The sequence below is a fragment of the Paenarthrobacter sp. A20 genome (assembly GCF_024168825.1).
In the GTDB taxonomy this organism is placed as follows: domain Bacteria; phylum Actinomycetota; class Actinomycetes; order Actinomycetales; family Micrococcaceae; genus Arthrobacter.
In genome coordinates, this window is record NZ_JALJWH010000001.1 from 3,492,505 (window position 1) to 3,723,190 (window position 230,686).

Genomic DNA, 230,686 nt, shown 5'->3' on the forward strand with positions numbered 1-230,686 from the left:
TCCGGCGTCATTCGTGCGGGGGAGTTGGCCATGAATTCGGCGAAATAGTCCAATACCCGCGCCTGGTTCACGATCAAGTGCGGAAACTCGCTGATTCCGGCGGGGTCGTCCACGGCGCGGGCGGCGCGGACGATGCGGGAGTGATCGGCCGGGTCCGGCTTCCAGAAGGCCATCTCGGTGATGCGGTAAGCCTCCGCAATAATGCGCTCGGCGAACCCGAAGGCCTGGAATGTCTCGACGCTGCGGGCCTGGATGCCATCGGCCTGGCCGATGGCTAGCCGGCCGGGGCGTCGCTCAACGATGCGTGTTGTCACACCGGGGAACTGGGAGAGCTGCGCCGCGGTCAGCATGCCGGCCGGGCCGCTGCCCACGATGAGGACATCCACTTCGTCGGGAAGCTCGGTTGGGCGGTTGATTCCGACGCCGGCTGCCGGCTCGACTCGGGGGTCACCGGATACGTAACCGTGGTGGTGGAACTGCACGGGCTTTCCTCACTTCTTTGTGGGCTGACAATCACGAATTGTTCGATAATAGAACACCGTGTTCTATTATTGCTCACATCATCGTAATGCCGCTCACATTGGTGATCAAGTCTTTACCGTCCCTGACACCTGCTTGACCGGCGAATTTGCGTGTGATTCCTGCCGAAAGAACAGCAGGCATGTCAGGATCAGGTATGCCCCGACTGATGCTGCTGGACACTGCTTCCCTGTACTTCCGTGCCTTCTACGGCATCCCCGATTCGATACGCCGCCCCGACGGAACGCCGGTTAACGCTGTCCGGGGATTGATGGACATGATCGCCCGCCTCACCACCGACTATGAAGCAACACATGTCGTCGCCTGCTGGGACAACGATTGGCGGCCGCAATGGCGCGTGGATCTGATCCCTGGCTACAAGTCGCACAGGGTAGCGGAGATCGTTCCGGACGGTCCCGACGTCGAGGTCGTCCCGGACCCGCTGGAGGCCCAAATTCCGATGATCCGGCACGTGCTGCACCTCGCCGGGATAGCCGTCGTGGGTGTCGATGAGCATGAGGCCGACGACGTCGTTGGCACCTACGCGAGCCACGCGCAGATCCCTACGGATGTCGTCACCGGCGACCGCGACCTTTTCCAGCTCGTTGATGACGACCGCGGGGTCCGGGTTATCTACACCGCCCGCGGCATGAAGAACCTGGAGCTCGTCACCGATGTCGTCGTTGTGGGCAAATACCGGGTCCTGCCCCAGCAGTACGCCGATTTCGCCACCCTGCGCGGCGATGCTTCCGACGGCCTGCCCGGTGTTGCCGGGATCGGCGAAAAGACGGCGGCCTCCTTGCTCGGCACCCACGGCTCACTGGAAGGCTTGCTTGAAGCGGCAGAGGACCCCGACGGCGGGTTGTCCGCTTCCATACGCGCCAAACTGTCGGCCGCGGCCGACTACCTTAAGGTGGCGCCCGCCGTCGTGAACGTTGTGCGCGACCTCAAGGTACCGACGCTGGAAGACGTGGGAGCTGAGCTGCGTCCCGTCACCGGCGCAGCGCGCGCCGAACTTGAACAGTTGGCTACGGACTGGAACCTGGGTGGTGCGGTCAAGCGGCTGCTGGACGCTTTGGACCGGGTTCGCTGATTCGGCCGGACCATGCCGATTCGGCCGGAGCATAGGGAGAGTCCCTCACAGCTTCCGGATCACTCTCACAGCGGAATGACAGGTTCAGGACAGCGTGGGCTGGGGTTGTCCACTCATCGTGTTAAGAGGACGGCACTACTGCCCGTCCCTCAGACACCAGCCGTACCAACGGCTCATTGAGGAGAGGTACATGTCGAAAACCAAGAGAATTACGTTGGGAGTGGCGGCCGGAGCCCTGGCATTGGGTGCAGGACTTGGTGCAACGAGCATGGCAACTGCGGCCACCACGCCATCGCCCAGCGCCACTTCCTCTGCGGATGCGACAGCTCCGTCAGACCGCGGTGGTAAACCGGGCGGGCATGGCCACGGACGCGACGGTGGACAGATTGCGGCGCAGTTGGCCAGCAAGTTGGGTGTGGACGAGGCCAAGGTCACCGATGCCTTGAAGGCATTCCGTGAGGCGAACAAGCCCGCTACGCCACCCGCCGAAGGTACCGAAGGCACCAAACCGGACCGCACGGCCCAGGACGCAGCCCTGGCGAAGTCGCTGGCCGAAGCCTTGGGTGTGGACGAGGCCAAGGTCACCACGGCGTTGGAGGAAATCCGTGCCGAAGGTCAAGCGGAGCGTGCTGCTGCGCTGAAGACCAGGCTGGACAAGGCAGTCACAGACGGCAAGCTCACACAAGCTGAGGCTGATGCCGTGACCAAGGCTGTCGAGGCCGGGGTCATCGGTGGAGGCGGCCGCTGAACTGACTACCCCGTTGGCGTGAGGATCCCCCCGGAGTTACTTCCGGGGGATCCTTTTGCCATCCTGTGCCACCTTGCGGTCACCGGGGACGGAATTGGTCAACGACCGGGCACTCGAAGGGTTCTCCGGCGAACAAGCCGACGTCATCCAGATATCTCACCACGATCACGTAGGACGCTGCGAGGCCGGTTTCGGTGTAGGGAATACCTAACTCATCACAGCATGCCTTGACCATCCCGGACGCGCGATGAAGGTAGGGACGAGGCATGTCCGGGAAGAGATGGTGTTCGATCTGGCGGTTCAGCCCACCCATCAGCGTGTCCATGAACCATCCTCCGGAGATGTTCCGGGCGGTGAGTACTTGGCGGTTGAGGAAGTCCGTTCTGCTGGACGTGGGCAGGATGGGCATGCCTTTATGGTTCGGGGCGAAGGACGCGCCCATGTAGAAACCGAAGACACCCAGCTGGACGCCTAGGAAGGCGAAGGCCATGCCTAACGGAAGCATGGAGAAGACCAGGATGGGCACAGCCAGCAAGCGCAGCAAGAGGACGGGGATCTCCACCCAGCGGTGGTCAACTTTTCGTTGGTGCAACAGGTACTTCAACGAATCAACGTGCAGGCTCACACCCAGGAAGAACAACAGCGGAAACAACAGCCAGCCCTGTCGGCGGGTGACCTGCACCATGACGCCCCGCCGGGTACTGGCCGCTTGGGGGTGAAAAGCGATGGTGCCGGTATGGATGTCCGGGTCCTTGTCGATCACGTTGGGGAAATTGTGGTGACGCGTGTGCTTCTGTGCCCACATCGAGTAGCTGATGCCCACCAATCCGGTACCAACCAGCCGGGCGGACCACTCATTCATTCCCTTAGACTTGAAAACCTGATGATGGGCGGCTTCATGGGCCAGGAACGCGAACTGGGTCAGGACCACACCCATTACCGCCGCGATGAGCAGCTGGAACCAGGTGTCCCGCAGCAACAGGAAGCCGCTCCAGGTCCCGGTCCAAGCAGCCATCAGGATCACAAAAACAGTGATGTAGAAACCCCTGCGGCGTTTCAGCAATCCGGCGCTGCGCACGGACTTCAGGAGTGTCACGTAGCTGTTGACGGTCCGGGTGGCACCCCGGTCCGGCAAAGATTCATCGGACGTACGTTCTGGTGCCATGGTGCCTCGAACCACTTCCAGGCGGACTCAACACAATCGTTTCCCGCCGTCCCTCCAGACTACGCCGATGACGTGGACCGAGAGCCGGGAAATTGTTTTGGACCCGTTGTCGATTTGCCCTCGCGCCGTTCGACCTATGGATGAGAAGGTCGAAGGGCGACCTTCCACTTACACAGGAGATTGAGTCAGATGGCTAAATACATGTTGATCATGAGGGCAGACGACGCTTCGTACGCCAAGTTCGAGAACATCGATTTCAACGAGATCCTTGACGCCATGGGGCAATTCAACGACGAACTGATCCGCGCCGGTGTCCTCCTGGCTGCGGAGGGCCTGGAGGATCCAAAAGAGGGTGTCGTGGTCGACTTTACGGGGGAGACCCCCGTTGTCACGGATGGCCCCTACGGCGAAACCAAGGAGCTCTTTGGCGGCTATTACATTCTGGACGTCGCCTCCAAGCAGGAAGCCATCGAGTGGGCCAAGCGGGCACCCATGACCGAAGGGACCAAGACCGAAATCCGGCGCGTCGCTAGCATTGACGAGTTTCCGCAGGACAACAAATGGATCCAAAAGGAACGTGCATGGCGCGAGCAGACGGGCCAGCTCTAAAGCCGGCCTCGGGAACTGCGGTCAGCAGCACCTGAGGTGGGCAGCAACGAGGCAAGGGCCGCCGTCGAAGCGGTGTGGCGTAGTGAATCCGCACGCATCGTCGGCGCCCTTGCGCGCTATTCGGGCGATTTCACTTTTGCCGAAGACCTCGCCCAGGAAGCCGTCGCGGAAGCACTGGTGTCGTGGTCTGTCAACGGCGTCCCCGCAGAACCGGCAGGGTGGCTCCTGACTGCCGGGCGGCGCCGGGCGATCGATTCCTTTCGCCGGCGTTCTGCCCGGGACGAAAAGTACGCCCTGCTTGCCCGCGACCTCTCCGAGGAGGAACCGGGCGTGGACACGCTGTTCAACCCGGACTCGATTGACGACGACGTACTCGCATTGATGTTTATCTCTTGCCATCCGGTGTTGTCCAAGGAATCGAGGATCGCTTTGACGCTCCGCGTGGTCGGCGGCATGGGCACGGAGGAAATTGCCAAAGCGTTCCTTGCACCCGTTCCAACCATCCAAGCCCGCATCACCCGCGCCAAGAAAACCCTGGCGGCGGCGCACATTCCGTTTGCGGTGCCCGAGGCAGACGAAATTGCCGAGCGGCTTGGCTCCGTGCTGCAGGTGGTCTATCTGATTTTCACGGAGGGATCGTTCGCCACCACCGGTGACTCGTGGATGCGGACGGAATTGGCCAGTGAAGCACGGCGACTGGCCCGTGTGTTGGTTCGACTGGCACCGGAACCCGAGGTATTTAGCATGCTTGCGCTCATGGAACTCACTGCTGCCCGGTTTCCTGCGAGGCTCGACTCAGCCGGGAAGCCGGTCCTTCTGGAAGACCAGGACCGACGCCGTTGGGACCAGTCCGCGATTCGTCGAGGCAGGGCAGCGCTCTCGACGGCGGTCGGCGCCGGCCGCGGTCTCGGCGCCTATGGATTGCAGGCGTCGATTGCTGAATGCCACGCGGTGGCTCGAACCGCAGCGGACACGGACTGGCAACGGATTGTGATCTTGTACGAAGCACTAGGACGCTTGGCACCATCTCCGGTTATTGAATTGAATCGCGCCGTTGCGGTGGCCATGGCTATAGGGCCAACAGCCGGGCTGCAGTTGGTGGATGCCCTGGCGAACCGCGGGGATCTGCACGGGTCTCACCTGGTCCCGACCGTTCGTGGCGAACTCCTCACCAGGCTCGGCCGATTCGGGGAAGCAAAAGGGGCCTTGGCGGAGGCACTGGCCTTGTGCTCCAACGCTGCCGAACGAACAGCACTGGAGCTCAAGATCGCTGACTTGGCAGGCAAATAGCCTCAGGTCCCAACAACGTGATGGGGGCACAAGCCGAAGTCACACAAACGGCCCCCTGGTTGCCACGGCACACACCTGTGCGCAGCCGCGACACGCACGATGCCTGTGTCTGGATCCCTATGTTCTGTGGGGTGTGTGGTGGTGGTTGCGTCGGGGTGTTTGTTGGGGGTCGATGTGGGGTGGGGGGATGAACCAGGGGACCCCGGTTGTCATGTCGATCCTCCATTGTTCTTTGTGGATGAGGTGGTGGTGGTGGCTGCAGAGCAGGGTGCCGTTTTCTGTTCCGGTGGTGCCGCCGTGGGACCAGTAGGTGGTGTGGTGGGCTTCGCACCAGGGTGGGGGCATGGTGCAGTCGGGGAAGGCGCAGCCTTGGTCGCGGGCGGTGATGGCTTTGCGGATGTGGGGTGGGAAGATCCGGGTAGTGCGGCCGATGTCCAGGACGCGGGAGTCGCTGCCGAGCAGGACGGGGATGATGTCGGCGTCGCAGGCTATTTTGCGGATGGTGTTCGGGTGGATCGGGCCGGTGAACGTGGCGGTGCCTGTGTTCAAGCAATCGGTGCCTGTTCCTATGCCTGTGGCGGTGCCGGTTCCTATGCCTGTGGCTGTGCCGGTTTGTGTCCTGGTGCCGGGCTGGTGGTGGCCGGTGCCGTTGAGTTGTTCGAGGAGGTCGCGGTGGTCGATGGTGACGGTGAGTTGGGGGCGGAGTCCGCCGTTGGAGGGTAGTTTCCCGGTGGTCATGGCGAGGGCGCAGGCGCCGGTGAGGCCGTCGAGGAGTTTCTGTGCCCGGGTGCGGCGGTCCAGGTCCGGGCTGGTGCCTGTGCCGTTGTCTGGGCTGTGCCCGGTATCGGTGCTGGTTATGGTGCTGGTGCTGGTGCTGGTGCCGGTGCTGGTGCTGTTGCTGTTGCTGGTGTTCTGGAGTCGTGGGTTGGTGGCGGCGTTCATGGTGGTGGTGAGGGTTTCGATTTGTTCGTCGGTGGCGAAGATTTCGAGGTGGTGGAGTCCGTGGCGGCGTCGGCGGCGGAGGAACGCGCCTTGGAGTTGGTGGAGGATTTCTTCGGAGGGTTCGGGGCCGTCGTGGTCGATCCTGTCGGCCCAGCGTTTGGTCATTGTGGTGACGAAGTCCGGGTCGGTTTCGGTGGCGGTGGTGGTCAGGGCGTGTTCCATCCGGGTGATGGTGTCTTCGTCGGTGAGGTGCCGGACTTTGTTCAGGGCGGTGCTGATGATGGTCGCGGACCGGGACGGCACCAAAGCCGATCCGAGGGCCTTGGCGAGGACTTCGCGGCGGGCCGGGATTTCCTGCCCGGTCATGCTCTTTTGGGGGAGGACCTCGGCGGCGAGGGCGAGCCGTCGCCGGGCCTCACCGATGCCGATCCGCAACCGGGCCCGCAGGAACTCTGCCGCGTTCCGGTACCCGTCATCCACAACACTGGCCTTGGACCTGGCCCCATCCACGGACAGTGCGTTGGTGGAACGTGCTTCACCAGCGGAAACTGTTGAATCCGGAACCGTTGAATCCGGAACTGTTGCCTCCGGAACCGTTGCGCCCGTGCCACTCGTTGGCTCTTCGGGTGTTTCCGTCCAGCCGGTCCGCCATTCCGGCGCTGCTGCTGAGGACCCCGGCTTCGTTTGCTGTGCTTCCGCCCGGGACCGTTCCACCGCGTGGGCTGCGACGATCTGTAAGTACTCCACCGATCGGGAAATCTCTTCGACCTTGCCGGCAAAGTCAGCAGCCTCAACAAACCCCAACAGGGAAGCCTCATCCGAGGCGGACAAGCGTGCGGAGTCCAGAAGTGCAGCGCACTCAAGCAGCGCCGTGATGAGTCCAGGAGCAACCTCGGCGGAACCCAACCGCGGGGGAGGACCATGGAGGAACCCAAGTGGCGCCGTGGACATCAACTCAGCGGTTCCGGGCTCCGACGAACCGGCCACCGGTTCATTCCGAAGCAGCCCACCGCCAGGCAGTCCAGCGCCAGGCAGTCCAGCGCCCCGGGAGGTATCCGGGGCGGGAGCTGCCGCCGTCGCGACTTTGAAAGCCGCGAGACGCGCGGTGCCACTTTCAGCCCTCAGGGACCGTTGACGCGGCAGCCCACTGGCGCGGGGTGAACTTGCCCGCCGTGCCACGATCTGCCCGATAATTCCCATAACTGAACCCTGTCACGAGGCTCCGACATTTATAGCCGTCTGCCTCCCTTGGCGCTGCCACGGCGACTGCCCGCGGTGATTCCCGGAGGTGACTGCCCCAAGGTGTGCCTAGAGTGTCGGCAGCTGGAATGCGGCTTCAGGTCGATGCACGCCACGGGGCCGGTATCCCAAAGCTTCGGCGCTACAGAGAAGGTCCGCGAGATACCAGATGATGGCCAGCCACATCTCGGTTCCTTGAAGGGTTGGCAGATGCTGCCTGCCGCTCTCCGGCGCGGCGCTGAAGGCAATTCCCTCGCCCGGATGCCACCAGGCAAGGGCCTGCTTCAGCTGGGTCGCAGCCCATGCATTCACCTCATCCCGGCGGTGCATCGTCTGCTTCGACGCAAGCCATAAAGGATGGACAACGTCCAGGACGTTGCACGCGTTCTGCCGGCCGGGAGCGAAATATCGTGGGTCCTTGGAGTGCTCAAGGACGGTATCCACCAGGCGCTCAACGTTGGGGACCGGCAAGCCGAACTGGGCAAACGTGCCACGGGTGAGGCGGTAATATCCGTTCACTACTTTCAACCGGGTGTCGGCCGTGGGGGTACCCCATGTACCGGCCCCAGGATTGACGTGCGTCAACAGCCAGCCGAACATCGCCTCAACTGAACCAGGGGAGTTCGGATGCCTTTGGGCGAGGTTCCAACAGGCGGCAGTTCCCCAAGCGTCCACCCACGCGCCGGAAGCCCAGGCTTCCTGACGCCAAGGCAGGGCCTCCAGGGACGCCACCAACCCAGCCGGGTCCATCTCTGCCACGGCATGCACCGGGTAAAGGAACCGGCTGCCCAGAAGATCCACTGCGTATCCCACGGATAGGACGTGGTACGTGGCAGGGCCGGAACCGAACCGAAGTCCGCCATCGGAACCCTGTGGATCAAAACCCAGTTCCGGAACCAGGCCTGTCAATGGATCCTGGAGATTCTGAAGCCGCGATATGTGCTCCTCACGCGACAGTTCCAACGGGGCACAACCCAGAAGCATATCCGCTATTTCAACTGCATCGCAGTGCGCCCTAACGGTCGGCGCCGCGCCAGGCCGGTCCACATAACTGCCACCGGCGGCAGACGTCCAGTTCCTCGAAAGAATCGCAGGAGCGTCAGCGCGTGCTGCATCGGCGAAGGCCGCCAACCTGGCCAACAACCCGTCGTCGAACGCAGACTCCCCGGCACCGGATGGTCCAGCTGAAGCGGTCTCCCGCCTATCCCGGATCCGGCGGGCCGGGTTCCCTCCAACAATCGACCATTCCGGAACATCCTTGGTGACCACGGCACCGGCGGCCAGGACAGCATGGGATCCGACGGTAACTCCATCAAGGACCACAACGTTGGAGCCGATCCAGACGTCGTCCCCAAGCTGGATGCCTTTACTGGTCAGTGGTTGCTTGAAGACTGGTTCGGACGGATCCATCGAATGGTTGAAGCCAAGGATGGACGTATGGGCACCTATCCGCACGCCGCTGCCCATGGTGACGTTGCCTCGAACCACGGTGAAGGCATTGACGGTGCAGTCGTTGCCGATGGTGATGGTGCCGGTGACATATGCGTGAGCAGCAATAAACGAGTCGGCGCCGATGGAGAGGGCATCGGGATCGACGCTGGCAAGGGGCGAAAGGAATGCCCGTTCACCGATAGTGACTCCGGCCCGTTCCGCGAAGACCTTCTGATACTCGTGCTGTGCCCCGCGCTCCACATCCGATGCGGAAGTCCAGAACGTCCAAGGGGAGTAGTCGTAGCTGAGGTGGTGAGGGGCATTCACGTTGTGGACTCCGCGGTGAGTAATGGAAAGCGCTTCCCCTATTATTCGCGCCGGTCAAACGCCGGTCAATGCGTCCACCACAATCGATCATGTTCGTTCACCCCGGGTAGCCATACTCCTCGTCGCTGACCAACTCGCCCCAGGTCGTCTCGGAACCATCAGCAACCCCGGTGGTTTCCCACATGGCCAAGTGGCTCATGAAGTGGTCAGGGGCAGCGCCGTGCCAGTGCCACTCGCCTGGAGGTGTGTAGATGGTTTGGCCCTCCTGGACCACCTTTACCTCGCCGCCGCGGGCCTGAACCAAGCAAACCCCGTCAGTGACGTGCAGTGTTTGCCCAGCGGCATGGGTGTGCCATGCGGTGCGGGAACACGGTGCGAAGCGGACGAGATTGACCCGCAGCTGCGAGGGAGCTTCACCCTTGGCGATGACGTCAAAGTAGACATCACCGGTGAAGAGTTCTGCGGGTCCTTTGGTGCTGATGGTCTTGGGGAAGATGTCCATGATTCCTTTATCGTTCCGGGTTACTGGTTGTGGATGTTTCGGGCAGGCGCTGATTCCCGGGGAATCTCCAGCGTGGTGGCGGCCCAGCTTGCGAGCAGTTGCAACGCGTCCGCTGTGCCCGTGCCGGGTTCGGCGTTGTAGACGGTCAGGGTCAAGCCGGCGTCGGCGGACAGATCCAATGCCTCGTACAACAGATGCAGGTCGCCCACGATCCTGTGACGGAAGTGCTTCTTCCCGGTGTAGTGCTGGCGGACATTGTGTGACGCCCATCGGACCCGGAATTCCTCGCTGCGGGTCGACAGCTCGCCTACCAAGTCACTGAGCCCCCTGTCGTAGGGATCCTTGCCGGCTTCGGTCCGCATGATGGCCACGGTGTCGTTGGCGGCACGTTCCCAGTCCGTATAGAAATCGTGGCTGCGCGGGTCAAGGAAGAGGAAGCGCGCATGGTTGGGCGGCCCGGCCGGGCTGTCGTAGATGTCCGAGTACAGCGCCCGGCCCAAGGCGTTGGTCGCCAGCAAATCCAGGCGCCCGTTGCGGATGAACGCGGGCGATCCGGTGATTGCATCCAGGGTAAGTTGCACGCCTGGCCGGATGGCCTGCTTTCGGATCGGACGACGACGAGACCTGCCGCCGTCGCTCGCCGCTCGTGCGAGGTCGTAAAGGTGGGCGCGTTCGGCGTCGTCAAGCTGCAGTGCGTTGGCCAGGGACTCCAGTACGCTTTCCGAGACACCGGAGAGATTTCCGCGCTCCAATCGGGTGTAATACTCAACACTCACTCCGGCGAGCATGGCCACCTCCCCGCGACGAAGGCCCGGGACACGGCGGTTGCCACCATAGGCTGCCAGCCCAGCCCGTTCGGGGGTGATTTTCGCCCGCCGGGTAGCAAGAAAGTCGCGCGTCTCAGTCCGGTTGTCCATGCTTTCAACGGTATGGCCTATGACCAGCTAAGGGAGTCCCTGTCATTACCCCTCACAGCAGTAACTCCTTCCGTTCAGGGAATCAGGGTTAGATGGAGTTATCCAACAAAGAGAACCACGCAGGAGAAACATGCCTACCGCTAATGCTTACGCTGCCCCCTCGGCCACGGGCGACCTGACCTTGACTACCATCGAACGTCGTGAGGTGGGCCCCAACGACGTCCACATCGACATCAAGTTCGCCGGCATCTGCCACTCCGACATCCACACCGTTCGCGGCGACTGGGGCCCGCAACAGTATCCGCTGGCTCCCGGCCATGAAATCGCCGGCATCGTCACTGAGGTCGGCCCGGAGGTCACCAAACACAAGGTGGGCGACCGTGTGGGCGTCGGCTGTATGGTCAACTCCTGCAAGGAATGCAAGAACTGCCTGGCCGGAGAAGAGCAGTACTGCCTCAACGGAAATGTGGGCACGTATGGTGCTGTTGACCGCGACGGCACCATCACCCAGGGCGGCTACTCCAGCCACGTGGTGGTGAACGAGGACTTCGTCGTCACCATCCCGGACGGCCTGGACCTCGATGTCGCTGCGCCGCTGCTGTGCGCAGGCATCACCACCTACTCGCCGCTCCACCACTGGGGCGCCGGCCCTGGCAAGAAGGTTGCCGTCGTCGGACTCGGCGGGCTCGGCCATATGGCCGTCAAGATCGCGCACGCCATGGGCGCTGAGGTCACGGTCCTTTCGCAGTCACTGAAGAAGATGGAGGACGGGCTGCAGCTTGGCGCGGACCACTACTACGCCACCAGCGATCCCAGCACCTTCGAGCAGCTCGGCGGTACGTTCGACCTCATCATCAACACGGTCAGCGCCTCCATCGACATCAGTGCGTACCTTCAGTTGCTGACGCTTGATGGAACGTTGGTCAACGTTGGCGCTCCGGCCGAACCACTTCCGGTGAACGTATTCTCGCTGATCACGGGTCGTCGCCGGTTCGCCGGTTCAGCCATTGGCGGCATCCGCGAAACGCAGGAAATGCTGAACTTCTGCGCAGAACACGGATTGGGCGCTGAGATCGAGGTCATCCCGGCCAGCAAGATCAACGATGCGTACGAACGCGTCCTTGCCTCGGACGTCCGCTACCGCTTTGTCATCGACGCCTCCACCATCGGCTAACAGGCACGGCAGGCACAGAAGCCACAGGAAAGGCCACGCCCCCGGATGCGGGCGTGGCCTTTCCCGTGCCAGGCACCAGAGACAATGGTCTGGTGACTTTCAGACTGGACACCATCGGCAAGGGCTTGGTCTTCGCTGATTCCCTTGAGGCCTTGGCAAACGCCGTGAAGAATCAGGGCGACGGCGGCACTGCAGTCGTGCAAGCACCACCTGGTACAGGCAAGACCACCTTGGTTCCACCGTTGTTGGCCAACCTTATCGATCAACGACAAACAGGCCGGACACGTGTCGTCGTCACCCAGCCGCGGCGTGTTGCTGCCCGTTCAGCAGCCCGCCGTCTGGCGTCATTGGACGGCAGCCGCCTGGGCGGCAAAGTGGGTTACACCGTCCGTGGTGAGAGCAAGACCAGCCAGGAAACCATGGTGGAGTTCGTCACGCCCGGCATCCTTCTCCGACGCCTCCTCGCCGACCCCGGCCTCGAAAGCACCGATGCCGTAGTTCTGGACGAGGTCCACGAGCGGGGCCTGGAAACGGACCTCCTTGTCGGCATGCTCTCCGAGGTCCGGGAGCTCCGGGACGACCTCATGGTGGTGGCCATGTCGGCAACCCTGGATGCCGCACGCTTTGCCGCACTGCTGGGGCGGAACGGGTCAGGGGATGCCGACGACGGCGGGCCGGCTCCCGTCGTCGACTGCCCGTCCGCGCTGTATCCCCTGGAGGTTCAATGGGCTCCTGCCGCTGAACACCGGCTCAACGACCGGGGCGTGGCCCGCAGCTTCCTGGACCACATCGCCCGCACTGCAGCGACAACCCACGCTGCGGCGCTGGCCAAGCACGACGACGTGGACGCGCTGGTTTTCCTCCCTGGCGCCCGTGAAGTGTCCGACGTCGTGACGCGCCTTCGCGCCCAGGTGCAGGGGGACGTTGAGGTACTGGAGTTGCACGGCCAGATCGGGCCGGACGCCCAGGACCGCGCCGTTTCAGGCCGGGCGCCAGGAGGCCCGCCGCGGATCATCGTGTCGACTGCCCTTGCGGAATCGTCCCTTACCGTTCCCGGCGTGCGGTTGGTCATTGATTCCGGGCTGTCAAGGGAACCGCGGCGGGACTCAGGCCGTGGAATGTCCGGACTGGTGACAGTGTCCTGCTCGCGGGCTTCGGCCGAGCAACGTGCTGGCCGCGCTGCGCGGCAAGGACCGGGCACCGTGGTCCGCTGCTACGACCAGCAGGCCTTGGCGGCCTCCCCGGCGCATCAAACGCCCGAAATCTCGGTCGCAGACTTGACCGGAGCCGCGCTCGTCCTTGCGTGCTGGGGTGCGCCGGGCGGCAAGGGCCTGAAGTTGCCTGATGCGCCCCCGCCCGGGGCCATGAACGATGCCATGGAGATTCTTCGGGAACTTGGCGCTGCCTCAGCCGACGGCTCAGTCACCGCCTTGGGCAAGACCTTGGCCCGTGTCCCCGCAGACCCACGGCTTGCCCGCGCCCTGCTGGATGGAGCTGCGGTAGTTGGCAAACGTGCAGCGGCCGAGACGGTGGCCCTGGTCTCCGGTGACCAGCGTGCACCGGGCGCAGACCTCACAAGGCTCCTGACCTCCCTGCGGTCCGGCTCCGACCCCGGTGTCCGGCGATTCGCTGAGGACGCGAAGCGGATGGAATCGATCGCGCGTCAGGAGGCGGCCGCCGTCGTGCCTTCACTACCGAAGACGGAGGTCACCGCGAGGGAAGCGCCTGGCTTTGTGGTGGCGTTGGCGTTCCCTGACCGGGTGGCCCGGCTGGTTCCCGGTGATGGATCCACCACGTACTTGCTGTCATCCGGGACGCGGGCAGGGCTGCCGGCGGGAAGTCCACTGTCCGGGCATCACTGGCTTGCGGTGGCCGAAGTGTCTCGCGCACAGGGCCGCGATGCAGCCGGAACGGGTGCCGTGATCCGCTCAGCCGCTCCCTTGACGGCGGAACTCGCCGAAGCTGCGGCGCCGGATCTACTGGTCAGCAGGGTGCAGGCGAAGTTTGACCAGGGCAAGGTGACTGCCCGGCTGGAACGCCGACTGGGCGCGATCGTCCTGTCGTCCACACCTGTCCGTCCCAGCGCGGAGGCCGGACGTCACGCTGTTGCTGCGGCGCTGGGAAAGGCCGGGTTAGCGACCATTGGCTGGTCCGCCACAGCTGATGCCCTGCGAAGGCGGCTGGCGTTGCTATATCACCAGCTCGGCGATCCCTGGCCCGACGTCCGTGAGCCCAATCTCCTGGCCCGGCTTGAGGACTGGCTGGCCCCGGAACTGGAAGCGATGGCCACCGGGACCTCCGTTAATTCCATCAACCTCACGGAACCTTTGCGGCGACTGCTGCCCTGGCCCGAGGCATCCCGTCTGGACAGCCTCGCGCCCGAGCGGCTTGAGGTCCCCAGCGGCTCGCGGGTGCGGATCGACTACCCCGAAGTTTCGGACCGTGGGGATACGGGCGACGGCGGCAGGCCGGTTGTGGCGGTCAAACTCCAGGAATGCTTTGGCTGGGACCGCACGCCGCACCTCGTCGAGGGCCGGGTACCTGTGCTCTTTCACTTGCTGTCACCGGCAGGCAGGCCCCTGGCCGTTACTGATGACCTCGCGTCTTTCTGGTCCGGTCCGTACGCCCAGGTCCGGGCCGAGATGCGTGGTCGCTACCCCAGGCATCCCTGGCCCGAAGACCCTTGGACCGCGCCGGCCACCGCCAGGACGAAGAACCGGATGGGGTCCGGTCCCTCCAGCTAGGCCAGCCGTTCCAGCATGAACTGGATCTCGCCGTCCACGAACGTTCCCACTACGGCGCTGGCGGCCAGCTCGTCCGGGGCTGTGGTCAGGGGGTCGTGCTCAAACGCGGTGAAGTCTGCCCGTTTTCCTACTGTGATGGAGCCCGACACGTCCCACAGGCCGGCAGCCTTTGCCGCGTGCGAGGTGTAGCCCTCCAGCGCCTGGAGTGCGGTGAGTGCCTGGGCCGGCGCGATGGGTTCCTGCTCCGGATGTCCGGATCTCCGGCGCAACTGTGCATCGGCGATGATCGGAAGTGGCTCAAAGGGTGCGATCGGCCAATCCGAACCGATGCCCAACGTCACTCCTTCCTCGCGAAGGTCCCTGCAGCGCCATGCCCGCTCCGCCCTTTCAGTGCCGAGACGGGTCGACCAGTTGTCACTGTGATCCGCGAGGGAATAGTGGGTGCAGTGTGTCGGTTGCATGCTGGCCACCACGCGCGACCCCTTGAAACGAGCGACGAGCTCGTCCGGGACGGTCTCGAGGTGTTCGATCCTGTGGACGGTCCGGTTCAGGATGTCCGCTGGAACAATGCCGGGGAGCGACTCCAATGCGCTCAACACATGCTCCACTCCCGCATCACCAATGGCATGCGTCGCTGTCGGGATACCGCGCGATGCGAAGTAGCGGACGGCCGCGGTATATTCCTCCGGCCGTGGCCAGAATGGTGCGGTCGACTGGCCGTGAACATCAGGTTCGTAGAGCCAGGCTGTCCCGTTGTCCACGGTTCCATCGACGAAGAGTTTGATGGCTTCAACGGACCACCGGCGGCCGCCCGTACCAATCGTGCGGGCAAGTTCCTTCCAGTCGGTTTCATCGCTGCCCGGCATGCACCACGGCGCTGCCCGCAGCCGCAGCGGCAGCCCGCCGTCGGACTCCAACGCCTGGAAGAGTGCGCTGGATTCGTCACTGTGGTCCATGATGTGGCCCCCCGTCAGTCCCGAGCGGGCGAAGTCCTTCAAGAGATCGCCGAGGCGTGCCTTACGTTGGTTGAAGGTCTCCTGCGGGATGTGCCGTTGGACGAGCTCCATGGCTGCGGCTTCAAGCAACAAGCCGGTGGGGTCGCCGTCGGAATCGCACACCACTTCGGAAGCCTGCGCGAATTCGTGCGGACCGTGGATGCCGGCCAGTTCCAGCGCCCGGCTGTTGGCCAGGGCCGAGTGGCCGTCGAACAACCTGATCATTGCGGGCTTGTGGCCGCTGACGTCGTCCAAGACGCTGCGGTGCAACGGCGCTGTCCCAAAGGCATTCGGGTTCAGCCCCCATCCACGCAACCAACCGGCGTCGCTGGCAGCTTCCGACGACAGCAGGGCTTTGACCTCATCCAGCGTCGTCGCTCCGGACAAGTCAACGCCGATAGTCAGGTCCAGGCCGAATACCGGGTGGAGATGGCAATCCACCAGGCCCGGAGTAAGCGTGGCGCTGCCCAGGTCAACCACCCGCGTGCCGGCTTGCTGCCACTGCTGGGCATCCATGCGGCTTCCGACGGCGGTAATCACGCCGCCGCGGACGGCTATGGCCTGGACAGGCTGTCCGTGGGTTTGCCCATCCATCGTGTGGATGGTGTCGGCAAGGACGATGAGGTCAGGAGTCATGGGTTTCGTAGCTTCCAATCCGGGCGAAGACGTCGGGGCGGGTGGTGCGCAGGCTGCGGGCAATCAGCAGGCCTGCCAGGAAAACGATGGGGGCAACAAGGATCAGGATGGTGTTGGTCAACGCGTCGGCAAAGGTGAGGAGCTCGATGTTGATGGCGATCAGCGCCACTACGCCGAAAAGCAGGATGGCCGAGGCGACGCTGAGCGGAAGGAGCAGGCGGTTGGTGACCGCCGCGGGGTTGCGACGCAGGTAGATGAACGCTGCGACCGACACCAGGCCCTGCAGCGCAACGATCCCGAAGATCCCTGGGGTGTTGACCCAGATCAGCAACTGCTTGTAGGGGTCGGCTCCGGCAATGGCGCAAATGATGATGACGACGGCGGCCAGGATGGTTTGGATCTGCCCGGCGCGATGCGGCGACTTGTATTTGGGGTGTGTCCTGCCGAGGAAAGCCGGGAGGACGCCGTCTTTGGCAAGCATGTAGACGTAGCGGTTAATAGCATTGTGGAAGGCCAGCTGCGAGGCGTAGACGCTGGTCACGATGAGGACGTACATGACCACCTCGGCCCACGGTCCTACGTACTCATTGATGGTGGCGAAGAACATTCCATCCGCCAGTTCGCCGGCAGCTGCCACCACGTTTCCGTCACCGTAGGCCTGGATGACGGTCCAAACGATGAAAGCGTAGAACACGGACATGAACCCAACGGCGATGTAGGTTGCCCGCGGGACGGACCTGTCCGGGTTGCGCGCTTCACGCCGGTACAGCACGGTGGATTCGAACCCCATGAAGGCCGCGAAGCAGATCGCCAGGATGGCAAGGACTCCGGGGGTGAACGCGTGCTCCGGGGAGAACGAGGCGAAACTGATTCCTTGGGCGCCGCCACGGGCGAGGATTGCCACGCCCATGATGCCCAGGATGGCGGTCTCAGCGATGAGGAGGACGCCCAGGACTTTGGCGCCGACATCAATCCCGCGGTAGCCGAGGAACCAGACGGCCGCAATAGCAACCAAAGCAACTACCGGCCACGGTACGTCCAGGCCGAAGAGGGTGCTCAGCATGGCTTGGGTTTGGACCGCGAAGAGTCCGTAGACGCCGATTTGCAGGCAGTTGTAGGACACGATTGCCAGAATGGCCGAGGCCAGCCCCACTGTTTTGCCCATGGCCAGGGTGATGTAGGTGTAGAAACCGCCGGCGGCCTTGACGTGTTTGGTCATGGCCATGAAGGAGATCGCGAAGACGAGCAGGACAGCGCCGGCAATGACATAGCCCATGGGGGCGCCGATGCCCCCGGTGCCGATGGCTACAGGCGCCACGCCGGCCATGACAGTCAACGGGGCTGCGGCAGAAATTACCAGGAAGGCGATGCCGCCAGTGCCAATGGCATTCCGTTTGAGCCCGCTTCCAGCATCCGCTGCTGGAGGTCGGGTTTCGAGGTCAGACATGGGGGTCCTCTGTGGTTATTGGGGGAGGGAAGTTTTAGGAGGATGGAACATAAAGCGAAAGGCTTTCGTTTATCGTAGGGTCTTGTGACTCGCAGCACAATACTTCGACGCAAAGTTCTGGCTAGAGTCGTAACAACAACCCTGAATGGAGACACCCGTATGGCACGCCCGCTGGTCCCGCTGATATCCATCGATGCACTCGTTACCGCCGCTCTTGAGTTGGTGGACGAGGCAGGAGACTTCAGCCTGCCGAAACTGGCCAAGCGGATCGGGGTCAGCCAGTCGTCCATCTACAACCACGTCAGCGGGCGTGAGGAGATCCTTGAACTGATGCGCGGCCGGATCATCGCTGAGAGCCCCTATGTCCTCGGGGACGAGCAGGATTGGGAGGCCGCGCTCAGGGCGATCGTCAGAAGTTACCGTGACGCTTTTGCACGCCATCCCCGGCTCGCTCCGCTGTTGGTCCTCCAAACGGTTCAGGATAATCAGGTTCTTGCCCTCTACGAGAACCTTGCCGTGGCACTTGAGAGTGCGGGATTCCGTGGCCGGGACGTGGTGTCAGCGATCTCCACCATCGACAGTTTCGCGCTCGGTTTCGCACTGGACCTCGCCGCCCCGGACGTTGTCTGGGCGCCGCCCGCCCAGGGATTCCCCAGGCTTACCGGCGCCCTGGCCCAAGCAGGTCCGGCTGGGAAGCGCGGTGAGGCGGCCTTCGATTTCGGCCTCGAGATCCTCATCGCCGGCCTCCACGCGCGTCTTCAGTCGACGGTGCTGTGACGGTGGAAGGTGCCGGGAACATCGCCCAAACCTGGTGGGACTCCGTGGTGCGCGGTTTCTCGGAGACCCACACCACGGCAGTGCCATTGCCTGCGCTGCTCGGCATCCTCGCATGTGCCATCCTCCTGAGCATTCCACGCGTTACGTGGCGCTGGTTCGGCCTCTATGTAACGTTCGTCCATGAACTCGGCCACGCCTATGCGGCGCTGATGACCGGCCGCTTCGTGCACAGCCTCCGCATCGGGCTCGACCATTCCGGCCGCCTCGTCAGCAGTGGACGGAGCGCATTTGGTGCGGCATGGTCAGGGTTTTGGGGCTACCCGGCGCCCGCCGTGGTCGGGCTGGGCCTGATTGCCGCCTGTGCCGCAGGCAGGTCGGGCGCGGCCATGTCCGTCGGAGCCGTGGTCCTGCTGGTGTCGCTGATTTTCCTGCGAAACCTTACCGGGATCCTCGTAGCGGTACTCAGTGCCGCCGTCGCCCAGGTCCTGGTTCTGTTTGCAGCCCCCACCACCGTTAACTATGTCGTGCTTGCCCTCGGCATCGCCCTGTCCGTCGGCGGCGTCCGGGACCTCCTCAAGCTTGCCGGCGTCCACACCCGGCGCCGGGAAAGGCTCGCGGCATCCGATGCGTTCATCCTTGGCCGCACTACGGGCGTCCCCGTATTCGTGTGGTTATCGGGTTTCACTGCGGTGATTGCGGGATGCGCAGCAGCGTCCGCCTGGTTGTTGTGGGGCATGCTCTCCGTATAGACCGCTGTTTGGCTGCGCTTCCGCGGTTCGACGGCGGTTGGTTCGCGTTGCTCGCTGCCTGCCCCTTGCCCTGTGGTCGCTTTTGGGTGTCCAATCCTCTTTAACGTTCGAAGTGTTTGGCATTCGGACTCCGTGCCGGGAGATAACACCAGGAGGTGCCCATGTCCGCGAAGGGCACACGCGAAACTGCAAAGGGAAGCGGCACCGGAACGCCCGAGGCCAAGCGGAGCGATAACGGATCGGCATTGGCATTGGCAGCAAGTGATCCTGCCCGCATCCGGAATGTTGCACTCGTCGGCCATTCAGCGGCAGGTAAGTCGATGCTCGTCGAGGCCCTGCTCGCAGCAACGGGCGCCATCTCCCGCATGGGCTCCATCAGCGAGGGCACCACGGTGAGTGATTCCGACCCTTCGGCGATCCACCAACAACGGTCCGTGACCATGTCCGTCGCACCAATCCTGGTAGGAGACGTCAAGGTCAATCTGATTGATACCCCCGGTTACACCGACTTCACCGGCGAATTTCGCGCTGGTTTGAGGGCCGCCGATGCGGCCCTTTTTGTTGTGTCGGCTTTGGACGGCATTGACGGTGCCACCACTGCCTTGTGGGGCGAGTGCGAGAACGTCCGTATGCCCAGGGTGGTGGTGATCAGCAAACTGGACCACCCGCGCGCTGACTTCAGTGCCGCCGTCGTGAGGTGCCAGGAAGCCTTTGGCGAGTCGGTCCTCCCGCTGTACCTTCCCGCGTCCGGCAACGCCGGCCTCATCGGAGTGCTGGAGGGCGCCGATCATCAAGGCCCGCCAGTCGCGGACGTCGAAGAAGCCAGGGGAACCTTGATCGAAGGCATCATCGCCGAGAGCGAAGACGAAACCCTCATGGACCGGTACCTCGGCGGGGAAGAGTTGCCTCTGATGGACCTGGTCAGTGATCTGGAAACCGCTGTGGCCAGGGGGAGTTTCTTCCCGGTGATCCCGACGTCTGCCGAGTCGGGGTTGGGCCTACCGGAGCTCATGGCCCTGGTGACCGATGCCCTGCCATCGCCGTTGGAACGCATCGCTCCCGCTGTGATGAAACCCGACGGTTCATCATTGAAGCCTTTGGAATGTGATCCAACCGGGCGCCTTGCCGCCGAGGTGGTTCGGACCACTGTAGATCCCTTCCTCGGCCGCGTGTGCTTGGTTCGGGTCTTCTCCGGGACCCTGCGCGAAGACTCCTCGATACATGTCGGCGGCAGGGGGCTGGCGGACAGGGGACACGAAGACCACGACGCCGACGAACGCGTCACGCACCTCTACTCGCCTGTTGGCTCCAGCCTGAAGGTCGTTCCGAAGTGCATTGCCGGTGACATCTGCGCCATCAGCAAGCTTGCCACCGCCGAGACCGGAGACACTGTCTCGGACCGCGAGGCTCCGCTGTTGATCGAGACCTGGAACATGCCCGAGCCCTTGATGCCCATTGCCATCGAGGGCGCCTCCCGCAGTGACGAAGACGCACTGGCCAAGAGCATCGGAAAGGTGGCTGCCGCCGATCCAACTCTTCGTTTGGAGCGCAACCAGGACACCCACCAGCTCATCCTCTGGTGCATGGGGGAGGCCCACGCTGAGGTGGTCCTGGACAGGCTTCGCCATCAGGGCGTCAAACTGCAGACCGTGGACGTAGTCACCCCGCTGAGGGAAACTTTCGCCACCAAGGCTGCGGGACACGGGCGTCACGTCAAGCAATCCGGTGGCCACGGCAGTTTGCCATCTGCGACATCGAGGTGGAGCCCCTCGGCCGGGGTGAAGGATTCGCCTTCACGGACAAGATCATCGGCGGCGCCATTCCCGGGACGTTCGTTACGTCCGTGGAGAAGGGGATCCGTTCGCAGATGCTCAAGGGTGTGTCTGCGGGGTTCCCTGTGGTGGACATCAAGGTGACCTTGGTGGGCGGAAAGACCCACAGCGTGGACTCATCCGATGCAGCCTTTCAAGCAGCGGGAGCGTTGGCACTCCGCGAGGCCGCCGCGGCCGCCAAAATCCAACTGTTGGAACCTGTCTCATCAGTAGTCATCAGCGTTCCCGATGACTATGTGGGTGCGGTCATGAGCGATCTTTCGGGGCGGCGCGGCCGGGTCACGGGCACCACCGCGGCAGACGGCCAGGGAACGGACATCAGTGCGGAAGTTCCTGATCAGGAACTGCTGCGGTACGCGATCGATCTGCGCGCCCTCAGTGCCGGAACGGGGCGTTTCCGCCGGTCCTACCTTCGCCACGAGCCACTGCCGAAGTAGCCCCTAGGAGTTGGCCCGGATAAAGGACGCCACTGCCGGGGCAAGGGATGCTCCCACCTCGGCGGCACTGCGCTTCAAGCCTTTGACCGCGAACGAATGGTCACCGCCTTCGCTCCACTGGAGTGTCGCCGTCGGACCGATCCTGTCCACTACGCCCTCCAGCAGGTCCGGTGTTGCAAACGTATCCCGGGTGCCTTGGAGGAAGAGCATCGGAACCGTGACGCCGTAGAGGTGTTCGTCGCGCAGTTTCTCCGGTTTTCCGGGCGCGTGCAGTGGATAGCCGAGATACACCAGACCTTTGGCAGGCATTCCTTCGGCGACGGCCATGGACGCCATGCGCCCACCGAAGGACTTGCCGGCCGCCCAGAGGGGCTCGCCGTTGCTGAGCCCGGCGGCCTTGTCCATTACCGTTCGCCAGGTGGCGATGGCCAGCGGCGGGCGATCAGGGAAACGCCTGCCGGCCTCGCGGTAGGGGAAGTTGAACCGCAGGGTGGCCACCCCTAGGTCAGCCATCGCCATAGCGAACCCCTGGAGGAACGGGTGTTCCATCCCGGCCCCGGCGCCGTGCGCCACCACCAACGTGGCAAACGGATGATCCGGCCGGATGTGGAGGGCGGATATGTCGGACTCTCCGACAGCGATGGCAACAGGTGTTTCAGTATTTGGCATGTATCCATCTTTGCCCATTGCAGCAAAAACGCCGTGGGTGCTGACGCGCGTGGCCTTAACGGGGTAGCTTGTGCCCATGGCGAGCGAAGCAACCACCGTTACTGTGCCCGGTCCCGACGGCCCCCGGGAGGTCCGGATTTCCAGTCCAAGCCGGGTCATGTGGCCGGAGGCGGGGCTGACGAAACTGGACCTTGCCAACTACCTCATCGACGTCGGCGAAGCGTTTGTCACCGCCAACGGGAACCGGCCCATCAGCCTTCAACGGTACTCAGGCAACATTGAGGGGGAGATGTTCTTCTCCAAGAATCCGCCCAAGGGCGCTCCGGAGTACGTCCGCTCGGTCCCGGTGACGTATCCCAGTGCCCGGTCGCATCCACAATTGGTGATCGATGAGCCGGCAGCGGCTGTGTGGGCGGCGCAGATGAATACGGTGGTATTCCACCCTTGGGCGTCCCGGGCCAGCGATCCCGACAATCCGGATGAGTTGAGAATCGACCTCGACCCCCAACCCGGAACCGACTTCGCCGACGCGATACCTGCCGCGCAGGAACTCCGCAACGTTCTGGCGGAAGCCGGACTGACGGCGTTCATCAAGACCTCCGGCAACCGCGGACTCCATGTGTACGCGCCGATCCACCCCAAGCATGAGTTCCTCGACGTACGCCACGCCGTGATTGCCGCTGGACGGGAGTTGGAGCGCCGCATGCCGGAGAAAGTCACCACCGCGTGGTGGAAGGAGGAACGCGGGACAAGGATCTTCGTGGACTTCAACCAGGCCAACCGGGACCGGACCATCGCCGGCGCCTACAGCCCACGGGCCGTGCCACTGGCCCAGGTGTCCTGTCCGCTGACGTGGGATGAACTGGAGAACGCCGACCCGGCAAAATACACCATCGCCACTGTTCCGGACCGTTTGACGTCGGTGGGGGACCCGTGGGCGTCCATGCACGAACAGCCTGGCGGCATCGACGTCCTGCTCGGGTGGTGGGAGCGGGACGTGAAGAATGGTCAAGGCGAAATGCCGTTCCCACCGGAGTTCCCCAAGATGCCGGGCGAGCCCATGCGCGTGCAGCCGAGCCGGGCCCGCAAGCAGGAGGAGTAAGCGGGAGTCCGCATGCCGGAAAGTGCAGCGAGGTTGGCCCTGACCGCGGCAGTCGTGTGCGGGTTGTTCCTCTGCGGTTGCACGGGCACACCGGAGCCGATGCCGTCCCAGCCCACCACGCTCGTGGAACCATCCCCGGCACCGTCACTGGAACCTTCGATGCCGGTGACGATGGCTGTTTCGCCGGCCTTCCAGGAGCTCCGGGCCACCTTGGAACTCTTCGCCAGGGAGAAGCTCGACGAAGGCGCCTCGGCGGTGCTCATCAAAGTGAAGGCCGGCCAGCAGGAGTGGAGCCACGCAGCAGGAGTGAGGAGCCGTGCTGCGCCGGTTTCGGTCCAGCCCGGTGACCGTTTTGATGGTGGGGATCAGCTCCGGACCATGGTGGCCGTGTCCGTGCTGAAGCTCGTCGAGGAAGGCCGGCTGGCCTTGGACGATCCCATCAACACCCACCTGCCAGGATCTGTCCCGGCAGGCAACCCCGTGACGATCCGCCAGCTCCTTGGTGACGCCACGGAGTTGCCTGCTGCGCCATCGCCCCAGGCCGACACCCTGCTGGGTCTTCTGGTGGAGCGGTTGAGGGGTGTGCCCCTGGAGACGTCCCTGCGAACAGATATCCTGTCGCCCTTGACCCTTGATTCCACATCGCTGCTCGTGCCGGGCTCCGCCACACCGGATGATGTGGTCCACGGCTACGTCCAGCTGAACGGGGAGACGGTGGATGTGACGTTCCCGCACGTACGGAACGGGGCTTCATCCGTACGCCTCCTATCCACGGTGGAGGACCTCACCAGGTTCCAGGCCGCGCTGCTGGAGGGCCGGCTGTTGGCGCCGCAGAGTCTCGTCTCCATGAAAGGGAGCGTGTTCGCGGGCTACGGCCTTGGCTTGGACCATTGGGAAGACCACTGCACGAACGGCTCCTACTACGGCCATGCCGGAGACGTGCCCGGATACGGGAGCATCACCATGAGCAGCGCCGACGGGAACCGCCAACTGGCCATCTTCATGGCCTATCCACCGCAGCCGATTGCACCACAGCCCTCAGCGCTGGCCTTGGAAATGACGGGACTCGCGCAGGTGGCGTTGAATTCGAGCTGCCGTTTCCACTTCCGCTGAGCCTACTCGAAGCGTGACGGATCGCCCGTTCCCCGGCGCACTACTTCGGCTGCTCCACTGGAGAAGTCAATCACTGTGGTGGGCTCGGATCCAGTGTCCCCGGCGTCGATGACGCCGTCCACCTGGTTGTCCAGCCGTTCCTTGATCTCCCATCCCTGGGTTAAGGGCTCTTCTTCGTCCGGAAGCAGGAGCGTGCTGGACAACAGCGGTTCGCCCAGTTCCGCCAGGAGCGCCTGGACCACCCTATGATCCGGAATACGTACGCCCACAGTCTTCTTCTTCGGGTGCAGGAGCCGCTTGGGCACTTCGCGGGTGGCAGGGAGGATGAAAGTGTAACTGCCGGGGGTAACGGCCTTGATGCTCCTGAAAATGTCGTTGTCAATCATCACGAACTGGCCCATTTGGGCAAAGTCCTTGCACACCAGGGTGAAGTGGTGTTTGTCATCCAAGTGCCGAATGCTCCTGATGCGGTCCAGCGCCTCCCTGTTGCCGATCTGGGCGCCAAGCGCGTAACAGGAGTCGGTAGGGTAGGCGATCAGGCCGCCGCCTTGGAGCATGTTCACCACTTGGCCGATGGCGCGTGGTTGGGGATCTTCCGGGTGCACGTCAAAGAATCTGGCCATGGAAAGAGCCTACGACAAAGCTATGACAAGACGTCCTTGTTGGAGAATTTTGCGTAGGCCAGCGCGCCGCACACTGCGATGTATCCGGCTTGGAGGAGCCCATTCCCGGCGAACGACGTCCAGGAGACCGGTTGGCGCAGCAGATCCGCGAACCCCAGCCAGTGGTGGCTGAAGAGCCATGGATGAAGCCACTCAAGCTGGGGCAGGTTGTCCAATACTTGTGAGACCACCGAAAGGACGATGGTGGCAGCCATGGCGCCTACCGGCACATCCGTGAAGGTGGAGATCAGCAGTCCGATCGCGGACAGCCCAAGGAGCGACACCGTGATGTACGCAGCGATCAGCAGGGACCTCAACGCTGACTCGCCAACGCTGATGGTGTCGCCGGACAGTAAAGTCACCGGGCCCACGGGAAAAAGTACGACGCCGGCCAGGGCGCCGGAGGCAGCGACGGTCGCCGTCGCTGCGAAACAGAAAGCAACGGCCCCGGCATATTTCACCAGCAGCAGGCGGATCCGTCCCGCGGGAGCGAGGAGCAGATACCGCAGGGTTCCCAGGCTGGACTCGCCGGCGATGGTATCGCCGGCCACCACGCCGACCGTCAGTGGCAGGAACAGCGGAACGCACACCACCAGGGCAGTCACTGCGACGAACAGGCCGTTCTGGGTGATCCGGTCCAGGAACAGTGGTCCCCGCCCGGGTGTCGTGGGCCGGGAGGACAATTTGACGGCCACGGCAATCAGGATGGGCACGGCAGCCAGGGCGATCAGCATGGCCCACGTGCGGAGCCGGCGGAACAGTACGGACAACTCCGAGCCCAGCAGCGCCCATCCGATTCCCGGTCGGCCAATGACGGCGCCGTGAGGCGAAGCAATTTCAGCCGACAACGTCGAACCCCTCTCCGGTCAGCGACACGAACCGATCTTCCAGGCTCGCTTTTTCCACGGTGAAGCCGCGGACACGGACACCGTCGGCCACCAGAGCGGCCACGATCCTCTCGGGTTCGACTCCGTTGAGTCCGGTGCCCAGCAACGCGGTGGATCCCCACGCGCTTCCAGTTCCCGGAGCTTCGCCGGGAACCAGTCCAAGGCGCGTCAAGACACTGGCGGCGCGTTCGACGTCGGGCGTTTGCACCACAACGTGCGTTTGCCCGGCAGCGCGCAACTCATCCAAAGGTCCTTGGGCCACCAGGCGGCCGGCGCTCATCACGCCCACATGGGTACACATCTGTTCCACCTCAGCCAGTAGATGGCTGGAAACGAACACCGTGGTCCCGCCTGCCGCTAGTGAACGGACCAGGCCCCGGACCTCACGCGTCCCTTGCGGGTCAAGGCCGTTGGTTGGTTCGTCGAGGACCAGCAGCTCCCGCGGCCTGAGCATGGCGTTGGCCAGCCCCAGCCGCTGTTTCATGCCGAGCGAGTAAGCGCGGACTTTCTTTCCGGCGGCGTGGCTGAGCCCAACGCGTTCCAAGGCGTCATGGACGCGCTGCCGCCGGGTAGAGGACAAAGCATGCCGATCGGCGGCATCAAGGCGCATGAGGTTGCCCGTGCCTGAGAGGAAAGGATAAAAGCCCGGCCCCTCCACCAAGGCCCCCACATCAGGCAGCACTGTTGCCAGGGCCTCCGGCATCGGCTTACCGAGGACGCGGACGCTCCCACTGTTCGCCGAAGCCAGGCCCAGCAGCACCCGGATGGTGGTGGTCTTTCCTGAACCGTTGGGGCCAAGGAAACCGAACACGGACCCACGGGGGACCGAGAGATCAATTCCATCGACGGCGGATCGGTGGCCGAAACGCTTGACCAAGCCGTGCGTTTCTATGGCGGGTTCGGCTGGGACGGGTTCCTTCACAGTGCGGCAGCGGCTGCCTGGAGCCGTTCCAAGGGCACCATGCCCGCGTAGATGCGGCCGTCGTCGAGAATCAGGATGCTCACCAGCGATGTCCTCAACGCCCGGCCGCCGGCAACTGGCTCCAGCGTTTGCGCAAACTGGGGATTGGAGGTCAGCCCGGACGGAGCAGAACCGGCGGGCAGGGCGATGATCGAATCCCAGCCCTGTCCTGTGACAGTGGCGCGGGGGTGGCTGGTCGTGGGGGAACCCTCAGGGGCCGTCATGGTTGGAACGGGCTTGGCCGGGAGTGCCTTCTCCGACACCGTGGCGCCCGGGGGTGGGGTGAAGTCGAACAACGCGGCATCCGGTGTGGACAGGTCCAGCTCAGTGAAGGCAAGCGAATACGCCGGTTCGGTTTGCCCTTTGGCGCGGACTTCGATGCCCAACGGAAGCCCGGTTTCCGCGTCGACGTCGATGGTCACCGAGTCAACCAGGGTTTCCGCGCTGCGCGGGTGCAGGCTCACACGGTATGCGCTGCGGCCGGCTACTGAGGAAGCCTCGCCGACCGATACCCCTGTGCTGTCATCAATGGCGGCCAGGAAACGGCTCGCCATGGCCTCAGGCGTGGGCACGTCCCGCGCAGACGTGTCCGGCGACGGCGTGGGAGGGAGCGATTCCCTCGGCCCCGCGAAGGACGGGACTTCCGCTCTGCTTGGCGCCGGCATGGTCAAATGCGTCGCGCTGTTGTCCGCAGAGTTGTAGAACCACGCGTCACCACCGTTGATCACGACGTCACGCTCGGCCATGCGGTCCAAGACCTGCAACCGGGCCTTGAACGGGCCATCGAGGTAAACCCGGGCCGTGTGCGACCCGGTCAACAGTTCCATGGCTGAGGCCGCTCCTGGGGCGGTTCCCGGTCCTGCAGGGACCTCGGGTAACCCAAGCCCGGCGGTCTGCTCCACTGTGCCGGACAGTGCCCGCACCTCGGTGCGCGCGATCATGGCCAGGACCTCGTCGGCGGTCTTGGGTGGGAGGGACACCGTGGCGCCGGCCTGTACGGAGCCGAACATTACTGCCATCGCCACCACAAGGGTGATCAGGACGGCAGGCAGCCACCGCTGCTTGGTCCGCGCCACTGCTACCAACCACCACACGTGAAAGGCATAAATCCAGACTACTCCGGATAACCGTCCGGATCACCTGCCCCCTGCATCAGGCCCGGATAAGTTGGCGGGCCAATTCCACCGCCCCGTGGACTGGGGTTTGCTTGAGGATCCGGATCAACGACGGATCTTCCAAGGAAACCTTTCGGCCAACTGACCCGGCAAGTTGGGTGTGGTTCACCAACAAACTGCCTGCCATGACCAGAGGCAGGTCCAAGCCAAGCTCTCCCAAGACCTGCCTGGCCAGCGCGGCCAGATGATGGGCTGCCTCTGCCTGGATCCGCAAAGCGGCCGGATCGCCTTCAGTTGCCAGTTCAAGGACCAACGGAGCGAGCACAGCCCAGTGGTCCGGCTCAGGCTTCGCATAGAAGGAGTCCATGAGTTGCAACGCATCCACACTGGCCGTTGCGGCCATGAGCGCGCGGACAAGAGTGCCAGGTTCCAGCCCTGCGTAATACTCCCGCAGCGCCTCGCGCACGGCATCACGCACCACCGAATAGCCGCCGCCTTCATCGCCCAGCAGGTAGCCGTATCCACCGCTGCGTGCTTCGCGTCCGTCATGGTTGCGGCCCCACGCCACCGATCCGGTGCCCGCAACCAGGACAACACCGGCGTCGAGGCCGGCCGCCGCGAGCACGATCCGCGTGTCATGGACCACGTCTATTCGGGCGCCTGGGAAGTGTTCCGTGAGCAGGGCGGACAGGACTGCCCGGCTGGCCGGGGTGTCCGCGCCGGCTGCTCCTGCGCACACGGCCTCGATTCCGCCACCGACGCTTGCGGCAATCCTCCGCAGGACGGCATCGGCGCCCTGATGGCCCACTGAGGAAAGGTTGGCACTGGCTTCGGTAATCTCTACGCCGTCCGTGGAAACGGCCCCGCCCTGCTCTTCGCTCGTGAGTGCACCGCCTGAGCGGACGGCGTGCGTCTTGGAACCGCCAATGTGCAGGCCCAGAACTGCGGGCGTCACCGGATGGCCGCCGCTTCATCGTTTTTTACTGAGGGACCGGCAGGGGTGCCGGCTTCGTCGTCGGGCCATTTGCCGCCGTTTTCCCAGAACTGCTGTATTTCCTCCAACTGACGTCCCTTCGTTTCGGGTGCGAACTTTCGGACAAACATAAACCCGAGGATAGCCAGAACACCGAACACTGCGAAGGTTCCGGCTCCTCCGAGTCGCTGGAGCATCGTCAGGAAGAACGCGGCAACCAGCACGTTGGCCACCAAGTCCGAGGTCAGCATGGCGCTCGCTCCGAGGGAACGCAGCCGCGAAGGAAAGCTTTCGCCGGCGTAGACCCAGACCAGGGCGCCGAAGCCGAAAGTGAAACCGACGGTGAAAAGAAGGACGCCGAGGAAGCCCAGCACAGTGAGCAGGCCGCCGAAGTTCTGTCCTGCCATGAAGACCCCTACCAAGAGGACATTGGCCAGCACCATCATGCCGATGCCCGTCAGGAGCACCGGGCGGCGCCCCAACCGGTCCACCAGGGACAGGGACACGAAGACGGCAAACAACGCTGCAACCTGGACTGCTGCAGGGAGGAGGAGCAGCGCAGCATTGCCGCTGAAGCCCATCGCTTCGAAGATGCGGGGACTGTAGTACACGACTGCATTGATGCCTGTTATCTGGATGAAGAAGCCCAGGCCCACCACGAACACGGTTGCTCTCAGGTAGGGAGTACGAAGCATTTCGCGAAGGCCACCCCCGCGTTCTTCACTGATAGCCTGCTGCATCTCTGCGAGTTCGGCCTCCACGTCACTGTCCGGCTCGATGGCGGAGAGCGTCCTCCTGGCTTCTGCAGTCCGTCCGCGCATCATGTACCACCGCGCGGTATCCGGGAGTTTGATGACGATGGCCAGGACAATGACTGCCGGGACGGCGGCCAAACCCAGCATCCACCGCCAGGAACCGGTGCCGGCCAAGGCATAGGCGGCCACATAACCCACAATGATTCCTATGACCGTTGCCACTTGGTAGGCCACCAGGAGGGCGCCGCGAACTTTGGCCGGCGCTGACTCAGCGACGAAAACCGGGACGACCACCACGGACACTCCGATGGTCAGGCCCAGCAGGAGCCGTGCGATCAGCAGGGTGGGTACATCGTTCGACATTGCGCTGAGTACGGCGAAGAGCGCGTAACCCACGGCGAGGCCCACCATGCAGGCTTTGCGTCCAAGGCGGTTGGAGAGCCAGCCGCCCACCAGTGCGCCGAGGACTTCTCCTGCAACGACGGCGGTCGTCACCAGTTCCTGCTGGGAAGTGGTGAGGTTGAACTGCTTGGTGATGAAGAGGAGTGCACCGGCAATATTCGACATGTCGTAGCCGTAAATCACTCCGACGGTCGCGGCAGCGCCGCCCACCAGGAGCCCGAGCCGGGGTGTTTGCCGTAGGTCGTGCAGGATCGACATCTTTGTCCTTGAATCTGTGGAAAAGTAGGGTCTTGCCGGATTGGTTCCGGAATTGGTTTAGACCAACCTGCTCAAGATTGGCATAGACCAATAGTGTTGTCTACAAGTAGGATGTCCAATATGTCCACAGACGTCGGAGCGGCAACGCCCAAGTACTACCTTCTCAAGACCGAAGTACTTGGCCTGATCGCCGGTCTCCAGCCCGGCACGCTCATCCCCACGGAGCGTGCGCTCGCCGAGCAATACGCGACGTCACGCACTACCGTCAGGCAAGCAATCAGCGAGCTCGTGGCAGAGGGGAAATTGGGTCGCATCCAGGGGCACGGCACGTTCGTCGCGCCCCCGAAAGTGACGCACGTCAGGCAGTTGACGTCCTTTTCCGACGACGCCCGCAATCAAGGTTTGCGCCCGGATTCCAGGGTGCTTGCCCTCGATGTCGTGAAGTCTGACGCCGACGTCGCAGCCCACCTGGGTCTTGACCAAGGCGATCCGGTAACCCGGCTTGAGCGCATCCGTTTGATTGACGGGGAACCACTGGCGCACGAGATGGCCTGGCTGCCCGGCAAGCTTCCGAGATTCAAGTCGAACCTCGCCAAGGCGGGCTCGCTGTACGCCGTATTGGCAGATGTCTACGGGATCCATATCGCCGACGTCGAGGACACCGTGGAAACCGCCCTGGCTGGTCCGGCCGACGTCAGGTTGCTGGGAATCGAGATGGGGGCGCCCTTGCTGGTGGTTCATCGCATGGCACGCGACGCCGCTGGAGCCCCTGTGGAGTGGACCCGCAGCGCCTTCCGGGGGGACAGGTTCCGGTTCGTATCCCGCGTGAAGTCCGGAGCCTGAAGTGGCCAACTCGTCCTCGGGTGAGTCGGTTATCCGGCGAGTAGTCCGGTTGGTAGGAGCGTTCGATGACGCCCACCGCACCATGAGCGTCGCCACCTTGGCCCGGCGTTCAGGGCTCCCTGTCACAACGACGTACCGCCTGGTGGACGAACTCCTCGCCGAAGGGTTGCTGGAGCGGGAAGCGAGCGCCGAGGTTCGCATCGGCACGCGGCTGTGGGAGCTCGTGTCCAGGAGCTCCCGGATGGTTGGTCTCCGTGAAGCGGCCCTGCCCTTCATGGAGGACGTACAGTCGGTGGTCCAGCATTCCACCACCTTGGGGATCCTCGACTCCGACGAAGTTCTCTACATCGAACGGATCGGCTCGCGGGATTCCATGGTGGACATCACCAAGGTTGCCGGCCGCCTGCCGGTTCACGGAACCTCCTCCGGCTTGGTACTGCTGGCCTATTCGCCGCCCGCCTACCAGGACCTGTTTCTGGCGGGAACCCTGGAGAAATTCACCGACGCCACGCTCACCAATCCCACTGAACTCCGCCGCCATCTGGCGGGCATCCGGCAACGCGGATTCGCTTCGATGCCAGGGATCATCGTCCCCGAATCCAGCGGCATCGCAGTCCCCGTCTTCGGGCGTGCGAATACAGTGGTCGCCGCCCTGAGCGTCGTGGTCCCAAGGAACGAAGAAAACGCCGCTACCCGGGTGCCGGTCCTGATGACGGCGGCTCGCGGAATTTCCCGGGCACTCGGATGGCGCGGAGAGCTCAAAGGCGCCCTCCGTCAAAGCAACGGAAGCATCTGATTCCCGTTCATCGGTAACGCTGTGGTTCCACTCACACCCACGCTGGCAGAGTGGAAGCCAGCAGGGCATTTCGCCCGGTAACCACACACACGGCCCCTTGGGCTCCGTTCCGTGCTGCCCTGCGCCTCAACCAGGTTTCAGCAGCCGCAATGCCGCGGCAGGAGGAGTTGGTCATGGAGACCGCAACGCACGCACATCAGGAACCCATAACCCGGCGGGTCGCCGGCAAGGTGGCCATCATTACCGGGGGCAGGGGAGACCTTGGCAGCGCAACGGCCCGTTTGCTGGCCGATCACGGGGCCACCGTTGCCAGCCTGGACCGGGCCGGAACGCCCGCCACAGCCAACCACCCCGGCATTACCGAGTACGACGTCGATGTCACCGATGAAGCCAGCGTTGCGGAAACCGTCCGGCTGCTCAGCGCAGAACTCGGTACGCCGGATGTCCTGGTCAATGCGGCAGGAATCATCGGGCCTGCCGGTGCCAGCAACACCGCCACGATGGAGGACTTCAACCTCATTTTTGACGTCAACGTCAAAGGTGTCTGGCTCCTGACGAAGTACGTCGTTCCGTCCATGATCGAGAAGAAATCCGGCAGCATCATCAACTTTTCCTCCATCCATGGACTGACCGGCGGGCGAAACGTGCCGCTGTATCACGCGACCAAAGGAGCCGTCCGCCTCCTCAGTAAGTCCGACGCCGCAGCTTATGGCACCTACGGCGTGAGGGTGAACTCCATCCACCCTGGCTCCATGAACACCCGCATGAGCAGGCGCTCGGCCGAACAGTCGGACATCGGCGCGGAGGCGTACTACAAGCAGTTGGTCGGTGGAAACCCGATTCCCCGGCAGGGTGAGCCGGACGAGATCGCCTATGGCGTTCTCTACCTCGCTTCCGATGAGTCCCGGTTCACCACCGGTTCCGAGCTGGTCATCGACGGCGGATACACCGCGGTCTGAGACACCCCACCACGCCCTAAGAGAGGTACCACCATGAAATTCCTGAACTCCACACCCTCCGATACCTACGACGTCGTCGTCGTAGGTTCCGGCGCAGGCGCCCTGACCGCAGCGGCGACGGCCGCACGTGCCGGTAAGTCCGTCGTCGTGCTCGAAAAAACTGACGTGCTGGGCGGCACCTCTGCCGTGTCGGGCGGCATGCTCTGGGTGGCCGACAACCACCACGCCCGCGCAGCGGGACTGAGCGACTCCAAAGAAGCTGCCGCACAGTACGTCCGGGCCGTGGCGCGCGGACGGAGCCGTGAAGAGCTCTTGGACGCTGCGCTGAACTACGGGGACGCCATGCTCCGTTTCACTGAAGACGAATGCGGCGTCCGTTTCATCTTCCTCGATAACTTCCCGGACTACCGCCAGGATTTGCCGGGATCCGTGGAGGGCGGCCGAACGGTTGAACCCGAACTATTGAACATCCGCGAAGCGCTCGGCGAGCTTGCTGTCCATGTGCGCTCTGATGGCCGGGCTCCGTTCACCATGCAGGAATACGAAACCTGGGGTGCATTCACCAAGTTCCCTTGGGCGGAGCTGGGCCAACGGCAGGAAGAGGGGCTTGTTGCCAAGGGCCAGGCGCTGGTTTCGATGTTGTTGGCGAGCCTGATCCGTGATGACGCAGCGCTGGTGGTTGGTGCCCGCGGGCACCGGCTGTTGAACGACGGCGGCAAAGTAGTTGGCGTCCAACTCGAGTCGGGCGAAACTTTCCATGCCAACGACGGCGTCGTCCTGGCTACGGGCGGATTCGAATGGGACAAGGCCCTGGCGGATTCCCTGTTGGCCTCGCGCCTGTACATCATGTGTTCGCCTCCCTCGAATACCGGCGATGGCCTCAGGATGGCACAGCGGGTAGGGGCGCAAACGAGGGGAACCCGGGAAGCATGGTGGGCGCCGATGTCCATCACGGGGGACACCAGGGACGGCGCGCCGGTTGGAACACTGCTTCGCTTCGAGCGACAGGGACCGGGTTCGCTGATGGTCAACCGGCACGGCCGCCGTTTTGCCAACGAGTCCCAGAACTACAACGACCTCGCGCGCTGCCTGCAGTCTTGGGACTCGCCCAACAACCAGACGTTGAACACCCCGGCACACGTGGTGTTCGATCACAGCTATCTGGAACGGTACGGGGTCCTTGCACATCGGGCGGGCCAGCCGACTCCGGCTTATTTGATCGAGGCTTCCACCCTTGAGGAACTTGCTGCCAAAATCGGTGTCCCTGCAGAGAACCTTGCCGCTACTGTGCAGCGTTTCAACCACTATGCGGTCAAAGGCGAGGACCCCGACTTCGGCCGCGGTGAGAGCGCCTACGACAAGTACTGGGGCGACGACGACTGCCCGTGGCCCAACCCGTCCCTGGGTCCGCTCCACACTGGTCCGTTTTACGCAATGGAGGTTGTCAACGGTGCCTTCGGCAGCAACGGAGGCGTCGCCACTGATGGTTTGGCAAGAGTGTTGGACGTGGACGGCCAACCCATCCCTGGACTGTTCGCCGCCGGAAACACCACGGAGAATGCCTACGCTGCAGGCTACCCGGGGGCCGGTGCAACCCTGGGCCCCATCATGACCATGGGCTACCTGGCCGGCCGCACCATCGCGGGCCAACCGGCAGATTACGCCGCCACCGACGTCCGGGCGGGAGTTGGAGCATGATCCGCCACGCCGTGCTCTTCAAGTTCAAGGACGACTTCACCGCTGCGGACAAGGCTGCCTGGATAGAGGGGTTGAACCGGATGGACGGCAATATTCCCGGGCTCGTGAAGCTCACCCACGGCGCCGACGTACTCCGCCACGACCGTTCCTTCGATTACGCCATTGTGGCTGACTTCAATTCCGTGGAGGACATCGAGGTCTACAACACGCACGCGCTTCATGAACCACTCAAGAAGTACTCGTTTCCCAACAGCGAGCAGATCATTGCCGTTGATTTTCCGCTATAGCTTTCGAGCTGTTCGAACCTGCGCATTCAAGGGAGAATCGCCATGTCAACATCAACCCAGCAGCCTTCAACGTTGCGCAAGACCCCTGGTAAAGCGGCCCTCGCCTCGTTCCTGGGAAGCACGCTTGAATACTACGACTTCTTTATCTACGGCTCCGCCGCTGCGTTGGTCTTCGGGCCATTGTTCTTCCCGTCCGAGGATCCCGCCGTCGGCCTGATCGGCGCCTTCGCCACGTTTGGCGTGGCGTATGTGGCCCGTCCGGTGGGTGGGCTGGTGATGGGCCATTTCGGTGACAAACTCGGGCGGAAAAAGATTCTGCTCATCACCCTGGGCGTTATGGGACTCGCCTCCCTCGGCATCGGCTTCCTGCCCAGTTACAGCCAGATCGGCGTCTGGGCACCCATTCTGTTGGTGCTTGGCCGCCTGGCCCAGGGATTCTCCGCCGGCGCCGAGTCTGCCGGTGCTTCCACGCTGACTTTGGAGCACTCTCCGGAAGGGCGCCGCGGGTTCTTCACCAGCTTCGTGATGACCGGGTACGCCTCCGGGATGGTACTTGCCACGCTCGTGTTCATCCCTGTTGCTGCGTTGCCGACTGAAGCCCTCATGAGCTGGGGATGGCGCATCCCCTTCTGGTTGTCCATCGTTGTCCTGGCCATCGCATACTGGGTGAGGACGCACTTGGACGAGACACCCGTGTTCGAGGAAGCCAAAGACCGGCAGGCGGTTGCACCCATGCCGCTCCGGGAAGTCCTGCGCTTCCAATCTGCAGACGTGCTCCGCGTAGTTGGAATGTCCATCATGTCGGTCATGCAGACAATCTTCACGGTGTTCGGGCTCTCCTATGCAACCGGCGCTGCAGGGTTCGACAAGGCGGCGATCCTCACTGTCAATGCCGTTGCCATTGGTTTGTCGATGTTCGTGATGCCCTTGACTGCCAAGCTGTCCGACCGGGTGGGCCGCAGGCCGCTCCTCCTGACGGCAGCCATCGGGTGCTCAGTGACGATCTTCGCCTACTTCGGGGCGTTGTCCACCGGCAACATTCTTTTGGTCTTCGCCGCGGCCTTTGTCAACATGACCTTGCTGTACTCGTGCTTCAACGGGATCTGGCCTGCCTACTTCGCTGAGCTCTTTGCCGCCCCGGTCCGGTATTCCGGTATGGCATTGGGGAACCAGCTGGGTTTGGTGGTGGCGGGTTTCGCTCCCCTGATCGCGGGCCTGCTCCTTGGCAAAGGCCATGACGGCTGGCTCCCCGTGGCTTGTTTCGCGGTCCTGTGCATGGTGATCGCCGGCGTTGCTGCCTTCTTCTCGCGGGAGACGGCCAAGACGCCTATCGAAGATCTGGGCGAGCCGTATTGGCGGGGAGTCTCAGCCCGGAACGGGGCCTAGCAATCAGGAAACCGCAGCCCCGGCAGTTGCCAGCAACGTGTTGCGCACGAACTGTGCGCTGGGTTCGGCGTAGGTGGCAACAATCCGGCTGAACAACGCCGTACCTTCGGCCCCGGGCCAGTCCGCAGGCAGGAATGCCGCCGGCAACCCGGGGTCGAGGTAGGGAATGATCCGCCACCGGTCAATGCACTGGACATACGTGGAAAAGGCGTCAGGGGAAGGCTCCACCACACCGCCAGTATGCACCTGGCTGTCTGGCCCTTGATCGCTGCCCGAACCGTGCTCACGGATAAAATCCTTGTGCAATCCGGCTACTGCGTCCAGGTCCCACCACTTGGACGCAGCATCCCGGAGGCTGCCAACCACCAGCGGGGTTTCGGTCACGAAGATGGTGGCCATGGCCCGCAGCTCAAGATCGGCCAGAATTTCCTCTACTTCCACGCGCAACGAGTCCGGGCAGATCCACAGGCCTGCGGCCACGGTCCCGCATCCGATCCAGTGGAGCCTGCGCCGAAGCTGGTGCCGTTTCTCGCGCTCCGTCTCCGGGATGGAGAAGGAGATCAAGCACCAGGGATCAGATTCCGACATGCTGCGGGGGTTGTAGATCCGGCGGTCGCCGCGGGCCAACATGGTTGCAGCGCCCTCGGTGAGTGTGAAGCCGGCGACACCATCGCGGGCCTCCTGCAACACAACATCCTTTTTGCGCAGCCTGCCCAAAGCGGTCCGGGTTACTGTTCCGGACGTCCCCAGCGCTTCCATGAGGTTCACTATGTCCTTGGCGGACATCCACCCCCCGGCATCACGCAGATACAGGCCAATGACGGTACGGAGCAGCGAGGTTGTACTCCCTGGGCGGGAGTCCATGTCGTCAAGGACGGCACTCATTTCCGGCTCACAGCAGTTCCGAGAGGGCATCACGGATGGCCGCGACTCCCAGCTCGACTTCGGCATAGCTGGTGCTCAAGGGTGACAGGCCGATGCGCAGGCCGTGGGGAGGCCGGAAATCGGGGATGACGCCTTTCTCCCACAACGTGGCAGTGACATCAGCGAAGAGCGGGTGGTCCACGGTGATGTGTGAGCCACGTTCGGCAGGATTCCGGGGGCTCACGATTTTCGCACCAAGTGGCACCAGGTACTCCTCGGAAAGCGCGATCGCGTACTCGGTCAGCTTGATCGACTTCCCACGGACGGCATCCATTCCCACCGTGGCGATCAGTTCAACCATGTCCTTGAGCGGCTGCATGGCCAGCACCGGAGGCGTTCCGGTGATGAACCGGCGCATGCCCTGCGCCGGCTGGTACGAGTCCGTCATTCCAAACGGGTTATCGGCACCCATCCAACCCCAGATGGGTTGCTGCAAACGATTTTGCTGCGAAGCGCTGACATAGGCGAAAGCGGGTGAGCCGGGCCCGCCATTGAGGTACTTGTAGGTGCAGCCGACGGCGAGGTCCACGCCCCAAGCGTCCAGTTCCAGGGGCACGGAGCCAACGGAATGGCACAGGTCCCACAGCATCAGGGCCCCTGCTTGGTGCACCTTTGCGGTGATCGCCTTGGCATCTGCCAGGAACCCGGAGCGGTAGGCGACGTGGCTGAGGACCACGACGGCGGTCCGCTCGCCCAATAGTCCGTCCAGGTCTTCCGCCCGGACACCGCTGGCAGGGTTGGCGGCGATCCACTTGATGTTCGCGCCCCTCTCCTTGGCGATGCCTTCGATGATGAACCGGTCGGTGGGGAAGTTATCGCGGTCGATGATGATTTCATCCCGGCCGGGCTGGGCGTCCACGGCCGCGCGGATCATCTTGTACAGCATGACGGACGTTGAATCGCCAACCGTGGTCTGTCCCCGGGCGGCACCAAGCGCTACTTCGCCGATGCGGTCACCGACGGCAGTGGGCTCGTCCATCCATTGCTCATCCCAACCACGGATGAGGCGGCTGCCCCATGCGTCGTGGACGAAGGAGGCGAGGTTTCCTGCCGTAACCTTCAGCGGGCGCCCCAGCGAGTTGCCGTCCAAATAGGAGGTGAGCTGGTCGGCGTCGGGCGCGTAGAAGGCGTCACGCTGCGCGGCGAGGGGATCGGCGGCATCCAATTCGGCCGACGTTGGCCGTTGGGTTTGCTGTGCTGTGGTCATGGTTCCTCCTGCGGAAAGTGTCGGACGGGCGGTGCCCGTGCTGGTGCTTAGTTGCCGATTTCGGTTCGTACGGCGTAGAGCTCGGGGAAGAAGGTCAGGTCCAGTGCCCGCTTGAGGAAGTCCACGCCGGAGGATCCGCCGGTGCCCACCTTGAAACCGATGGTGCGCTGGACCGTCCGGAGGTGGCGGAAGCGCCAGGCCTGGAAGTTGTCTTCAATGTCCACCAGGTCTTCGCAGGCTTCATAGAGGCCCCACGGGGTGTCGTCCGATTCGTAGATCTTTTGGAAAATCGGGACGAGGTCTTTGCGGAAGGTCCATGGTTCACTGGTGTCCCGCTCGAGGATGTCGGCAGGGATGTCATAACCAGCGCGCGCCAGGACCCGCAGGAACGCGTCGTACAGCGTGTGTTCTTCCAGCAGGCTGCTGAGCAGCTGGTGGGCTTCGGGTTCGCTTTCGAAGACGCGCAGCATTCCACGGTTCTTGTTGCCCAGCAGGAATTCGACGCCGCGGTACTGATACGACTGGAACCCGGATGAGCTCCCCAGGAAACCACGGAACTGGGCGTACTCGCGGGGAGTGAGGGTACCGAGGACGGACCACTGCTCAGTCATGGTGCGCTGGATGGCCTTTACCCGGGCGATGCACTTCAGGGCCTTGCCAAGGTTGTCAGCATCGAAGAGCCTCCGGGCTTCCAGCAGTTCATGCAGGACCAGTTTCAGCCATAGCTCGCTGGTCTGGTGCTGGATGATGAACAGCAGTTCATCGTGGTGTTCAGGCTCGCTGAGGGGGTGCTGGGAGCTGAGCAGGCGGTCAAGGTCCAGGTACCCGCCATAGGACATAGCGTGCCGGAAATCAGTTCGGACGGTGTCCTCGATATCGCGGACGCTCTGGGCGGAATGGACTGTGGGCTTTTCCATGCCTTGAGATTATCACTTCCATGACGAACGTCAAGAGATTGATTTCAACTGGCTGGGCTGCTCGGGTCCCGTAGGCTGAACTTCAACCGCTGGGAGGGGGAGTGGACATGGGTACCGAGGAAAACGCCGTTGTGCCAGTGTCGATCTATTTGGACGTCGACGGCGTCGTGAACCCGTTCAGCCCTATGGGCACCACTGATTGGGGTAACGAATGGACCTTTGCCGACGCCGGCATCCTTGATGTCGCCTTCGCGCCGGAACTGGTAGCCGAACTCAATGACCTTGCCGAGTATCCTGCCGCGCGTTTTGTCTGGCTGACCACATGGGAGCGCCTTGCTCCGGAGTTCCTCTGCCCCGCCATCGGGCTTAAAGGACAGGACTGGCCGGTCCTTTCCAGCCAAGGCTGGGACCAGGGCTCGGAATGGTGGAAGCTCGTAGCCCTCCAAAAGGATCTTGCTGCCACCGGCAGCGAGCGGATTATTTGGCTGGACGACCAGCTCAGCCAGGAATCCGATGCCCTGTCCTGGGCTGAATACCAGCAGGACCGTGTGCTTTGCATCTCACCTGATCCCCGCAAGGGACTGTCCCGTCGCGACCTTGCGGCCGTGCGGGCCTACCTGGGGTGAATCGCAGCTCCGGTACGTTTGTCCACTCACGGTAAGGCACGTAGGATTCTTAAGGTTTCAAGCCCGCCAGAGTGAATCCCGCAAGCTGAGTCAGTTGAACAATTGCTGAACTATGCTGTGGATGGCAGGTATGGGGAAGTGAAACTGCTGAACGTCGACGACTCTGCAGATTGGGCAACAGGTGGATATCACCTTCATGGTCGCGCTGGTAATAGCGTTGGCCCTATTCTTTGACTTCACCAACGGTTTTCACGACACTGCCAATGCGATGGCTACGCCCATCGCTACGGGGGCGATCAAGCCCAAGACGGCTGTCGCCCTGGCCGCCGTGCTCAACCTCGTCGGCGCCTTCCTTTCCACGGAAGTGGCCAAGACCATCTCCGGCGGACTGATCCGGGAAGGCTCTGACGGCATTCACATCACTCCGGACATCATCTTTGCCGGACTCATGGGGGCAGTGCTCTGGAACATGGTTACTTGGCTCAAGGGCCTGCCATCAAGTTCCTCGCACGCATTGTTCGGCGGCCTGATCGGCGCAGCGGTGGTGGGCATCGGATTCCACTCCATCAATTTTGAAACCGTGCTGCAGAAAGTGATCCTGCCAGCCATTTTCGCGCCCCTCATTGCCGGTCTGGTGGCATACATCTGCACCCGGCTCGCCTATGCGCTGACCTCGCGGCATGATCCGGAAACCGGCGACAAGCTCACCCAGAAGCGCGGCGGATTCCGTACAGGACAAATTTTCACGTCGAGTTTGGTGGCCCTCGCGCACGGCACCAATGATGCCCAGAAGACCATGGGCATCATCACCCTTGTCCTTATCGCCGCCGGCACCCAGACTCCGGGCAGCGGACCCCAGTTCTGGGTTATCGCAGCCTGCGCTTTTGCCATCGCCATCGGTACCTATGCAGGCGGCTGGCGCATCATCCGGACTATGGGATCGGGCCTGACCGAAGTGAAGCCGGCCCAGGGATTCTCCGCAGAAACCAGCACCGCGTCAGCTATTTTGGCTTCTTCGCACCTGGGCTTCGCCCTCTCCACAACCCAGGTCGCATCAGGTTCCGTCATCGGCTCGGGCCTTGGCCGCAAGGGCACGTCGGTCCGATGGGGCACTGCCGGCAAGATCGCCCTTGGCTGGCTCTTCACACTCCCGGCCTCGGCCATTGTTGGTGCGTTGACAGCCCTGCTGGTCGGCACCGGAGTGGTGGGCGTCATCATTGCCGCCGTCGCTGGCACGGCGGCGGTCTTGTTCATGTTCGTTGTCTCGCGGAGGTCCCATGTTGGCCACCACAACGCAGTTGAGGTCGAAGAAGCCGGGCACGCTGTCCGTTTCCGGAAGAAAAAGAAGTCACGAAAGACCACGCCGAGTAAGGATGCGCAGCGATGAAATGGTTGGAATTGCTGCAGGTAGCTGGAGTCACCCTCTTCTCCGCGGTGACACTGGTGGTCCTTTATTCACTGGGGGTCCGCCTCACGGCCATCGCCGGTGACGCACAGCAGAAGTCGCCAGGGCTCATGCGTTCGCTTGCCTACGCGTGCTTCGCTGTCTGTGGCGCGGCTGTGCTGTTCGGCATTTACCTCATTGTTCCGTACTTCGGAAAATAGCCGGCTCTCTGGCAGTCACGTCCATTCGGGAGAATAATCAGCAGTGTGGTCATACACATGACTACGTGGTTGTGATCCGGCAGATGTGGGGCCGTCATGAAGTGCCAATCCCGAAGCCACATCATCGGACTGGCGCTGGTTCCGGTCTTGATGCTGAGTCTGTCTGCCTGCCTTCCACCCTCCTCTGATGGCGTCCCGCCAGGTCCTGGATCAGCGTCCTCCTCGGACGGTACGTCGGCGCAAACCCTGCCGTCCGTCGTCGTTCCTACGGCCAGTCAACCCGTTGGTCCGGCGGGTCCTGGCGCACCCCAGGCGGAAGCGCCCGTCGTCCGGTGGGTCCCCATCGGACCGGTCGGACCCAATGACCCGACGTCAGGCCAGCGATACCTCCTCCTCCAGCAATTCCAATGCGACGCCTTGACCCAGAGCGTGGAAGGCGCCGATGACGCGGCCGTCTGGTTGGCAGGCGCTGCCGTGTGCCGCGCCTTGCAAAGTGGCAGCCAGCAGGACTGGCAACGGGCGTCCATCGCGGTCGCCGCCACGCCAAGGATTCCACAAACCCAATGCCTCGAATTCAGGGTGGCTGCCACGTCCGCCGCACTGCTCGCCCAGCATCGAAGCAATCCGGGCGCAACCTTCAAGGTGGAACCGGGCCAGGGCGAAGCATGCCCGCGGCAGCTGGTTGGTTTGACCGTGGTAGACGACGAACTCAGGCCGGTTCCAGGAACGGCACGTGCCTCCGGCCCTCGTTCGGGCGGCACCATTGTGCGTTTGGACGGCTACTACGTACGGGTGGGCGACGTCCTGTTCGACGGCGTTCCTGCCGATGTTGAGTTTGTCGGCGACAGGAATGACTACGGCACCATCCATCTGCGGATGCCACCGGCAAATGGACGGGACTCCGTTCGTATTTCCATCACGGACACCGTGGACGTCGCTGGAACCGTGACCTTCTACTATGACGATTCCACGCCTTCCGGCAGCCCCGCTCCGTCCGAAACGGCTGGCACCGCACCGGCCACGGGGGCGCCCAGCGGTACGGCCCCGCCCACATCGACGTCCGGCGAAACAACCCCGACGGCCGCCCCGTGAGCACGGTGCAGGAGCCCGAAGAGCGAAGCATCATCAACACCCGTTGGCAGAGGACCCTTGAAGTCCTCTCCGTCATTGGTCCGCCGTTGACGGTTGCCACGGCTTTGCTGGTCTACTTCGGTTGGGCACGTACGGATGCGCAGGCCAAAGCAATGGGCCTCGATGTCAGCCTGTTCGGCTACACGGTCCAGGACTTTATCCTCAGGAGCATCCAATCGCTGTTCCAGCCGTTGGCCTGGCTGGTGGTCATTGGTTTGCTCTGGCTCATGCTGGACCGGGCGGTGTCCCGTCTCCTTGAGGCGGGCCGGCACAGGAAGCCTGTCCGCCTGACCGCCACCATCGTGATGTTTCTCGGCTTTGCCTATGCGGCAACGATGTGGTTGGCGGTCTCGGCGCGTCCCGGGCAAATCGTGCTTTACGCCCCGTTCCTGATCGCTGGAGGCCTCGTCGTCGGGGCGTGGGGACTCAGTGTGCGCCGCCGGGCCGTAGAACCCTCAGGGCGCGCCCTGCGCATCACGCCCAGGGCCCTTGAGAGGTCCCTGGTGTTCGTACTCGTCACATTGCTGCTCTTCTGGGGCACCTCCGATTACGCCCAGGCCTTGGGGCGGGGCGCAGCCCTCGATTACCAGGAGCGGTCCAGCCTGCTGCCCACCGCCGTCGTCTACAGCAAGGAGCGGCTTGCGGTTACGGCACCCAACGTCCAGGAGGAGTCGGCCGGATCGGAGGCGGCACCGCTGTACCGGTATACGGGGTTGCGGCTGCTGGTGGTCAGCGGGGGACGGATTTTCCTCCTGAACGACGGGTGGTCCCTGGCGCGGGGCCGCGTTGTAGTCCTGCCGGACGACGGCAGTGTCCGCGTGGAGTATGGGAACCCGGCCGCGGACTGACTAGTCTGGCCACATGTCGACCTTCCAGTACTACGTAGCATCCACCATCGACGGCTTCATAGCCTCCCCGGAGGACGACCTAGGGTGGCTCCTGCAGTTCGACCGGGTTGAGGGCGTGAACGAAAGCATCGAGTCCTTCATGGCGGGCGTCGGTTGCATCGCCATGGGTGGAGACACCTACCGCTGGCTCATGGAGCATGAACCGGGCAAGTGGCCTTACCCGGACACGCCCTGCTGGGTCTTCACCCACCATGAGTACTCGGCTCCGGCGGGCTCGGATATTACTTTCGTCCGCGGTGACGTGCGCGAGTTCGCGCCGGACCTGCTCAAGGACGCAGGTGGGAAGAATGTGTGGCTGGTGGGCGGAGGCGACCTCGTGGCGCAATTCGCCAATGCCGGCTTGCTCCAGGAGATGATTGTCACCATCATCCCCGTGGTGTTGGGCGCAGGAAAGCGTCTCTTGCCGCTTGAGGGCCCGACGGCGCCCCTTGAGTTGATCTCGCACAAGATCCTTGGCGGGGCCGCGGCCGAGTTGCACTACCGGTTGCCGCAGCGCCCGGTTTAGGCGCCCCGCTTTCAACAGTCCCGGGGTTCAGTGGCGGTTGTCCCGGATCATGTTGGTGATCCGGGCAGTGGAGAGCCGGCGGCCCTTCTCATCGGTGATGACGATTTCGTGCGTGGCCAAGGTGCCGCCGAGATGGATAGCCGTGCAGGTACCTGTCACCAGCCCGCTGGCCACGGAACGGTGATGGGTTGCCCCCACCTCGATGCCCACTGCGTGCCGGCCCCTGCCGGCGTGAAGCGACGCGGCGAACGATCCCAACGTCTCGGCGAGGACTACGTGGGCTCCGCCATGGAGGATGCCCGCAACTTGGGTGTTTCCTTCCACGGGCATGGTGGCCACCATGCGCTCCGCGCTCATTTCCGTGAACCGGATACCCAGTTTCACCACCAGGGCACCAACACCATGAGCCGAGAGCCAATCGTGGAACGCTTCGGGTACACCTGCCTCGTTGAGCTCATCGGCAAACGGGTTCGGCGTGAAATTGTCCATCATGCCAACTAGGCTGGCACCTGTGAGTGAAACAACCAAACCGGACCAGGTTCCAACGGCCCAAGCTGCTGCCATCGCGACAGCACCCACCCCTTCTGCCACAGCATCCGCCAGCACCGTGGGGGAGGGCCGGCCCAGGTTGCTGGTCCTGGACGGCCACTCCATGGCGTTCCGGGCTTTCTACGCCCTGCCGGCTGAAAACTTCTCCACGGCCAGGGGGCAGTACACCAACGCGGTACACGGGTTCACGTCCATGCTGATCAACCTGATCAAGGACCAGAAGCCAACCCACGTAGCCGTGGCATTCGACGTTTCCGACGACACCACTTTCCGCAAAGCCGAATACAGCGAATACAAAGGCGGGCGCAATGCCACGCCTGTGGAGTTCGCCGGGCAGATCGGCCTCATCGCCAAGGTCATGGAAGCATGGGGCATCAGGACCATCGCCATGCCCGGCTACGAAGCCGATGACGTCCTGGCCACACTCGCATCACAAGGCGACGCCGCGGGCTTCGAGGTCCTGCTGGTGTCCGGCGACAGGGACGCGTTCCAGCTGATCAACGACAACGTCTTTGTGCTCTACCCCAAGCAGGGCGTGAGCAATATTCCCAGGATGGACGCTGCAGCCATCGAGGAGAAGTACTTCGTCAAGCCCGGCCTGTACTCGGACCTCGCCGCGCTCGTCGGCGAAACAGCGGACAACCTCCCCGGCGTTCCGGGCGTAGGCCCCAAGACGGCCGCCAAATGGATCAACCTCTACGGTGGCCTTGAAGGCATCCTCGAAAACCTTGATTCCATCGGTGGCAAGGTGGGCGGAGCCCTCAAGGAGAACCTTGAGAACGTCAAGCGCAACCGCAGGCTCAATCGCCTGCTGACGGACCTCGAGCTGCCCCTGACGTTGGCAGACCTGCACGAGCCCCGTCCGGACCGCCAGGCGATCGAGGATCTTTTCGAGGAACTCGAATTCCGGACGCTCCGCACGCGGCTGTTCGATCTCTACGGTGACGACACCGCCGGGGAGGCCCCGGACACCATCGATGCCCCGGAATACTCCGCCCTCACGGATGCCGCGGAACTTGAGTCCTTCTTCGCAGCCGGCTCCGGTGTGCGCTCGGCGCTGGCAGTGCAGCTCGTCCCCGGACGCATCGGGGATGACGCGAGTGCCCTGGCTGTTGTCAGGAGCAACGGGGCCGGGTACATCGACCTGACGAGTCTGGACGCTGCAGCTGAGTCGGTCTTGGCCCGGTGGCTCAGGGATCCCGAGGAAGCGAAGGTGCTGCACGAGTTCAAGTCGGCCCTGAAGGCCCTTCACAACCGTGGCCTCGGCCTGGAAGGCGTGGTGGATGACACCTCCATCTCCGGCTACCTGATCCAGCCGGACCGCCGCAGCTACGATCTCGCCGAACTGGCCCAAGTGCACTTGAAGATCTCACTTGCCACGGCCGCCGCCCAGTCCGGGCAGCTGGAGCTCGACCTCTCGGGTGAAACAGACCAAGCTGCCGCAGCAGCGCTCGTCCAGCATGCCGCCGTCGTGCATGCCCTCAGCAAGCACTTCGAAACTGAACTTGCCGATATCAAGGCCGATGCCCTGTTGACGACGCTCGAACTTCCGGTGGCACGTGTGCTGGCGCAGATGGAACTGACCGGCATCTTTGTGTCCACGGACCGCATGGACGAGCAGCTCGCTGACCTTACCAAGGTGATCGAGAACGCCCAGGAACAGGCTTTTGCTGCGATCGGGCACGAGGTAAACCTCGGTTCGCCCAAGCAACTGCAGACAGTCCTCTTCGAGGAATTGGGACTGCCCAAGACCAAGAAGATCAAGTCTGGCTACACCACCGATGCCGCTTCCTTGAAGGGCTTGCTTGAGAAGACCGGACACGAATTCCTGGTCCAGCTCATGGCGCACCGTGAGTCCTCAAAGCTGGCCCAAATGGTGGAGACGCTCAAGAAGTCCGTGGCCGATGACGGCCGCATCCACACCACTTACGCGCAGAACATCGCCGCCACGGGCCGTATTTCGTCCAACAACCCCAACCTGCAGAACATCCCGGTGCGCAGCGAAGAAGGCCGGCGGGTTCGTGGAATTTTCGTGGTCAGCGAAGGCTACGAGTGCCTGTTGTCAGCGGACTACTCGCAGATCGAAATGCGCATCATGGCGCACCTTTCCGGCGACGAAGCCCTGATCCAGGCGTACCGCGACGGAGAAGACCTTCACCGCTTCGTGGGCTCCCGGATCTTCAACGTGGAGCCGGCCGAAGTCACCAGCGCCATGCGGTCCAAAGTGAAGGCGATGTCCTACGGCCTCGCGTACGGACTCACGTCCTTCGGCCTCTCCAAGCAGTTGGAGATCTCCGTGGACGAGGCCCGGACGCTCATGAAGGACTACTTCGACCGCTTCGGCGGCGTACGCGATTACCTGCGTGGTGTCGTCGACCAAGCCAGGACGGACGGCTACACGGCCACCATCGAAGGCCGCCGCCGTTACCTCCCTGACCTGACGAGCACCAACCGCCAGGCGCGCGAGGCAGCAGAACGCATCGCTTTGAACTCGCCCATCCAAGGCTCTGCTGCAGACCTCATCAAGCGCGCCATGCTGGGTGTGTCCGCCGAGCTCGCCAGCCAGGGCCTGAAGTCGCGGATGTTGCTGCAGGTCCACGACGAACTGGTCCTGGAAGTTGCTCCAGGAGAGCGCGAAGCCGTGGAGAAGCTGGTCATCGAACAGATGGGTTCAGCCGCCGAGTTGTCAGTCCCGCTCGATGTCCAGATCGGCGTTGGCTCCAGCTGGTACGAAGCCGGGCACTAGTCCGGTCCGTGAATTCCGGGTATCGCCGCAGGGCGCGCCGCCGAGATGGTGGCGCGCCCTGCGGCGTCTGACTAGGCTCGGAATCGTGGCCGATCCCAATGAACCAACCTCCCAAAAATATTCCGTCCAGCGTTTTCCCGCCGTAGCCGACAAGGAAGACGCCGCCGGCTACAGCCGCTGCGCCACGTGGGTGCAGGCTGTATCGCACGGATTCCACCAGCAGCGGCGTGATGACGAGTACGTCGCCAAGACCCTTGCTTCATACCAGACCGACAAGCGTGAGCTGACAGGCGTCTACGTCAACGGCCCCGTACCGGAGCACTCCCTTGGCGCCAATGTGCCGGTGGCAACCTACGCCACCATGCGCAAGGCCCTGAATATCGGTTTTGGCCGGCAGCTTGAAGCCAACCTGGTCACGGCTGTGACTGTCCGCGGAACACACCGCCGCCATGGAATCCTGCGGGGGATGATCACTGCCGACCTGGAGAGCGCCAAGGACGACGGCCTGGCCATGGCGGCGCTGACGGCCTCCGAAGGTTCCATCTATGAGCGTTTCGGCTTCGGTGTGGCTACGTTTGAGCGCAGCATCAAAGTCGACACGGGTCCCCGATTCCGGATGAAGGGACAGCCGCAGGGAACAGTGGAGGTCGCCGATCCATCGGTCCTGTTGGAACTGGCACCCCACGTGTTCAAGCGTGTGCAGCGGCTGTCGCCGGGCTCGGTGGACCGCCAGGAGTATTACCGGCTTGTTGCCTCGGGTTCCATTGGGCATGACGGCAAGCCCGACACCAGCGTCCGCTGTGCCCTGCACTACGACCTGTCCGGGGCATTGGATGGCTTCGTCTCCTACCGTTTCAAGGGGTGGGACCACAAGCCGTACACCATGGAAATCGTGGACCTGGTGGCCGCAACCAATACCGGATACCTCGATCTGTGGCGCTTCCTGGGCAGCATCGACCTCATTGAGGAAGTAACCTGGGCCGAAGCCCCGGTTGACGACGCCCTGGCGTGGGCGCTTGAGGACCCACGCTGCATCGAGGCCTCCGAAGTCCGCGACATGCTGTGGCTCCGGATCCTGGACATACAGTCCGCCTTGCAGGCCCGCCATTACGCCTCGGCAGGTCACTTGGTCCTGGAAGTGACGGACCCGCTCTCCCTGGCGGGTGGCACTTGGGTCCTGGAGTCCGACGGCGGTGCTGCCGCCGCCGTCGTAACTGAAGCCTCCGGACAGTCACCCGACGTCAGCATGGACGTGGCCGACCTCGCCTCCATCTATCTTGGCGTGGTGTCGCCGGTGACCCTGGCCGCCGCCGGGCGCATCCACGAAAAGTCCTCCGGTGCCGCGTTCCTGGCCCAGCAACTGTTCGCGGTCGAGCGCCCGGCTCATTGCTTGACGCACTTCTAGGCCGCACCACCTCATCACAACCACATAGCCACATCTGAGTAAGGACATCCATGGGGGATTCCAAGCGGCGGCCATTGGCCGGCCGGCGATCAGTGCTGCTTGGAATGGCGGGCCTCGCGTCCGCTGCCCTGGCAGCATGCGCTGACGGCGCATCCGTCGAAGTACCCTCGGCAGCATCGGCGCCCTCCGTGGCGGCGGGGACGGGCCCGGCCACACCGCCGCCGTCGATCGCTGCAAGATCAAGCGAACAGGCTGCCGCCGCCCTCGCACCAGCACCGACGTCCAAACCGGCCGCAGTGCCGGACAGGCAGCAGATCGTGGCCGAGTTCGCCGGCAGGCATCCCAGGGAATGGGGGCTGCACATCACCGGAGTGGTCAACAACTCGCCATCGCAGCACGTGGCCTTGACGTTTGACGCCTGTGGCGGGCCGGGCGGCGCGGGGTGCGACAACGCCTTGTTGCGTACCCTCCGCCGGCTCGACGTCCCTGCCACGCTGTTCATCAACAGCCGGTGGATCCATGCCAATCGGTCGTTGTCGGAGGAACTGGCGGCGGACCCCCTGTTCGAACTCGCCAACCATGGCACCATGCACCAGCCGCTTTCCGTTAACGGGAGGTCTGCTTACGGAATCCCCGGAACGGCCAACGCCGCTGCTGCCTATGACGAGCTGATGGGGAACCATGCTCTGCTGCAGGAACTCACCGGGGCCGCCCCTAAGTTCTTCCGGCCGGGGACTGCGTTCTACGACGACGTAGCGGCGGAAATGACTCGCAGGCTTGGCATGCTGCCCGTCAATTTCACAGTCAATGGTGACGGCGGCGCCACCTATTCGGCAGCCACCGTGGCCGCGGAGGTAGGACGCGTGGCGGCCGGTGACATCGTCATTTCACACTTCAACAGGCCGGCGTCCGGGACTGCGGAAGGATACGCCCGGGTTTTGCCGGGGCTGCTCGACCGGGGCGTCACCTTCGGCCGCCTGCGGGACGTGCTGGGCGTGTGACACTCCTTTTGACCCTGCTTTCCCTATGCGACTAGAATAAACGGGCGTGTACTACGTGCATGCATCCATTTTGTATTAATCCACAAATCAGGATGACCCGGTAATTTGCCGTGTTCTGCCGTCCGGACCCGGGCGGCAGCGGTTTGCCTGACCGACTCACTATCCACAACGGAGCCCCTACTACATGACCATCACCTCCACCGAGAAGCCCGGTACCCCCGTAGTCGCCATTAACGACATCGGTACCGCTGAGGACTTCCTCGCAGCTGTCGACGCCACCATCAAGTACTTCAACGACGGAGACCTCGTCGAAGGTACCGTCGTCAAGGTCGACCGCGACGAAGTTCTGCTCGACATCGGTTACAAGACCGAAGGTGTCATCCCTTCCCGCGAGCTTTCCATCAAGCACGATGTTGACCCCGGCGACGTTGTCGCCGTTGGCGATCAGGTCGAAGCTTTGGTTCTCACCAAGGAAGACAAAGAAGGCCGTCTGATCCTCTCCAAGAAGCGTGCTCAGTACGAGCGCGCCTGGGGCGACATCGAGAAGGTCAAGGAAGAAGACGGTGTCGTTACCGGTACCGTCATCGAGGTTGTCAAGGGTGGCCTCATCCTGGACATCGGCCTGCGCGGCTTCCTGCCCGCATCCCTCGTCGAGATGCGTCGCGTCCGCGACCTGGCTCCGTACATCGGTCAGCAGATCGAAGCCAAGATCATCGAGCTGGACAAGAACCGCAACAACGTTGTGCTGTCCCGCCGTGCATGGCTCGAGCAGACCCAGTCCGAGGTTCGCTCCACGTTCCTCAACAAGCTGGAAAAGGGCCAGGTTCGTCCGGGCGTTGTTTCCTCCATCGTCAACTTCGGTGCATTCGTGGACCTCGGCGGCGTAGACGGCCTCGTTCACGTATCCGAGCTGTCCTGGAAGCACATCGACCACCCGTCCGAGGTTGTCGAAGTTGGCCAGGAAGTCACCGTCGAGGTCCTCGAAGTGGATCTGGACCGCGAGCGTGTCTCCCTGTCGCTCAAGGCTACGCAGGAAGATCCGTGGCAGACCTTCGCCCGCACCCACGCCCTCGGCCAGGTTGTTCCGGGTAAGGTCACCAAGCTGGTTCCGTTCGGTGCGTTCGTTCGCGTCGAAGACGGCATCGAAGGCCTCGTGCACATCTCCGAGCTGGCTGTCCGCCACGTGGAGCTCGCAGAGCAGGTTGTCTCCGTTGGCGACGAACTGTTCGTCAAGGTCATCGACATCGACCTCGAGCGTCGCCGCATCTCCCTCTCCCTCAAGCAGGCTAACGAGGGCGTTGACGCTGACAGCACCGAGTTCGATCCCGCTCTGTACGGCATGGCCGCTGAGTACGACGAAGAGGGCAACTACAAGTACCCCGAGGGCTTCGACCCCGAGTCGAACGAATGGCTCGAAGGTTACGAGACCCAGCGTGCAGCTTGGGAGCAGCAGTACGCTGACGCCCAGACCCGTTGGGAAGCCCACAAGAAGCAGGTTGCCCAGCACGCTGCTGACGACGCTGCTGCTGCAACGTCCGGTGAGAGCGATTCCGGCACCACGAGCTACTCCTCGGAGCCGGCCGCTGCTGAGTCCAACACCGGCGGCGGTACCCTGGCGTCCGACGAAGCACTCGCCGCACTGCGTGAGAAGCTGACCGGCAACTAATTCCGCCTCCCTCACGGGATGTGCTGAATAGCCAAAGAAGGACCCCTGCCTCCGGGCGGGGGTCCTTCTGCTTAAGCCGCGACGTGAAGCCAGCGGCACGGACTGATGCGCCCCCAAACGGCTGAGACTGCTCGTGGTGAAGTCAGCGGGGAAGATCCACCCATTCGGTTCCCTGTGGCCGCAACTCCAAATTCCCGGACGTCAGGGAAGCCAGACGGGCGTGCGCCTCGGAAATGGTTGCCGCATCGTCCGGAAGCGCAATACGGAGTGTGGCGTGCTTGGCTCCATAGCCGGTGTCCGCCATGACGTACCCGGTACTCCGAAGTTCGTTCTCCAGCCGGCCGGCGTCGGCGTGGGGAACGTCAATGGCACATATCCGCAGCCTCCGACGCTGAACCAGTGGAGCGAGATCCAAGGCAGAAGAGACTGATTCGGAGTAAGCGCGGACCAGTCCGCCCGCGCCCAGGAGAATCCCACCGAAATAGCGCACGACGACGGCACTCACGTCAGTGAGGTCCGTGACCCCGGGCATAGCTTCGCGTTTGATGAGGGCTTCGAGCATGGGGATGCCGGCGGTGCCGGACGGTTCGCCGTCGTCACTGGAGCGTTGGATCATGCGGTCCGGCCCGATGACGAACGCCGAGCAGTGGTGGCGGGCATCGTGGAATTCGCGCCGGAGCTCTGCCACCAGGGAACGGGCAGTTTCCTCGTCGGGGGACCGCCGAAGGACCGTGATGAAACGGGACCGGCGTATTTCCAGCTCATGGCGGAAGTCCGGACCGTCCGTCAATGTCGTATAGGTGGTCGCACGGCTGTCTTCCTCGTTTTCCACCGCTTCAGTCTAGTGTTGAGGAGTGCTGAAGATCGGGCTGACGGGCGGCATCGCCTCAGGGAAATCATTGGTGGCATCCAGGTTGCAGGAACTGGGTGCGCTCCTCATCGACGCGGACCTCATTGCCCGCCAAGTGGTGGAACCGGGTACACCCGGCCTCCGCCGTGTCGTGGAGGCGTTCGGTCCGGGCATCCTCGACGCAGACGGCAGACTGGATCGGCCCAAGCTGGGAGCCATCGTGTTCCAGGATCCATCCCAACGCGAATTGCTCAACAGCATCATTCATCCGCTGGTACGGGAGGCCGCCGCCACCATCATGGCAGGGGCCGCCGCCGGCGACATCGTCGTGCAGGACATCCCGCTCCTCGTCGAAACCGGCCAGGGCAGCAATTTCCACTTGGTGGTCGTTGTGGATGCCCCGGACGACGTGCGCATTGACCGTATGGTCGAATTCCGGGGGATGACTCCGGAAGACGCGCGGGCCCGCATGTCGGCGCAGGCCACTCGTGAACAACGTATTGCCGCTGCCGATGTAGTCCTGTTAAACGCGGGGGGCCGTGACGAGCTGCGGGCCGAAGTTGACGCCCTGTGGACTGGGAGGCTGTTGCCTTTCGCGGAAAACATCAGCCGGGGGACAAGGGCGGCTCGACACCTAGGCCCGGTCATCACCCCATGGACACCTGACTGGAACCGTCAGGCCGCTCGCCTCGGGGCACGTATTGCGGCTGTGGCACCCCAGGACATCCTGGCCGTGGACCATATCGGTTCCACGTCAGTACCCGGGCTGGCAGCAAAGGACGTTCTGGACCTCCAAGTAGCTGTCGCCGATCTTGGGGTGGCAGATCGACTCGCAGTCCAACTCGCCCAAGCCGGGTTCCCTGCAGTGCCGGGAGCCAACCAGGACACACCCAAACCCACCCAACCTGAGCCCGCACAGTGGCAGAAGCGGTTCCACGCCAACGCCGATCCTTGCCGGCCGGTGAACCTGCACGTGCGGGTCGCGGGATCACCGGGGTGGCGTTACGCGTTGCTCTTCCGCGACTGGCTGCGGTCCGAACCCACAGCCGTCACAACGTATGAAGCGCATAAGCGCGAAATCGCCGCAGCACATGTGGGCGACAACAGCAGCACGGGCTACGCGGATACCAAGGAGCCGTGGTTCACGGACGTTGCCTGGCCGCTCATGGAAGAGTGGGCCGACCGCACAGGCTGGCAGCCGCCGTCGTATATGTCTTCTGCCGAGGGCAAACGCGGACAGTAGCTGTCCGTGGCCGGGGGTAGATTTGTTCTATGAGCCTTGCCCAGGAAATCAACCGTGTCGTCGCGCCGTTCGAAGTGATCAGCGAATTCAAACCCGCCGGTGACCAGCCCACCGCAATCGCGGAACTGACGGAACGCATCAATAACGGGGAAAAGGACGTGGTCCTCCTCGGCGCCACTGGTACGGGAAAGAGTGCCACTACGGCCTGGCTTATTGAGCAAGTCCAGCGACCCACCCTGGTCATGGTTCAGAACAAGACCCTTGCCGCGCAATTGGCCAATGAATTTCGGGAACTGCTGCCAAACAATGCGGTGGAGTACTTCGTCTCGTACTACGACTACTACCAGCCCGAGGCGTACGTAGCCCAGACGGATACCTTTATTGAGAAGGATTCCTCCATCAACGAGGAAGTTGAACGCCTCCGGCACTCGGCGACCAACGCGTTGTTGACCCGCCGCGACGTCATCGTAGTGGCCACAGTCTCCTGTATCTACGGCCTGGGTACGCCGGAAGAGTACATTGCGGGCATGGTCACGCTGCGCAAGGGCGCGGAGATGAACCGCGACGATCTCCTCCGGAAATTCGTCTCCATGCAGTACGCCCGCAATGACATGGACTTCCACCGGGGCACATTCCGGGTCCGCGGCGACACCGTGGAGATCATCCCCATGTATGAAGAACTTGCCATCAGGATTGAGTTCTTCGGAGATGAAATCGAGAACATCCAGACCCTCCATCCTTTGACCGGAGAGGTCCTCCGCGACGAAGAAGAGATGTACGTGTTCCCGGCCTCGCACTACGTGGCCGGCCCGGAGCGGATGGCCCGTGCCATCAAGCGCATCGAGGACGAACTTGCCGACCGCCTGCAGGTCCTCGAAAGCCAGAACAAGCTGGTAGAGGCCCAGCGCCTTCGCATGCGCACCACGTACGACCTCGAAATGATGCAGCAGATGGGCTTCTGCAACGGAATCGAGAACTACTCCGTGCACATTGACGGCCGTAATCCCGGGACCGCTCCGCACTGCCTCATCGACTACTTCCCGGACGATTTCCTCCTGGTGGTGGATGAATCCCACGTCACCATCCCGCAGATTGGCGCCATGTATGAAGGCGACATGTCCCGTAAGCGGAACCTGGTGGACTTCGGCTTCCGCCTGCCATCAGCCATGGACAACCGACCGCTGAAGTGGGACGAATTCCTCGAACGCATCGGCCAGACGGTGTACTTGTCCGCAACGCCCGGTAAATACGAGCTTGGCAAGGCTGACGGCTACGTCCAGCAGATCATCCGTCCCACGGGCCTCATCGACCCCGAGGTAGTAGTCAAACCGACCAAGGGGCAGATTGATGACTTGCTGGGGGAGATCAGGACCCGCACAGAGAAGAACGAGCGCGTCCTCGTCACGACATTGACCAAGCGCATGGCCGAAGACCTTACTGACTACCTGGTGGGACACGGCGTCAAGGTGGAGTACTTGCACTCCGATGTCGACACCCTGAGGCGGGTGGAGCTGCTCCGTGAGCTGCGGATGGGCGTGTTTGATGTGCTTGTAGGCATCAACCTCCTCCGTGAAGGCCTCGACCTGCCTGAGGTTTCCCTCGTGAGCATCCTCGACGCTGACAAGGAAGGATTCCTGCGTTCATCCACCTCTCTGATCCAGACCATCGGCCGCGCAGCGCGTAACGTGTCGGGCCAGGTCCACATGTACGCGGACCGGATTACCGATTCCATGGCCCACGCCATTGAAGAAACCAACCGGCGCCGCGCCATCCAGGTGCAGTACAACACGGACCATGGCATTGATCCGCAGCCGTTGCGGAAGAAAATTGCTGATATCACGGACCAGTTGGCCAAGGAAGACGCAGACACCCAGGAGCTTCTCAACAACAACCGACTCGCCAAGGGTGGCAAACGCGGCAAGACCGCTGCCAAGGGTGCGGCAACGGTTCGGCAGGATGGCCTCGCCGCTGCTCCAGCCGAGGACTTGGTGGGCCTCATTGAGCAGCTGACCGAACAGATGCACGGGGCGGCTGCTGAACTGCAATTCGAAGTCGCGGCCCGCATCCGTGACGAAGTCAAGGAGTTGAAGCGCGAATTACGCCAGATGCAGTCCGCCGGGCACGCCTAAGGTAAGGTTGAGGTCACGTAGGGGAGTATCCCAAGCGCTACGTCCGTCAGCACGCAAGGCACAGATGCCTCGCCGGATCTAGCGGGCCGCCAATTTTTGCATTCACCGCACCCTGGCAGGCCGGAGAGACTTACACCGCTTTCCCGTACCCTGCGAAAGGCACCTTTAATGCAGCTTCCCGTCTGGTTTGAGATCGGCTCGTTTGTCGTTCTCGGAATCATCCTGCTGATCGACCTCCTGTTGGTCGTCAAGCGTCCCCATGAACCTTCCATGAAGGAAGCCGGCCTGTGGGTCAGCTTCTATGTAGGACTGGCACTGCTCTTTGCCGTAGCCATGTTCGCGTTCGCCGGCCCGGAATACGGCGGCCAGTTCGTCGCCGGCTGGGTCACTGAGTACAGCCTCAGCATCGACAACCTCTTTGTCTTCATCATCATCATGGCCCGCTTCTCGGTGCCCCGTAAGTACCAGCAGGAAGTGCTGATGGTGGGCATCATCATCGCCCTGATCCTCCGCGGTATCTTCATCGCCCTCGGCGCCGTCGTGATTGAACAGTTCAGCTGGGTCTTCTACATCTTCGGTGCGTTCCTCCTGTGGACTGCCTGGAAGCAGGCCAAGGACTCCGGCGAGGATGAAGAAGAGGGTGCCGAGAACCCGCTGATCGCCCGCCTTCGCAAGGTCCTGCCGATGTCCGAGAAGTTTGACGGCAACAAGATCCGCACCGTGGTGGAGGGCAAGAAGGTCTTCACGCCAATGCTGATTGTTTTCATCACCATCGGCTTGACGGACCTCCTGTTCGCGGTTGACTCCATCCCCGCGATCTTCGGCCTGACCCAGAGCGCCTTCATCGTCTTCACGGCGAACATTTTCGCGCTGATGGGCCTGCGCCAGTTGTACTTCCTCCTCGGTGGACTCATGACACGCCTGGTGTACCTGAAGCACGCACTGTCCGTGATTCTCGCCTTCATCGGCGTCAAGCTCGTCCTGCACGCCATGCACGTCAACGAACTTCCGTTCATCAACGGCGGCCACCACATCGAGTGGGCACCTGAGATTCCCACCTACGTGTCGCTGGCGGTCATTGTCGGAACCATCATCGTGGCAGTGGTTGCCAGCCTCCTGAGCCCGCAAGCACGGCAGGCCAAGCTGGATGCACGGCTTGAAGAAGATGCCAAAAAGAGCATGAGCGAGGCAGAGTAACTCTCCTCGGAAAGTTGTAGTCTCGTGAAGTGACTACCACTTCAACTACGGCGCTGGACCCACAACGGGTTCAGCGCCGTACTGTTTTCCTGCTCAGTTCCGCACAGCTGCTCAGCGGCGTTGGCAATGGAGCCACACTCTCCATCGGATCGTTGCTGGCTGTGGACCTGTCAGGTTCCGAAGCATGGGCAGGCTCCATCACCACCGTCCTGACACTCGCGGCGGCGATCGCCGCGCTGCCCTTGGCGCGCCTCGCGGAATCGAGGGGCCGCCGGGTAGGACTGGTGACAGGACTGGTCGCTGCGATGGTCGGGGCGCTCCTCATCATCGCGTCCGTGATGGGCCAGTCATTCGTCCTGCTCCTGCTTGGGGCGGCCTTCCTTGGCCTGGGCACGGCCGCGAATCTCCAGGCGAGGTTCGCCGCCGTCGACCTCGCTGAACCTGAGCACCGCGGGCGGTCACTGTCCACGGTCGTCTGGGCCATTACCATCGGTGCTGTCGCCGGTCCCAACCTGATCCAGCCAGGTGCAGTGGTGGGCGCAGCCCTTGGGCTGCCTCCTATCGCCGGACCGTTCGTATTCTCAGCAGCCGGGCTGTTTCTGGCTGCCGCCCTGCTGTTCGTGGGCCTGAGGCCCGACCCGCTGTTGTTGTCCCGGAGACTGGTGTCGGAGGCCGACGGCAACGGAGGTGCTGGAGCGCAGCCTGTGCGGGGAACCATCCGTTCCGGGCTGCGTGCCGTCCGCGCGTCGCCCCGGGCCTTGTTGGCCTTGGCCGCCGTGGTGGCGGCACACGGTGTCATGGTGGCAGTCATGTCCATGACGCCCCTGCACCTCCAACAACTCGTGGGCGGTTCCCACGAAGGGCATCATGGTGGGGCAACCGACAGCACGGACGCACTGGTGGTCATAGGCCTCACGATTTCGCTCCACATCGCAGGAATGTTTGCGCTTTCCCCACTGTGGGGCTGGCTGACCGATAAAGCAGGGCGCTTGCAAACCATCGCCATGGGGCACGGACTGCTGTTGGTGGCGGTGTTCATCGCCGGGTTTGGCCAGCGTGAGCCCGTGCTTGTTACCGCCGGACTGGTTCTCTTGGGCTTGGGTTGGTCTGCAGCAACCATCGCCGGATCGACCCTTTTGGCCGAAAGCGTTGCACCTGACGAACGCGTGACGGTGCAGGGCGTCTCGGACACGCTCATGGGTGGCGCCGGCGCAATCGGCGGCGCCACCTCGGGCTTGCTCCTGGCCTGGATCGGCTATCAAGGCCTCAACGTCGCTTCAAGCATCCTCGCCGCAGCCGTGTTGGCCCTGACAGCCGTCGCGGCAGTCCGCGGGAGATCGGCCGAGGCGCAGGACCGGACAACGGATAGTCCCGCGGTCTAGCGAGTTGAGCGGACCATCCTGAAAAGCCGGGCGAAGATGCCCTCGCCGTCTTCGCCAATGCCGTCATGGTGGAAGTCCGAGGTGACCCACGGCTGAAGGCCACGCACCGCTTCAGCCGTTTCGAGTGACAGATCGTGATCCACGTAGATGTCGTCCTTATACACGGCTGCGGCTACAGGCACTGTGTTGGCCGCCAATCGTGCGGGGTCGTACAACGGCTTCCAGTCCTTCCTGGCGGCCAGCAGTTCAGCTACGTCACGGAGGGGGACGAGTGCTGGGTCCTGTTCGAAGTACCACGGATAAACCATCTCGCCTGTCAGCAGTGGTTCCGCGGCATCGGGCCTGAACTCCGGATAGGTTTCCAACACGCGCCACGCGGCCCAGTTGGTTGCCTCATCCTGACCGTAGATGGACTCGTGCAGGACGGCGTACAAGGGATTGGCGGCACGGCTAACGAGCCCCCGCACTTGTTCGAGGAACGATTCCGACAGGCGTTCTCCGGACGGCGTGTCGATGAAGGCGTCCTCCAGGAGATAGTGGAGGGCATCCACGCGGGTGTTACCGCCCAGGAATGATCCCACCATCTGGAAGCGCTCAGTCGTTAGCCTTTCACCACTTGCCAGGAACTCAGGTTGCCGCTCCAGGTGACGGGCGATCCTTGTGACTTTCTCCCGGTCTTCGGGGTACCAGGAGAAGTATTCGGCATTCCGTGCGGCGACGCGGTGGAACGTCGCGTGATACACCCGGTCCGCCGGACCGTGGAGCGGGGCCAGCCCACCGGTGATGAGCACCTCGCGCAGCCCCTCCGGCGCGAATGACAGATAGGTCAACGCGCAGAAGCCACCGAAGCTCTGGCCGAGGACGGACCAGGGCCCTGAACCCAGGACTTTCCTTATGTATTCAGCGTCAGCCACGATGGAGTCGGCACGGAAGTGGGTCAGGTATTCGGCTTGGGCCGTGGTGTCGCCCCTGAGCCCCAGTGACTGCTGCTCGACGGGCGTGGACAACCCCGTTCCGCGTTGATCCAGCATGAGGATACGGAAATCTTTGGCAGCCGCCTTCATCCATCCGGACAGCGAGGTAACCCGGTTTCCCCGGCCGCCCGGACCGCCCTGCAAATACAAGAGCCACGGAAGCCTGCCGGCCTGCTCAGGCGTGTGCTCCGTGGAGGAGTACTCCCTGGCAAAGATCGTGATTGTCTCGCCGATGTTGCCGGATCCAGCAGCTGCGTGCACCAAGGGGACCGTGAAATAGTGTTCCGCAGTCCGTACCCCCCGGAATTCGTGGTGGGCGCGGATGCTGTGCGCTTCGTTGGGGTGCCGGTCAGCCACGGGCAAGGGCCTCATTGGCGTGGCCCGCCTTCGCGCCGAAGGCGTTAAGGGCGTCGCCGGTCAGACGGAAAGTGGACCATTCCTCCATCGGGAAGGCGCCAAGGTTCTTGTAGAAGTTGATGGAAGGTTCGTTCCAGTTCAGGACGCTCCACTCCACGCGGGCATAGCCATTCTCGACGGCGGTGGTGGCCAGATGCTGCAGCAGGGCCTTGCCATGGCCCTCGCCGCGAGCGTCGGGAATCACGTAGAGGTCTTCGAGGTAGATGCCGTGGACGCCTTCCCAGGTTGAGTAGTTCAGGAACCACAGGGCGAAGCCCTGCACTGTGCCCGCACTGTTTTCGGCCATAGTGGCGTAGACACGGGGATTCTCGCCGAAAAGTACTTCGGTAAGCATCTCCGGAGTGTTTTTGACAGCGTCCGGTTCCTTCTCGTAGATCGCAAGATCATGGATCATACGGAGGATGGCAGGGACGTCTTCTACAGTGGCTGGGCGGATTACACTCATGCCTTCGAGCTTACTAGGGGAGCCGCGCCTACTGCCGCCAGGCCAGTGCCGAGGTGCCGTACCGTGTGGGGGCCCTGCCATACCGAAGGGGAACAGCGTCAACCGTCAATGGAGGTCCGACAAACCGGAGGTGGCCGTAAGGACTCTCCATTTCGAGGTACTCCGGTTCCGGCAGTGAGCTCAGCGCGGACTGCTTGGGCGCCGGCAAACGGAACAGCTCCTCAGCTGTCCGAGCGAGGGAAAGCTGCGCTGTTCCGCCTCTGCCTGTCCTGAGCCGTTGAGCCAGCAAGGCCAGCGCGGCTGCTGCGAGACCGTACCCCGTTGCGTGGTCCAAAGCCTGGACAGGGAGCGCGCCCGGCTTCCAACCGTCGTCGTCATGCCGTCCGTACCGTTCAGCGATTCCGCAGGCTGCCTGCACCAGGCTGTCGAAACCGCGTCTGGCAGTCCACGGTCCGCTGCCCCACGCATTTAACGTCACCACCACAAGATCAGGCCGGGTGGCAAGCAGTTCTTCAGGGCCGAGGCCGAACCTGTCCAGGCCGCCGCGGCGGTATCCGGTCACCACGACGTCAGCTGACGCGAGCAGCTGCTGCACCACTGCCAGCACTTGGGCATTGCCCAGGTCGGCTTCCGCGCTGCGCTTGTCGAAACCGGAGTCGACGAAAGCATCGGTGAGCTCAGGAAGGCCCGGGGGATCGATACGGAGCACATCCGCACCCAAAGCACCAAGGAAGCGGGTGGCTGTTGGCCCCGCAATAACCCGCGTTAAGTCGAGGACCCGTAATCCTGCCAGGGGCTGAAACGGCTCCGCGGAGGGCACCCACGACGACGGCCGCGAAGGCTCCGCCTGGGCCGATGCAGGACGGATGAAGCTGATCCAAGGACCCGCGCTTGCCCCGCCGTGCATGGGTGACGAAAGCCACTCTTCCCGTGTGCGAACAGCCGCCGCAACACCTTTCCCGGCCGCGATGGCTTCCTCGGCTTCCGCCGACGTCATGGAAAGCAGGGCCCGGTCTACGTCATGGGGCGTGCTGGCCGCGAGCGTGTCCATCAACCGTGCGGCATGGTGCGGGTAATTGGCATGCAGGCGGATCCAGCCGTCCAGGGTCGGCCGGAATCCCGACATCCGGGCGAAACCTTGGGGCTTCATGCCCGAAATCCTGAGGTGCCCCAGGGAATCGAAGGAAGCAGCCGTTGGGCCTGACGCCACAGCATACCGACCGGCCGTACCTGTCAGGGCCTGGAGGGCCGTTGCTGCTGCCTGTACTGACCCGAGCGCGAGCCCTTCTACGTCCAGGGGGCCGCCCCACCATCGACGCGAACCCAAGCAGCCCGCCGGGAGTGCTGCACGAAGGGCTTCCAACCCCCGCAGGCTGTCGGTCAGGTCCGGGAAGGGTTCCACAGCGGCTGAACCTAGAGCCTGTTGACGTCTGTTACCCGGACCACCGCGGTGCCGGTCTCGTCTGATGCTGCCAGATCCACCTCGGCCGAGATTCCCCAGTCATGGTTGCTTGCGGGATCGTCGAAGATCTGCCGGACCTTCCACGTGCCGGTTTCCTCGGTGATGATCAGCAAACCGGGCCCGCGCGCGTCTGGACCTGTTCCAATGTCGTCGTGTTCATCGAAGTAGTCGTCCAAGACCTCTTCCCAACGTCCTGCGTCCCAGCCGGCTTCCCCGTCGAGTTCGCCAAGCGCCGCAGAGTCTTCATCAGCGAAGAGTTCAACCCTGCGGAACATCTCATTCCGGACCATCACGCGGAAGGCACGGATGTTGGCAGTCAGGAGCGGCGGCGGGGGCGGGGGAGCGTCGTGCTGCGTGGGGCCAAGCCCGGACGTGAGCTCTTCCCATTCGTCCAGAAGGCTGGAGTCAACTTGGCGGACCAGTTCCCCCAGCCACGCAATAAGGTCTTCAAGGTCTTCACGGAGCGAATCCTGGGGAACGGTCTGTCGCAGCGCACGGAACCCGTCAGCAAGATAACGCAGGACGATGCCCTCGGAGCGGGCCAAGCCATAGAACTGCACAAACTCGCCAAAGTTCATGGCGCGCTCATACATGTCCCGGATGATCGATTTTGGTGCGAGTTCGAAGTCGCCCACCCAAGGAGCCGCCTTGCGGTAGACCTCGAAGGCCTCGCCAAGAATCTCCGCCAAGGGCATCGGATAGGTGACTTCATCCAGCATGGCCATGCGCTGCTCATACTCGATGCCATCCGCCTTCATGGCGGCAACCGCCTCGCCGCGCGCCTTCTTTTGCTGCGCCGAAAGAATCTGGCGCGGCTTCTCAAGCGTCGATTCGATGACGGAAACAACGTCCAAGGCGTACGACGGCGACTCCGGATCGAGAAGTTCAAGCGCGGCGAGAGCGAAGGGCGAAAGGGGTTGGTTCAAGGCGAAGTTGGCCTGCAGATGTACCGTCAGTCGGACCGAGCGTCCCTCGGCTTCCTGTTCCTCTTCCGGGATCCGTTCCACCACTCCGGCGGCCAGCAGCTCGCGGTAGATACCCAGGGCCTTCTTCATGAGTTTCAATTGCGCGGGGCGGCTCTCATGGTTCTCGCTGAGCAGGCGCCGGGTTGCGTGGAAGGGATCGCCCGGGCGTTCCATGAGGTTGAGCAACATTGCGTGGGTCACGGTAAAGCTGGACGTCAGCGGATCAGGCACCGACTCGACCAGCCGCTTGAACGTTGGCTCGCCCCAGGACACGAATCCTTCCGGGGGCTTCTTCTTCACCACTTGGCGTAGTTTCTTTTGGTCATCGCCGAACTTGGCGGTGGCCTTGGCCATCGCCTTGGTGTTCTCCACCACGTGGTCCGGAGCCTGGACCACCACCGTGCCGGCGGTGTCGTAACCCGCTCGGCCGGCACGTCCGGCAATCTGGTGGAACTCACGTGAGTTAAGCGATCTGGTGCGTACGCCGTCGTACTTGCTCAAAGCGGTCAACAACACTGTCCGGATGGGCACGTTGATGCCTACCCCCAAAGTATCGGTGCCGCAGATGACTTTCAGGAGCCCGGCCTGGGCCAGTTGCTCCACCAGCCGGCGGTACTTGGGGAGCATCCCGGCGTGGTGCACGCCGATACCGTGGCGGACCAGCCTGTTGAGGGTTTTTCCGAAGCCGGCCGCGAACCGGAAACCAGCAATGAGCTCAGCGATGCGGTCCTTTTCGGCTCGGCTGCACATGTTGATGCTCATGAGGTTCTGGGCACGCTCAATGGCTTCTGCCTGGCTGAAGTGCACCACGTAGACGGGGACCTGCTTGGTGGAGAGCAACTCCTCCAACGTCTCGTGAACCGGCGTCAGGTGGTAGTAGTGGTGCAGCGGAATGGGGCGTTCCGCGGAGCTCACGGTGGTGGTGGTCCGACCCGTCAGCTCAGTCAGTCCGGATTCGAAGCGGGAGACGTCGCCCAAGGTGGCGGACATCAGGAGGAACTGTGCCTGGGGGAGTTCCAGGAGGGGCACCTGCCATGCCCAACCGCGTTGGGGGTCGGAATAGAAATGGAACTCGTCCATGACCACCGAACCGAGGTCCGCCGTCGACCCTTCGCGGAGGGCGATGTTGGCCAGGATTTCCGCCGTGCAGCAAATAATGGGGGCATCCTGGTTGACGCCGGAATCACCGGTAATCATGCCCACGTTCTCCGCGCCGAAAATGTCGCAGAGAGCAAAGAACTTTTCGGATACCAACGCCTTGATGGGCGCCGTGTAATAACTCCGCTGGCCGCGCGCCATGGCTTCGAAGTGGGCCGCGATGGCTACCAGTGATTTCCCTGAGCCCGTTGGCGTGGCGAGGATGACGTTGGCGCCGGAGGCGAGCTCCATGATCGCTTCGTCCTGGGCAGGGTACAGCTGCAGCCCGCGGCTCTCCGTCCACTCCACGAACCGTGTGTAGATTTCGTCCGGGTCCAGGGGATCGGCGGAGATGTTACCGGGAAGCTGTTCAAGAAGTTTCATTGGTTTCCAGCTTAGTGCCCGGACGGTTTAGGCTCTGCCCAGCAGTGGTGCCAGACGCGAGGAGGCTTTGATGAAGTGGGATCCGTCCAAGTATGTGGAGTTCGGCAACCATCGGGACCGCCCGTTCCATGACCTCGTCGGGAGGATCCAGGCCAGTGACCCACGGAATATTGTGGACCTCGGGTGCGGACCCGGGAACCTGACTGCGACCTTGACAGAGCGCTGGCCGGAAGCCCGGGTGGTGGGCATTGACTCGTCGGCGGAGATGCTGCTCAAAGCGGAGTCCCTTGCCGGGCAATCCAGCCACCTGGAATTCGAGCACGGCGACATCGCCACGTGGGTACCAGGTGCCGATACCGACGTCGTCGTCACAAACGCAGCCCTTCAATGGGTGCCGGGTCACCAGGACATGGTGGCGAAGTGGTTGCGCGCCCTCAAGCCCGGCGCCTGGTTTGCGCTGCAGGTCCCCGGCAATTTCACCTCCCCGTCACATACGCTGATGCGCGAACTCGCCGAGTCGCCCCGCTGGGCGTCGCGCTTGTCCGGCGTACTTCGGCACGATGGTGCTGTTGGTAGTCCGGCGGACTACTTGGGCGTGATGCTCGACGCCGGATGCGCGGCGGACGCTTGGGAGACCACCTACCAGCAGGTACTACCGGGCGAGGATCCGGTCCTTCAGTGGGTTCGAGGCACAGGACTTCGACCAGTGCTGGCAGCACTGTCCACAGCGGAGGCTACGGAGTTCGAGGAGCAATACTCCGCGTTGCTGCGCGAGGCCTATCCACCCTCCCGGCATGGAACAATTTTCCCTTTCCGGCGGATTTTTGCCGTTGCGCGAAAGAACGCATGACCGGCCCGGGCGCGTCCCTCCGCGTAGCAATGGCTTTAGTGCGCCGTGATGGCTTGTTCCGTACGGGCGTCGCTGGTCTAATTCTCGGCATGGACCAAGGACGCTTCGAACAACAGACGCCCCGGGTGACCGCGGCTCTCCGTTGGAGTGCTTCGTGACTCCGACAGGTGATTTTCCAGGCGCATGGCGCCCCAACACCAGCAGCGCGGTGGCGCTCTTCGAACAGTTACGGCTGCGGATCATTGAACTCGCCGACGCCGGAGTCCTGGCAGTCGGAGCAAAACTGCCTCCCGTGCGTAACCTGGCCGGAGTGCTGGACGTTGCCCCGCACACGGTGGCCCGGGCATACAAGGAGCTGGAAGCGGCAGGCGTGGTAGCCACCCGTGGGCGGAACGGCACCGTGGTCTGCGCCCGGGACGACCGCTGGGGAGCGCTGGCTGACGTCGCAGCACAATACGCGGCAGCAGCCAAGGCCCAAGGCGCTTCGTTCGCGGAGGCCGTGCAGCTTCTTGCTGCCGCTTACGACGCGGATTGATTTCGCGGAGGCCGTGCAGCTTCTTGCTGCCGCTTACGACGCGGATTGATACCGATCAGTAGCATGTGAGGAACGACATGGAAATTCGAAGAAGTTTTCGATTAGCATTGGTAAGTGCCCAAAGCCTTAGCTGAAGATACCGCCATCGAATCCCTGAACAGCATCCCTGTCGTTCCTGACACCAAGCCCGCGAGGCCAGACCTGTCGCGGCTGGTCGTCAAGGGCGCCCGGGAACACAACCTGCGCAATGTGGACCTGGACCTTCCCCGTGATGCCATGATCGTGTTCACCGGACTTTCGGGGTCCGGTAAGTCCTCCTTGGCTTTCGACACCATCTTTGCTGAAGGACAGCGCCGGTATGTGGAATCGCTGTCCGCCTATGCCCGCCAGTTCCTTGGCCAGGTGGATAAACCTGACGTCGACTTCATCGAAGGCTTGTCGCCCGCGGTGTCCATCGACCAGAAGTCCACCAGCAAGAACCCACGCTCAACGGTGGGCACCATCACCGAGATCTATGACTACATGCGTTTGCTCTGGGCCCGCGTGGGCCGCCCGCACTGTCCTGTGTGTGGAGAGCCGATCGCCCGTCAGACACCGCAGCAGATCGTCGACCAGCTTCTGGAACTGGAGACGGGCACGCGATTCCAGGTCCTGGCGCCGGTCGTGCGCGGCCGCAAGGGCGAGTTCGTTGACCTCTTCAAGGAACTGACCGCCAAGGGCTATTCCCGTGCCCGGGTCGATGGCGAGCTGGTTCAACTGAACGACCCTCCCAAGCTCGGCAAGCAGTTCAAACACACCATCGAAGTTGTTGTGGACCGCTTGGTGGTCAAGGAAGAGATCAGCCAGCGGCTCACTGATTCCGTAGAAACGGCGCTCGGCCTCGCCGAGGGCCGCGTACTGGTGGAGTTCGTCGACCTTGACGCCGAGGACCCCGGGCGCATCCGGGCTTTCTCGGAAAACCTGGCCTGCCCCAATGAGCACCCCTTGGCGATCGATGAGATCGAGCCCCGCTCGTTCTCCTTCAACAACCCGTTCGGCGCCTGCTCCGCCTGCAGCGGCATTGGTACGAAGCTCGAAGTGGATGAGGAACTGATCGTTCCCAATCCCGAATTGTCCCTGGGCGAGGGGGCCATTGCCCCGTGGTCCCTTGGCACGGCCACCACGGAATATTGGAACCGTCTCCTCGAGGGCCTGGCACACGAACTCGGCTTCTCCATGACTACCGCGTGGGAAAAGCTCCCCAAGGATGTCCGGAATACCGTACTGCACGGCAAGGACCACAAGGTTGTTGTCCAGTACAAGAACCGTTTCGGCCGGGAACGTAAGTACAGTACGGGCTTTGAAGGTGCCATCCAGTACGTCCACCGCAAGCACGGTGAAACGGATTCCGATTGGGCCCGTGACCGGTACGAAGAGTACATGCGTCAGATTCCCTGCCCTGAGTGCAACGGTGCCCGCCTCAACCCGGCGTCGCTGTCCGTGCTGATCAACGGCAAGTCGATCGCTGAAGTGGCGGCCCTTCCCATGCGTGAATGCGCCGGGTTCCTGGGCAGCTTGACCCTGACCAGCAGGGAAGCCCAAATCGCCAACCAGGTGCTGAAGGAGATCCAGGCCCGCCTGACCTTCCTCCTGGATGTCGGTTTGGAGTACCTCAACCTTGAGCGGCCGTCGGGTACCTTGTCCGGTGGCGAAGCCCAGCGTATCCGCCTGGCAACCCAGATCGGCTCCGGCCTGGTAGGTGTCCTGTACGTCCTGGATGAGCCTTCCATTGGTCTGCATCAGCGCGACAACCGGCGGCTCATCGAGACGCTGACCCGTCTCCGGGACCTGGGCAACACCCTGATCGTGGTGGAGCATGACGAAGACACCATCCACGAGGCCGACTGGGTAGTGGACATCGGACCTGGTGCCGGAGAGCACGGCGGCCAGGTAGTGCACTCGGGCACTTATAAGGAACTCCTGGAAAACACGGAGTCCCTTACCGGTGATTACCTTTCCGGCCGCCGCAAGATTGATATCCCCAAGAAGCGCCGCAAGTACGACAAGAAGCGTGAACTCAAGGTTGTCGGTGCCCGGGAGAACAACCTCAACAACGTTGATGCCACGTTCCCCTTGGGGCTGTTCACGGCGGTGACCGGGGTCAGTGGCTCCGGCAAATCCACCTTGGTGAATGAAATCCTCTACAAGGTCCTCGCCAACAAGCTCAACGGCGCCAAACAAGTCGCAGGGCGCCACCGGACCATCGCCGGGCTGGAGCACCTGGACAAGGTGGTCCATGTTGACCAAAGCCCTATTGGCCGTACCCCGAGGTCAAACCCGGCCACGTACACCGGCGTCTTTGACAACATCCGCAAGCTCTTCGCGGAGACCACCGAGGCCAAGGTTCGCGGATACCAGCCTGGTCGCTTCTCCTTTAACGTCAAGGGAGGGCGGTGCGAAGCATGCTCCGGCGACGGCACGTTGAAGATCGAGATGAACTTCCTGCCGGACGTCTATGTTCCCTGCGAGGTGTGCCACGGAGCCCGGTACAACCGGGAAACCCTCGAGGTCCACTACAAGGGCAAGACGATCGCGGATGTCCTCAACATGCCCATCGAGGAAGGGGCGGAATTCTTTGCCGCCTTCACGCCGATCGCGCGGCATTTGAATACCCTGGTGGACGTCGGCCTGGGCTACGTACGCCTGGGGCAGCCTGCAACCACGCTGTCAGGTGGCGAGGCACAGCGTGTGAAGCTGGCGGCCGAGTTGCAGAAGCGTTCCAACGGACGCAGCATCTACGTTCTTGACGAGCCCACAACCGGCCTGCATTTTGAGGACATCCGAAAGTTGCTCATGGTTCTTCAAGGCTTGGTGGACAAGGGCAACACGGTCATCACCATTGAGCACAACCTGGACGTCATCAAGTCGGCGGACTGGATTGTGGATCTTGGTCCCAACGGTGGTTCCGGTGGCGGAAAGATCGTGGCCACGGGAACGCCTGAACAAGTGGCCAAATCCACCGACAGCCACACGGCGACGTTCCTGGCCGAAATTCTCGGTTAGTCACCAGAAGTATTCCGGTAGCGGCATGCGAGTTTCAGGCATGCCGCTACTCGTGAGAAACTAACCCGGTGACTCAAACAACGGTGCCCGTAATATTCGATCTGGACGGCACCCTTGTCGATCCTGCCGGCGGCATCACAGGGGGAATCTCTGTGGCCCTGCGTGAAATGAACCTCCCTGTACCGGATCAGGCGGTACTGAATTCCATGGTGGGTCCCAAACTCAGCGATTCCCTGCTGCATTTGGCCAAGGTCCCGGCTGACTTGGTTGATGAAACCATTGAGCGGTATCGACGCCACTACAAGGAAACAGGAATCGGGCAGAGCAAGCTTTATCCAGGCATTTTCGACCTCCTGGAATATTTCGCGGAATCCGGCCGGCCCGTGGCGGTGGCTACGCAGAAACCGCAGGCAATTGCTCGACTCGTCCTTGAGCACCACAAAATTGCCGATTTCTTCGTCTCCATCCGGGGAGCTGCCGACGACGAATCCCTGGGCGCCAACACCGCTTCGGGCAAGGTGGAAATTGTGGGCGCAGCGTTGGCGGACCTTCATTCCCAGCCGGCTGTAATGGTGGGGGACAGGCACCAGGACGTTGCCGGGGCCATGGCGAACGGCTTGGACTGCATCGGCGTCACGTGGGGATTTGCACCCGATGGCGAGCTTGAAGAAGCCGGTGCAGTGGCAGTAGTCGGCACCGCACTTGATTTGCGCACCAAAATTGAAGAACTTGACGCTGTCCGTGCGGCAGCCCTGAGCGAGGTACAAAACGATGGCAGTCTTTGATGCGATCCGGTGGACCACCCGGGGATTGATTTCCTCCACGTGCCGTCCCACGGTCATTGGGCTGGAGAACGTTCCCAAGGAGGGCCCGTTCATTGTCGCTCCGAACCACCTCTCGTTCCTGGACAGCGTCATCGTTCAGGCCCTGATGCCACGTCCGGTCGCCTTCTTCGCCAAGGCCGAATACTTCACCACCAAGGGCGTCAAAGGTGCCGTGATGAAGTCGTTCTTCGAAGCTGTGGGGTCGATTCCGGTTGAGCGCGGCGAGCAGGCCGCAAGCGTGCAGGCGCTCAAGACTTTGTTGGACATCCTCGAATCAGGCAAAGGCATCGGCATCTACCCTGAAGGCACCCGTTCCCGCGACGGGATCCTTTACCGTGGGCGGACCGGCGTGGGGTGGCTTGCCCTGACCACAGGCGCACCGGTAATCCCGGTAGGGCTCATCGGTACCGAAAAGCTGCAGCCCGCAGACAAGAACGCTGTCCGTCCCCAGCATTTCACCATGAAGGTCGGCGAGCCCCTGTACTTCGACAAGACCGGCCCTGACCATTCCCTGCCGGCCCGCCGTGAAGTCACTGACAAAATCATGGATGCCATTGCCGTGCTCAGCGGTCAGGAACGGTCCACCAGCTACAACCAGAGCAAGTCGGTCGACTAGCACCCCGGCTCTCCTGCGACGGGGTGGCCATGGCTGTCGTTCCGGTTCACTAGACTGGAATCGTGGCAGATCCAGCAAGTTACCGGCCCCAAACGGGTGAAATTCCCACCACCCCGGGCGTCTATCGATTCCGCGACCCCCACGGGCGGGTCATCTATGTGGGCAAAGCAAAGAACCTCCGGTCCAGGCTCAATTCCTACTTTGCCAACCCGGCCGGCCTTCTCCCCAAGACCCATGCAATGGTCCACGCAGCCAGCAGCGTCGAATGGACCATGGTGGGCAGCGAGCTGGAATCGTTGCAGCTGGAGTACACCTGGATCAAGGAATTCAAGCCACGATTCAATGTTGTCTTCCGTGACGACAAGACCTATCCGTACCTCGCCGTCACCATGGGGGAGAAGTTCCCCAGGGTACAGGTGATGCGTGGTGAGCGAAGGAAGGGCACCAGGTACTTCGGTCCCTACACCGCAGGCGCCATCAGGGAAACCATGGACACGCTCCTGCGGGTCTTCCCGGTGCGCAGCTGCAGCGCAGGTGTCTTCAAGCGCGCCCAGTCCAGTGGACGCCCGTGCCTCCTTGGCTACATCGACAAGTGCGCGGCCCCTTGCGTTGGCCGGATCACCCCCGAGGAACATCGTGCCCTCGCCGAGGACTTTTGTTCTTTCATGGGTGGGGAAGCCAAGCGCTTTATCGGCCGGTTGGAAAAGGACATGGCGGCGTCGGTAGCCGAGCTTGACTATGAGCGCGCAGCCGGACTCAGGGACGACATTATCGCCCTTCGTAAGGTCTTTGAGCGCAACGCCGTAGTTCTTGCCGAAGACACCGACGCGGACGTCTTCGCACTGCACGACGACGAACTCGAAGCGTCCGTGCAGGTCTTCCATGTCCGTGGTGGCCGGGTCCGCGGCCAACGTGGGTGGGTGGTGGAAAAGGTGGAGGACGCCACCACACCCGAACTCATCGAACATTTGCTGCAGCAGGTTTACGGCGAAGACAGCGACGTCCAGGGACGGATACCACGCGAAGTCCTGGTACCGGAGAATCCGAGCAACCATGCCGAACTCGCTGAGTGGCTTGGCGGGTTGCGAGGGGCCAAAGTTGACATCCGCGTGCCACAGCGCGGCGATAAGGCAGCCCTGATGTCCACTGTGCGCGAGAATGCCGAACAAGCCCTTAAGCTTCATAAAACGCGCCGGGCAGGCGACATCACGGTCCGGTCCGTTGCCCTTCAGGAGCTTCAGGAGGCACTGGAGATTCCTGTCCCGCTGTTGAGGATCGAGTGCTTCGATATCTCGCACGTGCAAGGCACCAACGTCGTGGCTTCCATGGTGGTAGTGGAAGACGGGCTGCCCAAGAAGGCCGACTACCGCAAGTTCTCCATCACAGGAGCGGCAGCGGCGGACGACACCGCTGCCATGCATGACGTCCTGACCCGTCGGTTCCGGCACTACCTGACGGACAAAGCCGCCCAGGTGCCCGTGGTCTCGGGCGAGATCGTCAACCCGACGCGGGCGGGCACCAAGAGCGTGAGTGAAGCGCCGCCGTCGGACCCTTCCATGCCCGCCCCCAAGGCAAAGTTCGCCTACCCGCCCAACCTGGTGGTCGTGGATGGCGGCCAGCCCCAGGTGAATGCCGCAAAGCGAGCGTTGGCCGGACTCGGCATCGATGATGTCTACGTGGTGGGCCTGGCCAAACGGCTGGAGGAAGTCTGGCTGCCCGACAGCGACTTCCCGGTAATTTTGCCCAGGACATCCCAAGGCCTGTACTTGCTTCAAAGGATCCGGGACGAAGCACACCGTTTCGCGATTACTTTCCACCGGCAGAAGCGCGGCAAGGCCATGACGGTCTCCGTCCTGGACGGCGTACCTGGCCTCGGCGAAGCGAAACGAAAAGCCCTGGTGGCACACTTTGGTTCGCTCAAGAAGATTAAGGCCGCCTCGGTCGAGGAACTCACGTCGGCAAAGGGCATCGGTCCCGCCCTGGCCGCAGCCGTGGTCCAGCATCTGGGTTCTGCGGATGCCAATGATGAAACTGTGCCGGTGATCAACATGACCACCGGCGAAATCCTTGAATCTTAGCTAGGGTAAGAACTTGGCCGTTGGCCGCATAAGCGGTCCGTGGCACGTGGACATGCCAGCAGTGCATGCCCTGCAGCAGGCACCACAGGCTGCAATGATCACTTCCGACGAAACGGGGACAACTGATGGATGAGGCAACGGCAGGATCCGGAACGGAGCAGGACGGCCTCACGCCCGTCAAGCCCCCGGAAGCGGAACTGCTGGTAGTGACCGGCATGTCCGGGGCGGGGCGCAGTACGGCCTCGGACGCCTTGGAAGATCATGGCTGGTATGTGGTGGACAACCTCCCACCGCAAATGCTGGGAACCCTGGCAGAAATTGTCTCGCATGCTCCGAAGTCGATTCCCAAGCTGGCCGTGGTGGTTGACGTCCGCAGCAAGGATCTCTTCACCGACATCCAGACTGCTTTGGGCGCGCTGAGCGCCAGTGGCATCACCTTCCGGGTGCTCTTCCTGGATGCCAATGACGACGTCCTGGTCCGCCGCTTCGAACAAGGCCGCCGTCCGCACCCGTTGCAAGGCGGCGGCAGGATCCTGGACGGCATCGGCATCGAGCGCGAGGTATTGCGTGAACTGCGTGAACATGCCGATGTCGTGCTGGACACCTCCGATTTCAACGTCCACGGCCTGGCGACGGCCATCACCGAACTGTTCAGCGACACCGGCCCGGTGACTCTGCGCCTCAACGTCATGAGCTTTGGATTCAAGTACGGGCTCCCGGTGGATGCCAACTTCGTGGCCGATGCCCGCTTCATTCCCAACCCGCACTGGGTTCCCAAACTCCGGCCGCACACAGGACTGGATGAGGACGTCAGCGACTACGTGCTGGCTGCCGATGGCGTACACGAGTTCGTGGACCGATATGTTCGGGCTTTGGAGCCGGTCCTGGACGGCTACCGACAAGAGAACAAGCACTACGCCACCCTGGCGGTCGGTTGTACTGGAGGCAAGCATCGTTCGGTGGCAGTCGCCGTCGAGCTTTCCAAGCGTCTGGCGCAGTATCCACGCGTGACAGTGACCACCACCCACCGAGACCTGGGACGCGAGTAGTGGGGGTCCTGACTGGACCGTTGCCCCTCATTCCGCCCAAGGGGGTACCCGGAAGCCAGCAGAAGAAGAGCCCCTCGGTGGTCGCCTTGGGCGGCGGCCACGGTTTGGCGGCCTCGTTGTCGGCACTGCGTTTGCTCACGTCGGAACTGACGGCAATCGTGACAGTAGCGGACGACGGCGGTTCGTCGGGGCGGCTCCGCGAGGAGTACGGCGTCCTTCCGCCAGGAGACCTGCGGATGGCGCTCAGCGCCCTGTGCGACGACACCGATTGGGGCCGGACCTGGCGCGACGTCATGCAGCACCGGTTCAACGCCGGTTCCGCCAAGGGCGGTTCGCTGGACCATCATGCCATGGGCAACCTGCTCATTGTGACGTTGTGGGAGCTGTTGGGAGACACGGTGGCCGGCTTGAAATGGGCAGGCGCACTGCTCGGTGCCCGGGGCCAGGTTCTTCCCATGTCCAGTGTGCCCCTCACCATTGAAGGCCAGGCCCGGATTGCGCTTCCGGCCGGCGGCCATGAACTGCAGACGGTTCGCGGGCAGGCAAAGTGTGCCGTGGCCGGCAAACTCGAAGACGTCCGGCTCCTGCCCGACGACGCTCCCGCCTGCACCGAAGCACTGACGGCCATCGAGCTCGCGGACTGGGTCATCCTTGGACCGGGCTCCTGGTACACCTCCGTCCTGCCGCATTTGCTGCTGCCTGAGCTGCGCCAAGCCCTCGGCGACACTGCCGCCAAGCGCTGCCTGACCATGAACCTTGACGTGGAAACCAAGGAAACCTCAGGCATGACAGCGGCCGACCATTTGGATGTCCTGCGCCGCTACGCACCTGAGTTCAGCGTCGACGTCGTCCTGGCGGATCCTGCTGCGATCCAGGATCTCAAGGCCTTTGAGAAAGCTGCTGGGATGATCGGCGCTGAAGTGGTGTTGGGTAGAGTAGGGGCGTCGAGGCGCCGCCCCGTCCATGATCCACTGCTGTTGGCAGCGGCGTACCACGATATTTTCGGGAACAGTTAGGAACACGCGATGGCACTTACTGCGTCGGTCAAGGACGAACTGTCCCGGCTGGACATCAAGAAATCTTCGGTCCGAAAGGCGGAAGTTTCAGCAATGCTGCGCTTTGCGGGCGGCCTGCACATCATCTCGGGACGGATCGTCATCGAGGCCGAAGTTGACCTCGCCTCCACAGCCAGGCGCCTCCGCGCGGCGATCGCCGAGGTCTACGGGCACCAGAGCGAAATCATCGTAGTCTCCGGCGGCGGCTTACGCCGGGGGAGCCGGTACGTTGTCAGGGTTGTCCGCGACGGTGAGGCCCTCGCCCGCCAGACGGGCTTGCTGGACGGACGTGGACGCCCGGTCCGCGGACTGCCCTCGGTGGTCGTCAACGGCTCGGCCGCAGACGCCGAGGCTGTGTGGCGGGGAGCATTCCTCGCCCACGGATCCCTGACAGAACCGGGTCGCTCGTCCTCGCTCGAGGTCACGTGCCCCGGCCCCGAATCAGCGCTGGCACTTGTTGGCGCCGCCCGTCGTCTTGGGATCCAGGCCAAGGCCCGCGAAGTGCGCGGCGTTGACCGTGTAGTGATCCGCGACGGAGACACCATTGCAGCCCTCCTGACACGAATGGGTGCCCACGATGCCTTGATGGTCTGGGAGGAACGGCGGATGCGCAAGGAAGTACGGGCCACCGCCAACAGGCTTGCCAATTTTGACGATGCCAACCTCCGCCGCTCAGCGCAGGCCGCCGTGGCGGCCGGTGCCAGGGTTGACCGGGCACTGGAGATCCTGGGTGACGACGTTCCGGACCATCTCAAGTACGCGGGGGAGCTCCGGGTAGCCCACAAGCAGGCAAGCCTTGATGAGCTTGGCCGCCTTGCCGATCCACCCATGACAAAGGACGCCATTGCCGGCCGGATCCGGCGCCTCCTTGCCATGGCCGACAAACGTGCAATGGATTTGGGTATCCCGGGCACTGAGGCAAATGTGACTCCGGAAATGATGGACGAATAGCGCACACCCATAGAATCGAAAAAGTGCGGAGGAAATACTGCAAGGCGGCCTCGGGTTGTTCCCGGTGGAGGCAAGAGCAGGTTTCTTCGCCAAGGATTTCCGGTCGGCCCGCTGGCCGGATGAAATAACGAGAGTTACCAACCGGACGACAGTCCACTACATTGGAGGATTTCGTGACAGAGTACGTTCTGCCCGAGCTCGGCTACGACTACGCAGCACTCGAGCCGCACATTTCGGCAAAGATCATGGAGCTGCACCACAGCAAGCACCATGCGGCATATGTTGCAGGCGCCAACAACGCCCTCTCCCAGCTGGCCGATGCCCGCGAGAAGGGCGACTACGCCAACATCAACCGTCTCTCCAAGGACCTCGCGTTCCACACCGGCGGACACATCAACCACTCCGTCTTCTGGAACAACATCTCCCCGGACGGTGGCGACAAGCCCGAAGGCGAGCTCGCAGCTGCCATCGACGACGCCTTCGGCTCGTTCGATGCTTTCCGTGCCCAGTTCAGCGCCGCTGCGCTTGGCCTGCAGGGTTCCGGCTGGGCTTTCCTGGCCTACGAGCCCATCGGTGGAAACCTGCTCATCGAACAGCTCTACGATCAGCAGGGCAACGTCGCAGTTGGCACCACCCCGCTGCTCATGCTCGACATGTGGGAGCACGCCTTCTACCTGGACTACGTCAACGTCAAGGCTGACTACGTCAAGGCATTCTGGAACATCGTCAACTGGGCGGACGTCGCCAAGCGCTTCGAAGCCGCACGCACCAACGCCACGGGCCTCATCGTCCTCTAGTTGGTGAGCCCCGGTTCACGCCGATGTAACAAAAGTCACTTTTTGCGTGAATTGGGGCCAAATGCTGGAAAGCCTGCCTCCGCAGTTGCGGGGGCAGGCTCAGTTAAACGTAAGATGGATCACGGAAGGCGGTTAGCCTTCAGCAACGTGGCTGGTCGCCCTCCGATCTGATAATCACCTCTGCCCAAAGACGTGCGGGGTCTGTTAGTTGGAAATTTTTAATCCGACTCACTAGGCGTGCTTGCAAGAGCACCAAGGAGATTGACACATAGTGACCACCCGTATTGGTATCAACGGCTTCGGCCGCATCGGCCGTAACTACTTCCGCGCAGCACTGGCCCAGGGCGCAGACCTTGAGATCGTCGCAGTCAACGACCTCACCAGCCCCGAGACCCTCGCGCACCTCCTGAAGTACGACTCCGTCGGTGGACGCCTCGCCCAGACCGTGGAAGTTGTCGATGGAAACCTGGTAGTCGACGGCAAGTCCATCAAGGTCCTTGCCGAGCGCGATCCCGCAAACCTCCCCTGGGGTGAGCTTGGAGTGGACATCGTGATCGAGTCCACCGGTTTCTTCACCAAAGCGGCTGCCGCCCAGAAGCACATCGACGCAGGCGCCAAGAAGGTCCTCATTTCGGCACCTGCCAGCGATGAAGACATCACCATCGTGATGGGCGTCAACCACGAGCTCTACGACCCCGCAGCGCACAACATCATCTCCAACGCGTCCTGCACCACCAACTGCCTCGGCCCCCTGGCCAAGGTAGTCAACGATGCCTTCGGCATCGAGCGTGGCCTCATGACCACGGTCCACGCCTACACGGCCGACCAGAACCTGCAGGACGGCCCGCACGGCGATCTCCGCCGTGCCCGTGCTGCTGCCATCAACATGGTGCCCACCTCCACAGGTGCTGCCAAGGCCATCGGCCTTGTCCTGCCGGAACTCAAGGGTAAGCTCGACGGCTACGCCATCCGCGTTCCCGTCCCCACTGGTTCCGCCACGGACCTCACGGTCACTGTTTCCCGCGAAGTCACTGTCGAGGAAGTCAACGCAGCCGTCAAGGCCGCCGCTGAGTCCGAGCAGTTCGCCGGCATCCTGAGCTACACCGATGCACCCATCGTGTCCTCGGACATCGTTGGCGACCCGGCTTCCTCGATCTTCGACTCCGGCCTCACCAAGGTCATCGGCAACCAGGTCAAGGTTGTTTCCTGGTATGACAACGAGTGGGGTTACTCCAACCGCCTCGTAGACCTCACGGAGCTCGTCGCATCCAAGCTGGGCTAGGGTAGACACATGACATCTCACACCCTCAACGAACTCATCGCTGAAGGTGTCCGCGGGCGGTACATTTTGGTCAGAAGTGACCTGAATGTGCCGCTCGACGGCTCTACAGTGACCGACGACGGCCGAATCAAGGCCTCCCTTCCGGTCCTCAAGAAGCTCTCGGACGCCGGTGCCCGTGTGCTCGTAACCGCCCACCTGGGACGCCCCAAGGGTGCCCCCGAAGACAAGTACTCCCTGAAGCCCGCTGCGGCCCGCCTGGCGGAACTCGCAGACTTCAAGGTAGAGCTTGCCGCAGACACAGTGGGGGACTCCGCCAAGGAGCTTGCCGCTGCCCTGCAGGACGGCGAAGTGCTCGTCCTGGAGAACGTCCGCTTCGATGCCCGCGAAACCAGCAAGGACGACGCCGAGCGCGGCGCCTTCGCTGATGAGCTGGTAGCCCTCACGGGAAGCAACGGCGCGTTCGTGGACGACGCATTCGGCGCGGTCCACCGGAAGCACGCCAGCGTCTTCGACGTCGCAACCCGGCTGCCCTCATACCTGGGCGATCTTGTCCACACCGAAGTTGAGGTTCTCCGAAAGCTCACAACGGACACACAGCGTCCCTACGTGGTGGTTCTCGGCGGCTCCAAGGTCTCTGACAAGCTGGCAGTCATCGACAACCTGCTCGGCAAGGCCGACACCATCCTTGTGGGCGGTGGCATGCTCTTCACCTTCCTGGCCGCAGCTGGCCACAAGGTCGCTGGCAGCCTCCTCGAGGAAGACCAGATCCCCGTTGTTCAGGATTACCTCAAGCGTGCCTCTGCTGCCGGAACGTCCTTCGTGATCCCCACGGACGTTGTGGTGGCGAGCCGCTTCGCAGCCGACGCTGAGCACGAGGTCGTGAAGGCCGAGGCCATTGAGGACAGTGCTTTCGGCGCTTCCGGCATCGGCCTGGATATTGGGCCCGAATCTGCCTCGGCATTCGCAGCTCAGATCGAAGGGGCCAAGACTGTTTTCTGGAACGGTCCCATGGGCGTGTTCGAATTCGAAGCCTTCTCCGCTGGCACTCGTGCCATTGCACAGGCCCTGACGGACACGGTTGCCTTCACTGTGGTCGGTGGCGGCGACTCCGCTGCTGCTGTGCGGACGCTCGGGTTCGAGGACTCGCAGTTCGGCCACATCTCTACCGGTGGTGGCGCCAGCCTGGAGTACCTTGAAGGCAAGGAACTTCCCGGCTTAAGCGTTCTGGACCGCTAAGCACCAATCCGGCCGGCAGGACGCCAGTGCGTCCTGCCGGCCGTTCCATATCTCAACGCATTCTTTGGAGTTCATGTGACTACCTCTGCCAACGGCAATTTTGTCCGCAAGCCCTTCATCGCAGGCAACTGGAAGATGAACATGGACCACGTCCAGGGCATCACCCTGCTGCAGAAGCTCGCCTGGACGCTGTCCGACGCGAAGCACGACTACAACCGTGCCGAAGTCGCTGTGTTCCCACCGTTCACCGACCTCCGCGGCGTACAGACCCTGGTGCAGGGCGACGAGCTCGATGTTGTCTACGGCGGCCAGGACCTCTCCCAGTTCGACTCCGGCGCCTACACCGGCGACATCTCCGGCCAGTTCCTGAGCAAGTTGGGCTGCGCATACGTCCTGGTTGGCCACAGTGAGCGCCGCACGATTCACAACGAGTCCGATGACGTCCTCAACGCAAAGGTGAAGGCTGGATTCCGTCACGGCGTCACTCCCGTTCTTTGTGTCGGCGAAGGCCTCGAAGTCCGCCAGGCCGGTACCCACGTGGAGCACACGTTGGCCCAGCTTCGCGCCGGCGTCGAAGGGCTCACGGCCGAGCAGGCCGCCGAACTCGTCGTTGCCTACGAACCTGTCTGGGCCATCGGCACAGGGGAAGTTGCCGGTCCGGAGGACGCTCAGGAAATGTGCGCAGCCATCCGCGCGGAGCTTGCCGAACTCTTCGACGAGTCAGTCGCCGCGAAGACCCGGCTACTGTATGGCGGCTCCGTTAAGGCCAACAATGCTGCCGCCATCATGGCTGAAAGCGACGTTGACGGATTGCTCGTGGGTGGCGCCAGCCTGGACCCCGCTGAGTTTGCTAACATTGTCAGGTTCGAGAGCCACCTCGTCACGGACTAGTCCGGCTCCCGTTTTCCGCTTCTTCGAAAGGCCGTCGTGGACGTTCTTCAAGTCATTCTGCAGATCCTGCTGGGCATCACCAGCCTTCTGCTGACGCTGCTCATCCTCCTGCACAAAGGGCGTGGCGGCGGTTTGTCCGACATGTTCGGTGGCGGTATGAGCTCCGGATTGAGTTCGTCCGGGGTAGCCGAGCGCAACCTTAACCGGTTCACCATCATTCTGGGCATCACGTGGGGTGTTGTCATCATCGGCCTTGGGTTGATCATGCGCTTCACCTCAGGCGGCGACTCCTAGTCATCCCCAAAAAGGGGAGGTTCCTTGACAGGAACCTCCCCTTTTTTGCCCTGAGGCACCAATGTCTGGTGCCGTCGTCGAACACTCGCATTAGACTGGGCGTGTTGGCCGCAAGGCCCACGGGCCGTGAGGGCCGACCACCGAGTCGCTAGGGGTTCGAAAATGGTTCATGGCACGCCTGGTTATCGGGGCACCCGCGTAGGTGTAACCCAAGGTTCCGCTCCGAGGAATCAAAGCGACCACGGCGCAGGTGAACAACTGCCGCGTATTCGGGTTCCCTATTGGTGCTCCAAGGGACACGAGACGCGGCTTGTTTTCCTTAAGCTTCCCGACGATCAAATACCCATGAACTGGGATTGTCCGAAGTGCGGCTTGCCCGCGTCGCGGGATCCTGGCCATCCCGCCTCAACAAGGCCGGACGAACTCTTCAAATCCCATTTGGACTACGTTAAAGAGAGACGCTCCAACCAAGACGCCGAAGCGGTCCTGGCTGGAGCGTTGGAGCGGTTACGCGCCCGCGGGGTCCTTCCGGACCAGCTGCTGGGGGACGCGTGAGGCTGCATTCTCGTCGATAAGCCACAGGGTCCTCGCGCGGCCGGCGGGACCTGCCGCCGGGACCTGGACCGGGTTGGCACCAGCCAAGGCCAGGCCGACTGCCCCAGCCTTGTCCTCACCGGCAACAACCATCCAGATTTCCTGGGCGGTGTTGATGGCCGGCAGTGTCAGTGAAATGCGCGACGGCGGCGGCTTGGGAGAGTTTTCAACCCCCACCACGGTGCGCTCCTTCTCACGAATGCCGGCCTGCTCGGGGAACAGCGACGCTACGTGGGCATCCGGACCTACGCCCAGAAGAAGGATGTCGAAGCGGGGTAGAATTCCGGCTTGCTCGGGCCGGTCATCAGAGGTGTCGGCGGCGTGCTCGGCCTCGGCCGCTCCTTTGAGTTCTTCAGCGTAGGCTGCAGCAGCTTCCTCCGCGGTGCCGAACTGGTCCGTTGATCCGGGCTCGTGAATCCGGGAAGGATCCACCGGCAGGTGGGCCAACAGGGCGTGATGTGCTTGGCGCGTGTTCCTGTCATCACTGTCTGCGGCAACAAATCGCTCGTCACCCCACCAGAAATTGACCTTCGACCAGTCGACTGCAGGGGCAGCAGCAGAGTCGGCTACTGCCTTCAACGTACCAATGCCAACGGTTCCCCCAGTGAGCACCACCGTCGCTTCGCCGTGCTTGTCCTGGACATCCACGAGCTTGGTGATGAGACGCGCCGCAATGGCGGCCATCAACACCTTGGAATCGGGGTGGATGCTTACTCTTGGCTCAGCGTGCACTGGTCTGGACTCTCCTTTGGCTGGTAAGTGGCAGTCCCATCGTAATCACTTCTCCGAAGACTTCGTCCGGATCGAGCCGGCGGAGTTCTTCAGCGAGGCAATCCTTCAGGCTCCGGCGCGGGAGCGTGATGCGCTGCGCCGGCTGTCCGGGCTGCGTCAGCTCCGCCACGGACAAGCCGGGGCGGAACAGCTGCACGTCGCCGCTGGCGCGGGTGAGGCGGACTCGGCGGATGCCCGTGCCGGCAGGATCTGCCACGATCGTGACAGGAGCCTGCAGGGCAAGGCTCAGCCAGGCGGCAAGCAGCAATGTGCTGGGGGAGTCGGAGGCGCCTTCAACGGCAACGGCCGACACGGGGTCCCCGTCCACCTGGTCGAAGACTGCTGCGAGTTGCATGCGCCAGTTGGTCAGGCGGGTCCAGGCGAGGTCGGTGTCGCCGGCCTTGTACGTGGCGCGGATGTTCTCCAAGGCCCGGCGAGGGTCCGGTTCGTTGGCTGAGTCCGTGATGCGGCGGTGCGCGATCCGGCCGATGGAGGTTTCACAGGCGCTTTCCGGGGCGCCGTGCGGCCACCAGGCCACGATCGGGGCGTCCGGCAGGAGCAAGGCCGCGACCAGGGATTCGCTTTCGTGGGCCATGTGGCCGTGGCCTCGCAGCACGATGACCTCGGACGCGCCGGCGTCCCCACCGACACGGATTTGCGCGTCGAGCCGGTCCGGGCCTTCAACGCCGGCGTCGGCCAGGACAATGATCCGGCAGGGGTGTTCCCGGCTGGCCTCATTGGCTGCCTCGATGGCTTCTTCTTCCTGCCCGGACTTGGTCACCACCACCAATGTCAACACACGACCCAAGGCGATCACACCGCCTTGCTCGCGCAGGGACATGATCTTCTTGGAAATCTTGGAGGTAGTGGTATCGGGAAGATCTACGATCATGGCCTTCTCCAGGTTCGTCCGTCACGGGCCAGCAGGGCATCGGCCGACGCCGGTCCCCAACTGCCGGGTGCGTAGGGTTGCGGTTGTTCATCCAGCCCGGCCCAGTACTCCTCGAACGGGTCCAGGATCTTCCAGGACAGCTCCACTTCCTGATGCCGTGGGAAGAGCGGCGGCTCACCCAACAACACATCCAGGATGAGCCGTTCGTAGGCTTCGGGGCTGGACTCGGTGAAGGAGTGGCCGTAGCCGAAGTCCATGGTCACGTCACGGACTTCCATCTGCGTGCCCGGGACCTTGGACCCGAACCGGATCGTCGCGCCCTCGTCGGGCTGGACCCGGATCACTACGGCGTTCTGGCCGAAGTCGTCCTCGCCGTGATCACGGAACAGCAGGTTCGGTGCCCGCTTGAACACCACCGCGATCTCGGTCACGCGCCGGCCCAGGCGCTTACCCGCGCGCAGGTAGAACGGCACACCATTCCACCGCCGGGTATTGATATCCACCCGGATCGCCGCGAACGTCTCGGTCTTCGAATCAGCCGGGATACCGTCCTCGTCCAAGTAGCCCAGGACTTCCTCGCCGCCCTGCCACCCACCGGTGAACTGACCCCGCGCCGAATGCGTGGACAGGTCATCGGGGAGCTTGACCGCGGCCAGGACCTTTTCCTTCTCCGCCCGCAAATCATCGGCATTGAACGAAATGGGCTCTTCCATCGCCGTCAACGCCAGCAACTGCAGCAAGTGGTTCTGGATCACGTCACGGGCAGCGCCCACGCCGTCGTAATAGCCTGCACGGCCACCCGTGCCGATGTCCTCGGCCATGGTGATCTGGACATGGTCCACGTAGTTGGCGTTCCAGAGCGGTTCGAACAACTGGTTCGCGAAACGCAACGCCAGGATGTTCTGTACCGTCTCCTTACCCAGGTAGTGATCGATCCGGAACACTGCATCAGCCGGGAACACCGATTCCACAATGTCGTTGAGCTGCCGGGCTGACTCAAGGTCATGCCCGAACGGCTTCTCGATCACCACACGCCGCCACTGGCCCGGCTTGGCCTGCGCCAGGCCGTGCTTGGAGAGCTGCCGGCAGACCTGCTCGAACGCCTTGGGCGGGATCGACAAGTAAAAACCATGGTTCCCGCGGGTACCACGGGTCTCATCCAATTCATCGAGGACATCACCGAGGCGCTCGAAAGCGTCGTCGTCGTCGAACTCGCCCCGGACAAAGCGGATACCGGAAGCGAGCTGCTCCCATACCGCTTCATCAAACTTCGTTCGCGCGTGGGCCTTGACGTTTTCCTTGACCTCCGCCGCGAAATCCGCGTTGTCCCAGTCGCGGCGGCCGAAACCGACCAAAGCAAAACTCGGAGGCAACAACCCACGGTTCGCGAGGTCATAGACCGCGGGCATGAGCTTCTTACGGGCAAGGTCACCGGTAACTCCGAAGAACACCAACGACGACGGCCCGGCAATACGGTTCAGGCGCCGATCCCGCGGATCCCGCAAAGGATTCCGCAAACCGGCGTTCTTCCTGCCGTTTTCAGTTTCTGGCATGTTTGTTTCTGTGCCTTAGCTTTCGAGTGCGCTGGCCTGGTTGGCCAAAGCAGCGACGACTTCCTGGAGCTGCGATACGCCTGCTGCACGCTCGGTGAGGTGCAAGCGCAGTACGGGGCGGCCATGGCCTTCCAGCACCTGGGCGTCGCCCGAGGCCTGTGCGGCGATGAGCTGCCCGAACGTGAACGGACGCTCAGGGATTTCGAGGTCGGTGGATGATGCTGCAGTGATCTGCAGGAAAACTCCGATGGCGGGTCCACCCTTATGGAACTGGCCGGTGGAGTGAAGGAACCGCGGACCCCAACCGAACGTCACAGGACGGCCGCTGACAGCCGCGAGTTCGTCCCGGATACCTTCGAGCGGAGCGTGCGAAATGCGGTCCAGGTAGGCCTGGACACTCAAGTAACCATCCGTGCCAAGCTGGCTGAGCAGTGCCTGCACAGCCTCCGTGGCAGTCGACGCGGAGCCGAGCCACTCACCGCCACGAACTTCCACAGCGCCGTCCGTGAAGGCAGCCGGGGTGGGTTCGGGGCGGGCATCCAGCAGGCCGCGCGCAGCCACCTTCGCGGCTTCAACGTCGGGCTGGTCAAAGGGGTTGATGCCCAGCAGTCGACCCGCTACCGCGGTGGCGAATTCCCACACAAACATCTGGGACGGCAGGCCCCCGGCGATTGCCACTTCGTTGTCACGGAGTTCGACGTCGGCATCGGCGCCTACCAGCCGAACCACCAACACGTCATCGGCCCCGTTCAGGGCTTCCGGAGAATCGGGGCCGGCGACCACCGGAAGAACGCCGGTGCCCAGCTTGCCGGTGGATTCGGCGATGAGCTGCTCGGCCCAGTCGGCGAAGCCCACAATCCCGGAACCGTCTTCAGCGATAACGATCTTGTTGCGCAGCGGGCTGGTACCGCCCAGGGCAATGCCCAGGGCTAGTCCGATGTTGTCAGCAGAATCTTCGTTGAGGATCTCCGCCGCTTCTTCTGCCTCATCAAGGAAAGCCTGGATGTCCACACCGGCCAGCCCACAGGGGACCAGGCCGAAAGCCGTGAGTGCCGAGAAGCGTCCGCCAACGTTGGGGTCAGCGTTGAACACGGCACGGTAGCCTGCCTCGCGGGAGGCCTTGTCCAGGGGCGAACCTGGATCCGTGACGATGATGATCCGGCTCTTGGCATCAATTCCGGCGTCGTTGAACGCTTTCTCAAACACCCGTCGCTGGGAATCCGTCTCAACAGTGGAGCCCGACTTGGAGGAAACGACGATAGCCGTCTCCTCCAGTCGGTCATTCAAAGCAGCGCTGACCTGTTCAGGATCAGTGCTGTCCAGCACAGTCAGCTCGACGCCGGCAGTACCGGCAATAACCTCGGGAGCCAACGAAGACCCACCCATGCCACAGAGGACAATGCGGGTAACTCCTTCGGCGTGGAGGGCATCACGAAGTTCCAGAATGTCCCCGACCAGAGCCTGGGACACCGTGGCCGCTTCTACCCAGCCGAGACGGATCGCAGACTCGGACTCCGCATCAGACCCCCACAACGTGTGGTCCTTGGCAAAAATCCGGGTTGCAATCTTGTCTTCGACCAGACCGTCAATGTGCTGGGCGATGGCCTGCTGGGCGGCACCGCTGGCGTCGTAGCTGATTGTGCTCATGGTGGGTTAGGAAGCCTTCCGTGCGGTGGCGAGTGCGCCTTCGACGTCGGCCAGGAGTTCCTTCCAGGAGCCCACGAACTTCTCGAGGCCTTCGGTCTCAAGGAGCGTTACGACGTCGTTGTAGGAGACACCGAGTGCTTCGAGGGCGTTGAGGGTCTCGTTCGCTTCGTCATAGGTGCCGGTGATGGTGTCACCGGTAACTACGCCGTGGTCGAACGTGGCATCCAGTGTCTTCTCCGGCATCGTGTTGACCACGCCGGCGGCGACGAGTTCCGTCACGTAAAGGGTGTCCGGGTAAGCCGGATCCTTGACACCGGTTGAGGCCCACAGGGGACGCTGGGGGAGGGCACCGGCTTCGGCCAGCACGGCCCAGCGCTCGGTGGAGAACAGCTCTTCGTACACCTGGTAGGCAAGGCGTGCGTTGGCAACGCCTGCTTTGCCCTTCAGTGCCTTGGCTTCATCGGTGCCGATGGCGTCAAGGCGCTTGTCGATCTCAGAGTCAACGCGGGACACGAAGAACGATGCCACCGAGTGGATCGTGGAGAGGTCGTGACCGTTTTCCTTGGCCTGCTCGAGGCCGGACTGGAAGGCGTTGATGACCGCGCGGTAACGCTCCAGGGAGAAGATCAGGGTCACGTTGACGCTGATGCCCTCGGCCAGGGTTGCCGTAATGGCTTCCAGGCCCTCCAGGGTTGCCGGGATCTTGATGTGGACGTTGCCCTTGTTGACCTTCGCGTAGAGGTGCTTGGCCTCGGCGATGGTACCGGCGGTGTCCCATGCGAGGCGGGGATCCACCTCGATGGAGACCCGGCCATCCACACCGTTGGTGGCGGCGGCGATCGGCGCGAACAGATCGCAGGCGTCGGCCACGTCCGTGGTGGTGATTTCGAAGATGGTCTCTTCAACGCTGGCACCGGCGGCCGCCTGGGCGGCGATGGTGGCATCGTAGTCGGTGCCTGAGGTGATGGCGGCGTGGAAGATGGACGGGTTGGTGGTCACACCAACTACGTTCTTTTCGTCGATGAGCTTCTGCAGGGTGCCGGTGTCCAGGCGGGTGCGGGAAAGGTCATCGAGCCAGATCGATACGCCGGCGTCAGAGAGCTGCTGCGTGGGAGTGCTAGACATGTGTTTTTCTCCTGTGAGAGGGGAGCAGACTGTTATGCGTTGGCGTCTGCGAGGGAGTCTTTGGCTGCGGCGGCGACGGCTTCGGCCGTGATGCCGAATTCGTTGAAGAGCCGCTTGTAGTCTGCCGATGCGCCGAAATGTTCCAGGGAGATGGAGCGGCCGGCGTCGCCGACGAATTCGCGCCAGCCCAGTGCCAGGCCGGCCTCAACCGAAACACGGGCCTTCACGGAGGCGGGGAGCACGGACTCGCGGTAGGCCTCGTCCTGCTTGTTGAACCATTCAACACACGGCATGGACACAACGCGCGCTGCGATGCCTTCAGCCTGAAGGGCTTCGCGGGCCTGGACTGCGAGCTGGACTTCCGAGCCGGTCCCGATCAGGATGACCTGCGCGTCGACGGTTTCGCCGTCCTTGGAGGCTTCAGCCAGGACGTATCCGCCCTTGGCCACACCGGCGGTGGAACCGAACGTGTCACCAGCGGCTTCACCTTCGCCGCGGGCGTACGTGGGGATGTTCTGGCGGGTCAGGACAATGCCCGCCGGGTTCTCGTGGTTCTCCAGCATGACCTTCCATGCCGCAGAGACCTCGTTCGCGTCACCGGGACGGACAACGTCCAGGCCCGGAATGGCACGCAGGGAAGCGAGCTGCTCCACCGGCTGGTGGGTGGGGCCGTCTTCACCCAGGCCGATGGAGTCGTGCGTCCAAACGTACAGGGACGGGACACCCATCAAGGCACCCAGACGGATCGCCGGGCGCTGGTAGTCGCTGAAGATCAGGAACGTGCCGGAGAAGGCGCGGGTGCGGCCGTGCAGGGAGATACCGTTCACGATCGACGCTGCAGCGTGTTCACGGATACCGAAGTGCAGGACACGTCCGTACGGGTTGCCCTTCCAGGCGTCCGTGGAACGCGACGTCGGGATGAACGACGGCGAGCCCTCGATGGTGGTGTTGTTGGACTCGGCGAGGTCGGCCGAACCACCCCAGAGCTCAGGGAGGACCGGGCCGATGGCGTTCAGGACCTTACCCGAAGCCGCGCGGGTGGAAACGTCCTTGCCTGCTTCGAATACGGGCAATGCCGCGTCGATGCCCACGGGGAGCTTCTTCGCTTCAACGCGTTCCAGCAGGGCGGCGGCGTCCGGGTTGGCGGACTGCCATGCCTCGAACGAGCTCTGCCACGCAGCGCGTGACTCTGCACCGCGGTCCAGGACCTTGCGGGCATGTGCCAGGACTTCCTCGTCTACGTCGAAGGACTTGGCCGGATCGAAACCGAGGACGGTCTTCAGTGCTGCGACTTCTTCGGCGCCCAGGGCGGAACCGTGGATCTTGCCGGTGTTCTGCTTCTTCGGCGCCGGGTACCCGATGATGGTGCGCAGCGAAATGATGGACGGCTTGTTCGTCTCTGCCTTAGCAGCGAGCAGTGCTGCGTAGAGTTCCTGGACGTCTTCGACGTAGTCGCCGGTCTTGGTCCAGTCAACGCGCTGGGTGTGCCAGCCGTAGGCCTCGTAACGCTTCAGGACGTCTTCGGTGAAGGCGATGTCGGTGTCGTCTTCGATGGAGATGTGGTTCTCGTCGTAGATCACGACGAGGTTGCCCAGTTCCTGGTGTCCGGCGAGCGAGGAGGCCTCGGAGGTCACGCCTTCCTGGAGATCGCCATCGGAGGCGATGACCCAGACGGTGTGGTCGAACGGCGATTCGCCGGCGGGAGCATCGGCGTCGAACAGGCCACGCTGGCGACGCTGTGAGTACGCGAAACCAACAGCGGAGGCCAGGCCCTGGCCCAACGGGCCGGTGGTGATTTCCACACCGGCAGTGTGCTTGTACTCGGGGTGGCCCGGGGTCAGTGAACCCCAGGTACGCAGTGCCTCAAGGTCCTTCAGTTCCAGGCCGTAACCGGACAGGAACAACTGGATGTAAAGGGTCAACGACGTGTGGCCAGGGGACAGGATGAACCGGTCACGGCCAATCCAGTCCGGGTTCTTCGGGTCATGGCGCATCAGCTTCTGGAACAGCAAGTATGCTGCCGGAGCCAAGCTCATCGCCGTACCAGGGTGGCCGTTGCCGACCTTCTCCACGGCGTCAGCGGCCAACACGCGAACGGTGTCAACTGCCTTCTTGTCCAGATCGGTCCATGACAGTTCTTGCTCTTCCAAATGTGGCACGAAAACCGAGCCCCTCTCTGTGCTGACGGCAGGCGTACGGACACGGCACGCAGGAAGCACAGGATGGCGCCCGCTGCAATGTGTCTACCAGCCGTTCACCATTGAAACGTTGATCTCTCATCCAGACGCACGGATATCCAAGAATACGGTTTCCCGGATCGTCAACGTGTGCTGATCTGCTCAACAGCTTAGCCCCAAACGTGTCATGGAACTCAGGGAATCCCACTAACTGGACAGAAATTCCCTTATATGAATCACGATGGCCTGTCAGGGGAGTGAAGATTCGGAAACATTGACGTATTTTGCGGACATCGGAGCACTTCCGGCCACGGTATGATATTTGGAGGCCACCAGCGGTACATGCTCCCGCGTTTGCTTTCGAAAACCGGGACGGCAGCCGCTGTGAGAACCCCAGAGCATAGAACAGAGTGACTGCCGCCGTGAGCACAACTGATACGCCCCTTAACGCGTCCCCGGCCCGGGGAAGCATCGGAATTTCCCGTAAGTTGAAGGCGTATCTGGCACTGACGAAACCACGTGTCATCGAACTGCTCCTCGTGAGCACACTGCCCACCATGATCTTCGCCCAACGCGGATTCCCGTCCATCGGATTGATCCTGGCAACGCTCGTCGGTGGCGCTTTCGCCGCGGGGAGTGCGGGTGTCTTCAACTGCTACATCGACCGCGACATCGACAAACTGATGCACCGTACCGAGAAGCGTCCGCTGGTCACCGGTGAAGTAACGCCTCGCGAGGCCCTCGTCTTCGCTTGGATTCTTGGCGCGGCGTCGATCGCCATCCTGTGGTTCGGCGCCAATCCCCTGTCCGCCTGGCTCGGCCTCGGCGCCATCGTCTTCTACGTGGTCATCTACACCATGATCCTGAAGCGACGGACCGCCCAGAACATTGTGTGGGGCGGAGCAGCCGGTTGCTTCCCGGTCCTGATCGCATGGGCCGCTGTCACCAACACAGTCGAGTGGCCCGCCATCGTGCTCTTCATGGTGATCTTCCTGTGGACGCCGCCGCACTACTGGCCCCTGTCCATGCGGTATGGCGAAGACTACCGCAACGCCAAGGTGCCAATGCTCGGCGCCATCGCCGGCGCAAAGGTGGTCTCGGTGCAGGTTGTCCTCTACGCCTGGGCCATGGTTGCCTGCTCGTTGCTGATGGTGCCCGTTGGTGGGGCTGGCTGGGTCTACACGGTCGTCGCCGTTGCCGCCGGGGCCTGGTTCCTTTACGAAAGCCACGCCCTGTACAAGCGCGCACAGGGTGGCGACGTCTCTAACAAGGGCGCCATGAAGGTCTTCCACGGCTCCATCAGCTACCTGACGCTGCTCTTCATCGCACTGGCCGTTGACCCGTTCATTGGCTCAGCGATCGTGGGCGGCTAGGTTCCCCGAACCCCCAAGCAACAACGTTCGACGCCGGTACTCGCCACTTTGTTTTAGTGGTCAGTGCCGGCGTCGCGCTTTTACCCTCACGCCACGGACGCTCTCTCACCTCCCGCGGGCTTGAGCCCTACGCTCTCTCACCTCCCGCGGGCTCCAGAGCGTCCCGCGTCACCCCGCAAATGATTCGACGAGACGCGCCAGCGGCGGGGGTGCTTGCCCAGCATGGAGCGCCTCGATAAGCAGGGGTGCGTAACGTACCTTGTTGCCGCTGCGGCCTCCAAAGAATCGCTGCAGTTGCGCTGTTACGGGCCGTTCGCGAAGCGATGGCTGGCGTTGAAGGAGCCGAAATGACGCCAGCTCGCCTTGAGCTTCGATGACCTCGAGCACAGCGTCGGTTCCCAGGCATCGGATGAGTTCATCCTCCAGATCGGCATCACATACCTGGAACCCGCGCTCTTCCAACGGTCCGGATCCGATACCGGCGCGGATAAGCGCACGGGCTATTCCTTGGGACTCCCCGGCATCACATAGACCAAGCAACCTATGGCCGGCCCCCTTCGGCCCGTAGCGGTCGAGGAAGTGGATGATGCTGGTAGCTCCACCCATTGGGACGATCTGCACATGTTCTTCCGCCAAGTCATGGCCAAGTCGAAGGGCCAGCGCCTGGACCGCCACACTGTCACTTTCGCCCTCGACCAACACCGTTGTGGTTCGCATTGGACCAGTATGGGGGATGCCGGCAGCAAAGCGCCTTGACGCGCTTTGCTACCTAGAAGGCCCGTTGCAGCACCTAGTTCCGGACTCCGGGCACCTAATTCCTGTCCAAATGCCACCTAATTTGCGGAAAAGTCATCTAGGTGGTGCCGTGCGCAACCTAGTGTTCGTGATGGAACAGAGCTGTTCCGCGCCGCACGAGCATTGGGGAAAACAGTGAAAGCACTCCTGCGTACAGCCGGGATTCTGACGGTTGCTTCGGCTTCGGTCTTGACCGGAGTGACCGCCGCACAAGCCGCACCGGCTTGCTCCACGGCCCGCGTATGTCTCTACGACAATTACTGGTTTACGGGGACCTCCAGGACTTTCGGTTGGGTCACCTACAACGTAGGTGTGGATGCAAACGATAAGGCGAGTTCCCTCAACGTGGGGCCTCCCACTGATCCCAACTCGCCATATGTCTATTTCTATGTTGACCAAAACTTCAGAGGCGACAGTGTTGTCTTTCGCGCTGGTAACGCCTCGAATGATCTACGCGGTCTCTACATGACTCCCACCCGGAACTGGGACGATGAAATTACGAGTGTCTGGGGATAATCCCTTGAAGCCCACCATCAAGAAGGTGTCCACAACAACGTTGGCGATGGCGGTGATGGCGGTGGTGATCGCCACCACCGCCTGCTCTGCCCCGTCGGTACCAACGCCCACTGAGGCTCCGGCAATAAGTCTGCCCCCCGTAGATCGTTCTGCCGGAGCCGGGGCAAGGGCCTCCCTCAATGAAATCACTGGCGAACTTCTGCTCCCCATGAGCGCGTACTGGTACTCGGATCGGGAGAACGTCATCGTCAATTCTGCCGTGGCCTCCCTCATTTTTGACTGCGTTAGAGAAGCGGGCTTCACGGTGGCTCCCTGGGGAGGTGGGGGCAAGGCCCTGCAGGACGCCAGATATGGACAATGGTCCCGGAACTTGGCAGCGAGGAACGGTGCCCTGCTGGAGATCCGCAAAATTCCTGGCGTGATGGACGAGCAACCCGATCGCCCCGTTCTCAGCGCGGAGCACCAGGCAGCGGAAACAAAGTGCACTAACTCCGTGGGAAGGGCCGGGCTGCCCGAACTCCTGGAAGGTTTGGTTGGTGACACTTCAGTCCAGAACCAGATCACACGGAACGCCGTGGCGCTGACGGAACGCGACCCCGAGTATTTGACCTTCCGACAGGATTGGGAGAATTGCCTGGCCGAAAATGGTGTGAAGCTCACCGGGCCGGGTTCGTGGAGCCTGCAATCGAGCGGCACAAAGGAAGACGAGATACGCGTTGCCCTGCTGGAGGTTGACTGCAAGGACGCCAGCGGCGGTGCCAGGAAGCCTTATGACATTCTCGCTGAGTACCAAGCAGCACAGATAAAGGACCATCAGGCCGAACTCAACGTCTTGGCGGAAGAAAAGGCGGCCGCCGTGGAACGCGCCAAGCAAATACTGCGGGACTACGGCGTGGCTGATGCAAGACTCTGACCCTGATCTGATTCGCCGCGGCATGAGGCGTATTCCACGATGGTGGCTGATTCCTGGCGCGGTGATCGTTGTACTGGGAGGACTGGGACTTGCATACTGGGCCGGCGCTTCAAGCACAGCGGGGACGGAGCCGATGCCGACTCTGGCCTCGGTGGTTCCGGTTTCGGCAACGGTAGAACGCCGTGCGGTGGTCAAACAGGTGGTTCTTTCCGGGAAAGTCGTTCCAGGAGCCCAGTCCACCCTTCAAGCGAGCCCCGCCGAAGGTGTTGACAGACTGGTGGTGACGGACGTGGCAAAAGAGGCCGGGAGCCCCGTGGTTCCCGGTGAAGTGCTGGCGGTCGTCTCCGGGAGGCCGCTGCTGATACTACCCAGCAGCGTGCCGTTGTATCGGGACATCAGCCCAAGGGACTCAGGTCCCGATGTCAAAGCCCTCCAAGCGGCCTTGACGAACTTCGGGTATGCATGCGTGACAACAGGAACCTTTGACCTGGCTACTCAGCAGGCACTGGGATCGTGGTACAAAGCCGCAGGGTATAAAGCCCCCGCTGCGCCCGGTCCACTCCCTCAGGAGGAAGCTGGTAATGCAGCACCAACGAACTCGTCGGGCGTCATGTTTCGCTGGCGGGAATTTGTTCAGGTCCCCGGTGACTCCGGGACTGTAGCTTCCATCGCCGGACCCGGTTCACTTCTGGCCGAGGACGGGATCGTGGCCCGGGTCAGGGTCGCCGACGACTCCATTGTTGCCCGTGCAGATGTTGTTCAATCCGAGACTTTCGTGGTGGGTACGCCCGTAACGGTCAGGGCCGGTTCAACGGTCCTGGACACCACGGTGGTGCAGGTCAGCAGCTTCCTGGAGGGTGACCAGAACAAAAACGAAATCCCTGGAAAAGACATCACCGTAGCATTGCCGCCGGGGACACAGGGATTCGCCGCAGACCAGTCAGTCACCATGACGTCAGGCAGCGCAGTTGCAGAGTCCCTCGCCGTTCCCCTCATTGCGATTCGCCAGGACGGCGGGACACCGTACCTCCTGGTTGAAGGGAACAGCGAGCCCCGCCGCCTGAAGGTCAAGGTCACCGCCCAGGCAGACGGGTGGGCGGCGATCGCGGACGTAGACGGCCTGATCGTAGGGGATCAGGTGAAACTGCAATGAGTGCACTTGTGCCCGCCCACGAATCATCAGCGAGTGCGCAGCGCCTGCCCATCCTCAGCCTACGAGGCGTTAGCCGCGGCTTTCCCGGGACGATGGCGCTGGTGGACGTGGACCTCGACATCCATGAGGGGGAATTCGTGGCCATAGTGGGTCCCTCCGGTTCGGGAAAGTCCACGCTGCTCAACGTCCTTGGTCTTTTGGACACACCGACATCGGGCACATACCGGATCAGAGGTATGAACGTCGCGGACCTCGACGAGAGAGCGCGGGCAGACCGGCGGGCCGATGTCTTTGGCTTCGTCTTCCAGGAATCCCATATGTTGGGGCGTGACGCCGCGGCCCGAAATGCCGTGCTGGGCCTTCGCGCACGGGGAATAGGGCTGTCCGTCCAGAAACAGCTGGTCATGCCCGCTCTGAGGAAATTTGGGCTTGGGCACAGGGCGGCAACCCCGGCGTCGCTATTATCCGGGGGAGAGCGTCAACGCCTGGCCATCGTCCGGGCCGTGATCGGAGCTCCGAAAGTTGTGCTTGCGGACGAACCCACAGGCAGCCTGGACACCGCGAACGGCAAGATCGTCATCCATCATTTGCGTGAGCTCAGTGACTCAGGAACCACCGTGGCCATGGTGACGCACGATCCCGACATTGCTGCAGCCGCGGACCGCATCATCACGATGCGCGATGGGGCCATCGTCAAGGACACAGGTCGCAGCAACGAAGCCACCACGGGCCCTGCAACATCAGCCGCAGGACCAGGAAGCAACAAGCAGGCGTTGGTCCGGCGCCGACGCCACGAGGCCGCGGATGTTGTTGCTGACGCAGTTTCTGCGCTGACGATTCGTCCATCCAAAGCCCTTTTGCTGATCATGGCGTTTCTCCTTGGCAGCGGAGGGCTGGTTGCGGCCATCGGGCTGAGCGAGAGTGCCTCAGTCAAGGTATCTGCCCGGATCGACGAGGCCGCGAGGGACGAAGTCCGGGTCACGCGCGAGGAAGGTTATGCCTCGTGGGAAGCTGTCACCAACGATCTCCAGGCAGCCAGGAGGCTATCCGGTGTGGACGATGCCGGAGTCATCACCGAGCTCTCATCGTCGGTGGTGCAACCATCGACCTTCCGGCCTGGGTCCTTTCCCGAACAACCTGCGTTCAACGGGGCCGTCCGGATCGTCGACTCCGCCTACCTTCGAATCCAAGGGGCAACGGTGTCCGACGGTGATGCTGCCTTGCTCGACCATTCATTCGGAGGGCCCATCGCCATCCTGGGCCAGAATGCCGCTAATGAACTGGGAATCGCAAAGCCAGGTCCCGGCGTCGTTGTGTGGCTGTATGGCCAGCCGGTCCCGGTGGTGGGGATTGTTGATGAGCCGGGCCGTGACCCGGTTCTGCCGTCAGCGGTGATGGTGGGAGTCGGGTCCTACTCTTTGACCAGCAACGTGGCAGCATCCCTGGTCCTTAGGACGAGTCCAGGGATGCCGGCAGCCATTGCCGAGGCGCTGCCAAAGGCCCTCAACCCTGCTGAACCCGGGACCGTAAAAGTACAAACGGTGGCCGACCTCCGGGAGCTCAAACAAGGGATCAATACTGACCTCGGCAGGCTGGTAGCCATTGTCTCCATCATCCTGCTCGCCATGGCCTGCCTCAGTGCCGGAACCACCATGTATTTGGGCGTGTTGGCGCGGTCCAGCGAGATTGCACTGCGACTTGCCCTCGGCATGCGGCGAGGAGTGCTGGCCTCGATGTTCCTTGTCGAAGGTGCCGTGGTGGGAGCGTTGGGAGGTGCTGCAGGCGCAGCCGTAGGCATGGGAGCCGTGCTGGCCTACGCATCCATCGAAGGTTGGTCTGCTGTGATCCCTTGGTACACGTCACTATGGGGCATAGGGGCGGGACTCGCCAGCGGCACCTTGTCCGCGGTGTATCCGGCCGTGCTGGCCATGCGTTCCAACCCGGCGCAACTGATCCGGGCTTAGGAGATCTATTAACGGACCGGGCTGTGCTTTGCAAGATCGGCGGCATTGGTGGCTGCACTCATGAGGACTGCTGCCCCGAACATGTGCGCACCGACCAAGAGTGCGGGAATTCCGTTGTAGTACTGGGTGAATCCGATGGCAGCCTGGAGCAATGTCACGCCCAGCAACAGGTATGTAGCAGTTCTGAACGGACCAGCGATCTTGTGGCGGATCACGAGGTACACAGCAAACAGGGTTCCGGCGGTGATGAGGTAGGCGGGAACGGCGTGGATGTGCGAGAAAAGGTCCCAGTCCAGGTCGTTGCGTGGAGCATCAGCATCGCCTGCATGGGGTCCGGCCCCGGTCACAACGACACCCAGCATCACAGACAGTGCCGAGAAAACAGTAACGGCCGTCGTCACGGGGCGCGCAATGGCAGGGAGGGAAGCCAGCGTGCGGTTCATGAAGCGACCGGCACGGCCGTAGGCCCTGTTGACCAGCAGCGTGGCGAAGACAACCAAGGCCATGGACACGAGGAAGTGAAGTCCAACAACCCACGGGTTGAGGTTGGACAGCACAGTGATTCCACCGATAACTGCCTGGGCGGGGATGCTGGCAAGGAGGCCCAAGGCCAGCAGGAAGAGGTCGCGGCGTTCCTTGCGGAGGTTCCACAAGTACACCAACATGAGTGCGGCAACGGCGGCGAGGGCGAAGGTGAGCATGCGGTTGCCGAATTCAATGAACCCGTGAATGCCCATCTCCGGAGTGTTAACCAGCGAATCGTTGGTGCATCGCGGCCAAGTGGGGCAGCCCAGGCCCGACGCCGTGAGACGTACAGCGCCACCGGTTACCACAAGGACGGTCTGCCCGATGAGTGACAACAGCGCCAGCCGGCGTACCGCCTTATTCACCTCGGTGGGCAGCTTCGATGTCCAACGCTGGACGGTTTTCGGGAGGCGCGATGCCGTACTCACAGTTTTCTCACTTCTCAGTTCTGCGTTGTTTGGTGGTGCCGGGTTGGGGGGTGCCGGGGTTGGGTGGTACCAGGTTGGTTAGTTCCACTTGAACCATCGAATGGCCGCGGCGCCGGCCAGTACAGTCCAGAGCAGGAGGATAAGAGCCGCAGGCAAGGGAAAAGCCCCCAGAAGGAAGGCATCCCGGAGTGCTTGGCCCAATGCTCCGGATGGAAGGAAATGGACAATGGCTTGCAGCACGGCGGGCAGCCGTTCAGCGGGCACCACGATTCCACCCAGGGCACCGAGCAGTATCCAGAGCAAGTTGGTGATCGCCAAGGTGGCTTCCGGCCGGACCGTGCCAGCAACGAGCAGGCCCAGCGCGGTGAAGGCGGCAGCGCCGAGAACCAACAGCACGAGCCCGGGAAGCCATGCCTCCGGCCGTGGTTGCCATCCCAACAGGCCGGCGATGGCGCCCACCACCAGTACCTGGAGGCAGAGGACTACGAGGACAGCGAGAATCTTTCCGGTAATGAGACCGCCCCTGCCAAGCGGGGTTGTCGATAAGAAGCGGAGTACTCCGTACCGGCGATCAAAGCCGGTGGCAATGCCCTGGCCTGTGAAGGCTGTAGACATGGCGCACAGAGCAAGAATCCCAGGGGTGGCCACGTCAATACGGGATCCACCCAGACCGTCCAGAAGCGGAGTGACCACGAGACCCACCAGCGCCATTAAAGGCAGGACAATGGCGAGAATGAGCTGCTCACCATTCCGCAGCATGGTGATGGTCTCGTAGCGACCCTGCTGGATGATCCGGCGCGGCAGCGATGCCGGGCCGGCGTTGGGGGAGAGGAGATTGCTCATCGAAGGTCCCTTCCGGAAATGTCCAGGAACACGTCTTCAAGGCTGCGGGCTTCCAGGCGCAGCGAGCCCGGCATGATGTTCCGTTCCGCCCACCACGCAGTAAGTGCTGCAAGGTCCTTCGGCGTGATCCCACCTGTGACGGAGTAGCTGCCGGGGCGCGTCTCCGTTATGTGAAGGCCTGCACCAACGGCACCAGCGAAGTCGAGCCCTCCTGGAGCATCGAAGTAAAGGGTCCGGTCGGTCACTGCGGTGTCACCGGAATGATCATGCCGCAGCAGTTCGGCGACTGTTCCTTCCACCACGTTATGACCACCATCGATGATGTAAACGTAGTCCGCCAACCGCTCGGCGTCGTCCATCAGGTGGGTAGTCAGGACGATCCCCATCCCGGCGTCGCGAAGTTCTGCAATCAGCTCGAAAACCATCTGGCGCGATTGAGGATCAAGTCCGGCGCTGGGCTCGTCGAGGAAAAGGATTTCGGGATTGCCCACTAGTGCAGCTGCCAGTGCCAGGCGTTGCTTTTGGCCGCCGGACAGTCGGCGGACGTTGGTGCGGCTGAACTGGCTGATTCCCAGCCGTTCCACCAAGGCGTCAACATCCATAGGGTTTTGGTACATGCCGGCGACGTGCCGCAACAGGGGGATAGGACGGGCCGACGGCGGCAGGCCACCGTCCTGAAGCATCACGCCAACGCGGGACCTCAGCTCAGCACCGGCCGTGTCCGGGTCCGCGCCAAGAAGGGAGATGCTCCCGGCCGTGCGCTTTTGCAAACCCTGGGCGCATTCGAGGGTGGTGGTTTTACCGGCGCCGTTTGCGCCCAACAGGGCAGTGACCTGGCCGCGCTCGGCCACCAGGGACAGTCCGCTGACAACCCGGAGCATTTTGCCGTCAAGGGAGGCCAAAGGGCCTACATCCTTAGTGAGTCCGTCTATGGTGAGGACAGGGGATTCGGGTGATCGCACCAGAGTATTCTACGTGAAGTAGTACGGTCACACTTGGCACGCAGCCAAGTCAGCCTTGCCTTACTGGATGCAGGAAACAAATTACGACATGATTGTGTTGTGTATTCCATGAGCAGTCCAGTTTCCATGCCCTCAAAGCGGCATGCTGCAGCGGCAGAGGCATTCGTTGCTTCTCCTGCGCTGCCGGACGCCGATGACCGCACCCGGGACCGCGTCCTGAGTGCTGTTCTCGAAAACGGCCCGGTGAGTGCCGCGGAGCTCGGCGACCTTCTTGGTTTTACGCCGGCTGCCGTTCGCCGCCACCTCGACCATTTGGAACGCAGCGGCGTGATCGAGGTCAAGCGCGTGGCGAAGGCCGGTTCCGGCGCGGGACGCCCCGCACGCCGGTATGTCCTGAGCTCCCAAGGACAATCCACGCTGGGCGACGACTACTTGAATATTGCCAGCTCCGCACTCCGGCGCCTCCAGGAACTTGCCGGTGAAGACGCAGTCCGCCAGTACGCGGAGGAGCGCTTCTCCGACATGGAACGGCGCTACGCTCCCGAGGTCGAGGCCGCCGGTGATGACATCACTGCCCGGGCCATGGCGCTCTCAAAAGCCCTGAGCCGCGATCGCTTCGTTGCCTCGGCCCATTCCATCGAAGCCAAGGCACCGTTGCCTGCCGCGCTGTCCAGTGTCCAGCTGTGCCAGGGTCACTGTCCCATCCAGCGGCTGGCAGCGGAGTTCCCCGTCTTCTGCGACACCGAGACCAAGGTTTTCTCCCGCCTGGTGGGCGTCGATGTCCGACGCCTTTCCACGCTCGCGCAGGGCGGACATGTTTGCACCACCCACATACCTACCGGGCGCCTGGCTGCCACGGCATCCCCAGATGTCGCAGAGCAGTCCGGGAACCCGTACCAGGAATCAAACAACCAGCAAGAAAGGCCGTGATGACGGACCAAATAGCAGAGAAAGCGGTAGCCGAAGGCACTGTGATCTCGGAGATTCTGGAGAAGAATCCCGAACTGCACGGTATCGGAAACTACGAGTACGGCTGGGCCGACAAGAACGACGTAGGCGCAAATGCCCGTCGTGGCCTCAACGAGGAGGTTGTCCGCGACATCTCCTCGAAGAAGAACGAGCCCGAATGGATGCTCGATCTGCGGCTTAAGGGCCTGAAGTACTTCGACCGCAAGCCGATGCCTACCTGGGGTGCAGACCTCTCCGGCATCGACTTCGACAACATCAAATACTTCGTGCGTTCCACGGAGAAGCAGGCCGCAACGTGGGAAGACCTTCCGGAAGACATCCGGAACACCTACGAGAAGCTGGGCATCCCCGAAGCTGAGCGCAGCCGCCTGGTATCGGGTGTCGCAGCCCAGTACGAGTCCGAGGTCGTCTACCACCAGATCCGTGAGGACCTCGAAGCCCAGGGCGTCATCTTCCTGGACACCGACACCGCCCTGCGCGAACACCCGGAGATCTTCCAGGAGTACTTCGGCACCATCATTCCCGTGGGCGACAACAAGTTTGCCTCGTTGAACACGGCCGTGTGGTCCGGCGGTTCCTTCGTGTACGTGCCCAAGGGCGTGCACGTGGATATCCCGCTGCAGGCGTACTTCCGTATCAACACGGAGAACATGGGCCAGTTTGAGCGCACGCTCATCATCGCTGATGAGGACTCCTACGTTCACTACATCGAAGGCTGCACGGCTCCGATCTACACCTCGGACTCCCTGCACTCTGCAGTTGTGGAGATCATCGTGAAGAAGGGCGCCCGCGTCCGCTACACCACCATCCAGAACTGGTCCACCAACGTATACAACCTGGTTACCAAGCGCGCCATCTGCGAGGAAGGCGCAACCATGGAGTGGATCGATGGCAACATCGGCTCCAAGGTGACCATGAAGTACCCGGCCGTCTACCTCGTTGGCGAGCACGCCAAGGGTGAGACCCTGTCCATCGCCTTCGCCGGCGAGGGCCAGCACCAGGACACCGGTTCCAAGATGGTGCACATTGCTCCGAACACTAAGAGTTCCATCATTTCCAAGTCCGTGGCCCGCGGTGGCGGCCGTGCTGCATACCGCGGCTTGGTCCAGGTCCGCGAGGGCGCCAAGCACTCGGCCAACACGGTCCGTTGTGACGCCCTCCTGGTGGACACCATTTCCCGTTCGGACACGTACCCGTACATCGACATCCGCGAGGACGACGTCGTCATGGGCCACGAGGCCACCGTTTCACGCGTCAGCGAAGAGCAGCTCTTCTATCTGATGTCCCGCGGCATGCCTGAGGACGAGGCCATGGCCATGATCGTGCGCGGCTTCATCGAGCCGATCGCCCGTGAATTGCCCATGGAATACGCTCTTGAGCTGAACCGCCTGATTGAACTGCAGATGGAAGGGTCCGTCGGTTAACAATGACTGATATCACTACTGAAAAGGCGCGCATCGGCGCGCCCTCGGCCCAGCCGTTTATCAACGGCTTCACCGAGGAAGGCGAGAACCTCTCGCCCGTTAACACCGGCACGAACACCAGCACGACGTCGGAGCAGCCTTCCGCTGGTCCCCTCGCCGGGGCTTCGGCCAAGAGCCACTCGCACGGTGGCGGCGTTGGCATCCCGGACAGCTCGCGTGCGGGCCGCCTCACGTCGTACAAGCTGGCCGACTTCAAGCCGCTGAATGGCCTTGAGGAAGATTGGCGGTTCACACCGCTCAAGCGCCTGCGCGGCCTCCACACCGAAGTCCTCAACGGTGCAGCTCCGGCTGTCAACGTCACGGCACCGGCCGGCGTCGTTGTTGAAACCGTTGGCCGCGACGACCAGCGCATTGGCCAGGCAGCCATCCCGGAGGACCTCGTGTCCGCCAACGCCTGGGAGAATTTCGCCGAGGCCACCGTGATCACCGTGCCCGCCGAACTGCAGGCCGGGAGTGAAGTTTCCGTCCTGATCACCGGCGCCGGCGAAGCACCTTCCGCCCAGCACATCGTGATCGTGGCAGAGCGCTTCTCCAAGTCCATCGTGGTCCTGGACCACCAGGGCACCGCAGTTGTTTCGGAGAACGTGGAGATCATCGTCGAAGACGGTGCTGAACTGACGGTTGTCTCCCTTCAGGAATGGGCCGACAACGCCGTCCACGCGTCATCGCAGCAGGCAAAGATCGGCCGCGATGCCAAGTTCAAGCACATCGTGGTCAGCCTTGGCGGCGACCTCGTTCGCGTCACGCCGTCAACGCGCTTCACGGCTCCCGGTGCCGACGTCGAAATGTTCGGCCTGTACTTCGCCGACGCCGGACAGCACTTGGAGCAGCGGCTCTTCGTTGACCATGCCGTGGCCAACTGCAAGTCGCGCGTCCTCTACAAGGGCGCCCTCCAGGGCCGCAATGCCCACAGCGTGTGGGTTGGCGACGTCCTGATCCGCAAGGAAGCAGAAGGCACCGACACCTACGAGGCCAACCGCAACCTGGTCCTCACGGACGGCGCCCGCGCGGATTCCGTTCCGAACCTCGAAATCGAGACCGGCTTGATCGAGGGTGCGGGCCACGCCAGCGCCACCGGCCGTTTTGATGACGAGCACCTGTTCTACCTCATGGCCCGTGGCATCCCGGAGAAGGTCGCCCGCCGCCTGGTGGTCCGAGGCTTCCTCAACGAGATCATCCAGCAGATCAAGGTTCCGGCAATCGAAGAGCGCCTGACCGCAGCTGTTGAGCGCGAACTCGCCGCGACCGACAACTAAGACAGGCCAGGCAGGGTAACAATGAGTGAAGAAACCAAGGGCGAACTGGTATGCAGTGCCAATGACATCCAGGTCAAGCAAGCGCTGCGCGTCCTGATCGATGACTACCCCGTAGCCATCGTCAAGGATTCGATGGGCGATATCCACGCCATCGCCGATACCTGCTCGCATGCGGACATCTCGTTGTCCGAGGGTGAGGTTGAAGGTTGCGCGATCGAATGCTGGGGACATGGTTCCCAGTTCGACCTCCGCAGCGGTCAGCCGCTCCAGCTGCCTGCTTATGACCCCGTCCCGGTTTTCGCCGTCACCATCGATGGAGACGACGTTTACGTGGACGTGACCAACGTTGTGAACGGCGCCTCGGTAGATAACTACTGAGCGCCCAGTACCGCCAGACTTACGAACGGAAAGAAAGAAGAGCATGTCAACTCTTGAAATCAAGGACCTGCACGTCAGCATCGAGACGGAGCAGGGCACCAAGGAGATCCTGAAGGGCGTCAGCCTCACCATCAAGACCGGTGAAACGCACGCCATCATGGGTCCCAACGGCTCGGGCAAGTCCACCCTTGCCTCCACCATCGCCGGTCACCCGCGCTACAACGTCACCAGCGGCACCATCACGCTGGACGGCGAAGATGTGCTGGAAATGAGCGTCGACGAGCGCGCCCGTGCAGGCGTCTTCCTGGCCATGCAGTACCCGGTTGAAGTTCCCGGCGTCACCATGACCAACTTCCTCCGCACCGCCAAGACCGCGATCGACGGCGAAGCGCCGGCCCTGCGTACCTGGACCAAGGACGTCAAGGCCGCCATGCAGCAGCTTCGCATCGACGCCGACTTCGCTCAGCGCAACGTCAACGAAGGCTTCTCCGGTGGCGAGAAGAAGCGTGTCGAAATCCTTCAGCTGGAACTCTTCAAGCCGAAGTTCGCCATCCTGGACGAGACCGACTCCGGCCTTGACGTGGACGCGCTGAAGGTTGTTTCCGAGGGCGTCAACCGTGCACACGAAGAGGGCAACATGGGCACCCTGCTCATCACTCACTACACCCGCATCCTGCGCTACATCAAGCCGGACTTCGTCCACGTGTTTGTTGACGGCAAGGTTGTTGAAGAAGGCGGCCCCGAGCTCGCCGACCGCCTTGAAGACGAAGGCTACGACCGCTACGCTCCAGGGGCCGGCGTTGCCGTTGCTCCGGCTGTACAGGCCTAGTTAGGATCTTTCCATGACCGACATCAATGTGGCGCGTACCAGCCTCGAGGACGTCGAGGAAGCGCTCAAGGACGTGATTGACCCGGAACTCGGCGTCAACATCGTGGACTTGGGCCTTCTCTACGGACTCAAGTACTCCGATGACGACGGTGCCCTCCTGATTGACATGACACTGACCACGGCGGCCTGCCCGCTGACGGACGTGCTTGAAGAGCAGGTTGGCAAGTCCCTCGACGGAGTCGTTGACGATTGGCGCCTGAACTGGGTATGGATGCCGCCATGGGGTCCCGAGCGGATCACCGACGACGGCAAGGACCAGATGCGGGCCCTCGGCTTCAACATCTGATCGGCAGCTTTTCGCTCGAAGCGAGCGGGCATATGAAAATGGTTCCGGGCTCAGTGCCCGGAACCATTTTCGGTTAAAGCCCGAAGGGTCCTACAGAACCTTATGGCGCGGCAACTGCGAAGGTGTCGCACTTGTTGATGTCGCCTGTGGTGTACCCCTGGTAGAACCATTTCTGCCGTTGCTCGCTGGAACCGTGCGTCCATGATTCAGGTGACACCCGGCCTGTAGCCGCCTCCTGGATGCGGTCATCCCCAACGGCGGACGCGGCCGAGAGCGCGTCCTGCAGGTCTTGTTCAGTCAGCGGATCCAGGAACGGCTTTCCACTGGCGTCCGTCTGCGTAGTAGCGTGGCGAACCCACAATCCCGCGTAGCAATCAGCCTGAAGTTCCACCCGCACCGCACCGGACTGCGGGCCTTGCGGGTCCTGCTGGGCTAGGTCCAAATTTCCAAGGATGTTCTGGATATGGTGCCCGAATTCGTGTGCCACAACGTACTCCTGTGCCAGGGGGCCACCCGAGGAGCCGAACCGGGTCACCAATTCGTCGAAGAAGCCAGGGTCGAAGTAGGCAGTGGTGTCCGCCGGGCAGTAGAACGGTCCAACGGCGCTGGTGGCCGCACCGCAACCGGTGTTCGTAGCCTCGCTGAAGATCACGGTCTTGGGCCGCGGGTATTGAACGTTATAGTCGGCAAGGTAGCCGGGCCAGAAAGCGTTGAGGCTGTTGACTGTTCCTGTGATCCGGCAGTCCAATCGCTTGTCGGCGTCAGCACCGGTCTGGCACTCCTGGACACCTCCGGCGCTGCCACCGTCGACGGCGGGTGGCTGGCTCCCGCCACCGGTCAGGTCTCCGAGGACATTGGGATTGACCCCGAGCAGCACCAGCAGAAGCACCACGATGCCGCCACCAATGCCACCGCCGATTTTGGTCCCGCGGCCCAAACCACCACCGCGTCGGTCTTCTACCTGGGAAGGGTCAAGCTGCGCCCCGTCATTGAAACTCATACAGTCAGAATAGACGTCACTTTTGGTGCCCGGTGCCGGACACTGCCGTAAAATTGTTTGGATGCCTTTCCTGGACAAACTTCAGCTCTGGGCCGATCAGCGCCCCCACGACACCGCCGTCGTTGTGGGCAGCAGCCGGCTCACCTGGGCGGGACTCCGTGACGCCGCAGCGACCTTGATCGGCGACGCGGCGGACATGACCGTTCTCGCAGAACCGAACTCCAACCGCTTCATTGAGCGATACGTGGCGGCGGTGGCCGGGGACCGTCGTTGTGCGGTGCTGGACCCGGAATGGCCGGCGCCCATGATCGACGAAGTAGCGTCGCGCATCGTTGGGCAGGGGGCGGCATCAGATACGGAGCTGGTGGACGGAGATCCCTCCACTACTTTCCTCATCGGCCTGACCTCCGGCACTACCTCTGTTCCGAAGGCTTTCACCCGCTCCCGCCGCTCCTGGCAGGTGTCGTTCGAGGCGTCCATCGAATTCTTCGGCCTCTCACAGGATGACCGCACGTTGGCACCGGGTCCCCTTTCCGCCAGCCTCAACCTCTACGCCCTCTCCGAGTGCCTCTACGCGGGTGCTGCTTTCCATACGCTGGCATCGTTCGACGTCGGAGACGCACATGCCGCCATCAGCCACGACGGCATCACCCGCCTCGTGGTGGCGCCAACGATGCTGCGATTGCTCAGCGAGCGGGGGTTGGCCGGCGACGTCGATGCATCGGGTATCCGCAGTATCGTGTGCGCCGGCTCCAAACTGGACGCCCGGACGTTGGAGGCCGCCAGGCGGTGGGCCCCACGCGCGTCTATCTACGAGTACTACGGCGCCTCCGAACTTAGCTTTGTCTCCGGTACCCGGCTGGCCGCCGGTGAACCATTGGACGCCGGGGGCACCGGCATCGGCTTGCCCTTCCCGGGTGTGGAATTGTGCATTCTCGACGACGCAGGCCAGGCTCTTCCCGATGGCGGGCACGGCAACATCAGTGTCCGCAGCGGGATGGTCAGCAACGGTTACCTTTGGGGCGACGATGGACAAGCCCTCCGGTGCCTGGACGGGTGGTACACCGTAGGCGACCAAGGATTCCTTGAGAATGGCGTCCTCCACATTCTTGGCCGCCGTTCCGACATGATCATCACGTCGGGAAAAAACGTCTACCCCCACGAAGTGGAACTGGCACTGGCTTCCGTGCCCGGCATAGATGTTGCCGTCGCTGCTGGTGCGCCTGACGATATTCGCGGCCAGAAGGTGATTGCCGGCGTCGTGCCTTCCTACGGTGCGGTCACCGCCACCCAACTTCGCAGCGGCCTGGACGGGTTACTGGCACGGGACAAACGGCCGTTGCAGTACTACATGTTGTCGGAGCTGCCGATGACGGACCGCGGCAAGGTCAGCAGGAAGGTCCTCCTTGACTGGGTCAAGAACCACGACCCCAGGGCCCAGCCTCTTGGGTAGCGACGGCAGCGCAGCCGGGGGAGTAGCTGACGAATCCCGTCTGCCAGTGATCGTCGCGTCCCTTCGATCACCTATTTGCCGGGCAAACGGCCGTTTGAAGCATCTCCGCGCGCCTGATCTCCTTGCACCGGTATTGGGGGCGCTGCTGGAATCCCTCGCCGTGGATCCGGCGGAAGTGGACGACGTCATCATGGGGAACGCTGTGGGCGGCGGCGGAAATGTGGCCAGGTACGCCGCACTCCAGGCCGGGATGCCCCTCTCCGTGCCCGGTCTCACTGTGGACCGGCAATGCGGCTCAGGCCTGGACGCGATCGCTTTGGCATCCAGGCTGGTGGCAGCCGGCGGAGATCCGCTGTATCTCGCCGGCGGTGTGGAAAGCATCAGCACCGCACCGGCAAGGGCCAACCGGAACGGCGACGGCGAACTGGACTTGTACTCCCGTGCCAACTTCGTGCCACCGCAGTTTGGCGATCCGGACATGGGTGTTGCCGCCGAGAATGTGGCCCGCGAATACGGCGTGACGAGACAGCAACAGGATGAATACGCGCTCCGCAGCCATCAACGCGCAGTTCGGACTGCCAAAGACGGTAGGTTTGCGGGCGAGATCGTGCCGATCGAAGCCAATGGAACAGTGGTGGATTCCGACGACGGACCCCGGGCGTCGCTTGCTGCGTCAACCATGGCGAGATTCCCCGCTGCGTTCGTACCCGGCGGCACGGTCACGGCAGCAAACTCATGCTTCGACGCGGACGCTGCATCCGCCGTCATCATCACGTCCCTGAAGCGTGCACGCGCCATGGGCGCGACTGACGGCTTGTTGGTGCTCGGCTGCGACACCACGGGTGTGGATCCGCAGCTCCTCGGTATCGGCGCCGCACACGCAGCGCACCGTCTCCTGACGAATCAATCCGTGGCCGCCAACAGCGTGGACCTAGTCGAGTTCAACGAGGCTTTCGCTTCACAGACAATTGCATGCCTGAACCACCTGGGCATCAACCCGGAGAGGGCAAACCTCGAGGGAGGCGCCCTGGCCTTGGGGCACGGCTTCGGCGCATCCGGGGCTGTCCTGGTGACCCGGTTGCTTGCCCAGGCACGCAGCCGCTACGCCAGGCAGGGCGACAGCCCCCTGGCGTTGGCGATGATCAGCATTGCCGGTGGCATGGGAACCGCGGCGCTGATGCAGTACTCGCGGCTCTAGTTTCCGGTAGCAGCGTCATCCGGCTCACCCAAACCCCGTGCAGCCAACGCATCGCCGGTCTGCCTGGCGTATGCCACGGTAGTGATGAAGACCGGCAGGATGAGCGCCCTGGGATTGCGCTCCAGTCCCCGCGCACGAGCTGAGTCCCTCACGTCTGAAAAGGCGCCGGCTATGAAGGGAATGCTCCTGAGCATCACTGCGATGGTCAAGGCAAAGCGTTCAGGGTCGGCACCAAAACGGCGGAATGGCTTGGCAAGGGCAGCCACTCCGTCCAGCAGGTCCTGCACCGGAGTAGTGGCCGTCAGCACTGAGGCCGCCACAACGCACACCAGCACGTTCAGAACGATGCGCGCAGCCGTGGGACCGCCGAGTTGCCACCACTGGAAGAGCCCGATGATAAGCACGATGGGCGCCACCAGCCAGATGGCCCTGACCAACCTTCGCGGGCCTGCGCCGGTCAGCAGGAACAAGCCGCACATGACGGCGAAGACCAGCAGGGAGATGATCCAGTCCACTATCAGGAAGGATGCCGCTCCACAGGCGGCCACCACGACGAATTTCAGCCAGAGGGGAGTGCGGTGGACGATCGAGTCTCCGGGGACATAATTGGCGATCAGGAAGCCATGGCCCCTCACTGGGGCGCCTTTCCGAGCGGTAGGTCGTCCAACGCAGTTGCGCACAAGGCACGGTAATGGGCAACGCCGGCTGCCGCGTCGCCGTCGAATACTATGCGTCCTGACTCGACCACCAGAACGCGGTCCATATCGAGGGCGAGGTCCAAGTCGTGGGTAGACATAATGACCTGCTGGTCGAGTCCGGCCACGGTTCGCCGCAGGAGTTCGCGGTTGCGGAGATCCAGCAGCGTGGATGGTTCGTCGAGGACCAATACTTTGGGATTGACGGCCAGGACTGCGGCAAGGGCCAGTAGCTGCCGTTCACCACCGGAGAGTTCGTAGATGCTTTGATCGGCCACATGCAGGAGCCCGAAGCGATCCAGGACGGCGTCTGCACGCGCAGCCCGCTCCTTGGAGTTCTTTATGGACCGGCGCAGCGAAAGCTCAACGTCTTCCCGCCCGGTGGGCATGACCAACTGGGACAGGGGATCGGTGAAGACGAAACCTACATTGCTTCGGACCCTGCGGACAGCCGACACTGTGTCATCGCCATCGACCAGGACAGTTCCGCCGCTCGGTTGCACCAAGCCATTCAGGAGCCGCAACAGGGTGGACTTCCCCGATCCGTTGGCACCGATGACGCCGATGCGGCGCTCGGGCAGGTCCAGGGAAAAATCGTGCAGCAGGGTTCTGGGCGTCTCGCTGCCATCGACAGCGACGCGCACCGAGACCCTGCTGAAACTGATGGAGTTCATGGAGTGATGGTTCCCGCTTTACTTGACCCGACGTACCAGGACATCCGGGAAGGCCTTATGGATCGCCATGGCGATGATCACGGCCAGGACGTTCTTAATGATATCGCCGGGGACGAAGGGAAGGTCGGCCAGGAACGCCTTGCTGAAATCCAACCGGGCGTTGACCATCATGCCAAGGACGCCGAGTCCGTGGACGATGACTATGCTGCTCACCATGGTCGCAGCAAACAACCATAGGGCACGGAACTTGACTGTCCGGCGGATGACCACCGTTGCAAGGTAGCCCGTCGCGGCGGCCGCCAGGGGAAACGCAATGATGTAGCCGGCTGACGGAGTCGCCAGGATGCCCAATCCGCTACGGCCACCGCTGAAGATGGGCAGCCCCGCCAGGCCCAAAAGCACGTACAACCCGACGGCGGCGAAGCCACGTCCAGCGCCCAGCACCAGTCCGCTCAGCATCACCGTCAATGTCACCAGTGTGATGGGCACGCCAAGGGCACCCACAGGAATGCCAGGGACAATCGAGGAGGCCGCCACGAGGGCCGCGAAGACCGCGATGAGCCCGAGGTCGGTGGCAGTCCAGCGTTTGCGGGAAGTCGGGTTGTGCTGCCCAACGGCAGCGTTGGTCTGGCTCATGACGGGTCCAATCAGGTGCGATGCGATGAATGCGGAGCTTTCTCCCCCTGTTCTTGAGAATACGGATGCCGCAGGACCGGATTTTTGGAGCCTTTCCACAACGCTGGCGGGTAGTTCTTTGGCGGGTGGCACAGTTTTACCGTTTTTGGGTCGATGTCAGCCTGCGGCCGGGGTGCCGGTAGACTTGAACAGGCTGTTCTCACAGCCACACTCCGCCGCAATTAACGGACCCACCGGTCCCCGCGCGCGTTCCCCATTGAAAGGCATCACCCGAATTGATTACCGTCCAGGACCTCGAACTCCGCGCCGGCGCACGCCTGCTCATGGACCAGGTTAACTTCAGGGTGGACAAAGGGGACAAGATCGGACTCGTCGGCCGCAACGGCGCCGGTAAGACCACCCTCACCCGGGTCCTCGCGGGTGAAGGCCTTCCGGCCGGGGGTAAAGTGACCCGCAGCGGCGAGATCGGCTACCTGCCGCAGGATCCCCGGACGCCGGACATGGAGCAACTCGCCCGCGACCGCATCCTTTCCGCACGCGGGTTGGACGTCGTGGTCGGCAAGCTCAAGAAGGCCCACGATGACATGGCCAGCGATGACGCAGCCGTTCAGCGCAAAGCCATGAACCGCTACGACCGCCTTGAAGCAGAATTCCTGGCTGGCGGGGGTTACGCTGCCGAGGCTGAAGCCGCCGCAATCTCCTCCAACCTTGCACTGCCGGACCGGCTACTCAACCAGCCGCTGAAGACCCTTTCCGGTGGCCAGCGACGGCGTGTGGAACTGGCCCGCATCCTGTACTCCGATGCGGAGACGCTGCTCCTCGACGAACCAACCAACCACCTTGACGCCGACTCCATCACCTGGCTTCGTGACTTCCTGAAGAACCACCAGGGTGGCTTGATCGTGATCAGCCACGACACCGAACTTCTCGAAGCGACGGTGAACAAGGTTTACTTGCTGGACGCCAACCGCGCCCAGATCGACTACTACAACATGGACTGGAAGCGCTACGTGCTCCAGCGCGAAACGGACGAGCGTGCCAGGAAGCGCGAGCGTGCCAACGCCGAAAAGAAGGCCCAGGTCCTGATCGACCAGGCGAACAAGATGCGGGCCAAGGCCACCAAGGCAGTGGCCGCCCAGAACATGGCCAAGCGTGCTGAACGGCTCCTGAGCGGCCTGGAGGCCGTGCGCGAGAACGACCGCGTGGCCGCGTTGCGCTTCCCGGATCCTTCACCCTGCGGCAAGACCCCGCTGACCGCGGAAGGCCTCAGCAAGTCCTACGGCTCGCTGGAAATCTTCACGGATGTGGACCTGGCAATCGACCGTGGCTCCAAGGTGGTAATCCTCGGCCTTAACGGTGCCGGTAAGACCACGTTGCTGCGCATGCTGGCCGGCGTCGACAAGCCCGATACCGGGGACATCATCCCCGGTCATGGCCTCAAGGTGGGCTACTACGCCCAGGAGCATGAGACCCTTGACGTCGACCGCACGGTCCTGGAGAACATGCGTTCCTCTGCGCCGGACATGAAAGATGCGGAGGTCCGGGGAATCCTTGGCTCATTCCTGTTCTCCGGTGACGACGTCGACAAGCCTGCAGGCGTCCTCTCCGGCGGCGAGAAGACCCGTTTGGCCCTAGCCACCATCGTGGCCTCCAGCGCGAACGTCCTGCTCCTTGATGAGCCCACCAACAACCTGGACCCCGCCAGCCGCGCGGAAATCCTGGGTGCCCTCAAGAACTACAGCGGCGCCGTCGTCATGGTCAGCCACGACGAAGGTGCTGTGTCAGCGCTGAACCCGGAGCGCGTTGTACTGCTCCCGGACGGCGTGGAGGACCACTGGAACGAAGACTACCTGGACCTGATCACGCTGGCGTAAGCCTGGGGCGGGCCGCCAGCGGCTATCGGACCTGGAGTTCTTCAGCGTTGGTGATAGCCCTTAGTTCTTCGTAACTGATGGAGAACATGGAGTTGTGGTCTCCGGCTCCGGCCCAGAGGACAGGGTGTTCCTGGAGCGACGTGTCCAGGATGGTCCGGAGTTTCCGGGGGTGGCCAACTGGCGCTACTCCTCCTACTTCCTGGCCCGTGTGCTCCAGGACTAAATCCGGCTTCGCCCGGCGAATTCTGCCGGAACCCAGTTGATTTGCCACCAACGATGTATCTACCCTGGCAGCGCCGCTTGCAAGGATGAGCAGTGGTCCGCCGTCGAGCTCGAAGATCAGGCTGTTGGTGATTGCCGCCACCCCGCACCCCAGGACTGTCGCAGCGGCGGCCGCCGTCGGAACTTTGTCCGCGAAAATCCGAACCGTGTCCTGAGCGCCGGCTGCCGTCAAAGCGGACCTTACATTGGCGACGGGATCAGGTCTCGTATCAGTAGCCTTGGGCATCCAGGATTGCGTCTTCCTCTTCTTCGGACGTGGCGCGCTTGTTCTTCCGCGGAGCAGGGGTGCGCTTCTTCGGCGTACCACCGGCGGCTATTATCTGCTCGTCCTCTTCGTCTTCGGCGTCAATAGCCGCATTGCGGGCCTGTTGCCGTGCGGCATAACCGAAACCGATGAACATCAGGACGCCGAAGGCGAACCATTGCAGGGAATAGGAGAGGTGCGTTCCCTCCTCGGTGGCCGGCTTGGGGAACGGCGTTGGCATCGGCTGCACGGCTGGATCTTCACTGGCGAGTTGCCCGTACGCACCAGTGGCTATGGGGTAGGGAAGTTCGCTGGAGAAACTCGCCAAGTCGATCGAAGCGAGCTGCCCGTCTACTGCGCCGCGGTCCAACTTGGGTTCGGCGGGCTTGAGCCGGGCTATCACCGTGACCTCGCCCGAAGGGGGTGCCGGAACGACGTCGGGACGGCCGGGAGTGTTGTTGCCAATCGGCAGCCACCCGCGGTCAATCACCACTGCTTCGCCTGTGGTCAGGCGGAAGGGAACCACGACGTCGTAGCCTGGCTGCCCGTTCAACGGCCGGTTACGCACAACCCGCTGGCCATCGAGGTCGTAGCTGCCACGGAGCTGAACCTGCGTCCATTCCCGTTCAGGATCCAGGGTGTCGAACTGGTTCTTGATCTCTGCGTAGGGGATGGGAGTGGCGGAGTAATTGCTGACCACGCGATTGATTTCTGCCAGCGTTTCGGCCCTGCGGTCCATCTGCCAGCGGCCCAGAAACACGCATGCCGTAGCGAAGATGACAGCCAGAACGAAGTACCCCAGCCATTTGCTGGAGAAGAGGAAACGGTACATTCAGCCGGCCTCGTTCGCCGCGGCATCGGCCTCCGTGAAGGGTACGGTTTCCTTCCAAAGGCTGCGCGTTTGCAGATAGTCCTCCAGCCACTCACGGTGGTCTCCACAAGAAAGCCACACTTTGCGCCGCTCGGGGGTGTGGATGCGGGGATTGTTCCATAAGAGTTGCCACTGGGCGTCGGATCGGCAGCCCTTGCGGGAGCAGAGCGCGGGCCCGGTGGCCCGTGCGGACTCCTGGCCGGCCCCACCTGGGCCAGCAAGACTAAAAATGTTCATGAGGCCGCCCGTTCATCGCCGGATTGCCCGGCTTCGCTTGCATGACCCGTCGATGGGCCCTCTTGTTTGGTCGGTTGTTCTTCATCCACCAGCTCTCCCTGGAGCACAGTGGGCGTGGCCGACGGTTCTTCTTCAGGCTCGGTGGAACGTTCGATCTCAGGGACTGCAACGTAGTCCAGCAAGGACTCGCTGTGATCCTCGGCCTTGTCGTTGCCGTTGGCGATGACCACGGCGATCCACGGAAGGAACACCGCCCCCGCGATGGCAATGATCTTGAACCAGCCATCCACCACGAAAATGAGGACTATGCAGACCATGCGGATGCCCATGGCCACCGCATACTTGATCATGCGCTCACGCATGTCTTCAGAGTGCGCAGCAGCCGCATCCGTGATGCTGTGGACTTCGGGGTCGCCGGAAACAGCATCCGGCTCCCCGGGCACTTGCTGCAGGGGACTGTTTTCTCGTGTCACAACTGAATCATCACGCTCCAAAGGCCTCTATCAATTCTCTCACCAAGGCCGTAGCGACCCAAACCGCGCAACGTGATGGCTACCCACGGGTTCCAGCGGGCGGCGGATAAGATCGAGACAGGAAAATCCCTCTTCAAAGCGGCAAGCGTGTGCCGCAGAATTTCGGAGCGAAAGTATGTCTGAAGCAGTATCCACCGGCCGCAGCGTCCTCATCACCGGAGGCAACCGCGGCATCGGCCTCGCCATTGCCGAATCGTTCCTTGCCAACGGAGACAAGGTCGCCGTCACCTACCGCAGTGAAACAGACCTCCCTGAAGGCATCCTGGGCGTCAGGGCCGATGTCACGGACGAAGCATCCGTGGACGCTGCCTTCAAGATTGTCGAAGAAGCACACGGCCCCGTTGAAGTACTGGTGGCCAATGCAGGTATTACCAAGGACACACTTCTGCTGCGCATGAGCGAAGACGACTTCACCTCTGTCCTGGATACGAACCTCACCGGGGCGTTCCGCGTCATCAAGCGCGCGTCCAAGGGCATGATCCGCCTTCGCAAGGGACGTGTGGTTTTGATCTCGTCCGTCTCCGGCCTCTACGGCGCGCCTGGCCAGATCAACTACTCCGCCTCCAAAGCCGGAATGGTAGGCATTGCGAGGTCGCTGACCCGGGAACTCGGCAGCCGGGGGATTACAGCCAACGTAGTAGCGCCGGGCTTCATCAACACTGACATGACTGCTGAACTGCCGGAGGAAACCCAGAAGTCGTACCTGGCCAACGTACCTGCAGGACGCTTCGCAGAGGCCTCCGAGGTAGCAGACGTAGTTCGCTGGGTGGCCAGTGACGAAGCCGCCTACATCTCCGGCGCCGTCATCCCGGTTGATGGCGGCCTGGGCATGGGGCACTAGCCCACTAGGCTGCACCCCCGTTTTTGTCCGAGGCCAACAACTGAATTCATCGTTGCCGCTGGCATGATGGAAGTCGAGGCCACGGAATTTGGATGAAGTGAACAAAAGGAGCATGAATGGGAACGCTGGATAACAAGACCGCCATCGTCACGGGATCATCGCGCGGAATTGGCGCCGAAGTTGCCAAGATCCTCGCCGGCGAGGGCGCCGCCGTCGTTGTGAACTACCGGCAGAAGGCGCCCCGCGCCAACAAGGTTGTGGCGGACATCAAGGCAGCTGGGGGTCGCGCAGCTGCGGTGGGCGCAGACCTGACCACCGATGAAGGTGTCCATGCCCTCGCCAGCACGGCCATGGAGGAGTTCGGTTCCCTCGATATCCTGGTGCTCAACGCCTCCGGCGGTATGGAATCCGGCATGGAGGAAGGTTACGCACTCAAGCTGAACCGCGACGCGCAGGTCAACATGCTCAATGCAGCTGTTCCGCTCATGCCCGAAGGATCGCGTGTCGTCTTCGTCACCAGCCACCAGGCACACTTCGTTGAGACCGTCCCCACGATGCCCGAATACGAGCCCGTGGCCAAGAGCAAGCGCGCCGGCGAGGATGCACTGCGTGCCCTCCTTCCCAATCTTGCGGACAAGGGCATCTCGCTGGTGATTGTTTCCGGTGACATGATCGAGGGCACCGTTACGGCGACCCTGCTGGACCGCTCCAACCCGGGAGCCATCGAAGCCCGCCGCGCCGAAGCGGGCAAGCTGTACTCAGTGGAGGAATTTGCAGCTGAGGTAGCCAAGATGGCCACCGCAGAAGTCGAATCCGGACACACCGAATACGTTGGTGGCGCCGACTACTTCGGTAAGGCTGCCGAGTAGAAGAGCCTCGACAGCAGCGGCCCGGGACGAATGTCCCGGGCCGCTGCTGTTTAAGCGACAGGCCAGCCCATGGCAACGCCATGAAATAACGATTCTCTAAATAATCACGATTTTTGCGTCACGAAATGGAGTTTCTTGTTTCACCTATTTCCGTTTTGCATTTCCGGAATTCATCTGGTTGACTCTCAAAGGCGCCCCAATGAGTAATTGTCAGCATGCTGCATAAACCCGCAATGGGGAGTTTATGCCACAGTCCACCGCCCCAGGCATGATGCTGGAAAGCTTTGCCATGAACTCTCAGGGGCGGCTATCGTCCCCTGGGATTAGGAGCTTTCTTGGACCTGTTATTGCATGCTGAGGATATTCACGCCTCGTACGACCAGCGGCGCATCCTCAAAGGCGTTGGGCTTTCTTTGCATCGAGGCGAGATTCTGGGGTTGATCGGAACCAATGGTGCCGGCAAGTCCACCTTGATGGGCGTCTTGGCTGGATCCCACAAGCACGACCTCGGACAGATCACTCTCGCAGGGGAGATTTACGTACCGGACTCCATCGCAGAAGCGCAAGCCTGCGGAGTTGGTTTGATTCCCCAGAATTTCCGGATCGACCCCGGACTGACCATCACCGAAGCAATATTCCGCGGCACCTTCCAGTCCGGAAAGTCTCATGATGAACTCCGCGACCAAGCGGCCGGACTGATCCGGGAAATAGGCGTCAGCATGGATCCGGATGCCACCGTCGGAACACTCATCCGTGCCGAACAGGCGCTCGTGGAAGTTATGCGCATGGTCGCCGAAGAAGCCCAGCTCGTGATCATGGATGAAGTGGCTGCTTCACTGCCGGATCATGACGTCGCCGTATTGCATCAGGTGCTAAGGATGCTGACCCGTCAAGGCCGGGCGATCATCTACATCACCCATCGCCTCGATGAAGTCAGATCCATTGCGCACCGGATTGCCGTCATGCGGGACGGCAAGGTACACAAGACACTGGAAGCCAGCCAGACCGACGTCGGGGAACTTGCCTTCCTCCTGCTTCAAAAGGAACTGGAGAGAGTCGCCAGGCCCACAGATCCGGCGGCCGCCGACGAGGCGTTGCGGATCGCCAACCTCAGCGTGGGGGACAGGGTCCGCGATGTGACATTCAATGTGGCCAAGGGCGAAATTTTTGGCCTCGTCGGGACCCACCGGTCCGGCGTGCACCAACTGGTTGAGGCTCTGGCAGGTGTTAGTCCAAGCACGTCAGGGCAGATCCACCTGCACGGACATCAAGTACAGATCCGGGGGATCCAGGACGCACGGCGCTTGAAGATCGGCTATTCTCCGGATGCGGCCGACGACTACGAGTACGGAGCCCGCATTGCAGACGGGCTTCAACAAGGCTCAGACGGGGGCAGTGACAGCCTCCAGGACGAGATTTCCCAGCTTCGGGGCGTGGCTGATGTTGTACACCGCATGCGCATCAACACCACCAACATTCAAGGCGCGATCTCCACACTTTCAGGAGGTGACCGCCAGAAAGTACAACTCGCCAGATGGATGTCCACCAACTGTGATGTACTCATCCTCAGCCATCCCAGCCGTGGAATCGATATCGGGGCAAAGGAGGTCGTGTACAAGATGCTCACGGAGCTCAGCAGCACTGGCGTGGCAATCATCCTCCTGTCCTCGGACCTGTCCGAAATGGTCAGTTGGTGCCATCGGATTGGCGTCATGCGCGACGGCGAACTGGTCACCATCGAGGCCAACGCCAATACCAACGAGGATGTCCTGGTGCATCACATGTTAGGTGTGAAGTTTGAATCGGGTAGCGCCGACGCCCGGCGCGTGAAGAACTAGCCCAACGAAGAAACCATAGGGGCGGCCGCACATGCTGCGGCCGCCCCTATGGTTTCGTGCAGGAATCAGATGGAAACTGCCTTGGCGATGTTGCTGAGCTTGTGGCGCGCCAGGGCCAGGTTCGCGTAAGTACGGTCAAGCACCAAGTACACGAAGAGTCCCTTGGACCCTGATGAGTTCAGGACGTTGATCAGGTGATACTGGGAATCCAGCGTGATCAGGATGTCTTCGATATTGCTGTCCAATCCAAGGTCTGCCATGGTGCGGAGCTTTGAACTCACAACGTTGGAGTTTCCTGCTGCGGCAACACCGAGGTCGAAGCCGGGGTTGCCGCCCTGGGCGAGTGCCATCCCACTGGAGTAGTCAACGATGGCCGCGCCTGTGGCGCCTTCGATGGACAGCAGTTGTTTCGTAGCTTCATCAAGCGAGCTCATAAGAAATTCTTCCTGTTCTGTTGTGTCATCACGGGTAGCAATGGAGTTCGCCCCGGTGCGGGACTGTTGATCCTGGAGGATTTCGTGGAGGGGAGTTGTGCGCTCCCCATCGGAGGCCCGACTGTATTCGAACGTCTCAAATTCTTCGCGACGTTTCCACCATTTCCACGTACGCTCCGAACGGTTCACTTCCTGCCCTGCACTTCCCTCATCCCGGACTGCCGCGTACTCCACGGATTTCCTCGTCAAGTTATTCACTTTACACATCAATTATTCATGAAGGCATGAAATCATCGCAATTTAAGCAAGGTAAATAATTGCACCATCCGGAATTAGTGACAATTTGATAAATAGTTCAAATTGTCGCGTCACGAAATGGGCTTGGCCGTTTCTAGGCGTCGATGGGTACGCGGAAGGCGGTACCCCATTGGGCACACGAAAGTGACCGCAGCAGGGGTTGGAACCGGCGGGAAGGGAGACGAGCAGTTATCCAGACATGGTCCGGGGTGATTCCGAGTCAGACGTTGGCGATATGCCGGACCGCGTCGAGGAATGGCATGTTAATCGCGGCGTCCGCAACCGCGCGAACGGCCGGTTTGGCGTTGAACGCAACGCCAATGCCGGCGGCACTGAGCATGTCGAGATCGTTGGCACCATCGCCCACCGCAATGGTGTGTTCAAGGCTGATGCCCTCGGCGGCTGCCCACTCACGCAAGTACTTTTCCTTGGCCGCACGATCGATAACCGCACCGAGGACCTTACCGGTCAACGCGCCGTCGACAATTTCGAGTTCGTTGGCAATCCAATAATCCAGGCCGAGTTCCTCGGCAATAGGACGGAGGATCTGGTTGAAGCCACCGGATACAACGGCAACCACATGGCCGGCATCCTTGAATGCGGACACCAGTTCTGCCGCACCGAGGCTGAGGCGCACCTCTTCTCGTACTGAGTCGACGACGTCGACCGGCAGGCCCGCAAGGACGGCCACCCGGGCGTGGAGACTCTGGGCGAAGTCCAGTTCGCCCCGCATTGCAGCCTCGGTGACTGCGGCGACTTCCTCGCGCTTGCCGGCGTGGGCTGCCAGCAGTTCGATGACTTCCTGCTGAATCAGCGTCGAATCAACATCCATGATGAGGAGCTTCCGGGATGCTTGGCGCAGGGTTTCGGGAACTATGGCCGTGTCGATTCCGGCACTGGCCGCGGCAGCCACCTGTCGGCGGACTTCTGCCAGGTCCGTTGCCGTATCCGAACCCCCAGCGAGTCCTGCCGTGAACACACCGAAGCGATCGTCCCCGCCCTGTGATTCGGATGACACTGCGACTCCGGCGTCGGCAAGCGCCTTCCGGACATTCTCCACAGATTCGGGGGTCAAATTCACGCCATAGCTGACTGCAGCCAAGTTCGAAGTCATGGCCTCAATCCTACTGAGGGCGCTCCGTCCATCCGAATTCGTTTCACCTCGGAATCGCAGGAAACCACCGGTTATCAGTCATGTGCATTTTTGTCCTAGTGTCTACTGCTATGAGTGATGTTCTGGAATTGGCTTCCGTCAGCGTTGTCCGAGGCAAGAAGACCCTGCTGGACAAGGTCGACTGGGAGGTCAACGAAGGGGAACGCTGGGTCATCCTGGGCCCCAATGGCGCAGGGAAGACCACCCTCCTGCAGATTGCGGCCGCCCGCCTTCATCCGAGCAGTGGCAAAGCCGGGATCCTGGACGAAATCCTGGGCCGGGTGGACGTCTTTGAACTCCGCCCCCGCATTGGCCTCTCTTCAGCAGCACTTGCTACCCAGATCCCCGAGCATGAGAACGTACTGAACGTCGTGGTCACCGCCGCGTACGGGGTCACGGGCCGTTGGCGGGAAGGATACGAGCGCGACGACGAACGCCGCGCCTTTGCCCTCTTGAATGACTGGGGGATGGGTCCTCTCTTGAACCGGACCTTTGCCACCCTGTCCGAGGGTGAGCGCAAGCGTGTGCAGATTGCCCGTGCACTCATGACGGATCCGGAACTCCTGCTCCTGGACGAACCCGCTGCCGGCCTTGACCTGGGCGGCCGGGAGGAACTGGTCCACAAGCTTGGCGAACTCGCCAGCGACGAAGCAGCTCCTGCCATGGTCCTTGTCACCCACCACCTTGAAGAAGTGCCGCCGGGATTCACCCATGCCATGCTGCTCCGCGAAGGCGGAGTGGTGGCTGCCGGTCCCATCAAGGAAGTTCTCACCGACGAGCACCTCAGCAACACCTTCGGCCTTGCCTTGGATGTTTCGGAAAACGCCGGCCGCTACACGGCCACGGCCCGACGCTAGAGGGGCTCTGTAACTTACTGTGGAGATTCTTAGCAGCATCCTGGTCTTTTTCGCGGGCTTGTGGGCCGGCACCATCAATGCCGTAGTCGGCTCCGGCACGCTTGTGACGTTCCCCGTACTGATAGCACTTGGCGTGACACCGGTTGTCGCGTCCATGAGTAACGCCATGGGCCTGGTGGCTGGAACGGCCGCAGGAGCGTGGGGTTATCGGCGTGAGCTGGCGGGCCGGGGAAGGCAGTTGATGAAGCTGCTTCCGGCCTCGCTGCTGGGCGGCATCACAGGCGCGTGGCTCTTGCTGCATTTGCCGGAAAAGGTCTTCCATTTTGTGGCCCCCGTCCTTTTGGTGCTGGCCCTCCTGATGGTGCTGTTCCAGCCAAAGCTGCAGGCGTGGATTCGTAGCCGGGAACAGAATCCAGAGCATGCCATCCGGGACCGCAGCCACGGGATCCTCCTGGTGGTACTTGTGTACCTGGCCGGCGTCTACGGCGGCTACTTCGTGGCTGCGCAAGGGATCCTGCTGGTGGGGATTCTCGGCGTGTTCCTCACAGGGACCATGCAAAATGCCAACGCCATGAAGAACATCCTGGTGCTGGGCGTCAACATGGTGGCAGCCATCTCATACCTGATCTTCGCCTTTGACCGCATCAACTGGCTGGTGGTCCTGCTCATCGCCGTGAGCTCCACCATCGGCGGGCTTGTTGGTTCCAAAGTGGGCCGGAAGTTGTCCCCCAAGGTCCTCCGTGCAGTCATCTTCACGCTCGGCATAGTGGCCCTTGGCTTCATGATCGCCAACCTGCTGAAATAATCAACCGGTGACCTTCCACTATCTCGAGTCAGCCAACGACCCCCGGGTGACGGACTACACCACCCTCACAGATGTACACCTCAGGAAGTTGCGCGAGCCACGGGAAGGCATGTACATCGCCGAATCCTCCAAGGTCCTCCGCCGGGCACTGGCGGCAGGCCATCAGCCCCGTTCCTTCTTCCTGGCGGAGAAGTGGCTTGAAGACCTCGACGACGTCTTCCGGGCATACCCCGACGTCCCGGTCTTCATCGGCAAGGCTTCGTTACTGGAGGAGATCACCGGATTCCACCTGCACCGAGGGGCAATGGCGGCAATGCACCGGCCGAGCCCCGTTCCGTTGGAGGTACTCCTGGCCAACGCGAAGCGGGTCGCTGTGCTCGAGGACATTGTTGACCACACGAACGTAGGGGCGATCTTCCGGTCGGCCGCGGCCCTGGGCGTGGATGCCGTCCTCGTCTCGCCGCGGTGCGGCGATCCCCTGTACAGGCGCAGCGTACGTGTCAGCATGGGCACTGTCTTCCAGGTTCCATGGGCGCGGCTGGAAAGCTGGCCGGGGGACCTGGATCGGCTCAAAGAGCAAGGCTTCACTGTGGCGGCCATGGAATTGACGGCTGATGCCATGGACCTGGACGACCTCGCGGCAAGGAACTTCCCCAAACTCGCACTGGTGCTGGGAACCGAAGGTGCGGGAATGAGCGAGGAAACGCTCGCCGCCGTCGACCTCGCCGTTAAAATTCCGATGCGGGCAGGTGTCGATTCCCTCAACGTTGCCGCCGCCTCGGCAGTGGCCTTTTGGGAACTCCGTCCACGCGACTGATTGTGGTTCGTATGGCGGTGTGGTTTCCGCTATGATTGGTTGTTGGCCCGGCAGCTGGAATGTCCGCATTGCAGCAACCAGACCACCTCCATTCATACCTGGCAGCTGGCAAAATCCAGTTGCGTGAACAAAAGGTCCCATTATGAAGTCTGATATCCACCCGAAGTACGAAGCTGTTGTCTTCAACGACCTGGCTTCCGGTACGCAGTTCCTGACCAAGTCCACCGTGTCTTCCTCGAAGACCATCGAGTGGGAAGACGGAAACACCTACCCGGTTATCGACGTCGAAATCTCTTCGGAGTCCCACCCGTTCTACACGGGCAAGCAGCGCATCATGGACTCCGCTGGCCGCGTCGAGCGCTTCAACGCCCGCTTCAAGGGCTTCGGCGGCAAGAAGTAACCCACTTCACCCCAAGGCTTTCAGAGGCCCGCATTGCCGGATTCCGGCAATGCGGGCTTTTGCGTTTTCCGGCAAGATGGAAGGCATGACTTCCCAGCCCGTATCTGACACTGAAAACCACGACGACGGCGCGCGCCTCCACGGGGAGTATAAGGTTCCAGGCGGAAAACTCGTGGTGGTGGATCTGGAAGTTGTGGATGGTCGCTTCGCCGACGTTTCGCTGAGCGGGGATTTCTTCCTCGAACCCGATGAAGCGCTGCAGGATATCAACACCGCGCTCACGGGTCTCCCGGATAACTCAACGGCAGCAGAAATCACCGCGGCGGTCACCATGGGTCTGCCCGAAGGGGCCGTGCTGTTTGGGTTCTCCGCGGAAGCCGTGGCCGTAACAGTCCGCCGCGCACTGTCCAAGGCGACGGGCTGGGCTGACCACCAATGGGACGTCATTCCGCCCTCAGTCCTGCCCACCCAGGTCAACGTTGCCTTGGATGAAATCCTCACCGAAGAAGTCGGCGCTGGGCAGCGTAACCCCACCCTGCGGTTCTGGGACTGGGAAGAACCGTCCGTAGTCATCGGCAGTTTCCAATCCGTTCGAAACGAAGTGGACCCCGAGGGCGTTTCCCGCCACGGCATCACGGTGGTGCGCAGGATCAGCGGAGGCGGAGCCATGTTCATGGAGGCCGGCAACTGCATCACTTACTCCTTGTATTTGCCGCAGACCCTCGTGGACGGCATCAGCTTCGCCGACTCGTATGCGTTCCTTGACGCCTGGGTCATGGCTGCACTGGAGAAACTAGGCATCAGCGCCTACTACGTACCCCTCAACGACATCGCAACAGACCAAGGCAAGATTGGCGGAGCAGCGCAGAAACGGCTGGCCAACGGCGGCATGCTTCATCACGTGACCATGAGCTACGACATCGACGCCGACAAGATGGTTGAGGTCCTGCGTATCGGCAAGGAGAAACTCTCTGACAAGGGAACCCGGAGCGCCAAGAAACGCGTGGACCCCCTGCGACGCCAGACCGGACTCGCCCGCACCACCATCCTGGCCGCCATGCAGGAGGTTTTCATGGAGCGTTATGGAGCGGTGGAGTCCCGCCTCACCGAGGCGGAGCTCGGTGAGGCGAAGAAGCGCGTGGCAACCAAGTTTGGCACCACCGAATGGCTGAACCGGGTGCCGTAACCCCGTTTTGCGGCGGGGCCTAACCTATGGCGGCCTAACCGTTGGCGGCCTGCGCCGTGAGGGCCCGAAGCAGGTGGCTGCGCTGCTCGATGATGATGCGGCGCAACGCCCTCGGAGCGTCCGGGTGGGACTGCAGCCACTGGTCCGTACGGACAAGGACCGGATGTTCCGAAGGCAGCATGCCAACCGCCAGGTCCTGGGCACCCGGGTACAGGCCGCGTACAATCCTGCCCGCGATCTCGATGCTGCGCTCCGCCCATACCCTTTCAAGGCACTCGAAGTACGGCTCAACATAGGGTTCCAGCATGAATCCAGGGCCGATGGCAAAGCCGGTGATCGTTGCACTCAGGATCTCGTTGGAAAGTCCTGTGCTGTTCACCGCGGAATCCCAAGCAGCCGCCTTCACCGGGACCTCCGGGATGGCGGCCGTCGCCAGCGCGTGGCCTTCCCGGCCTGAAGCTGTCCTGTCTGCCTGGAGTTCCCTGTCCAGTTCGGCCCTTGTCGCCTGCCCCTGGGCAGAGAGGGCCTGCCAGAGGCTCCACCGCAATTCCGCGTCGACAGCCAGTCCTTGAATAACGGTGCCGCCCTCCAGGATTCCCCGCAGGAAGGGAAGTTCGCTGTCTCCGTTCCTGGACACTTCCGCCAAGGTCCTGGCCCAGGCCAGCTGCTGGTCGGAACCCGGAACCGCTGCCTTGATATTGGCGGCCACCACTGCGAGGAAGTCTTTGCGCACCTGTCCGCGTGCCGAGACCGGGACGTAGCGTTCGATAGCGCCGGAGGCATTGCCGAGAACGTTCAACAAGACGCCGATTCCAGTCTCCGATGGAGCAAACTGCTCCACCGCGGCAACATAGCGCGCTGCCGGCGTGACGCCGTCGCGGGCAGAATCCCACAGAGCGGTCCAGCAGAGGGCCCGGGCCATCGGGTCGGTGATTTTGTCGAGTGATGTCCGAACGGTGTCTTCGGAGCTGGGGTCCAGCCGCACTTTGGCGTAGCTAAGGTCATCGTCGTTGACCAGAAGCAGGGCAGGTCGTGGCTTTCCGGCCAGTTCAGGTACCAAGGTGCTGGGCCCTGAAACGTCAACCTCGACGCTCTCGGACCGGACAAGCTTTCCCGATGCATCAGGTTCATACAGGCCAAGCCGCAAGCGATGGGGACGGAGTTCCTGATGGCCCGTGATGGGATCGATGGCCTCCTGGCTCAGCGTCACGGCGCCAAGGACCCCTCCGTCTTCTACGATCCCGGCCGAAATAGTGGAGATGCCGGATGTCTGCAGCCATTGGCGTGCCCATTCCCCAAGGTCCCTTCCCGAGGCAGTGCCGAGAGCTTGAAGGAGGTCTTGCAGGGAGGTGTTGCCGAACTCGTGATCGCGGAAGTACTGACGGGAACCGGCAATAAACGCCTCGAAGCCGACGTAGGCCACTAATTGCTTAAGGACCGATGCTCCCTTGGCATAAGTGATGCCGTCGAAGTTCTGTTTAGCTGCCTCAAGGTCCGGTATGTCGGCAACAATCGGGTGTGTTGTGGGCAGCTGGTCCTGCAGGTAGGCCCAGGCTTTGCGCTTGTTCGCGAAGTTCACCCACGCGGTGTCCCAGCCTGTGGCACGGTCCACGCCAAGTGTCCCCATGTAGTCAGCGAACGACTCCTTGAGCCAGAGGTCGTCCCACCAATTCATGGTCACGAGATCGCCGAACCACATGTGGGCCATCTCGTGCATCAGCGTATTGGCACGGGCCTGGTACTGGGCATCGGTGGCGCGGGAGGCGTAGACGTACTTCTCAGTGAAGGTGACGAGGCCGGGATTCTCCATGGCGCCGAGGTTGTATTCGGGCACGAAAGCCTGATCGTACTTTCCCCAGGGGTACGGGTAATCGAAGAGGTCGTTGAAGAAGGCCAACCCGCTCTTGGTCAATCGGAAGAGTTCATCGGCATCGAATGACTTCGACATGGACGCGCGGCAGAAAAGTGCCAGCGGCACATCAAGGCGGGTGCCGTCGTCGAGGGTTGTTCCCCAGTGGTCTGTCGCCTTGAAATAGGGTCCGGCAAGCACAGTGGTGATGTACGTGGACATCCGTTTGGTGGTGGCGAAGTCCCACTGCGAAGAATCGTTCGTCAGTGCTGTCCGGGCCAACTCCACACCATTCGAAGCCACCTCCCAGCCGCTCGGAGCGATCACGTGGAAAGTAAATTCGGCTTTGAGGTCCGGCTGTTCGAAGTTGGCGAAAACGCGGCGGCTGTCAGCCGGTTCGTACTGGGTGTAGAGGTAGCACTGGCCATCAGCGGGATCGACAAAGCGGTGCATACCCTCCCCGGAGCGGCTGTAGAGTGCCGTTCCGGTCACCGTCACCGTGTTGTCGGCTGCGAGGCCCTCCAGGACGATCCTGTCGCGGTCAACCACTGACCCAACGTCGAGCGCCTGGCCGTTCAACACGACCGACCCCACATCTCCGCTGATGAAATCCAGGAAGGTGGCAGAGCCAGGCGTTGCAGAGAAGGTGATGGTGCTGGTACTCAGGTAGCCGGGGACTGCGGGATCTTCCGCGTCGCGGACGTCGAGGGTGACGTCGTAGCTGTGGGTGGTGATCAGGGCTGAACGGGTGGCGGCTTCATCGCGCGACAGATTGTGATTCGACACACAGCTATCTAATCATGATCAGGGCGGCGCCCAAGCCCAGCGATGCGATGAGCAGCCACGAGCCCAGGGCCACCAGGACGGCACGCCCTCCGGTGTGGATCAGGGTCCGTACGCGCACGGCTGATCCCAGTCCAAACAGCGCCGTCGCCAGGAGGATGTCCTGGCCGGCCGCCGCGATTTCCAGTGCTGAAGGGGACGCCCAACCCATCGAGCGGACCGCCACCAGGGCGAGGAAACCCACCACGAAAAGCGGAATGATCGGCGGGAACCTTCCGTCGGTTGGGGCGCTTCCGTCAGCGTCACCGTTGGCCCGTTCCCTGACGTCGAGGAATCGCTGGTGCAACCCTGCCGTGGCGGCAACCGGCGCCAGCAGGACAACCCGCGTCAGTTTCACGACGACGGCGATGGCCAGCGCCGATGTCCCGGCAGTTTGCGCTGTGGCCACCACTTGGCCAACATCATGAACTGATGCTCCCGTCCATGCACCGAACTGCTCTGGACTCAGGTTCAGAGGATGCATGAGCAGGGGCAGGACGCCAATGGCCAGAGTGCCGCACAGGGTCACCAGCGCGACCGGCAACACGGTGTCCTGGTGCTTGATGCGCCGCACGGCAGCCATGGCTCCAATCGCCGATGCACCGCAAATGGAGAAGCCCGTGGCAATCAGCAATGCTGCTTCTCCCGGAAGGCGCAGCAGGCGGGCCAGGCCGTAGGTCCCAGCGAAGCTGAGCAGCACAACGGCGGTGATCAACAGCAGCGCCAGCCAGCCAAGGGCGAGCACGTCGCCGATGCTGACCTTCAGTCCCAGCAGGACGATGCCTGCACGCATGAGGTGTTTCCCGGCGAAGTCCAGGCCCGGGCGGGCGCGCCCCGCCGTCAACACCGCGGTGCCCGGTATATTTGCTGAAAGCAAGCCCAAAGCAACAGCGAGCGTCATGGCCGGTACCGCCGGAAACACGGCGTGGATGGCGAAAGCAACACCGGTCGCGGTGATGCCGAGAACCAACCCAGGCCCCAGCCGGGAGAGTTGGGGCGCAAGACTGTTGAAGGGCATGCCTCAACCCTGCCGGATGGGGGCACGGAAAGGCGAACCGGGAGTCTCCGGAAACCGCGACACAATCAGCGCGAAATGCGCTCGACTCAAAAAGGTGATTGTCTAATTCCCATGTCTGACCTATTCCAGGATTACTCCGAGGCTGCTGCACGCAGCGGCGCCTACGACGAGATGTTTGCCCCCGGCCACGTGGCCAGAAAATCCTACGGTCAGGTTTCCGGTGCCCTGCGCGAGCTTTCCCTTGCCGATGTCACCGCGCGTGCGGACTCGATGGCACGAACGTTCCTGGACCGCGGTGTGACCTTCGACTACGCGGGGGAGGAGCGGCCGTTTCCACTGGACATTGTTCCCCGAGTCATTCCGGCCGATGAGTGGGATGTTCTGGAACGGGGCGTCGCCCAACGGGTCAAGGCCCTTGAGGCTTTCCTGAACGACGTCTATGGCCGTATGGCCGTGGTGACTGACGGCGTGATTCCCCGGCAACTCGTGACGACCAGCGCGCACTTCCACCGGGCAGTCCACGGTTTTGAACCGTCAGGCGGCGTCCGCGTTCATGTCTCGGGCATTGACGTCGTCCGGGATGCGGCCGGGACGTTCCGGGTACTCGAGGACAACGTCCGCGTTCCATCCGGCGTCAGCTACGTCCTTGAGAACCGCCGGGCCATGGCCAAGGGCTTGCCTGAGGCCTTCGGTCAGCAGCACATCCGGCCCGTAGAGGAATACCCGCGCCGGCTCCTCTCCGCACTCCGTAAGACAGCTCCGGCGGGTGTGGACGATCCGACAGTGGTTGTCCTGACGCCGGGCGTGTTCAACAGCGCCTACTTTGAGCACACGCTGCTCGCAGGGCTCATGGGCGTGGAGCTGGTGGAAGGCCGCGACCTTATTTGCCGCGGCAACCGTGTCTATATGCGTACCACGGCAGGTGAACAGCGCGTGGATGTCATCTACAAGCGCATCGATGACGACTTCCTGGATCCCCTCCAATTCCGTTCCGATTCCATGCTCGGCTGCCCGGGCCTGGTCAATGCCGCGCGCGCCGGGGGAGTGACCATCGCCAACGCTGTGGGCAACGGCGTAGCCGACGACAAGCTCGTGTACAGTTACGTGCCTGACCTGATCCGGTACTACCTTCACGAAGAGCCGATCATCGCCAACGTCGACACTTTCCGGCTCGAGGAAAAGGAAGCCAGGGAGCATGTGCTGGACCGCCTCGATGAACTCGTGGTCAAGCCGGTGGATGGCTCAGGCGGCAAGGGATTGGTCATTGGACCCGACGCCACGAAGGAAGAACTCGACGCCTTGCGTAAGCGGGTCATTGCCGATCCGCGAGGATGGATCGCCCAGCCCGTACTCCAGCTCTCCACGGTGCCGACGCTTTCCGGGGACAAGTTCGGCCCCCGCCACGTCGACCTCCGCCCCTTCGCGGTTAACGACGGCGATGACGTCTGGGTCCTGCCCGGCGGCCTCACCCGTGTGGCACTCAAGGAAGGCTCCTTGATTGTGAACTCCAGCCAAGGCGGCGGTTCCAAGGACACGTGGGTGTTGGCTGATTCACCGCAGATGCCCGCTGAGATCGTCCCCCGGCAGTCCGTGACCGTCCGTGAACAGGTATCTGTGTGGCCCGTGGAAACCAACTGGCGTGACCGCCAAACGGAGCAGCAGCAGTGAACCCGATCCACCACCACTTGAACTTCGACATGCACCACGCGAAGGAGGCTGTTCCATGCTGAGCCGTATTGCTGAATCACTCTTTTGGATCGGACGCTACGTAGAACGCGCCGACGGTACTTCCAGGATCCTGGATGTGCACCTCGAGCGCCTCAACCACCTGCCTCTCGAAGAGCAGCGCAGCGTCGCCCGCGAACTCCTTGCCGTCATGGGCGCCAAACCCCAGAGCGAGGATTTCGGCCTGCCCGAACTACTCCACGCCCTGGCGTATGACAAGCAGAGCGCGTCCTCCATTGCCGGATCCTTGGGCGCCGCACGCGAGAATGCGCGGCGTGCGCGGGAAACCGTCTCCCAGTCACTGTGGGAAAGCCTCAACACCACGTATTACGGCCTCAACCAGCACCGCAAGGATGTTGTGGGAACGTACCGTTTTTGCAATTGGGTTTTGGAGCGGACCGCCATGGTTCGCGGCCTCGCAGACACCACCGTCAGCCACGATGAAAGCTGGTTGTTCATGGTGCTTGGCCGTTCCCTTGAACGGGCAGACATGACTGCGCGCATGCTCTCAACACGGGATGTGCAGTCCGCAGGAATGTCATGGGTCAACATGCTTCGATGTGCAGGTGCCTACGAGTCCTTCATCCGTACCCGCAGGGCAGCGTTCGGAGACCAGCACGCCGCGGAATTCCTGCTCCTGGATCGTCTGTTTCCGCGTTCGATTGTCTACGCCCTGCGCGATGCCGACGAATGCCTGGCGAAGTTGGACCCGTCGGCGCAGCGCGTTGGCTTCATCAACGATGCCCGGCGCATTGTTGGCCAGGCCCGCACATTCCTTGAGTTCCACCGCACAGATGACCTCATGTCCGAGCTGCCCGAGCACATGGAACGTGTGCAGAAGGCTGTGACGCAGGCGTCGGACGCGATTTCCCGTAAGTACTTCAATCAGGCTGATGAGCACGCCTGGGTGGGAGAAGTTTCATGACCCGGCTGAGCATCGTCCACAAGACGGCCTACAAATACAATCGCCGCGTGACGTTGTCCTACAACGAAGCCCGGATGACTCCGCTGACCGACGGCCAACAGGTGGTCCTGGAGTCCTCCTTGAAGGTCTCGCCCCACCAGGCATCCGTCAGTACCTACCGTGACTACTGGGGAACACGGGTCACCGCATTCGATATGCAGATGCCCCATGAGAGCCTTGAGGTCCTTGCGACGGCCACTGTGGAAGTGCATCGCACCGAGCGGGTGGCAGTTGAGGATGACATTGTGGGATGGGACGTCATCGCGTCGGACAAGGTTCAGGACGAGTTCAGCGACTGGTTGCCCCAGTCCAGGCTCAGCGGACCCGGCGAGGAAGTCCTGGGTATTGTTCCCGGTGTTGTCGAAGGCAAAAATCCCCATGAGGCAGCCTTGGCCGTCTTTTCGTGGATGGCCGGTGAAATGACCTACATGAAGGGCACTACCGGCGTCACCACCAACGCAGAGCAGGCCTGGTCCCAGCGCCAGGGCGTTTGCCAGGACCTGGCCCACTTGGCCATCGGCGCTTTGCGCTGCAGCGGCATCCCTGCCCGCTACGTTTCGGGATACATCCACCCCAGGTCCACTGCGGACATCGGCGAGACCGTTGCCGGCCAGTCTCACGCCTGGCTGGAATGGTGGGATGGGGAATGGCGCAGCTGGGACCCCACCAACCACAAACCGGCGGGTGACTACCACGTGACAGTGGCGAGGGGCCGGGACTACCGCGACGTTCCGCCGCTGAAGGGCATCCTGTCCGGTGGCGGCGGCTCCGGACTCTCCGTGTCGGTTGAAATCACCCGGCTCGCGTAGGAGTCGACTCGCGCAGGAATGTGAGTACGGATAAGGCCCTTAAGAGCTGCTCTCAAGGGCCTTATCCGTACAAAAACTCCAGGTTTTTTACCAGGGCGAAGGCTTGTAGTCCTTCAGGAAGACACCGTACTGGTCCTCGCCCTTTTCACCCATCACGATGGGGTCGTACACGCGGGCAGCGCCGTCCACCAAGTCCAAGGGGGCGTGGAATCCTTCTTCCATGAGCCTGACCTTGGTGTAGTGGGGACGCTCGTCGGTAATCCAACCGGTGTCCACCGCTGTCATGAGGATCCCGTCGGAATCCAACATTTCCTGGGCGCTGGTCCGGGTCATCATGTTCAGGGCGGCCTTGGCCATGTTGGTGTGGGGGTGTCCGGGGCCTTTGTAAGCCCGGGAGAATTGTCCCTCCATGGCTGAGACGTTCACGATGTACTTCCGGTGCGCGGTGGACCGCTTCATGGCATCACGGAGCCGGCTCACCAGCAGGAAGGGTGCCGTGACATTGCACAACTGGACTTCAAGCATTTCAAGAGGATCCACCTCGTCCACAACTTGGGTCCAACTGTTGATGGACGCAAGGTCCGGAACCAGCCCACCGGCATCGATGGCCGTCCCTGACTCAATCCGTTCCAGTGACGCCGATCCGGTGGACAGCGCCAGCGAGGTAATCGCGTCGCCGGCCAACACAGGGTGTTCAGTGACGCTGCTCGCGAGTGCCAGCGGGTGTTTGTCGTGCGCGTGGCCGAACGTCACCAGCTCAGGTCCACCGTTGGCGGCTTCCAGCGCGGCCGGCAGGGGCTCGTCTTCTGCGTCGACCAACGGCTTGTAAGCGTTCCCCGAGCGCCGCACGGTCTGCGCTGCATTGTTGATGATGATGTCCAGCGGGCCCGCCTCGTTGAGCGAGTCCGTCAAGGCCATCACCTGGGCCGGATCACGGAGGTCGATGCCAACGATTCGCAGCCGGTGCAGCCAGTCTGCGCTGTCTTCCATGGCAGCGAAGCGCCGGGCCGCATCCTTGGGAAAGCGCGTGGTGATGGTGGTGTGGGCGCCATCGCGAAGGAGGCGCAATGCAATGTACATGCCGATCTTGGCACGTCCACCGGTCAACAACGCCCGGCGGCCCGTGAGGTTGGTGCGGGCATCCCGCTTGCCATGGCTGAAGGCCGCGCATTCAGGGCAAAGCTGGTGGTAGAAAGCGTCCACCTGCGTGTAGTGCTTCTTGCAGATGTAGCAGGGACGCGAGCGGATGAGGTGGCCTGCAATCTCTCCGGTAGCGGAGGGGGCCAGCTTGTTGCCGCGGGTTTCATCGTCTATCCGGTCCGGTGCTGCCGTGGCGGTCAGGGCAATCACGGCGCGGTCAGCTTCGGCAATGGAGTCGCGCTTGGTGACACGGCGGTGGCGTTTGACGGCTTTGAACATCTTGCCGGTGGCACGCCGGACGGCAACATAGTCCGGGTGCTCTTCGTCATAGACGTGGATCGTGGTCAGAACCTTGAGGCAGGCCTGGATCTCTTCAGGCGTCAGATCGGTGGAGCTCATTGACCTGATTTTACAGCCTTGGGACCCTATGGCCTGCCTCGGGTGCCCGCCATGTCAGCGGGGGTGCCGGCCGGTTAGTTGGCGGCGCCCTGTGTTGCAGCATCTGCCACGCGTGACTGGATCCCGGCAGCTACCTTTTCAGCGGAGTCACGGATGTCGGGGTCGTCGTGCGTTGCAGCTTTGACGGCTTCCGGGAGGCCCCGGCGGTGCTGGGCGGACAACGCCAACTCTGCCTCGCCGGGCTCAGGAACCACTTGCCCCTTTGCCAGGACAGTGATGCCGGACTCGGTGACCTTGTACCCGCGGGCCTTGTCCAATGCTGGGTCCAAGCCGATGGCGGCACCGGCTGGAACCTTGACGTTCTTGTCGAGGATGGCCCGCTTGATGACGGCGCCTTCGCCGACGCGGACTTTGTCCATCAGGACGGAGTCCTGTACACGGCTTCCAGCCGCAACGTAGGCGTCGTTGGAGAGGACGGAGCCCTCAACGATGCCTCCGGAAATGACAACACCGCTGGCAACAATCGAATCGAGGGCGGTACCCACCGTGTTGTTCTCGCCCCGGACGAACTTTGCCGGCGGCGAAATACTCTGGCGGGTGTAGATGGGCCACTCGGAGTTGTACAGGTTGAAAACCGGTACAGGCGAGATGAGGTCCATGTGGGCGTCGTAGAACGAGTCGATGGTACCGACGTCGCGCCAGTAGGTCCGGTCCCGATCTGTGGCGCCGGGGATGTCGTTGAGTGTGAAGTCGTACACGCCCGCTTCGCCCTGGTCGACGAAGTACGGAATGATGTCGCCACCCATGTCGTGTTTGGTGTCCAGTCGTTCCGCATCCACATGCAAGGCCTCAACCAAGGCGTCCGCATTGAAGACATAGTTACCCATCGAGGCCAGGAACTGCGTGGGATCCGCTGCCAGCCCGGGGGTGCTGGCAGGTTTCTCCACGAAGGCTGCAATCTTCTGAGGATCGTTCTGGTCGACCTCGATCACGCCGAACTGGTTGGCCATGCTCAGCGGCTGGCGCACTGCGGCGACAGTAGCCTTGGCACCACTGGCAATGTGTTGCTCCACCATCTGGGAGAAGTCCATGCGGTATACGTGGTCAGCGCCGACCACTACCACGATGTCCGGGGCGTCGTCATGGATGAGGTTCAGCGATTGGTAAATGGCATTTGCACTGCCAAGGAACCAGCTTTTGCCCACGCGCTGTTGCGCCGGTACAGAAGCCACGTAGCGGCCCAGCTGCGTTGACATGCGCCAGGTTTCCGAGATGTGCCGGTCAAGGCTGTGCGATTTGTACTGCGTCAGAACGACGATTTTCAAATATCCCGAATTAACGAGATTGGATAGTGCAAAGTCAATTAACCTGTAGCCGCCTGCGAACGGAACCGCGGGCTTGGCCCGGTCCGCCGTCAGCGGCATGAGTCGGTTGCCTTCTCCGCCTGCCAATACGATTGCCAGAACTTTCTTCAACGCCATGGTCACAGCTCCCCGTACGTCTTCGTATCCCCCAAAAGTCCGATTTTCCGGACTCTTTCACACTAGAACACATACGCCGGAACGACTACGTTGGTTAGCGTGCGAATAGACATTGTGACTAAAGAATTCCCTCCGGAAATTTATGGCGGTGCCGGTGTCCACGTTGCCGAGCTCAGCCGGGTGCTGGCAAAGCACGTCGACCTTCATGTGCGGGCGTTCGGCGCGCCGCGTGATGCCGACTATCACGGGGCCACCGTGGCGTCCTACGCCACGCCCGAAGACCTCGGTGAAGCCAACCCTGCCCTCCAAACCTTGGGCGTGGACTTGAGGATCGTTCCGGACATTGCGGGAGCGGACCTGGTCCACTCGCACACCTGGTACGCGAACATGGCCGGCCACCTCGCCTCGCTTCTGCACGGCATTCCCCATGTGCTCAGCGCCCACAGCCTGGAGCCCCTCCGCCCGTGGAAGGCAGAGCAGCTCGGAGGCGGCTATGCGCTGTCCTCCTGGGTGGAGAAAACGGCATACGAGGCGGCCGCGGCGATCATTGCCGTGTCCGAGGGCATGCGCCAGGACATCCTCCGCAGCTACCCGGATGTGGACCCGGCAAAGGTTCGCGTAGTCCACAACGGCATCGATGTTTCCCTGTGGGAACGTGATGAAGAGGACGACGCGATCCGGGCCCTTGGCATCGACCCTGCCAAGCCCAGCGTTGTCTTCGTGGGCCGCAACACCCGCCAGAAGGGTGTCCCGTACCTGCTCCGCGCCGCTTCGAGCCTGCCCGACGACGTACAGCTCGTCCTGTGCCTTGGTGCCGCCGACACTCCGGAACTCGCCGCCGAGACTGCACGCCTCATTGAGGAGCTGCAGTCCAAGCGCCAAGGCGTCATTCTCATAGAGAGGATGCTGCCCCGGAAGGAACTCATCCAGGTGCTCAGCCATGCCACAGCCTTTGCCTGCCCGTCCATTTACGAGCCCCTCGGCATCGTAAACCTCGAAGCGATGGCATGCGGTGCCGCGGTGGTGGCCAGCGCCACCGGCGGCATTCCGGAAGTGGTCCAACATGGCGAAACCGGGCTGCTCGTCCCGTTGGAACAGGTCACCGATGGGACCGGGACGCCATTGGACCCGGAGAAGTTCGTCAGCGATTTCGCTGCTGCGCTGAACGAAGTGGTGGCCGACCCAGCCCGCGCCCGCGACATGGGCAAGGCAGGCCGGCGCCGGGCAGAAGAGCATTTCTCCTGGGAGTCCATCACGGAAACAACGCTTGAGGTCTACAGGTCAGTCCTGCGCTGATTGGGCCGGGACCAGGGCCCACCCTTGAGTCCGGACAGTAGGCCAAACCACGACGGCGCCGCCCCCTTTGGTGGGGACGGCGCCGTCGTGCTTTGCAAAAGTTCCGCAACTGTTCACCGCTCGGTAGGGGAGAGCTGCTAGCGGGCTTTTGCCGCCTTCAGGGCTAGAAGCGTTTTCTCGTCGGCGGGAGCGCTGCCGCTGGCGCGCTGTTCGCGGAAGTGCTTCCGGGCCTCGTCCTGGCGGCTGGCTTCTGCGCCTGTGGCGATCGAGGCCCGCAGGTGCTCGGGCCCGTAGCCGAAAGCGTCGACAAGGTCCACGGCGTGCGGACGGATCTTGACGAGCAAACGATTAATGTAGGTACCCACTGTCCGCCCGCGCTGCATCGAGAGGCGACCGTTCATGAGGTACCACGAGAGGTGCTTCTCAATCAGGGACAGGCCGAAGAGGTCGCGCAGCCACGTAAGGACACGCTTGGTTCCCTCATCCGGTGCGTGCGTCAGGGCTTCGGTGAAGGCTTCCCACTGCAGAAGTTCCGCGTGCGCCTGCGCTGCTTCGATGAGTTCGTGCTGGTGCTGGTTGAACAGGGCCGCCGCCTGGTGCTGGGGAAGCTTGTTCGCCCCCTTCAGTGCCGCGCCGACTTCGGCGACCATGGACTGCACGCGGTCGGCAAGCAGGGTCCGCTGGCCTTCCTCGTCCCGCAAAGCCAAAGCCGCTTTCTGGACCGACCCCGTGTCGGCGACGAATTGGGCCACCTGGCGAAGACCTGTCCGGTGCAGGGCCACGCCGGCGGCCTGATCCACTACATAACGCGCAAGCACACCGAAGTCTGCGCTGCGGAATTCCTTGGCGTAGTCGGCGAGGAGGCGTTTGGCGACCAGTTGCAGCAGGACGGTGTTGTCGCCTTCGAAGGTGACGTAGACATCGAGGTCGGCCCGCAACGAAGCAAAGCGGTTTTCGATCAGGAAACCGGCGCCGCCGCAAGCTTCACGGCATTCCTGAAGCGTATCCAGGGCGTGCCAGGTGCTCAGTGGCTTCAGCGCGGCTGCCAAGGTCTCCAGGTCCTGCCGGTCAGCGTCGGTGTCATGGGCGCCGGAGAAAACGTCGTCGAACTTCTGCAGGAGCTGTTCATGGGCGAAGCTGGCCGCGTAGGTGGTGGCCAGCCTGGTGAACAGGCGGCGCTGGTGCCGCTGGTAGTCCAGCAGGACTTCCTCGTCCGTCGCTGAGGAAGCGTTGAACTGACGGCGCTCGGTGGCGTACTGGATGGCAGTCTTGAGCGCCACTTTGCTGGCGGCGACCGCGGCTCCGTCCAAGGAAACGCGGCCCTGGACCAGGGTGCCCAGCATGGTGAAGAAGCGGCGTCCCGGGCTCTCGATGGTGGAGGAGTAGGTACCGTCCACGGCGACGTCGCCATACCGGTTCAACAAGTTGGTGCGGGGGATCCGTACGCCAGTGAAATGCAGCCGGCCATTGTCGATGCCGTTGAGGCCGCCCTTGATGCCGTCATCTTCGCCTCCGATGCCGGGGAGGAATTCCTTGGTTGCTGGATCGCGGAGCTCCACGTAGAAGGCATGGACGCCGTGGTTGACGTTTTGGGTAATCAACTGTGCGAACACCACTGCGGCGAGGCCATCATTGGCCGCGTTGCCGATGTAGTCCTTCCACGCCGCCCGGAAGGGGGTGTTGATCACGAATTCCTGGCTGGCTTCGTCATATGTTGCCGTGGTTGCAATGCTGGCAACGTCGGAGCCGTGTCCGGTTTCTGTCATTGCGAAGCAGCCGGGGATCTCCAGGCTCATGATCCCGGGAAGCCACTTGTCGTGGTGCTCAACAGTTCCAAGATGCATCACCGCGGAGCCGAACAGTCCCCACTGAACTCCGGCCTTGATTTGAAGTGAGGGGTCAGCCGTGACCAGTTCCTCGAAGCCGGCAATGTTTCCGCCGTGATCGTCGGAGCCTCCCAGCCGGGTAGGGAACGCCCGATGGACTGCATTGTTGTCCACCAGGAATTTGAGCTGCTCGAACACGCGGGCGCGGTGCTCGGTGTGATGCATTCCTTCAATCTTCTGCACTGCCGGATTACCGGCCACTTCACGTGCCTGGTGGCGGATGTGGGCCCACTTGCCGAGGAGTTGCTCTCCGAGCGCGGCGACATCAACCGCAGGCTCGACGCCGGTGGCGGCGGCGTCGCTGCCTGAGGGCTGATGGGCTGATGGGGTCCGGTCCACTACTTCAGTCATGTTGCTTCCTTCTTTGGTTCCGACAACTGATGAGTCATTGCTGGTGTCAGGTGGTGGTTTTGAGTGCCGGGGCAATACCGAGGCACAGCCAATCGGTGATCTGTCCGGCCATTGTTGCCTGGTCAGGTTTACCGGCTCCGGCGGGACTTCCCAGCCACATTTCGCCTGCGTTCCTGACAAGTCCTATGGCCGCGGTGGGCCAGTAGACAATGACGGCTTCCTTCTCTGCACCCAGGTACTCCCGCATGGGTTTGGCGATCATGTCCGTGATCTGCTCGAAGAAGTTGCCCAGTGCGCCGGACGCGGCGATCGCGTCCTGCGCAGATGCCTCTCCGGGGCTGAGCCGGGTGATGAACGCATACACGTTGGGGCTGGATTCAGCCATTTGAAGGTAGGCGGAGACCATGGCGAACAAGCCCTCGCGGGGCGTCTGCGCACGTTGGGTCGCTTCCTGCATGCGGCGCTGCATCTGGCCAAGCACTACCTCGCCCATGGCTTGCTGAAGTCCGGCTTTATCGCCGAAGTAACGGTAGTAGACGGATTTCGATGTTCCGGCAGCTCCCGCGATGTCCTCCATGGAAGCGTCACTGCCCAGCTTGTGAACAGCCTTCCGCGCTGCCCTGATGAGCTCCCGGCGACGTTCTTCGCGGTGTGACTGCCAGCGTGCTGCCCGCCCGTCAACTAAGGGACCCGTGTCGGCGGAGGCATCCACCGGCGGAACGGGGGACCCGCCCGTCCGGGTACCGGCGGCGGTGATGGTTTCTTCGTGCTCGCTGTTCACGATACCCAGCGTATCAGGTACGCTGGGTATCAGTAACTGGCTTTGATCAAAGGAGACAACATGGCTGTAGCAGACGAGACCTCAGGCGGAACCCGGAACCAGGGTTCCGCGCCCCAGGCACCACGCGCCGCTGTGATCGTCGGTGGCAACCGCATCCCGTTCGCGCGGACAGGTGGCGCCTACGTCAAGTCGTCCAACCAGGACATGCTGACCGCAGCCCTGGAGGGGTTGATCGCCAGGTTCGGGCTGCAGGACGAACGCATCGGTGAAGTGGCAGCGGGAGCCGTCCTCAAACACTCGAGGGACTTCAACCTCACCAGGGAGGCCGTCCTCGGATCCGCTTTGTCCCCTGAGACCCCGGCATATGACCTCCAACAGGCCTGTGCCACGGGGCTTGAGACTGTGATCGGATTGTCCAACAAGATCAAGTTGGGGCAGATCGATTCAGCCATTGCCGGCGGAGTGGACTCGGCATCCGATGCCCCGATCGCGGTCAGCGAAGGACTGCGCGAGATCCTGCTGGACCTGAACCGCGCGAAAACAGCCGTGCAGAAGTTAAAGATCATCGGCCGGATCCGCCCCAAGGACCTGGCGCCCGACGCACCGAACACGGGCGAGCCACGCACCGGCCTGTCCATGGGCGAACACCAGGCACTCACCACAGCACAGTGGAAGATCACCCGTGAGGCCCAGGACGAGCTCTCTTTCAACAGCCACAGCAACCTCGCCGCCGCATACGAACGTGGGTTCTTTGATGACCTCATCACCCCGTACCGGGGGCTCAACCGCGACTCCAACATGCGGGCCGACACCACGCTGGAGAAGCTGTCCTCGCTCAAGCCCGTCTTCGGTAAGAATCTTGGCTCCGAGGCCACCATGACCGCCGGCAACTCAACGCCGCTCACCGATGGTGCGTCCACAGTCCTTCTGGCGACGGAGGAGTGGGCCGACGCCCATGGCCTGCCCAAGCTTGCAACAGTCCTTGATGGCGAAGCCGCGGCAGTGGACTTTGTCCACGGCAAGGACGGCCTGCTCATGGCGCCGGTCTTCGCTGTTCCCCGATTGCTGGCCCGTCATGGATTGACGCTTGAAGACATCGATTTCTTCGAAATCCATGAGGCCTTCGCTGGAACTGTCCTGAGCACGCTGGCTGCGTGGGAGGACGAGGAGTTCGGCCGGACACGCCTCGGCTTGGACGGAGCCCTCGGCAAAGTGGACCGGGCCAAGTTGAACGTCAATGGATCATCGCTTGCCGCCGGGCATCCGTTCGCTGCAACGGGTGGCAGGATCGTGGCCTCCCTTGCGAAAATGCTGCACGAGAAGGGCTCTGTCGACGGACGCCCGGCACGGGGCCTGATCTCTGTTTGCGCCGCTGGCGGCCAAGGCGTCGTCGCTCTTCTGGAAGCAGCATAGGGGAACTCCATGACAGACAAATACACGCAGCTCGTGAGTCAGGGACTGGGCAAGGACGTTGCCAAAAGGCTCGGTCTGCCGCAACCCGTGGTGCTTCGTCGATACCAGCCCGGCGCCCCGCTGGTGACCGGTCCCGTCCTGGTTGTCGGCGACAGCGCAGGAGCAGATGATCTTGCCACGACCCTCCTCGGTTGGGGCTTGGACGTGCGGCGAAACGCCTTGCCCAAGGAGAAACTGGGCGCTATTGTCGTGGTGCTCGACGCCGTCCAGCATCCCCGCGATTTGAGCAAATCCGTACTGACTGCGGGCACCTCCCTCCGGGACCTGGCCGCCAATGCCAGAGTGGTCACGATCTCCAGGACGTCACAGTCGGCCCTAAGCCCTGCGTCAGCTGCTGCGCGGCAGGGCATCGACGGCTTGCTGCGGTCGCTGGCCAAGGAACTGCGGGCCGGCGCGACAGCCAACGGCATACTCCTCGACGACGACCTCGCGACCACCAGCCCCTCGGCACTGGGCGCACTCAGGTTCTTCCTTTCCGGGCGCTCCGCGTACGTGGACGGACAATTCCTGACGGTCCGATCCACCTCAGGCAGTCTGCCAAACAATTCAGACAAACCGTTGGCCGGGAAGGTCGCAGTGGTCACCGGAGCCGCCCGGGGCATTGGTGCGGCCATCGCCCGGACGCTCCACCGTGATGGTGCCAAGGTCATCGCAGTGGACATCCCGGCAGCCGGGGACCATTTGGCCGCAGTGGCCAACGATGTTCGAGGCACGGCACTTCAACTCGATATCAGTCGCGAGGACGCTGGGCATAGAATCATCGAGCACGCCGTGGAACGTTATGGCCGGCTCGACGTCGTGGTCCACAACGCTGGAATCACGCGCGACAGGCTCCTTGTCAACATGGACGAAGCCCGCTGGCAATCTGTCATCGCGGTCAACATCGCAGCGCAGCTGAATATCAACGAGGCCCTCCTGGCGTCGGCGCATTTCAAGGACGCGCCCCGCATCGTCTCGGTGGCCTCCACCAGTGGCATCGCAGGTAACAGGGGCCAGACGAATTATGGAGCCTCCAAAGGCGGCGTGATCGGCATGGTCAGGTCAACAGCGGCGTTGATGGAGCCGTTCGGCGGCACTATCAACGCCGTTGCCCCGGGATTCATTGAAACCGACATGACCGCCAGGATGCCCTTTGCCATCCGCGAAGCCGCCCGTAGGCTGAACTCGCTCAAGCAAGGCGGCCAGCCCCAGGACGTAGCCGAGGCAATCTCCTTCCTGGCCAGCGATGCCGCCGGAGGTATCTCGGGCGAAGTACTGCGCGTCTGCGGACAACAATTGGTGGGAGCATGATAGACCCACAGCCGGTGGTGCTGGGCGAGCTGCCGTCGCTGTCCAAGCTCTATGTCAATGCGGCAACAACTGCCGCGCGTCGGCGGGTACTCGGGGCATCTACGGGAGAGAATCGGTTGCCGGCCGTCAGCCACGAAGTCAGGAACGTCCTGGCCGACGTTGGAAACCTGACCGCCTACCAACACCTGGTGGGGGAGTCAGCCAGTGACATCCTGCCGGCGGGCTACGTCCATGCGCTGGCCTTCCCGGTATCCATGAGCGTGATGAACCGTGATGACTTTCCGTTGCCGCTTCTGGGAATGATCCACCTGAGGAACCACGTGGAGCAGCGGGCACCCATCGTTTTTTCGGAGGCCCTGGACATCCGGTCGTGGGCAGAAAACCTGGCCGGCCACAAGTCCGGAACCCAAGTGGACGTGGTGGCGGAAGTCCGTTCATCTTCGGCCGGGGAACTGTTGTGGCGCGGCGTCTCCACGTATCTGGCCAAGGGCGTCTTCATTCCGGGCATCGACAAACCGGGCAGTCCAAACGGTGCGACGGGACCCGCCGACTTTTCACCCCCGGATCCCACCGCGCTGTGGCAACTCGGTTTGGACATCGGTCGCAGCTACGCCACAGTCTCAGGCGACTTCAATCCGATCCACCTCAGTATTCTCTCCGCGAAGGCACTGGGATTGCGCGGGTCCATAGCCCACGGTATGTACCTGGCCTCCCGCGCACTTGCCGATGTTGGGGCTGTCAAGGCTGATTCCTTTTCGTGGGATGTAGCTTTTGAGGCCCCAGTGTTCCTCCCAGCGCGCGTTGCCTTGGACATCGCGACAGTCCATTCAGGGTCCGGAGGTTGGGAGCGCTCGGACTATGTGGCGTGGAATCCGCGCAGCGGCCGGCGTCACTTCACAGGCACAGTTTCAGCCATGTCCTAAAGCAAGCACGGACGACGGCGGCAGCTACCGTGAAGTGACTGCCGCCGTCGTCGCTATTCCTTGAGACCGCGAGGTGGTGGATTCCGCCGTTTGCTCCGGTCCGCAAGGTGGCCGTCACGTCACCCGCGGCGTCCGGCTGGAGAGTCAGTGTTCTTGCCACCTGGCCGGGACCGAGAAAGTCTTCGCGCCTGGCCATCTTTGCCTTTTGTGAGCAGGGAAGAAACAATTGTGATCAACCTCGCATTGAAGGTTGAGCAGCGACTTGGCGGCAAAATAAACAAGGCCCGGAATCCGTGGATTCCAGGCCTTGCGATTGTGCGCGGAGGGGGACTTGAACCCCCACCCCCTTTCGAGGACTAGCACCTCAAGCTAGCGCGTCTGCCATTCCGCCACCCGCGCAGGTGGTATTCAGATGGTCCGTTTCGCACCTTCCGGTGCTTCACTTTCCTCCGAAGCAGCGAGAAAAACTCTAACACGGTTTCGGGTAGCTGAAAAATCGGCGCTGGTCAGGGCGCCTTCCATGGACGCCCGGCGACCCGTGGCGCAACCAATGCCTGACTCAGGTCGCTGCTGGTGAGTAGGCTGATGGGACACGGGACGGGCTGCGGAATCCGCAAGGCGCGTCGCCGGAACCTGCAGCCCAGCCACGCAAGGAGAGTTTCCATGTCTGTCATCCGCCCAGAAGACGAAGTCGTCCGGATCTGCCAGGAGCTCATCCGCATTGACTCCTCCAACTTCGGCGACGACTCAGGACCAGGAGAGCGTGCCGCAGCGGAATACACCGCCGGGCTCATCACCGAAGTAGGTCTCGACGCCGAGATCTTCGAGTCCGCCCCGGGGCGGGCAAACGTTGTAACCCGCCTGGCGGGGGAGGACCCCTCAGCCGACGCCCTGGTGGTGCACGGTCACTTGGACGTTGTTCCTGCCCTTAAGGACCAGTGGAGCGTTGATCCTTTCAGCGGTGAACTGAAGGATGGGCTGGTATGGGGCCGCGGCGCCGTGGACATGAAGGACATGGACGCCATGATCCTGTCGGTCATGCGCGACTTTGCCCGGACGGGCCGCAAGCCCAAGCGCGACATCATCTTTGCCTTCTTTGCCGACGAAGAGGCCGGCGGTACGTATGGTGCGCGGTACGCCATCGAACATCGGCGCGAGCTCTTCGACGGCGCCACCGAGGCAATCTCCGAGGTTGGCGGATTCTCAGCCACCATCGGTGGCCAGCGGACCTACCTGCTCCAAACTGCCGAAAAAGGGCTGTCCTGGCTGCGACTCGTGGCGCACGGGCGGGCAGGCCACGGTTCCCAGATCAACACCGACAATGCCGTCACCAGGCTTGCAGCTGCAGTAACCAGGATCGGCGAGTACAAGTGGCCGGTGGAACTGACGCCTACCACGCGGCAGTTCCTTGACGGCGTGACTGAACTGACCGGCGTCGAATTCGATGCCGAGAACCCGGACATCCTCCTGAAGGAGCTGGGCACGGTGGCCCGGTTCGTGGGCGCCACGCTGCAGAATACGTCCAACCCCACGCTGCTGCGCTCCGGCTACAAGCACAATGTCATCCCCGAGTCTGCCGAGGCCTTCGTGGACTGCCGCACCTTGCCCGGCCAGCAGGAACTGGTGTTCGAGACCATCAAGGAGCTTGCCGGCGACGGTATCGACATCAGCTATGTCAACAAGGATGTGTCCCTTGAGGTCCCGTTCGCAGGCAACCTGGTTGATTCCATGATCGATGCCCTGCACTCCGAGGATCCCGGCGCCAAGGTGCTTCCGTACACTCTCTCCGGCGGCACGGACAACAAGTCGCTGAGCAAGATCGGTATCACCGGCTACGGCTTCGCTCCGCTGATGCTGCCCGACGAGCTCGACTTCACGGGCATGTTCCACGGTGTCGATGAGCGTGTTCCGGCCGAGTCACTGCAATTCGGCGCCCGCGTCCTGAACAGGCTGCTCAGCAACTACTAACCGCAATCACCAGAAGGAGGCCTGGCCATGGCTCCCGAAGAAATCCTTCCCGACGCCCTGCTTGAGCGCCTGCGCGGTCGCGCGGCCGGCTACGACCAGAACAACGGGTTCTTCCACGAGGATCTGGAGGAGCTGGCGGCGGCCGGTTACCTTAAGCTCTTCGTGCCTGAGGTCGACGGCGGATTCGGGCTCGGTCTCGAAGCGGTAGCTGCCTTGCAGCAGCGGCTCGCCACAGCCGCCCCGGCCACAGCACTGGCTGTGAATATGCACCTGGTGTGGACCGGCGTCGCGCATGCCATGACGGCGAGGGGCGATGACTCATTGGACTTCGTCCTTAAGGAAGCCGGCCGAGGAGAAGTGTTTGCCTTCGGTATTTCCGAAGCGGGCAACGACTCCATGTTGTTCGATTCCGGCACTGTGGCGGAGCCACTGCCCGATGGAAGCTACCGCTTCACCGGCAGGAAGATCTTTACAAGCCTTTCACGTGGCTGGACCCGGCTGGGTACGTTCGGCAAAGACGCGGATGCACGGGAGGGAGAGGGTGAGCTCGTCTTCGGCTTCCTCCGACGGGATGAGCCTGGACACGAAACCCTCAGCGACTGGGACACTTTGGGGATGCGGGCAAGTGCTTCGAACACTACGCTTTTGCACGGCGCCGTCATTCCAGCGGATCGGATCTTCCGGAAGTTGCCGGTGGGGCCCAATAAGGACCTGCTGATCTTTGCCATCTTCGCTTGCTTCGAAACGCTTCTGGCCGCGGTATATACGGGTGTCGCCGAGCGGGCTTTCACCCTTGGGGTGCAGAACGTCAAGCAACGCGTGTCGGCGAAGCATGGCGGACGCAGCTTCGCCCAGGATCCTGACATCCGCTGGAAGGTTGCCGACGCCGCTTTGGCCATGGACGGCATCTCCCCGCAGATATCCACGATTGCCCGCGACGTGGACAATCTGGTGGACCACGGAGCCCAGTGGTTCCCCAAACTGGTGGGACTCAAATCCCGGGCTACGGAAAACGCACGCCACGTGGTGGACCTGGCGATCCGGGTCACGGGCGGATCCAGTTACTTCAGGGGTTCCGAGATGGAGCGCCTCTACCGGGATGTCCTGGCGGGTATCTTCCATCCATCCAATGACGAATCCGCGCACAACACGGTGGCCAACGCATGGTTGGGGCCGTTGGAGGACCAGGGGGCCTGACCGCGCCTAGACGGTTCGCTGCACGGAATAGACCTTGCGGCGGAGCCAGAAGCGCCTGCCACCGCCAACGTAGAGCACGCTGCGTTCGAGCTCCCACTTGCCATACTCGGAATGTTCGGCGAGCCGGCGGCGGGCATCGGGCAGCGAATCGTCAGGTCCTACCGTCAGGACGAGGTACTCGTACTGACGTGCATAATCTCGTTGGCGCTCCACGGAGCTACCCGGAAATTGTTCTCTCATCCCTCTCCATTTTCGTCCTTTTCCGGCTAACGTGAAGTCATGAGCATCGATCCGCGTGTCGCGCTTCAATCATTGACCGCCGCCCTTGAAGAGCACCTGGCCGCCGCATCCGCCCGGCGCGGTGAGGGCGACCCCAACGTCGAGGCCGCATTTTTCGGCGTGGCCGATGCCTTCGAAGTTTATGAGGACGCACTCTATGAGGCGTATTCCGAAGTTACTCCGCTGCAGGTCTTCGACGACGAGGAGGAAGACGACGAGGAGATCTCCGACGAAGACCTCGAGATCGTCGAGGACTGAATATCCGACGAACCGGCCGCCCTCGGGTGGCCGGTTTTTTTGTGCCGCTGTGGTCATTTCAGTGGTGGTTCCGGCCCGTGTTTCCGCGGTTTATCGTCCTCCAGGCACGTAGTCCCGTCAACGCCAGCTAGGTACTTGCACGTAGGGGCCATAGGTAATCCTGCGCAAAGTTGAGTATCGACTACTGGTGCGCCTCCGGTCGGCCGCAGCTTCACTGATAGGTAGGCAACGGCAGGTCTCCAAAGAAGGCTGACATGGTAAAAGTTCCAGTCTTGCGTTTAGGCAAGGTAGCGGCACCCAAAGGTGCGGCCCATGCCCCCGCGGGGTCGGCCTTCCCGGTTCAACCCGTCGTCGCCGACGTCAATCCGCCTGTGTCTCCCTGGATTGGCAAGTCCGCTGCTGCACAGCGGACTGAAAAGGCGGGACTGGCGGCGCTGAGGCCGGATGTCACCCTGGACCTCGTGCTGCCGCCAGTCACCCACCGCCGCCCGCGGGCAAAGGCTCCCCACAAGGACCGCTTGACGTGGACACGCCTCCTGACCAACAGCCTCCGCCTGGCTGACACGGCCTTGGTTGCCGGCGCCGTCATTGCCGGACTCGTCGTGAATACAAACGGAATGGCCCTGGTGGCCGGCAGTCCTGCCCAGCCAAGACACCTGGTGCTCGGATTGATTCTTGGGGTCGTATGGCTGGCGGCCCTGGAGGTATACAGGACCCGCGATCCCAAAGTTCTGGGCGTCGGTCCCGAAGAGTACAAGCGCGTACTCTCGGCAAGTTTCCGGGTCTTCGGATTCCTCGGCATCGTAGCGGTGGTTTTCCGTTTGGAGGCCGTCAGCTCCTTTGTCCTCATTTCCTTGCCCCTGGGCCTGGTAGCCCTGACGGGCAGCAGGTGGGGTTTCCGCCGGTGGCTAAGCCACGAGAAGTCACGCGGACGTTGCCTCTCACGCGCGATCGTGGTGGGTGAGCCCCAGGACGTCAGGTACGTCATCAAGCAGATCAATCGGAAGTCCGGTGCTGCCTACGACATCCTTGGCGCCTGCCTCCCCGGGGCGCGCCGCGGCACTGTCCTTGCGGTGGACCACCTGCGCGTCCCTGTCTTGTCTTCGATCTACGGTGTTGCCAACACTGTCCGGCAGACCGGCGCCAATGCGGTGATCGTGGCCGGGCCAGTGCCTGGTGGAAACCAATTCATCCAGGAGCTCGGTTGGCGGCTGGAGGAGAACGCCGCCGAATTGGTCCTGGCCGCGACCCTGACCAACGTCGCCGGGCCGCGCATCCACTGGCGGCCCGTGGAAGGGCTGCCACTGATGCATGTGGATATTCCGCACTACTCCGGAGGCAAGCACACGTTGAAGCGGCTCATGGACATCACGGTATCGGCAACCGCCTTGCTGGTCCTGGCGCCGGTCCTTCTCGTCCTTGCCGTGATCGTCCGCGCAGACAGTCCCGGGCCTTTCCTGTTCAGGCAGGAACGGATCGGAAAGCAAGGTACCACTTTCCAGATGCTGAAGTTCCGTTCCATGGTGGTCGACGCCGAAGCCCATCTGGATGCACTCAGCAACCAGGACGAGGGCGCGGGCGTGCTTTTCAAGATCCGCGGCGACCCACGCGTCACCCGCTGCGGCCGGTGGATGCGGAAGTACTCCCTGGATGAACTGCCGCAGTTCTGGAACGTCCTGGTAGGAAACATGAGCCTGGTGGGGCCCAGGCCGCCGCTGTCCCGGGAGGTCAGCGGCTACGAGCGCCACACACACCGCCGGCTGCTGATCAAGCCGGGGATCACTGGGTTGTGGCAAATCAACGGACGCTCCGACCTTCCGTGGGATGAGGCAGTCCGGCTGGATCTCTACTACGTGGAGAACTGGTCAATAGCGGGGGACTTAATGATCATGTGGCGGACCTTCCGGGCCATGACCCGGCCGTCCGGCGCCTACTAGTGAAAGTCACGCATTACCTGACAAGAACCGCGCTATCACACAGAAGTCGAGTGGGAAATGAGCATACGAACTATTCCATCAGGACAACTGAACGGCCACGCACTGCGGCCACAGCTTCGCATTGCAGTGGTCGGGGCAGGGTACTGGGGACCTAATCTCGCCAGAAACTTGAAGGCCAGCCCCGACTGGGACCTGGTGGCCATTTGTGACCTCGACGTCGAACGTGGCCTAAGGCTCGCCGAGACGGTTGGTGGCGTGGCCGTCGTCGAGTCCTTGGACGAACTCCTGGACACGTACAACCTGGACGCCATCGCAGTGGCGACGCCGGCACACACCCATCACGGCGTCGTGATGACTGCGCTGCGCGCCGGCAAGCATGTGCTGGTGGAAAAACCGCTGGCTGACAGCCGCGCCAAGGGCCTGGAAATGGTGGAGGAAGCCAAAGCCAGGGGACTGGTACTAATGGCGGACCACACCTACTGCTTTACCCCCGCTGTCCTGAAAATCCAGGAGCTCGTGGCCAGCGGCGCGTTGGGCGACATCCTGTATGTCGACTCCGTCCGTATCAACCTGGGACTCGTCCAACCGGACGTCAATGTCTTCTGGGACCTGGCTCCCCATGACCTCTCCATCCTGGACTTCGTCCTGCCCGGCGGGTTGCACCCCACCGAGATCGCCGCCCACGGAGCGGATCCGCTGGGTACCGGCAGGGACTGCGTGGGACATTTGACCTTCGGCTTACCCAACGATGCCATGGTGCACATCCATGTGAACTGGCTCAGCCCCACCAAGATCAGGCAAATGATCATCGGTGGGTCAAAGAGGACCCTCGTCTGGGACGACCTCAATCCGCAGCAACGCCTCAGCGTCTACGACCGTGGCGTCAGCCTGGAACACCAGCCGCGGTCGGCCGCTGACAAGAGGACTTCGGCCATCTCCTATCGCCTTGGCGACACGTGGTCCCCGGCGCTTCAGGAAAGAGAGCCCTTGGGCCAGGTGGTGGCCGAGCTGGCTTCTTCCATCCGGAACCACACCATGCCCCGTACCAGCGGTGAGTCCGGGCTCCGGGTCCTTTCTGTCCTTGAAGCAGTGACCCAAAGCCTGAGCACGGACGGGCAGTCCACCGTGGTGGCCGGCAACGAGGTCAATCTCCAGGTCGCGCGGTGAAAGAGCTGCTGGGGGCCAACATCCTGGTCACAGGCGGTGCCGGAACCATAGGGTCCACCCTTGTTGACCAATTGCTCGACGCCGGTGCGGCGCACGTTGACGTCCTGGACAACCTCGTGCGCGGACGCCTGGCGAACCTTGACGGGGCCTTGGCCAGCGAACGCGTTCAATTGGTGCAAGGGGACCTGCGGGACCGCGACCTGGTACACGGGCTCACCCGCGGCAAGGACCTGGTCTTTCACCAGGCAGCCATCCGCATCACCCAGTGCGCCGAGGAACCGCGGCTTGCACTCGAAGTGCTGGTCGACGGGACGTTCAACGTTGTGGAGGCTGCCGCCGAACACAAAGTGGACAAGCTCATTACGGCCTCCAGTGCCTCCGTCTATGGCATGGCGGAAGACTTTCCCACCAGGGAAAGCCACCATCACCACAACAACGACACCTTCTACGGTGCGGCGAAATCGTTCAACGAAGGCATGGCCAGGAGCTTCCGGGCGATGTCCGGCCTGAACTACGTTGCCCTACGGTACTTCAACGTCTACGGGCCGAGGATGGATGTCCATGGCCTGTACACCGAGGTGCTGGTCCGCTGGATGGAAAGGATCGTTGACGGCCTCCCGCCCGTGATTTTCGGCAGTGGCCAGCAAACCATGGATTTCATCCATACAGCCGATGTGGCCCGGGCCAACGTCCTGGCAGCAGTCAGCGACGTGAACGAAGGGGTCTACAACGTGGCCAGCGGCACCGAAACCAGCCTGGCCGAACTGGCACATTCGTTGCTGTCCGTCATGGATTCCCCGCTGCACCTTGAACATGGGCCGGAAAGGGCAGTCAACGGCGTGGCACGCCGATTGGCGGACACTTCAGCCGCACGCGAGCACCTCGGATTCGAGGCTGCGGTCGGCTTGGAAGATGGACTGCGTTCGCTGGTTTCCTGGTGGCGGCCGCTCCGTGCAGAGATTGCCGCTGCACGGACTGCCAACGGACCAGCTGCTCCTGTCGTTGGTGCGCGATGACTACTTCCGAAACCCGATTGGCACGCATCGACGTCATGAAGCCGTGGCTCGGCGAGGAGGAAGCCCAGGCGGTGGCTGAGGTCATTGCTTCTGGATGGGTTGCCCAAGGACCCAAAGTACGGCAGTTCGAAGATGCCTTCGCCGCGGAACAGCAGGCAGGATTCGCTGTGGCAACTTCCAGCTGCACCACGGCCTTGCACCTGGCGCTGGCCGTCCTGGATGTTGGCCCGGGCGATGACGTGGTGGTCCCTTCGTTCTCCTTCATTGCCACGGCCAACGCAGCCACGTACGTGGGAGCGCGTCCGGTGTTTGCCGACGTCGACCCCCTCACCGGATGCCTGACAGCCTCAACAGTGGAGGCCGCCCTGACGCCGGCCACCAAGGTCGTCATAGCCGTCGACCAAGGAGGGGTGCCCGTTGATCTGGCCCCCCTCCGGGCATTGTGCGACCCCCTTGGCATCACGGTGGTCGAAGACGCTGCCTGCGCCATCGGCTCCCAATACCAAGGCCGTCCTGTTGGGTCAGGCGCAGACGTAGCCGCGTGGTCATTCCACCCCCGCAAAATACTCACCACAGGAGAGGGCGGAATGCTCTCCACCTCGCGGAAGGAACTGGCCGACAGGTCACGACGCCTCCGTGAACACGCCATGAACGTCTCTGCCGCTGACCGGCATGCCAGCGTCCTGTCACCCGCTGAGGAATACCTCGAGGTGGGGTTCAACTACCGCATGACCGACATGCAGGCGGCCGTCGGACTTGTCCAGCTGGGTCGGCTGCGGAGGGCCGTACAGCGCCGACGGGAGCTCGCAGCAACCTACGCAAATGCGTTCGCGGGCATCGAAGGCCTCCGGCTGGTCAGCGACCCGGACTATGGGATCAGCAACTTCCAGTCCTGCTGGCTTGAGGTTGGTCCAGGATTCCCAGTGGGCCGTGACGGGTTGCTGTCCGTCCTGGCCGAGGACGGCATCTCGGCCCGACGCGGCATCATGGCCGCGCACCGCCAACCGGCGTACGCGGGCAAAGACACCGGCAACGTCGCACTGGACGCCACTGAATGGCTGACGGACCACACACTCATCCTGCCCCTGTACCACCAACTCGCATTGCATGACCAGGTCCGCGTCATCGATTCCGTACTTCGGGCCGCGGGTCGATTGACATGAGTGAACTCCTCCTCATCGCAGCAAGTGGCCTGGCCAGGGAGGTCCTGGCCATGGTCCGCAGCAGCGGGCCGTTCGACGTCATTGGAATCCTCGACGACGACGAAGACAAACTGGGGCGCGTGGTGGATGGCGCCCATGTCCTTGGCCCCATCCGTGACGCCTTGAAGTTCCCCCACGCTCTGCTGCTGATCTGCATCGGATCCGGGGCCGGCCGGGAAAGCGTCGTGATGCGGCTCAGGACCCTCGGGCTGGACGAAGACCGCTACGCCACAGCCATTGACCCTTCCGTCCAGGTGCCCGAAGGTTGCCTGATTGGACGGGGCAGCATCCTCCTGGCACATGTGAGCATGACCGCGTCCGTGACCATCGGCAACCATGTGGTGGCAATGCCGGGAGTCACGTTCACCCACGACGACGAGATCAGCGACTTCGCGACCTTCGCCTCAGGCGTGTCACTGGGCGGGAACGTCCACATCGGCCGGGCTGCCTACATCGGGATGAACGCCAGTGTCCGCGAGCGCACCTCCGTCGGAGCGAATGCAACCATTGGCATGGGCGCGGCCGTCCTGACCGATGTTCCTGATGACGAGACCTGGGCAGGCGTTCCGGCACGTGTGATCAGGCGGGGGAATTCTCCCGCGTTGGAGGGCATCCAATGAAACTGATGCGGCCTGTCGCCTTGCAGCACTCAACGAGCGTTTCGGTGGTGGTCCCGTGCTACAACTACGGGCGGTACCTGCCTGACGCTCTGGCCAGCGCGTTGACACAGGAGGGCGTGGACGTTGAGGTCATCGTGGTCGACGACGCATCCACCGATGGCAGCGCCGCCGTTGCATGGCGTCTGGCGTCGGAGGATCCGCGCATTAGCGTGGTTCTCCACGAGAAAAACCAAGGGCACATCGCCACGTACAACGACGGACTCTCCAGGGCCCGGGGGCGCTACGTTACCCTCCTCTCCGCCGATGACGTGATCGCTCCGGGCGCCTTGGCGCGGGCTGCAGCGTTGATGGAGGCCAACCCGCGGGTGGGAATGGTCTATGGCCTGCCCAAGGATTTCACCGATCAGCCGCCGCCCGTTTCCACGCATGAGCACGCCACGTGGAGTGTGTGGGAGGGGAAACAGTGGATTTCCCTCGCGTGCACCCGCGGAAGAAACTTCATTCTCTCCCCGGAAGTGGTCATGCGGACCGACGCCGTGCTCAGCGTCGGCGCCTACAGCACCACGCTGCCGCACTCCGGGGACCTGGAGTACTGGCTGCGGGCCGCAGGCTCCTGGGATGTCGGACGGATCAATGGTCCGGTGCAGGCGTTCTATCGGGTCCACGGAGCCAACATGCATCAAACCGAGTTCGCGGCGGCCGCCGTGGACCTCAAACACCGGCTGGATGCCTTCCGCGTCCTTGAGGACCCCCGCTTTCCGACGAACCCCAAGAGCCGGGCACGGCAGTTGCAGCGGGCTAAATATGCACTGAGCAGGGAAGCTGCGCACCTGGGGTTCAGGGAGATCAACAGGGGCGGGTCAATGGAGGCCGCCGTTGAGCTGCGGAAGTTCATCGAGTGCCTGCACGAGGTTCCTGGCAACATCCATAGGGCCAACGCGTTACAAGCCAGGATCACCCGCGGTGCCCGTGGTCGGAAACCAGGGGTCGGGAGGCAGGCTGCCGAGTTTGCACGGGGCCAACTGGACCGGGTCCGTTGGCGTATCTGGGCCATGACGGGAATCTCGTGACCGAGGTGCGCGGTCAGGACCGCACGCTGGGCAACCGGGCTGCGAGCGCCACGCTCTGGGGCGGGGTCAACATGGCCCTGGGCAGGGTCGTCCAGTTTGCCACCACCATCATCGTGGCCCGCATGATCGCTCCGGAACACTTCGGGGCGCTCGCGGTAGCAATTGTGGTCCAAACGATCGCCACGAACATGGCCGAGCTTGGAGCCACTGCAGCGCTTGCCCGGGGCAACGGCGACCCGGACAAGATTGCTCCTACTGTCTTCTCCATTGCACTGGTGACCAGTGGCGTCATGACAGCGGCTGCTGTTGCCCTCGCGCCTGCTTTGGCGGCGGCTTTTGATGACCCGGCCGCGACCCCGGTGATCCAGGTGTTGTCAATCACCATCCTCCTGCAAGGCATTGGCGCTGTGCCTTCGACCATGGTGTGGCGGGAGTTCCTGCAAAAGCCGCGTGTCGTCGTCGACCTCTGCAGCCTGGTGACCGTGCTGGTGCTTGTGGTTCCCATGGCTTTGGACGGTTGGGGTGCCATGGCGCTCGCCTGGTCCAGGGTCGGTGGCCAGCTTGTTGCCATGGCCGGGTATTGGATCATCACGCCGAAGAGGTACGCACCGGGCTTTGACCGTTCAGTGGCCGTGGAGATCCTGCGCCTGGGCATGCCGCTTGCCATGGCCAACCTTGTGGTATTCGTGACGCTGAACGTGGACTATCTGATGATTGGGCGGATGCTGGATCCGACGGCACTGGGCCTGTATCTCCTTGCATTCAACCTGGCAGGCCTGCCAAGTTCAGTGATCACGGCTGTTATCCGCGCCACCGCGGTGCCTACGTTCGGCAGGCTCTTCGCAGAGGGGACGCTCGGGCCCCTGGCGGCCAGGTTTGTCACGGGCGTCTCCTACTGCGCTTTTCCGATCTCGGCGATGGTGATCGCACTGGCCCATCCGCTGATCGTGACTGCCTATGGTGGGGCCTGGGCGCCGGCGGGAATTGCGCTTGCGACGCTGGGAGTATTCGGCGCCACCAGGATCCTTGTGGAGCTCTTTGCTGACTTGAGCGTCGGGGCAGGCCGGACCGTGTGGCTCTTTTGGGTCCAGGTAGCCTGGCTTGCCGCCCTCACGCCGGCCCTTTTCCTTGGCGTCACGTGGTGGGGAATTGCCGGGGCTGGGATCGCCCACGCAACAGTGGCCTGCCTGGTGGTCATTCCCCTGTATGTACACTCCCTCACATCAGTACTGCAGACCACTGCCTGGCAGCTGCTTCGTGGAAGCATCCCACCTCTGGCGGCTGCCACAGTGGCTGGGACCGCTGCCTGGCTGGCTACCCAGGGGATGGCCAATCCGGGCGTCGCCCTGGCAGCAGGCACCCTGGTGGGCTCGACTTTGTACGTACTCCTGACGTTCCGCCAGGGCAAGCAGCTGGTGACGGACGTTCGTGGTTTGCTTCAGGCCAAGGGTGCAGCGTCCGCACCGTCACATGCCGGCACAGCGGGAAGCGCGGGCACGCCGTGAAACCCAAGGCATTGGTGACAGCGCGCCTCGTCGCGAAGCGGCTTCGCAGGGATGGCTTGCGGCCCGTGGCACGCACCGTAGCGGCCAAGGCCGTGAATGCCGCTGTGGGTGCCTGGCATCTGGCCGAACCGGGCCTTCCCTTGCGGGAGGAAGACATCGTGGACCCGCAGTCCCGATTGCAGTCACCAGTACTGCAGTCATCACCGGTACCCGCCAGGACCGGCCGCCTCCGGGTTGGTTGGGTCTGCACACCCCCTGCCCCCGGCTCCGGGGGTCACACCACCTTCTTCCGAATGGTTGAGGAGATGGAAGAACGCGGCCACCTCTGCACCCTGTTCCTTTACGACCCCCACGATGACGACATCAGCCGTCACGAAGAGACCATCCGAAGCCACTGGCCGGCGCTGCGTGCCGGGGTTCGCAGCGCCACAAATGGGATGGAAGGGGTGGACGCCATTATTGCCAGTTCCTGGCCCACGGCACACGTTGCCGCGGGAAGGGCACCCGGCGGCGTCCACCTCTTCTATTTCATCCAGGACTACGAGCCATACTTCTATCCGCGCGGATTCCTTTACGCGCTGGCAGAGGACAGCTACCGCCTTGGACTGACCAACGTGGCCCTCGGCGGGATGATTGGCGAGGTCATGCAAGCAGAACTGGGCGAACCCCCTCACGCTGTGGTTCCTTTCGGCTGCGACACGGGCACGTACCGACTACTCAAGCCCCCACCACGCAACGTCCGTGCCGGAGTGGTCTACTACGCCAAAAGGAAGGTCGACCGGCGCGGCTATCTGCTGGCCAAGCTGGCTTTGGAACGCTTCCATGCGCTCCACCCCGAACAGGAGATCCACATCTACGGAGACACCGTTACCGGGTGGGATATTCCGGTGACGAACCACGGCAACCTCACGCCTAATGAATTGAATAGCCTTTACAACCGCACCATTGCCGGCCTGGCTATTTCCTTCACCAACATCTCCCTGGTCCCCGGGGAACTCCTCGCAGCAGGAAACGTGCCAGTCCTGAACCATTCCGCCTTTGCCTCAGGACTGCTCAGGGATCCCGACGCCGTGTGGGCACCTGCCACCCCGACCGGGTTGGCCACCGCGCTCGCAGAAGTTGTCGGCGCCCCCGGCATCGAGGAACGCGCCCAAACCATCGCGGGCAGGAAGCGTCCCGACTGGTCCAAAACACGTGAAGAATTCGCCCGTCTGCTGGAAAACTCATGCGCGTCCATGCCTCACCAGGCGCCCTTGCATTCACTGCGCGGAGGCCGGGCATGAAGCGGATGAAGAAGTTTCTCGTGTTCCCTCCGGCCAGGGAAATACAAACCGGAGATCTTGATGGCACCTCGGGGGACGCCAATCATGTGGGCCTCCTGCTTAAATTCGCAGCCTTCGGAATCTTTTTCTTCCCCTCCAACATGGTGGTGAAGCCAATAGGCGCAGTGGGCACCGTTCCCATCATGTTGGCCCTCCTGCTTCTGGTATTTTGGCTCTGCTCGGCCCTTTTCGGACTGCACAATCCACTGAAAAGCAGCCATCCGGGACGGCTCGGGCTGGGAATGCTATGGGTGGGAACGTGCGCGTCCTATGTGGCACTGTTCTCCGGCTTCACCGGCAACACCAATGTTTCCGCCCAGGCCGCGGCAGACCGATGGCTGATCCTGATCCTCGCATGCGGTGGGATAGTCCTGGTTGCCACTGAGGCAGTCCGCACCCTCAACGACGCCATGTCACTGGTGCGGGCAATCCTTGCCGGGGCCTTCTTTTGCTGCCTCATTGCCTTGGTCCAATTCCTTTTCCGTGTCAACCCGATGCTGTGGGTCCAGGAGGCAATGCCCGGATTCACGGATAACGGCGGAAACACGGCATTCCAAGTACGCGGGCTGATGACACGCGTCGCAGGCAGCACCTTCCACTCCATTGAACTGGCGGTAGTTTGCGCCATGTTGCTGCCCTTGTCGATCTGGCGGGCAATCTACGACAGGACCGGCCACAAATGGCTGCACTGGACGGGTACAGGCTTGCTGGTTGTCGCCATCGCCTCAACCGTTTCGAGGTCCGGTGTCCTGGGACTGTTCCTGGGGATGGTGGTGTTCATCCCGTTCCTGCCCCGCTCAGCACGGCGATGGGCAGTAGTAGCAGCCCCGGCAGCCATGGCGGCACTTTTTGTGGCAATCCCAGGACTTGTGGGAACCCTGACGTCCTCTTTCACCGCCGGGGACAGCGACCCCTCACTCACAACGCGCACCAACAACTACCCACGCGTGGCCGAGATGTTCGGTGAACTGCCCTTCCTGGGGCTTGGACCCGGAAACTACATGCCGGAGAACGCCCTCTACATCTTGGACAACCAGTACCTCAACTCCCTGGTCACCCTGGGCCTGGTGGGCTTCATCGGCATGGTGGCCTATCTCGTCCTGCCGGCCATGTCATCGTTCATCGCAGCGCGCGCTTCCCGGATCCCACCCCTCCGCTGCCTCGCCGGGGCAGTGGCAGCTGCAGGTGCGGTGGCCGCCGGTTGCTCGCTGACCTTCGACTCGATGGCATTTCCCGTGTTTGCCCTGATGTACCCCTTCATCATTGGCCTCGGAGGAGGCGCATGGATCATGATCCGCCGTGAAATCGAGCTACGGGAAACTACTGCTCCAGAGAAGAACAACAGCGGCCCGCCCCTGTACAGACTCAACCGAAAACCTTCCACTCCGAATGTCGAGGCGATCACATGGACCCGGTAGCAGTCATCAAGACGTTGTGGCACCACAAATTCATAGTGCTGCCTGTCCTGCTGGTGACGGCACTGGCAGCCATCTACGTGTACTCCTTTGCCCCGCGATCGTATGAGGCGAAGGCAACGTATGCGATCGTCAACCCAAAGATCCCTACTGCTGCCGAGTTGGAGAAGAATCCCGAGCTGAATTCCCTCAATTCGGACAACCCGTACCTTCGATCAGCGGATTCATCACTGATTGCCCAAGTAGTGGGCACACGGCTGAACGACGATACAACCGGGGATGCCCTCCTTCGGGACGGACTGAGCACGGACTTCACCGTCCAGCGCCCGCCGGCCTCGTTCCTGATCGAAATTTCGGCGGCTTCAGAGAGCAAGGACAAGGCTGTTGCCACGGTAAAGGCCCTCGGCTCCAGGCTGGAAGCGGACCTCCTGGCCATCCAGTCAATCAATGGAGCCAATGAACGCTTCCTGTACACATCGCTGATGGTTGCCGCTCCCGACAACGCCACCGAGCAGTTTTCCAGCCGCCTCCGCTCGCTGATCGTTGTACTCGTGGCCGGGATTGTGCTCACCTTCGGCGCTGTGTCCATAGCCAGGGGCCTGGAGTCGTCACGTTCGCGGGCCCGTTCTGCGGCGCCGGCAGGGGAGCGGCGCAAGAAGTCCCGCCGCCCGCAGGACCACAAGGACGAGGACCCCAACGGCCGGCCCACCCTCCCCGGCCTCGAAGAGCTCACAGTCCAGGACGTCCTGAAACCCGCGCCAGCAGATCAGTTCTTCGCCGCCAATGGGCCGTTGAGTGAATCCCTGCGGTCCCACAGCAACGGCAAGTCGCCCATAAAGGAAACATCCGCCTGAAAGGCAACCAGTGAAACCAAGGACAGCAGGCATCCTGGGGGGAACTGTCCTCGCCAGCCTTGTCATAGCGGTCGCTGCCGCAAGCGGCGTTCCACCCTTCACTGGGCCGGACACACCCAACGGCGGTCCACCCACCACTCCAGCAAGCACTCCATCGGGTTTTGACGGAGTGGTGTTGCGCCCCGTCGATGGCGGCGCGGACTATTACGCACAGTTCAGCGGCAGCCTCCCCGCCGATCCAGCGTATTTCCCCATCGCCGTATGGTTCGAAAGTGTCCTGGACCAAGCGAATATCGCCTTGGACAAGGAAGCCGGGCTCAACACCTACGTCGAGCTAACCGCCAATTCCGACCTCCAACTGGTCAAGGCGTCTGGCATGTACGCCATCCCCACCTTCAATTCCGCAGATGCCTCAGGCTTTGCCCTCAGCGACGAAGTGGACATGTGGGCAGGACCGGGCAGCGCCCCGTGGACAGGCAAATATCCCGGCGAAGGGCCCCTCTGCGTGCCGGAGGCAAGCAAATGCGGCTACACCGTCCAGAAGGAACGCCGCGCAGTAGCACCACAAGGAGCCATGCTGTATGCCAACTACGGCAAGGGCGTGGCCTTCTGGCTTTCCGATGAGGAGTCCGTGGAGTTCTTCAAAGGCATCCAGGACGTTGTCTCGGCTGATACCTACTGGTTCACCGACCCCAGTATCTGTGCCAAAGGTGAAGGCGGCGCGATCGTCGGGTACACACGAGACCTCACACAGGAAGAATGCAGGCTCGCCGCTAACTACGGCTGGACCATCGAACGCATCCGAAAACTGCAGGCAGGCGGAAACACTACGCCCATCTGGGCCTTCGTGGAGGCCGGACACCCCTTCAAGGACTCGCCCAACGCCACAACCATCAGCGCTCCCGAAATCCGTGCAGCGGTATGGAGCAGCCTGATCCACGGCGCCCGCGGCGTGATCTACTTCAACCACAACTTCGGGGGCGACTGCATCTCCCAGCACGTACTCCGTGACTGCGGCGCGCTGGTCAGGCCAACAGTAACGGCACTGAACAAACAAATCTCAGAGCTTGCACCCGTCCTCAACGGGCCCTTCCTCGACGGCGCCACCACGGCCACCGGCCCAGTGGACTTCACCACCAAACTGCACGACCACAAGGTCTACATCTTTGCCGGCGCCAACAAGGAGGCCGGCGGGCAGGCAACCTTCCACGTCCAGTGCGGCGGGAGCACCGCCGTCGTCCTCGACGAGAACCGGACCATTCCCGTGGTGGACGGCAGTTTCACAGACACCTTCTCCGACGGAAACGCCGTGCACCTCTACCGTGTCGAAGGCGGCGGGAGCTGCGGCTTCTGACTAGCGGCTGCTGTCGTCCCGCTCCCAGGCGGCAGCAGGCTTGCGAACCAACAGCGGACGACGGCGGCCCGCAGCAGCGAAGACGGCGTAAACGGCGGCGTCAACTGCAGAAAACGGACCCCTGACGGAGGAAAGCAGTTCACGCACAGTCCGGGACGTCGTCGCCGAATCCTGCCCGTCCTGCTGCGCATTTCCCCGATAGCTCCGCCGCAGGACAGCAAGCAGGGACACCCTGGTCCGCGGCGTCCTCACCACCACAGGCTCAGTGGGCAGGACTGCCTTCTCCTCCGCTGCGAAGAGCCGGTCCACGTAGTAGTCATCCCCGGTCAGGGCCGGAAACGCGCCCAGTCGATCATGCCCGTCCCTGCTGAGGGCGTACGCCCCCGCACCCCAAAGGCCTTGGGCGTTGCCGGGTACCCGGCTCCTGGCCCTGTAATAGGACCGCACCAGCGCAGAAGCACCTCTGGTGTCATACCGGAAGGCCGGACGGGCAGCCAGCAGCGGCCCGCCGTCAAGGGCCTTCAGGACCGACTCGAGGGCCCCGGTGCTGACCTCGATGTCCGCGTCCAGGTATAGGCGGGGCCAACGGTTCGTCGCCTGATCTGCGGCATTCAAAGCCTCGGTCTTGGAAGCAGCATCCAGGGACAGGACCCGCACGCCCGGGAACGTCGACGCAATGGCCTCCGTCCCATCGGTACAGCCATTACACGCCACAATGACCTCAACAGAGCCCCACGCCATCACGCCCTTCAACGACTCAAGGGTCCTGGCGATTACAGCGGCCTCATTATGCGCGGGAATGATGACGGCGCCCGATGGTGGCGGCTCGTCCGACACGGGGGACTGCCCACCGCGGGTGGCATGAGGCAACCCCTGCCACCGCCTCCGGTCAAGCACAGCCAGGGCAGCCCCACGGTGCCCAGGCTTATGGAGACGGACAAGTTCCGAAACCAACACCGCCGCAGTGAACGCCGCCAGCGTGCGTCGACCGCAATACTTCGCCGCATACCGAACCCGATTGACAGACATCAGCGCCGTCAACTGCGGCGACGTCCCGGAGCCCCCGCGTTCATGCCACATCCGGGCGGAAGGCTCAAACCAGATCGAACGTCCCGTCTCCCGAACCCGCCTGCAATAGTCCGTCTCCTCCGAATACAGGAAAAACTGCTCGTCCCAGTCACCCACGTCCCTTGTCGCATCCGCACGGATCAACAGCGCCGCACCCGTCGCCCAATCAACACAGTGTGCATAGTGGTAACTCTCAGGATCAAAATCCATCTCGGACAACCACCCGGGCCTGCCCTGCACCCGGCCGCCCAGGGCCGCATCCCCCAGCGCTCGCAGAACGCCCGGTTCGCGGCGCAGCGACGGGTACACGCTGCCGTCGTCGTCCAGAAGGACCGGAACTACCATTCCTGCGCCGGAGAGTGCCATTCTTCGGCGCAGGGCAGCAACCGCTCCGGGCTCCACGCGCAGGTCCGGGTTGAGGATGAGGTAGGCATCCGCTGCTCCGGCCATTCGCATAGCGGCATTGATTCCGCCCGCGTATCCAAGGTTCCCTCCGGTGCTCACGGCGACGACGTCAGGATGCCGGGCCAGTTCGGCCATGGTGAGGTCATCGGGGGAATTATCGGCCACCACCACTTTCAGTGACTGCTCCTTTGTTTCCCCACGCAGGCTGGAGACCAAGGCCTGGACGTCGTCGGCATTGTTGTAGGTCACTACAATCACGGCGACGTCGGCCATTGACGCTGCCGGCAGGAACGATCCCGGACCACGGCTGGGCCCGTGCTCCGGGACGGCTGGGGCTTTGGTCCCAGGGATCACGTCCCTCGAACCGGGCACCGAAGAGGGCAACGCTGCAGTACTGGACATCCGCAGGGTGAAGTACGCCTGCGGTCCGTCCACCAGGTATCGCCGGGCCAGGCGTCGTGGTTCAAGCATCAATCGCCAGGCCCATTCCATGCCGTGGGTACTGACCCATACCGGGGCGCGCGTGATCCGGCCCGCGAGGAAGTCGACAACGGCACCGAACGCGAGCAACACCTTGGCCCCCGTCAGCTGCCCGTACTCGGCAATCCAGAGCTCCTGCCGTGGTTTGCCCAAGCCCACCACCAGAATGTCCGCCTCGGAGGCGGCAATCTCGGCTGCCAAACGCGAGGATGCGCTCACATCACCAAGCACTGAACGCTCAGGTGCCCACCAACCTGCAACTGCCAGACCGGGACGCTCCTGGCTGAACCTGTTCCGGATGAGTTCCTGCGACTGGGGGCTTCCGCCCAGGAATCCCACGCGGAGACCACGGCGTACGGCCTGGTCCAGCAATGGTCCCACGAGGTCGCTGCCGGCCAGGCGGGGCCAAGCAGAGCCGGTGATCCGCCCGGCTTCGGCAACCAACGGCGCACCATCGAGCAACGTCAACCATTCCACTGGTCCTGGCTGGTCCAGCGTGCCGCTCCACCGGCTGCCACGGCCGAAATGCTGGATGTGGTCCAAGTTTGCCGAGCAGACTCCCAAGGGCTTGGCTTCACCGTTATGCGCACGGCCCAGGATTTCACTCACTGCCTTGTCGAAGTCCATGAGTTTCACTGGTGCTCCGCCCAGGTTCACCCATTGCTCTGCCCCGGATTGTTCCGCGAATTGGTCACTGGCAGTGGCTTGGTCGCTGGCAACCGGTCCCTTGGGCGCCGTGAGCAGCAGCGCTGTATCGTCGGCATCGATGGCGGTGGAACGGTGGGGGAGTGCGCCTCGTCGGGGCGCTATCTTTGGCAGCAGCATTCTCGGCTCTCCAGGCTTCGGGGTCCAGCTCAGGGCAGAATAATTGAGCCGGCGATCCAATGCTGCTGCACTGCTTGGATCGCCGTGGACAGCAAATGCTGCCCAACCAACTTGTTCACTTGAGTTGTCTCCCGGCCCTGCCACATTGTGGGCTGCCGTAGGGCAACTTTAGGCCGTTTTGGCGGACTCCGCTAGGGCTCCAGTGCCGCCACATAGTCAGCAAGCCGTGGGGCGGCTGCAGGTGGATCAAAACCGCTGGCTCGAATTCCCGACAGATCCAGCATGCTGCTCCGGGGACGGGGAGCCGTGCCTGGCCCGGAATACGCTGCGGTACTGACGGACTGCACCAAACCGGGGTCGGCCCCGCACAAGCGGTATACCTCCCGTGCAATGTCCGCCCACGACTGCCGTTCGCCGCTGTTGCTGAGGTTGTACGTCCCGTAGGGGGCGTTGGTTTCGAGCAAATGCCGGATGCCCGCCGCGATGTCCGTGGCGAAGGTCAGACGGCCCCATTGGTCATCGACCACCGACGGTGACGTTCCGCGTGCGGCCAGCGCCGCCATGGTGCGCACAAAGTTTCGGCCCTCGCCCACAACCCAGCTGGTCCGCACAATAAAGTGTCGCGGCACCGACGCCACAGCAGCGTCCCCGGCCGCTTTGCTCTGGCCATAGACCCCCAGCGGCGTGGGGTCTTCATCTTCCCGGTGAATGTCCGCCGTGCCGTCGAACACATAGTCGCTGGAGATATGAACCAGCGTCAGCGAATGTTCGACGGCGGTCCTCGCCAACAGGGACACGGCGGTTGCGTTGATTCTCCAGGCAGCTGCCCGGCCGTCGGCGGTCTCTGCAGCGTCCACTCCCGTGAATGCTGCTGCGTTGATGATGGTGGAATACTTCCGCCAGTCAGTTGCCACATACGATGCTTCCAACGTGATGTCGAACTGCTCCCTGTCCGCAAATTCCACAGTTTCGTCACCTGCAAATGCGGTCCGCAGTGCGTTTCCCAGCTGGCCATTTGATCCAAGGACCAGGGTGCGCCGCCGTTTCATGGGTTCCACTCCAGGTAATCGCGGATGATTTCGGTCCTGCGGGGACACGACCGCCTTGTCCAGGGAAATCGGCCACGGGACAGCCACTGCTTCGTCGGCCAAATTCAGGAAGGTGTAATCCTTCTGCGCCTCCGCGCTCCAATGGTCGTTGACCAGGTAGGTGTAGGCGGTGCCGTCCTCGAGCGTCTGGAAAGCGTTGCCTACACCCCGAGGGACGTAGATCGCGTCCTTGGCTGTCAGCTCCGCATAAAACAGTGTCCCAAAGGTGGTTCCTTCCCGCAGGTCCACCCACGCGCCGAAGATTCGTCCGGAGGCGAGGGAAATGAACTTGTCCCATGGTTCGGCGTGAATGCCACGAGTGGTGCCGCGGGCGGCATTGAAGGAAATATTGTTCTGCACCGGGCCGAAATCCGGCAGCCCAAGGTCCGCCATTTTCTTCCGGTGCCAGTTCTCTTTGAACCAGCCCCGGTCATCCCCATGAACCGGCAGCTCAAAAAGCATCAAGCCCGGGATGGGTGTAGCCCTTGTCCGCAATTGCTGTGCCGGCTCCACTGTTCAGTGGCCCTGACCCGCGTACTTGGATTCTGTCCCAGCTTTCTGCGGACGCCACCAATCTTCGTTGTCCCTGTACCACTTCACGGTGTCAGCGATGCCGGCGTCGAAATCCGAGTACCGCGGCGACCAACCAAGTTCCCGCCTCAGTTTGCTCGAATCGATGGCGTAGCGAAGGTCGTGGCCGGGACGGTCACCCACCAGGTCATAGGCATCGCGCGGCTGGCCCATCAGCGAAAGAATCATTTCCACAACCTCGCGGTTGGATCGTTCACCGTCGGCTCCTATCAGGTACGTTTCACCCACGCGGCCGCGTTCGAGAATCGCCACCACGGCCGAGGAGTGGTCCTCTACGTGAATCCAGTCCCGGACGTTGAGCCCATTGCCGTAAAGGCGCGGCCGGGCACCTTCCAGGATGTTGGTGACCTGCCGGGGAATGAACTTCTCCACGTGTTGGTAAGGGCCGTAATTGTTGGAGCAATTGCTGATGGTCGCCTGGAGGCCGAATGACCTGACCCAAGCGCGAACCAACAAGTCCGAGCCTGCCTTCGTAGCCGAATACGGGCTGGTCGGCCGATACACGGAATCTTCAGTGAAGCGATGCGGATCATCCAGGGCCAGGTCTCCGTAGACCTCGTCCGTGGAGATGTGATGGAAACGCTTGCCGTGTTTGCGTGCGGCCTCAATGAGCGTGAAGGTACCCAGCAAGTTCGTGTCAACAAACGGACGGGGTTCCTCCAACGAGTTGTCATTGTGTGACTCGGCCGCAAAATGCACTACAGCGTCCACGGCGGCAGTCAGCGTGTCCACGCTGTCGGCGTCGCAGATGTCGCCCTGGACGAAGTCGAAGCGTTCGGGAGGCAGCCCGGCGAGCGATTCGATGCTGCCCGCATAGGTCAGTTTGTCCAGGACCGTGACATGCAGGCCGGTGTGCTCCATGATGTAGTGGACAAAGTTGCATCCAATGAATCCGGCCCCGCCGGTGACAAGGATTCTCTGCATGGCCCTAGAGTAGCCGCCCGCGGCGAGACTGGGCACAGGTGAGGACGGCTGGTTTGCGAGGAATTGTTCTTGCAGGTGGAACGGGTTCGCGGCTCCACCCCATCACGCTCGGAATCAGCAAGCAGCTGGTTCCCGTGTTCGATAAGCCCATGATCTATTACCCCCTGTGCACGCTGATGCTCGCAGGGATCCGAGACATCCTGGTCATCACGACGCCAGGGGACGCAGCCCAGTTCCAGCGGCTCCTTGGCGATGGATCGCAGTTCGGCATCAACCTCAGCTATGCGGAGCAGCCGACGCCGGACGGCCTCGCCCAGGCGTTCATCCTCGGGGAGGACCACATTGGCAGCGGTAAAGTGGCGCTGATCCTCGGGGACAACATTTTCAACGGCCCCGGCATGGGCAACCAATTGCGCCACTACGCCGACGTCGACGGCGGCGCCATCTTCGGTTACTGGGTCAAGGACCCGTCCGCCTACGGAGTGGTGGAATTCGACGACGACGGCCTGGCCGTTTCCATCGAGGAGAAGCCGGCCGTGCCGAAGAGCAATTACGCCGTCCCCGGCCTGTACTTTTACGACAACAACGTGGTTGCCATGGCGAAAGACCTCCAACCATCCCCGCGTGGGGAACTGGAGATCACGGACATCAACCGCAAGTACATGGAACTCGGCCAGTTGCACGTGCAGAAATTCCCACGGGGTACCGCCTGGCTGGACACGGGAACCTTCAGCGACCTGAACGACGCCTCAAACTACGTCCGCACCACGGAGAACCGGCAGGGCTTGAAGATCGGCGCCCCTGAAGAAGTGGCGTGGCGGATGGGCTACCTGAACGACGACGAACTTCGCCAACAGGCCGCCAAGCTCGCCAAAAGCGGGTACGGGAACTACCTTCTGGACATCCTGGACCGCCAATAGCACCGAATTACGTGGCGGACACGTCTTCGAGGGCGCGGGCAATTTCTGCGGGAAGAACGCTCAATTGCGCGTCCAGTAGTTCTTTGAGTTGCACGGCGTTCCTGGCGCCGACAACAGCTGTCGCAACGCCCGGGCGCGAGAGCAGCCAGCTCAGGGAAACGTCCAGGGGAGACCGCCCCAGTCCGCGGGCAGCCATGGCCACCGCCTCCACCACCCGTGAGGCTTTCGGCTCGAGGTAAGGCTCCACATAGGCTGCGAGACGGCTCTGCGCTGCCCTGGAATCGGCCGGAATCTGCCCGCGGTATTTTCCGCTCAGGACGCCCCGACCCAGCGGCGCCCAGGCCATGAGCCCCAGCCCCGCGTCTTCCACGGCAGGGATCAGTTCCTCCTCGGCCCGGCGCTGAACCAGGGAGTATTCCGACTGGTTTGCCACCAGTGTGAATCCGGCCACGGCGGCGGCTTTGGCTGTCTGCCATCCGTTGTAGTTGGAAATTCCGACGTAGCGGGCCCGGCCGCTGCGTTGGGCGAGTTCCAACGCTGAAAGGGTTTCATCCAAGGGAACATTCGGGTCCCACTCGTGGGCGAACCAGATGTCGATGTAGTCGGTTCCCAGCCTGGCCAGGCTGGCGTCCAGGGCGGACAGCATCGCCCCGCGGGAGGCGTTGATGCTGCGCCTGGAGTCCGACGACGACACCCCGGCTTTGGTGGAGATGACCAGTTCGGAGCGGGCCACCACATCGCCCAGCATGGACCCCAGCATCGCTTCGGCCTGGCCCTGGGCGTACGAGGCTGCGGTGTCAACCACAGTGCCTCCGGCAGCTACGAAGGCGTGCAGCACTTCGGCCGCGTCCTGTTCATCTGTTTCCTGGGCCCAGGACATGGTTCCGAGGGACAAAGAGGACACACGGAACCCGCTGTTTCCGACATAACGCTGCTGCATAGCTGCTAGCTTACGGGCAGTTCCCAGTCTTCATGACGTAGGGTCTATTCACGTGAACTGGATAGAAGCAGCCTTGCTGGGCCTGGTACAGGGCCTCACCGAATTCCTCCCGATCTCTTCAAGTGCGCACCTGCGGATTGTCGGCTCATTCCTTCCGGGTGCCGCTGATCCGGGTGCCGCTTTTACTGCGATCACCCAGCTGGGAACCGAAACCGCGGTCATTGTGTACTTCTGGCGCGACATCGTCAGAATCGTTCGCGCATGGTTTGGTTCCCTGACCGGGAAAGTCGAACGCAGCAACCCGGATGCCCGCATGGGCTGGTTGGTCATTTTGGGCAGCCTGCCCATCATCGTCCTGGGCCTGTTGTTCCAGGACCAGATTGAATCCGTTCTGCGCAGTATGTGGATCGTTGCCACCATGCTGATTGTGTTCGGCATGATCCTGGCTGTCGCCGACGCCATCGGCCGGCAGGACAGAGACCTCACGCAGCTGAGTTACAAGCACGGCATCCTGTACGGCTTCGCTCAAGCCATGGCACTGATTCCCGGTGTCTCCCGGTCCGGCGGCACCATCACGGCGGGCCTGCTCATGGGCTACACCCGTGAGGCTGCTGCGAGGTATTCGTTCCTTCTGGCCATTCCGGCTGTGTTCGGCAGTGGCCTCTACCAGCTCTACAAGACCGTTTCGAATGACGGCCTTTCCGGACCGTACGGGCTTCCTGAGACCGCCTTGGCCACCGTCATCGCCTTTGTCGTGGGCTACATCATCATCGGCTGGTTCCTGAAGTTCGTCTCCACACGGAGTTACCGGCTCTTCGTTTGGTACCGCATCCTCCTCGGCCTGGCGTTGTATGTCCTGCTCGGTTTCAATGTGATCAGCGCCTAGCACTAAGGTTGAGTCGTGAAATCGTGGACCTCCCGCCCTGTTCCTGAGCTGCCCGGCAGCATGCCGCAACTACGACTGTTCGACACAGCCCTTGGCCGCGTCGTGGAGGTTGAACGGCAACCGGAACAATCCATGTACGTCTGCGGCATCACGCCATATGACGCTACCCACATGGGACATGCGGCCAGTTATGTGGCATTCGATCTCCTGAACCGGGCATGGCGCGACGCCGGCATCCGGGTGTCTTACGTCCAGAACGTCACGGATGTCGATGACCCCCTGCTGGAGCGCGCCACCGCCACTGGTGTGGACTGGCGCGACTTGGCGCAGAGCCAGATTGAGTTGTTCCAGACGGACATGGACGCACTCAACGTACTGGCACCAAACCACTACATCGGTGCCGTGGAGGCGATCCCGGACATTGTGCCCGCCATCGAGCGCCTCATTGCCGACGGCGTGGCCTACCGCGTTCAAGGATCCGACGGTGAACCCGACGGCGATGTCTATTACGACGTCGAAATGGCCGGCAAACGTTCCGACGCAACCGACGCCTGGACCCTGGGCGACGTGTCAGGACTTGGCGAAGCAGAGATGCTGACCTTGTTCGCTGAACGCGGAGGAGACCCTGCCAGGCCGGGCAAACGCAATGCCCTGGACCCCTTGCTCTGGCGCGTGGCCCGCGACGGCGAACCCAACTGGCCCGGCGCGACTCTTGGCGACGGCCGGCCCGGTTGGCACATTGAATGTACGGTCATCGCGCAGAAGTACCTCCCGGCACCCTTCACCGTCCAAGGCGGCGGATCGGACCTCATCTTCCCGCACCACGAAATGGGAGCCGGGCACGCCTACTCCCTCTCCGGTGTCCCGCTGGCACGGCACTACTCGCATGCTGGCATGGTGGGCCTGGACGGCGAGAAGATGAGCAAATCCAAGGGCAACCTGGTCCTTGTCTCCAAGCTCCGCGCGGCCGGTGAGGAACCAGCAGCCATCCGACTGGCCATTCTTGCCAACCACTACCGTTCTGATTGGTCATGGACCGATGCGGAGTTCTCGGCCGCCAAAGACCGGCTGGCACAGTGGCGTGAGGCCGCGGAGCATGCACCTACCGGATCGGCGGGACCCCTGGTGGCAGCCATGCGCAATGAGTTGGCCAACGACCTCAACGCTCCCGGAGCCATCGCCGCCGTCGATTACTGGGCAGGGGAAGCGCTGCGCTCCGGCGCGGAGAAGTCCGCACAGGACTCTGCCCTGGTGACGGATGCCATCGACGCTTTGCTTGGGGTGGAACTCTAGGGCGCGAATCAGCACGAAACACCAACGGCCCGAAACACCAACGGCCCTGACGCAATGTCAGGGCCGTTGCTGTTTTCAGGATTGGTTCTTACGGCCGCTCTTTGCCACGCCGCTTCAGGTAGCGCTCGAATTCGCGGGCAATGGATTCACCGGAGGCTTCCGGGAGGTCCGCCGTATCCTTCGCTTCCTCAAGCTGGCGCACGTAGGCAGCAATTTCGGGGTCCTCAGTGGCGAGTTCGTCCACTCCGCGTTCCCAGGCCTCGGACTCTTCGGCCAACGCCTGGCTGTCGAGGGGAACCTGGAGCAGGTCTTCCACTTTGTGCAGGATCGCCAGCTGAGCCTTGGGGGAGGGGGGCTGGGCAACGTAGTGCGGAACAGCCGCCCACAGGGACACCGTCGGCAACCCCGCCAGCATGGCGAACTCCGCAAGCACGCCAACAATCCCTACGGGTCCCTCGTATTGGGATGCCTCGAGGTTCAGGCGCTCACGCAGCGAACTGTCCTCGCTGGTGGTGCTTACCGGAATGGGCCGGCTATGGGGTACATCGGCAAGCAATGCGCCAATCAGGATCACGGAGTCCACCTTGAGTGCTTCGGCGTGGACCAACAATTCGGTGGTGTAGGCACGCCAACGGTAGGAAGGTTCCGTGCCAAGTACGAAGACCACGTCCACGTTGCTGCCCGGAACTGCTGCCTTGTAGATCCGGGTAGAGGGCCACTTGACCTTGCGGGCACCCGAGGATGTGCGGCGCACGGTGGGGCGGGTGAACTGGAAGTCGTAGTACTCTTCGGCGTCCACCGTGGCAACCTTTTTGCCGTCCCAGAGCTTGTTCAAATAGTGCAGCGCATCGCTGGCGGCCTCGCCGGCATCGTTCCAGCCCTCGAATGCGGCGAGCATGACGGTGACACGCTGGCCTTCCGCCGGTTCCTTGAGGAAACGCTCGGGCTCCGCGGTGATGTCCTGCCCTTCGGGGGTCCCGTCCACACTGTTCATCCACTCACCCTACGTCCAAGACCCGTGCCGATGCATGGCATTTGACGTCAACGCGTGTCACCGATTCGCCCACAGCGCAAAGCCCGGACAGCCGCCGGCCAGGTTCCACGTAGACTTGAAACCATGCATTCGTTACCCAGCCAGCCCCTCCTCAAAGCCGTGCTCTGGGATATGGATGGCACACTCGTGGACACCGAGCCCTACTGGATCGCTGCCGAGCGTGCGCTTGTGGAGTCCCATGGCGGAAGCTGGTCGCACCAGCAGGCCATGCAATTGGTAGGCCAGTCGCTGCTTCACTCGGCCGCCGTCCTCCAAGCCGCGGGTGTCCGGCTTGAAGCCCGCGAAATCGTGGACACCCTCAGCGCCCAGGTCATCGCGCAGGTCCGCGAGGAAGTCCCGTGGCGTCCGGGCGCGCGTGAACTCCTGGACGAACTTCATCAGGCGGGCATCCGCTGTGCCCTGGTAACCATGTCCGAGGGCCCTTTGGCCGGCGTGGTAGTGGAAAGCCTTCCCAAGCCCTACTTCGAATTCATGGTCACCGGGGATACGGTAGCCAACGGAAAACCGCACCCCGAGGCTTACCTCACTGCTGTCGAACGGCTCCGGCTGGACGACCCCTCACTCAGCATTCACCACTGTGTCGCCCTGGAGGACTCCGTACCGGGGGCAACGGCCGCCATTGCCTCGGGTGTGGTGACGGTAGGAATACCCCACCAGGTTCCGTTGCCCGAGGACCGCCGCATGATCATGTGGGACACGTTGGTTGGCAGGACTGCCTCCGACGTCTGCCGCCTGGTTCATGACCGCCTCGCAGCAGTGGACCTGCTTGAAGGGGCCAACTAGGTGAGCAGTTCCTCCACGCCCCATCACGCCGCCACCAAAAAAGACGGCATTCCCCTGGGAAAGATCGCCGGTATTCCGGTCTACCTCGCTTACTCGTGGTTTGTCATCGCCGGCTTCACGGTGATTGTCTATGGCCCGGCACTGCTGATACGGATGCCGGAGCTCGGCATCGGAGCGTATTTCGTGGCCTTGGGTTATGCCCTGCTGCTCGCCGTCTCGGTTCTGGTCCATGAATTGGCGCACGCGCTCAGCGCAAAGGCCTTCAGCTGGCCAACGGAAAAGATCGTGCTGAACCTCTGGGGCGGACATACCCAATTCGAGAATTTCACGGCTTCCCCTGGACGTTCGGTGGTGGTCGCCTTGGCCGGACCGGCCTCCAACTTCGTCCTGGCGGCCGGAATGTGGGCCGTTCTTTCTTCCGGTGCCTTAAGCGGCGTATCGGACATCCTGGCCAACATCCTGATGTGGGCCAACCTCCTGATCGGCTTGTTCAATGTCCTGCCCGGTTTGCCCCTGGACGGCGGCCGCTTGGTTGAATCGGCGGTTTGGAAAGCGACCGGAAGCCAGGACAAGGGCACGATCGCCGCAGGGTGGTCTGGCCGCATCATCGTTGCCGCATTGGTCATCTGGTTCATCGGGCTGCCGCTCATCAGCGGCACGCCGCTGGATATCAGCCTGATGCTTATCACCGTCCTCGTCTGCGGCTTCCTCTGGATGGGCGCTTCGAGCTCGATCCACCACGCCAAGCTCCGCAGCCGCCTCCACCTCGTGAGTGCCGCTGGACTGGCAGAATCCGCGGTAGGCGTGCCGAACTCGGCCACTGTTGCGGACGTCCTGGACCTTTCCCCGGCCGGGAGTCCCGCCGTCGTGATTTGCGGACCGGATGGCAAGCCGCAGGGTGTGGTGGACTTCGGAGCAGCGGCCGCTGTGCCTCCGCAATCAACGGCGACGACGCCCGTCACCGCAGTAGCGCACGCCCTGGGCGCTGGGGCGTACGTCCCGGAATGGTCCAAGGGCCAGGAATTGATCCAGTACTTGGCACGGCTGGAGGGCGGCGAATACGCTGTGGTGGATCACAACGGAATCGTCACTGGCCTTCTCCGCCAGCAAGCAGTAGTGACGGCCATTACAGGCAAGGAAGCCCGCCGGAGCGGGCGCGCCTGACACCCTTGCCGGTAGAGTTGCATGCCGGCGGTTTTACCGAAGAACCCATGGATTTTTGGCGCCCACCCGCCAGCAAGACGTTGCGGCCCAGCCGTACAGGAGCGAGGAACAGTACATGAGCAGCGAAACCGCCGCCCCCGAAGCAAACGCAGGCACCGACAGGCCGGCCGATGGCACAACCGTGCAGCCGACGGGTGCTGCGCGCCGCCGCGGGCCTTTCCGCGTTGGCGAACGGGTCCAGCTCACTGATGAACGCGGCCGCATGAACACCATCAGCTTGGAGGTAGGTGGCGCTTTCCACACCCACCGCGGCTTCCTGAACCATGATGAGATCATCGGCAAGGTGGATGGCTCCGTAGTCAGCAACAACGTTGGCCAGCAGTACCAGACCCTGCGTCCGTTGCTCGCCGACTTCGTCTTGTCCATGCCCCGTGGCGCCGCTGTTGTGTATCCGAAGGATGCAGGCCAGATCGTCACCATGGCTGACATCTTCCCCGGCGCACGAGTCGTTGAGGCCGGCGTCGGGTCCGGCGCCCTCTCCATTTCGCTGCTGCGCGCCGTGGGCGACGGCGGCTACCTCCACTCCTTTGAGCGTCGCGAAGAGTTCGCCGACATCGCCCGCGGAAACGTGGAGACCATCTTCGGCGGACCGCACCCCGCATGGCAGATCTCCCTGGGCGACTTCCAGGAAGAAGTGGTCAAGGCTGAGGCTCCTGGCTCCGTGGACCGCGTCGTGCTGGACATGCTGGCTCCCTGGGAGTGCTTGGACGCTGTTGCCACTGTCCTGGCGCCCGGTGGTGTGTGGATCAACTACGTGGCAACCGTCACCCAGTTGTCGCGCACGGCTGAGGCCATTCGCGCCGACGGGCGCTTCACTGAGCCTGACGCCTGGGAGTCCATGGTTCGCGGATGGCACCTTGAGGGACTGGCCGTACGGCCGGACCACCGCATGGTGGCCCACACCGGATTCCTCCTCGTCACACGCCGCCTCGCCGATGGCGTCACTGGAATCTCCGTCAAGCGCCGCCCGTCCAAGACCGAGTTCAGCGAAGAGGACCTCAACGCGTGGACGCCCGGCGCTGTGGGAGAGCGCTCTGTCTCGGACAAGAAACTCCGCCGGGCAGCCCGCGACGCCATCGCAGGAACCAACGTCCAGGATGATCCCCCAGTCACAAACTGACAAAGGTCACAATAGGGTCCGCATTCCGGATGTCACCAAGCACCCTGCGCTTTTCGGGACTAAGGTCTTGTTAAGCGCAGGAAGGGGCTGATGAATCGTGGATACGTCAAACAACGACCTTGGACGGCCGACGCCGGAAGAAGCACATAACGCAGCGGAAGAAGCGGCGAGCCGGGGGCTTGCAGCTGTCCAACCGCCGGAGCCCTCGAGTGAACTGACGGTTGCCGAACGGCAAATCAATATCCTCCGGGACAAGCTTCGCCACATTGACCGCCAGTTGGCAGCTGCTACCCAGAACAACGGCAAGCTAGTGAGCATGCTGGAAACGGCCAAGGCCGAGATTCTCCGTTTGAAGGGTGCTTTGGAGCAGGAGGGCCAGCCGCCCTATAGCTTCGGAACCGTAGTGCAGATCAACCCGCGAAAGCAGGCAGCCGCAGGCAGTTCCGGCCAGGCCGCTACCGAAGAGTCCGTGGATATCTTCAATGCCGGCCGCAAAATGCGTGTAGGCGTCAGCCCACTGGTCAACCTGAACCAGCTGGCAGTCGGGCAGGAAGTCCTCTTGAACGAGGCCCTCCTGGTGGTGGCCGGGCTGGGCTACGAACGCGCCGGCGAACTGGTCACCCTCAAGGAAATGTTGGGCAAGGACCGCGCCCTGGTGGTGGGCCGGGCCGACGAGGAACGCGTAGTCCGGCTGTCAGGCGCCCTTCAAAGTGTCCACCTGAAGGTCGGCGATGCACTGTCCCTGGACTCACGGACCGGCTACGCCCTTGAGAAGGTGCCGAGGGCCGAGGTGGAGAACCTTGTCCTCGAAGAAGTTCCGGATATCACCTATCAGGACATTGGCGGTCTCGGCCCCCAAATCGAACAGATCCGCGACGCCGTGGAGCTGCCGTTCCTGCACCCGGACCTCTACCGCGAACATGGGCTCAAGGCCCCCAAAGGCATACTGCTGTACGGCCCTCCGGGTTGCGGCAAGACGCTCATCGCCAAGGCTGTGGCAAATTCCCTTGCAGCCCGTGCCGCAGAACGCGCCGGCAACACCGATCTCAAGAGCTACTTCCTGAACATCAAGGGACCCGAGCTCCTGGACAAGTATGTGGGCGAGACCGAGCGCCACATCCGCCTCATTTTCTCGCGTGCCCGTGAAAAGGCATCCGATGGCAGCCCTGTCGTCGTCTTCTTCGACGAAATGGACTCGCTGTTCCGCACCCGCGGTACCGGCGTTTCGTCCGACGTCGAAACCACTATCGTGCCCCAGTTGCTGAGCGAGATCGACGGCGTGGAGCGTCTGGACAACGTCATTGTCATCGGCGCCTCCAACCGTGAGGACATGATCGATCCCGCCATTCTTCGACCCGGTCGCCTCGACGTAAAAGTGAAGATCCAGCGCCCCGACGCCGAGGCCGCGGCGGACATTTTTGCCAAGTACATCACCACGGACCTGCCCTTCCACGCCCAGGACCTTGCCGAGTATGGCGGAGACGTGCAGGCCACGGTGGACGCCATGGTCCAGCGCACCGTCGAAGCCATGTATTCCACGGAGAAATCCAACGAATACCTCGAAGTCACCTACGCCAACGGCGATACGGAAATGCTCTACTTCAAGGACTTCAACTCCGGCGCCGTGGTGCAGAACGTCGTGGACCGGGCCAAGAAATACGCCATCAAGGACCTCTTGACCAATCACCAAAAGGGCCTCCGGATCGAGCACCTGCTGCGGGCCGTGGTTGACGAGTTCCGCGAGCATGAGGACATGCCGAACACCACCAACCCGGACGACTGGGCCAGGATCTCGGGCAAGAAGGGTGAACGGATTACGTACATCCGCACGATTGTCCAGGGCAAGGCCGGCCAGGAACCAGGCAAGTCGATTGAAACCACCGCCAACACAGGCCAATACCTGTGACAGCAAGACCCGAAGGTACGCCTGCTGAAAAGTTGCCTGCCGGCGGCGCCATGCGCGTCATGGGCTCGGAAACTGAATACGGAATCCACGCGCCGTCGGCGCCCGGGGCGAATGCCACCATGATGTCCGCAAGGATCATCCAGGCGTACGCCACAGTTACCCGGCAACGGGCAGCCGGGGGAGCAGAGACACGCTGGGACTACACGGACGAAGAACCGTTGCACGATGCACGCGGCTGGACCTTGGACAGGTCAGCCGCGGATCCCAGCCAACTCACAGACCAGCCGCCAGTGCTCGACGCCGAAGCGGTTGCGTTGGCGTACGGTCGCCAGGAGTTGGAGCTCGATGGAGCCGACGAATCCGGTTCCCTGCTGATGAACATGGTCCTGGGAAACGGGGCCCGTCTCTACGTGGACCATGCACACCCAGAGTATTCGAGCCCGGAAGTGACGAATCCGCGCGATGCTGTGGCGTGGGATGCTGCCGGTGACCTGGTTGCCTTGGCCACTGTGAGGAAGGTCGCGGCGGACACCACCCTGCCCCCCATCAATCTTTACAAGAACAACACTGACAACAAGTCAGTGTCTTATGGCTCGCACGAGAACTACCTCATGCCCCGCTCCGTTCCGTTCGGTGACATTATTCGTGGCCTGACGCCATTTTTTGTCTCCCGCCAGGTGGTGTGCGGTGCCGGACGGGTCGGCTTGGGACAGGACAGCTCCACACCCGGATACCAGATCAGCCAACGTGCGGACTTCTTCGAGGCAGAGGTAGGGCTGGAAACAACCATCCGACGTCCCATCATCAACACCAGGGACGAGCCCCACGCAACGGCCGACAAGTACCGCCGCCTTCACGTGATCATCGGTGACGCCAACCTCAGCCAGGCCTCGAACTACCTCAAGTTCGGTACCACCGCCATGGTCCTGAGCCTCATCGAAGCCGGACAGGCTCCGAGGATTGAAGTCCACGAGCCTGTTCAGGCTCTTCAAACCATCAGCCACGACACAACGCTCACAGCCACAGTACGGTTGCTCGACGGCCGAAGGGTGACGGCCCTGGACATCCAGTGGATGTATTACGAGGCAGCGGCCAAACTTGCCCAGGAGACTGGCGTGGCGGACTCGGTTACCGGCGATGGCCACACCCACGATGTCTTGTCACACTGGGAAACCACGTTGACAACGCTGGGAAGCGACCTTGCTGCGGCCTCCTCGTCCGTTGAATGGGTGGCCAAGAAATCACTTCTGGAAGGCTACCGGAACCGTGACGGCCTTGAGTGGAACGACGCCAGGCTCGGATTAGTGGACCTGCAATGGTCGGATATCCGGCCCGAAAAGGGCTTGTACTACAGGCTGCTGTCCAGGGACCGCATGATGCGGATCGTCGACGACGCCGACATCGCCAGGGCGGTGACCGAACCGCCGTCGGACACTCGCGCGTACTTCCGCGGACGGTGTGTTTCCAGGTTTGGCAAGGACGTGGTCGGCGCCAGTTGGGACTCGGTAATTTTCGATGTACCGGGGTTGGGGAAACTGCAGAGGGTACCCACCCGTGAACCGCTGCGTGGAACCCGGGCGTTGACCGGAGCATTGTTCGACCGTCACCAGGATGCAGGTTCATTCCTTGCCGATTTGATGGGCCGAAACCCGCCGCCGGCCAGGAGCTGAGGCTGGAACGGCACACCAACATTCGTGCCCTTCCAAAGCCGTACGCAGCAGCCCACGGCGTGGCAATATGGCATTAGGAAGTCTCCGGCATCAGGGGACTGACAGTAGGGAGAAAGAAAATGGCAGCTCAGGAGCAGCAACAACCGCAGTCGAGGGAAACCGAAACTGAAGTGGACGTACCGGAGGCCCCGCCCGCAGCGCCCGAGGCACAGGCGTCGGAGGCAACCCAGGGCGTGGATGACCTCCTCGATGAAATCGACGGCGTCCTGGAATCAAACGCCGAAGAGTTCGTCCGGGCGTTCGTGCAAAAGGGCGGCCAGTAACCGGACCCACACCGTCAGTACTGCCCGGTCGGCGTGAGGCCGCCGGGCATCGGAACGCAGAGTCGAAGGAGTGCAGCAATGCAGGACCCATCAACCGGCCCCCTGGCCACCCAGGCAACGTCTTCCTTTACGGAGCATCTCCAACGCTCGCGTCCCGAATTACTTCCCTTCAGCCAATCATTACCGGCCGGCATGGTTCCGTCGTCGCCTCATGCCACCACCATCGTTGCCCTGACATATGCGGGAGGTGTCCTGATGGCGGGAGACCGCCGGGCCACGATGGGCAACGTCATCGCCAGCAGGCACATCGAGAAAGTGTTTCCCGCCGACGAGTATTCCGTGCTGGGTATCGCCGGCACGGCCGGCCTGGCCATCGACATCACACGGCTTTTCCAGGTCGAGTTGGAGCACTACGAGAAAATCGAGGGCACGCTCCTGAGCCTGGTGGGCAAGGCCAACCGGCTGGGGGCAATGATCCGCGGGAACCTTCCCATGGCAATGCAGGGGATGGCGGTCATTCCGTTGTTCGCGGGGTTCGACCAAGTGTCCGGCGTCGGGCGGTTGTTCTCCTACGACGTCACCGGCGGCCGCTACGAAGAGCAGGAACACCACTCGGTTGGTTCCGGTTCGGTGTTCGCCCGGGGCGCCTTGAAGAAGCTGTGGAAGCCGAATCTCACTGAAGAATCCGCGGTGGCAGTGGCCGTTGAGGCGCTCTACGATGCCGCGGACGACGACTCCGCCACCGGTGGCCCCGACCCGGTCCGTCAACTGTGGCCTGTTGTCTATACCGTCAACCGCACCGGAAACCGCCGTGTTCCGGAACGCGACCTGGCCGCCATAGCCGGCGCCATCGTCGAATCACGGGCCATCGCCGGACGGGAGGCCTGAGATGACGCAGCAGTTCTACGTCTCTCCCGAACAGCTGATGAAGGACCGTGCTGACTTTGCACGGAAAGGCATCGCCCGCGGACGCTCCGTGGTGGTCATCAGTTGCGCCGACGGCATTGCCTTGATCGCGGAGAATCCGTCGCCCTCGCTGCACAAGATCGGCGAGATCTACGACAAAATCGCCTTCGCAGCAGTGGGCAAGTACAACGAGTTCGAAAGCCTCCGGCAAGCCGGTGTCCGTTACGCCGACGTCCGCGGATACTCCTACGATCGCGAGGACGTCACCGCCCGCGGTCTGGCCAGCGTGTATGCCCAGAGTCTTGGCGCGGTGTTCACTGCGGAACAGAAACCGTTCGAAGTGGAGCTGGCAGTCGCCGAAGTGGGCCTGGCACAGGAGCAGGACCACCTTTACCGGCTGACCTTCGATGGCTCGATTGCCGATGAGAACGGCTTTGTTGTCATGGGCGGTCTCGCTGACCAGATTTCCGACGTCGTCAGTGGGGATTGGGATCCCGAGCTCAGTTTGGCCGGGGCCATGCGTTTGGCACTGCGCGCCCTGGCTGCCGATAAGGAGGCTGACGCGCTGCCGGCTACCGCCGTCGAGGCTGCAGTCCTGTACCGCGCGTCCGAAAGCCACCGCGGTTCCCGTAGGGCGTTCCGGCGGCTGTTGCCTGAGGATATGACCCTGTTGCTCGCCGAGGAGGCTTGAGATGGATAAGAGAATATTTGGCATCGAAACGGAATTTGGAATCTCCTATTCCAGCCCGGATTCGCGTCCTCTGGCCCCTGAGGAAGTGGCCAGATACCTCTTTCGCAAGGTCGTCAGTTGGGGCCGGTCGTCCAATGTCTTCCTGACCAACGGCTCGCGGCTTTACCTGGATGTGGGTTCGCATCCGGAGTACGCCACGGCCGAATGTGACGACCTTGCACAGCTGATCGCCCATGACAGGGCCGGCGAACTCATCCTGGACGACCTCGTGGACGAGGCCCAGGCGCGGCTGGCGGCGGAGGGATTCAACGGCACGGTGTATCTCTTCAAGAACAACACCGACTCCGCCGGAAACTCCTACGGCAGCCACGAAAACTACCTCATTCCGCGGCGGGGGGAATTCTCCCGCTTGGCCGAGATCCTCATTCCCTTCCTGGTGACCCGCCAGTTGATCGCGGGAGCGGGGAAAGTGCTGAAGACGCCCCACGGCGCCACGTTTGCCTTCTCCCAGCGTGCCGATCACATCTGGGAGGGCGTGTCCTCGGCCACCACCAGGTCCCGCCCCATCATCAACACCCGCGATGAGCCACATGCGGACGCCGAGTTCTACCGTCGCCTCCACGTGATTGTGGGGGACTCCAACATGTCTGAAACTTCCGCGCTCCTAAAGGTGGGAACCGTGGACCTTATCCTCCGCATGATCGAGGCAGGCGTCATCATGCGGGATATGCGGATGGAAAACCCTATCCGCAGCATCCGTGAGATCTCGCATGACCTGACGGGCCGCGCACTGGTCAGGCTTGCCAACGGCAGGCAGCTCACCGCCCTGGATATCCAGCGCGAGTACCTGACCAAGGTCACTGAGTTCGTCGCCACGAACGGCGCACACAACGCCCATGTGCCGCTCATCCTGGATCTGTGGAAACGAACGCTCGATGCCATCGAAAGCGGCGATACGAGCACCATTGATACCGAAGTGGACTGGGCCATCAAGAAGAAGCTCATGGACGGCTACATGAACCGCCATGACCTTAGCCTTGACTCACCACGCATCGCCCAGCTCGACCTCACGTATCACGACATCTCGCGTCAACGTGGGATTTTCTTCCTTCTGCAAGCGCGGGGGGCAGCACGACGCCTGGTTACGGAAACGGACGTCAAAGACGCCGTGGACGCGCCACCCCAGACAACCAGGGCAAAGTTGCGGGGTGACTTTGTTCGCCGCGCCCAGGAGCTGGGCCGCGACTACACCGTTGACTGGGTGCACCTGAAGCTCAACGACCGGGCGCACCAGACCATTCTCTGCAAGGATCCGTTCCGTAGCGTTGACGAGCGGGTGGATGCACTGCTGGACTCCATGGGCTGACCGGCTCTATAAGCTGGCTCCCAGCTTCGCGGGCTATTCTGGATAGTGGTCTCTTTCCAAGAGCCGCACTGCTTGGATGCGCAACGCGCCTTTCCGAGTGTCCCTTGCCCCGACGAAAGTGTCTTTTTTGTGCGCCGACTCCTAGCAATTCTCCTTCCTGCCCTGTTGCTCATCACCGCGTGCGGAGGAAGCACTCCGGCCGCCGAGCCCACCAGCCAGTCTGCCGGTGACACCTCAAAGCTCGACTCCGTGAAAGTGACGGACAACGGCGACAAAGCACCCGGCGTTGAATTCTCCAAGCCCCTCACCGTGACTGAACCAACCATCAAGATGGTTGTCGAAGGCGATGGTGAGCGCGTGAAGGCCGGACAAACAGCCGAGCTGATGTACCTTGCCGTGGACGGCAATGACGGCAAGACAGTGGAAGATGCCTACGCCAACGGCCCCCAGCCAATCGAACTGACCGACGAATTGAAGACCGGCAACGAGCAAATCTATAACGCGATTGTCGGAGCCAAGGTTGGGTCCCAAATCGCTTTTGCGGCACCTGGCAATGCCACAGCATCTGCCCCCGCCTCCACGCAGTTGGTCGTCTTTAAGCTGGTCTCAGCGAAGGACCCCGCACCGGTACTGGAGAAGCCCGAAGGCGAGACAGTTACTCCTCCGGCAGGGCTCCCCACCGTGAAGGAAGACGACAAGGGCATTCCCCAGATTTCCGTTGAAGGCGTTGCGGCTCCGAAGGAACTCATCGCCCAGGACCTCATCAAGGGCACAGGTGCTGCCGTGAAGGCCTCCGACACCCTGACGGTCAATTACGTCGGCGTCACCCTCGCAGGTGGAACCAAGTTCGATTCCAGCTACGACCGCGGAGAGTCCACCAGCTTCCCGCTCACCGGGGTCATCAAGGGCTGGACCCAGGGCCTCGAAGGCAAGACCGTCGGCTCCCGCGTCCTGCTGGTCATTCCGCAGGATCTGGCCTACGGCGAAGCCGGCCAGGGTGAAGCCAAGGGCGACCTCGTGTTCGTCGTTGACATTCTTGGCGTCAAGTAACCGGCACTGAAATTTCGACAAGACCGTTGGGCACTAGCTTAAGCTTGTTCCTGACACTCATCCGTCCCCTCACACCAAGGAGCCTCCATGTCATTTGGCCAGCGTGATTTCGACCGCACCAAGCCCGAAATCGACTTCCCCGAAGGCGACGTCCCCACGGACCTCGTCATCACGGACCTCATCGAGGGCACCGGCACAGAAGCCAAGGCCGGAGACACCGTGTCCACCCACTACGTGGGCGTCGCCTGGTCCACTGGTGAAGAATTTGACGCCTCGTGGGGCCGCGGCGCTCCGCTGGACTTCAGGGTCGGCGTCGGCCAGGTCATCCAGGGCTGGGACCAGGGCCTGCTGGGCATGAAGGTCGGCGGCCGTCGCCGCCTGGAAATCCCTTCCGAGCTCGCCTATGGCTCCCGGGGTGCTGGTGGAGCGATCAAGCCCAACGAAGCCCTGATCTTCGTGGTCGACCTCGTAGCAGTTCGCTAAGGCAGATAGCCCTGAGCAAGGCGCGTTACCTTCCGGTTCCACCGGTCGGTGACGCGCCTTGCTGCTTTCCCGCTGGTCTTTAGTAACGTAGCAAGGGTGTCCGCATCCCGCACTGAACGACTTCTGAACCTTCTCCTGGCTTTGCTCAATACCAGAGTGGGGCTTCCACGCTCTGTCCTGCGTGAGAAGGTCTACCGCGATTCCGCTGCCAACGATGTCGCCTTTGGGCGTATGTTCGAGCGCGACAAAGTGGACCTGAAGCAGTTTGGCTTCGAGATCGAAACACTGGCGGATCCGCGCAGCTTCGGCGCGGAAGATCCCGCGACAACCCGTTACCGCATCGGTAAGGACTCAAACCGGCTTCCGGACGTCAGCCTGACCCCGGCCGAGTGCACGGTCCTTCTGCTGGCTGCCCAGCTATGGGAACGTGCTGCGCTTGGCACGGCGGCCGCCAATGCCGTCCGCAAGCTCCAGGCGGCCGGTGGTTTCACCGACGTCGACCTCCCATCGGGAGTGCAGCCGCGGATAAGGCCGGCGGGCCAGGCTTTCGACGACGTCGTGGCAGCCATGCATGGCAGGCATGCCGTCCGCTTCGGCTACCTTGCGGTCAGCACCGGGCGCGAGGAAGTGCGGGAAGTTGAGCCCTGGGGACTCGGCAGCCGTTTCGGCCAGTGGTACCTCGTGGGCCTTGACCGGGGGAGGGAGGCAAAACGGCTCTTCAGGCTTTCGCGGATGACGACCGCAGTGAGCCTGGTGCCCGGCAGCAGCTTCGATGCTCCGGACGGTTTCAACGCCCGCGCCGAGCTGGATTCACTTAATGAGCTGCCACTTCAGAACGCCACCCTCGATGTAGACATCGACCGGCTCCTGGCCCTGCGGAAAAGGGCGACGCACGTCGAACCGGCTGCAGGAGAAAACAGCCGTGATCGCCTCGTCGTGGAATTCCGGGATCCCGAGGTCCTCGCGGAGGAACTGGCCTCTTACGGCCCCCACGTGAAGGTGAGCGGTCCGGAGGAGCTGCGCGCCGCCGTCGTGCGTCGACTCCAGGGTGCGGTGAACTTCGACGCCGAACCGTCCGTACCCGTTGGGTTCCCTGACTCTGAGCGGTTGCCACGCGCCCGAAAGCGGACTTCCGAGGATCAGCTGGCCCGGATGCTCCAGTTGGTTCCCTTCCTGGTCCATCACCAGGGCTTGCACATCCAGGAAGTCGCAGACCATTTTGGCATCACCCGCAAGGCCCTGATCGACGACCTCAAGATCCTTATCTGCTCGGGGCTCCCGGAGGGTTATCCCGACGATCTCCTGGACATCCAGTGGGAGAACGACCACGTCTATATCTCTGAGCACCTGGACCTGAACCGGCCGGTGCGCTTCAGCGAGGAGGAGGCCGCGGCGCTGCTGACTGGCTTGGAAATGCTGGGAGACCTGCCCGCCCTGGCCGGCATGTCCGAGGACGGGCCCGGCAGCGCCCTGGAATCGGTGACCATTAAGCTAACCGGCGCAGCGGGACAGGCCGGGCGTTTGGCGGGCTCCGTAGCCGGCCAATCAGTGGCGCCCGAACAGTCCCATGCTTTCGCCACCATTACCCAGGCGATCAGGGACAGCCAACAACTCCGGCTACGGTACTTCTCCCGGCAGCGGGACGAACTGACGGAGCGGGATGTGGATCCCTTGCGGCTCTATTCCCTGGACAACACCTGGTACTTCGAAGCCTACTGCCACAGTAAGGCCGGCATCAGGAACTTCCGGCTGGACAGGGTGGAACTAGTGGAACCCAACGGCCGTCCGGCGTCCGGCACGGCAACGGCCGGACTGGATTTTCCGGCCCGGCTGTTCACGCCCAGCGACGATGACGTCCTGGTCCTCCTGCAGCTCACCCGCCAGGGCGCCGGACTGGCGGATGACTATTACGCCGAGCGAACAGCACAACTGCCCGACGGCGGGCTTCTGGCCGAAGTGCGGTTTGGCGATGCGGGCTGGCTCCCGATGTTCGTGGCACAGCATGGTGGATCTGCGCGGATTCTCGCCCCGGATTCACTGCGTGGGGAAGCCCGCACGTATCTCGACGCAGCCCTGTCCCAGTACGGCGATCCTTCCGACCGCCCGGCTGGCTAGACTGTTCAGATGCCTTGGTGGTTCTGGATCCTGTTGTGGATCGCGCTCATAGCCCTTTCGTTGCTGCTTCACCTGACACTGGGGTACCGCCTGTTCAGGAAATTCATGTCAACTGTTCATGAATTGGGCGATGCGGGTAAACGTTTCAGCAAACGTGGGCCCGACGTGGAAACCTCCGACGTTGAAACAACGGACGCGCGCGCCGAACCAGGCTCCGCAATTTTTGCCTCCCCGGATCAGATGCGTCATGATTACCTGACGGCCAAAGCCTTCCGCCAGGAAGTTCGTCGCCAGAAGCGCGTCAAGCGCAAAGCAGAGCGGGGTCAGCCCCAATCCCTGCACGACATTGAATTCAGATAGACGTAGGATGTATCCAAAAGGAAAGGACCTCCCCACATGAGGCTCGAAGGCTGGCATCTCATCATCATCATCGTCCTGGCTCTGGTGCTCTTCGCAGCGCCGAAGCTGCCGTCCATGGCGCGCAGTATTGGGCAGTCGATGCGTATTTTCAAGTCTGAAGTCCGGGAAATGAAGAAGGATGGTTCTTCCGAAACGAAAGACTCCCAGGACGCTTCCGACGCCGTCGAAGGCAAGGTAGTAGGCCACCCGGACGCCAAGGCCAAGAACAACGGCGAGACTGACGTTCCGCCCTCCAACCGCGTCTAACGAGAAGTGGTAGAAACGAAGGGGCGCAAGGCCAACCCCGAAGCCCGGATGGCGCTCCTTGACCACCTCAAGGAGCTTAAGAACCGGCTCTTCAAGGCTGCTATCGGTATCATCCTGGGTACCGTGGTGGGCTTCATTGTCTACCAGCCGCTCTTGGAGGCCTTGATCAAGCCGATCAAGGACCTCAACGAGAAAGAGGGCCGCGCCGCGACCCTGAACTTTGACGGCGTTGCCAGTTCATTCGACCTTATGGTCCAGGTTTCGGTCTTTCTTGGCGTGATCCTGTCAAGCCCTGTATGGATCTACCAGCTCTGGGCCTTTATTGTGCCCGGGCTGCACAAGAAGGAACGGCGCTTGGCATTGTCGTTCGTGGCAGCAGCGGTTCCCCTTTTCGTTGGGGGTGTCCTCCTTGCCTGGCTGGTGCTGCCCAACGCTGTTCGTGTGCTGACCGATTTCACTCCATCGGGTGGGTCAAACTTCATCAGTGCTGAGATCTACCTGGCGTTCGTTCTTCGGCTCCTGCTGGCTTTCGGCATTGCGTTCCTTGTCCCGGTGGTTCTGGTGGGCCTGAACCTTGCTGGAATCGTCAAGGGCAAGCAACTGGTCAAGAGTTGGCGGATCACCATCTTCCTGGTGTGCCTGTTCGCTGCGATGGCTGCTCCCGGCGCCGATGCCATGAGCATGTTCTACCTCGCAGCTCCCATGCTGCTTCTGTTCTTCGCGGCCATCGGCGTCTGCCTCTGGAACGACCGGCGCCGTGAACGTCGGGCCCTCAAACGGGCAGCTGAGACCGAAGCCAACGCAGACATCGCCACCCCGGCAACGGATCTGGAGAATCTCTAGACGTTGGGCCACTAGGCTTGATGTATGTCCTCAATTTCCGGGTCTCAATCTCCATCAGACCGCTATCAAGCGGCAGCCCAGCGGGCAGCTGAGTCGAAAACGTACCTTGGCGCCTTTGCCCGGTCCCTGGACTTCGACCTGGACGACTTCCAGCGTGAGGCGTGCAGGTCGCTCCAGGAGGGCCGCGGCGTCCTGGTAGCAGCCCCGACGGGTGCAGGTAAAACGATAGTTGGCGAGTTTGCCATTTATCTGGCCTTGGAGCGGGGACTTAAGGCCTTCTACACCACCCCCATCAAAGCGTTGAGCAACCAGAAGTTCTCGGAACTGGCGGCCAAGTACGGGGCAGAGAATGTCGGCCTGCTGACAGGCGACACCACCATCAACGGCGAGGCTCCAGTGGTGGTCATGACCACCGAAGTCCTTCGGAACATGCTGTATGCCGATTCAGAGACCCTGGGTGACCTTGGTTTTGTAGTGATGGACGAGGTCCATTACCTGGCCGACCGCTTCCGCGGGGCCGTCTGGGAAGAAGTCATCATTCATTTGCCCAGCGAGGTGCAGGTTGCCTCGCTCAGTGCCACTGTCTCCAACGCCGAAGAGTTCGGAGCCTGGCTGGATACCGTCAGGGGCGACACCGACGTCATCGTTTCGGAGCACCGTCCGGTGCCACTGTGGCAGCACGTCATGGTGGGTCGGGAAATAGTGGATCTCTTCGCTGGCGACACCACCTTTGACGAGATCGCGCCCCAGGCCCCTGGCATACCGGAAACCGAAGTGCCAGACCTTTCCGAGGATGATGAAGTGGTGAACGAACCAGTGGCCGCTGACCGCAGGAACGCCGTCGCCAACCGCTCGTCTTCCCTCAAGGTCCGCCAGGCAGTCACCGGACCGGAGTTCGAAGTCAATCCGGACCTGTTGGCCATGGCCCGTTCTGAGAGCCGCATGAACATGGGCGGCCGCTTCGGCCATGGTGGGCGTAGCCGTAGGCGCCAGGACCGCTATCGCGATGAGCGGCAGCAGTCAGAGCAGCGCAGCCCTGTCAGGAAGGCCAGCCGCCCACAGGTCATCGAGAGCCTCAGGCGCCAGGATCTCCTGCCGGCCATCACGTTCATTTTCTCCAGGGCCGGCTGCGACGCCGCAGTGGCGCAGTGTGCTGCATCCGGACTGTGGCTGACAACAGAGCGGGAACAGCAAATCATCGCCCAGCGAGTGGACGAGGCCAGCCACGAAATTCCCGCCGATGATCTCGATGTCCTCGGTTTCTGGGGTTGGCGCGACGGACTTGTCAGGGGCTTTGCCGCCCATCACGCAGGCATGCTTCCGACGTTCAAGGAAGTGGTGGAAAAGCTCTTTGCCGACGGCCTGGTCAAGGCCGTCTTCGCCACCGAAACGCTGGCCCTTGGGGTTAACATGCCGGCCCGTTGCGTGGTCCTGGAAAAACTGGAAAAGTTCAACGGGGAAGCCCACGTCAACATCACCGCGGGGGAGTACACCCAACTTACCGGTCGCGCCGGACGCCGGGGCATCGACGTCGAGGGCCATGCAGTTGTGTTGTGGCAACCGGGAACGGACCCTGCCGCTGTGGCCGGACTGGCCTCACGCCGCACGTACCCCCTGAACTCCAGCTTCAGGCCCACCTACAACATGAGCATCAACCTGATTGCCCAGTTCGGCCGCGGGCGCGCCCGCGAAATCCTGGAGTCCTCCTTCGCGCAATTTCAGGCCGACCGCTCCGTAGTGGGTCTTGCCCGGCAGGTTCGTGGACGTGAAGAGTCGCTGGCGGGTTATGCCAAATCCATGCAGTGCCATCTCGGCGACTTCACCGAATATGCGAAGCTCCGCCGCGAACTCAGTGACGCCGAGAATTTCGCTGCACGCGATCACCAGCGTGCCCGAAAGTCCCATGTTGCCGATTCCCTGGCCCGGTTGATTCCCGGCGACGTCATCAGCATCTACAGCGGCAGGCTGGCCGGGCATGCAGTGGTCCTTGACGTGGACCGAAACGCCCGTGAGCCCCGTCCGTCGGTCCTCACTTCGGACAACCAGCTCCGTCGGATCGGTGTCCACGACCTTGAAGGCCCGGTATCGCCGGTGACCCGGATCCGCATTCCGAAATCCTTCAACGCCAAGGTCCCGAAGGCCCGCCGGGACCTTGCCTCGTCCATGCGCCACGCCATCAGCGAAGACGCACCACACAGTCGCCGCAACAGCAGGCATGAGGACTTCGGCCTCGGAGCCCGCCTGCCAGACCAGGAAAAGAAGATTGCCGATCTGAGGCGCGCGCTCCGGGCCCACCCGTGCCATGGCTGCAGCGAACGTGAAGACCACGCGCGGTGGTCGGAGCGGTGGTGGAAACTTCGCAAGGAAACCGACGGGCTTGTCCGCCAAATCCAAGGCCGCACCAACACCATCGCCAAGACGTTCGACCGCGTGTGTGATGTCCTGTCAGCATATGGCTACCTGGAGACGAACGACGCCGGCCAGGTCACCATCAGCCCCGACGGTCAGCGGCTGCGCAGGATCTACGGCGAAAAGGACCTGCTCATCTCCCAGTCGGTCCGCTGCGGTGCCATCAACGATCTCGATGCCGCTGAGCTGGCGTCCCTGGCCAGCACCTTGGTGTACCAAGCCAAACGCGAAGACCGCGGGCTGCGGCCAAAGATGCCCACCATTTCGCTGGAATCGGCTGTGGACATCATCATCCGCGAATGGTCCCAACTGGAGGACACCGAGGAGCACAACAGGCTTCCCTTGACCGGCGAACCGGAGCTCGGCCTGATGTGGCCAATGTATAAATGGGCCAAAGGCCGTCATCTTCAGGACGTCCTCAGCGGGACCGATCTCGCTGCCGGTGATTTCGTCCGTTGGGCCAAGCAGGTGGTGGATCTTCTCGACCAGCTGGCCAAAATCCCGCAGCTGGACCCCCGCGTGGCACGGCTCTGCCGGGAATCCATTGACTTGGTCCGCCGCGGCGTCGTGGCCTACTCCACGGTGGCCTAGCCCACGTCTTTATCTGATTTACTGCTTTCAATGCTCAAGGAGCCCAACCAATGAACCAGCCAGGCGCGCCTGCCGGCGGAAACCGCAACGCAAAGGACCGCCGGGTCACCATGTACCGCAACGGTTCGATCTATACCGCCGCTGATCCGTTCGCCACCGCCATGGTGGTGGACGGCGATACCGTTGCCTGGGTAGGTTCCGAGCAGGCAGCTACCTCCATCGCCGACTCGTCGATGGAGATTATCGATCTCCGAGGCGCCCTCCTGGCTCCGGGTTTTGTTGATTCCCACGCGCATCTGACCGAAACCGGCCTCGCATTGTCGGGCCTGAACCTCACCGCCGCCCGTTCGGCCAAGGAACTCCTCGACGCCGTCGCTGCTGCCGCTGCCGGAGGTTCCGGCAGCGTCCTGGGACACGGCTGGGACGAGACAGCATGGGACGACCCCACTTTGCCTACCCTCGATGAGCTCGAGCGGGCAGCCGGCGGGCGGCTGGTCTACCTCTCACGCATCGATGTCCACTCCGCCTTGGTCTCCCCGTCACTGGCCGTAGCAGCTGACTTGGACGGCATGGACGGGTTCTCCGGCAGCTCACGGGTGGTGCGTGCCGCACATTCTGCCGCACGGCTTGCAGCACGGCACTTCCCTGCGTCGGAACGACGTGCTTACCAGCAACGAGCCCTTCAGGAAGCGGCTTCCCACGGTTATGTCGCATTGGCTGAAATGTCGGCGCCCCACATCTGCGGACCAGATGACCTCCGGATGGCTGCCTCTTGGAATGACGAGGGAAGCAGCCCGGAGATCCTCCCGTATTGGGGTGAGCTGGCTTCATCGGCAGAGCACGCCCAAAGCATCATCGACGGTTTGGGTACAAGGGTCCTGGGCCTCGCGGGGGACCTCAACATGGATGGTTCCATTGGCTCCCGAACCGCGGCCCTCATGGACGACTATGCGGATGCGCCAGGGCACCGGGGCAGCTTGTATCTCTCAGTGGATGATGCGGCCCGACACCTTGCCGCTACGTCCCAACTGGGCATCCAGGCAGGCTTCCATGTCATCGGCGATGCTGGCCTCGATGCAGTCCTTGGAGCGTTGGATGCAGCAGCGGCCGAGGTGGGAGAGCAGCGTATTCGAGCCGCGGGCCACCGACTTGAACACGTTGAGATGGCCGATCAATCGGCCATCGACAGACTGGCCAAGTACTCCATCACCGTCAGCGTCCAGCCGGGTTTTGATGCCGCATGGGGCGCTGCAGGCGGACTCTATGACCAGCGACTGGGCGGCCGGAGCAAAGCCATGAATCCTTTCGCTTCCTTCTATGCAAGCGGAGTGCCGATTGCGTTTGGCAGCGACAGCCCTGTCACGTCCTTGAGGCCGTGGTCCAGTGTTCGGGCGTGCCTGGAGCACAACAACCCGGAGCAGCGGATTTCTGCCAGGGCTGCATTCCTGGGCCACACCCGGGCGGGCTGGCGGGCTGCGAAGCACCGAAACCCCCTGATGGGCCAACTGGTGCCGGGTGCACCTGCCAGCTTTGCCGTGTGGGAAGTCGAAGAACTCATGGTTCAGGTGGCAGACAGCCGCGTACAGTCCTGGAGCACGGACCCCCGGGCGCGGACGCCGCTGCTGCCTGCGCTGGACACCGGCAGCGATCCCCGCTGCTTGCAGACGGTCCGTGAGGGCCAAGAGCTGTTCGCCCACGAAAACCTCCGCGCCTAGCCCGATCATTTTCCTGCCCCGGGAGGGTCACTGAACTGGGCAGACACATGGAACCGCAGGTCACCGGCCGGTTGACAGTGTGGGGGGAGTCCGTAGCATTGAGGCTCAACGGACAATCAACGCAGCGGCAAAAGCCGGGGCTTGGGGGTTCGGCCGTGGCCGGAACACGTTCATGGTGGCGGCAAACAGGTGGGCAGGTCCGCAGCGACCCAGAAAACAGTTCGTCAGGGATTCTATGCCCGGCGCCACTGGTCCTGGGCTTGTGGACCTGCCCGCGGCATTCCGGTCCCTCTCCACGCCAGTGCCTGTGTCCGACACCACAGCCGCTCAAGGAGTGCCCGCCGGCGTCCTATAATGGAGAGTTGCGCCAGAATGCCAGCCGCCAGGCTGGTCCGGCACACTGACCGCTCCATCAAGGAAAGGCCTCTTCTTGCGTGTCCTGACGATCATTCCCACCTACAACGAGCTCGAATCGCTCCCCGTGACACTGGGACGGCTGCGCGCAGCTGTTCCCGAGTCTGATGTTCTGGTGGTTGACGACAACAGCCCTGACGGCACGGGACAGCTTGCCGACGAGTTCGCCGCAGCGGATACCCAGGTGCACGTCCTGCACCGTAAGGGCAAGGAAGGACTCGGCGCCGCCTACATCGCCGGTTTCAAGTGGGGCCTGGCCGCAGGATACGACGTCCTGGTGGAGATGGATGCTGACGGTTCACACAAGCCGGAGCAACTGCCACTGCTTCTCGATGCCGTCAAGGACGGCGCAGACCTCGCAATGGGCTCCCGTTGGGTCACCGGTGGAAGTGTCGTTAACTGGCCGCTGTACCGCCAAGCCATCTCCCGCATCGGCAGCACCTACGCGCGCATCATGCTGGGTGTAAAAATCAAGGACGTAACCGGCGGCTACCGCGCCTTCAAGCGCACCACGCTTGAGGCCCTGAACCTGGACGAAGTCGAGTCGGTTGGCTACGGCTTCCAAGTGGACCTCGCATGGCGGGTGGCCAAACTTGGCCTCCGTATCGAAGAACGCCCCATCACGTTCGTGGAACGTGAACTTGGTGCCTCCAAGATGAGCGGCAACATCGTGGTGGAAGCCATGATCAACGTCACCAAATGGGGAGTGGCGGCACGCTGGGCTAAGCTCACCCGCAAGTCACCTGCCATCGCAAAGTAGTAGCAGCAGAAGAAAGGCCGGGTCCGGTTCCTTGAGGAACCCGACCCGGCCTTTCGTGTCTGCGTTGCAGGCTATGCGGAACGACGCTCTCCACGGCGTTCACGCAGAATGTTCAAACGATCCTCAAGGATCTGCTCCAGTTCGGGAAGGCTGCGACGTTCAAGGAGCATGTCCCAGTGGGTACGCACAGCTTTCTCATTGGCATCCACAGGACGCTCGCCGTCAACCAGAAGCGCTTCCTTGCCCGTCTTGGAGACCCAAACCGGGGGAATCTCGGCTTCGGAGGAGAAGGTTACGAAGACCTGCTCGCCATCCTCGCAGCGGTACTCGACCCGCTGGCGCGGTGCCGGTTCAACGCCGGACTCGGTTTCCATGCTTTGGGCGCCAAGACGCATACCCCGCAGGCTGCGATCGCTCATGATTACTCCCTCTGTCTGTTCGCGGAGCAGGAACTCCGCGCTAGCCGTAAGCCGTTTTCACGTTCCTTACGGACTACTTCTGCACACCTTGCATCACTAATTGCAACGCCTGGCAAAGCTTTTATGTTCCATCCACACTGAACCAGCCGGACAAATATCCCATTATACGCGGAACAGGTCCTACTACTCAAAAGGCGGTATCGCCAACGAGCGGCCAGCCGGATGGCTGACCGCTCGCAACGCCGTCAATAGTAGTTATTCAGCGGGCTTCGCGTGTTCCCCGGATGCCGTGGGTGCAGAGGCCTTGGGTTCCTCATTGCCACCGAAGAGACCAACAGGGGAGTCCCCGCCGTTCCCACCGAGGGCGCCACCAATGCCCTTGAGCGCTTCGCCGACTTCACTCGGAATGATCCAGAGTTTGTTCGAGCTTCCCTCAGCGATCTTCGGGAGTGTCTGCAAGTACTGGTAGGCAAGGAGCTTCTGGTCCGGGTTTCCCTTGTGGATCGCGTCGAAGACCTTCTGGATGGCTTGGGCTTCACCGTCAGCACGGAGGATGGCTGCTTTCGCGTCGCCCTCAGCAGCGAGGATAGCGGCCTGTCGCTGGCCTTCTGCGGTGAGGATCTGGGACTGCTTGGTGCCTTCAGCGGTCAGGATGGCTGCACGGCGGTCACGCTCTGCGCGCATCTGCTTTTCCATCGAGTCCTGGATGGAGTGGGGCGGATCAATCGCCTTCAGCTCCACGCGGGATACGCGGATGCCCCAGCGGCCCGTCGCTTCGTCGAGGACTCCGCGCAACTGACCGTTGATCTGGTCACGGGACGTGAGGGCCTCTTCAAGGTTAAGCCCACCAACCACGTTACGAAGCGTGGTGGTGGTCAACTGCTCCACGGCCTGGATGTAGTTGGCGATCTCGTACGTTGCTGCCCTTGGATCGGTGACCTGGAAGTAGACCACGGTGTCGATGGAGACCACCAGGTTGTCTTCTGTGATGACCGGCTGCGGCGGGAATGACACTACCTGTTCACGCAGGTCGAGCAGCGGCAACAGCCGGTCGACGAACGGGATCAGGATGGTAAGTCCCGGGTTGAGCGTGCGCTGGTACTTGCCGAGTCGTTCAACGACGCCGGCACGCGCCTGCGGGATGATCCTTACCGAGCGGACCAACACGATGATGACAAAAATGACGAGAACAATCAGCACAATTGCTGCTGCTGTTCCTCCTAAGCCGTCCATACATCTCCTTCGTTCCCCAATTGCGTGGTTTGATGCGGCTATGCGCGGGCGGGCTGCCCAACCCGGCAACCGACTAAATCAATGGGCGCGCTTCAGCGCGGGCTGTTGTCGGCAGACGAGGCGACTACCGCCGTCGCGCCGTCAATTTTGGTGACCTGGACTGTCGCACCGGCGTCGAGGACTCCCGCGGTGCTCCGTGCACTCCAGACGTCACCACCAATTTTGACGAGTCCGCTGGTTCCGCTCACGGCTTCTATGACGAGAGCGGACTGCCCAATCAGGCGGTCGATGTTGGATCGTTGTTCTTCGGGCCCCTTGTGGAGGTGCTTGAGCGCAACGGGCCGCACGAAGGCAATCATGAGGAGGGATACTACGGAGAAGATGACGATCTGCAGCCAAAAATCGGCGCCGGCGAAGTCAGCGATCAGCCCAGCGAGGGCTCCGCCGCCCAGCATGATGAAGAAGAGGTCGAGAGTCAGCATCTCCACCACTGCGAACGCGAGGAAGACCGTGAGCCAGAGGGCCCACCAATTCTCGCCGAGCCATTCAAACATCCGTTCCCCCTTGGTCCCGGATCCCGCGGGCGGGATCACAGTCGCTGTCCTTCCATCCTAGCCCGACGTACCGTCCCACGTCAGGACACGTTGAACACGCTGATCCGGAACTTCGCCGTGGTGGACACCAAACCGTCCAGTTCGGCGAGTTCGGACAGCTGCCCCGGGCGGAGATGGTGGCCGGCCGGGCCCATGACGGCGACGTCGGCCACCTCCGGTCCACTCAACACCAGGGGAATATCCAGGCTGTCGCTGGTCCCTGAACCGAAGTGCCCCCGCATGGTCTCTGCCAGTCGCTCTTCTTTGCCTTCTTCGATACCCAACATGCCTGTCCGGGCAGCGATTTCGGCAAGGTGGCCCGGCCGGGGTGTCACGATGACCAGTTTTCCGCCGGGGCGGAGCACGCGGGCGAATTCTGCGGGGTTCCGCGGGGCAAAAACCACCATGACTGCGTCCACGGAATTATCCGCCACAGGCAACGGGCGCCAAATGTCCCATACCAGGTTGATGGACTGCGGGTTGAGGCGGGCCGCCCTGCGGAGAGCGAACTTGGAGATATCCAAGCCGATGGCAGTGGCTCCGGTTTTCCGGACTACTGCGTGGAGATAATGACCGGTACCGGTGCCCGCGTCCAGAACCACCCCATCGGGTTGTTCAAGCACGCCAGCGGCTATGTCGGCAACTGCATCAGCCAGGGCGGAGTAGTGCCCGCCATCGAGGAACCGGTAACGTGCCGCCACCATGTCCGCCGTATCAGCTTCGAACACGGTGCCCTTACCAGTCAGCATGTTGAAGTAGCCCTGTTTCGCGGCGTCGAAAGTATGTCCGGACCGGCAGGCAAGTGTCCGCTGCGGGTCCGCCGTGAGATTGAACGCCCCTTGGCAAACAGGACAACGGAGGGCAGCGACGGCGTCGGACAACATGGCTTCAATCCTACGGCGGGACGGAGTGTCTGGTGCCGCGCGCGTGGCCGCCGGGCTAGGCTCACCCTCGTGAAACCCGAGCAACTTTCCCTGCTGAACTCTGTGTCCGCCCCGGCCATCCACCCCGATGGGACCAAGGCGGTGGTATCTGTCACAAGGCCGGATTTTGATGCTGACAGTTACGTCGGCCAGTTGTGGAGCATCCCCTTGGACACCACCAAACATCCGCGTCGCATCACCCGGGGCTTCAAGGACACCTCCCCGGCTTTCTCACCTGATGGCCTGGTCCTTGCCTTCCTTCGCAGCGAGCCCGACGGGAAGCCGCAGTTGTTCGTCGTGGAGGCGGCCGGTGGCGAGCCGCAGCGAATCACGGATCAGCATGCCGGAGTGGGTAGTTTCGAATGGGCGCCCGACTCCCACCGAATCGCCTTCGCGGCCCGCGTGCCGGAGCAGGGGCGCTACGGAACGGTCGACGGCGTCACGGCAGGCGGCGAGGACGGCCGCCTCATCACAACCAATCAGTACAGGGCGAACGGCCTGGGATATACCTCCGACCAACGCCAGCAGTTGTTCGTCGTTGAGGTCCCGGAACTGGGTGGCGAGCCGGCAGTCGCCCTCAGGGGGCGGGCCGCACACGAACAACCAGCCCGCGTGGTCTCAGGCGTTCCTGCAGCCAGGCAGATCACCTTTGGCGATGCTGACCATGAGTCTGCGTGCTTCTCTTCTGACGGTTCACAGCTCTATTTCGTGGCAGGCCTGCAGGAAGGACACGACGACGACCTGGTCACCTCGATCTACCGCGTCGATGCTTCCGGAGGCCAGCCCATCGCCGTCGACCCATCCACAGGAAAGCGGCAGACCGTCACCGAGGTCCGCACATCAACTGACGGTCAGTGGCTCTTCTACCTTGCCCAGGACATGGGAGAAACGGGCAAGGATTTCGTGGCACGCAACACCTCGCTCCATGCCATGCCCATCGGCGGGGGAGAGGCCACACGACTGACCGATGTCGAATACCTGGATGTCTCCGGGCCATTGGAGCCGAGTGGTCCCGCAAGCGTGCTGGTCCTGAACACGGCCCTGGGAAGCGTCGAACTGCTGGATGTTCCCGCGGAAGGCGGGATCACACCGCTTGTCCATGGCGCCAGGGTGGTCATTGGGGCAACCGTGGCGGCCAACGGAGAAATTGCGGTCAGTTATTCGGATGCCGCCACCGTGGGCGATGTGGCGTCGCTGGAACGAGGTGAGCTGCGCCTGTTGACGGACTTCTCTGCAGGCCTCAGGAACAACTCACGGGTCAGTGAACCAGTGGACTTCGAGGCATCCGCTGAGGACGGCCACCCCATCCACGGTTGGCTGGTGCTGCCTGACGGGCCCGGCCCACACCCCGTCCTGCTCAATATCCATGGCGGACCGTTCGCGCAGTACACCGGCGCCTACTTCGACGAAGCACAGGTTTACTCTGCTGCCGGATACGCAGTGGTGATGTGTAATCCGCGCGGGTCTTCCGGGTATGGCCAGGCCCACGGGCGGGCCATCAAGGAGCGCATGGGCACACTGGATATGCAAGACGTCCTTGCGTTCCTGGACTCCGCCCTGGCGGCGGTGGATGCGTTGGACGGGGACCGCGTAGGCATCATGGGCGGTTCCTATGGCGGCTACTTGACCGCATGGACCATTGCCCATGACCACCGGTTCAAGGCATCGATCGTGGAACGCGGCTTCCTGGACCCCGTCAGCTTCACTGGTTCATCTGACATTGGCTGGTTCTTTGGCGGAGAATACACCGGGGGTACGCCTGAGCAGATGGCAGCCCAGAGCCCTATGGCCGTCGCGGGCTCCGTCAAGACTCCGACCATGGTGGTTCACAGCGAAAATGACTTACGCTGCCCCATTGAACAGGGACAGCGCTACTATTCACAGTTGAAGGCCCAAGGCGTGGAAACTGCCCTGCTGGTGTTCCCCGGCGAGGACCACGAACTGTCCCGATCCGGGACTCCGCATCATCGCAGGCAACGCTTCGAACACATCCTTCGCTGGTGGGCGAAGTTCCTCCCCACGGCGTCAAACCAGCCTCACGCCCAGCAATGACGTCCCGGGTTTCAGCGCTGGAACCCGAGAGCCCGGGCGGCATCCTCAATCTCCGGAGCAGACCAACGCGCCGAGTGTTCTTCGTTGCTGGACAGCGACCGGATTTCGGCTCGGTCCAAGTACAGGCAGCCGTGGAGGTGGTCGGTTTCGTGCTGGACGATACGGGCCTGCCATCCTGAAAACCACTCTTCCATGGGCTCGCCGGCGGTATTGGTAAAGCGCAACTCGACGTTCCGGTGGCGTTTCACAACAGCCTGGTAGCCGGCGACTGAGAGGCATCCTTCGTAGAACGAGGCTGTCTCAATCCCGAGCGGCCTGTACTCCGGGTTGATGATGGCGAAGAATTCCAGGTGTTCCCGGTGGCGCACGGCCGCAGATGCCGGGTCAACCTCGTACTTGTCCTCGAGCACGGCCACTTGCAAGGGGATCCCCAGCTGCGGAGCAGCGAGGCCAACCCCCGGAGCATAGTGCATGACATCGCGCATCCGATCCACCAGGGCCATCAACTCTACGTCGTCGATCTGGCCATCGAACGGGGCGGCCATCTGGCGCAGGACCGGGTGCCCCGCCTGGACAATGACCGGGAGCTCTTCCGAATCAAGCAGTCGGCGGACAGTGTCCCTGATCTGCGTGGGATTGAAATCAGTGGCAGGGCTCTTGGCCTCGGGATGAGGTTGGTGCGTCATGTGTTGAGCCTAACGCGGCAGTTGCCCGCGCCGGTGGACTAGGCTCGACGGATGAGCGATTCCACCCCTTTGGACCGTGTACTGGGCTTCGTCAAAACAGTTGAAGCCGGCGGCGGAGCTGCTGAGCTGCGGCCCTTCCTTGCCGAGGACTTCAAGCTCACCGAGTGGCCGCATGCCTTGTCCAAGACAGGCTCCACCAGGACCCTCGCGGAAACGTTGGCCGGCGCCGACCACAGCAAGGAAATTGTTGCCAATCAGCGGTTTGACGTCGTCCGCACCACCAGCCAGGAAAATCGGGTAGTGCTGGAAATGAACTGGTCTGCCACGCTGCTCCTTGACCTGCCCCATTGGGATCGCGGCGACACCATCCGTGCCCGGAGCACCGCCGTTTTCGAGCTTCGCGAAGGTTTGATCATCAGCCAGGACACCTACGATTGCTACTACACAACGCCGGAATAGCTAGCGCATGGTGAAGCGTCGCTCCACCAAGCCTGCGACGGCGGGAACCTGAAGAGCCCTGGCGAAGAGCTTGTTTCTGGCGACCATGACATGAGGTGCCAGCGGTCGGCCGAGAGCCATGTTCAACCCGGCCTGTCTGGATGCCCGCAGAGCTGCACTCCGGCGTGACTTTTCGAAGTTCTTCAGAATTCGCCCCACATCGTCCCCCCGGAACGAAGTGCCCATGATGGGCGCGAGTGCAGCGGCGTCCAGCCATCCCAGGTTCATGCCCTGCCCTCCGATAGGGCTTATTTCGTGCGCAGCGTCCCCGAGAAGGACCAGACGGCCGTGAACCATCCGCTTCGCCAGCCGTGAACGCACTTCGAAGGCGCTCACCATCGTGTTGGTGCCGGCATCCAGTACCTCGCCCGTCCTGACCCCAACCAACTCAGCCAGCCCGGCCGCCGTCGAGCCATTGTCCGGCGCTCCCAGCCTTACCACCCACCTGCGCACGCCACCTGGCAGCGGAAACGACTCCACAATCCCCGCAGGCTCCAGAAACAGGACGGCGTCGCTCCCATGCCCGGTTGTATCCGCGAAGTCGCCCATGATGTAAGAGTCCGGATAGCTCCGGGACGGAAGGTGCGGCAGGACCCGCTGACGGAATAACGAATGCGCTCCATCAGCAGCCACCGCCAGGCTGGCACGGAGTTCACGTCTCCCTGAAGATGAGTCCGCCACGATGTGGACGGACCTGAAATCGTCCACTACCTCCTGAACATCGGCGCCGCGGATAATGGCCCCCGGGTCCAATGCCATCACCGTCTTCTCGAGGATGTTCTCCGTGATTGCTTGCGGCACTGCAAGTATGAACGGATATACGGGGTCGCCGTCGAACGCCAAGGTGGCAACCTTCTGCCGTTGGCTGTAGGCCACGCCCTGGCGGATATGGACCCCGGCCGCAATCAGCTCGTCGGCGACCCCGGCTCGCGCCAACTCCGCCAGCGCTGGAGGGTGGATGCCGATGGCCCGTGAACGGCCACTCCTGGTGATGCGGCGCTCGAGGATGCGGACCTGGTGCCCGCCCTGGAGCAACAACGCACCCATGAAGAGTCCCACCGGACCGGCACCGACAATCACAACGTCAAGCATGTTCTTGCCTTTGGTCCTGGGGCACGGCAAGGCGCCGCTCATGGACGAGCAAGTTATGCCACGGGCCGTTTCTTTCGACCCGCCATTCGTCGGGCACCGCTGATGCCAGTTCCGCCGCTGTATAGCTGCGCTTGATGGACGTCAGGCCATCACCCCAAATGTAGGAGCCCAGGCCCAAGGGCCAAAAGCCTGCAGCGAACAACAGGTAAGCGACATTGCTGCGATTGAGGTCATTGTGGAGGACAAGGCTTTTACTGAGCGACTCAGAGTCGCGCAGTACGCCTTCGAATTGCCCGGAGTCGAGGTGGTGGAGGATATGGTTCGAGATCACGATGTCGTAGGTCCGTGCCTCCCGAACGAGCTCGGAGCTGTGGGCCTGACGATAGGTAACTCCATCCACGCCTCGAGCCTGTGACGCGAATGCATACGCCCTGGCGTCGGGATCGATGGCTGTCACCTCGAGGGTGAAGCCATCCTGCTGAGCCCACAGCGCAAGGCGCCGGGCAACGTCTCCGCTGCCGCATCCGATGTCCAGCAGCGATCCTTTCGTGCCTGCCGTCAGCAGGGGCCGGATCCGTTGGTGGTAGGTGCCCCGCCACCCCGAAAGCAGGCTGTTGACCACCGGAAACCTGGCGTAGGTCTTATTGAGGCGTTCGGAGTCGCAGTCGGCCCTGTCCATCTCCTCAATTGCGTGCAGATCCCTGTCCTGCAGGGATCCCCATGGACTCACAGGGCAGGGGAGACCAGAGTAAAGAGGCCAGTCTCCACCGTCAGGCCCGGACCGAAAGCCATGGAACAGATGCGCTCCTCACGGTCCGTGGCTGGCTTCTCCATCATGTACTTCAGGACAAACAACACCGTGGCGCTGCTCATGTTGCCGTACTCGCGCAGTGTCTCCCGGGCAGGCACCAACTGTTCCTGTGTCAGCTCCAGCTTGGATTCCACCTTGTCCAGGATGCTGCGGCCACCGGGGTGGATGGCCCAATGTGTGATGTCCCTATAAGGGAGCCCGGCCAGCTGAGGCTCTTTCGCGAGAAGCGGCTCCAAGGCTCCGGTGATGTGTTCTTCGATGATGTGCGGAACGTACGAGCCCAGCACCATTTCGAATCCTTCGTCGCCGATGTTCCAGGCCATGGCTTCCTCGCCCACCGGGGTGAGGACAGTTTCGAAATGGTCCAGCCTGATCACCGGATCCGGCCCCTCCGGTTCACGGGCGGTGACGATTGCTGCCGCCGCGCCGTCGCCGAAAATGGCTGAGCCCATGATCGTGTCTGGATCATTCGAGGTCCTGACGTGAAGGGAACAGAGCTCAACACAGATCACCAGAACCACAGCCTTGGGATCGGCCATGCAGAACTGCTTGGCCGCTTTGAGTGCCGGGAAGGCGGCATAGCAGCCCATGAATCCGAGGTGGTACCGCTGCACAGCAGGGTTGAGCCCCAGGGCCCGGACCACCTTGTAGTCGGGTCCTGGATTGAAGAAGCCAGTGCAGGACACCGTAATGACGTGGGTGATGTCGTCCAGGTCGATGCCGGACGCTTGAGCCACAGCCGTCTTTCCTGCCTCCACGAAAAGCTTGGTGGCTTCGGTGGCGAAGATTTCGTTCCGGACCTTGGTGCTGGGGCTCAGGACCCTGTTGGTTTCGGGATCGAAGAACCTTGGATTCTCGGGATGGGCGTCAAGGCTGAGCTCTTCGACAGCGGTGTAGCGGGTGTCGATGGCTGCTGAATCAAAACAGGTGGTGACCAGACGCGTTCCCAGCCGGGTCAGGCCTGGCTGGGACGCAAAAACTTCGCGTGCTTGTTGCTGGACGAGGATGGTTGGCGGAACTGCGGTTTCAAGGGACCTCACGTATACCGGCATGCTTCATTCTTAGTGAGTAAACCTGTGAAGACAATGGCAGAATCAAACGTACTGACCGAGGTTGGTCAAGGTGAGCCAGGCGACGCCGACGGGGAACTGTTGGGCAGCGCCGCCTAACAGATGGAGAAATCATGACTTTTGCCGCGGGCGCTGACACGCAATCTCCCGATTCGCACGTTGCTGACACCCACGACCTGATCCGGGTTCAAGGTGCGCGTGAAAACAACCTGAAAGACGTCAGCATCGAGATTCCGAAGCGTCGGCTCACAGTGTTCACGGGCGTTTCCGGGTCCGGGAAGAGTTCGCTGGTATTCGCCACGATCGCTGCAGAATCGCAGCGCATGATCAACGAAACGTACAGCGCGTTCGTGCAAGGCTTCATGCCGTCCCTGGCCCGACCGGACGTTGACATGCTCGAAGGCCTGACGACGGCGATCATCGTGGACCAGGAGCGAATGGGGTCCAACCCGCGGTCAACGGTGGGTACGGCCACCGACGCCAACGCGATGTTGCGGATCCTGTTCAGCCGCCTGGGACACCCCCACATCGGCTCACCCAACGCCTACTCCTTCAACGTCCCGACAGTGAAGGCCAGCGGTGCCATCACTGTGGAGCGTGGCGAGGGCAAGACCAAGACTGAGAAGGCCTCCTTCAACCGCTTGGGTGGAATGTGTTCGCGCTGTGAGGGCATGGGTTCGGTCAACGACTTCGATCTGACCGCACTGTACGACGACAGCAAGTCCCTCAGTGAAGGCGCACTTACCATCCCGGGCTACACCATGGATGGCTGGTACGGACGCATCTTCAGCGGTTCGGGTTTCTTCAACATGGACAAGCCCATCGCCAAGTTCACCAAGAAAGAACTCCACGATCTCCTGTACCGTGAGCCCACCAAAATCAAGGTAGAGGGCATCAACCTTACTTACGAAGGCGTGATCCCCAAGATCCAGAAGTCCATGCTGAGCAAGGACGTCGACGCGCTCCAGCCGCACATCCGCGCGTTCGTTGAGCGGGCCATCACGTTCACCACGTGCCCTGAGTGCGAAGGAACGCGCCTGAGCCCCGAGGCAAGATCGTCGAAGATCAAGGGCAAGAGCATCGCAGACGTGTGCACCATGCAGATCAGCGACCTTGCCGTTTGGATCCGCGACCTCGACGAGCCTTCCGTTGCTCCGCTCCTGAAGGGACTCCAGCACCTCCTGGATTCCTTCGCCGAAATCGGACTGGGATACCTTTCCCTTGATCGGCCCGCCGGCACGTTGTCCGGGGGAGAGGCACAGCGGACCAAAATGATCCGGCACCTTGGCTCGTCCCTGACAGACATTACGTACGTCTTCGACGAACCCACCATTGGGCTGCACCCGCACGACATCGAGCGAATGAACCAGCTCCTGCTGCAGTTGCGGGACAAAGGAAACACCGTCCTGGTGGTGGAACACAAACCCGAGACGATCGCGATTGCCGATCACGTTGTGGACCTGGGACCGGGCGCCGGTACCGGTGGCGGCACCGTCTGCTTTGAGGGCGATCTTGACGGTTTGCGGGGGAGCGACACCATTACCGGTCGCCATCTCGACGATCGCGCCTCCATCAAGGAGGACGTCCGTTCGGCTGCCGGCAAACTTGAAGTCCGCGGCGCATCAACGAACAACTTGAAGGACGTCGACGTCGACATCCCCCTCGGCGTTCTCTGCGTGCTGACCGGCGTGGCAGGCTCCGGAAAAAGCTCCTTGATTCATGGATCGGTCGCAACCCGCGACGGTGTCCTCGTGATCGACCAGGGCGCCATCCGCGGGTCCCGCAGGAGCAATCCTGCCACCTACACGGGACTCCTGGAGCCGATCCGCAAAGCCTTCGCCAAGGCCAATGGCGTGAAGCCGGCGCTGTTCAGCTCTAACTCCGAAGGCGCCTGCCCCACCTGTAATGGCGCCGGCGTTATCTACACGGACCTCGGCGTCATGGCGACCGTTGAATCCACCTGTGAAGAGTGTGACGGAAAGCGCTTTCAGGCGTCAGTTCTGGAGTACAAACTGGGGGATCGAAATATTGCAGAGGTGCTTGCAATGTCTGTCAATGAGGCAGAGGGCTTCTTCAGCGAGGGGGAGGCACGCACCCCTGCCGCCCACAAGATCCTTGACCGCCTTGCCGATGTTGGCTTGGGCTACCTGACCCTCGGCCAGCCACTCACAACATTGTCCGGCGGTGAGCGCCAGCGCCTCAAGCTGGCAACGCAGATGTCCGAAAAGGGCGATATCTACATTCTGGACGAACCGACCACCGGCCTGCACTTGGCCGATGTCCAGAACTTGCTGGGAATGCTGGACCGATTGGTGGAGTCCGGCAAGTCAGTCATCGTCATCGAACATCACCAGGCTGTCATGGCTCACGCCGACTGGATCATTGACCTTGGTCCGGGCGCAGGACACGACGGCGGCAAGATTGTTTTCGCTGGCACGCCCGCCGAGCTTGTGGCTGGCAAGTCGACGCTCACCGGCAAGCACCTGGCCGCCTATGTGAGCGCCTGAGACCTTCTCGCGTGGCGGGCCGGCAGAGTCCATGCCGGCCCGGCTCCTTCCTGATCCCTTGCATCAGTAGGAGCCTCAATTCGCAGTGTCCCACTGAATGTGATGCCGATACACCCAATCAAAGTTGTCCGTGGACTTCCGTGCGATCCCACGGAAGACCACGGGCAGCACCAGGTCCTCGAAAACGCGCTTGAACTGGCCGCGGATCTTCGGCGCCGCATTTCTGCGCCCCCATTCGACCACCGATTCCGCCCGGGTCCTGCGTTCGTTCTCATAACGCGCCAGCGCCTCCGGAATTGCGTCCGGCTCCAGGCCCTGGAGCGAACGACCCAACGTGACCGCATCTTCGATTGCCATGGAAGCTCCCTGACCGGACGACGGCGACGCTGCATGGGCGGCATCGCCCACCAGAACAAGCCTCTCGCGGTGCCAGCGGGGAATGCTTGGAAAATCCGAGGTCGTGTAGGGCCTGATGATGTCATCCGTAGCGGCGATAATGGCCGCCATTATCGTACGGTCCCCGGCGACGAGCCTGGTCAACCAAGCTTTGCGGGCGCCGGCGTCCAAGGTGGCGGGATCTTCAGAGGACCGTTGCAGGGGATTGGCAAACCACCAGATCCGGCCGTCGGGATCCTGCATGTAGCAATAGAAGCAGCGCTTACCGAAAACCATCTTCATGCGCCCGGCCTCGACGTCCATCGGCCCGGGCTCCAGAACCCCGGCAGGGACTATGCCGCCCGTGTTGAGCAACGGAATGATCCTGGGCGCCGGCGACGTGGGGTCTATCAACGTTCTGACGCGTGAATGAAGGCCATCGGTACCAACCACAATGTCCCCACGTTCTGTGGTTCCGTCGTCGAACACTGCCCTCACGCCGTCGCGGTCTTCTTCCACCATGGTCAGCCGCTTGTTGTAAACGATGCGGATACCGAGCCGACCGGCTTCTTCCCTGAGCAAGCTGTACAGCTCGGAACGGGTCATCGTGCGGGCAGTGGTTCCGTCGGGCAGGGACCCGCCGAAGTCGAAGTCCATGAGGTGTTTGCCGTTACTTCCCAAGTACATGGACATGAGGGGAGTACTGAAACCCAAGTTGTCTGCTGCCGCTTTGAGACCGAGGGTTTCCAACGCATCGAAACCGTTGACGGCCACTGTCAGGAAGCCGCCGATACCATCCGACGGCGCTCCGTAAGCTTCGAAAATGACAGGTCGATGACCGGCCTTGTGCAGCGCTATGCCGCTGGAGAGTCCGGCAATACCAGCACCCACAACCATGCAATTCAACATCAGAGCCTCCAGATATATTTCGTTCGGTCGAACGAAATATATCGCTGAGACTCGGGTGCGTCAATCCTTTCGGAATCGCGAAATACCTTGCTAGCCTCTGAGGATGCACTCAGACGGCGACGCGGACGCTCGAAAGGCCCTGCTGGAAGCTGTTTTCGCTTCCGGCCGGGAACTATCGACGGCGGCCGTGATGTTCCACTCGAAACTCTCCGAACTCCGAGGGTTGTCCGCAACCGAAGGTAAAGCCATAGATATCCTGCTGCGGTTCGGGCCCATGACGGCAGGAGAATTCGGCCAGCATTCAGGCTTGGCGCCAGCCTCGGTGACCGGGCTGATGGAGCGGCTGGAAGGCAAAGGCATAGCCCGCAGGGTCAGGCATGACGAGGATAAACGGAAGGTATTGATAGAGCTGATCGGCGACCAGGTAACTGCCGCTACGCCACACTTCGTCGATTTCATGAGTGGATTGACGGGCTTACTTGAGGGCTACAGCAACGACGACCTGCGTGTCATCGCCGATTACTCCGCCAAGGCCGCGGAAATCCAGAAGAACGCAGCAGCGCGCTTGGGAAACGAAGCAGGCTGACGCTCAGCCCGACACCCCTCCCGAGCACTCGTTCATAACGCCGATAATCTACATTATGTAAAGTAAAGGGAATGAGTCTCCCCTGAGCCCGGCCAATTAACCGATGCTTCGGCAGTGGCCAGTCCTGTCGGAAGTCCTTATTGACCTTGTTGGTCCCCGGCGATGTTGACAAGCCACCCGATTCCGAACTTGTCGACGCACATCCCGAAGGTGTCTCCCCAGGGTGCCATTTCCAGCGGCACCGTCACGGTTCCGCCGTCGACCAGTTTGTCCCAGTAGCCACGGAGCTCGGCTTCATCGGCGGATTCCCCACTCAAGGAGACAGACATATTGTCGCCGGGGTTGTACTGCATGCCATTGGGGGTGTCAGCGGCCATCAGCGTCAACCCGCCCGGTGTCTCCAGCATGGCGTGCATGACCTTGTTGGCCTCGGCCGGGTCTTCACTGGCCTGATAGTCGCCGAATGTGCTGATGTTCAGTTCGCCACCGAAGACTGATTCGTAGAAGCTAATGGCATCGCGGGCGTTGTCCTGGAAAGAGATGTATGGATTGAGGCGGGTTGTCATTGGTCGGTTCTCCTCATGGTTGTGATGTGTGCGGCCGTGCTAGCAGCGCCGCGAGGCGCCTGTCCTACAAAGTTTCAGTCGCCGTCGTACGCCTTTTGCAAGGCGTTGATATCCAGTTTTCGCATCTTCAGCATTGCCTCCATTGCACGCCGTGAGCCTTCAGGATCCGGGCCGTTCAGCAGTCCGGTCAATGCTGTCGGGACAATCTGCCACGACAGGCCAAACTTGTCCTTCAGCCAGCCGCACATGCTCTCCTCACCCCCGGCAAGGAGGGCGCCCCAATACCGGTCGACTTCTTCCTGGGAATCGCAGTTGACTACCAGCGAAACTGCCTCGTTGAATGTGAAAGCCGGTCCCCCGTTGAGGCCCATGAACTGCCTGCCCTCAATCTCGAACTCGACGGTCAGGGCACCGCCATCAGGCCCCGGCATAACCTGCCCCATGGATGAGTTTCCGAAGGTAGACGTGTAGAACTCCGCGGCCTCAACCGCCTGGCCGTCGAACCATAAACACGTGGAAATCTTTTGCATCAACCACTCCTCAAGGATCTTGGGAAACGCTGGTCCCCCGACCGAGGCTAGTACCGCCGGTCGCCGCGCACAATGCACGACGGCGAATCCACCCGACGTCGGTTGTCCCACCGAACCACCGGGCTGCTGACAGTGAAAACCGCTAGTCCCCCGCGGTCCGGACCCGGCTGACCAGCCCCACGGTGTTGGCCTCACTGTCCTCAATGAACGCCATCCACTCTTCTGAATCCCGGGGTCCCAAGGTGTCGTCGTCATGGGTAAAAATCATGTGTGGCTCCGCGATGATCCTCACGCCCCGGTTCCGAAGTGCTGCCACGGTTCCGTGAAGGTCGCCCACCTCCAAATAGATCAGTGCCGAAGGCGCTCCCCTCTCCAGCAAGAGCCGGACACCGCCAACATCAAAGAACAGGAGTCCAGGGGGTTCGAACAGGGCACTCGGTTGGGCGTCCAGCAGCGCAGAGTAGAAAACTGCCGCGCGCTGCAGATCCTCGGCGTGCTGGGCCACTTGAATAAGTCTCAAGGCGTCCTCCTACGCTGGTTTGGTCCTTTGGCTCCTGTCATCATGGCTGTCACGCCCGTCAACAGGCAAGGAGGCGCCGCAGCCCGGACTTCGCCCCTTTGGCCCATGCCGGATAGTGTCAGGAGCATGCTTTCATCATCCAGATCGTGGATCCCGGCAGTACTTGCCGACGTCGTGTTGATCCTTGTATTCGCTGCTATCGGCCGGGACGCGCACGCACGGGGCGACATAGTCTCCGGCGCCTTCTCCACGGCGTGGCCATTCCTCGCCGGAGCAGTCATCGCCTGGGCAGTCTCACGCGCGTGGCGGGCCCCGTTTGCATTGTGGCCGTCCGGCGTAGCCATCTGGATCGGCGCGGTGCTTGTTGGGATGCTGCTGAGGGCCGCCACTGGCCAGACGGTAGTGCTGCCCTTCGTCATTGTGGCGACGATCAGCCTCGCGGTTTTCCTGCTCGGGTACCGTGCACTGGTTGCAGTGTTGGTGCGTGCAGCGCAGAGACGGCAACGCGGTGTTTGATCAAGTCGCGTCGCCGGAGAATGCACTACGCTGGAAACAGTCCGCAACGATGCTTTTCCGGAAAGGCCCCACGTGATCACCGCTTTCGTCCTGATCAAGACCGATGCCTCACGCATCCCGGAGACAGCTGAGCAAATCTCTGCCATTCAAGGCATCAGCGAGGTCTATTCCGTCACAGGCGAGTGGGACCTCATTGCGGTAGCCAGGGTCACTAAGCACGACGAGCTTGCGGACGTGATCGCCGACCGCCTTTCGAAGGTTGACTCGGTGGTCCACACCACCACCCACATTGCCTTCCGCGCCTACTCGCAACACGACCTTGACGCAGCCTTCGCACTGGGGTTCGAGTAACAGTTCGCGTTCTGGAAGCAGGAGGAATGCCCGAACTCAGCTCCGGCTGAGTTCGGTCCACTTCGCCAGCACTTGGGCAGCCTTGCCCGAATCAACGGATTCTGCTGCGCGGGCAAACGCATGACGCATACGCGAGATCAGGCTGCCGTCGGCGTGCAGATCAAAAGACACCAGTCCGGCTGCGGCATTGAGAAGGACTGCATCCCGTACCGGGCCGGTCTTCCCGTCAAGGACGTCCCGGACCACGCCTGCGTTTGCGGCGGCATCGCCGCCTCGAAGGTCGGCCACCGTTGATGGCACGATTCCGAGTTCCGACGGCGAGAACACCTGCTCAGTGACCGTTCCGTCCCTGATTTCCCAAACTGTCGATGGCCCGGTGGGCGTGAGTTCATCAAGGCCATCATCACCCCGGAAAACCAGTCCACGACTGCCGCGGCGCGCCAGGACTCCAGCCACGAGCGGTGCCATCCGGGCATTGGCTACACCGACGGCGGAAGCCTGTACGTGCGCCGGATTTGTCATAGGACCGAGGAAATTGAATGCCGTTGGAACGGCGAGTTCCCGGCGCGGGACAGCAGTGTGCCGGAAGGAGGGATGGAAGACCTGCGCGAAACAGAACGTGATTCCGGCCTCCTCCGCATTTCGGGCCACCTGTTCGATCGAAAGGTCCAAGCGGACGCCCAAGGCCTCCAGCACGTCCGCTGAGCCAGAGGTCGAAGAAGCGGCCCTGTTTCCATGCTTAACCACCTTGGCCCCGGCCCCGGCAGCCACAAGCGCTGCCATGGTGGAGATGTTCACGGTGTTCAACCGGTCTCCCCCGGTTCCCACGATGTCCAACTTCTGCCCGGAGATATCGATCGGGTTGGCGTGCTGCACCATCGCTTCAACCAAACCGGCCAACTCTTCGACAGTTTCGCCCTTGGCCCGCAGAGCTACCAGGAAGCCCGCGATCTGCGCCGGAGTCGCTTCGCCGGCCATGATGGTGTTCATGGCCCACTCTGTGTTGCCCACTGCAAGGTCGTCGCCGTTGATCAGTGCTGAGATGAGCCCTGGCCAGGTATTGCTGGCTGCAGGTGCCGATGCCGGAGAAGTCACTCCCTGATGCTATCGAGCCAGCCACGCCGATGACCAATGTGAACGCGGCCGGGAACTTTTCCGCGCGAATTCGCGTCTTTGTAGAAAAAGTCTCCCGAATCGGTGGTTTGCATTGGGAAGTCTGGACTTTTACAGACATAATGTCCTTGTGACATCTGCGACCCATGCCCCCAGTACCCCGGCGCACCCGACGCTGAACCGCCCCAACCTGGTTTCTGTTGGAACCGTTGTTTGGCTGTCCAGTGAGTTGATGTTCTTCGCCGGCCTCTTTGCCATGTACTTCACCCTGCGCTCCACATCCGGAATGATGTGGGCCGAGGAGACGGCCAAGCTCAACTTCCCGTTTGCGCTCGTCAACACCATCGTCCTTGTGGCAAGTTCGTTTACTTGCCAGATGGGCGTCTTTGCCGCCGAGCGGCTCGAACCCCGCCGCACGGGCGGCCCGCTCCAATTCACCCGCTGGGGCATGACTGAATGGTTTGTCCTTACCTTCATCATGGGTGCCTTCTTCGTAGCCGGGCAGACCACGGAATACGCCATGCTCGTCTCGGAGCACGTGTCCCTGTCGTCCAACGCCTACGGCTCCGCCTTCTACATGACAACAGGCTTCCACGGCCTGCACGTCATTGGCGGCCTGATCGCGTTCCTGTTCATCATCGGCCGTGCGTTTGCGGCTAAGAAGTTCGGGCACTTTGAAGCTACGTCGGCGATCGTCACCTCGTACTACTGGCACTTCGTTGACGTTGTGTGGATCGGCCTCTTCCTGGTCATCTACGTCCTCAAGTAAGCCCGGCTTTGACTCTTTTTCTACAAGAGGCAGAATTTCAAGAAGCGGCTCGCGGAGCCGACGCAGGATCGAATAAAGGAACCACCACGTGAAGGCACTCTCGCAGAAGCGACGTCACCCACTGGCAGCCATAGCGCTGCTGTTGATGGGCCTCCTCCTCACTGGTGGGCTCTACGCCGTTGCCACAACTGTCAACCAGGCCAAGGCCGACACCACAAGCTTCAGCGCAAGTGACGTAGAAGAAGGCGGCAAGCTCTTTGCCGCCAACTGCGCCACCTGCCACGGCATGGGTGCGTCCGGAACCCAGGACGGCCCCTCGCTGGTCGGCGTGGGTGCTGCTGCAGTTGACTTCCAAGTTGGTACCGGTCGTATGCCCATGCAGATGAGCGGACCGCAGGCCCAGCAGAAGCCCGCCCAGTTCAACGAGGAGCAGACCAAGCAGCTCTCTGCTTACGTTGCTTCCCTCGGCGCAGGCCCGGCCATCCCCGAGGAACACCTCCTGGACGGCAAGGGAGATGCAGCCAACGGTGGCGAACTCTTCCGAGTCAACTGCGCCATGTGCCACAACGCTGCCGCTGCCGGCGGCGCCCTGACCCGCGGTAAGTTTGCCCCCGCGTTGGCAGGTGTCAGCGCAGAGCACATCTACGAAGCCATGGCGACCGGCCCGCAGAACATGCCCGTCTTCAATGATTCCAACATCACGCCTGAAGACAAGCGCGACATCATCACCTTCCTGAAGACCATCGAAGCCAACGGTTCACCCGGTGGCGCCGACCTGGGTTCACTTGGACCCGTATCCGAAGGCCTGTTCGTTTGGGTTGCCGGCTTGGGTGTCATCATCGCATTCACGATCTGGCTGACGTCCCGTACGTCCTGATCCGGACACCACAAAAACTTCTGCTGCATGGTCAGCAGTTTGAAACTGAAAATAACTCGGCTCCGGCCGGGACAACGAGAGAAGGATGAGGCGAATTATGGGCAACCATAGTGACGGCAGTCCGAACCACTCGGGCACCGTAGCTACGGCTGGTCAGAATGAGGTGGAGAAGTTCCAGGATCCTGGACTCCCTCCGCATCGTTTGCGCCTGGCTGACACGGACCCGGTAGCCGCAAAGCGCGCCGAGCGTCAGGTAGCCATTCTGTTTGGCACCTCCGTCATCGGTACGCTGGTCTTCCTGGTGGCATACTTTGCCATCGACCTTGGCGACGACACCACCATTGCGACCATCCGTACCCAGAACCTTCTTCTGGGACTCGGTACGGCCTTCGCGATGCTTGGTATCGGCACCGGCATCGTGCACTGGGCCAAGGCCCTGATGCCCGATCACGAAGTGTCTGAAGAGCGCCACGCTATCCGTACCGAAGAAGATCGGCAGGCAGCAGTCCGGATCGTCGACGACATCGTCGATGAGACCGGCATCAAGCGCCGCCCGCTGATCCGCAACACCCTTCTTGGTGCCGTTGCGCTTGCCCCGCTGCCCGCTCTCGCCATCTTCGGCGACCTGGGACCGCGTCCTGACGATGCCTTGGCACACACCATGTGGGCTCCCCAGGACGGAAAACTCAAGCGCCTGACCCGCGACCCCGATGGCACCCCCATCAAGGCCTCGGACGTCACCATCGGCTCGGCCTTCCACGTCATCCCCGAAGGCCTCAACGAGCTCCACGAAGGCAAGCTGAACGAGAAGGCAAAAGCCGTCGTTCTGCTGATGCGCCTGGATCCCAACTCTTTGAACCCCTCCGAGGGCCGAGAAAGCTGGAGCTACAACGGAATCGTTGCCTACTCCAAGATCTGCACGCACGTCGGTTGCCCGGTTGCTCTCTATGAGCAGCAGACGCACCACCTTCTGTGCCCCTGCCACCAGTCCACTTTTGACCTTACGCAGGAATGCAAGGTCATCTTCGGACCGGCAAGCCGTCCGCTCCCCCAGCTGCCCATCGCAGTTGACGCAGAGGGCTACCTCGTCGCCACGAGCGACTTCAGAGAACCTGTAGGACCGAGTTACTGGGAGCGTGACGAGCATGAGCGCCTCATCAACAGCTGAAGCCCCCTTCGTTCCGAAGACCAAGGTTGGTAGTTTCACCAACTTCGTGGACGAGCGTGTGGGCGGCTCCGGCATCCTGCGTGAGTTCGGCCGGAAGGTGTTCCCCGACCACTGGTCGTTCATGTTCGGTGAGGTGGCGCTGTACTCCTTCGTCATCCTGCTGATGTCAGGTACATTCCTGACGTTCTTCTTCGATCCGTCGATGGCGGAAACCCATTACCAGGGTTCATACACTCCGCTGTATAACGTCGAAATGTCCGTTGCTTACAGCTCTTCGCTGAACATCTCGTTCGACGTCCGTGGCGGCCTGTTCATGCGCCAGGTACACCACTGGGCAGCCCTGCTGTTCGTGGCATCCCTTGGTGTTCACATGCTGCGCGTCTTCTTCACGGGTGCGTTCCGTAAGCCCCGCGAAATGAACTGGGTGGTGGGCGGCGTCCTGCTCATCCTGGCAATGGCAGCAGGCTTCACCGGCTACTCGCTCCCCGATGACCTGCTCTCCGGTAACGGTCTGCGCATCATCGACGGCGTGATCAAGTCGATCCCGGTCATCGGCACGTACACCTCGTTCTTCCTCTTCGGGGGAGAATTCCCGGGTACCGCCATCATTGGCCGCCTTTATGTCCTGCACATCCTGCTGGTCCCCGCGCTCATCCTGCTGATGATCGTGATCCACCTCTTCATGGTGGTTGTGCACAAGCACACCCAGTACCCCGGCCCCGGTCGCAACGACGGCAACGTCGTCGGCTACCCCCTCGGCCCGGTCTACGCAGCCAAGGCTGGTGGATTCTTCTTCATCGTCTTCGGCGTACTGGCACTCATGGCAGCCGCTTTCACGATCAACCCGATCTGGAACTACGGGCCCTATGACCCCTCTCCGGTTTCCGCTGGTACCCAGCCCGACTGGTACATCGGCTTTGTCGATGGTGCGCTGCGCCTCATGCCCGGCGTCATCAACGACTTCCACTTCGAGTGGGTCATCTTCGGACGTACCTTGACGTTGAACGTATTGCTTCCGGCACTTGTACCCGCCGGAATCATCTTCACTGTGCTGTTCATGTACCCGTGGATCGAACGCTGGATCACCAAGGACAACCGCGAACACCACGTTCTCGATCGTCCGCGCAACGCTCCTACCCGCACGGCGATCGGTGTTGCAGGGTTCACCTGGTACTGCGTGATGTGGGCTGCAGCTGGATCCGACCTTATTGCGACGCACTTCCACGTATCGCTGAACGACGTGACCTACTGGCTCCGGACGCTGTTCTTTATCGGCCCGATCCTTGCTTTCATCGTGACCAAGCGAATCGCTCTCGCGCTCCAGCGCAAGGACCGCGAAATTGCCTTGCACGGCCGTGAAACCGGACGAATTGTCCGGCTCCCCCACGGTGAGTTCATTGAGGTCCACGCTCCGCTTGACGAGTACAAGCGGTACAAGCTCGTTGGGTTCGAATCGCCGGCTCCCCTGCCGGCCGAACCGAACGAACATGGCGTTGTCACCCGTAAGGAAAAGCGCCGCGCGGCACTTTCCAAGTGGTTCTTCGAGGACCGCGTTGCCCCGGCAACTCCGGCAGAGCTCGAAGCCGCCCACGCACACGGCCACCACGAGGCCATTGCAGCTGGCGAAGACCAGAAGAGCCTGAGCCACTAGCGCTTAGCACTCAACATTGAAGTAGGGCCCGGTCCATCCGACCGGGCCCTGCTTTTTGTCTTCTTTAATGGACTGTCCGGGCCAAGCCCGTGGTGTTTGGCCCGGGAGCGACCCTTGGAGTGCTACTGGGTTCGGTATCCCGACGAATAGTTTCTCGTAGGCCGAACCCCTGGTCGCTGCAGGGGAACCCAAAGTTTGTAGCGGTCTGCCCGATAGTAGGAAACTGAATAGTCCACCATGGCGCGGGCGACGAAGGCGTGGCGCTGAATCTTGAGCAAGGGGGCACCGACGTCGACGTTGAGGAGTCTCGCGGTGGAGGGAGAGGCCGCTGTGGCCTCAATCATGTCCTCACCCCACTCCATGACCAAGCCGAAGCGTTCGCTCAAAACGTTGTACAGCGAGGTAGGTGGTGCCTCATCCAGCAGTCCCGGAACCCTGTGCGCCGGGATAAAGTTCTCGTCAACGCTCATTGGCTCGTTGTCGGCCAGCAGAAGTCGTCGGAAACGAACCAACGGGGTACCCTCCTCCAACTGGAGCTCCCGGGCGAGGAACGCACTGGCACCAATCTGTTCGAAACTCAGCACCTTGGCCGCAGGGACCATGCCTCGCCGCTGCATTTCCTCGCTATAGGAAGTGAGCTTGACTTGGAGATCAAGCTTTGGCTTTCTGACGAACGTTCCAAGCCCTACTACGCGCTCGATCACCTCTTCACCCACCAAGGCGTCGATGGCCTGACGAACGGTCATACGCGCCAGACCGAAGCGTTCCGAAAGATCCCTCTCCGACGGAAGCGCTGATCCAGGCGGGCAGGATTGCGCAATGAAGGCCCGGAGGATTTCACGCAATTGAACATAGATTGGCGTGCCGCTACTGCGGTCGATCTCGCCGGCAATGTTTGCCGCCTCAGGCACGGCAGCTGTCCAGCAAATGAGTCATGTATCAAGGATAATTCAGTGAGGCTTCAGGTCTAGACCACTGAACCGCGATGTGGAGCAGGCACTCCCCCTGAGGCTACGCTGGTATGGATCATTTTCTGACGGGACACCGTCATAACAAAGGAGTTGGGTTGCCGGAGCAGAAGGCCTTCGTTGCCGCCGAAATCGGATTGCACGCCCGGGCGGCCGCGGTATTCGTCCGCGCCGTCACCGAAACCGGTATGCCGGTCACCATTCGAAAGCAGGGTGGTCAACCAGTCGACGCCCGCTCCCTACTTGAGGTCATGACCGAAGACTTCGGTCACGGCTGTGAAGTCTATCTAGAGGTGCAACCAGGTGCCCTCAGCGCCGAACAGACGCTGTCGGGAGCCGAGAATGCGCTGATCGCCCTCTCGGCCGTTCTTGAGGCCATAGAGGCCCGCTGAGAGGTACTACCCGCCCCAGGCTGAACGACCTCGTGCCGGATCCTCGGCATGAGCTTAAAGAGAATGGGCCCCACCGTGAGGTGGGGCCCATTCTTCTGTCTTGCTGACTATTAGTGTGCGTGGTCGCCGCGGCTGTATTCGAAAACCCAACCGACCAATGCCACCAGGGCGAGGCCACCGGCGACGTAGGTTACCCAGAAGCCAATGGCGAGGCCGAGGAATCCGCCGGCACATGCCAGGCCGAGGACCAGGGGCCACCAGCTCCAAGGGCTGAAGTGGCCCTGTTCGCCTGCACCCTCATGAACTTCAGCATCCGGACGGTCCTCCGGACGAAGGCCAATCCGCTTGCCGGTGAAGCCAAGGTAGGCGCCGATCATGCCCGCGAGACCGCCAACCAGGAGGATGCCCAGGACACCTACCCACTCAGACCATTCGGTCAGGAAGCCATAAGCAATGGCTACGGGGACGAAGAAGAAGACTCCGGCTCCGAAGAGCCACGATTCAATTTTCATTTGTTGACGTCCCTTTGGTCGGCGTTACCCAAGACAGCTGCTGCGGGCGACGGGGCCTCGGCAGTGTGAACCTGGGCCAACTCCGGGTGGTGAAGGTCCAGAGCCGGGCGCTCGGAGCGGATACGGGGCAAGGAGGTGAAGTTGTGGCGCGGCGGCGGGCAGGACGTTGCCCATTCCAGCGAAGCACCAAAGCCCCAGGGGTCATCGACTTCAACCTTCTTGTTGCTGCGCCACGTGATGTAGACGTTCCAGAAGAACGGCAGCAGCGATGCGCCCAGTACGAAGGAGGAAATAGTGGAGAACTGGTTCATCCACGTGAAGTTATCCTGCGGCATGTAGTCGGCGTATCGACGCGGCATGCCTTCCACACCCAGCCAGTGCTGGATAAGGAACGTGCCGTGGAAGCCCAGGAACAGCAGCCAGAAGTGAATCTTGCCGAGACGTTCGTTGAGCATCTTGCCGGTCCACTTGGGCCACCAGAAGTAGAACCCTGCGAACATCGCGAACACGACCGTACCGAAGACCACGTAGTGGAAGTGGGCAACCACGAAGTAGGAGTCCGAGACGTGGAAGTCCAGCGGCGGGGAGGCCAGGATGATACCCGTCAGTCCACCGAAGAGGAACGTCACCAGGAAGCCGATGCTCCAGAGCATCGGCGTCTCGAAGGTGATGGAGCCCTGCCACAACGTACCGATCCAGTTGAAGAACTTCACACCGGTTGGGACTGCAATCAGCATGGTCATGAACGCGAAGAACGGCAGCAGCACCGATCCGGTCACATACATGTGGTGTGCCCACACCGTGACGGAGAGCGCAGCAATGGCGATGGTCGCATAGACCAGGCCCTTGTAGCCAAAGATGGGCTTGCGGCTGAAGACGGGGAAGATCTCGGAGACGATGCCGAAGAACGGCAACGCGATGATGTACACCTCAGGGTGTCCGAAGAACCAGAACAGGTGCTGCCAGAGGACGGCACCGCCGTTTTCGGGATCAAAGATGTGGGCGCCGAAGCGGCGGTCGGCACCGAGAGCAAACAGTGCTGCTGCCAGCGGCGGGAAGGCCATCAGGACCAGGATCGCAGTGACGAGGGTGTTCCAGGTGAAGATCGGCATGCGCCACATGGTCATGCCCGGTGCGCGCATGCAGATGATGGTGGTGATGAAGTTGACGGCACCAAGGATGGTTCCGAAACCGGAGAGCGCAAGTCCAAAGACCCACAAGTCACCACCGACGCCCGGACTGAATGTCGTGTTGGACAACGGAGCATAGGCGAACCAGCCAAAGGACGCAGCACCCTGCGGGGTGATGAAGCCGGAGACCGCGATGGTGGAGCCGAACAGGAAGAACCAGAAAGCCAAGGCGTTCAAGCGCGGGAAGGCGACGTCGGGGGCGCCAATCTGCAACGGCATAATGACGTTCGCGAAGCCGGCAAAGAGCGGCGTTGCGAACATCAGGAGCATCACAGTGCCGTGCATCGTGAACATCTGGTTGTACTGCTCTTTGGTCTGCAGGATCTGCATTCCGGGTTCGAACAGTTCAGCGCGGATCAACAGCGCCATGACGCCACCGAGGCAGAAGAACACGAAGGACGCGATCAGGTACATGTACCCGATGGTTTTGTGGTCGGTGGAGGTGATCCAGTTGACGACGATGCGCCCCTTGGATTTAGGAACTACGGGAGCGTCTAGGACCCCCGCGGCGGATTGAGTGTACGTAGCCACGTCGCTCCCCTTACTTGGTTTCGTTCAGGTTCGGGTTGCGGTCGTATTCCGCACCGAGGAGGCCCGTGTTGCCTTCCTGGCGAAGCTTGTCCATGTGTGCCTGGAACTCAGACTCGGAGACAACCTTGACGCGGAAAAGCATTTCGGAGTGGTATTCACCGCAGAGTTCGGCACACTTACCGTCGAAGGTGCCTTCCTTGGTGGGCGTGAACCTGATGTAGTTCGTCTTGCCAGGGATCATGTCGCGCTTCTGGAGGAACGCGGGGACCCAGAATGAATGGATGACGTCGCGGGAGTTCAGCTCCAGGTCCACGGACTTGCCAACGGGCAAGTAGAGAGTGGGGAGAAGTTCCTTGTTGACATCGTTGCCGGTCAGGTGCGCCTGGACGCCGGCCTCGTGGAGGTCTTCATTGATGACCTCGCCCTTTTTGTAGTTGAAGTCCCAGGCCCACTGCTTGCCGCGGACGTCGACAACGACGTCGGCAGGCTGCGAGCGGTCATCGATCGCGCGCTGGTCCTGGTCGGTGAAGTAGAAGAACACCAGCACCATGAACAGCGGGATGGTCAAGTAGAAGACCTCGAGCGGCAGGTTGTAGCTGAGCTGCTTCGGGAAACCCGTGGTGCCCTTGCGGCGGCGGTAAGCGATGATGCACCAGACCAGAAGGCCCCACGTGATGATACCGACTGCCAAGGCGGCGATCCATGAGTTGACCCAGAGGTCCATGATCCGGTCAGTGTGGTTGGTCGTGCCGCGCTCTGTAGGCAGCCAACCCTTCTCTACCTCTGGTGAACATCCGGTCAAAACCAACGCGCCGGCGAGTGCCAAGCCAGTGATCGATGTGATCTTTATGCGTCGGCTGCCGGTTCGGTTCTGCGAACTCACAGACGGCCCTTCCTCTTGTTGCTGTCTCCCGGCAGGCCGAAGGCTCACCGGGCACACTAAAAAGTTTTACTACCCGATGTAGAGCTTACCGCTATCAAGCGGATTTCGCGCACATGTCAGCGCCGTGGCTCCGAACGGTTTCAAACCAGTCCGAAGGGGCGCCGACATGCGGCGATGGCTCACATCAGTGGAACGAATCGCCGCAGGCGCATGACCCGCCGGCATTCGGGTTATCGATGGTGAAACCTTGCTTCGAAATGGTGTCCTCGAAGTCGATGCTGGCGCCGCTGAGGTAGGGAACGCTCATCTTGTCTACTACGACCTCAACGCCGTCGTAGTCGCGCACAGCGTCTCCGTCGAGCATGCGCTCATCGAAGTAAAGCTGGTAGATCAGGCCGGAGCATCCTCCAGGCTGGACTGCAACGCGCAGCCGAAGGTCGGTACGCCCTTCCTGCTCGAGGAGGCTGCGGACCTTGCCTGCGGCGACGTCGGTCAGATTGACCTCGTGCGTGGGCAGTTCGTCGTTGGAGACGACCTGTGCTCCGGTGCTGTTTTCGTTGGTTGCAGTGCTCATTGGCCTACCTTCTTATGAAGCTCTTGGAGGCCGCGCCGGGACGCTGCCTGCCCTTACCCAATTACGTACGGGTTATAGCTAATGCTACGTCGCACAGACGCTTAGCTATAACTCCTGACGTAACCACAGACAGCATTTCGTTGTTCCCGGCGCGCCGCGCAGCCATCCTAGGCTAGTCCCCGAGCCCGTCGGCATTAAGCCGGGCGAGCATCAATGCCTCAGCCAACACTGCATGGCGGAAATCGCCGATGTGCAGCGATTCGTTGGCACTGTGCGCCCGGGAATCGGGGTCTTCCACTCCGGTCACCAGGATCTGGGCTTCCGGATACAAGTCCAGGAGATCGGCAATGAACGGTATGGAACCGCCGATTCCCGTTTCCACGGGCTGTACTCCCCACGACTCACCCAGCGCCCAGAGCGCCACGCGCGCGGCAGCCGAGGAGGTGTCTGTGGAGAAAGCGTTGCCCCGCTCCCCCGGACTGAAAGTCACCTTGGCCCCAAAGGGCGCATGCGCTTCCACATGCCGCTTCAAAGCATCCATCGCGGCTTCCGGGTCCTGCCCAGGGGCCAGCCTCATGCTGAACTTCGCACGGGCAGCGGGAATTAGGGTGTTGGAGGCAACGTCAACGGAGGGGACGTCCATGCCGATGATGGACAGTGCCGGCTTGGTCCACAGACGTGAGGCGATTGTCCCGCTGCCGGCGAGCTTCACGCCGTCGAGCACTGATGCATCAGCACGGTAGTCCGCCTCGGCAAGATCGACCGCCACGTCATCGCGTGCCACCAGGCCTTCGACAGCAACGTTGCCGTCGTCGTCGTGAAGGGTCGCAATGAGGCGCGACAAAAGCGTGGGGGCATCGAGTACCGGCCCACCAAACATGCCGGAATGGACCGCATGGTCCAGGACGCGCACCTCGAACGTTCCGTCCACCAGACCCCGGAGGCTGGTGGTCAGGGCGGGAACACCCACCTTCCAGTTACTGGAGTCGGCGACCACAATGACGTCGGCCCGCAGGAGCTCCTGGTGTTCCTCGAGGAACGTACGGAAGGTAGGCGACCCTGCCTCTTCCTCACCTTCGAAGAAGAACGTCACGCCAAGTCCAAACTCTTCACCCAGAACCTTGGTCACGGCACTGTAGGCGGCCAAGTGGGCCATGATTCCGGCTTTGTCGTCGGCAGCACCACGGCCATAGAGCCGGCCGTCGCGTTCTTCGGCGACGAAGGGCTCCGAGTTCCACAGGCTCCTGTCCCCCGGGGGTTGGACATCGTGGTGGGCGTACAGCAGGATTGTTGGCTTGCCGTCGGCGGCTGGACGACGCGCGACGACGGCAGGGCCACCGGGGGTTCCGTCGGCTTTGCTGCTGCGCAGAATGTGCACTTCTTCCATCCCCGAGGCCTCGACCATGGCAGCCACTGCTTCGGCGCTTCGATCGAGTTCGATCGGGTCAAAACTGGCCCATGCAATGCCCGGAATGCCGACGAGTTCCTTAAGGGATTCCATCGTGCTTTCGAAGGAATCGTTAACCGCTGCTGTGAGTGCTTCGACCGGAGTTTCGCCGGAGTGCCCTTGCTTGTTCTGCGGGATCTCCGCATGTGCTGAAGTCATGGCCACACTTTACCGCCGGGGATTCGTCCGCCAGGGCAGGCGCGGCCCGGCGCGATCAAGGCCGGGCATACGGAGGCGTAACCTACGCCACCTCCGTGAGGGGTATTCTGTATGGGTGTTCGGACGCAAAAAGGAAGAGCCCAGCGCTCAATCAGTAGTAGACCAGGCCTACGCCACCGCCCCGGAGCCCGGCGGCGCGAAGGGCGCCCCCACGCCCAAGCGGAAGGACCAGGAAGCTGCCCGCAAGCGCCCCCTGGTGCCCAACGACCGCAAGGCTTCCAAGGCAGCGGAACGGGTAGCCATCCAGGACCAGCGGCAGAAGATGCGGCAGGCGCTCGATACGGGCGACGAGAAGTTCCTTCCCCTCCGCGACAAGGGTCCCCAAAAGCGCTACACACGGGACTATGTGGACGCTCGCTTCAGCCTCGGTGAGTACCTCATGTTCGGTGCTTTGCTGTTCGTGGTGATCTCCCTGATCATTCCGCCCACAAGCGCCGGCATCAGCTATGTGTTGATTGGGTTCTGGATCATGTTCCTGGCCGTCTTCGTTGACGTCTTCATCCTGTCCCGCAAGCTTCGGAAGCGTCTTACCGAGAAGTTCGGCGAGGTGGAACGCGGCTCTGTTTGGTACGGCTGCATGCGGGCCCTTCAGTTCCGCAAGCTCCGCCTCCCCAAGCCGCAGGTCAAGCGTGGGCAGTACCCGGCCTAAGCGCCCAAGCCTCAGACATCAGACAAAGGAAGACCCCGGACCAACGGTCCGGGGTCTTCCTTTTCGTGGCCTGATTAACGCGCCGTCCTCTTGCGGATCTTTACCAGTCCCTTGTTAATACGTGAGGCCCAGAATGGACCTTCATAAAGGAATGCTGTGTAGCCCTGGACCAAAGTTGCGCCGGCATCCATTCGCTCCTGCACATCCGTTGCGGTTTCCACACCACCGACGGCGATGAGTACCAACTCGTCCCCTACAGCGTCCTTGAGCCTCCGTAGAACCTCCAAAGACCGATGCTTGAGGGGCGCCCCCGACAATCCACCTGCTCCCAGTGACTCAACCTTCGCAGCATCGGACAGCAGTCCGTCACGGGAGATCGTGGTGTTGGTGGCGATGATTCCATCAAGTTTCAGGTCCAAGGCCAGTCGAGCGACGTCGTCGATGTCGTCATTGGACAAATCCGGCGCAATCTTGACCAGCAGGGGCACGTGGCGTCCGGCAGCTTCATCAGCAGCGTCCCCAACTGCCCGCAACAGCGGGCGCAGCGTTTCCACATTCTGGAGCAGGCGAAGACCTGGTGTGTTGGGAGAGCTGACGTTGACTACGAGGTAGTCAGCCGCGGGAGCCAGGCTGCGTGCACTCACCAGGTAATCCTCGGTGGCATCGTCGAGTTCCACCACCTTGGTCTTGCCGATGTTAACCCCGATAACCGGGCGGACGTCCGGGTGCTGCCTTTGCAAAGCAGCCCGCGCAGACTTGAGCCTTGGCGCGACTGAAGCGGCGCCGTCGTTATTGAACCCCATCCGGTTAATCACCGCGCGGTCCTCAACCAAGCGGAACAGCCTGGGCTTCTCATTGCCTGGCTGCGCCTGGCCCGTGATGGTTCCCACCTCCACATGCCCGAATCCAAGCTCAGCCAACGCTTCGATGCCGTGACCTTCTTTGTCGAAACCTGCCGCCAGGCCGAAAGGTGACGGGAACGTCAGTCCCAGCGCCTCCGTGCGAAGTGAAGCGTCGGGAGCTGTAAGCCGGGCAAGGATCCGGCCGGCACCGGAGCGGTGGGCCGCCCGGATTCCCTGGAAGCCGATCTTGTGTGCCTTCTCGGCATCCATCCAGGAAAAGGCCAGCTTGAAAAATGTGGGGTAAACACGCATGGTCCTAGTTTTCCGCCTCATGGACAACTCACCAAACCCATGACCACCAATCCCGCTAGCATGTACGCATGCCTGGGGATTATGGTGACGCAAATCATGGACGCTGCAGGATCGATGCCGACGTCGTAGTGGTCGGCGCAGGCCTGTCCGGACTGGTTGCGGCCGCCACAGCCTATGCCGCCGGCAAGACGGTGGCTGTGCTGGATCAGGAGCCGGAAGCTTCCGTGGGTGGCCAAGCCCATTGGTCTTTTGGCGGGCTTTTCATGGTGAATACACCTGAGCAGCGGCGTCTGGGCGTCAGGGACAGCGCTGATCTCGCCCTGCATGACTGGCTCGCCTCCGCAGCTTTCGACCGGTCCGAAGACGGGACGGCCCGTCAGTGGGCCGAGGCGTACGTCGACTTCGCCGCCGGAGAGAAGCGGGCGTGGCTTAGGAGCCTTGGCGTTGGCATCTTCCCGTTGGTGCAATGGGCGGAACGCGGCGGCTATGGGCCGGAAGGCCATGGCAACACCGTCCCCCGCTTCCACGTCACATGGGGTACGGGGCCTGCCTTGGTGGAGCCGTTTCTCGCCAAGGTCCTGGAAGGCGTAAGGAGCGGCCGGGTCAGTTTGCACTTCAGGCACCGCGCCCTGTTGCTGACGACGACGACGGGCAGGATCACGGGCGTTTCGGGCGAGGTTCTTGAACCGTCGACGGCGATGCGGGGCCAAGCGTCCGCGCGGGTCGCCGTCAGTGGTTTCGAGGCCACGGCAGGCGCTGTTGTGGTGACCACGGGTGGCATCGGCGGCGATCACGCAGCCGTCCGCAGCCAGTGGCCCGGGGGAAAGGCGCCCGAGCACATGCTGAGTGGCGTGCCGGCTTCCGTGGACGGCAGTTTCCTTCCCGTCGTGGCAAGCGCTGGTGCTGCTTTGGTCAACGGCGACCGCATGTGGCACTACCCGGAAGGAATCCACAATTACGATCCTGTATGGCCCAATCATGGAATCAGGATCCTGCCCGGGCCCTCCTCGTTGTGGCTCGATGCCAAGGGCCGCCAGTTGCCCCCGCCGCTGTTCCCCGGTTTTGATTCCTTGGGGGCATTGCGCCACATCGTCGGAACGGGGCACGACTACTCATGGTTTGTCCTCAACCGCACCATTGCCCTCAAGGAACTTGCCCTGTCCGGTTCCGAGCAGAACCCCGACCTCACGGGCAAGGACGTCCGACTGCTTGCATCACGCCTGCGCCCAACCGGCGACACACCTATCCAGCGTTTCCTGGACCGGGGCGTGGACTTTCTGCAGGCGTCATCACCCGGGGAACTGGCCTCAAGAATGAACCAGCTCGCAGACAACTCCCTCATCGGAACCCGCGCGCTTGAAGAACTGATCAGCGCCCGGGACCGTCAAGTGGCAAGCGGCCTTGGGAAGGACCCACAGCTCGCCGCCATCAGGGCAGCACGTCGATTTGCCACGGACAAACTGATGCGGGTGGCACCACCGCATCGGCTGACTGACCCGGCGCATGGCCCGCTGATTGCCATCCGGCTCTCCGTATTGACAAGGAAAAGCCTGGGCGGCCTCGCAACGGACCTTCGTTCAAGGGTCCTGGACCGTAACGGGCAAGCCATCCCGGGTCTCTACGCAGCCGGCGAAGCAGCGGGATTCGGCGGTGGCGGCATCCATGGATACCGGGCATTGGAAGGAACATTCCTGGGCGGTTGCCTCTTCTCCGGGAGGGCGGCTGGCAGGGAAGCCACCGCCAGTGTCTAAGCTAAGGCCATGGAGTGGACGGAAGACTTCCTGGGAGCGGACTTCCAATCCTGTGGCCTTGATGCCACGGGAAACGATGGCGTGGTCCGCCACGCCACGCTGATCCGCCACCGCGTGGAGCCGAAGAACGGGGATACCGGTCGCAGTGAGGGCGCTCCGAAGCGGTTTGGTGCCGTTTTGTTCCTGCACGGATGGAGCGACTACTTCTTCAATACCGAGCTTGCCAGATTCTGGGCGGGGCAAGGATATGACTTCTACGCCCTGGACATGCACAACCATGGACGGAGCCTCCAGGCCGATAAACCGGGCGGCTACGTTGCAAACCTGACGGACTACGATGCCGAGATCAATCGGGCCGTCAGCGTGATTCAGGCCGATCGCTCAGCATCACCGAACGGCACGCTGACACTTATGGGGCACTCAACAGGGGGTTTGGTGGCCGCTTTGTGGGCCAGCCGCCATCCAGGAGAGATCCATTTCCTCGTCCTGGACAGTCCTTGGCTCGAAATGCACGGCAGCTCACTGGTTCGCCGGGCTGCACAGGCCATGGTGGCACCGCTTGCAAAGCTGCGACCCGAGACCATCTTGAAGTTGCCTGAGCGAGGATTCTACTTCCGCAGCATCAGTAGTACCGCAGAAGGGGAATGGGCCTTGGACGAGAATTACAGGCCCCCTTTGGCGTTCCCTGTGCGTGCCGGTTGGCTTCGCGCCGTATTTGCCGGACATTCGCAGGTTGCGCGGGGCCTGAAACTGGACATCCCTGTCCTTGTGTTGACCTCCACCGCCAGCGCCAATGGAATGGTTTGGCACGAATCCATGCGCCGTTCCGATGCGGTCCTGGATGTAGGTGTGATCGCGCTCAGGGCCATGGCATTGGGCCGCAGCGTCACCTTGGAACGCATCGACGGCGGTCTGCACGACGTCTTCCTGTCGGCGCCTGCGGTGCGAAAGGATGCATATGCGCGGCTGGCCAGGTGGATCAACGGGTTCATGCACGACGCCGTGCCGGAGGGCCAGCAGGAAGGGCAAACATGACCACAACGGAGGGGTCGGTATCAGTGTGGGAGCGCGACATTCTTGGCCACGGCTACGAATGCCTCGAGCTGCCGCTCAAGGCCGATGATGAAGGGCCCGTCAAAGCGACGCTCGTCAGGCACGCCCCACCGGTTGAGCAGGCCTCGCCTCAAGGCATCCTCGACTTCCTGACATCGTTCACCAAACGCAAGCGCCGCGCATCCCCGGCCGATCCTGGCGGAGCGCCGCGGGTGGTTCTCTACTTGCATGGATGGGCAGACTACTTCCTGCAAACCGAGCTTGCCGAGTACCTCACGGCGTCGGGCTTTCATTTCTATGCGTTGGACCTCCGCAAGTTCGGCCGTAGCTTGTTGCCGGGCCAGACGCCCGGCTACACCTCGGACCTGAGCGTCTACGACGAGGATCTTGCAGTTGCCTTAGTGGAGATCGAACGCGACGTGGCGGCACGGACCAGCAATGGTGCGGCCCCCACTATCCATATGCTTGGCCATTCCCTTGGGGGCTTGATCGCAGCGCTTTGGGCCGACCGAAATCCGGGCAGGTTGGGAACCCTGGTCCTGAATTCCCCCTGGCTTGAGCTTCAAGGCAGCAGCCTCGTCCGCAGTATCGCCATGCACCTGGTGGAGCCTTTTGCCCGCACGGACCCCAAACGCCCCTTCCGTTTTCCGGAGATGCCTGCCTATTGGGAGAGTGTCAGCAATGAAGCCCATGGCGAGTGGATCCTCGACCCAATCTGGCGTCCGAGGGCTTCCTTCCCCATCCGGGCTGGTTGGACGAAGGCCGTACTGGCTGGCCATGCGGCGGTAGAGCGCAAGCTCAACATTGACGCCCCCGTACTGGTGCTTCTCTCCGGGCGGACCAGGATCCAAGCAGAGTGGACGGCTGACCTGATGCGGGCGGACGCGGTCATTGACGTTGAGGAAACCTCGCGACGGGCGCTTGGCCTTGCCCGCCGGACGGCTGTGTTCCGCTACCCGGGCGCCCTTCATGACATCTTTCTGTCGAGACGCACCGTCCGGCAACAGGCCTACCGCGACGTCGCCGTCTGGCTGGCCGCATACCCGTACTGATTCAGCAAGCGTGTGCTAGTTTTTGGCGGGCGCAGCGTCCACTGCTCCCCCGTAGCGCCTATCACGCTTGGCATAGATCTCGACGGCGTCCCATAGTGTCCTTCTGTCGACATCCGGCCACAGAGTGTCCATGAAAACGAATTCCGCATAGGCCGATTGCCACAGCAGGAAGTTTGAGAGCCGCTGCTCCCCCGAACTACGCAGGAATAGGTCCACGTCCGGGAGGTCGGGCTCGTCGAGGTACTTCTGGATGGTCTTCTCGGACACCGCCCCGGGCTTTAATCTTCCTGCGGCGACGTCGTGGGCAATAGCCGAAACAGCGTCGGCGATCTCAGCCCGACCACCGTAATTAACACACATGGTCAACGTGCATGTGTCGTTGGCCCGCGTGTAGTCCTCGGCCTCCTCCAATTCCTTGATGACCGAACCCCACAAGCGGGGCCGACGACCAGCCCACCTGATACGGACGCCCCACTCATCCAATTGGTTGCGCTGACGACGTAGCACATCCTTGTTAAAACCCATGAGGAATCGGATTTCCTCAGGCGAACGCCGCCAGTTCTCCGTTGAAAACGCGTAGACACTGACGTATTTGATGCCGAGCTCGATAGCTCCTGCCATCACGTCCAGCAGGGCAGGCTCGCCGGCTTTGTGACCCTCAACGCGAGGGAGGCCACGCTGATTGGCCCAACGCCCGTTGCCATCCATGACGATGGCAACGTGCTGCGGAATGAGCTCACTTGGGATATTCGGCGGCAATGCCCCGGAGGGGTGTCCGTAAGGGGCAACTACTGGTGCCGTCCTGGCCGTTATCGCCTTGCTCTTCTTACCAAGTGCCACTGTCAGCTTCGCTCCACATGTTTGAGTGATTTCAAGGCCCGTTCCAGATGCCATTGCAGGTAGCTGGCCACCAGCCCCGCCGCTTCGCGCCGATGCCTCGGGTCGGATGAATCGGCTACGACCCAGTCGCCGGTCAGTAACGCACCGAGCAGCACTACCGTCTCCGGTGCCGGCGCAGGCGAACCGGGCGGTCGGCAATCACTGCAAACCATTCCGCCAACCGGAGCGGCAAAGGCTGTATGTGGTCCCGGGCGACCACAGCGGGCACAAGCTGTGAAACTCGGTGCCCACCCGCCTGTAGCCAAAGCGCGCAGCAGGTAGGAGTCCAGGATGAGTTCTGGTGGATGGTCGGAGCGGCTGAGGGCGGCCAGCGCACCAACCAACAGATTGTATTGGGCCGTCCCGGATTCGGTATCGGCATCCGTCAGTTTCTCGGCGGTCTCGGTCATGGCCGCAGCCACGGTAAACCGCCCATAGTCGGCAGCGATACTGCTCCCATAAGCACCCTTGGCCACGGCCTGCGTCACGATGTCGAGCGTCCGCCCGGAAACCAACTGCAAGTCCGCAACCATGAATGGCTCCAGGCGTGCCCCAAACCGGCTGGTGGTCCTCCGTACGCCCTTTGCCACGGCACGGACTTGCCCATGGTGTTTGGTCAATAAAGTGATGATGCGATCCGCCTCGCCCAACTTGTGGGTACGGAGCACCACGGCATCGTCCCTGTAGGACCGTGCTGCAAACGACGGATTGGCCACAACTAATCTTCGCACTATGCCTGGATCCAGCGGTGACCGCCGGACCGTTTGGTGACGGTATTTCCCGTCACCAAACGGTAGGCGCCTAGGCTCGGGCGTCCCGAACGGCCCGGTTGACTGCGGAAATCAGTGCCTTGAGGGACGACGTCGTGGTGCTGGGATCAATGCCCACGCCCCACAGGACCCGCTCACCTACGGCGCACTCAACGTAAGCCGCCGCGCAGGCGCTGCCGCCTTCAGACAGGGCATGCTCGCTGTAGTCCAGCACACGGACATCAACGCCGTCGTGGTGCAGGATATCCAACAGTGCAGCGATGGGACCATTGCCATGGCCCGTCCGCCGAACTTCCACGCCATCGATCCGCAGGTTCGCGTTCATGGTCATGGCACCGGCTTCATCGGTCTCTGTGCTTACGCTGCCCAGCGCGTAACGCCCCCACTGTGCCTGCTCTTCGTCGGACGGCAGGTACTCGTCCTGGAAGACCTGCCACAGTTGCGCGCCGCTGACCTCGCCACCCACGGCATCGGTCCGGCGCTGGATGACGCCGGAGAATTCGATCTGGGCGCGACGGGGCAGGTCCAGGTTGTGCTCGTTCTTCAGCAGGTAGGCAACCCCACCCTTGCCCGATTGCGAGTTGACGCGGATGACGGCTTCGTAGCTGCGGCCGAGGTCCTTGGGATCGACAGGCAGGTAGGGAACCTGCCAGGTGAAGTCGTCCACAGACCTGCCGGCTGCTGCGGCGTCCTTCTCCAGCGCTTCGAAGCCCTTCTTGATGGCGTCCTGGTGGGAACCGGAAAAAGCCGTGAAGACGAGGTCGCCGCCGTACGGGGAACGCTCGGGGACCGGCAGCTGGTTGCAGTACTCCACAGTGCGGCGGACTTCATCGATGTCCGAAAAATCGATCATGGGGTCAACACCCTGCACGAACATGTTCAATCCCAGAGTCACGAGATCCACGTTGCCCGTACGCTCACCGTTGCCGAACAAGCAGCCTTCGATCCGATCGGCGCCCGCCAGGTATCCCAGCTCGGCGGCAGCGACGCCCGTGCCGCGGTCGTTGTGCGGGTGCAGGGAGATGATGATGCCCTCCCGGGGGTGCAGATTACGGTGCATCCATTCAATCGAGTCGGCGTAGACGTTCGGGGTTGCCATCTCTACGGTTGCCGGCAGGTTGATAATGACCTGCTTGTCGGCGGAGGCTTCAAAGACGTCGGCAATGGCGTTGCAAACACGGGCGGCATACTCGAGTTCGGTTCCTGTGAAGGACTCCGGCGAGTACTCGTACGTGATGTGCGTATCTTCCAGCGTCTCTTCGTACTTCTTGCACAGGCGGGCACCCTGCAGGGCGATGTCGAGGATACCGTCTTCATCCTGGTTGAAGACCACGCGCCTTTGCAGGACGGACGTCGAGTTGTACAAGTGGACGATTGCCTGCTTCGCACCCACCAAGGACTCGTAAGTCCTCTCAATGAGGTGTTCACGTGCCTGGGTCAGCACCTGGATGCTGACGTCATCGGGAATATGGCCGCCCTCGATGAGCTGGCGTACGAAGTCGAAATCGGTCTGCGAGGCCGAAGGAAAACCGACTTCAATCTCCTTGTACCCCATCTTGACCAGCAGCTGGAACATCTTCAGCTTGCGGGCCGGGCTCATGGGGTCGATCAGTGCTTGGTTGCCGTCGCGCAGGTCCACTGCGCACCAACGCGGGGCTTTGGTGATGACTTTATCCGGCCAAGTGCGGTCAGGAACGTCGACGGTGATCTGGTCCTGGAACGGCAGGTAGCGGTGAATAGGCATACCGGAGGGCTTTTGTGCATTACGCATGACGTGTGGCCTTTTCTCTAAGAACTAACTGAAAGCTTAGCCGGACACAACGGAACTCCGCGGCGAGGATGGCCCAGCTTCAGATAGCTTTCAGGCCTCGCCGCGGCAGCTAAGAAGAAGCATCGCCGTACGCACAATTTCACAGTAACACGATGCGTATGATGACAGTGCAACACCTCATGCAACGTCCACTATGCAGACGCCGCCACGGTGGAAACGCCGGCGCAGTGTCCACACAAGGAGCCACAGTGCCACAGTCGGGGATCACTCTTTCGAACATCGATCACAGCGTCCGGCCCCAGGACGACCTCTACCAGCACGTCAATGGCGCGTGGCTCAACAGCACGACGATCCCGGATGACAGGCCGTTGGAAGGTACCTTTACGGCACTGCGGGATGGCGCCGAGCTGGCCGTTCAGGCGATTATCGAAGAAGCTGCCGGCAAGGGCGAGTCCGCAACCGGCGTCGAGCAGCAAGTAGGCGGCCTGTACGCCAGCTTCATGGACCAGGCCGCGGCCGAGGAAAAGGGGCTCGACCCAGTCCGGGGTCGTCTCGAAGAAGTTCGTTCCGTGGGGTCCGCAGATGAACTGGCTGCCCTGATCGGCCGTTTGTTCCGGTCGGACGTCACGGGCTTGTTCTCCATCTACCCGGCGCCGGATGCCGGGAACCCGGAGCGCATCCTTCTGTACATCGGGCAAGGTGGCCTGGGACTGCCGGACGAGTCCTATTACCGGGAGGAAAAGTTTACGGGCATTGTGGCCGCCTACGGCGAGTACATTGCCAGGTTGTTCACCCTCGCAGGCATCCCCGACGCACAGGCGGCCTCCACGCGCATTCTCGGCCTCGAAACTGTCCTGGCGTCGCATCACTGGGACAATGTGACGCTGAGGGATCCCCAGAAAACCTACAACCTCAAGTCTGCCGATGAAGCCGCGAATATCTTCCCGTTGCTGGACACCTGGTTCGAAGCCGCGCGGGTTGAGCGGGACAAGCGTCATGAGATAGTTGTCAGCACCCCGGACTTCTTCGCCGGCGCCGCGGGGTTGTTGGAGTCCGAGCCGCTGGAAACGTGGAAGGAATGGCTGACGCTCAGGGTTCTTAGCTCGGCTGCCCCCTACCTTTCCTCAGAGTTCGTCGATACCAACTTCGATTTCTACGGCACCAAACTCAGCGGCACGCCCCAAAACAAGGAGCGTTGGAAGCGAGGAGTTGCCGTTGTCGAGGCTGCGCTTGGCGAAGCCGTCGGACAAATCTACGTGGAGCGGCACTTCCCCGCCGGCCACAAAGCAAGGATGGAGACCCTCGTCGCCAACCTGATCGAGGCTTACCGCGAGAGCATCTCCTCCCTGGACTGGATGGGCGAAGAAACCAAGAAGGAAGCCCTCAGGAAGCTGGAAGCCTTCCGGCCAAAGATCGGTTTCCCGGAAAAATGGATCGACTATTCCGCCGTGGAAATCGATCCCAAAGACCTGCTGGGCAACGTGGAACGCGCCCATGATGCTGACGTCGACCGGCATCTGGACGAGATCGGCAAGCCCGTTGACCTGACCAAATGGCTCATGACACCTCAAACAGTCAACGCCTACTACCACCCCATGCTGAACGAGATCGTTTTTCCGGCCGCGATCCTCCAGCCGCCCTTCTTCAACGCAGACGCTGACGATGCTGTGAACTACGGCGGCATCGGGGCTGTGATCGGACACGAAATCGGACACGGGTTCGACGACCAAGGTTCCCAGTTCGATGGAAGCGGGGCACTGCGCAACTGGTGGACTGAGGAGGACCGGTCCGCATTCGAAGCTCTCACGGCCAAGTTGGTGGCCCAGTACGACGCCCTCTCCCCCTACGCTGCACCCGACCATAAGGTCAACGGCAAACTGACCCTGGGCGAAAACATCGGCGACCTTGGCGGCCTGACGATTGCGTATAAGGCCTACCTCCTTAGCCTGGGCGACGCCGAGCCCGAGGTCATCGACGGCTTCACAGGCCAGCAGCGCTTCTTCATGTCGTGGGCAGCCGGCTGGCGCCAAGTGATCCGCACAGAGGAAGCAATCCGACGGTTGGCCACGGATCCGCACTCCCCGAACGAGTTCCGCACCAATGCCATCGCCCGCAACCTCGACGCTTTCCATGCAGCATTCGGTGTCAGTGCGACGGATGGTATGTGGATGGAATCGGAAGACCGCGTGAGCATCTGGTAGGACAGGGATGAGAGAGGCCGGGCCATGTGGCCCGGCCTCTCTCATGCTCCAATGTTTTCCACGATCAGCTATTGATCGATGTACAGCGGATTTACCTGCTGGCAAACGGCCTCACTGGCTGTCTGATTCACCACGTCCGACGGAACCGACGCTGCGCCGTAGGCAGTACCCGTCCCGAAGTCCGTACCAACGTAAAGCTGGACTCCCGCTACTCCCGGCGCTTCTTGCACCTGGGCCGCCGGGATACCGTACAGAGTGGCGACGTCAGCTGCCACGTCGGCAAAGCCAGCCCCGTAGTAGAGCACTGTCTGGTCCACGGGGTTCGCCAGATATGACACCGCCTGGGTAAATCCATTGCCCGTCAGCACAGCCATCAGTTCCTGGGCCCTCGCGGCAATGCCACTGCCGTTGGCAACCGCGACAGGCTGGATCGCCTTATCGTAGGCGGGGGCCGCGGGCGTGGTGGCTGTGGGCTGGGCCGCAGGGGTTTCCGTCGCGGCCGGTGAAGAGGTAGCACCGGGTGTCGTCAGGTCAAGGTCAGCGCGCAAAGCGGCGAAGAGTTGGGAAGCCTGGGGCTCAATGAGCTCGAGCCTGTTCGGATCAACTGCTGCTGCTTGAGTCGGCACGGCGACGAACGCGACCTTGGACACATCAATGTCCTTCAACCGCCCACCGATGGTCAACAACGACGGCACGGACGCCAGCCCCTCATCCACAGTGAGGTTCTGCGTTACCACGTCTGCTATCTGCAGGAGTCTCTGGGGGTTGCCCAGGGTTCCTTCATCCTTGAGCTTCCTTGTCAGGGACGAAAGGAACGCCTGCTGTCCCTTGATGCGTCCAAGGTCGCCTCCGTCACCAAATGCGTGTCGGGTCCGCAGGAAGGCGAGGGCTTGTTCTCCCTCCACCAGCGAGTCACCTTTGGGCAGGCGAAGCCGGGAGTCCGGGTCAAAGACGGGGTCGCTGACACACACATTGACGCCGCCGATAGCGTGGGACAACTCCTTGACGGCGTTGAAGTCCGCCATCATGAAGTGGTCGATTTCAAGGCCAGTCAGCTTGTTGATGGTATCCACCGCACAACCGATGCCGGCTTCTGCCATGGCCTCGTTGATCATGACGCCGCTGCGGGCGGGGAAGGTCTGGTTGTTGGTGTGGTCCGTACATTGGGGCACGTTCACCAAGAGGTCACGCGGGAAACTCATGACGCTGACGCGCTTGTTGTCGGCTGAGATGTCCAGGAGCATCATCACATCGGAGTGACCGTAGCCCGTGGAATCCTCGGAGGTTCCGTACTCCGAGTTCTTTCCGTCACGGGTGTCAGAACCAAGGATAAGGATTTGCAGGCGGTCGGATTTGTCATTGGCCAGGGCCTCCCCGGAATCCCGGGACTCCCCGGCGCTCAAGGGTGCCTTGGTAATGTTGCTCTGCAGCCGGATGAACCAAAAAGCCGCAAAGGCAACACCGGCAACCAGGGCCACGGAAACCACGCCGGTAACAATCTTCAGCCAGAGCGGAAGTCCTTTGCGGACCTTCATATGGCGGGGAGTGCCCTCGGCATCCTCGCCATGGCGGGCCGCAACGGAGCCAGCGGTGC

General features: G+C 62.3%; 204 protein-coding genes, 1 tRNA gene and 1 pseudogene (2 of these 206 running past the window's edge). 125 read left to right on the plus strand and 81 right to left on the minus strand.

Features of this window, described 5'->3' with window-relative positions; all coding sequences use genetic code 11:
- Positions 1–482, minus strand: partial view of an FAD-dependent monooxygenase gene (locus J3D46_RS16100; protein ID WP_253468187.1) — the 5' end (the start) only. 1,429 nt of this gene lie to the left of the window's left edge; only the first 482 of its 1,911 coding nucleotides appear in the window; the start codon lies at positions 480–482; the stop codon falls past the left edge of the window.
- 179 nt (positions 483–661) lie between these two features.
- On the opposite strand from J3D46_RS16100, the gene J3D46_RS16105 reads away from it, so the two are divergent.
- On the plus strand, positions 662–1,612 hold the full coding sequence (locus tag J3D46_RS16105; protein WP_374110803.1) for a 5'-3' exonuclease H3TH domain-containing protein: 951 nt from the start codon (positions 662–664) through the stop codon (positions 1,610–1,612).
- 190 nt (positions 1,613–1,802) lie between these two features.
- Positions 1,803–2,360, plus strand: a complete 558-nt coding sequence (locus J3D46_RS16110) for a Clp protease N-terminal domain-containing protein (RefSeq protein ID WP_231341844.1) — start codon at positions 1,803–1,805, stop codon at positions 2,358–2,360.
- A gap of 79 nt (positions 2,361–2,439) precedes the next feature.
- On the opposite strand, the gene J3D46_RS16115 is transcribed toward J3D46_RS16110, so the two are convergent.
- The gene (locus J3D46_RS16115) at positions 2,440–3,525 is read right to left on the minus strand and encodes an acyl-CoA desaturase (protein ID WP_253468189.1); all 1,086 of its coding nucleotides are present in this window, start codon (positions 3,523–3,525) and stop codon (positions 2,440–2,442) included.
- Between the two features lie 189 nt (positions 3,526–3,714).
- On the opposite strand from J3D46_RS16115, the gene J3D46_RS16120 reads away from it, so the two are divergent.
- The gene (locus J3D46_RS16120; protein ID WP_159698432.1) at positions 3,715–4,134 is read left to right on the plus strand and encodes a YciI family protein; all 420 of its coding nucleotides are present in this window, start codon (positions 3,715–3,717) and stop codon (positions 4,132–4,134) included.
- Positions 4,135–4,170: 36 nt separating this feature from the next.
- Complete coding sequence (locus tag J3D46_RS16125) at positions 4,171–5,424, plus strand: RNA polymerase sigma factor (RefSeq protein ID WP_253468190.1); 1,254 nt, start codon at positions 4,171–4,173, stop codon at positions 5,422–5,424.
- Between the two features lie 117 nt (positions 5,425–5,541).
- Here the strand turns inward: J3D46_RS16125 and J3D46_RS16130 are convergent, their stop codons facing one another.
- From J3D46_RS16130 to J3D46_RS16145, 4 genes are all read right to left on the minus strand, one after another.
- Positions 5,542–7,566, minus strand: a complete 2,025-nt coding sequence (locus J3D46_RS16130) for an HNH endonuclease signature motif containing protein (protein ID WP_253468191.1) — start codon at positions 7,564–7,566, stop codon at positions 5,542–5,544.
- Between the two features lie 108 nt (positions 7,567–7,674).
- Positions 7,675–9,363, minus strand: coding sequence for a DapH/DapD/GlmU-related protein (locus J3D46_RS16135; RefSeq protein WP_253468192.1), 1,689 nt, complete (start codon positions 9,361–9,363; stop codon positions 7,675–7,677).
- Between the two features lie 97 nt (positions 9,364–9,460).
- Entirely contained in the window at positions 9,461–9,865 is a 405-nt protein-coding gene (locus tag J3D46_RS16140; RefSeq protein WP_231341283.1) for a cupin domain-containing protein, read from the minus strand.
- A 20-nt stretch (positions 9,866–9,885) separates the two neighbouring features.
- Complete coding sequence (locus J3D46_RS16145) at positions 9,886–10,782, minus strand: helix-turn-helix transcriptional regulator (RefSeq protein ID WP_231341284.1); 897 nt, start codon at positions 10,780–10,782, stop codon at positions 9,886–9,888.
- Between the two features lie 130 nt (positions 10,783–10,912).
- On the opposite strand from J3D46_RS16145, the gene J3D46_RS16150 reads away from it, so the two are divergent.
- Both J3D46_RS16150 and hrpB read left to right on the plus strand, forming a co-directional pair.
- Positions 10,913–11,956, plus strand: a complete 1,044-nt coding sequence (locus tag J3D46_RS16150) for an NAD(P)-dependent alcohol dehydrogenase (RefSeq protein ID WP_253468193.1) — start codon at positions 10,913–10,915, stop codon at positions 11,954–11,956.
- A 92-nt stretch (positions 11,957–12,048) separates the two neighbouring features.
- On the plus strand, positions 12,049–14,700 hold the full coding sequence (gene hrpB, locus J3D46_RS16155; RefSeq protein ID WP_253468194.1) for an ATP-dependent helicase HrpB: 2,652 nt from the start codon (positions 12,049–12,051) through the stop codon (positions 14,698–14,700).
- Here the strand turns inward: hrpB and J3D46_RS16160 are convergent.
- Positions 14,697–16,331 carry an amidohydrolase gene (locus J3D46_RS16160; RefSeq protein WP_253468195.1) on the minus strand — a complete coding sequence of 545 codons (1,635 nt, stop codon included), beginning with the start codon at positions 16,329–16,331 and terminating at the stop codon, positions 14,697–14,699. The two genes, hrpB and J3D46_RS16160, sit on opposite strands and share 4 nt — an antisense overlap.
- Complete coding sequence (locus J3D46_RS16165) at positions 16,321–17,778, minus strand: APC family permease (protein WP_253468196.1); 1,458 nt, start codon at positions 17,776–17,778, stop codon at positions 16,321–16,323. Before J3D46_RS16165 ends, J3D46_RS16160 begins: the two co-directional genes overlap by 11 nt.
- A gap of 159 nt (positions 17,779–17,937) precedes the next feature.
- Here J3D46_RS16165 and J3D46_RS16170 point away from each other — a divergent pair, with 159 nt between their 5' ends.
- The 3 genes and pseudogenes from J3D46_RS16170 to J3D46_RS16180 all read left to right on the plus strand — a co-directional run bounded on the left by J3D46_RS16170 (position 17,938) and on the right by J3D46_RS16180 (position 21,573).
- Positions 17,938–18,555: a TetR/AcrR family transcriptional regulator C-terminal domain-containing protein gene (locus tag J3D46_RS16170; RefSeq protein WP_253468197.1), complete on the plus strand. Its 618-nt coding sequence runs from the start codon at positions 17,938–17,940 to the stop codon at positions 18,553–18,555.
- Entirely contained in the window at positions 18,552–19,304 is a 753-nt protein-coding gene (locus tag J3D46_RS16175; RefSeq protein ID WP_253468198.1) for a M50 family metallopeptidase, read from the plus strand. The genes J3D46_RS16170 and J3D46_RS16175 overlap by 4 nt, the downstream gene beginning before the upstream one ends.
- A 161-nt stretch (positions 19,305–19,465) precedes the next feature.
- A pseudogene (locus J3D46_RS16180) lies at positions 19,466–21,573 on the plus strand (elongation factor G-like protein EF-G2).
- Positions 21,574–21,576: 3 nt separating this feature from the next.
- Here J3D46_RS16180 and J3D46_RS16185 read toward each other — a convergent pair.
- Positions 21,577–22,242 carry an alpha/beta family hydrolase gene (locus tag J3D46_RS16185; protein WP_231341292.1) on the minus strand — a complete coding sequence of 222 codons (666 nt, stop codon included), beginning with the start codon at positions 22,240–22,242 and terminating at the stop codon, positions 21,577–21,579.
- Between the two features lie 76 nt (positions 22,243–22,318).
- Between J3D46_RS16185 and ligD the strand changes: the two genes are divergently transcribed.
- Together ligD and J3D46_RS16195 are read left to right on the plus strand one after the other, a co-directional pair.
- Positions 22,319–23,344 (plus strand): non-homologous end-joining DNA ligase, encoded by a 1,026-nt coding sequence (ligD, locus tag J3D46_RS16190; RefSeq protein ID WP_231341293.1) that lies wholly within the window; start codon positions 22,319–22,321, stop codon positions 23,342–23,344.
- 12 nt (positions 23,345–23,356) lie between these two features.
- On the plus strand, positions 23,357–24,457 hold the full coding sequence (locus J3D46_RS16195; RefSeq protein WP_253468199.1) for a serine hydrolase: 1,101 nt from the start codon (positions 23,357–23,359) through the stop codon (positions 24,455–24,457).
- A 2-nt stretch (positions 24,458–24,459) separates the two neighbouring features.
- On the opposite strand, the gene J3D46_RS16200 is transcribed toward J3D46_RS16195, so the two are convergent.
- The 6 genes from J3D46_RS16200 to J3D46_RS16225 all read right to left on the minus strand — a co-directional run bounded on the left by J3D46_RS16200 (position 24,460) and on the right by J3D46_RS16225 (position 30,470).
- Positions 24,460–25,080: an L-threonylcarbamoyladenylate synthase gene (locus J3D46_RS16200; RefSeq protein WP_253468200.1), complete on the minus strand. Its 621-nt coding sequence runs from the start codon at positions 25,078–25,080 to the stop codon at positions 24,460–24,462.
- Between the two features lie 20 nt (positions 25,081–25,100).
- A complete protein-coding gene (locus J3D46_RS16205; protein WP_256491451.1) occupies positions 25,101–25,967 on the minus strand; it encodes an ABC transporter permease in 867 nt (288 codons plus the stop codon).
- Positions 25,957–26,928 (minus strand): ABC transporter ATP-binding protein, encoded by a 972-nt coding sequence (locus J3D46_RS16210; RefSeq protein ID WP_253468201.1) that lies wholly within the window; start codon positions 26,926–26,928, stop codon positions 25,957–25,959. Before J3D46_RS16210 ends, J3D46_RS16205 begins: the two co-directional genes overlap by 11 nt.
- The gene (locus J3D46_RS16215) at positions 26,925–28,043 is read right to left on the minus strand and encodes a DUF2092 domain-containing protein (RefSeq protein ID WP_253469238.1); all 1,119 of its coding nucleotides are present in this window, start codon (positions 28,041–28,043) and stop codon (positions 26,925–26,927) included. Before J3D46_RS16215 ends, J3D46_RS16210 begins: the two co-directional genes overlap by 4 nt.
- 76 nt (positions 28,044–28,119) lie before the next feature.
- Positions 28,120–29,037, minus strand: a complete 918-nt coding sequence (locus J3D46_RS16220) for a BadF/BadG/BcrA/BcrD ATPase family protein (RefSeq protein ID WP_253468202.1) — start codon at positions 29,035–29,037, stop codon at positions 28,120–28,122.
- Positions 29,034–30,470, minus strand: a complete 1,437-nt coding sequence (locus J3D46_RS16225) for a sugar porter family MFS transporter (protein ID WP_253468203.1) — start codon at positions 30,468–30,470, stop codon at positions 29,034–29,036. Before J3D46_RS16225 ends, J3D46_RS16220 begins: the two co-directional genes overlap by 4 nt.
- A gap of 111 nt (positions 30,471–30,581) precedes the next feature.
- Here J3D46_RS16225 and J3D46_RS16230 point away from each other — a divergent pair, with 111 nt between their 5' ends.
- The 6 genes from J3D46_RS16230 to J3D46_RS16255 all read left to right on the plus strand — a co-directional run bounded on the left by J3D46_RS16230 (position 30,582) and on the right by J3D46_RS16255 (position 36,439).
- A complete protein-coding gene (locus tag J3D46_RS16230; protein WP_253468204.1) occupies positions 30,582–31,313 on the plus strand; it encodes a GntR family transcriptional regulator in 732 nt (243 codons plus the stop codon).
- Position 31,314: 1 nt separating this feature from the next.
- Positions 31,315–32,109: an IclR family transcriptional regulator gene (locus J3D46_RS16235; RefSeq protein ID WP_231341299.1), complete on the plus strand. Its 795-nt coding sequence runs from the start codon at positions 31,315–31,317 to the stop codon at positions 32,107–32,109.
- 173 nt (positions 32,110–32,282) lie between these two features.
- Complete coding sequence (locus J3D46_RS16240) at positions 32,283–33,068, plus strand: SDR family NAD(P)-dependent oxidoreductase (protein ID WP_231341300.1); 786 nt, start codon at positions 32,283–32,285, stop codon at positions 33,066–33,068.
- Positions 33,069–33,101: 33 nt separating this feature from the next.
- A complete protein-coding gene (locus J3D46_RS16245) occupies positions 33,102–34,766 on the plus strand; it encodes an FAD-dependent oxidoreductase (RefSeq protein WP_253468205.1) in 1,665 nt (554 codons plus the stop codon).
- Complete coding sequence (locus J3D46_RS16250) at positions 34,763–35,053, plus strand: Dabb family protein (protein WP_253468206.1); 291 nt, start codon at positions 34,763–34,765, stop codon at positions 35,051–35,053. The genes J3D46_RS16245 and J3D46_RS16250 overlap by 4 nt, the downstream gene beginning before the upstream one ends.
- 42 nt (positions 35,054–35,095) lie before the next feature.
- Positions 35,096–36,439 (plus strand): MFS transporter, encoded by a 1,344-nt coding sequence (locus J3D46_RS16255; protein ID WP_231341303.1) that lies wholly within the window; start codon positions 35,096–35,098, stop codon positions 36,437–36,439.
- A 3-nt stretch (positions 36,440–36,442) separates the two neighbouring features.
- Here J3D46_RS16255 and J3D46_RS16260 read toward each other — a convergent pair whose 3' ends face one another.
- Genes J3D46_RS16260 through kynA form a run of 3 tightly spaced genes read right to left on the minus strand, consistent with a single transcriptional unit; the run spans position 36,443 to position 39,487 of the window.
- Entirely contained in the window at positions 36,443–37,324 is an 882-nt protein-coding gene (locus tag J3D46_RS16260) for a PaaX family transcriptional regulator C-terminal domain-containing protein (RefSeq protein WP_253468207.1), read from the minus strand.
- Between the two features lie 7 nt (positions 37,325–37,331).
- Positions 37,332–38,570 carry a kynureninase gene (gene kynU, locus J3D46_RS16265; protein WP_231341305.1) on the minus strand — a complete coding sequence of 413 codons (1,239 nt, stop codon included), beginning with the start codon at positions 38,568–38,570 and terminating at the stop codon, positions 37,332–37,334.
- A 47-nt stretch (positions 38,571–38,617) separates the two neighbouring features.
- Complete coding sequence (gene kynA / locus J3D46_RS16270; RefSeq protein ID WP_231341306.1) at positions 38,618–39,487, minus strand: tryptophan 2,3-dioxygenase; 870 nt, start codon at positions 39,485–39,487, stop codon at positions 38,618–38,620.
- Between the two features lie 107 nt (positions 39,488–39,594).
- Between kynA and J3D46_RS16275 the strand changes: the two genes are divergently transcribed.
- From J3D46_RS16275 to J3D46_RS16300, 6 genes are all read left to right on the plus strand, one after another.
- Positions 39,595–40,113 carry an HAD domain-containing protein gene (locus J3D46_RS16275; RefSeq protein WP_253468208.1) on the plus strand — a complete coding sequence of 173 codons (519 nt, stop codon included), beginning with the start codon at positions 39,595–39,597 and terminating at the stop codon, positions 40,111–40,113.
- A 181-nt stretch (positions 40,114–40,294) separates the two neighbouring features.
- On the plus strand, positions 40,295–41,500 hold the full coding sequence (locus tag J3D46_RS16280; protein ID WP_231341310.1) for an inorganic phosphate transporter: 1,206 nt from the start codon (positions 40,295–40,297) through the stop codon (positions 41,498–41,500).
- Positions 41,497–41,718: a hypothetical protein gene (locus J3D46_RS16285; protein ID WP_159699835.1), complete on the plus strand. Its 222-nt coding sequence runs from the start codon at positions 41,497–41,499 to the stop codon at positions 41,716–41,718. Before J3D46_RS16280 ends, J3D46_RS16285 begins: the two co-directional genes overlap by 4 nt.
- A 96-nt stretch (positions 41,719–41,814) precedes the next feature.
- Positions 41,815–42,810 carry a hypothetical protein gene (locus tag J3D46_RS16290; RefSeq protein WP_253468209.1) on the plus strand — a complete coding sequence of 332 codons (996 nt, stop codon included), beginning with the start codon at positions 41,815–41,817 and terminating at the stop codon, positions 42,808–42,810.
- Positions 42,807–43,697, plus strand: a complete 891-nt coding sequence (locus J3D46_RS16295; RefSeq protein ID WP_253468210.1) for a hypothetical protein — start codon at positions 42,807–42,809, stop codon at positions 43,695–43,697. The genes J3D46_RS16290 and J3D46_RS16295 overlap by 4 nt, the downstream gene beginning before the upstream one ends.
- Before the next feature lie 13 nt (positions 43,698–43,710).
- Positions 43,711–44,262 carry a dihydrofolate reductase family protein gene (locus J3D46_RS16300; RefSeq protein ID WP_253468211.1) on the plus strand — a complete coding sequence of 184 codons (552 nt, stop codon included), beginning with the start codon at positions 43,711–43,713 and terminating at the stop codon, positions 44,260–44,262.
- Between the two features lie 27 nt (positions 44,263–44,289).
- Here J3D46_RS16300 and J3D46_RS16305 read toward each other — a convergent pair whose 3' ends face one another.
- Entirely contained in the window at positions 44,290–44,754 is a 465-nt protein-coding gene (locus tag J3D46_RS16305) for a hotdog fold thioesterase (RefSeq protein ID WP_231341324.1), read from the minus strand.
- 160 nt (positions 44,755–44,914) lie between these two features.
- Here J3D46_RS16305 and polA point away from each other — a divergent pair, with 160 nt between their 5' ends.
- The 4 genes from polA to rpsA all read left to right on the plus strand — a co-directional run bounded on the left by polA (position 44,915) and on the right by rpsA (position 51,629).
- A complete protein-coding gene (gene polA / locus J3D46_RS16310; RefSeq protein WP_253469240.1) occupies positions 44,915–47,557 on the plus strand; it encodes a DNA polymerase I in 2,643 nt (880 codons plus the stop codon).
- Between the two features lie 85 nt (positions 47,558–47,642).
- The gene (locus J3D46_RS16315; RefSeq protein WP_253468212.1) at positions 47,643–48,962 is read left to right on the plus strand and encodes a GNAT family N-acetyltransferase; all 1,320 of its coding nucleotides are present in this window, start codon (positions 47,643–47,645) and stop codon (positions 48,960–48,962) included.
- Positions 48,963–49,012: 50 nt separating this feature from the next.
- Positions 49,013–49,963 carry a polysaccharide deacetylase family protein gene (locus J3D46_RS16320; RefSeq protein WP_253468213.1) on the plus strand — a complete coding sequence of 317 codons (951 nt, stop codon included), beginning with the start codon at positions 49,013–49,015 and terminating at the stop codon, positions 49,961–49,963.
- A gap of 184 nt (positions 49,964–50,147) precedes the next feature.
- Complete coding sequence (gene rpsA / locus J3D46_RS16325) at positions 50,148–51,629, plus strand: 30S ribosomal protein S1 (RefSeq protein WP_026540604.1); 1,482 nt, start codon at positions 50,148–50,150, stop codon at positions 51,627–51,629.
- A gap of 142 nt (positions 51,630–51,771) precedes the next feature.
- Here the strand turns inward: rpsA and J3D46_RS16330 are convergent, their stop codons facing one another.
- On the minus strand, positions 51,772–52,461 hold the full coding sequence (locus J3D46_RS16330; protein ID WP_231341753.1) for a YigZ family protein: 690 nt from the start codon (positions 52,459–52,461) through the stop codon (positions 51,772–51,774).
- 22 nt (positions 52,462–52,483) lie between these two features.
- On the opposite strand from J3D46_RS16330, the gene coaE reads away from it, so the two are divergent.
- The 4 genes from coaE (at position 52,484) to J3D46_RS16350 (ending at position 58,430) form a co-directional block, all read left to right on the plus strand.
- Entirely contained in the window at positions 52,484–53,722 is a 1,239-nt protein-coding gene (gene coaE / locus J3D46_RS16335) for a dephospho-CoA kinase (RefSeq protein WP_253468214.1), read from the plus strand.
- A gap of 29 nt (positions 53,723–53,751) precedes the next feature.
- Positions 53,752–55,851 (plus strand): excinuclease ABC subunit UvrB, encoded by a 2,100-nt coding sequence (gene uvrB, locus J3D46_RS16340; protein WP_231341755.1) that lies wholly within the window; start codon positions 53,752–53,754, stop codon positions 55,849–55,851.
- A gap of 168 nt (positions 55,852–56,019) precedes the next feature.
- Entirely contained in the window at positions 56,020–57,048 is a 1,029-nt protein-coding gene (locus tag J3D46_RS16345) for a TerC family protein (RefSeq protein ID WP_231341756.1), read from the plus strand.
- A 29-nt stretch (positions 57,049–57,077) separates the two neighbouring features.
- Entirely contained in the window at positions 57,078–58,430 is a 1,353-nt protein-coding gene (locus J3D46_RS16350) for an MFS transporter (protein WP_253468215.1), read from the plus strand.
- On the opposite strand, the gene J3D46_RS16355 is transcribed toward J3D46_RS16350, so the two are convergent.
- From J3D46_RS16355 to J3D46_RS16370, 4 genes are read right to left on the minus strand one after another with little or no spacing between them, the layout of a single operon-like run.
- Positions 58,427–59,776 (minus strand): alpha/beta fold hydrolase, encoded by a 1,350-nt coding sequence (locus J3D46_RS16355; protein ID WP_253468216.1) that lies wholly within the window; start codon positions 59,774–59,776, stop codon positions 58,427–58,429. The genes J3D46_RS16350 and J3D46_RS16355 overlap by 4 nt on opposite strands.
- Entirely contained in the window at positions 59,754–60,266 is a 513-nt protein-coding gene (locus tag J3D46_RS16360; RefSeq protein WP_253468217.1) for a GNAT family N-acetyltransferase, read from the minus strand. The genes J3D46_RS16355 and J3D46_RS16360 overlap by 23 nt, the downstream gene beginning before the upstream one ends.
- Positions 60,267–60,294: 28 nt before the next feature.
- Positions 60,295–61,668, minus strand: coding sequence for a CoA transferase (locus J3D46_RS16365; RefSeq protein WP_253468218.1), 1,374 nt, complete (start codon positions 61,666–61,668; stop codon positions 60,295–60,297).
- A gap of 11 nt (positions 61,669–61,679) precedes the next feature.
- Positions 61,680–64,214, minus strand: a complete 2,535-nt coding sequence (locus J3D46_RS16370) for an RNA helicase (protein ID WP_253468219.1) — start codon at positions 64,212–64,214, stop codon at positions 61,680–61,682.
- Between the two features lie 70 nt (positions 64,215–64,284).
- On the opposite strand from J3D46_RS16370, the gene J3D46_RS16375 reads away from it, so the two are divergent.
- The 15 genes from J3D46_RS16375 (at position 64,285) to J3D46_RS16445 (ending at position 80,269) form a co-directional block, all read left to right on the plus strand.
- Entirely contained in the window at positions 64,285–65,064 is a 780-nt protein-coding gene (locus J3D46_RS16375; protein WP_253468220.1) for a trans-aconitate 2-methyltransferase, read from the plus strand.
- A 154-nt stretch (positions 65,065–65,218) separates the two neighbouring features.
- Positions 65,219–65,599 carry a GntR family transcriptional regulator gene (locus tag J3D46_RS16380; RefSeq protein ID WP_231341763.1) on the plus strand — a complete coding sequence of 127 codons (381 nt, stop codon included), beginning with the start codon at positions 65,219–65,221 and terminating at the stop codon, positions 65,597–65,599.
- Positions 65,600–65,713: 114 nt separating this feature from the next.
- Positions 65,714–68,641: an excinuclease ABC subunit UvrA gene (gene uvrA, locus J3D46_RS16385; protein ID WP_253468221.1), complete on the plus strand. Its 2,928-nt coding sequence runs from the start codon at positions 65,714–65,716 to the stop codon at positions 68,639–68,641.
- A 68-nt stretch (positions 68,642–68,709) separates the two neighbouring features.
- Positions 68,710–69,426 (plus strand): HAD hydrolase-like protein, encoded by a 717-nt coding sequence (locus J3D46_RS16390; RefSeq protein ID WP_253468222.1) that lies wholly within the window; start codon positions 68,710–68,712, stop codon positions 69,424–69,426.
- Entirely contained in the window at positions 69,413–70,081 is a 669-nt protein-coding gene (locus J3D46_RS16395; RefSeq protein WP_062069713.1) for a 1-acyl-sn-glycerol-3-phosphate acyltransferase, read from the plus strand. Before J3D46_RS16390 ends, J3D46_RS16395 begins: the two co-directional genes overlap by 14 nt.
- Positions 70,082–70,143: 62 nt before the next feature.
- Positions 70,144–72,159 (plus strand): excinuclease ABC subunit UvrC, encoded by a 2,016-nt coding sequence (gene uvrC, locus J3D46_RS16400; RefSeq protein ID WP_231341766.1) that lies wholly within the window; start codon positions 70,144–70,146, stop codon positions 72,157–72,159.
- Between the two features lie 125 nt (positions 72,160–72,284).
- Complete coding sequence (gene rapZ, locus J3D46_RS16405; protein WP_159699769.1) at positions 72,285–73,208, plus strand: RNase adapter RapZ; 924 nt, start codon at positions 72,285–72,287, stop codon at positions 73,206–73,208.
- Positions 73,208–74,224 carry a uridine diphosphate-N-acetylglucosamine-binding protein YvcK gene (gene yvcK / locus J3D46_RS16410; RefSeq protein ID WP_253468223.1) on the plus strand — a complete coding sequence of 339 codons (1,017 nt, stop codon included), beginning with the start codon at positions 73,208–73,210 and terminating at the stop codon, positions 74,222–74,224. Before rapZ ends, yvcK begins: the two co-directional genes overlap by 1 nt.
- A 9-nt stretch (positions 74,225–74,233) precedes the next feature.
- A complete protein-coding gene (gene whiA / locus J3D46_RS16415; RefSeq protein WP_159699763.1) occupies positions 74,234–75,214 on the plus strand; it encodes a DNA-binding protein WhiA in 981 nt (326 codons plus the stop codon).
- Positions 75,215–75,387: 173 nt separating this feature from the next.
- Entirely contained in the window at positions 75,388–76,011 is a 624-nt protein-coding gene (locus J3D46_RS16420) for a superoxide dismutase (RefSeq protein ID WP_231341768.1), read from the plus strand.
- A gap of 271 nt (positions 76,012–76,282) precedes the next feature.
- Positions 76,283–77,293 (plus strand): type I glyceraldehyde-3-phosphate dehydrogenase, encoded by a 1,011-nt coding sequence (gene gap, locus J3D46_RS16425; RefSeq protein WP_089595055.1) that lies wholly within the window; start codon positions 76,283–76,285, stop codon positions 77,291–77,293.
- A gap of 9 nt (positions 77,294–77,302) precedes the next feature.
- Entirely contained in the window at positions 77,303–78,529 is a 1,227-nt protein-coding gene (gene pgk, locus J3D46_RS16430; RefSeq protein WP_231341769.1) for a phosphoglycerate kinase, read from the plus strand.
- Positions 78,530–78,604: 75 nt separating this feature from the next.
- Positions 78,605–79,420: a triose-phosphate isomerase gene (gene tpiA / locus J3D46_RS16435; RefSeq protein ID WP_231341612.1), complete on the plus strand. Its 816-nt coding sequence runs from the start codon at positions 78,605–78,607 to the stop codon at positions 79,418–79,420.
- A gap of 36 nt (positions 79,421–79,456) precedes the next feature.
- Positions 79,457–79,714 carry a preprotein translocase subunit SecG gene (gene secG, locus J3D46_RS16440; protein ID WP_017198454.1) on the plus strand — a complete coding sequence of 86 codons (258 nt, stop codon included), beginning with the start codon at positions 79,457–79,459 and terminating at the stop codon, positions 79,712–79,714.
- A gap of 162 nt (positions 79,715–79,876) precedes the next feature.
- A complete protein-coding gene (locus J3D46_RS16445; protein ID WP_231341613.1) occupies positions 79,877–80,269 on the plus strand; it encodes an RNA polymerase-binding protein RbpA in 393 nt (130 codons plus the stop codon).
- Here J3D46_RS16445 and pgl read toward each other — a convergent pair.
- The 6 genes from pgl to tkt are packed head-to-tail and all read right to left on the minus strand — an operon-like array spanning position 80,222 to position 88,455.
- Complete coding sequence (gene pgl, locus J3D46_RS16450; RefSeq protein ID WP_231341614.1) at positions 80,222–81,040, minus strand: 6-phosphogluconolactonase; 819 nt, start codon at positions 81,038–81,040, stop codon at positions 80,222–80,224. The genes J3D46_RS16445 and pgl overlap by 48 nt on opposite strands.
- Complete coding sequence (locus J3D46_RS16455; protein WP_090821326.1) at positions 81,030–81,971, minus strand: glucose-6-phosphate dehydrogenase assembly protein OpcA; 942 nt, start codon at positions 81,969–81,971, stop codon at positions 81,030–81,032. Before J3D46_RS16455 ends, pgl begins: the two co-directional genes overlap by 11 nt.
- Complete coding sequence (zwf, locus tag J3D46_RS16460) at positions 81,968–83,524, minus strand: glucose-6-phosphate dehydrogenase (protein WP_253468224.1); 1,557 nt, start codon at positions 83,522–83,524, stop codon at positions 81,968–81,970. Before zwf ends, J3D46_RS16455 begins: the two co-directional genes overlap by 4 nt.
- Before the next feature lie 15 nt (positions 83,525–83,539).
- A complete protein-coding gene (locus tag J3D46_RS16465; RefSeq protein ID WP_253468225.1) occupies positions 83,540–85,171 on the minus strand; it encodes a glucose-6-phosphate isomerase in 1,632 nt (543 codons plus the stop codon).
- 6 nt (positions 85,172–85,177) lie between these two features.
- On the minus strand, positions 85,178–86,296 hold the full coding sequence (gene tal, locus J3D46_RS16470; RefSeq protein WP_231341617.1) for a transaldolase: 1,119 nt from the start codon (positions 86,294–86,296) through the stop codon (positions 85,178–85,180).
- A gap of 32 nt (positions 86,297–86,328) precedes the next feature.
- Entirely contained in the window at positions 86,329–88,455 is a 2,127-nt protein-coding gene (gene tkt, locus J3D46_RS16475) for a transketolase (RefSeq protein WP_231341618.1), read from the minus strand.
- A 428-nt stretch (positions 88,456–88,883) separates the two neighbouring features.
- Between tkt and J3D46_RS16480 the strand changes: the two genes are divergently transcribed.
- Positions 88,884–89,846 (plus strand): heme o synthase, encoded by a 963-nt coding sequence (locus tag J3D46_RS16480; protein ID WP_231341619.1) that lies wholly within the window; start codon positions 88,884–88,886, stop codon positions 89,844–89,846.
- Positions 89,847–90,014: 168 nt separating this feature from the next.
- Here J3D46_RS16480 and J3D46_RS16485 read toward each other — a convergent pair whose 3' ends face one another.
- Positions 90,015–90,563: a TOPRIM nucleotidyl transferase/hydrolase domain-containing protein gene (locus J3D46_RS16485; RefSeq protein WP_253468226.1), complete on the minus strand. Its 549-nt coding sequence runs from the start codon at positions 90,561–90,563 to the stop codon at positions 90,015–90,017.
- Positions 90,564–91,161: 598 nt separating this feature from the next.
- On the opposite strand from J3D46_RS16485, the gene J3D46_RS16490 reads away from it, so the two are divergent.
- The 3 genes from J3D46_RS16490 to J3D46_RS16500 are packed head-to-tail and all read left to right on the plus strand — an operon-like array spanning position 91,162 to position 95,187.
- Complete coding sequence (locus tag J3D46_RS16490; protein WP_253468227.1) at positions 91,162–92,070, plus strand: hypothetical protein; 909 nt, start codon at positions 91,162–91,164, stop codon at positions 92,068–92,070.
- Entirely contained in the window at positions 92,057–93,223 is a 1,167-nt protein-coding gene (locus tag J3D46_RS16495) for a peptidoglycan-binding domain-containing protein (protein ID WP_253468228.1), read from the plus strand. The genes J3D46_RS16490 and J3D46_RS16495 overlap by 14 nt, the downstream gene beginning before the upstream one ends.
- The gene (locus J3D46_RS16500; RefSeq protein ID WP_253468229.1) at positions 93,220–95,187 is read left to right on the plus strand and encodes an ATP-binding cassette domain-containing protein; all 1,968 of its coding nucleotides are present in this window, start codon (positions 93,220–93,222) and stop codon (positions 95,185–95,187) included. The genes J3D46_RS16495 and J3D46_RS16500 overlap by 4 nt, the downstream gene beginning before the upstream one ends.
- Positions 95,188–95,195: 8 nt before the next feature.
- Here J3D46_RS16500 and J3D46_RS16505 read toward each other — a convergent pair whose 3' ends face one another.
- From J3D46_RS16505 to J3D46_RS16515, 3 genes are all read right to left on the minus strand, one after another.
- Entirely contained in the window at positions 95,196–96,140 is a 945-nt protein-coding gene (locus J3D46_RS16505; RefSeq protein WP_253468230.1) for a heme A synthase, read from the minus strand.
- A 78-nt stretch (positions 96,141–96,218) separates the two neighbouring features.
- A complete protein-coding gene (locus J3D46_RS16510) occupies positions 96,219–96,983 on the minus strand; it encodes an ABC transporter permease (RefSeq protein WP_231341625.1) in 765 nt (254 codons plus the stop codon).
- Positions 96,980–97,945, minus strand: coding sequence for an ABC transporter ATP-binding protein (locus J3D46_RS16515; RefSeq protein WP_253468231.1), 966 nt, complete (start codon positions 97,943–97,945; stop codon positions 96,980–96,982). Before J3D46_RS16515 ends, J3D46_RS16510 begins: the two co-directional genes overlap by 4 nt.
- A gap of 108 nt (positions 97,946–98,053) precedes the next feature.
- Here J3D46_RS16515 and J3D46_RS16520 point away from each other — a divergent pair, with 108 nt between their 5' ends.
- The 6 genes from J3D46_RS16520 to J3D46_RS16545 are packed head-to-tail and all read left to right on the plus strand — an operon-like array spanning position 98,054 to position 103,207.
- On the plus strand, positions 98,054–98,875 hold the full coding sequence (locus J3D46_RS16520; RefSeq protein WP_253468232.1) for a metalloregulator ArsR/SmtB family transcription factor: 822 nt from the start codon (positions 98,054–98,056) through the stop codon (positions 98,873–98,875).
- On the plus strand, positions 98,875–100,338 hold the full coding sequence (gene sufB / locus J3D46_RS16525) for a Fe-S cluster assembly protein SufB (RefSeq protein WP_062068692.1): 1,464 nt from the start codon (positions 98,875–98,877) through the stop codon (positions 100,336–100,338). The genes J3D46_RS16520 and sufB overlap by 1 nt, the downstream gene beginning before the upstream one ends.
- A 2-nt stretch (positions 100,339–100,340) precedes the next feature.
- Positions 100,341–101,654: a Fe-S cluster assembly protein SufD gene (sufD, locus tag J3D46_RS16530; protein ID WP_253468233.1), complete on the plus strand. Its 1,314-nt coding sequence runs from the start codon at positions 100,341–100,343 to the stop codon at positions 101,652–101,654.
- Between the two features lie 21 nt (positions 101,655–101,675).
- Positions 101,676–102,032 (plus strand): non-heme iron oxygenase ferredoxin subunit, encoded by a 357-nt coding sequence (locus tag J3D46_RS16535; RefSeq protein ID WP_159699707.1) that lies wholly within the window; start codon positions 101,676–101,678, stop codon positions 102,030–102,032.
- A gap of 43 nt (positions 102,033–102,075) precedes the next feature.
- Entirely contained in the window at positions 102,076–102,861 is a 786-nt protein-coding gene (sufC, locus tag J3D46_RS16540; RefSeq protein WP_014921882.1) for a Fe-S cluster assembly ATPase SufC, read from the plus strand.
- A 13-nt stretch (positions 102,862–102,874) separates the two neighbouring features.
- Positions 102,875–103,207 (plus strand): metal-sulfur cluster assembly factor, encoded by a 333-nt coding sequence (locus J3D46_RS16545; RefSeq protein ID WP_159699704.1) that lies wholly within the window; start codon positions 102,875–102,877, stop codon positions 103,205–103,207.
- Positions 103,208–103,307: 100 nt separating this feature from the next.
- Here the strand turns inward: J3D46_RS16545 and J3D46_RS16550 are convergent, their stop codons facing one another.
- Positions 103,308–104,207, minus strand: coding sequence for a neutral zinc metallopeptidase (locus tag J3D46_RS16550; RefSeq protein WP_231341629.1), 900 nt, complete (start codon positions 104,205–104,207; stop codon positions 103,308–103,310).
- A gap of 61 nt (positions 104,208–104,268) precedes the next feature.
- Between J3D46_RS16550 and J3D46_RS16555 the strand changes: the two genes are divergently transcribed.
- The gene (locus tag J3D46_RS16555) at positions 104,269–105,660 is read left to right on the plus strand and encodes a class I adenylate-forming enzyme family protein (RefSeq protein WP_253468234.1); all 1,392 of its coding nucleotides are present in this window, start codon (positions 104,269–104,271) and stop codon (positions 105,658–105,660) included.
- Complete coding sequence (locus J3D46_RS16560; RefSeq protein ID WP_253468235.1) at positions 105,653–106,858, plus strand: thiolase family protein; 1,206 nt, start codon at positions 105,653–105,655, stop codon at positions 106,856–106,858. Before J3D46_RS16555 ends, J3D46_RS16560 begins: the two co-directional genes overlap by 8 nt.
- On the opposite strand, the gene J3D46_RS16565 is transcribed toward J3D46_RS16560, so the two are convergent.
- The 3 genes from J3D46_RS16565 to J3D46_RS16575 are packed head-to-tail and all read right to left on the minus strand — an operon-like array spanning position 106,855 to position 108,863.
- Positions 106,855–107,493: an energy-coupling factor transporter transmembrane protein EcfT gene (locus tag J3D46_RS16565; RefSeq protein WP_253468236.1), complete on the minus strand. Its 639-nt coding sequence runs from the start codon at positions 107,491–107,493 to the stop codon at positions 106,855–106,857. The genes J3D46_RS16560 and J3D46_RS16565 overlap by 4 nt on opposite strands.
- Entirely contained in the window at positions 107,490–108,227 is a 738-nt protein-coding gene (locus tag J3D46_RS16570) for an energy-coupling factor ABC transporter ATP-binding protein (RefSeq protein WP_253468237.1), read from the minus strand. Before J3D46_RS16570 ends, J3D46_RS16565 begins: the two co-directional genes overlap by 4 nt.
- A gap of 18 nt (positions 108,228–108,245) precedes the next feature.
- Complete coding sequence (locus tag J3D46_RS16575) at positions 108,246–108,863, minus strand: biotin transporter BioY (protein ID WP_253468238.1); 618 nt, start codon at positions 108,861–108,863, stop codon at positions 108,246–108,248.
- Positions 108,864–109,138: 275 nt separating this feature from the next.
- Between J3D46_RS16575 and J3D46_RS16580 the strand changes: the two genes are divergently transcribed.
- Positions 109,139–110,737, plus strand: coding sequence for an ABC-F family ATP-binding cassette domain-containing protein (locus J3D46_RS16580; protein WP_231341635.1), 1,599 nt, complete (start codon positions 109,139–109,141; stop codon positions 110,735–110,737).
- 22 nt (positions 110,738–110,759) lie between these two features.
- Here the strand turns inward: J3D46_RS16580 and J3D46_RS16585 are convergent, their stop codons facing one another.
- From J3D46_RS16585 to J3D46_RS16600, 4 genes are read right to left on the minus strand one after another with little or no spacing between them, the layout of a single operon-like run.
- Positions 110,760–111,245, minus strand: a complete 486-nt coding sequence (locus tag J3D46_RS16585; RefSeq protein WP_253468239.1) for a YbaK/EbsC family protein — start codon at positions 111,243–111,245, stop codon at positions 110,760–110,762.
- Positions 111,229–112,095, minus strand: a complete 867-nt coding sequence (locus J3D46_RS16590) for an SURF1 family protein (protein WP_231341637.1) — start codon at positions 112,093–112,095, stop codon at positions 111,229–111,231. Before J3D46_RS16590 ends, J3D46_RS16585 begins: the two co-directional genes overlap by 17 nt.
- Entirely contained in the window at positions 112,096–112,371 is a 276-nt protein-coding gene (locus J3D46_RS16595; protein ID WP_253468240.1) for a hypothetical protein, read from the minus strand.
- Complete coding sequence (locus J3D46_RS16600; RefSeq protein WP_253468241.1) at positions 112,368–112,865, minus strand: DUF3099 domain-containing protein; 498 nt, start codon at positions 112,863–112,865, stop codon at positions 112,368–112,370. The genes J3D46_RS16595 and J3D46_RS16600 overlap by 4 nt, the downstream gene beginning before the upstream one ends.
- A gap of 154 nt (positions 112,866–113,019) precedes the next feature.
- Between J3D46_RS16600 and fabG the strand changes: the two genes are divergently transcribed.
- The 3 genes from fabG to J3D46_RS16615 all read left to right on the plus strand — a co-directional run bounded on the left by fabG (position 113,020) and on the right by J3D46_RS16615 (position 116,452).
- Entirely contained in the window at positions 113,020–113,745 is a 726-nt protein-coding gene (gene fabG, locus J3D46_RS16605; protein WP_231341640.1) for a 3-oxoacyl-ACP reductase FabG, read from the plus strand.
- Positions 113,746–113,861: 116 nt separating this feature from the next.
- Positions 113,862–114,614, plus strand: coding sequence for an SDR family oxidoreductase (locus J3D46_RS16610; protein ID WP_253468242.1), 753 nt, complete (start codon positions 113,862–113,864; stop codon positions 114,612–114,614).
- Positions 114,615–114,949: 335 nt separating this feature from the next.
- Positions 114,950–116,452, plus strand: coding sequence for a sugar ABC transporter ATP-binding protein (locus J3D46_RS16615; RefSeq protein WP_253468243.1), 1,503 nt, complete (start codon positions 114,950–114,952; stop codon positions 116,450–116,452).
- 65 nt (positions 116,453–116,517) lie between these two features.
- Here the strand turns inward: J3D46_RS16615 and J3D46_RS16620 are convergent, their stop codons facing one another.
- Positions 116,518–117,135 carry a hypothetical protein gene (locus J3D46_RS16620; RefSeq protein ID WP_231342137.1) on the minus strand — a complete coding sequence of 206 codons (618 nt, stop codon included), beginning with the start codon at positions 117,133–117,135 and terminating at the stop codon, positions 116,518–116,520.
- 268 nt (positions 117,136–117,403) lie between these two features.
- Positions 117,404–118,297, minus strand: coding sequence for a phosphoserine phosphatase SerB (serB, locus tag J3D46_RS16625; protein WP_253468244.1), 894 nt, complete (start codon positions 118,295–118,297; stop codon positions 117,404–117,406).
- A gap of 110 nt (positions 118,298–118,407) precedes the next feature.
- Between serB and J3D46_RS16630 the strand changes: the two genes are divergently transcribed.
- The 5 genes from J3D46_RS16630 (at position 118,408) to J3D46_RS16650 (ending at position 122,401) form a co-directional block, all read left to right on the plus strand.
- Positions 118,408–119,193, plus strand: a complete 786-nt coding sequence (locus J3D46_RS16630) for an ABC transporter ATP-binding protein (RefSeq protein ID WP_231342135.1) — start codon at positions 118,408–118,410, stop codon at positions 119,191–119,193.
- 19 nt (positions 119,194–119,212) lie between these two features.
- Positions 119,213–119,998: a sulfite exporter TauE/SafE family protein gene (locus tag J3D46_RS16635; protein WP_253468245.1), complete on the plus strand. Its 786-nt coding sequence runs from the start codon at positions 119,213–119,215 to the stop codon at positions 119,996–119,998.
- A 7-nt stretch (positions 119,999–120,005) separates the two neighbouring features.
- Complete coding sequence (locus J3D46_RS16640) at positions 120,006–120,815, plus strand: RNA methyltransferase (protein WP_231342133.1); 810 nt, start codon at positions 120,006–120,008, stop codon at positions 120,813–120,815.
- 142 nt (positions 120,816–120,957) lie between these two features.
- Positions 120,958–121,215 carry a type B 50S ribosomal protein L31 gene (locus J3D46_RS16645; protein ID WP_017200906.1) on the plus strand — a complete coding sequence of 86 codons (258 nt, stop codon included), beginning with the start codon at positions 120,958–120,960 and terminating at the stop codon, positions 121,213–121,215.
- Positions 121,216–121,300: 85 nt separating this feature from the next.
- Positions 121,301–122,401 carry a biotin/lipoate A/B protein ligase family protein gene (locus tag J3D46_RS16650; RefSeq protein ID WP_253468246.1) on the plus strand — a complete coding sequence of 367 codons (1,101 nt, stop codon included), beginning with the start codon at positions 121,301–121,303 and terminating at the stop codon, positions 122,399–122,401.
- A 34-nt stretch (positions 122,402–122,435) separates the two neighbouring features.
- Here the strand turns inward: J3D46_RS16650 and pepN are convergent, their stop codons facing one another.
- Entirely contained in the window at positions 122,436–125,036 is a 2,601-nt protein-coding gene (gene pepN, locus J3D46_RS16655; RefSeq protein ID WP_253468247.1) for an aminopeptidase N, read from the minus strand.
- 4 nt (positions 125,037–125,040) lie between these two features.
- Entirely contained in the window at positions 125,041–126,090 is a 1,050-nt protein-coding gene (locus tag J3D46_RS16660) for a YeiH family protein (protein WP_231342127.1), read from the minus strand.
- A gap of 111 nt (positions 126,091–126,201) precedes the next feature.
- Between J3D46_RS16660 and J3D46_RS16665 the strand changes: the two genes are divergently transcribed.
- The 3 genes from J3D46_RS16665 to J3D46_RS16675 are packed head-to-tail and all read left to right on the plus strand — an operon-like array spanning position 126,202 to position 129,588.
- Positions 126,202–127,758, plus strand: a complete 1,557-nt coding sequence (locus J3D46_RS16665) for a circularly permuted type 2 ATP-grasp protein (RefSeq protein WP_231342126.1) — start codon at positions 126,202–126,204, stop codon at positions 127,756–127,758.
- Between the two features lie 55 nt (positions 127,759–127,813).
- Positions 127,814–128,740 (plus strand): alpha-E domain-containing protein, encoded by a 927-nt coding sequence (locus J3D46_RS16670; RefSeq protein ID WP_026540668.1) that lies wholly within the window; start codon positions 127,814–127,816, stop codon positions 128,738–128,740.
- On the plus strand, positions 128,737–129,588 hold the full coding sequence (locus J3D46_RS16675) for a transglutaminase family protein (protein WP_231342125.1): 852 nt from the start codon (positions 128,737–128,739) through the stop codon (positions 129,586–129,588). Before J3D46_RS16670 ends, J3D46_RS16675 begins: the two co-directional genes overlap by 4 nt.
- Before the next feature lie 87 nt (positions 129,589–129,675).
- On the opposite strand, the gene J3D46_RS16680 is transcribed toward J3D46_RS16675, so the two are convergent.
- Together J3D46_RS16680 and glgC are read right to left on the minus strand one after the other, a co-directional pair.
- Positions 129,676–131,127 carry an SDR family NAD(P)-dependent oxidoreductase gene (locus J3D46_RS16680; protein WP_253468248.1) on the minus strand — a complete coding sequence of 484 codons (1,452 nt, stop codon included), beginning with the start codon at positions 131,125–131,127 and terminating at the stop codon, positions 129,676–129,678.
- A 74-nt stretch (positions 131,128–131,201) separates the two neighbouring features.
- Positions 131,202–132,614: a glucose-1-phosphate adenylyltransferase gene (gene glgC, locus J3D46_RS16685; protein ID WP_231342114.1), complete on the minus strand. Its 1,413-nt coding sequence runs from the start codon at positions 132,612–132,614 to the stop codon at positions 131,202–131,204.
- Positions 132,615–132,707: 93 nt separating this feature from the next.
- On the opposite strand from glgC, the gene glgA reads away from it, so the two are divergent.
- Entirely contained in the window at positions 132,708–133,904 is a 1,197-nt protein-coding gene (glgA, locus tag J3D46_RS16690) for a glycogen synthase (RefSeq protein WP_231342113.1), read from the plus strand.
- A gap of 137 nt (positions 133,905–134,041) precedes the next feature.
- On the opposite strand, the gene J3D46_RS16695 is transcribed toward glgA, so the two are convergent.
- Positions 134,042–136,141 (minus strand): acyl-CoA dehydrogenase, encoded by a 2,100-nt coding sequence (locus tag J3D46_RS16695; RefSeq protein WP_253468249.1) that lies wholly within the window; start codon positions 136,139–136,141, stop codon positions 134,042–134,044.
- A 46-nt stretch (positions 136,142–136,187) separates the two neighbouring features.
- The gene (locus J3D46_RS16700; RefSeq protein WP_231342109.1) at positions 136,188–136,922 is read right to left on the minus strand and encodes a TetR/AcrR family transcriptional regulator; all 735 of its coding nucleotides are present in this window, start codon (positions 136,920–136,922) and stop codon (positions 136,188–136,190) included.
- Positions 136,923–136,982: 60 nt separating this feature from the next.
- Here J3D46_RS16700 and J3D46_RS16705 point away from each other — a divergent pair, with 60 nt between their 5' ends.
- Genes J3D46_RS16705 through J3D46_RS16715 form a run of 3 tightly spaced genes read left to right on the plus strand, consistent with a single transcriptional unit; the run spans position 136,983 to position 140,608 of the window.
- On the plus strand, positions 136,983–138,335 hold the full coding sequence (locus J3D46_RS16705) for an acetyl-CoA C-acetyltransferase (RefSeq protein WP_253468250.1): 1,353 nt from the start codon (positions 136,983–136,985) through the stop codon (positions 138,333–138,335).
- Positions 138,336–138,344: 9 nt separating this feature from the next.
- Positions 138,345–139,685: a 3-oxoacyl-ACP reductase gene (locus J3D46_RS16710; protein WP_253468251.1), complete on the plus strand. Its 1,341-nt coding sequence runs from the start codon at positions 138,345–138,347 to the stop codon at positions 139,683–139,685.
- Positions 139,682–140,608, plus strand: a complete 927-nt coding sequence (locus tag J3D46_RS16715) for a MaoC/PaaZ C-terminal domain-containing protein (protein ID WP_231342105.1) — start codon at positions 139,682–139,684, stop codon at positions 140,606–140,608. The genes J3D46_RS16710 and J3D46_RS16715 overlap by 4 nt, the downstream gene beginning before the upstream one ends.
- A 316-nt stretch (positions 140,609–140,924) precedes the next feature.
- Here the strand turns inward: J3D46_RS16715 and J3D46_RS16720 are convergent.
- Positions 140,925–141,007: transfer RNA gene (locus J3D46_RS16720), tRNA-Leu, on the minus strand.
- A 264-nt stretch (positions 141,008–141,271) separates the two neighbouring features.
- Here J3D46_RS16720 and J3D46_RS16725 point away from each other — a divergent pair.
- Both J3D46_RS16725 and J3D46_RS16730 read left to right on the plus strand, forming a co-directional pair.
- A complete protein-coding gene (locus J3D46_RS16725; protein WP_231340168.1) occupies positions 141,272–142,576 on the plus strand; it encodes a M20/M25/M40 family metallo-hydrolase in 1,305 nt (434 codons plus the stop codon).
- A 27-nt stretch (positions 142,577–142,603) separates the two neighbouring features.
- Positions 142,604–143,773 (plus strand): acyl-CoA dehydrogenase family protein, encoded by a 1,170-nt coding sequence (locus tag J3D46_RS16730; RefSeq protein ID WP_231340167.1) that lies wholly within the window; start codon positions 142,604–142,606, stop codon positions 143,771–143,773.
- Positions 143,774–143,779: 6 nt separating this feature from the next.
- Here the strand turns inward: J3D46_RS16730 and J3D46_RS16735 are convergent, their stop codons facing one another.
- Positions 143,780–144,013: a DUF5703 family protein gene (locus J3D46_RS16735; RefSeq protein ID WP_159699602.1), complete on the minus strand. Its 234-nt coding sequence runs from the start codon at positions 144,011–144,013 to the stop codon at positions 143,780–143,782.
- 39 nt (positions 144,014–144,052) lie between these two features.
- On the opposite strand from J3D46_RS16735, the gene J3D46_RS16740 reads away from it, so the two are divergent.
- The 12 genes from J3D46_RS16740 (at position 144,053) to J3D46_RS16795 (ending at position 157,772) form a co-directional block, all read left to right on the plus strand.
- Positions 144,053–144,310, plus strand: a complete 258-nt coding sequence (locus J3D46_RS16740; RefSeq protein ID WP_231340166.1) for a hypothetical protein — start codon at positions 144,053–144,055, stop codon at positions 144,308–144,310.
- Positions 144,311–144,564: 254 nt separating this feature from the next.
- Positions 144,565–146,247 (plus strand): sugar transferase, encoded by a 1,683-nt coding sequence (locus J3D46_RS16745; RefSeq protein WP_231340165.1) that lies wholly within the window; start codon positions 144,565–144,567, stop codon positions 146,245–146,247.
- A gap of 57 nt (positions 146,248–146,304) precedes the next feature.
- Positions 146,305–147,414 carry a Gfo/Idh/MocA family protein gene (locus J3D46_RS16750; protein ID WP_231340164.1) on the plus strand — a complete coding sequence of 370 codons (1,110 nt, stop codon included), beginning with the start codon at positions 146,305–146,307 and terminating at the stop codon, positions 147,412–147,414.
- Positions 147,411–148,430 carry an NAD-dependent epimerase/dehydratase family protein gene (locus J3D46_RS16755; protein WP_253468252.1) on the plus strand — a complete coding sequence of 340 codons (1,020 nt, stop codon included), beginning with the start codon at positions 147,411–147,413 and terminating at the stop codon, positions 148,428–148,430. Before J3D46_RS16750 ends, J3D46_RS16755 begins: the two co-directional genes overlap by 4 nt.
- Positions 148,427–149,593: a DegT/DnrJ/EryC1/StrS aminotransferase family protein gene (locus J3D46_RS16760; RefSeq protein ID WP_253468253.1), complete on the plus strand. Its 1,167-nt coding sequence runs from the start codon at positions 148,427–148,429 to the stop codon at positions 149,591–149,593. The genes J3D46_RS16755 and J3D46_RS16760 overlap by 4 nt, the downstream gene beginning before the upstream one ends.
- Positions 149,590–150,252, plus strand: a complete 663-nt coding sequence (locus J3D46_RS16765; RefSeq protein WP_231340161.1) for an acetyltransferase — start codon at positions 149,590–149,592, stop codon at positions 150,250–150,252. Before J3D46_RS16760 ends, J3D46_RS16765 begins: the two co-directional genes overlap by 4 nt.
- Positions 150,249–151,322 carry a glycosyltransferase family 2 protein gene (locus J3D46_RS16770; RefSeq protein ID WP_253468254.1) on the plus strand — a complete coding sequence of 358 codons (1,074 nt, stop codon included), beginning with the start codon at positions 150,249–150,251 and terminating at the stop codon, positions 151,320–151,322. The genes J3D46_RS16765 and J3D46_RS16770 overlap by 4 nt, the downstream gene beginning before the upstream one ends.
- Entirely contained in the window at positions 151,319–152,827 is a 1,509-nt protein-coding gene (locus J3D46_RS16775) for an oligosaccharide flippase family protein (protein ID WP_253468255.1), read from the plus strand. The genes J3D46_RS16770 and J3D46_RS16775 overlap by 4 nt, the downstream gene beginning before the upstream one ends.
- A 14-nt stretch (positions 152,828–152,841) precedes the next feature.
- The gene (locus tag J3D46_RS16780; protein WP_253468256.1) at positions 152,842–154,110 is read left to right on the plus strand and encodes a glycosyltransferase family 1 protein; all 1,269 of its coding nucleotides are present in this window, start codon (positions 152,842–152,844) and stop codon (positions 154,108–154,110) included.
- Positions 154,111–154,115: 5 nt separating this feature from the next.
- On the plus strand, positions 154,116–155,567 hold the full coding sequence (locus J3D46_RS16785) for an O-antigen ligase (protein WP_253468257.1): 1,452 nt from the start codon (positions 154,116–154,118) through the stop codon (positions 155,565–155,567).
- Entirely contained in the window at positions 155,555–156,418 is an 864-nt protein-coding gene (locus J3D46_RS16790; RefSeq protein WP_253468258.1) for a chain-length determining protein, read from the plus strand. The genes J3D46_RS16785 and J3D46_RS16790 overlap by 13 nt, the downstream gene beginning before the upstream one ends.
- Positions 156,419–156,428: 10 nt before the next feature.
- Positions 156,429–157,772 (plus strand): hypothetical protein, encoded by a 1,344-nt coding sequence (locus J3D46_RS16795; protein ID WP_253468259.1) that lies wholly within the window; start codon positions 156,429–156,431, stop codon positions 157,770–157,772.
- Here the strand turns inward: J3D46_RS16795 and J3D46_RS16800 are convergent, their stop codons facing one another.
- From J3D46_RS16800 to rfbB, 3 genes are all read right to left on the minus strand, one after another.
- A complete protein-coding gene (locus J3D46_RS16800; protein WP_253468260.1) occupies positions 157,773–160,550 on the minus strand; it encodes a WecB/TagA/CpsF family glycosyltransferase in 2,778 nt (925 codons plus the stop codon).
- A 191-nt stretch (positions 160,551–160,741) separates the two neighbouring features.
- The gene (locus tag J3D46_RS16805; RefSeq protein ID WP_308102712.1) at positions 160,742–162,151 is read right to left on the minus strand and encodes a bifunctional dTDP-4-dehydrorhamnose 3,5-epimerase family protein/NAD(P)-dependent oxidoreductase; all 1,410 of its coding nucleotides are present in this window, start codon (positions 162,149–162,151) and stop codon (positions 160,742–160,744) included.
- Between the two features lie 3 nt (positions 162,152–162,154).
- Positions 162,155–163,153 carry a dTDP-glucose 4,6-dehydratase gene (gene rfbB / locus J3D46_RS16810; protein ID WP_253468261.1) on the minus strand — a complete coding sequence of 333 codons (999 nt, stop codon included), beginning with the start codon at positions 163,151–163,153 and terminating at the stop codon, positions 162,155–162,157.
- Positions 163,154–163,206: 53 nt separating this feature from the next.
- Here rfbB and rfbA point away from each other — a divergent pair, with 53 nt between their 5' ends.
- Positions 163,207–164,073, plus strand: a complete 867-nt coding sequence (gene rfbA, locus J3D46_RS16815) for a glucose-1-phosphate thymidylyltransferase RfbA (RefSeq protein ID WP_231340151.1) — start codon at positions 163,207–163,209, stop codon at positions 164,071–164,073.
- 7 nt (positions 164,074–164,080) lie between these two features.
- Here rfbA and J3D46_RS16820 read toward each other — a convergent pair whose 3' ends face one another.
- Positions 164,081–165,013 carry an aldo/keto reductase gene (locus J3D46_RS16820; RefSeq protein ID WP_231340150.1) on the minus strand — a complete coding sequence of 311 codons (933 nt, stop codon included), beginning with the start codon at positions 165,011–165,013 and terminating at the stop codon, positions 164,081–164,083.
- 52 nt (positions 165,014–165,065) lie between these two features.
- Here J3D46_RS16820 and J3D46_RS16825 point away from each other — a divergent pair, with 52 nt between their 5' ends.
- Both J3D46_RS16825 and mshC read left to right on the plus strand, forming a co-directional pair.
- On the plus strand, positions 165,066–165,899 hold the full coding sequence (locus J3D46_RS16825; protein WP_231340149.1) for an undecaprenyl-diphosphate phosphatase: 834 nt from the start codon (positions 165,066–165,068) through the stop codon (positions 165,897–165,899).
- A 15-nt stretch (positions 165,900–165,914) separates the two neighbouring features.
- The gene (gene mshC / locus J3D46_RS16830) at positions 165,915–167,192 is read left to right on the plus strand and encodes a cysteine--1-D-myo-inosityl 2-amino-2-deoxy-alpha-D-glucopyranoside ligase (protein ID WP_231340148.1); all 1,278 of its coding nucleotides are present in this window, start codon (positions 165,915–165,917) and stop codon (positions 167,190–167,192) included.
- Between the two features lie 88 nt (positions 167,193–167,280).
- Here mshC and J3D46_RS16835 read toward each other — a convergent pair whose 3' ends face one another.
- Positions 167,281–168,186 (minus strand): PAC2 family protein, encoded by a 906-nt coding sequence (locus J3D46_RS16835; protein ID WP_253468262.1) that lies wholly within the window; start codon positions 168,184–168,186, stop codon positions 167,281–167,283.
- A 123-nt stretch (positions 168,187–168,309) separates the two neighbouring features.
- Between J3D46_RS16835 and J3D46_RS16840 the strand changes: the two genes are divergently transcribed.
- From J3D46_RS16840 to J3D46_RS16925, 18 genes are all read left to right on the plus strand, one after another.
- Positions 168,310–169,029 carry an HAD family phosphatase gene (locus J3D46_RS16840; protein WP_253468263.1) on the plus strand — a complete coding sequence of 240 codons (720 nt, stop codon included), beginning with the start codon at positions 168,310–168,312 and terminating at the stop codon, positions 169,027–169,029.
- Positions 169,030–170,193, plus strand: a complete 1,164-nt coding sequence (locus tag J3D46_RS16845) for a site-2 protease family protein (protein WP_253468264.1) — start codon at positions 169,030–169,032, stop codon at positions 170,191–170,193.
- A gap of 115 nt (positions 170,194–170,308) precedes the next feature.
- Positions 170,309–171,373 carry a tRNA (adenine-N1)-methyltransferase gene (locus tag J3D46_RS16850; RefSeq protein WP_253468265.1) on the plus strand — a complete coding sequence of 355 codons (1,065 nt, stop codon included), beginning with the start codon at positions 170,309–170,311 and terminating at the stop codon, positions 171,371–171,373.
- 97 nt (positions 171,374–171,470) lie between these two features.
- Complete coding sequence (gene arc / locus J3D46_RS16855; RefSeq protein ID WP_231340143.1) at positions 171,471–173,279, plus strand: proteasome ATPase; 1,809 nt, start codon at positions 171,471–171,473, stop codon at positions 173,277–173,279.
- 50 nt (positions 173,280–173,329) lie between these two features.
- Positions 173,330–174,949: a depupylase/deamidase Dop gene (gene dop, locus J3D46_RS16860; protein ID WP_253469242.1), complete on the plus strand. Its 1,620-nt coding sequence runs from the start codon at positions 173,330–173,332 to the stop codon at positions 174,947–174,949.
- 119 nt (positions 174,950–175,068) lie between these two features.
- Entirely contained in the window at positions 175,069–175,272 is a 204-nt protein-coding gene (locus tag J3D46_RS16865; protein WP_043806102.1) for a ubiquitin-like protein Pup, read from the plus strand.
- Positions 175,273–175,350: 78 nt separating this feature from the next.
- Positions 175,351–176,160: a proteasome subunit beta gene (gene prcB, locus J3D46_RS16870; protein WP_231340141.1), complete on the plus strand. Its 810-nt coding sequence runs from the start codon at positions 175,351–175,353 to the stop codon at positions 176,158–176,160.
- 1 nt (position 176,161) lies between these two features.
- Positions 176,162–176,869: a proteasome subunit alpha gene (gene prcA, locus J3D46_RS16875; RefSeq protein ID WP_231340140.1), complete on the plus strand. Its 708-nt coding sequence runs from the start codon at positions 176,162–176,164 to the stop codon at positions 176,867–176,869.
- Between the two features lies 1 nt (position 176,870).
- The gene (pafA, locus tag J3D46_RS16880; protein WP_231340139.1) at positions 176,871–178,235 is read left to right on the plus strand and encodes a Pup--protein ligase; all 1,365 of its coding nucleotides are present in this window, start codon (positions 176,871–176,873) and stop codon (positions 178,233–178,235) included.
- A gap of 129 nt (positions 178,236–178,364) precedes the next feature.
- Positions 178,365–179,285, plus strand: a complete 921-nt coding sequence (locus J3D46_RS16885) for an FKBP-type peptidyl-prolyl cis-trans isomerase (protein ID WP_231340138.1) — start codon at positions 178,365–178,367, stop codon at positions 179,283–179,285.
- An 87-nt stretch (positions 179,286–179,372) separates the two neighbouring features.
- Positions 179,373–179,768 (plus strand): FKBP-type peptidyl-prolyl cis-trans isomerase, encoded by a 396-nt coding sequence (locus J3D46_RS16890; RefSeq protein WP_011774867.1) that lies wholly within the window; start codon positions 179,373–179,375, stop codon positions 179,766–179,768.
- A gap of 96 nt (positions 179,769–179,864) precedes the next feature.
- Positions 179,865–181,883 carry a YafY family protein gene (locus J3D46_RS16895; RefSeq protein ID WP_253468266.1) on the plus strand — a complete coding sequence of 673 codons (2,019 nt, stop codon included), beginning with the start codon at positions 179,865–179,867 and terminating at the stop codon, positions 181,881–181,883.
- Positions 181,884–181,892: 9 nt separating this feature from the next.
- Complete coding sequence (locus J3D46_RS16900) at positions 181,893–182,243, plus strand: hypothetical protein (RefSeq protein ID WP_231340136.1); 351 nt, start codon at positions 181,893–181,895, stop codon at positions 182,241–182,243.
- Between the two features lie 36 nt (positions 182,244–182,279).
- On the plus strand, positions 182,280–182,549 hold the full coding sequence (gene tatA, locus J3D46_RS16905) for a Sec-independent protein translocase subunit TatA (protein ID WP_231340135.1): 270 nt from the start codon (positions 182,280–182,282) through the stop codon (positions 182,547–182,549).
- Positions 182,550–182,555: 6 nt separating this feature from the next.
- Positions 182,556–183,392 (plus strand): twin-arginine translocase subunit TatC, encoded by an 837-nt coding sequence (tatC, locus tag J3D46_RS16910; protein ID WP_231340134.1) that lies wholly within the window; start codon positions 182,556–182,558, stop codon positions 183,390–183,392.
- A 24-nt stretch (positions 183,393–183,416) separates the two neighbouring features.
- Positions 183,417–186,392, plus strand: coding sequence for an RNA helicase (locus tag J3D46_RS16915; RefSeq protein WP_253468267.1), 2,976 nt, complete (start codon positions 183,417–183,419; stop codon positions 186,390–186,392).
- Between the two features lie 50 nt (positions 186,393–186,442).
- Positions 186,443–188,107, plus strand: a complete 1,665-nt coding sequence (locus J3D46_RS16920; protein ID WP_253468268.1) for an amidohydrolase — start codon at positions 186,443–186,445, stop codon at positions 188,105–188,107.
- A gap of 430 nt (positions 188,108–188,537) precedes the next feature.
- Positions 188,538–189,281 (plus strand): polyprenol monophosphomannose synthase, encoded by a 744-nt coding sequence (locus J3D46_RS16925; protein WP_231340131.1) that lies wholly within the window; start codon positions 188,538–188,540, stop codon positions 189,279–189,281.
- 71 nt (positions 189,282–189,352) lie between these two features.
- Here J3D46_RS16925 and J3D46_RS16930 read toward each other — a convergent pair whose 3' ends face one another.
- The 4 genes from J3D46_RS16930 to J3D46_RS16945 form a co-directional block, all read right to left on the minus strand.
- Positions 189,353–189,700: an RNA polymerase-binding protein RbpA gene (locus J3D46_RS16930; RefSeq protein WP_011774875.1), complete on the minus strand. Its 348-nt coding sequence runs from the start codon at positions 189,698–189,700 to the stop codon at positions 189,353–189,355.
- A 255-nt stretch (positions 189,701–189,955) separates the two neighbouring features.
- Positions 189,956–190,933 (minus strand): SPFH domain-containing protein, encoded by a 978-nt coding sequence (locus tag J3D46_RS16935; protein WP_231340130.1) that lies wholly within the window; start codon positions 190,931–190,933, stop codon positions 189,956–189,958.
- Between the two features lie 92 nt (positions 190,934–191,025).
- The gene (locus J3D46_RS16940) at positions 191,026–191,487 is read right to left on the minus strand and encodes an NfeD family protein (RefSeq protein ID WP_231340129.1); all 462 of its coding nucleotides are present in this window, start codon (positions 191,485–191,487) and stop codon (positions 191,026–191,028) included.
- An 80-nt stretch (positions 191,488–191,567) separates the two neighbouring features.
- On the minus strand, positions 191,568–192,410 hold the full coding sequence (locus tag J3D46_RS16945; RefSeq protein WP_231340128.1) for a methyltransferase domain-containing protein: 843 nt from the start codon (positions 192,408–192,410) through the stop codon (positions 191,568–191,570).
- Positions 192,411–192,479: 69 nt separating this feature from the next.
- Here J3D46_RS16945 and J3D46_RS16950 point away from each other — a divergent pair, with 69 nt between their 5' ends.
- Positions 192,480–194,501, plus strand: coding sequence for a S9 family peptidase (locus J3D46_RS16950; RefSeq protein ID WP_231340127.1), 2,022 nt, complete (start codon positions 192,480–192,482; stop codon positions 194,499–194,501).
- Between the two features lie 11 nt (positions 194,502–194,512).
- On the opposite strand, the gene J3D46_RS16955 is transcribed toward J3D46_RS16950, so the two are convergent.
- Positions 194,513–195,187, minus strand: a complete 675-nt coding sequence (locus J3D46_RS16955; RefSeq protein ID WP_253468269.1) for a peptide deformylase — start codon at positions 195,185–195,187, stop codon at positions 194,513–194,515.
- A gap of 51 nt (positions 195,188–195,238) precedes the next feature.
- Here J3D46_RS16955 and J3D46_RS16960 point away from each other — a divergent pair, with 51 nt between their 5' ends.
- Complete coding sequence (locus J3D46_RS16960) at positions 195,239–195,646, plus strand: nuclear transport factor 2 family protein (protein WP_231340125.1); 408 nt, start codon at positions 195,239–195,241, stop codon at positions 195,644–195,646.
- On the opposite strand, the gene J3D46_RS16965 is transcribed toward J3D46_RS16960, so the two are convergent.
- Genes J3D46_RS16965 through J3D46_RS16975 form a run of 3 tightly spaced genes read right to left on the minus strand, consistent with a single transcriptional unit; the run spans position 195,647 to position 198,640 of the window.
- The gene (locus tag J3D46_RS16965; RefSeq protein ID WP_253468270.1) at positions 195,647–196,777 is read right to left on the minus strand and encodes an NAD(P)/FAD-dependent oxidoreductase; all 1,131 of its coding nucleotides are present in this window, start codon (positions 196,775–196,777) and stop codon (positions 195,647–195,649) included.
- On the minus strand, positions 196,770–197,456 hold the full coding sequence (locus J3D46_RS16970; protein ID WP_256491484.1) for a class I SAM-dependent methyltransferase: 687 nt from the start codon (positions 197,454–197,456) through the stop codon (positions 196,770–196,772). Before J3D46_RS16970 ends, J3D46_RS16965 begins: the two co-directional genes overlap by 8 nt.
- 47 nt (positions 197,457–197,503) lie before the next feature.
- Positions 197,504–198,640 (minus strand): type III polyketide synthase, encoded by a 1,137-nt coding sequence (locus J3D46_RS16975; protein ID WP_231340122.1) that lies wholly within the window; start codon positions 198,638–198,640, stop codon positions 197,504–197,506.
- A gap of 131 nt (positions 198,641–198,771) precedes the next feature.
- On the opposite strand from J3D46_RS16975, the gene J3D46_RS16980 reads away from it, so the two are divergent.
- The gene (locus J3D46_RS16980; RefSeq protein ID WP_253468272.1) at positions 198,772–201,165 is read left to right on the plus strand and encodes an excinuclease ABC subunit UvrA; all 2,394 of its coding nucleotides are present in this window, start codon (positions 198,772–198,774) and stop codon (positions 201,163–201,165) included.
- 75 nt (positions 201,166–201,240) lie between these two features.
- On the opposite strand, the gene J3D46_RS16985 is transcribed toward J3D46_RS16980, so the two are convergent.
- A complete protein-coding gene (locus J3D46_RS16985; protein WP_253468273.1) occupies positions 201,241–202,449 on the minus strand; it encodes an NAD(P)/FAD-dependent oxidoreductase in 1,209 nt (402 codons plus the stop codon).
- A 103-nt stretch (positions 202,450–202,552) separates the two neighbouring features.
- On the opposite strand from J3D46_RS16985, the gene J3D46_RS16990 reads away from it, so the two are divergent.
- A complete protein-coding gene (locus J3D46_RS16990; RefSeq protein WP_253468274.1) occupies positions 202,553–203,035 on the plus strand; it encodes a MarR family transcriptional regulator in 483 nt (160 codons plus the stop codon).
- A 137-nt stretch (positions 203,036–203,172) separates the two neighbouring features.
- Here the strand turns inward: J3D46_RS16990 and J3D46_RS16995 are convergent, their stop codons facing one another.
- The 3 genes from J3D46_RS16995 to J3D46_RS17005 form a co-directional block, all read right to left on the minus strand.
- Entirely contained in the window at positions 203,173–203,601 is a 429-nt protein-coding gene (locus J3D46_RS16995; RefSeq protein ID WP_253468275.1) for a VOC family protein, read from the minus strand.
- Positions 203,602–203,675: 74 nt separating this feature from the next.
- Complete coding sequence (locus tag J3D46_RS17000) at positions 203,676–204,131, minus strand: VOC family protein (RefSeq protein WP_253468276.1); 456 nt, start codon at positions 204,129–204,131, stop codon at positions 203,676–203,678.
- Positions 204,132–204,273: 142 nt separating this feature from the next.
- Positions 204,274–204,651, minus strand: coding sequence for a VOC family protein (locus tag J3D46_RS17005; protein WP_253468277.1), 378 nt, complete (start codon positions 204,649–204,651; stop codon positions 204,274–204,276).
- Between the two features lie 126 nt (positions 204,652–204,777).
- Between J3D46_RS17005 and J3D46_RS17010 the strand changes: the two genes are divergently transcribed.
- Together J3D46_RS17010 and J3D46_RS17015 are read left to right on the plus strand one after the other, a co-directional pair.
- Positions 204,778–205,167: a DUF3054 domain-containing protein gene (locus J3D46_RS17010; protein ID WP_253468278.1), complete on the plus strand. Its 390-nt coding sequence runs from the start codon at positions 204,778–204,780 to the stop codon at positions 205,165–205,167.
- Positions 205,168–205,239: 72 nt separating this feature from the next.
- A complete protein-coding gene (locus tag J3D46_RS17015) occupies positions 205,240–205,518 on the plus strand; it encodes an Lrp/AsnC family transcriptional regulator (RefSeq protein WP_144648325.1) in 279 nt (92 codons plus the stop codon).
- 36 nt (positions 205,519–205,554) lie between these two features.
- Here J3D46_RS17015 and trpD read toward each other — a convergent pair whose 3' ends face one another.
- Positions 205,555–206,613: an anthranilate phosphoribosyltransferase gene (trpD, locus tag J3D46_RS17020; protein WP_253468279.1), complete on the minus strand. Its 1,059-nt coding sequence runs from the start codon at positions 206,611–206,613 to the stop codon at positions 205,555–205,557.
- 148 nt (positions 206,614–206,761) lie between these two features.
- On the opposite strand from trpD, the gene J3D46_RS17025 reads away from it, so the two are divergent.
- From J3D46_RS17025 to J3D46_RS17040, 4 genes are all read left to right on the plus strand, one after another.
- The gene (locus J3D46_RS17025) at positions 206,762–207,400 is read left to right on the plus strand and encodes a heme-copper oxidase subunit III (RefSeq protein ID WP_253468280.1); all 639 of its coding nucleotides are present in this window, start codon (positions 206,762–206,764) and stop codon (positions 207,398–207,400) included.
- Positions 207,401–207,488: 88 nt separating this feature from the next.
- Positions 207,489–208,277 (plus strand): c-type cytochrome, encoded by a 789-nt coding sequence (locus tag J3D46_RS17030; RefSeq protein ID WP_253468281.1) that lies wholly within the window; start codon positions 207,489–207,491, stop codon positions 208,275–208,277.
- A gap of 97 nt (positions 208,278–208,374) precedes the next feature.
- On the plus strand, positions 208,375–209,445 hold the full coding sequence (locus J3D46_RS17035) for a ubiquinol-cytochrome c reductase iron-sulfur subunit (RefSeq protein ID WP_231340112.1): 1,071 nt from the start codon (positions 208,375–208,377) through the stop codon (positions 209,443–209,445).
- Complete coding sequence (locus tag J3D46_RS17040) at positions 209,423–211,096, plus strand: ubiquinol-cytochrome c reductase cytochrome b subunit (RefSeq protein ID WP_231340111.1); 1,674 nt, start codon at positions 209,423–209,425, stop codon at positions 211,094–211,096. Before J3D46_RS17035 ends, J3D46_RS17040 begins: the two co-directional genes overlap by 23 nt.
- 122 nt (positions 211,097–211,218) lie before the next feature.
- Here the strand turns inward: J3D46_RS17040 and J3D46_RS17045 are convergent, their stop codons facing one another.
- Positions 211,219–212,007, minus strand: a complete 789-nt coding sequence (locus J3D46_RS17045; RefSeq protein WP_231340110.1) for a GntR family transcriptional regulator — start codon at positions 212,005–212,007, stop codon at positions 211,219–211,221.
- A 155-nt stretch (positions 212,008–212,162) separates the two neighbouring features.
- Here J3D46_RS17045 and J3D46_RS17050 point away from each other — a divergent pair, with 155 nt between their 5' ends.
- A complete protein-coding gene (locus J3D46_RS17050) occupies positions 212,163–212,456 on the plus strand; it encodes an HPr family phosphocarrier protein (protein ID WP_231340109.1) in 294 nt (97 codons plus the stop codon).
- Between the two features lie 110 nt (positions 212,457–212,566).
- Here the strand turns inward: J3D46_RS17050 and J3D46_RS17055 are convergent, their stop codons facing one another.
- From J3D46_RS17055 to J3D46_RS17075, 5 genes are all read right to left on the minus strand, one after another.
- Positions 212,567–212,968 (minus strand): cytochrome c oxidase subunit 4, encoded by a 402-nt coding sequence (locus J3D46_RS17055; RefSeq protein WP_231342844.1) that lies wholly within the window; start codon positions 212,966–212,968, stop codon positions 212,567–212,569.
- On the minus strand, positions 212,965–214,689 hold the full coding sequence (gene ctaD / locus J3D46_RS17060; RefSeq protein ID WP_159699372.1) for a cytochrome c oxidase subunit I: 1,725 nt from the start codon (positions 214,687–214,689) through the stop codon (positions 212,965–212,967). The genes J3D46_RS17055 and ctaD overlap by 4 nt, the downstream gene beginning before the upstream one ends.
- Positions 214,690–214,699: 10 nt before the next feature.
- Positions 214,700–215,572, minus strand: a complete 873-nt coding sequence (coxB, locus tag J3D46_RS17065) for a cytochrome c oxidase subunit II (protein ID WP_159699369.1) — start codon at positions 215,570–215,572, stop codon at positions 214,700–214,702.
- A gap of 184 nt (positions 215,573–215,756) precedes the next feature.
- Positions 215,757–216,146 (minus strand): iron-sulfur cluster assembly accessory protein, encoded by a 390-nt coding sequence (locus J3D46_RS17070; protein ID WP_090821577.1) that lies wholly within the window; start codon positions 216,144–216,146, stop codon positions 215,757–215,759.
- A 172-nt stretch (positions 216,147–216,318) separates the two neighbouring features.
- On the minus strand, positions 216,319–217,752 hold the full coding sequence (locus J3D46_RS17075; RefSeq protein ID WP_231342847.1) for a dipeptidase: 1,434 nt from the start codon (positions 217,750–217,752) through the stop codon (positions 216,319–216,321).
- Positions 217,753–217,867: 115 nt separating this feature from the next.
- Between J3D46_RS17075 and J3D46_RS17080 the strand changes: the two genes are divergently transcribed.
- On the plus strand, positions 217,868–218,461 hold the full coding sequence (locus tag J3D46_RS17080; protein ID WP_231342849.1) for a DUF3043 domain-containing protein: 594 nt from the start codon (positions 217,868–217,870) through the stop codon (positions 218,459–218,461).
- 74 nt (positions 218,462–218,535) lie between these two features.
- Here J3D46_RS17080 and J3D46_RS17085 read toward each other — a convergent pair whose 3' ends face one another.
- Complete coding sequence (locus J3D46_RS17085; RefSeq protein ID WP_231342851.1) at positions 218,536–219,615, minus strand: quinone-dependent dihydroorotate dehydrogenase; 1,080 nt, start codon at positions 219,613–219,615, stop codon at positions 218,536–218,538.
- A gap of 68 nt (positions 219,616–219,683) precedes the next feature.
- Here J3D46_RS17085 and J3D46_RS17090 point away from each other — a divergent pair, with 68 nt between their 5' ends.
- From J3D46_RS17090 to J3D46_RS17100, 3 genes are read left to right on the plus strand one after another with little or no spacing between them, the layout of a single operon-like run.
- Positions 219,684–221,366 (plus strand): FAD-binding dehydrogenase, encoded by a 1,683-nt coding sequence (locus tag J3D46_RS17090; RefSeq protein ID WP_253468282.1) that lies wholly within the window; start codon positions 219,684–219,686, stop codon positions 221,364–221,366.
- Between the two features lie 9 nt (positions 221,367–221,375).
- The gene (locus J3D46_RS17095) at positions 221,376–222,401 is read left to right on the plus strand and encodes an alpha/beta hydrolase (protein ID WP_253468283.1); all 1,026 of its coding nucleotides are present in this window, start codon (positions 221,376–221,378) and stop codon (positions 222,399–222,401) included.
- The gene (locus tag J3D46_RS17100; protein ID WP_253468284.1) at positions 222,398–223,471 is read left to right on the plus strand and encodes an alpha/beta hydrolase; all 1,074 of its coding nucleotides are present in this window, start codon (positions 222,398–222,400) and stop codon (positions 223,469–223,471) included. The genes J3D46_RS17095 and J3D46_RS17100 overlap by 4 nt, the downstream gene beginning before the upstream one ends.
- Before the next feature lie 15 nt (positions 223,472–223,486).
- Here the strand turns inward: J3D46_RS17100 and J3D46_RS17105 are convergent, their stop codons facing one another.
- The 3 genes from J3D46_RS17105 to leuA all read right to left on the minus strand — a co-directional run bounded on the left by J3D46_RS17105 (position 223,487) and on the right by leuA (position 226,891).
- Positions 223,487–224,311, minus strand: a complete 825-nt coding sequence (locus tag J3D46_RS17105) for an isoprenyl transferase (RefSeq protein WP_253468285.1) — start codon at positions 224,309–224,311, stop codon at positions 223,487–223,489.
- Between the two features lie 2 nt (positions 224,312–224,313).
- On the minus strand, positions 224,314–225,066 hold the full coding sequence (recO, locus tag J3D46_RS17110) for a DNA repair protein RecO (RefSeq protein WP_253468286.1): 753 nt from the start codon (positions 225,064–225,066) through the stop codon (positions 224,314–224,316).
- A gap of 85 nt (positions 225,067–225,151) precedes the next feature.
- Positions 225,152–226,891 (minus strand): 2-isopropylmalate synthase, encoded by a 1,740-nt coding sequence (gene leuA, locus J3D46_RS17115; RefSeq protein WP_253468287.1) that lies wholly within the window; start codon positions 226,889–226,891, stop codon positions 225,152–225,154.
- Between the two features lie 248 nt (positions 226,892–227,139).
- Between leuA and J3D46_RS17120 the strand changes: the two genes are divergently transcribed.
- The gene (locus tag J3D46_RS17120; protein ID WP_253468288.1) at positions 227,140–229,092 is read left to right on the plus strand and encodes a M13-type metalloendopeptidase; all 1,953 of its coding nucleotides are present in this window, start codon (positions 227,140–227,142) and stop codon (positions 229,090–229,092) included.
- 68 nt (positions 229,093–229,160) lie between these two features.
- On the opposite strand, the gene J3D46_RS17125 is transcribed toward J3D46_RS17120, so the two are convergent.
- On the minus strand, positions 229,161–230,686 hold the 3' portion of the coding sequence (locus tag J3D46_RS17125; protein WP_253468289.1) for an LCP family protein. It continues 34 nt past the right edge of the window; 1,526 of the gene's 1,560 nt are visible here — the last part of the coding sequence; its start codon lies off the right edge, out of view; its stop codon occupies positions 229,161–229,163.

Excerpts from the sequence above, each read along its gene's own strand:
- J3D46_RS16610 (WP_253468242.1), top strand. The coding sequence starts at position 113,862 with ATGGGAACGCTGGATAACAAGACCGCCATCGTCACGGGATCATCGCGC.
- J3D46_RS16130 (WP_253468191.1), bottom strand. The coding sequence starts at position 7,566 with ATGGGAATTATCGGGCAGATCGTGGCACGGCGGGCAAGTTCACCCCGC.
- J3D46_RS16975 (WP_231340122.1), bottom strand. The coding sequence starts at position 198,640 with ATGCCGGTATACGTGAGGTCCCTTGAAACCGCAGTTCCGCCAACCATC.
- J3D46_RS16285 (WP_159699835.1), top strand. The coding sequence starts at position 41,497 with ATGAAATGGTTGGAATTGCTGCAGGTAGCTGGAGTCACCCTCTTCTCC.
- J3D46_RS17070 (WP_090821577.1), bottom strand. The coding sequence starts at position 216,146 with ATGAGCACTGCAACCAACGAAAACAGCACCGGAGCACAGGTCGTCTCC.
- J3D46_RS16160 (WP_253468195.1), bottom strand. The coding sequence starts at position 16,331 with ATGACTCCTGACCTCATCGTCCTTGCCGACACCATCCACACGATGGAT.
- J3D46_RS16995 (WP_253468275.1), bottom strand. The coding sequence starts at position 203,601 with ATGACAACCCGCCTCAATCCATACATCTCTTTCCAGGACAACGCCCGC.
- J3D46_RS17000 (WP_253468276.1), bottom strand. The coding sequence starts at position 204,131 with ATGCAAAAGATTTCCACGTGTTTATGGTTCGACGGCCAGGCGGTTGAG.
- J3D46_RS16935 (WP_231340130.1), bottom strand. The coding sequence starts at position 190,933 with ATGGACGGCTTAGGAGGAACAGCAGCAGCAATTGTGCTGATTGTTCTC.
- J3D46_RS16650 (WP_253468246.1), top strand. The coding sequence starts at position 121,301 with ATGACTTCCCAGCCCGTATCTGACACTGAAAACCACGACGACGGCGCG.
- J3D46_RS16275 (WP_253468208.1), top strand. The coding sequence starts at position 39,595 with ATGGGTACCGAGGAAAACGCCGTTGTGCCAGTGTCGATCTATTTGGAC.
- polA (WP_253469240.1), top strand. The coding sequence starts at position 44,915 with ATGGCGTTCCGGGCTTTCTACGCCCTGCCGGCTGAAAACTTCTCCACG.
- J3D46_RS16800 (WP_253468260.1), bottom strand. The coding sequence starts at position 160,550 with ATGCTGCTGCCAAAGATAGCGCCCCGACGAGGCGCACTCCCCCACCGT.
- J3D46_RS16585 (WP_253468239.1), bottom strand. The coding sequence starts at position 111,245 with ATGCCCAAGGCTACTGATACGAGACCTGATCCCGTCGCCAATGTAAGG.
- J3D46_RS16300 (WP_253468211.1), top strand. The coding sequence starts at position 43,711 with ATGTCGACCTTCCAGTACTACGTAGCATCCACCATCGACGGCTTCATA.
- J3D46_RS16840 (WP_253468263.1), top strand. The coding sequence starts at position 168,310 with ATGCATTCGTTACCCAGCCAGCCCCTCCTCAAAGCCGTGCTCTGGGAT.
- J3D46_RS16900 (WP_231340136.1), top strand. The coding sequence starts at position 181,893 with ATGCCTTGGTGGTTCTGGATCCTGTTGTGGATCGCGCTCATAGCCCTT.
- J3D46_RS16980 (WP_253468272.1), top strand. The coding sequence starts at position 198,772 with ATGACTTTTGCCGCGGGCGCTGACACGCAATCTCCCGATTCGCACGTT.
- dop (WP_253469242.1), top strand. The coding sequence starts at position 173,330 with ATGCGCGTCATGGGCTCGGAAACTGAATACGGAATCCACGCGCCGTCG.
- J3D46_RS16705 (WP_253468250.1), top strand. The coding sequence starts at position 136,983 with ATGGCTGTAGCAGACGAGACCTCAGGCGGAACCCGGAACCAGGGTTCC.
- serB (WP_253468244.1), bottom strand. The coding sequence starts at position 118,297 with ATGACTTCGAACTTGGCTGCAGTCAGCTATGGCGTGAATTTGACCCCC.
- sufD (WP_253468233.1), top strand. The coding sequence starts at position 100,341 with ATGACTGATATCACTACTGAAAAGGCGCGCATCGGCGCGCCCTCGGCC.
- ligD (WP_231341293.1), top strand. The coding sequence starts at position 22,319 with ATGGCGAGCGAAGCAACCACCGTTACTGTGCCCGGTCCCGACGGCCCC.
- J3D46_RS16785 (WP_253468257.1), top strand. The coding sequence starts at position 154,116 with ATGAAGAAGTTTCTCGTGTTCCCTCCGGCCAGGGAAATACAAACCGGA.
- J3D46_RS16765 (WP_231340161.1), top strand. The coding sequence starts at position 149,590 with ATGAGTGAACTCCTCCTCATCGCAGCAAGTGGCCTGGCCAGGGAGGTC.
- rapZ (WP_159699769.1), top strand. The coding sequence starts at position 72,285 with ATGGATGAGGCAACGGCAGGATCCGGAACGGAGCAGGACGGCCTCACG.
- kynU (WP_231341305.1), bottom strand. The coding sequence starts at position 38,570 with ATGACCACAGCACAGCAAACCCAACGGCCAACGTCGGCCGAATTGGAT.
- J3D46_RS16590 (WP_231341637.1), bottom strand. The coding sequence starts at position 112,095 with ATGTACCGTTTCCTCTTCTCCAGCAAATGGCTGGGGTACTTCGTTCTG.
- J3D46_RS16370 (WP_253468219.1), bottom strand. The coding sequence starts at position 64,214 with ATGAAACTTCTTGAACAGCTTCCCGGTAACATCTCCGCCGATCCCCTG.
- rfbB (WP_253468261.1), bottom strand. The coding sequence starts at position 163,153 with ATGCAGAGAATCCTTGTCACCGGCGGGGCCGGATTCATTGGATGCAAC.
- J3D46_RS17035 (WP_231340112.1), top strand. The coding sequence starts at position 208,375 with ATGGGCAACCATAGTGACGGCAGTCCGAACCACTCGGGCACCGTAGCT.
- J3D46_RS16150 (WP_253468193.1), top strand. The coding sequence starts at position 10,913 with ATGCCTACCGCTAATGCTTACGCTGCCCCCTCGGCCACGGGCGACCTG.
- J3D46_RS16260 (WP_253468207.1), bottom strand. The coding sequence starts at position 37,324 with ATGAGTGCCGTCCTTGACGACATGGACTCCCGCCCAGGGAGTACAACC.
- J3D46_RS16520 (WP_253468232.1), top strand. The coding sequence starts at position 98,054 with ATGAGCAGTCCAGTTTCCATGCCCTCAAAGCGGCATGCTGCAGCGGCA.
- J3D46_RS16790 (WP_253468258.1), top strand. The coding sequence starts at position 155,555 with ATGGACCCGGTAGCAGTCATCAAGACGTTGTGGCACCACAAATTCATA.
- J3D46_RS16485 (WP_253468226.1), bottom strand. The coding sequence starts at position 90,563 with ATGCGAACCACAACGGTGTTGGTCGAGGGCGAAAGTGACAGTGTGGCG.
- J3D46_RS16105 (WP_374110803.1), top strand. The coding sequence starts at position 662 with ATGTCAGGATCAGGTATGCCCCGACTGATGCTGCTGGACACTGCTTCC.
- J3D46_RS16245 (WP_253468205.1), top strand. The coding sequence starts at position 33,102 with ATGAAATTCCTGAACTCCACACCCTCCGATACCTACGACGTCGTCGTC.
- J3D46_RS16110 (WP_231341844.1), top strand. The coding sequence starts at position 1,803 with ATGTCGAAAACCAAGAGAATTACGTTGGGAGTGGCGGCCGGAGCCCTG.
- J3D46_RS16745 (WP_231340165.1), top strand. The coding sequence starts at position 144,565 with ATGGTAAAAGTTCCAGTCTTGCGTTTAGGCAAGGTAGCGGCACCCAAA.
- J3D46_RS16495 (WP_253468228.1), top strand. The coding sequence starts at position 92,057 with ATGCAAGACTCTGACCCTGATCTGATTCGCCGCGGCATGAGGCGTATT.
- J3D46_RS16915 (WP_253468267.1), top strand. The coding sequence starts at position 183,417 with ATGTCCTCAATTTCCGGGTCTCAATCTCCATCAGACCGCTATCAAGCG.
- J3D46_RS17075 (WP_231342847.1), bottom strand. The coding sequence starts at position 217,752 with ATGACTTCAGCACATGCGGAGATCCCGCAGAACAAGCAAGGGCACTCC.
- J3D46_RS16545 (WP_159699704.1), top strand. The coding sequence starts at position 102,875 with ATGACCGACATCAATGTGGCGCGTACCAGCCTCGAGGACGTCGAGGAA.
- uvrB (WP_231341755.1), top strand. The coding sequence starts at position 53,752 with ATGAGCCTTGCCCAGGAAATCAACCGTGTCGTCGCGCCGTTCGAAGTG.
- J3D46_RS16760 (WP_253468253.1), top strand. The coding sequence starts at position 148,427 with ATGACTACTTCCGAAACCCGATTGGCACGCATCGACGTCATGAAGCCG.
- sufB (WP_062068692.1), top strand. The coding sequence starts at position 98,875 with ATGACGGACCAAATAGCAGAGAAAGCGGTAGCCGAAGGCACTGTGATC.
- J3D46_RS16670 (WP_026540668.1), top strand. The coding sequence starts at position 127,814 with ATGCTGAGCCGTATTGCTGAATCACTCTTTTGGATCGGACGCTACGTA.
- J3D46_RS17055 (WP_231342844.1), bottom strand. The coding sequence starts at position 212,968 with ATGAAAATTGAATCGTGGCTCTTCGGAGCCGGAGTCTTCTTCTTCGTC.
- J3D46_RS16320 (WP_253468213.1), top strand. The coding sequence starts at position 49,013 with ATGGGGGATTCCAAGCGGCGGCCATTGGCCGGCCGGCGATCAGTGCTG.
- J3D46_RS16965 (WP_253468270.1), bottom strand. The coding sequence starts at position 196,777 with ATGCTTGACGTTGTGATTGTCGGTGCCGGTCCGGTGGGACTCTTCATG.
- J3D46_RS16120 (WP_159698432.1), top strand. The coding sequence starts at position 3,715 with ATGGCTAAATACATGTTGATCATGAGGGCAGACGACGCTTCGTACGCC.
- J3D46_RS16645 (WP_017200906.1), top strand. The coding sequence starts at position 120,958 with ATGAAGTCTGATATCCACCCGAAGTACGAAGCTGTTGTCTTCAACGAC.
- prcA (WP_231340140.1), top strand. The coding sequence starts at position 176,162 with ATGACGCAGCAGTTCTACGTCTCTCCCGAACAGCTGATGAAGGACCGT.
- J3D46_RS16570 (WP_253468237.1), bottom strand. The coding sequence starts at position 108,227 with ATGAACTCCATCAGTTTCAGCAGGGTCTCGGTGCGCGTCGCTGTCGAT.
- J3D46_RS16955 (WP_253468269.1), bottom strand. The coding sequence starts at position 195,187 with ATGACGCACCAACCTCATCCCGAGGCCAAGAGCCCTGCCACTGATTTC.
- J3D46_RS16255 (WP_231341303.1), top strand. The coding sequence starts at position 35,096 with ATGTCAACATCAACCCAGCAGCCTTCAACGTTGCGCAAGACCCCTGGT.
- kynA (WP_231341306.1), bottom strand. The coding sequence starts at position 39,487 with ATGGAAAAGCCCACAGTCCATTCCGCCCAGAGCGTCCGCGATATCGAG.
- leuA (WP_253468287.1), bottom strand. The coding sequence starts at position 226,891 with ATGCGTAATGCACAAAAGCCCTCCGGTATGCCTATTCACCGCTACCTG.
- J3D46_RS16970 (WP_256491484.1), bottom strand. The coding sequence starts at position 197,456 with ATGGACAGGGCCGACTGCGACTCCGAACGCCTCAATAAGACCTACGCC.
- J3D46_RS16835 (WP_253468262.1), bottom strand. The coding sequence starts at position 168,186 with ATGAACAGTGTGGACGGGACCCCCGAAGGGCAGGACATCACCGCGGAG.
- J3D46_RS16725 (WP_231340168.1), top strand. The coding sequence starts at position 141,272 with ATGTCTGTCATCCGCCCAGAAGACGAAGTCGTCCGGATCTGCCAGGAG.
- tal (WP_231341617.1), bottom strand. The coding sequence starts at position 86,296 with ATGTCTAGCACTCCCACGCAGCAGCTCTCTGACGCCGGCGTATCGATC.
- J3D46_RS16445 (WP_231341613.1), top strand. The coding sequence starts at position 79,877 with ATGGTTCATGGCACGCCTGGTTATCGGGGCACCCGCGTAGGTGTAACC.
- J3D46_RS16535 (WP_159699707.1), top strand. The coding sequence starts at position 101,676 with ATGAGTGAAGAAACCAAGGGCGAACTGGTATGCAGTGCCAATGACATC.
- J3D46_RS16305 (WP_231341324.1), bottom strand. The coding sequence starts at position 44,754 with ATGATGGACAATTTCACGCCGAACCCGTTTGCCGATGAGCTCAACGAG.
- J3D46_RS17095 (WP_253468283.1), top strand. The coding sequence starts at position 221,376 with ATGGAGTGGACGGAAGACTTCCTGGGAGCGGACTTCCAATCCTGTGGC.
- J3D46_RS16575 (WP_253468238.1), bottom strand. The coding sequence starts at position 108,863 with ATGAGCCAGACCAACGCTGCCGTTGGGCAGCACAACCCGACTTCCCGC.
- J3D46_RS16145 (WP_231341284.1), bottom strand. The coding sequence starts at position 10,782 with ATGGACAACCGGACTGAGACGCGCGACTTTCTTGCTACCCGGCGGGCG.
- J3D46_RS16920 (WP_253468268.1), top strand. The coding sequence starts at position 186,443 with ATGAACCAGCCAGGCGCGCCTGCCGGCGGAAACCGCAACGCAAAGGAC.
- J3D46_RS16230 (WP_253468204.1), top strand. The coding sequence starts at position 30,582 with ATGTCCAATATGTCCACAGACGTCGGAGCGGCAACGCCCAAGTACTAC.
- rpsA (WP_026540604.1), top strand. The coding sequence starts at position 50,148 with ATGACCATCACCTCCACCGAGAAGCCCGGTACCCCCGTAGTCGCCATT.
- J3D46_RS16140 (WP_231341283.1), bottom strand. The coding sequence starts at position 9,865 with ATGGACATCTTCCCCAAGACCATCAGCACCAAAGGACCCGCAGAACTC.
- J3D46_RS16225 (WP_253468203.1), bottom strand. The coding sequence starts at position 30,470 with ATGTCGATCCTGCACGACCTACGGCAAACACCCCGGCTCGGGCTCCTG.
- J3D46_RS16395 (WP_062069713.1), top strand. The coding sequence starts at position 69,413 with ATGGCAGTCTTTGATGCGATCCGGTGGACCACCCGGGGATTGATTTCC.
- J3D46_RS16550 (WP_231341629.1), bottom strand. The coding sequence starts at position 104,207 with ATGAGTTTCAATGACGGGGCGCAGCTTGACCCTTCCCAGGTAGAAGAC.
- J3D46_RS16740 (WP_231340166.1), top strand. The coding sequence starts at position 144,053 with ATGAGCATCGATCCGCGTGTCGCGCTTCAATCATTGACCGCCGCCCTT.
- J3D46_RS16945 (WP_231340128.1), bottom strand. The coding sequence starts at position 192,410 with ATGTTGTCCGACGCCGTCGCTGCCCTCCGTTGTCCTGTTTGCCAAGGG.
- J3D46_RS16960 (WP_231340125.1), top strand. The coding sequence starts at position 195,239 with ATGAGCGATTCCACCCCTTTGGACCGTGTACTGGGCTTCGTCAAAACA.
- J3D46_RS16680 (WP_253468248.1), bottom strand. The coding sequence starts at position 131,127 with ATGAGCTCCACCGATCTGACGCCTGAAGAGATCCAGGCCTGCCTCAAG.
- J3D46_RS16675 (WP_231342125.1), top strand. The coding sequence starts at position 128,737 with ATGACCCGGCTGAGCATCGTCCACAAGACGGCCTACAAATACAATCGC.
- J3D46_RS16990 (WP_253468274.1), top strand. The coding sequence starts at position 202,553 with ATGCACTCAGACGGCGACGCGGACGCTCGAAAGGCCCTGCTGGAAGCT.
- J3D46_RS16555 (WP_253468234.1), top strand. The coding sequence starts at position 104,269 with ATGCCTTTCCTGGACAAACTTCAGCTCTGGGCCGATCAGCGCCCCCAC.
- J3D46_RS16710 (WP_253468251.1), top strand. The coding sequence starts at position 138,345 with ATGACAGACAAATACACGCAGCTCGTGAGTCAGGGACTGGGCAAGGAC.
- J3D46_RS16500 (WP_253468229.1), top strand. The coding sequence starts at position 93,220 with ATGAGTGCACTTGTGCCCGCCCACGAATCATCAGCGAGTGCGCAGCGC.
- pafA (WP_231340139.1), top strand. The coding sequence starts at position 176,871 with ATGGATAAGAGAATATTTGGCATCGAAACGGAATTTGGAATCTCCTAT.
- J3D46_RS16715 (WP_231342105.1), top strand. The coding sequence starts at position 139,682 with ATGATAGACCCACAGCCGGTGGTGCTGGGCGAGCTGCCGTCGCTGTCC.
- J3D46_RS16865 (WP_043806102.1), top strand. The coding sequence starts at position 175,069 with ATGGCAGCTCAGGAGCAGCAACAACCGCAGTCGAGGGAAACCGAAACT.
- J3D46_RS16630 (WP_231342135.1), top strand. The coding sequence starts at position 118,408 with ATGAGTGATGTTCTGGAATTGGCTTCCGTCAGCGTTGTCCGAGGCAAG.
- J3D46_RS16940 (WP_231340129.1), bottom strand. The coding sequence starts at position 191,487 with ATGTTTGAATGGCTCGGCGAGAATTGGTGGGCCCTCTGGCTCACGGTC.
- J3D46_RS16850 (WP_253468265.1), top strand. The coding sequence starts at position 170,309 with ATGAGCAGCGAAACCGCCGCCCCCGAAGCAAACGCAGGCACCGACAGG.
- J3D46_RS16290 (WP_253468209.1), top strand. The coding sequence starts at position 41,815 with ATGAAGTGCCAATCCCGAAGCCACATCATCGGACTGGCGCTGGTTCCG.
- J3D46_RS16345 (WP_231341756.1), top strand. The coding sequence starts at position 56,020 with ATGCAGCTTCCCGTCTGGTTTGAGATCGGCTCGTTTGTCGTTCTCGGA.
- J3D46_RS16185 (WP_231341292.1), bottom strand. The coding sequence starts at position 22,242 with ATGCCAAATACTGAAACACCTGTTGCCATCGCTGTCGGAGAGTCCGAC.
- prcB (WP_231340141.1), top strand. The coding sequence starts at position 175,351 with ATGCAGGACCCATCAACCGGCCCCCTGGCCACCCAGGCAACGTCTTCC.
- J3D46_RS17010 (WP_253468278.1), top strand. The coding sequence starts at position 204,778 with ATGCTTTCATCATCCAGATCGTGGATCCCGGCAGTACTTGCCGACGTC.
- J3D46_RS16730 (WP_231340167.1), top strand. The coding sequence starts at position 142,604 with ATGGCTCCCGAAGAAATCCTTCCCGACGCCCTGCTTGAGCGCCTGCGC.
- J3D46_RS16510 (WP_231341625.1), bottom strand. The coding sequence starts at position 96,983 with ATGAGCAATCTCCTCTCCCCCAACGCCGGCCCGGCATCGCTGCCGCGC.
- J3D46_RS16200 (WP_253468200.1), bottom strand. The coding sequence starts at position 25,080 with ATGGCCAGATTCTTTGACGTGCACCCGGAAGATCCCCAACCACGCGCC.
- whiA (WP_159699763.1), top strand. The coding sequence starts at position 74,234 with ATGGCACTTACTGCGTCGGTCAAGGACGAACTGTCCCGGCTGGACATC.
- J3D46_RS16695 (WP_253468249.1), bottom strand. The coding sequence starts at position 136,141 with ATGACTGAAGTAGTGGACCGGACCCCATCAGCCCATCAGCCCTCAGGC.
- J3D46_RS16770 (WP_253468254.1), top strand. The coding sequence starts at position 150,249 with ATGAAACTGATGCGGCCTGTCGCCTTGCAGCACTCAACGAGCGTTTCG.
- J3D46_RS16735 (WP_159699602.1), bottom strand. The coding sequence starts at position 144,013 with ATGAGAGAACAATTTCCGGGTAGCTCCGTGGAGCGCCAACGAGATTAT.
- zwf (WP_253468224.1), bottom strand. The coding sequence starts at position 83,524 with ATGCCAGAAACTGAAAACGGCAGGAAGAACGCCGGTTTGCGGAATCCT.
- tatA (WP_231340135.1), top strand. The coding sequence starts at position 182,280 with ATGAGGCTCGAAGGCTGGCATCTCATCATCATCATCGTCCTGGCTCTG.
- J3D46_RS16250 (WP_253468206.1), top strand. The coding sequence starts at position 34,763 with ATGATCCGCCACGCCGTGCTCTTCAAGTTCAAGGACGACTTCACCGCT.
- J3D46_RS16360 (WP_253468217.1), bottom strand. The coding sequence starts at position 60,266 with ATGAGTGTAATCCGCCCAGCCACTGTAGAAGACGTCCCTGCCATCCTC.
- J3D46_RS16665 (WP_231342126.1), top strand. The coding sequence starts at position 126,202 with ATGTCTGACCTATTCCAGGATTACTCCGAGGCTGCTGCACGCAGCGGC.
- J3D46_RS16455 (WP_090821326.1), bottom strand. The coding sequence starts at position 81,971 with ATGATCGTAGATCTTCCCGATACCACTACCTCCAAGATTTCCAAGAAG.
- J3D46_RS16355 (WP_253468216.1), bottom strand. The coding sequence starts at position 59,776 with ATGAGGCCCTTGCCCGTGGCTGACCGGCACCCCAACGAAGCGCACAGC.
- J3D46_RS16165 (WP_253468196.1), bottom strand. The coding sequence starts at position 17,778 with ATGTCTGACCTCGAAACCCGACCTCCAGCAGCGGATGCTGGAAGCGGG.
- J3D46_RS17085 (WP_231342851.1), bottom strand. The coding sequence starts at position 219,615 with ATGCGTGTTTACCCCACATTTTTCAAGCTGGCCTTTTCCTGGATGGAT.
- J3D46_RS16985 (WP_253468273.1), bottom strand. The coding sequence starts at position 202,449 with ATGTTGAATTGCATGGTTGTGGGTGCTGGTATTGCCGGACTCTCCAGC.
- J3D46_RS16170 (WP_253468197.1), top strand. The coding sequence starts at position 17,938 with ATGGCACGCCCGCTGGTCCCGCTGATATCCATCGATGCACTCGTTACC.
- J3D46_RS16240 (WP_231341300.1), top strand. The coding sequence starts at position 32,283 with ATGGAGACCGCAACGCACGCACATCAGGAACCCATAACCCGGCGGGTC.
- sufC (WP_014921882.1), top strand. The coding sequence starts at position 102,076 with ATGTCAACTCTTGAAATCAAGGACCTGCACGTCAGCATCGAGACGGAG.
- J3D46_RS16750 (WP_231340164.1), top strand. The coding sequence starts at position 146,305 with ATGAGCATACGAACTATTCCATCAGGACAACTGAACGGCCACGCACTG.
- J3D46_RS16930 (WP_011774875.1), bottom strand. The coding sequence starts at position 189,700 with ATGAGCGATCGCAGCCTGCGGGGTATGCGTCTTGGCGCCCAAAGCATG.
- J3D46_RS16465 (WP_253468225.1), bottom strand. The coding sequence starts at position 85,171 with ATGAGCACAATCAGCTACGACGCCAGCGGTGCCGCCCAGCAGGCCATC.
- J3D46_RS17100 (WP_253468284.1), top strand. The coding sequence starts at position 222,398 with ATGACCACAACGGAGGGGTCGGTATCAGTGTGGGAGCGCGACATTCTT.
- J3D46_RS17040 (WP_231340111.1), top strand. The coding sequence starts at position 209,423 with ATGAGCGCCTCATCAACAGCTGAAGCCCCCTTCGTTCCGAAGACCAAG.
- J3D46_RS16890 (WP_011774867.1), top strand. The coding sequence starts at position 179,373 with ATGTCATTTGGCCAGCGTGATTTCGACCGCACCAAGCCCGAAATCGAC.
- fabG (WP_231341640.1), top strand. The coding sequence starts at position 113,020 with ATGTCTGAAGCAGTATCCACCGGCCGCAGCGTCCTCATCACCGGAGGC.
- J3D46_RS16660 (WP_231342127.1), bottom strand. The coding sequence starts at position 126,090 with ATGCCCTTCAACAGTCTTGCGCCCCAACTCTCCCGGCTGGGGCCTGGG.
- J3D46_RS17090 (WP_253468282.1), top strand. The coding sequence starts at position 219,684 with ATGCCTGGGGATTATGGTGACGCAAATCATGGACGCTGCAGGATCGAT.
- pgk (WP_231341769.1), top strand. The coding sequence starts at position 77,303 with ATGACATCTCACACCCTCAACGAACTCATCGCTGAAGGTGTCCGCGGG.
- J3D46_RS16375 (WP_253468220.1), top strand. The coding sequence starts at position 64,285 with ATGAAGTGGGATCCGTCCAAGTATGTGGAGTTCGGCAACCATCGGGAC.
- J3D46_RS16595 (WP_253468240.1), bottom strand. The coding sequence starts at position 112,371 with ATGAACATTTTTAGTCTTGCTGGCCCAGGTGGGGCCGGCCAGGAGTCC.
- J3D46_RS16195 (WP_253468199.1), top strand. The coding sequence starts at position 23,357 with ATGCCGGAAAGTGCAGCGAGGTTGGCCCTGACCGCGGCAGTCGTGTGC.
- J3D46_RS16820 (WP_231340150.1), bottom strand. The coding sequence starts at position 165,013 with ATGCAGCAGCGTTATGTCGGAAACAGCGGGTTCCGTGTGTCCTCTTTG.
- J3D46_RS16115 (WP_253468189.1), bottom strand. The coding sequence starts at position 3,525 with ATGGCACCAGAACGTACGTCCGATGAATCTTTGCCGGACCGGGGTGCC.